At 68.1% G+C, this 162,702-nt stretch carries 135 protein-coding genes and 2 tRNA genes; 61 read left to right on the top strand and 76 right to left on the bottom strand.

Features of this window, described 5'->3' with window-relative positions; all coding sequences use genetic code 11:
• Positions 1 to 208: 208 nt before the first annotated feature.
• The 7 genes from C8261_RS11440 to C8261_RS11470 form a co-directional block, all read right to left on the bottom strand.
• Positions 209 to 1,624, bottom strand: a complete 1,416-nt coding sequence (locus tag C8261_RS11440; RefSeq protein WP_107493856.1) for a 3'-5' exonuclease family protein — start codon at positions 1,622 to 1,624, stop codon at positions 209 to 211.
• A gap of 11 nt (positions 1,625 to 1,635) precedes the next feature.
• Positions 1,636 to 2,409 carry a class I SAM-dependent methyltransferase gene (locus C8261_RS11445; protein ID WP_107493857.1) on the bottom strand — a complete coding sequence of 258 codons (774 nt, stop codon included), beginning with the start codon at positions 2,407 to 2,409 and terminating at the stop codon, positions 1,636 to 1,638.
• A 57-nt stretch (positions 2,410 to 2,466) separates the two neighbouring features.
• Positions 2,467 to 2,655, bottom strand: a complete 189-nt coding sequence (locus C8261_RS11450) for a DUF3460 family protein (RefSeq protein WP_107493858.1) — start codon at positions 2,653 to 2,655, stop codon at positions 2,467 to 2,469.
• A 44-nt stretch (positions 2,656 to 2,699) separates the two neighbouring features.
• Positions 2,700 to 4,901 carry a RelA/SpoT family protein gene (locus C8261_RS11455; protein WP_107493859.1) on the bottom strand — a complete coding sequence of 734 codons (2,202 nt, stop codon included), beginning with the start codon at positions 4,899 to 4,901 and terminating at the stop codon, positions 2,700 to 2,702.
• Positions 4,902 to 4,927: 26 nt separating this feature from the next.
• Positions 4,928 to 5,143 (bottom strand): DNA-directed RNA polymerase subunit omega, encoded by a 216-nt coding sequence (gene rpoZ / locus C8261_RS11460; RefSeq protein WP_107493860.1) that lies wholly within the window; start codon positions 5,141 to 5,143, stop codon positions 4,928 to 4,930.
• A 2-nt stretch (positions 5,144 to 5,145) separates the two neighbouring features.
• Positions 5,146 to 5,760 (bottom strand): guanylate kinase, encoded by a 615-nt coding sequence (gene gmk, locus C8261_RS11465; RefSeq protein ID WP_107493861.1) that lies wholly within the window; start codon positions 5,758 to 5,760, stop codon positions 5,146 to 5,148.
• A 108-nt stretch (positions 5,761 to 5,868) separates the two neighbouring features.
• Positions 5,869 to 6,387: a hypothetical protein gene (locus C8261_RS11470; RefSeq protein WP_107493862.1), complete on the bottom strand. Its 519-nt coding sequence runs from the start codon at positions 6,385 to 6,387 to the stop codon at positions 5,869 to 5,871.
• Positions 6,388 to 6,509: 122 nt separating this feature from the next.
• On the opposite strand from C8261_RS11470, the gene C8261_RS11475 reads away from it, so the two are divergent.
• The 6 genes from C8261_RS11475 (at position 6,510) to C8261_RS11500 (ending at position 14,596) form a co-directional block, all read left to right on the top strand.
• Positions 6,510 to 7,355 carry a M15 family metallopeptidase gene (locus C8261_RS11475; RefSeq protein ID WP_107493863.1) on the top strand — a complete coding sequence of 282 codons (846 nt, stop codon included), beginning with the start codon at positions 6,510 to 6,512 and terminating at the stop codon, positions 7,353 to 7,355.
• An 81-nt stretch (positions 7,356 to 7,436) separates the two neighbouring features.
• Entirely contained in the window at positions 7,437 to 7,709 is a 273-nt protein-coding gene (locus tag C8261_RS11480) for a PAAR domain-containing protein (protein WP_107493979.1), read from the top strand.
• Between the two features lie 2 nt (positions 7,710 to 7,711).
• Complete coding sequence (locus tag C8261_RS11485) at positions 7,712 to 9,076, top strand: hypothetical protein (protein WP_107493864.1); 1,365 nt, start codon at positions 7,712 to 7,714, stop codon at positions 9,074 to 9,076.
• Positions 9,077 to 9,078: 2 nt separating this feature from the next.
• Positions 9,079 to 12,822 (top strand): type VI secretion system membrane subunit TssM, encoded by a 3,744-nt coding sequence (gene tssM, locus C8261_RS11490; RefSeq protein ID WP_107493865.1) that lies wholly within the window; start codon positions 9,079 to 9,081, stop codon positions 12,820 to 12,822.
• Positions 12,819 to 13,808, top strand: coding sequence for a type VI secretion system-associated protein TagF (tagF, locus tag C8261_RS11495; RefSeq protein ID WP_107493866.1), 990 nt, complete (start codon positions 12,819 to 12,821; stop codon positions 13,806 to 13,808). The genes tssM and tagF overlap by 4 nt, the downstream gene beginning before the upstream one ends.
• A gap of 2 nt (positions 13,809 to 13,810) precedes the next feature.
• Positions 13,811 to 14,596 (top strand): OmpA family protein, encoded by a 786-nt coding sequence (locus tag C8261_RS11500; protein WP_235864907.1) that lies wholly within the window; start codon positions 13,811 to 13,813, stop codon positions 14,594 to 14,596.
• Between the two features lie 14 nt (positions 14,597 to 14,610).
• On the opposite strand, the gene tssA is transcribed toward C8261_RS11500, so the two are convergent.
• The 4 genes from tssA to glmU all read right to left on the bottom strand — a co-directional run bounded on the left by tssA (position 14,611) and on the right by glmU (position 20,072).
• A complete protein-coding gene (gene tssA, locus C8261_RS11505; protein WP_107493980.1) occupies positions 14,611 to 15,696 on the bottom strand; it encodes a type VI secretion system protein TssA in 1,086 nt (361 codons plus the stop codon).
• 172 nt (positions 15,697 to 15,868) lie between these two features.
• Complete coding sequence (locus C8261_RS17650; protein WP_107493981.1) at positions 15,869 to 16,696, bottom strand: DUF1194 domain-containing protein; 828 nt, start codon at positions 16,694 to 16,696, stop codon at positions 15,869 to 15,871.
• Positions 16,697 to 16,872: 176 nt separating this feature from the next.
• The gene (gene glmS, locus C8261_RS11515) at positions 16,873 to 18,702 is read right to left on the bottom strand and encodes a glutamine--fructose-6-phosphate transaminase (isomerizing) (RefSeq protein WP_107493868.1); all 1,830 of its coding nucleotides are present in this window, start codon (positions 18,700 to 18,702) and stop codon (positions 16,873 to 16,875) included.
• Positions 18,703 to 18,704: 2 nt separating this feature from the next.
• Entirely contained in the window at positions 18,705 to 20,072 is a 1,368-nt protein-coding gene (gene glmU, locus C8261_RS11520; protein WP_107493869.1) for a bifunctional UDP-N-acetylglucosamine diphosphorylase/glucosamine-1-phosphate N-acetyltransferase GlmU, read from the bottom strand.
• 179 nt (positions 20,073 to 20,251) lie between these two features.
• On the opposite strand from glmU, the gene C8261_RS11525 reads away from it, so the two are divergent.
• On the top strand, positions 20,252 to 21,664 hold the full coding sequence (locus C8261_RS11525; protein WP_107493870.1) for a bifunctional enoyl-CoA hydratase/phosphate acetyltransferase: 1,413 nt from the start codon (positions 20,252 to 20,254) through the stop codon (positions 21,662 to 21,664).
• A complete protein-coding gene (locus C8261_RS11530) occupies positions 21,661 to 22,848 on the top strand; it encodes an acetate/propionate family kinase (protein WP_107493871.1) in 1,188 nt (395 codons plus the stop codon). The genes C8261_RS11525 and C8261_RS11530 overlap by 4 nt, the downstream gene beginning before the upstream one ends.
• Before the next feature lie 211 nt (positions 22,849 to 23,059).
• On the opposite strand, the gene C8261_RS11535 is transcribed toward C8261_RS11530, so the two are convergent.
• From C8261_RS11535 to C8261_RS11580, 10 genes are all read right to left on the bottom strand, one after another.
• Positions 23,060 to 24,526 carry a glutamate synthase subunit beta gene (locus C8261_RS11535; protein ID WP_107493872.1) on the bottom strand — a complete coding sequence of 489 codons (1,467 nt, stop codon included), beginning with the start codon at positions 24,524 to 24,526 and terminating at the stop codon, positions 23,060 to 23,062.
• A gap of 1 nt (position 24,527) precedes the next feature.
• Positions 24,528 to 29,201: a glutamate synthase-related protein gene (locus tag C8261_RS11540; RefSeq protein WP_107493873.1), complete on the bottom strand. Its 4,674-nt coding sequence runs from the start codon at positions 29,199 to 29,201 to the stop codon at positions 24,528 to 24,530.
• A 268-nt stretch (positions 29,202 to 29,469) separates the two neighbouring features.
• Entirely contained in the window at positions 29,470 to 30,594 is a 1,125-nt protein-coding gene (locus C8261_RS11545) for a deoxyguanosinetriphosphate triphosphohydrolase (protein WP_107493874.1), read from the bottom strand.
• On the bottom strand, positions 30,591 to 31,676 hold the full coding sequence (gene aroB, locus C8261_RS11550; RefSeq protein WP_107493875.1) for a 3-dehydroquinate synthase: 1,086 nt from the start codon (positions 31,674 to 31,676) through the stop codon (positions 30,591 to 30,593). Before aroB ends, C8261_RS11545 begins: the two co-directional genes overlap by 4 nt.
• Positions 31,658 to 32,194 carry a shikimate kinase gene (locus C8261_RS11555; RefSeq protein WP_107493876.1) on the bottom strand — a complete coding sequence of 179 codons (537 nt, stop codon included), beginning with the start codon at positions 32,192 to 32,194 and terminating at the stop codon, positions 31,658 to 31,660. The genes aroB and C8261_RS11555 overlap by 19 nt, the downstream gene beginning before the upstream one ends.
• Before the next feature lie 86 nt (positions 32,195 to 32,280).
• Positions 32,281 to 34,374, bottom strand: a complete 2,094-nt coding sequence (gene pilQ / locus C8261_RS11560; RefSeq protein WP_107493982.1) for a type IV pilus secretin PilQ — start codon at positions 34,372 to 34,374, stop codon at positions 32,281 to 32,283.
• Entirely contained in the window at positions 34,374 to 34,910 is a 537-nt protein-coding gene (locus C8261_RS11565) for a pilus assembly protein PilP (protein WP_107493877.1), read from the bottom strand. The genes pilQ and C8261_RS11565 overlap by 1 nt, the downstream gene beginning before the upstream one ends.
• Before the next feature lie 8 nt (positions 34,911 to 34,918).
• The gene (locus C8261_RS11570) at positions 34,919 to 35,605 is read right to left on the bottom strand and encodes a type IV pilus inner membrane component PilO (RefSeq protein ID WP_107493878.1); all 687 of its coding nucleotides are present in this window, start codon (positions 35,603 to 35,605) and stop codon (positions 34,919 to 34,921) included.
• Positions 35,602 to 36,222: a PilN domain-containing protein gene (locus C8261_RS11575; protein WP_107493879.1), complete on the bottom strand. Its 621-nt coding sequence runs from the start codon at positions 36,220 to 36,222 to the stop codon at positions 35,602 to 35,604. Before C8261_RS11575 ends, C8261_RS11570 begins: the two co-directional genes overlap by 4 nt.
• Positions 36,219 to 37,280, bottom strand: coding sequence for a pilus assembly protein PilM (locus C8261_RS11580; protein ID WP_219905195.1), 1,062 nt, complete (start codon positions 37,278 to 37,280; stop codon positions 36,219 to 36,221). Before C8261_RS11580 ends, C8261_RS11575 begins: the two co-directional genes overlap by 4 nt.
• A 184-nt stretch (positions 37,281 to 37,464) precedes the next feature.
• Here C8261_RS11580 and C8261_RS11585 point away from each other — a divergent pair, with 184 nt between their 5' ends.
• Entirely contained in the window at positions 37,465 to 39,852 is a 2,388-nt protein-coding gene (locus C8261_RS11585) for a penicillin-binding protein 1A (protein ID WP_107493881.1), read from the top strand.
• Here the strand turns inward: C8261_RS11585 and cyaY are convergent, their stop codons facing one another.
• Positions 39,853 to 40,179, bottom strand: coding sequence for an iron donor protein CyaY (gene cyaY / locus C8261_RS11590; protein WP_107493882.1), 327 nt, complete (start codon positions 40,177 to 40,179; stop codon positions 39,853 to 39,855). It lies immediately after the preceding gene.
• A 49-nt stretch (positions 40,180 to 40,228) separates the two neighbouring features.
• On the opposite strand from cyaY, the gene lptM reads away from it, so the two are divergent.
• Together lptM and lysA are read left to right on the top strand one after the other, a co-directional pair.
• Positions 40,229 to 40,381 carry an LPS translocon maturation chaperone LptM gene (lptM, locus tag C8261_RS17340; RefSeq protein WP_181358933.1) on the top strand — a complete coding sequence of 51 codons (153 nt, stop codon included), beginning with the start codon at positions 40,229 to 40,231 and terminating at the stop codon, positions 40,379 to 40,381.
• On the top strand, positions 40,378 to 41,643 hold the full coding sequence (lysA, locus tag C8261_RS11595) for a diaminopimelate decarboxylase (RefSeq protein ID WP_107493883.1): 1,266 nt from the start codon (positions 40,378 to 40,380) through the stop codon (positions 41,641 to 41,643). The genes lptM and lysA overlap by 4 nt, the downstream gene beginning before the upstream one ends.
• Before the next feature lie 33 nt (positions 41,644 to 41,676).
• On the opposite strand, the gene C8261_RS11600 is transcribed toward lysA, so the two are convergent.
• The 3 genes from C8261_RS11600 to rfbB are packed head-to-tail and all read right to left on the bottom strand — an operon-like array spanning position 41,677 to position 44,008.
• Positions 41,677 to 42,042: a hypothetical protein gene (locus tag C8261_RS11600; protein ID WP_107493884.1), complete on the bottom strand. Its 366-nt coding sequence runs from the start codon at positions 42,040 to 42,042 to the stop codon at positions 41,677 to 41,679.
• Positions 42,039 to 42,941, bottom strand: coding sequence for a dTDP-4-dehydrorhamnose reductase (gene rfbD / locus C8261_RS11605; protein WP_107493885.1), 903 nt, complete (start codon positions 42,939 to 42,941; stop codon positions 42,039 to 42,041). The genes C8261_RS11600 and rfbD overlap by 4 nt, the downstream gene beginning before the upstream one ends.
• Positions 42,938 to 44,008, bottom strand: coding sequence for a dTDP-glucose 4,6-dehydratase (rfbB, locus tag C8261_RS11610; protein ID WP_107493886.1), 1,071 nt, complete (start codon positions 44,006 to 44,008; stop codon positions 42,938 to 42,940). The genes rfbD and rfbB overlap by 4 nt, the downstream gene beginning before the upstream one ends.
• 112 nt (positions 44,009 to 44,120) lie before the next feature.
• On the opposite strand from rfbB, the gene dacB reads away from it, so the two are divergent.
• The gene (gene dacB / locus C8261_RS11615; RefSeq protein WP_107493887.1) at positions 44,121 to 45,563 is read left to right on the top strand and encodes a D-alanyl-D-alanine carboxypeptidase/D-alanyl-D-alanine endopeptidase; all 1,443 of its coding nucleotides are present in this window, start codon (positions 44,121 to 44,123) and stop codon (positions 45,561 to 45,563) included.
• A gap of 45 nt (positions 45,564 to 45,608) precedes the next feature.
• Here dacB and ubiD read toward each other — a convergent pair whose 3' ends face one another.
• The 10 genes from ubiD to C8261_RS11665 form a co-directional block, all read right to left on the bottom strand.
• Entirely contained in the window at positions 45,609 to 47,099 is a 1,491-nt protein-coding gene (ubiD, locus tag C8261_RS11620) for a 4-hydroxy-3-polyprenylbenzoate decarboxylase (protein ID WP_107493888.1), read from the bottom strand.
• A gap of 11 nt (positions 47,100 to 47,110) precedes the next feature.
• Positions 47,111 to 47,935, bottom strand: coding sequence for an orotidine-5'-phosphate decarboxylase (gene pyrF / locus C8261_RS11625; protein WP_107493889.1), 825 nt, complete (start codon positions 47,933 to 47,935; stop codon positions 47,111 to 47,113).
• A 10-nt stretch (positions 47,936 to 47,945) separates the two neighbouring features.
• Positions 47,946 to 48,821 carry a 4-hydroxybenzoate octaprenyltransferase gene (ubiA, locus tag C8261_RS11630; RefSeq protein ID WP_107493890.1) on the bottom strand — a complete coding sequence of 292 codons (876 nt, stop codon included), beginning with the start codon at positions 48,819 to 48,821 and terminating at the stop codon, positions 47,946 to 47,948.
• Between the two features lie 4 nt (positions 48,822 to 48,825).
• Positions 48,826 to 49,383: a chorismate--pyruvate lyase family protein gene (locus C8261_RS11635; protein ID WP_107493891.1), complete on the bottom strand. Its 558-nt coding sequence runs from the start codon at positions 49,381 to 49,383 to the stop codon at positions 48,826 to 48,828.
• Between the two features lie 52 nt (positions 49,384 to 49,435).
• A complete protein-coding gene (gene recG / locus C8261_RS11640; protein ID WP_107493892.1) occupies positions 49,436 to 51,511 on the bottom strand; it encodes an ATP-dependent DNA helicase RecG in 2,076 nt (691 codons plus the stop codon).
• A gap of 19 nt (positions 51,512 to 51,530) precedes the next feature.
• Positions 51,531 to 51,911, bottom strand: coding sequence for a RidA family protein (locus tag C8261_RS11645; protein WP_107493893.1), 381 nt, complete (start codon positions 51,909 to 51,911; stop codon positions 51,531 to 51,533).
• A 41-nt stretch (positions 51,912 to 51,952) separates the two neighbouring features.
• Positions 51,953 to 52,396, bottom strand: a complete 444-nt coding sequence (gene fliW / locus C8261_RS11650; RefSeq protein WP_107493894.1) for a flagellar assembly protein FliW — start codon at positions 52,394 to 52,396, stop codon at positions 51,953 to 51,955.
• A 74-nt stretch (positions 52,397 to 52,470) separates the two neighbouring features.
• Positions 52,471 to 52,950, bottom strand: coding sequence for an SPOR domain-containing protein (locus C8261_RS11655; RefSeq protein ID WP_107493895.1), 480 nt, complete (start codon positions 52,948 to 52,950; stop codon positions 52,471 to 52,473).
• Positions 52,947 to 53,492, bottom strand: coding sequence for a DUF2802 domain-containing protein (locus C8261_RS11660; protein ID WP_107493896.1), 546 nt, complete (start codon positions 53,490 to 53,492; stop codon positions 52,947 to 52,949). The genes C8261_RS11655 and C8261_RS11660 overlap by 4 nt, the downstream gene beginning before the upstream one ends.
• A 4-nt stretch (positions 53,493 to 53,496) precedes the next feature.
• Positions 53,497 to 54,783 (bottom strand): O-acetylhomoserine aminocarboxypropyltransferase/cysteine synthase family protein, encoded by a 1,287-nt coding sequence (locus C8261_RS11665; RefSeq protein WP_107493897.1) that lies wholly within the window; start codon positions 54,781 to 54,783, stop codon positions 53,497 to 53,499.
• 80 nt (positions 54,784 to 54,863) lie between these two features.
• Between C8261_RS11665 and C8261_RS11670 the strand changes: the two genes are divergently transcribed.
• Positions 54,864 to 55,637, top strand: coding sequence for a YdcF family protein (locus tag C8261_RS11670; protein ID WP_107493898.1), 774 nt, complete (start codon positions 54,864 to 54,866; stop codon positions 55,635 to 55,637).
• A gap of 40 nt (positions 55,638 to 55,677) precedes the next feature.
• Here C8261_RS11670 and C8261_RS11675 read toward each other — a convergent pair whose 3' ends face one another.
• The 21 genes from C8261_RS11675 to C8261_RS11775 all read right to left on the bottom strand — a co-directional run bounded on the left by C8261_RS11675 (position 55,678) and on the right by C8261_RS11775 (position 83,248).
• Positions 55,678 to 56,478 (bottom strand): enoyl-CoA hydratase/isomerase family protein, encoded by an 801-nt coding sequence (locus C8261_RS11675; RefSeq protein ID WP_107493899.1) that lies wholly within the window; start codon positions 56,476 to 56,478, stop codon positions 55,678 to 55,680.
• A 127-nt stretch (positions 56,479 to 56,605) separates the two neighbouring features.
• Positions 56,606 to 57,829: an NADH:ubiquinone reductase (Na(+)-transporting) subunit F gene (nqrF, locus tag C8261_RS11680; RefSeq protein ID WP_107493900.1), complete on the bottom strand. Its 1,224-nt coding sequence runs from the start codon at positions 57,827 to 57,829 to the stop codon at positions 56,606 to 56,608.
• Between the two features lie 15 nt (positions 57,830 to 57,844).
• A complete protein-coding gene (gene nqrE / locus C8261_RS11685; RefSeq protein ID WP_107493901.1) occupies positions 57,845 to 58,453 on the bottom strand; it encodes an NADH:ubiquinone reductase (Na(+)-transporting) subunit E in 609 nt (202 codons plus the stop codon).
• Positions 58,453 to 59,118, bottom strand: coding sequence for an NADH:ubiquinone reductase (Na(+)-transporting) subunit D (locus tag C8261_RS11690; RefSeq protein WP_107493902.1), 666 nt, complete (start codon positions 59,116 to 59,118; stop codon positions 58,453 to 58,455). The genes nqrE and C8261_RS11690 overlap by 1 nt, the downstream gene beginning before the upstream one ends.
• 2 nt (positions 59,119 to 59,120) lie before the next feature.
• Positions 59,121 to 59,909, bottom strand: a complete 789-nt coding sequence (locus C8261_RS11695) for a Na(+)-translocating NADH-quinone reductase subunit C (protein ID WP_107493903.1) — start codon at positions 59,907 to 59,909, stop codon at positions 59,121 to 59,123.
• A complete protein-coding gene (locus C8261_RS11700) occupies positions 59,899 to 61,113 on the bottom strand; it encodes an NADH:ubiquinone reductase (Na(+)-transporting) subunit B (RefSeq protein ID WP_107493904.1) in 1,215 nt (404 codons plus the stop codon). Before C8261_RS11700 ends, C8261_RS11695 begins: the two co-directional genes overlap by 11 nt.
• A 3-nt stretch (positions 61,114 to 61,116) precedes the next feature.
• On the bottom strand, positions 61,117 to 62,454 hold the full coding sequence (locus tag C8261_RS11705; RefSeq protein WP_107493905.1) for a Na(+)-translocating NADH-quinone reductase subunit A: 1,338 nt from the start codon (positions 62,452 to 62,454) through the stop codon (positions 61,117 to 61,119).
• 256 nt (positions 62,455 to 62,710) lie between these two features.
• Complete coding sequence (locus C8261_RS11710; protein WP_107493906.1) at positions 62,711 to 63,226, bottom strand: DUF4442 domain-containing protein; 516 nt, start codon at positions 63,224 to 63,226, stop codon at positions 62,711 to 62,713.
• 7 nt (positions 63,227 to 63,233) lie between these two features.
• Complete coding sequence (locus C8261_RS11715; RefSeq protein ID WP_107493907.1) at positions 63,234 to 64,433, bottom strand: acetyl-CoA C-acyltransferase; 1,200 nt, start codon at positions 64,431 to 64,433, stop codon at positions 63,234 to 63,236.
• Between the two features lie 30 nt (positions 64,434 to 64,463).
• Positions 64,464 to 66,845, bottom strand: a complete 2,382-nt coding sequence (locus tag C8261_RS11720; protein WP_107493908.1) for a 3-hydroxyacyl-CoA dehydrogenase/enoyl-CoA hydratase family protein — start codon at positions 66,843 to 66,845, stop codon at positions 64,464 to 64,466.
• A gap of 72 nt (positions 66,846 to 66,917) precedes the next feature.
• Positions 66,918 to 68,546 carry a fatty acid--CoA ligase gene (locus C8261_RS11725; protein ID WP_107493909.1) on the bottom strand — a complete coding sequence of 543 codons (1,629 nt, stop codon included), beginning with the start codon at positions 68,544 to 68,546 and terminating at the stop codon, positions 66,918 to 66,920.
• A 164-nt stretch (positions 68,547 to 68,710) separates the two neighbouring features.
• Positions 68,711 to 69,391: a TetR/AcrR family transcriptional regulator gene (locus C8261_RS11730; protein ID WP_107493910.1), complete on the bottom strand. Its 681-nt coding sequence runs from the start codon at positions 69,389 to 69,391 to the stop codon at positions 68,711 to 68,713.
• Positions 69,388 to 69,792 carry an acyl-CoA thioesterase gene (locus tag C8261_RS11735; protein ID WP_107493911.1) on the bottom strand — a complete coding sequence of 135 codons (405 nt, stop codon included), beginning with the start codon at positions 69,790 to 69,792 and terminating at the stop codon, positions 69,388 to 69,390. Before C8261_RS11735 ends, C8261_RS11730 begins: the two co-directional genes overlap by 4 nt.
• 22 nt (positions 69,793 to 69,814) lie before the next feature.
• On the bottom strand, positions 69,815 to 71,803 hold the full coding sequence (locus tag C8261_RS11740) for a 3-hydroxyacyl-CoA dehydrogenase NAD-binding domain-containing protein (protein WP_107493983.1): 1,989 nt from the start codon (positions 71,801 to 71,803) through the stop codon (positions 69,815 to 69,817).
• 98 nt (positions 71,804 to 71,901) lie between these two features.
• Complete coding sequence (locus C8261_RS11745) at positions 71,902 to 73,185, bottom strand: acetyl-CoA C-acetyltransferase (RefSeq protein ID WP_107493912.1); 1,284 nt, start codon at positions 73,183 to 73,185, stop codon at positions 71,902 to 71,904.
• Entirely contained in the window at positions 73,182 to 75,680 is a 2,499-nt protein-coding gene (locus C8261_RS11750; protein WP_107493913.1) for an acyl-CoA dehydrogenase, read from the bottom strand. The genes C8261_RS11745 and C8261_RS11750 overlap by 4 nt, the downstream gene beginning before the upstream one ends.
• A 78-nt stretch (positions 75,681 to 75,758) precedes the next feature.
• Positions 75,759 to 76,457 (bottom strand): TetR/AcrR family transcriptional regulator, encoded by a 699-nt coding sequence (locus C8261_RS11755; RefSeq protein WP_107493914.1) that lies wholly within the window; start codon positions 76,455 to 76,457, stop codon positions 75,759 to 75,761.
• Positions 76,458 to 76,548: 91 nt separating this feature from the next.
• Positions 76,549 to 78,894: an efflux RND transporter permease subunit gene (locus tag C8261_RS11760; RefSeq protein WP_107493915.1), complete on the bottom strand. Its 2,346-nt coding sequence runs from the start codon at positions 78,892 to 78,894 to the stop codon at positions 76,549 to 76,551.
• Positions 78,891 to 79,853 (bottom strand): WD40/YVTN/BNR-like repeat-containing protein, encoded by a 963-nt coding sequence (locus C8261_RS11765; protein ID WP_107493916.1) that lies wholly within the window; start codon positions 79,851 to 79,853, stop codon positions 78,891 to 78,893. Before C8261_RS11765 ends, C8261_RS11760 begins: the two co-directional genes overlap by 4 nt.
• A 173-nt stretch (positions 79,854 to 80,026) precedes the next feature.
• Positions 80,027 to 81,373 (bottom strand): DUF1329 domain-containing protein, encoded by a 1,347-nt coding sequence (locus tag C8261_RS11770; protein WP_107493917.1) that lies wholly within the window; start codon positions 81,371 to 81,373, stop codon positions 80,027 to 80,029.
• Positions 81,374 to 81,403: 30 nt separating this feature from the next.
• Complete coding sequence (locus C8261_RS11775) at positions 81,404 to 83,248, bottom strand: DUF1302 domain-containing protein (RefSeq protein WP_107493918.1); 1,845 nt, start codon at positions 83,246 to 83,248, stop codon at positions 81,404 to 81,406.
• A 315-nt stretch (positions 83,249 to 83,563) separates the two neighbouring features.
• Between C8261_RS11775 and C8261_RS11780 the strand changes: the two genes are divergently transcribed.
• The 4 genes from C8261_RS11780 to C8261_RS11795 are packed head-to-tail and all read left to right on the top strand — an operon-like array spanning position 83,564 to position 88,975.
• Positions 83,564 to 85,609, top strand: a complete 2,046-nt coding sequence (locus tag C8261_RS11780; protein ID WP_107493919.1) for a DUF1631 family protein — start codon at positions 83,564 to 83,566, stop codon at positions 85,607 to 85,609.
• Positions 85,606 to 86,535 carry an HDOD domain-containing protein gene (locus C8261_RS11785; protein WP_235864908.1) on the top strand — a complete coding sequence of 310 codons (930 nt, stop codon included), beginning with the start codon at positions 85,606 to 85,608 and terminating at the stop codon, positions 86,533 to 86,535. The genes C8261_RS11780 and C8261_RS11785 overlap by 4 nt, the downstream gene beginning before the upstream one ends.
• A gap of 19 nt (positions 86,536 to 86,554) precedes the next feature.
• Positions 86,555 to 87,127, top strand: a complete 573-nt coding sequence (locus C8261_RS11790; protein ID WP_107493921.1) for a YqaA family protein — start codon at positions 86,555 to 86,557, stop codon at positions 87,125 to 87,127.
• A 42-nt stretch (positions 87,128 to 87,169) separates the two neighbouring features.
• Entirely contained in the window at positions 87,170 to 88,975 is a 1,806-nt protein-coding gene (locus tag C8261_RS11795; RefSeq protein WP_107493922.1) for an ABCB family ABC transporter ATP-binding protein/permease, read from the top strand.
• Positions 88,976 to 88,982: 7 nt separating this feature from the next.
• Here C8261_RS11795 and C8261_RS11800 read toward each other — a convergent pair whose 3' ends face one another.
• Positions 88,983 to 91,106: a sensor domain-containing diguanylate cyclase gene (locus tag C8261_RS11800; RefSeq protein ID WP_181358935.1), complete on the bottom strand. Its 2,124-nt coding sequence runs from the start codon at positions 91,104 to 91,106 to the stop codon at positions 88,983 to 88,985.
• A 144-nt stretch (positions 91,107 to 91,250) separates the two neighbouring features.
• On the opposite strand from C8261_RS11800, the gene aspA reads away from it, so the two are divergent.
• A complete protein-coding gene (gene aspA, locus C8261_RS11805) occupies positions 91,251 to 92,654 on the top strand; it encodes an aspartate ammonia-lyase (RefSeq protein ID WP_107493924.1) in 1,404 nt (467 codons plus the stop codon).
• 8 nt (positions 92,655 to 92,662) lie between these two features.
• Positions 92,663 to 93,646 carry an asparaginase gene (locus C8261_RS11810; protein ID WP_107493984.1) on the top strand — a complete coding sequence of 328 codons (984 nt, stop codon included), beginning with the start codon at positions 92,663 to 92,665 and terminating at the stop codon, positions 93,644 to 93,646.
• A gap of 12 nt (positions 93,647 to 93,658) precedes the next feature.
• Here the strand turns inward: C8261_RS11810 and C8261_RS11815 are convergent, their stop codons facing one another.
• From C8261_RS11815 to C8261_RS11830, 4 genes are read right to left on the bottom strand one after another with little or no spacing between them, the layout of a single operon-like run.
• Entirely contained in the window at positions 93,659 to 94,348 is a 690-nt protein-coding gene (locus C8261_RS11815; protein ID WP_107493925.1) for a hypothetical protein, read from the bottom strand.
• A 38-nt stretch (positions 94,349 to 94,386) separates the two neighbouring features.
• On the bottom strand, positions 94,387 to 95,619 hold the full coding sequence (locus C8261_RS11820; protein WP_107493926.1) for an osmoprotectant NAGGN system M42 family peptidase: 1,233 nt from the start codon (positions 95,617 to 95,619) through the stop codon (positions 94,387 to 94,389).
• Entirely contained in the window at positions 95,616 to 97,385 is a 1,770-nt protein-coding gene (ngg, locus tag C8261_RS11825; RefSeq protein WP_235864909.1) for an N-acetylglutaminylglutamine synthetase, read from the bottom strand. Before ngg ends, C8261_RS11820 begins: the two co-directional genes overlap by 4 nt.
• Positions 97,375 to 99,147: an N-acetylglutaminylglutamine amidotransferase gene (locus C8261_RS11830; protein ID WP_107493927.1), complete on the bottom strand. Its 1,773-nt coding sequence runs from the start codon at positions 99,145 to 99,147 to the stop codon at positions 97,375 to 97,377. The genes ngg and C8261_RS11830 overlap by 11 nt, the downstream gene beginning before the upstream one ends.
• 123 nt (positions 99,148 to 99,270) lie before the next feature.
• Between C8261_RS11830 and thiL the strand changes: the two genes are divergently transcribed.
• From thiL to ilvA, 12 genes are all read left to right on the top strand, one after another.
• Positions 99,271 to 100,233, top strand: a complete 963-nt coding sequence (gene thiL / locus C8261_RS11835) for a thiamine-phosphate kinase (RefSeq protein ID WP_107493928.1) — start codon at positions 99,271 to 99,273, stop codon at positions 100,231 to 100,233.
• 1 nt (position 100,234) lies between these two features.
• Positions 100,235 to 100,720: a phosphatidylglycerophosphatase A family protein gene (locus C8261_RS11840; protein ID WP_107493929.1), complete on the top strand. Its 486-nt coding sequence runs from the start codon at positions 100,235 to 100,237 to the stop codon at positions 100,718 to 100,720.
• Between the two features lie 5 nt (positions 100,721 to 100,725).
• On the top strand, positions 100,726 to 101,226 hold the full coding sequence (locus C8261_RS11845) for a CinA family protein (protein ID WP_107493930.1): 501 nt from the start codon (positions 100,726 to 100,728) through the stop codon (positions 101,224 to 101,226).
• 95 nt (positions 101,227 to 101,321) lie between these two features.
• On the top strand, positions 101,322 to 102,353 hold the full coding sequence (gene recA / locus C8261_RS11850; RefSeq protein WP_107493931.1) for a recombinase RecA: 1,032 nt from the start codon (positions 101,322 to 101,324) through the stop codon (positions 102,351 to 102,353).
• Positions 102,354 to 102,361: 8 nt separating this feature from the next.
• On the top strand, positions 102,362 to 102,814 hold the full coding sequence (gene recX, locus C8261_RS11855) for a recombination regulator RecX (RefSeq protein ID WP_107493932.1): 453 nt from the start codon (positions 102,362 to 102,364) through the stop codon (positions 102,812 to 102,814).
• Positions 102,795 to 103,517, top strand: coding sequence for an LPS export ABC transporter ATP-binding protein (lptB, locus tag C8261_RS11860; protein ID WP_107493933.1), 723 nt, complete (start codon positions 102,795 to 102,797; stop codon positions 103,515 to 103,517). Before recX ends, lptB begins: the two co-directional genes overlap by 20 nt.
• A gap of 19 nt (positions 103,518 to 103,536) precedes the next feature.
• Positions 103,537 to 104,994: an RNA polymerase factor sigma-54 gene (locus C8261_RS11865; protein WP_107493934.1), complete on the top strand. Its 1,458-nt coding sequence runs from the start codon at positions 103,537 to 103,539 to the stop codon at positions 104,992 to 104,994.
• Between the two features lie 21 nt (positions 104,995 to 105,015).
• The gene (hpf, locus tag C8261_RS11870; protein WP_107493935.1) at positions 105,016 to 105,339 is read left to right on the top strand and encodes a ribosome hibernation-promoting factor, HPF/YfiA family; all 324 of its coding nucleotides are present in this window, start codon (positions 105,016 to 105,018) and stop codon (positions 105,337 to 105,339) included.
• A gap of 132 nt (positions 105,340 to 105,471) precedes the next feature.
• Positions 105,472 to 105,957, top strand: a complete 486-nt coding sequence (gene ptsN, locus C8261_RS11875; RefSeq protein WP_107493936.1) for a PTS IIA-like nitrogen regulatory protein PtsN — start codon at positions 105,472 to 105,474, stop codon at positions 105,955 to 105,957.
• Positions 105,926 to 106,864, top strand: coding sequence for an HPr(Ser) kinase/phosphatase (gene hprK, locus C8261_RS11880; RefSeq protein WP_107493937.1), 939 nt, complete (start codon positions 105,926 to 105,928; stop codon positions 106,862 to 106,864). Before ptsN ends, hprK begins: the two co-directional genes overlap by 32 nt.
• A 171-nt stretch (positions 106,865 to 107,035) precedes the next feature.
• Positions 107,036 to 108,649, top strand: a complete 1,614-nt coding sequence (locus tag C8261_RS11885; protein WP_107493938.1) for a diguanylate cyclase — start codon at positions 107,036 to 107,038, stop codon at positions 108,647 to 108,649.
• Positions 108,650 to 108,736: 87 nt separating this feature from the next.
• On the top strand, positions 108,737 to 110,257 hold the full coding sequence (ilvA, locus tag C8261_RS11890) for a threonine ammonia-lyase, biosynthetic (protein WP_107493939.1): 1,521 nt from the start codon (positions 108,737 to 108,739) through the stop codon (positions 110,255 to 110,257).
• Between the two features lie 16 nt (positions 110,258 to 110,273).
• Here ilvA and C8261_RS11895 read toward each other — a convergent pair whose 3' ends face one another.
• Positions 110,274 to 110,876: a 5-formyltetrahydrofolate cyclo-ligase gene (locus C8261_RS11895; protein ID WP_107493940.1), complete on the bottom strand. Its 603-nt coding sequence runs from the start codon at positions 110,874 to 110,876 to the stop codon at positions 110,274 to 110,276.
• A gap of 40 nt (positions 110,877 to 110,916) precedes the next feature.
• Here C8261_RS11895 and C8261_RS11900 point away from each other — a divergent pair, with 40 nt between their 5' ends.
• Positions 110,917 to 112,845: a lytic transglycosylase domain-containing protein gene (locus C8261_RS11900; RefSeq protein ID WP_107493941.1), complete on the top strand. Its 1,929-nt coding sequence runs from the start codon at positions 110,917 to 110,919 to the stop codon at positions 112,843 to 112,845.
• Positions 112,846 to 112,855: 10 nt separating this feature from the next.
• Here C8261_RS11900 and C8261_RS11905 read toward each other — a convergent pair whose 3' ends face one another.
• Genes C8261_RS11905 through C8261_RS11915 form a run of 3 tightly spaced genes read right to left on the bottom strand, consistent with a single transcriptional unit; the run spans position 112,856 to position 116,483 of the window.
• Positions 112,856 to 114,409 (bottom strand): hypothetical protein, encoded by a 1,554-nt coding sequence (locus C8261_RS11905; protein ID WP_146161678.1) that lies wholly within the window; start codon positions 114,407 to 114,409, stop codon positions 112,856 to 112,858.
• Positions 114,406 to 115,377: a phosphatase domain-containing protein gene (locus tag C8261_RS11910; protein ID WP_107493943.1), complete on the bottom strand. Its 972-nt coding sequence runs from the start codon at positions 115,375 to 115,377 to the stop codon at positions 114,406 to 114,408. The genes C8261_RS11905 and C8261_RS11910 overlap by 4 nt, the downstream gene beginning before the upstream one ends.
• Positions 115,377 to 116,483, bottom strand: a complete 1,107-nt coding sequence (locus tag C8261_RS11915; RefSeq protein ID WP_107493944.1) for an MGDG synthase family glycosyltransferase — start codon at positions 116,481 to 116,483, stop codon at positions 115,377 to 115,379. Before C8261_RS11915 ends, C8261_RS11910 begins: the two co-directional genes overlap by 1 nt.
• Positions 116,484 to 116,733: 250 nt before the next feature.
• Here C8261_RS11915 and C8261_RS11920 point away from each other — a divergent pair, with 250 nt between their 5' ends.
• The 3 genes from C8261_RS11920 to ovoA all read left to right on the top strand — a co-directional run bounded on the left by C8261_RS11920 (position 116,734) and on the right by ovoA (position 121,095).
• Entirely contained in the window at positions 116,734 to 117,690 is a 957-nt protein-coding gene (locus tag C8261_RS11920) for a complex I NDUFA9 subunit family protein (protein WP_107493945.1), read from the top strand.
• The gene (locus tag C8261_RS11925) at positions 117,690 to 118,907 is read left to right on the top strand and encodes a multifunctional CCA addition/repair protein (protein WP_107493946.1); all 1,218 of its coding nucleotides are present in this window, start codon (positions 117,690 to 117,692) and stop codon (positions 118,905 to 118,907) included. Before C8261_RS11920 ends, C8261_RS11925 begins: the two co-directional genes overlap by 1 nt.
• Positions 118,908 to 118,974: 67 nt before the next feature.
• The gene (gene ovoA, locus C8261_RS11930) at positions 118,975 to 121,095 is read left to right on the top strand and encodes a 5-histidylcysteine sulfoxide synthase (RefSeq protein ID WP_107493947.1); all 2,121 of its coding nucleotides are present in this window, start codon (positions 118,975 to 118,977) and stop codon (positions 121,093 to 121,095) included.
• A gap of 190 nt (positions 121,096 to 121,285) precedes the next feature.
• Here the strand turns inward: ovoA and C8261_RS11935 are convergent, their stop codons facing one another.
• From C8261_RS11935 to C8261_RS11945, 3 genes are read right to left on the bottom strand one after another with little or no spacing between them, the layout of a single operon-like run.
• On the bottom strand, positions 121,286 to 124,402 hold the full coding sequence (locus C8261_RS11935; protein ID WP_107493948.1) for an efflux RND transporter permease subunit: 3,117 nt from the start codon (positions 124,400 to 124,402) through the stop codon (positions 121,286 to 121,288).
• Positions 124,399 to 125,598, bottom strand: a complete 1,200-nt coding sequence (locus C8261_RS11940; protein ID WP_235864910.1) for an efflux RND transporter periplasmic adaptor subunit — start codon at positions 125,596 to 125,598, stop codon at positions 124,399 to 124,401. The genes C8261_RS11935 and C8261_RS11940 overlap by 4 nt, the downstream gene beginning before the upstream one ends.
• Positions 125,599 to 125,629: 31 nt before the next feature.
• On the bottom strand, positions 125,630 to 126,709 hold the full coding sequence (locus C8261_RS11945; protein ID WP_107493949.1) for a metal-dependent hydrolase: 1,080 nt from the start codon (positions 126,707 to 126,709) through the stop codon (positions 125,630 to 125,632).
• A gap of 106 nt (positions 126,710 to 126,815) precedes the next feature.
• Between C8261_RS11945 and C8261_RS11950 the strand changes: the two genes are divergently transcribed.
• Positions 126,816 to 127,538 carry an SIMPL domain-containing protein gene (locus C8261_RS11950; RefSeq protein ID WP_107493950.1) on the top strand — a complete coding sequence of 241 codons (723 nt, stop codon included), beginning with the start codon at positions 126,816 to 126,818 and terminating at the stop codon, positions 127,536 to 127,538.
• Between the two features lie 3 nt (positions 127,539 to 127,541).
• Here C8261_RS11950 and C8261_RS11955 read toward each other — a convergent pair whose 3' ends face one another.
• From C8261_RS11955 to C8261_RS11965, 3 genes are read right to left on the bottom strand one after another with little or no spacing between them, the layout of a single operon-like run.
• The gene (locus C8261_RS11955; RefSeq protein WP_107493951.1) at positions 127,542 to 128,939 is read right to left on the bottom strand and encodes an efflux transporter outer membrane subunit; all 1,398 of its coding nucleotides are present in this window, start codon (positions 128,937 to 128,939) and stop codon (positions 127,542 to 127,544) included.
• Positions 128,936 to 132,094 (bottom strand): efflux RND transporter permease subunit, encoded by a 3,159-nt coding sequence (locus C8261_RS11960; protein WP_107493952.1) that lies wholly within the window; start codon positions 132,092 to 132,094, stop codon positions 128,936 to 128,938. Before C8261_RS11960 ends, C8261_RS11955 begins: the two co-directional genes overlap by 4 nt.
• 11 nt (positions 132,095 to 132,105) lie before the next feature.
• On the bottom strand, positions 132,106 to 133,260 hold the full coding sequence (locus tag C8261_RS11965; RefSeq protein ID WP_107493953.1) for an efflux RND transporter periplasmic adaptor subunit: 1,155 nt from the start codon (positions 133,258 to 133,260) through the stop codon (positions 132,106 to 132,108).
• Positions 133,261 to 133,437: 177 nt separating this feature from the next.
• Between C8261_RS11965 and C8261_RS11970 the strand changes: the two genes are divergently transcribed.
• From C8261_RS11970 to C8261_RS17345, 4 genes are all read left to right on the top strand, one after another.
• Positions 133,438 to 134,073, top strand: coding sequence for a TetR/AcrR family transcriptional regulator (locus C8261_RS11970; protein WP_107493954.1), 636 nt, complete (start codon positions 133,438 to 133,440; stop codon positions 134,071 to 134,073).
• Positions 134,074 to 134,248: 175 nt separating this feature from the next.
• On the top strand, positions 134,249 to 136,285 hold the full coding sequence (locus C8261_RS11975) for a TonB-dependent receptor plug domain-containing protein (protein ID WP_181358936.1): 2,037 nt from the start codon (positions 134,249 to 134,251) through the stop codon (positions 136,283 to 136,285).
• Positions 136,286 to 136,300: 15 nt separating this feature from the next.
• Complete coding sequence (locus C8261_RS11980) at positions 136,301 to 137,212, top strand: ABC transporter substrate-binding protein (protein WP_107493956.1); 912 nt, start codon at positions 136,301 to 136,303, stop codon at positions 137,210 to 137,212.
• Entirely contained in the window at positions 137,209 to 139,287 is a 2,079-nt protein-coding gene (locus C8261_RS17345; protein WP_181358937.1) for a diguanylate cyclase, read from the top strand. Before C8261_RS11980 ends, C8261_RS17345 begins: the two co-directional genes overlap by 4 nt.
• A 50-nt stretch (positions 139,288 to 139,337) precedes the next feature.
• Here C8261_RS17345 and cysB read toward each other — a convergent pair whose 3' ends face one another.
• Positions 139,338 to 140,279 carry an HTH-type transcriptional regulator CysB gene (gene cysB, locus C8261_RS11990; protein WP_107493957.1) on the bottom strand — a complete coding sequence of 314 codons (942 nt, stop codon included), beginning with the start codon at positions 140,277 to 140,279 and terminating at the stop codon, positions 139,338 to 139,340.
• Between the two features lie 150 nt (positions 140,280 to 140,429).
• Here cysB and C8261_RS11995 point away from each other — a divergent pair, with 150 nt between their 5' ends.
• From C8261_RS11995 to C8261_RS12035, 9 genes are all read left to right on the top strand, one after another.
• Positions 140,430 to 142,124 carry a nitrite/sulfite reductase gene (locus C8261_RS11995; protein ID WP_107493958.1) on the top strand — a complete coding sequence of 565 codons (1,695 nt, stop codon included), beginning with the start codon at positions 140,430 to 140,432 and terminating at the stop codon, positions 142,122 to 142,124.
• The gene (locus C8261_RS12000; RefSeq protein ID WP_107493959.1) at positions 142,117 to 142,656 is read left to right on the top strand and encodes a DUF934 domain-containing protein; all 540 of its coding nucleotides are present in this window, start codon (positions 142,117 to 142,119) and stop codon (positions 142,654 to 142,656) included. The genes C8261_RS11995 and C8261_RS12000 overlap by 8 nt, the downstream gene beginning before the upstream one ends.
• On the top strand, positions 142,653 to 143,420 hold the full coding sequence (locus C8261_RS12005) for a phosphoadenylyl-sulfate reductase (RefSeq protein WP_107493960.1): 768 nt from the start codon (positions 142,653 to 142,655) through the stop codon (positions 143,418 to 143,420). Before C8261_RS12000 ends, C8261_RS12005 begins: the two co-directional genes overlap by 4 nt.
• A 145-nt stretch (positions 143,421 to 143,565) precedes the next feature.
• Positions 143,566 to 144,501 (top strand): sulfate adenylyltransferase subunit CysD, encoded by a 936-nt coding sequence (cysD, locus tag C8261_RS12010; protein WP_107493961.1) that lies wholly within the window; start codon positions 143,566 to 143,568, stop codon positions 144,499 to 144,501.
• 156 nt (positions 144,502 to 144,657) lie between these two features.
• Entirely contained in the window at positions 144,658 to 145,938 is a 1,281-nt protein-coding gene (cysN, locus tag C8261_RS12015) for a sulfate adenylyltransferase subunit CysN (protein WP_107493987.1), read from the top strand.
• Between the two features lie 74 nt (positions 145,939 to 146,012).
• On the top strand, positions 146,013 to 146,405 hold the full coding sequence (locus C8261_RS12020) for an RNA-binding S4 domain-containing protein (protein ID WP_107493962.1): 393 nt from the start codon (positions 146,013 to 146,015) through the stop codon (positions 146,403 to 146,405).
• 149 nt (positions 146,406 to 146,554) lie between these two features.
• The gene (locus tag C8261_RS12025) at positions 146,555 to 147,964 is read left to right on the top strand and encodes an NfeD family protein (RefSeq protein WP_107493963.1); all 1,410 of its coding nucleotides are present in this window, start codon (positions 146,555 to 146,557) and stop codon (positions 147,962 to 147,964) included.
• A 5-nt stretch (positions 147,965 to 147,969) separates the two neighbouring features.
• On the top strand, positions 147,970 to 148,740 hold the full coding sequence (locus C8261_RS12030) for a slipin family protein (RefSeq protein ID WP_107493964.1): 771 nt from the start codon (positions 147,970 to 147,972) through the stop codon (positions 148,738 to 148,740).
• 140 nt (positions 148,741 to 148,880) lie between these two features.
• Positions 148,881 to 149,807: a hypothetical protein gene (locus C8261_RS12035; RefSeq protein WP_107493965.1), complete on the top strand. Its 927-nt coding sequence runs from the start codon at positions 148,881 to 148,883 to the stop codon at positions 149,805 to 149,807.
• Between the two features lie 14 nt (positions 149,808 to 149,821).
• Here C8261_RS12035 and C8261_RS12040 read toward each other — a convergent pair whose 3' ends face one another.
• The 4 genes from C8261_RS12040 to C8261_RS12055 all read right to left on the bottom strand — a co-directional run bounded on the left by C8261_RS12040 (position 149,822) and on the right by C8261_RS12055 (position 153,911).
• Entirely contained in the window at positions 149,822 to 150,697 is an 876-nt protein-coding gene (locus C8261_RS12040) for an AEC family transporter (RefSeq protein ID WP_107493966.1), read from the bottom strand.
• 111 nt (positions 150,698 to 150,808) lie between these two features.
• Complete coding sequence (gene hslU / locus C8261_RS12045; RefSeq protein WP_107493967.1) at positions 150,809 to 152,143, bottom strand: ATP-dependent protease ATPase subunit HslU; 1,335 nt, start codon at positions 152,141 to 152,143, stop codon at positions 150,809 to 150,811.
• A 17-nt stretch (positions 152,144 to 152,160) separates the two neighbouring features.
• A complete protein-coding gene (gene hslV / locus C8261_RS12050) occupies positions 152,161 to 152,697 on the bottom strand; it encodes an ATP-dependent protease subunit HslV (protein ID WP_107493968.1) in 537 nt (178 codons plus the stop codon).
• A 77-nt stretch (positions 152,698 to 152,774) separates the two neighbouring features.
• Entirely contained in the window at positions 152,775 to 153,911 is a 1,137-nt protein-coding gene (locus C8261_RS12055; protein WP_235864911.1) for an STAS domain-containing protein, read from the bottom strand.
• Positions 153,912 to 154,202: 291 nt separating this feature from the next.
• Between C8261_RS12055 and ybgC the strand changes: the two genes are divergently transcribed.
• The 12 genes from ybgC (at position 154,203) to C8261_RS12115 (ending at position 162,439) form a co-directional block, all read left to right on the top strand.
• A complete protein-coding gene (gene ybgC / locus C8261_RS12060; protein WP_181358938.1) occupies positions 154,203 to 154,661 on the top strand; it encodes a tol-pal system-associated acyl-CoA thioesterase in 459 nt (152 codons plus the stop codon).
• The gene (gene tolQ / locus C8261_RS12065; RefSeq protein ID WP_107493970.1) at positions 154,658 to 155,332 is read left to right on the top strand and encodes a protein TolQ; all 675 of its coding nucleotides are present in this window, start codon (positions 154,658 to 154,660) and stop codon (positions 155,330 to 155,332) included. Before ybgC ends, tolQ begins: the two co-directional genes overlap by 4 nt.
• A gap of 19 nt (positions 155,333 to 155,351) precedes the next feature.
• Positions 155,352 to 155,765 (top strand): protein TolR, encoded by a 414-nt coding sequence (gene tolR, locus C8261_RS12070; protein WP_107493971.1) that lies wholly within the window; start codon positions 155,352 to 155,354, stop codon positions 155,763 to 155,765.
• Positions 155,762 to 156,604, top strand: coding sequence for an energy transducer TonB (locus tag C8261_RS12075; protein ID WP_107493972.1), 843 nt, complete (start codon positions 155,762 to 155,764; stop codon positions 156,602 to 156,604). Before tolR ends, C8261_RS12075 begins: the two co-directional genes overlap by 4 nt.
• Before the next feature lie 38 nt (positions 156,605 to 156,642).
• The gene (tolB, locus tag C8261_RS12080) at positions 156,643 to 157,926 is read left to right on the top strand and encodes a Tol-Pal system beta propeller repeat protein TolB (RefSeq protein ID WP_107493973.1); all 1,284 of its coding nucleotides are present in this window, start codon (positions 156,643 to 156,645) and stop codon (positions 157,924 to 157,926) included.
• A gap of 70 nt (positions 157,927 to 157,996) precedes the next feature.
• Positions 157,997 to 158,515 carry a peptidoglycan-associated lipoprotein Pal gene (gene pal / locus C8261_RS12085; RefSeq protein ID WP_107493974.1) on the top strand — a complete coding sequence of 173 codons (519 nt, stop codon included), beginning with the start codon at positions 157,997 to 157,999 and terminating at the stop codon, positions 158,513 to 158,515.
• Positions 158,515 to 159,228 carry a tol-pal system protein YbgF gene (gene ybgF / locus C8261_RS12090; RefSeq protein ID WP_328588081.1) on the top strand — a complete coding sequence of 238 codons (714 nt, stop codon included), beginning with the start codon at positions 158,515 to 158,517 and terminating at the stop codon, positions 159,226 to 159,228. Before pal ends, ybgF begins: the two co-directional genes overlap by 1 nt.
• Positions 159,229 to 159,243: 15 nt before the next feature.
• Entirely contained in the window at positions 159,244 to 159,906 is a 663-nt protein-coding gene (gene queE, locus C8261_RS12095) for a 7-carboxy-7-deazaguanine synthase QueE (RefSeq protein ID WP_107493976.1), read from the top strand.
• 93 nt (positions 159,907 to 159,999) lie between these two features.
• Positions 160,000 to 160,692 carry a 7-cyano-7-deazaguanine synthase QueC gene (gene queC, locus C8261_RS12100; RefSeq protein WP_107493977.1) on the top strand — a complete coding sequence of 231 codons (693 nt, stop codon included), beginning with the start codon at positions 160,000 to 160,002 and terminating at the stop codon, positions 160,690 to 160,692.
• A 392-nt stretch (positions 160,693 to 161,084) separates the two neighbouring features.
• Positions 161,085 to 162,191 carry a YeeE/YedE family protein gene (locus tag C8261_RS12105; RefSeq protein WP_107493978.1) on the top strand — a complete coding sequence of 369 codons (1,107 nt, stop codon included), beginning with the start codon at positions 161,085 to 161,087 and terminating at the stop codon, positions 162,189 to 162,191.
• 58 nt (positions 162,192 to 162,249) lie between these two features.
• Positions 162,250 to 162,325, top strand: a tRNA-Lys gene (locus C8261_RS12110).
• A gap of 38 nt (positions 162,326 to 162,363) precedes the next feature.
• Positions 162,364 to 162,439: transfer RNA gene (locus C8261_RS12115), tRNA-Lys, on the top strand.
• Positions 162,440 to 162,702 lie beyond the last annotated feature (263 nt).

The following is a 162,702-nucleotide window of genomic DNA, read 5'->3' on the forward strand; positions in this document are numbered from 1 at the left end:
GGGAGACGTCTCAGGGAGTCGGTCAGCGGCCCCGCTGCCGATGCCAGTCGATGTCCCTCCACCCCGGCTCCTCGCCTTCCTCCTACGAAGTAAAAGAGCCGGTATAGACCATACAAGCCTGTCGAAGGGCACTTGATGGCAGTGCCTTCGAACGGGCTTCGACAGGCTCAGCCCGAACGGTATTTGATTGCCGGATTAATAGCAGCGCTCAGGACGACGCGCGCAGGGGCTGCACCGCCTGCAGGTGTTCGGGGCGCTCGAGCCAGCGCGCGAGGATGCGGTACACATCGGCGTCGAAGGCACGCGGCGGCCGCGTCGCCAACAGCACCTCCAGTTCCGCCTCGGTGGCCGCGCTGCCGAGCAGGCACCAGTGGTCGATGACATGCCAGGCGCGCCGCCCGCTGTGCGCGCAGAGCTCTTCGATGAGCACCGCGGCGGGCCACGGCCACGGCTTTACCGACACCGCCGCAAGACCGGCCAGCAGGCGGGCATCATGTTCGGCGGCGCTTTCGCGCCCCGCACAGACACCGGCACAGCGCTTCATCTGGCAGGCCATGCAGGCCCCGCTGCCGCCCTGCTCGAGGCCGAGCCGGCGCGGGCAGAGGCGGTAGCTGAGAGCCAGCTGGTGGAGCAGCGCATTGGCCTCCTGGCAGGAGCGGAAGACGCCATGCAGGGCTTCCCAGCCGGCCGGATCGCTGCCGCCGATGCGCACGCGCTGCAGCACTGCGGCACGCGTGCGGGTGCTCAGCAGGCGCAGCGCAAAGACCTCCTCGTTGGCGCGCAGCTGGCGGTTGTGGAGGGGCTGGCGGGCCTTCACCAGTTCCGCTTCGAGCAGCAGGGCGCCGAGTTCGCCGGCGGTTTCGATCCACTCGACGCGGCGGACCTCGCGCGCCAGGCGGGCGTCCTTGCCATTGCGCTGCGCGGCGGAAAAATGGTCCATCACCCGCGTGCGCAGGGAGACGCTCTTGCCGATGTAGAGCGGCAGTTCGCCCTCGCCGAAGAACAGATACACCCCAGGACCTTCAGGCACGCCTTCGATCGCCCCGGCGGGCAGGCCGGGCGGACGGCTGGGGGCCTTCATGGCTTTGCGCACGGCGGCGGCCAGCGCCTCCGCGGAGCTCTCGGCGACCGCCTGACGGACGAACTGCCAGACCGCCTCGGTATCGCCCATGGCGCGATGGCGGGCGTCGCAGCGCAGGCCGTGGCGCTCGATGAGGGCGTCGAGGCCGTGGCGGTGATGCTGGGGATAGAGCGCGCGGGAGAACTTCACCGTGCACAGCACCTCGGCGTCAAAATCGGCATCGAGACGCTTGAACTCATTGACCAGGAAGCCGTAGTCGAAACGCGCGTTGTGGGCAACCAGCACGCAGCCGTCGAGCAGTTCGCGCACGGTCGCGGCGATCGCGGCAAAGGGCGGCGCATCGGCGACCATGTCGTCGGTGATGCCGATCAGGCTCTGGATCATGTACGGGATGGACATGCCCGGATTCACCAGGCTCTGCCAGCGCCGCACCTCGCCACCGTCTTCGACGCGGATGATGGCGATCTCGGTGACGCGGTCGCGCACCGGCTGGGCGCCGGTGGTTTCCACATCGACAAAGGCCAGCCGCGCCGGCAGCGCCATCGCCGGCGGACTCAGGCGGCAGCCGGCTTGCGGCCGAGATACTCGCGGAACACGCCGAGGGTGACGTGGCAACGCACCTCGGCGAAGCCGGCGCGGCGCATCGCCGCCATCACTTCGTCGGGGCTGACGCTGGCCTCGATGGTGTCCCAGTAATACTCCCACAGCAGCCCGACCTGCGGCCCGCTGCGGCTCAGCCGCGACAACAGGGGCACTACGCCGCGGATGTAGAAGCGCATCAGCAGGCGTCCGAGCGCACTGCGCGGGCGGGTGATCTCCATCACGCAGGTGCTGCCGCCGGGCTTGAGCACGCGCAGGTATTCGGCGAAGACGAGATCGAGATCGGCGACATGGCGCAACGCATAGCCCATGGAGAGGAAATCCACCGCGTCGTCGGCAAGCGGAATGTCCTCGGCGTAGGCCTCGACGGTGTGCACGTCGAGCTTCTTGCGCAGTTCGGCAAGCATGCCGGGCGAGGGGTCGAGCGCGGTGAGGCGGCCGGCAGGGCCGATCAGGCGGCAGGCCTCGCGGGCCACCAGCCCGGTGCCGGCGGCCACGTCGAGCACGCTCATGCCCTCGCGCAGGCCGGCGCGGCCCAGGGCATAGCGGCGGTACCAGGCGCCGGTGCCGAGCGCGGTGATGCCCTCGGCGCGGTCATAGGCGCAGGCGGCGTCGTCGAACATGCGCCGGGTGTTGACGCGGCGTTCGTCCTCGGAGGTGAAATAGCTGTCGAGCTGGGCGTCGGCCTGCAGGGGGCGGGCGGTGGGTGCGGGAGGATGATCAGGCATCAAGGCGTCGGCGCCCCGCCGCACGCGCGTCGGCGCAGGCGGCGGGGCACGGCGGTATCAGTGGTTGGTGTCGTAGTAATAAGGCTTGACCGGCACGCGGGCCTGCGCCAGGCGTTCGGTCTCGGCGAGATCTTGCGGCTTGTCCCACCACAGTGCGCGGCCCTTCTTCTGTTCGCCGACTTCCTGCGGGTGCTGTGCGAGCCACTCGCGCATGAAGCGGGTGTGCTCGGATTCGTACATTGCCATGCCCTGCTCCTTCGTTCTTCCTGCGATCGCAGTGCGATTCTACCTCAGCCCGCCCGCCCGTCGCCGCGCAGGCGGCCGATGCGCACCACTTCGGGCACCCGCCGCACCGCGCGCATGACGTGCGCCAGGTGCATGCGGTCGCGCACCTGCAGGGTGAGGTTGAGGGCGGTGTAGGCGCCCTGCTCGTTGTCCATGTTGAGGTTCTGGATGTTGCAGTCGGCCTCGGCGATGGCGCTGGCCACGCGCGCCAGCACGCCGCGGGCGTTCTTGGTCAGCACGCGGATGGTGACGTCGAAGAGGCGATCCTCGCCGGCCTCCCACTCGACATCCACCCAGCGTCCGCGGTCGCCGCGCAGCTTGGCCACCGTCGGACAGTCGTGCAGGTGCACCTCCAGCCCCTGGCCCTTGCGGATGGTGCCGATGATGGGGTCGCCGGGGATGGGCTGGCAGCAGCGCGCGAGCTGCACGGCGATGCCCTCCGAACCGCGGATGAGGATGGCGCCGGCGGGCTTCGGCTTGATCACGTCGGGGCGGCCGGACTCCTGATCCTGGGCCTGGGCGACGCGGCGCGCGACGATCACCGGCAGGCGCTTGCCAAGCCCGATGTCGGAGAAGATCTCCTTCTTGGAGCGCACCCCGCGGTCGCGCAGGAAGCGGTCCCAGGCGAAGGTGGAGATCTGCCCGAGGGTGAGCCCGTGCGGACGCAAGGCCTGGTTGAGCAGGCGCTCGCCGAGGGCGACGGACTCCTCCTGCTGGGCGTTCTTGATGAAGTGGCGGATCTGCGCGCGCGCCTTGCCGGTGCGCACATAGGACAGCCAGGCCGGATTGGGATTGGCGTGCGCGGCGGTGATGATCTCGACCTGGTCGCCGTTGCGCAACTCGGTGCGCAGCGGCATCAGGTCGCCGTTGATGCGGCAGGCCACGCAGCGGTTGCCGATGTCGGTATGCACGGCGTAGGCGAAATCGACCGGCGTGGCACCCTTGAGCAGGGAGAAGATGGTGCCCTTGGGCGAGAACACGTAGACCTCTCCGGGGAAGAGATCGATCTTCACGTGTTCGAGGAATTCGGTGGCCTCGCCGGAGGTATTCTGCAGTTCGAGCAGCGACTGCAGCCAGGAGTGGGTCTTCTGCTGCAGCTCGGTGAGGGTCTTCTCGTCTTCCTTGTAGAGCCAGTGCGAAGCGACGCCGGCCTCGGCGATGTGGTGCATCTCGCGGGTGCGGATCTGTACCTCCACCGGCGTGCCGAAGGGGCCGATCAGCGTGGTGTGCAGGGACTGGTAGCCATTGGCCTTGGGAATGGCGATGTAGTCCTTGAACTTGCCCGGCACCGGCTTGAACATCGCGTGCAGCGCGCCGAGGGCGAGATAGCAGCCGGCGATGTCGGGGACGATGACGCGAAAGCCGTAGATGTCGAGCACCTGCGAGAACGACAGGTGCTTCTCCACCATCTTGCGGTAGATCGAATACAGATGCTTCTCGCGCCCCTGCACCTCGGCGCTGATGCCCCACTGCGGCATGCGCTCCTCGATCGAGGCGAGCACCTTGCCGACCACTTCGCGGCGGTTGCCGCGCGCGGCCTTGATGGCCCGCGAGAGGACGCGGAAGCGCAGCGGATACTTGTGCTCGAAGGAAAGTTCCTGCAGCTCGCGGTAGAGGTTGTTGAGCCCCAGGCGGTTGGCGATCGGGGCGTAGATCTCCAGCGTCTCGTTGGCGATGCGGCGGCGCTTGGCCGGGCGCACGCAGTCGAGCGTGCGCATGTTGTGGAGGCGGTCGGCGAGCTTGACCAGGATCACCCGCAGGTCGCTGGCCATCGCCAGCAGCATCTTGCGGAAGTTCTCCGCCTGCGCCTCCTCCTGCGAACGGAACTCGATCTTGTCGAGCTTGGAGAGCCCGTCCACCAGCTCCGCTGCGGTCTTGCCGAAGCGCTCGGCGATCTCCTGCTTGGAGATGTGGGTGTCCTCCATGACGTCATGGAGGAGCGCGGCGATCAGGGCCTGGCTGTCGAGATTCCAGTCCGCCACCACCGCGGCGACAGCCACCGGGTGGGAGATGTAGGGCTCGCCGCTGATGCGGAACTGCCCCTCATGGGCACTGGCGGAAAAATGATAGGCGGCCTCGACGCGGCCGACATCCTCAGGCTTGAGGTAGGTGAGCAGCTTGCTCCTGAGGCGCTCGAAATCGAGCGACAGCACGCTCGATCCGGGCGGCCGGAACGGCTCGGGGGCGGGAACGGGGGCCGCTTCCATGGACGAACTCGGCCCCGCCGGGGGGCTCAGGCCTGACCGCGGTTGAGGACTTCCAGCCCCACCTTTCCAGCAGCGATCTCGCGCAGGGCGATCACCGTGGGCTTGTCCTTGTCGCTCTTGTCCACCTCGATCTGCGGGCTGCCGCCGACGGTCAGCTGGCGGGCACGGTAGGTCGCCGCCAGGGTGAGCTGGAAGCGGTTGGGAATCTTCTTCAGGCAGTCTTCAACAGTAATGCGGGCCATGGTCAGTCCTGTTCGAGGAAATCGAAATAATGCAGATGCCGAGCGTGCTGGTTGGCATAGCGCAGCCGCGCCGCACGCACCACCGCCACCATGTCCTCGATGGCGGGCTGCAAGTCGTTGTTGATTATAACGTAGTCGAACTCGCCGACATGGCGCATCTCGCCGCGCGCACCCAGCAGGCGCCGCGAGATCACTGCATCGCTGTCGGTGCCGCGACCACGCAGGCGGACTTCGAGCTCCTCGAAGGACGGTGGCAGGATGAACACCCCGACCGCATCGGGAAACGCCTTGCGCACCTGCTGCGCGCCCTGCCAGTCGATCTCCAGCAGGGTGTCGCGCCCGGCAGCGATCTGCTCCTTCAGCCAGACCCGCGAAGTGGCGTAGTAGTTGCCGTGCACCTCCGCCCATTCGAGGAATTCACCACGGTCACGCAGGGTGCGGAAGGTATCGACATCGACGAAGTGGTACTCGCGACCATCCTGTTCGCCGGGACGCGGATCGCGCGTGGTATAGGAAATCGACAGCTGCACCTGCGCATCGCGCGCCAGCAGTGCACGTACCAGGGTGGTCTTGCCGGCGCCGGAGGGCGCGGTGACGATGAACAGGGTGCCGGGCATGGAAGGACCGCTGGGTAGGGAGGGAGCCCGTAATTCTATCCCACCCCGCCCACCGCCGCGCACGCAGCCCCGCTGCCGGGTCAGCAGCGCCGGCGTACCACCCACGCCTCAGCGCGCCGCATCCACCTGCTGGACAATGGCGGTGAGGATGTCGATATCGGCATCAGCCCGGCGTGGCGCGGCCGCCTGGCGCCGCGGCGCCGGCGCGCGGGTAGCTGCCGGAGGCGCCGGCGCGGGCACTGCAGCCACCTCCGCGGCGGCTTCCTGATCGGCGACGAGGGCATCGAACGGTGCCGGGGCATCAATGATCAACGCTGCCGCGGCAGCCTCTTCCGGCACCACCACGCTCACTGCCGGCGGAGCCGGAGCCACTGGTTCGGCCACCACCACGGGCGCCGGGCCACTCTGCCCGCCGCCAAGCAGCCAGCCTGCGAGGACCGCCACCGCCAGCACACCCCCCAGCATCACCGCCCCGCGGCCACGCCCGACAGCGTTCCGGCGTGGCGACTCGCCGGCATCGTCGACGAGGTCGCTGAGGATGCTCACATAGCCTGCCGGGGCGCTTTCGCGGGCCGTGACAACAGCACCGGGAAGGCTGGAAACGGGATCGTTGGCGGCGCTCTTCATGCTCAAGAAGTAAAAATTTATGCCACTGTATCACTCGTTTGTCGTAACATACAAATCCCTGATGAATCAGCACCCTTGCCCACACAAGGGCGATCCCACCACCCGCGCCTTCCACACCCCGCATGATGCTGCTCGCCGTCACCGGATACTTCCTGCTGGTTGTCGGTCTGCTGTGCCTGCTGTTCTTCCCGGCACAGAGAAACGCACTGAGCGCACGTCTCGGCGCAGGTGTACGGCAACTCGCGCACGGCGGCAGCACCGGCGCCGGCGCGCTGTTCGCCGCATTGCGGCGTGGCATTGACAGCACGCGGCAGCGCGGGCGCGGCACCATCGCCTGGCTGAGGCGCCACCGCCTGCAGAGCGCCGCTGTCCTCCTGGCCGTGAGCGCGCCGTCCATCCTTGCGCTGAGCCTGCAGCAACGCGCGCTCTTCGAACTCGACGACGCCCCTCGCGCAATGGATCGCCACATCGCCCTGCTCCTCGAAGGCGAGCAGCTCGCGCCGCCCCCGGCGCTGCCGCCAGAGGCCTTCACCACCCGTGAAGTGACGCTGATGCGCCCGACCGCCGCATGGGCGAGCCGCAACTGGGACCTCCTTGACGACGAGTTCCGTCAGCGCCTGCTGATGATCTTCAAGCTCATGCGCGAACGTCACGGCTACGAACTGGTGCTGCTGGAGGGCTACCGCAGCCCGGAGCGCCAGGCCTCGCTGGCCGCCCAGGGCGACCACGTCACCCGCGCCGGCGCCAACATGAGCTACCACCAGTACGGTCTCGCCGCCGACATCGCCTTCTGGCGCGACGGCAAGGTGGTGATCTCCGAACTCGATCCCTGGGCCATGCGCGGCTACGGCCTGTATGGCGAAATCGCCGAGGAACTCGGCATGACCTGGGGCGGCCGCTGGCAGATGCGCGACTACGGTCACGTCGAACTGCGCCGCCCCGGCGTTCTAGGCAGCGCCCGGCGGTGAGCCGCAACTTCCGCGCCGCATGCGCCCTCCCCTGTCCATTCCGGCGCCGTCAACGGCATGGCGCCGCATCCGGAGATGTCCATGGCACGTCCATTCATCCTGCTCGGTGACAGCACCGACCACGGCGGCACGGTGATCACCGCCTCCGAATCGAGCGATTGCGAAGGCCGCGGCATCGCCCGCGTCGGCGACAAGGTGACCTGCCCGCGCAAGGGCCACGGCCGTGTGACGGTGATCGCCACCGGCGACCCCACCGCACTGATCGACGGCCGCCCGGCCGCCCGCCACGGTGACAAGACCGCCTGCGGGGCGACGCTGATCGCCAGCCAGTCCCTGTCCACGGACGAGCTGTGACCATGCTCGCGCGCATCCCCATGCTCGCCCCCGTGCTGCTCGTGGTGGCCACCTTCGCTGGCGCCTGGATGCTCGTGCTCGGCTGGTGGCAAGCCAGCGATCACGCCCCGACGACGGCCGAGATCGGTCTCTACCTGTTCGCCCTGCCCCTCAGCCTGAGCGGCGGCTTCTGGTTCCTGCGCCGCTTTTTCGACATGCTGCGCACACCCACCGCCGCCACCGCGGCCGCACCGGCAGCCGTCAGCGCCGACTCCGGCACAGCACCTGGCGCGGCGGTCGCGCGCCTGCACGTCGGCACCGTGGCCATCGCCGCCCCTCATGCCGCGGATCCCCCCGCCCTGCTCGCCGCCATTGCCGACAACCGCCGCCCGCAGCTTGATCCGCAACTGTGCGACGGCGACGGCTACCCCATCCTCGCCGCACGCGCGGAGGTCGCCGAGGGCGACATCGCCGCACTGCCCGTCACCATGAGCGCCGAAGCCCGACGTGCCCTCGCCCTGCTCGACGCCCCCTTGCGCGCAGCACTGGCCGGCGCCGCTGAAGCCTTCACCGCGAACACCGGGGCAAAGCGTCTGAGCATCTTGTGGTCCCTGCCTGCGCAGTGGCCGCCGGCCTGGCAGGCAGCACTGCGCGACTGGCTCGCCGGCAGCGTGCTGGTCGACTACGAGCTGCCCCAGACACACGTCCACCTGAGAGCCTGCGACAGCGGCAACACCCTCCTCCACGATCTCGCCGGCACCGTCGCCGGCCTTCCGGCCGACACCCTGCTGCTCGTCTGCGCCTGCACTTCGAACATCGGCGAGGCCACGGTTGCACGCTGGCTGTCCGCCAGCCGCCTGCACACCACCACGCACACCGATGGCCTCGTCCCTGGCGAAGCCGCGGCAGCGGTGCTGTGCGCCAGCTCCGAACTCGCTGCCGGCAGCCCGCAGATCTTCCCGTGCGCCATCGGCGCCGCAGCCGACGGCGCGCGCACGCAGCCGCCGGGCGGCAAGCGCGGCGACGCCGCGGCGGTCACCGAGGCGCTCATGGCGGCCAGCACCGCCGCGGGCATCGACCTCGCCACGGTCACCACGCTGTACGCCGACAGCGCCCACCACGCGCACAGCCTCGGCGAACTGCTCAACGCCGCTGGCGAATGCTGCCCCGCGATCGGCGACGAAGACTGTGCCGCCGTCGGCACGGTGTGCGGCAGCGCCACCCCGGCCGATGCGCTCGTCGCCCTGGCCTGCGCCTGCGCCGCCGCGGCCGACAGCCAGAGCCCCGCGCTGTGCGTCAGCCACACCGCCGAACGGCGCATCACCGCGGTCGCCGTCCTGCCCTCCGCCCTTGCCGGCATTTCCGACCCTCTGCCCAGGACGGCCTGAACATGTATCGTTTCCTCTCCCTGTTTTCAGACTCCCGCACCCTGGCCCTCATCGGCATCGCCGCCCTGGCACTGTTCCTCCTGCTCGGTGCGCAGACGCTGGAAATCGCGCTGACCTGGGGGCTCATCGCCGTCGGCGTAGTGCTCGCCGTGTGGCTGGCAGTCTGGCTGTGGCGGCGGCGCAAGGCGCGCAAGGCCGCCGAGGCGATCGGCGAGATGCTCGAGGATCAGGCCGAGAAGGCGGCGCGCGACGGCGACAAGCTCGCCCGCGCCGAGCTCGAGACCCTGCGCAACCGCATGCAGGAGGCGGTACGCACGATCAAGAGTTCCAAGCTCGGCCAGCTCTCCGGCAAGGCCGCGCTGTATGAACTGCCGTGGTACATCACCATCGGCAACCCCGCCGCCGGCAAGAGTTCCGCCATCGTCAATTCGGGGCTCAAGTTTCCCTTCGAGGACGGCGCCGGCAACGTCGTCCACGGCATCGGCGGAACGCGCAACTGCGACTGGTTCTTCACCACCGAAGGCATCCTCCTCGACACCGCCGGGCGCTACGCCATCAATGCCGAGGACCGCAGCGAGTGGCTGGGATTTCTCGACCTGCTCAAGAAACACCGCCCGCGCGCGCCGATCAACGGCATCATCGTCACCGTCAGCATCGCCGAACTGGTCGGCAACACGCCCGATTTCGCCATCGCGCTGGCGAAGAACCTGCGCCAGCGCGTCCAGGAACTCACCGAACGTCTGGAGGTGCTGGCGCCGGTGTACCTGATGTTCACCAAGGCCGACCTGATCACCGGCTTCAACGACTTCTTCCAGGACATCGACTGGAGCGAACGCGACCGCGTCTGGGGCGCCACCCTGCCCTACGACACCGCAGCCCGCCACGACACCATCGCCCTCTTCGAACGCCGCTTCGACGAACTCTATGAAGGCCTGCGCGAGATGAGCGTGGCGCAGCTTGCGCTCGCCCGCGGCGACAACGCCACCCCGGGGCTGCTCGCCTTTCCGCTCGAGTTCGCCGCCATCAAGCCGGTGCTGCGCAGCTTCGTCGCCACCCTCTTCGAAGACAATCCCTTCCAGTTCCGCCCCGTGTTCCGCGGCTTCTACATCACCTCCGCGCTGCAGAGCGGAGAGAGCCGTTCCGTCTCCAGCGACGAGATCGAACAGCGCTTCGGCCTCACCGGGGCCGCCGGCGCCCCCTGCCGGATGGGGTCAAGCAACGGCTTCTTCCTCAAGGACCTGTTCTCGCGCGTCATCTTCGCCGACCGCAACCTGATCCGCCAGCACACCAGCCCGCTGAAGACCCGCCTGCGCTACGCCGGCTTCATGACCACCGTCCTCGCCTTCGGGATCGCACTGGGCGGCTGGAGTTGGTCGTACACCAACAACCGCGCGCTGGTCGCCAACGTCCAGGCCGATTTCGATCAGGTCGTGCGCATGCAGGAAGGGCGTCTGGACCTGCAGTCACGACTGCAGGCCCTGGACATCCTGCAGGACCGCATCACCCAGCTTGAACAGTACCGCCGCGCCCGCCCGCTGCAGGTCGGATTCGGCCTCTTTCAGGGTGACGAGCTGCTCGCCAGCCTGAAAGCCAACTATTTCAGCGGCGTACGCGCGGTGATGCTCGACCCGGTCACCGAGAACCTCGAGGCCTTCCTCGCCGAAGTCGCGCGCACCCCGCTGCAGGCGCAGGGCGACGGCGACGCCACCCCACGCAGCGCCGCCGCGCCCGGACAGTACCGCGATGCGCGCGCGGACAGCGTCGAGGATGCCTACAACGCCCTCAAGACCTATCTGATGCTGGCCAGCGCCGAGCGCATCGAACCCGGCCACCTCTCCGACCAGCTCACGCGCTTCTGGCGCACCTGGCTGGAAGCCAACCGCGGCAACATGAACCGCGAGGAGATGATCCGCCGCGCCGAGCGCCTGCTGTCCTTCCACCTCTCCCAGGTCGGCGATCCCCAGTGGCCGCTGATCCGCAACAACCTCGCCCTTGTCGACGGCAGTCGCGACAACCTGCGCCGCGTGGTGCGCGGCATGCCGGCCGCCGAACGCGTCTATGCCGAGGTCAAGGCCCGTGCCTCGACCCGCTTCCCGCCGGTAACCGTGGCCAGCATCGTCGGCCCCCAGGGCGGCAACGTGGTCTCCGGCAGCCATGTGGTATCCGGCGCCTTCACCGTCGAGGCCTGGCGCACGCTGGTGCAGCCGTCGATCCGCGAAGCCGCCACCAGTGCGCTCGACAGCACGGACTGGGTGCTGCGCACGGCGATCCGCGACGACCTCACCCTGGAGGGCAGTCCCGAGCAGATCCAGAAGACCCTGATCGATCTCTACAAGCGCGAATATGCCGATGAGTGGCGCCGCTTCGTGCAGGGCATCGACGTCGCCGGATTCGACGACTTCGGCAGCGCGCTGAACGCCATGAACCACCTCGGCAACGTCCAGCAATCACCGATCGGCAAGATCCTGCGCACGGTCTTCGAGCAGACCTCGTGGGACAACCCGGCCCGCCGCAACGCGGCCGCCAATGCCGCCGGCCGCGGCTTCGTCGAGTGGTTCAAGCGCGCGGTACTGCGCATCAGCCCGAGCAACGCCCAGGTCGACCTCGACCTGGGCAGCGAAGGCGGTACGGAAGCCCTCGGCGTCCTGGGGCGAGAGTTTGCCGGCATCGCCCGACTGATGGCAGAACGCGAGGATGGCGCCTCGCTGGCGCACGCCTACCTGCAGCAGCTTGCCCTCGTGCGCACCCGCCTCAACGAACTCAACCATCAGGGCGACCCCGGCCCCGGTGCCGTCAAGCTCATGCAGGACACCCTGGAGGGGCGTAATTCCGAACTCTCCGACGCGCTGCGCTTTGTCGAGGAGCAGATGCTCGCCGCGCTCCCCGACGATCAACGCGCGACTTTGCGCCCGCTGCTGCTGCGTCCATTGCAGCAGAGCTTCGCCGCAGCCCTGCTGCCGGCCCAGCGCGAACTCAACAAGACCTGGCTGGCCCAGGTCTATGAACCCTTCAGCCGTCAGCTGGGGGTCAAGTACCCCTTTGCTGCCGAAGCCGGCATCGAGGCCACGCCGGGCGAGATTGCACAGATCTTCGGCCCCGAAGGCGCCATAGCCCGCTTCGTCGACACCTCGATGGGCGCACTGGTGGTTCGCCGTGGTGACACCATCTCGGCACGCACCTGGGGCGATCTTGGCCTCACCCTGGAGGTCGACTTCATGGCCGGCTTCTCGCACTGGGTGCGCGCGCTCGATGGCGCCGCTGCCGGCGGCGCCGGCGATGGCGGACCGCAGACGGCCTTCATGCTGATGCCTCACCCCGCAGCCGGCACCACCGAGTACGTCATCGAGATCGACGGCCAGCAACTGCGCTACCGCAACAACGCCGCGCAGTGGGCCAACTTCATCTGGCCCAACCCCGGTGCAACACCCGGCGCGCGCATCGTTGCCACCACCTTCGACGGCCGTCAGGTCGAGGTGGTCAACTTCAGCGGCCGCTTCGGGCTGGAGAAGCTGATCAACTCGGCTCAGCGCCAGCGCAAGCCCGACGGTGCCTTCCAGATGTCGTGGAGCACCGACGGCATCACCGTCAGTGCCGACCTGCGCATCATCAGCAGCACCCAGGCACAGTCCGGCGACAGCCGGCGGCGCGGCTTCACCGGCTTGCGACTGCCCGAATCCATCGTCCGCAGCGCGCCGCCGGCAACCACCCTGGCAGCCGCCGGAACGCGCGGAGACGCGCCGCGATGAACGCCCGCCAGGACCTCACCGCCACCGCCTACTTCGGCAAACTCCCGACCAGGGGAGATTTCGTCAAGGGCGGCAACCACCCGCAGCTGATCAACCGTCTCGACCGCTGGGTGTCGGCAGCGATGGAGATGATGAGCGAGGACCCGCGCTGGAAGATCGCCTACGGCGAACTCCAGCCATGGGATTTCGCCTTCATCGGCGCGCGCATGCCTGTCGCCGTATGCGGGCACCTGCGGCCCAGCCAGGACAGTTCCGGACGGCGCTTTCCGCTGCTCGCCGCAGCCCTCGTCGAACGCAGCGACAACCTGCTGTTCCGCTGCGCCCCACTCGCCTTCGCCGCACTGTGGTGCCGCTTCGCAACGCACGTCGGCGAAGCCTGCGGTGCGGCTGAAGCGGGCCCCGCGCTGAGCGAGATCATCCGCGCACCGTCGGCGGAGGCGCTCAGCGACGGCCTGCGCGACGACCCCCTCGGCCACTTCGCCCGCCAGCACACTCTTGCCGGACTCGGCAGCGCGCTGGCACTCGATGGGCTGCGCCCCGACGTCCGTCGCATCATGCTGGCCATCGGCCTGCTGCTGCGCCCGTTGCAGGTAGCCGGAATGCCGCCCGCAGACAAGGGACTCAACCTGCCGCTGCCGGTCGATCCCGTGCTGCGCCCGGCTGTCGCCGCTCTGTGGCTGTACATGGTGTCGGCCTTCCTGCGCCGCGGCAGCGCCGAACTGCAACTGCTGATCGGCATCCATCAGGGCCATCCGCGCCTGCTGCTCGGTTTCAACGGCGCATCGCCGCGCACCTTGCTGGGCGCCCTGCTGCCCGGCTGCGCCGACGAACATCTCATCCGCCTCGATGACCCCGAATGGGTGGACAGCCATCCAGAGCTGCGCAGCCACTACGGCGTCGCCAAGCTCGCCGCCTACCTCTCGCAACCGGCCATCACGCTGGAGGCGGCACTCAACACCTTCCGCGAAGTCTTCCTCGGAGAATGAGCATGAAGCAGCGCATCGGACTGGTCGCAGCACTCTGCGCCGGTCTCCTGGCATCCGCCCCCGGGTTCGCCTCACCAGCGGCAGCGGCAACGGGCAACGAGCCCATCGTGGTCAGCGGCACCGTGCCTGACGAAGCTGCGCGTGCCGCGATCATCGGCCAGCTTGCCAGACTCTACGGCGGCCGGCACATCGTCGACCAGCTTGAAGTCGGCGGCGTCACCCCGCCGCCGAACTGGGCCGCCAACGTCACCCGCGCCCTCACCCCCGCAATCACCGAGATCCGCCAGGGGCAGATCCGCTTCGACGGCACCCAGGTCAGCCTCAGCGGCCAGATTCCCAGCGCGGCGAAGCGTCAGCAGCTGGCCACCGACATCGCCGCCGCCCTCAACCCCAGCTACACCGTCAACAACGCCCTGGTGGTCAAGGAAGACGGGCAAGCCGTTCTCGACAGCACGCTGGGCAATCGGGTCGTCGAGTTCGAAGTCGGTTCGGCGACCCTGACGCCTGCCGGGGTGAACATCCTCGACGAAATGGTCGCGGCCATCCTGCGCGTCGACCCGCCGGCCATCCAGATCGTCGGCCACACCGACAGCACCGGCGAGCGGCTGGCCAACATCGGCCTCAGCCTCAGTCGCGCCAACACCGTGCGCGACTACCTGGTCAGCAGGGGCATCCCCGCCGAGCGCCTGACCGCACTCGGCGCCGGCCCCGACAACCCGGTGGTCAGCAATGACACTGCCGAAGGCCGTTCGCGCAACCGCCGCATCGAGTTCAACATCATGCAGTGAGCGGCGGGGGCCGCTCAGCCGCCATCGCCCCCCTGTGGGTCGACGCCAAGCAGTTCCTCGACATGCGACAGCGCACCACCGTCCTTGAGGACCGTGCGCAACCACTCGTGCAGCGACATCTCGCCCCACCGAGCGGCCTTGGCGGCTAGATAGGCCACCGGGCTGTGCGGCTCGGTGCGGCGAAAGAACTCCCCCACCTCGCGCAGCTGGCGCAACGCCTGCTCACGGCTGGCCAGCCCTCCCGCAGACGACGGCGCCAGCGCCGGACGCGCGGCCGTCGATGGCGGCAACGCTGCGGCGACATCGGGCACCGGGGGCGGAACCGGGGCTGCGCTCATCCCGCCGGCCTGGGCGACGAAGCGCTCCAGCACCGCCATCACCGCCGCCAGATTTTCACGCGTGGCGCCGAACGCCGGCCCCTCCGCGCCAAGACGTGCATCGATCACCTGCTGCAACTCGCCCAGCGCCTCATGTGCGGCGCGTGCGGCATCGAGGTTATCCACCAGCCAGTGGGTCGGCGTGTCGCGCAAGGCGGCGTCGAACTGCTCCTGACTGACCCGCCCGCCTGCGGCCAGCACCGCAGCCTCGGCCGGATTGCGCTCCAGCGCCTGGGCAAGCGCGCGCGCCGCCTCCAGATCGACATAGGCATAGCGTCCACGATCGGAGTCGGTGATCGGCATCTCGCGCACCAGGCGCGCCGACTGCGCGAGCAACCAGTCAAGCGTGCCGATGCGCAACTCCTGATCGCCCTCCTCGGCCTGCGGATGGATGTCGTCCCAGTAGTTCTCGCACAAGCGCGCGAGCAGCAGATAGCCGTAACCCAGCCCCGCCAGCCCGCGCGTCTTCGCCAGCGCCTCAGCCAGCCAGGCGGCGATGCGCAGATCCTTGGTACGACTGGCCAGCAGCTCGCTGCACAGCCGCACCACCCGCGCCCAGTCGGCCTCCTTGAGCTCGGTGACCCACTCGCCCTGGTCGAGGGAGGGGTCGTCATGACGACGAGCCTCCTGAATGTCATCGAAGACATCCGAGAACATCAGATCCTCGCCGCAGCGCGAGGGCAGTTCCAGCGGACGCACGAGGGCGTCGAAATCGAAGTTCATGGCCGCACCGTATTCCATACCGGATTGGCATTGTATACCAAAGGCTTATGCAATAAGCTTCGCTAGCATATGACAGAGCCCGCCCGCTGCGCCTCCTGGAATGGCAGTGGCGCCTCTCCGGGCGCCACTGCCGTCAATCATCAGGACGAAGGCCGCCAGGCGGCAAACGCACTCAGCGCATGCGACGGCGCAGCGCACCGAGCCCGAAGAAGCCCAGGCCCAGCAAGGCCAGCATCCCTGGTTCCGGGACACCGTTGGGCGGGGGCGGGGTCAGCTCGCGCACCAGCTTCAGCTTGATGGCTTCGGAAAAGTCATCGAAGTTCGACACCACCATCTGGAAGCTGTCGGTGCCTCCGATCACGTTGGTCTCGCCATACGCCAGCGGATTGATGATGCAGGCAGGATCGAGACAGAAGAAGTTGCGACTCGACGGCTGGGCTTCGTCCTCGATCCAGATCGCATTGATGCGATCGACGCCGCCCGCCAGTGCTGCATCGCGGGCGCCCTGCAGCGGGGCACAGACCGCAGCGTTGAAACTGCAGGCATTGCCCTCGGAGCCATCGCCTGAAATATCGATGATCTGCAGACGGCCATCATAACCATTGGTCGCGAACAGGCCGGCACCGAAGTTGAGCGCACTGGTCATCGCCGTGCCGCCGCTGCTGGTGCGCGGTGCGCTCTCGACCGCGCTGGCAAAGGCGAACGATGTCGCCGCATCAAAGACGTGGGTCCAGTTGACCGCAATTGACGAACTGTCGGACCAATACACCAGGGCAACCGCAATGCCTCCGGCGGCCTCGATGGCGCTGATTACCGCATCATCACGGAAGGCATTGGCGTAGCCGTCACGCTGCAGGGCGAAGTCGGTTGCATTCAGGCTGCCGGAAACGTCGGCCAGCAGCAGCAACTCACTACCTACCGGAACAGCATGCACGGAAGAGGCGAATCCCCCGGCCGCAGCAGCTATGACTCCAGTCGCAAGCATGCTCTTGAACTTCATAAGGGCAACTCCTCAGGCAAGTTAGGTGACGTAACGCCGGCCGCAGTCAGCACTGAGAAAGCATTTGCATAATTCGTACCTGAATACAACTTCCTTTTGAAATCAATGCACTTACGCAAAACCCAGACAGCATGAAGCACGCAGATGTAAAAGCCGTCGACACTTGCCTTGCACGCTCACTCCACCGTCACGCTCTTGGCGAGATTGCGCGGCTTGTCCACATCCGTGCCCTTGACCAGCGCGGCGTGGTAGGACAGCAGTTGCAGCGGGATGACGTGCAGGACCGGGGAGAGCATGCCGTAGTGCTCGGGCATGTGCAGGATGTGCACGCCTTCGGACTCGGGGATTTCGCTGCCGGCGTCGGCGAAGACGTAGAGCTCGCCGCCGCGGGCACGCACTTCCTGCAGGTTGGACTTGAGCTTTTCCAGCAGTTCGTCGGCCGGGGCGACGGCGATCACCGGCATGTCCTTGTCCACCAGGGCCAGCGGGCCGTGCTTGAGCTCGCCGGCGGCGTAGGCTTCGGCGTGGATGTAGGAGATTTCCTTGAGCTTCAGCGCGCCTTCCATGGCGATCGGCCAGTGGCGGCCGCGGCCGAGGAAGAGGGCGTGGTGCTTGCCGGCAAAGCGCTGCGCCCAGCGTTCGATCTCCGCTTCGAGCTCGAGCACCTTTTGTACGGCCACCGGCAGGTGGCGCAGATTCTGCAGGTGGCGCGCTTCGTCTGCCTCCGGCAGGCGGCCGGCGAGTTTGGCCAGGGTCAGGGTGAGCAGCGCCAGCGCGGCGAGCTGGGTGGTGAAGGCCTTGGTGGAGGCGACGCCGATCTCGGGGCCGGCGCGGGTGATGAAGCGCAGGCTGGCTTCGCGCACGATGGCCGATTCGGGCACGTTGCAGATCGCCAGGGTGCGGCGCATGCCGAGCGCGCCGGCGTGCTTGAGCGCGGCCAGGGTGTCGGCGGTTTCGCCGGACTGGGAGATTACCACGACCAGGGTGTCGGGATCGGGGACGGATTCGCGGTAGCGGTATTCGCTGGCGATTTCCACCGTGCACGGCACGCGGGCGACCGATTCGAGCCAGTAGCGCGCCACCAGGCCGGCGTGGTAGCTGGTGCCGCAGGCCAGCACGAGCACGCGGCGCACGCCGGCGAACACTTCGGCGGCGCGCGCGCCGAACAGCTGCGGGTTGACCGAGCCGCCGCCGGCGATGATTTCCAGCGTGTTGGCGAGCGCCTGGGGTTGCTCGAAGATTTCCTTCTGCATGTAGTGGCGGAACTGGCCGAGTTCCACCGCATCCGCGGACAGGCTGGAGAGGTGGATCTCGCGCTCCACCGGCGCGCCGTCGGCGCGCACGATGCGATAGCCGCCGAGGCGCAGTTCGGCGACGTCGCCGTCTTCCAGGTAGATGACCTTGCGGGTGACCTGCAGCAGGGCGGCGGTGTCGGAGGCGGCGTACATGCCGTCCTCACCGACCCCGAGCAGCAGCGGCGCGCCGCTGCGGGCGACGATCAGGCGTTCGGGCGCGCTTTCGGCAACCACGCCGATGGCGTAGGCGCCGGTGAGCTCGCAGGAACTCTGGCGCACCGCGTCGAACAGATCGGCGCCGGCGTCGAGCTTGCTGTGGATGAGGTGGGCGATGGCCTCGGTGTCGGTATCGGACTCGAAGACGTAGCCGCGCGCCTGCAGCGCCAGCTTGATGGCTTCGAAGTTCTCGATGATGCCGTTATGGACCACCGCGAGACCGCCGGAGATGTGCGGGTGGGCGTTGCGTTCGGAGGGCACGCCGTGCGTGGCCCAACGCGTGTGGGCGATGCCGATGGGCGCTGCACTGTGGCGGGCATCGGCGAGGGCGGCAAGGTCGGCGACGCGGCCGGCGGAACGCAGGCGCTGCAGCCCGCCGTCGGCGAGCACGGCCAGCCCGGCGGAATCGTAACCGCGGTATTCGAGCTTGCGCAGCCCTTCGAGCAGCACGGGGACGACGTTACGGGAAGAAATCGCGGTGACGATGCCGCACATGGTCAGTTTCCTTGCTTGTTCTTCACCGGGCGCTGCCAACCGGCGAGACTGAGTTGTCTGGTGCGCGAGACGGTGAGCTGGCCGGCGGGCGCGTCCTTGGTGAGGGTGGTGCCCGCCCCCAGCGTGGCGCCGGCGCCGACGCGCACCGGGGCCACCAGCTGGGTGTCGGAGCCGATGAAGACGTCGTCTTCGATCACCGTGCGGTGCTTGTTGGCGCCGTCGTAGTTGCAGGTGATGGTGCCGGCGCCGATGTTGACCCGGCTGCCGACGTCGGCGTCGCCCACGTAGGCCAGGTGGTTGGCCTTGGAGTGGTCGGCGATACGGCTGTTCTTCACTTCGACGAAGTTACCCAGATGCACGTCCGCGCCGAGCTCGGTGCCGGGGCGGGTGCGCGCGTAGGGGCCGATCACGCAGGCTTCGCCCATGCGCGTGGCTTCGACGTGGGAGAAGGGGGCGATGCGGCTGCCGGCGCCGATGACGGCGTCGCGGATCACGCAGTTGGCGCCGATGCGCACGCCGTCGGCGAGCTCCACGCGGCCCTCGAAGACGCAATTGACGTCGATCTCGACATCGCGCCCGCAGATCAGCTCACCGCGCACGTCGAGGCGCGCCGGATCGATCAGGGTGACGCCGTCGTCCATCAGGCGGGCGGCGATGTTGCGCTGGTGGATGCGTTCGAGCTCGGCGAGCTGCGGCTTGCTGTTCACCCCCAGGGTCTCCCATGCCGCGGCGGGCTGCTCGCTGACCACTTCGACGCCGTCTGCCACGGCGAGGCCGATGATGTCGGTAAGGTAGTACTCGCCCTGGGCATTGTCGTTGCCGATGCGGCCCAGCCAGTCGCGCAGGCGGGCAACCGGGGCGACGAGAATGCCGGTATTGACCTCGCGCACCGCGCGCTCGGCGGCGCTGGCGTCCTTTTCTTCGACGATGCGGATGACGCGCCCGCTGCCGTCGCGCAGGATGCGGCCATAGCCGGTGGGGTCTTCGAGCTCCACGGTGAGCAGGGCCAGCCGTCCGCCGCCAGCGGCGGCGGCGAGACGCTGCAACGTGGCCGGGGTGATCAGCGGCACATCGCCGTACAGCACCATGGCCTGCGCCTCATCGCCGAGCAGCGGCAGCGCCTGGCGGACGGCGTGCCCGGTACCGAGTTGTTCGGCCTGCAGTGCCCAGCACAGGTCGGCGGCATCGAGGCGCTGGCGCACCTGTTCGCCACCATGCCCATGCACCACGCAGATACGCGCTGCGCCGAGCCGGCGCGCAGTATCGAGCACATGCGCAAGCAGCGGGCGGCCGGCGAGCGGCTGCAACACCTTGGGCAAGGCCGAACGCATGCGCTTGCCCTGGCCGGCGGCAAGAACCACTACTTCCATGAGCACTCCGGAGGCATAGAAATCCGGCCGCGATTCTACCATGGGGGCACTGTGCTTCCGCTGCGGAACAGGTCACGCACGGCCCATGCTGCAATGCACTTGCGCGCGCACGATAATCTGAAAAAAGTCATGAATCGCCGTTAGAATCCTGATGTTGCAATGCATATAGCGAGACCATCATGGAGCACGCAGCAGTCCAGTTCATCCAGAACCGCACCTTCGACGAGATCCAGGTCGGCGACTTTGCCCAGCTCATCCGCACCTTGCGTCCGGAAGACATCCATCTTTTCGCGGTGATGTCGGGCGACGTCAACCCCACGCACGTTGATCCCGAATTCGCGCGCTCCAGCCAGTTCCGCGAGGTGGTCGGGCACAGCATGTGGGGCAGCACGTTGATCTCCACCGTCCTCGGCACCGAGTTTCCCGGCCCAGGCACAGTCTATGTCTCCCAGGGGCTGAGCTTCTGGCGGCCGATCTCGATCGGCGACACGCTGACCATCACCGTCACCTGCCGCGAGAAGTTCGAGCACAACCACCACATGGTGTTCGACTGCCTGGCGGTCAACCAGGACGGCCTGAAGGTCATCGACGGCACCGCCGAGGTGCTCGCCCCGACCGAGAAGATCAAGCGCCCGCGGGTCAATCTGCCCGAGGTGACCATTTCCGACCGCGAGTTGCGCTACCGCCACCTGCTGTCGGTGAGCTCCGGCCTCAGCCCGATTCCGATCGCCGTCGCCCACCCCTGCGATGCCGAATCCCTGCGCGGCCCGGTGCAGGCGGCCGCCGCCGGTCTCGTCGACCCCATCCTGGTGGGGCCGGAAGCGAAGATCCGCGCCACCGCGGAAGAACACGGCATCGACATCAAGGGCTTCCGCATCGTCGACGTCGAACACAGCCACGCCGCCGCCGAGGCTGCCGTGGCACTTTGCCGCGACGGCGGTGCCGAGGCGCTGATGAAGGGCTCGCTGCACACCGACGAGCTGATGAGCGCGGTGATCTCCAAGGAAGGCGGCCTGCGTACCGCCCGCCGCATCAGCCACGTATTCCTCGCCGACGTGCCGACCTACCCGCACCCGCTGATGATCACCGACGCGGCGATCAACATCGAGCCCTCGCTGGAAACCAAGGTCGACATCATCCAGAACGCCATCGATCTGGCCCACGTGCTGGGGCTGGCCGAACCCAAGGTGGCGATCCTCTCGGCGGTGGAAACCGTCACCTCGAAGATCCGCTCCACCATCGACGCCGCCGCACTGTGCAAGATGGCCGACCGCGGCCAGATCAAGGGCGGCCTGCTCGACGGCCCGCTGGCCTTCGACAACGCGGTATCGCTGGTCGCCGCCAAGACCAAGGGCATCCGCTCCGCAGTGGCCGGCAATGCCGACATCCTCGTAGTGCCGGATCTGGAATCCGGCAACATGGTGGCCAAGCAGCTCGAATACCTCGCCGATGCGCTGATGGCCGGCGTGGTGCTGGGCGCGCGCGTACCCATCGTGCTGACCAGCCGTGCCGACACGGCCGAGACCCGCGCCGCCTCCTGCGCCATCGTGCAGCTGATGGCCCACCGCAAGCGTGAGGCACTGCTCGCATGAAGGCCGTCCTCGTCCTCAACGCCGGTTCGTCCAGCCTCAAGTTCGCGCTCTTCCCCGTCGATCCGGTGCTTGCCGAGCAACCCGCGCTGTCCGGACAGGTAGAAGGGATCGGCGCAGTGCCCGAACTCTCCGCCCGTGACAGCAACGGCGAGCGCTACCACGAGGCGGTCACCACCACAGGCGAACAGTCGGCGCAGCACCGCGATGCGCTCACCCACCTGTTCCGCTGGCTGGCGGCCCACAACCCCAATCTGGAGATCGTTGCTGCCGGCCACCGCGTGGTTCATGGCGGCGAACGCTACAGCGCACCGGTGCGGCTCACCGAAGGGGTGCTGCGCGAACTCGACGAGTACGTCCCGCTGGCTCCCCTGCACCAGCCCCACAACCTGCGTGCCGTGCGCGCCGTAGGTGCATTGCTGCCGGAAATCCCGCAGGTCGGCTGCTTCGACACCGCCTTTCACCGCACCCAGCCCGCCGTCGCCCAGGCCTTTGCGCTGCCGCGCGCACTGAGCGCCGAAGGGGTGAAGCGCTACGGTTTTCACGGCCTCTCCTACGACTACGTCGCCCGCCAGCTGCCAGCGGTAATCGGCGAGCAGCGCGCGCGGGGCGCCGTGATCATCGCCCACCTCGGCAACGGCGCGTCGATGTGCGCCTTGCGCGACGGCCGCAGCGTGGCATCCACCATGGGTTTCACTGCCGTCGAGGGCCTGATGATGGGCACCCGTACCGGCAGTCTCGACCCCGGCGTACTGCTTTACCTGATGGAGCAGAAGGGCATGGACGCCAAGGCCCTGACCCGACTGCTGTACAAGGAATCCGGTCTCCTCGGGGTCTCCGGCATCAGTCAGGACATGCGCACCCTGCTCGCCTCCGACGCCCCCGAGGCGCGCGAGGCGGTGGAGCTGTTCTGCTACCGCATCGCCCGCGAGCTCGGCTCCCTGGCGGCAGCCGCCGGCGGACTTGATGCGCTGGTATTCACCGGCGGTATCGGCGAGCACGCCGCGGCAGTGCGCGCCCGCGTTGTCGAACTGTCCGCGTGGCTGGGGGTTGGCATCGACGCCGAGGCCAACAACACCCACGCCAGCCGCATCGACCTGCCCGACAGCGGAGTCGCCGTGGCGGTGGTGCCGACCAACGAGGAAGGCATGATCGCGCGCTACACGGTAGAGCTGCTGAACGGCTGATGTGTCCTGCTCTCGGTTGCGCTCCGACGCAGCCAGACAAGAAAAGGGCGACCCGCGGGTCGCCCTTTTTCACTCCATCACCGGCGGCTTCAGCGTGGTCATACGCTTTCACCCACCAGGAACTCATCAACGGCACGCGCGCACTGACGGCCTTCGCGCCTTGCGGGCCGACCGGCCCGCAATCGTCAACTCCCCCTCGTGGGCGATTCCGTCATCGCGGCAATACGCTTTCACCCATCAGGAACTCATCAACGGCGCGCGCGCACTGACGGCCTTCACGAATCGCCCACACCACCAGTGACTGCCCACGGCGCATGTCGCCGGCAGCGAACACCCCGGCAACGTTGGTGGCGTAGCAGCCCGCACCGTCGGTATTTGCCTGGGCATTGCCGCGGCCGTCCTTGCTGACTCCGAAGGCGTCGAGCACGCTGCCGACGGGGTTGGTGAAGCCCATGGCGAGGAAGACGCGCTCGGCCGCGAAGACCTCCTCGGAACCGGCCACCTCGCTCATGCGGCCATCCTTCCACTCCAGGCGTACGGTGCGCACACCGGTGAGCTTGCCGTTCTCGCCGATGAACTCCTTGGTGCCGATGGCGTACTCGCGGCGGGTCTCACCTTCGAGGTGGGAGGAGGAGGTGCGCAGCTTGATCGGCCAGTACGGCCAGGTCAGCGCCTTGTTCTCCTGCTCCGGGGGCTGCGGCATCACCTCGAACTGGGTCACCGAGGCCGCACCGTGGCGGTAGCTGGTGCCTACGCAGTCCGAACCGGTATCGCCGCCGCCGATCACCACCACGTTGCAGCCTTTGGCGGAAATCGGGTTGGCGCGGTCGCCGGCGACCTCCTTGTTCTGCGGAATGAGGAACTCGAGGGCGAAATGCACGCCGGCGAGCTCGCGCCCGGGCACCGGCAGGTCGCGCGGCACCTCTGCGCCACCGGCAAGAATGACGGCGTCGAAGCCCTGCCGCAGTTCATCGGCGGAAATCACCGTGGTGGCATCGTTGACGATGCCCGCCGGCAACTCCTTGGCACCGACCAGCACGCGGGTGCGGAAGCTCACGCCCTCGGCCTGCATCTGTTCGACGCGGCGGTCGATGAGCTGCTTTTCCATCTTGAAGTCGGGGATGCCGTAGCGCAGCAGGCCGCCGATACGGTCGCTCTTCTCGAACACCGTGACGTCGTGGCCTGCGCGCGCAAGCTGCTGTGCGGCCGCCAGGCCGGCGGGGCCGGAACCGACCACGGCAACCTTCCTGCCGGTCTTCGCGGCGGGCGGTTGCGGCTTCACCCAGCCCTGCTCCCAGGCCTTGTCGATGATCGCGCGCTCGATGGACTTGATGCCCACCGGATCGGCGTTGATCCCGAGGGTACAAGCCGCCTCACAGGGCGCCGGGCAGATGCGCCCGGTGAACTCGGGGAAGTTGTTGGTCGAATGCAGCACTTCAATGGCCTGCGCCCAGTTGCCGCGGTAGACCAGATCATTCCAGTCCGGAATGATGTTGTTCACCGGGCAGCCGCTGTTGCAGAACGGAATGCCGCAATCCATGCAGCGCGCGCCCTGCACCGCACCCTGCTCGTCGCTCAGGCGGGCGACGAACTCCTTGTAGTTGCTGACCCGCTGGGCGGCCGGCTCATAGGCCTCGGCAACGCGCTGGTGTTCGAGAAATCCGGTTGGCTTGCCCATCTCAAGCGGCCTCCAGTTGCTGTTGCTTTTGCGCGGCCATCTCTGCCAGCGCACGACGGTATTCATGCGGGAAGACCTTCACGAAGCGCCCGCGCCAGTTCGCCCAGTTGTCGAGAATCTGGCGGGCCCGCGGACTGCCGGTGAAGCGTGCATGGCGTTCGATGAGCCCCTTGAGGATGAGCTCGTCACCCATGCCGAGGTGGTCGATATCGACGCGCCCATGCGACTCCAGCTCATCGCCGGACTCCGAACCCTTGCGCGCCTCGATCTCGTCGGGCAGCGGCTCGAGGTCGACCTGGGCCATGTTGCAGCGCTGCGCGAAGCTGCCGTCCTCGTCGAGCACGTAGGCCACGCCGCCGGACATGCCGGCGGCGAAGTTGCGCCCGGTCTGGCCGAGCACCACCACGGTGCCGCCGGTCATGTACTCGCAGCCGTGGTCGCCCACGCCTTCCACCACCGCAGTGGCGCCGGAGTTGCGCACCGCGAAGCGTTCGCCGCCCACGCCGGCGAAATACACTTCGCCCTCGGTGGCGCCGTAGAGCACGGTGTTGCCGACGATGATGTTGTCCGCGGTGGTACCGCGGAACTCGGCCTGCGGACGGACGACGATACGGCCGCCGGAGAGGCCCTTGCCGACGTAGTCGTTGCCCTCGCCGACCAGTTCCAGGGTCACCCCGCGCGCCAGGAAGGCGCCAAAGGCCTGACCGGCGGTACCGCTCAGCCTGACGTGGATGGTGTCGTTGGGCAGCCCGGCATGGCCGTACTTCTCCGCCACACGGCCGGAGAGCATGGCGCCCACGGTGCGGTTGATGTTGCGCACCGGCAGGTCGATGCTGACCCGCTCGCCCTTTTCCAGCGCCGGCGCAGCAAGCTTGATGAGCTGCTGGTCGAGGGCCTTGTCGAGGCCATGGTCCTGGGTATCGACATGCAGGCGGGCGACGCTGTCGGCCACCGCGGGGCGGTAGAAGATGCGCGAGTAGTCGAGCCCCTGGGCCTTCCAGTGGCTGATGCCGGGCTTCATGTCGAGCAGGTCGGCGCGGCCGATGAGGTCGTCGAACTTGCGGATGCCCAGCTCGGCCATCAGCTCGCGCACTTCCTCGGCGATGAAGAAGAAATAGTTCACCACGTGCTCGGGCTGGCCGGAGAAGCGCTTGCGCAGCTCGGGATCCTGGGTCGCGACCCCCACCGGGCAGGTGTTGAGGTGGCACTTGCGCATCATGATGCAGCCTTCGACGACCAGCGGCGCGGTGGCGAAGCCGAACTCGTCAGCGCCGAGGAGGGCGCCGATGACGACGTCGCGACCAGTCTTGATCTGTCCGTCGACCTGCAGACGCACACGCCCGCGCAGGTTGTTGAGCACCAGGGTCTGCTGGGTCTCGGCGAGGCCCAGTTCCCACGGCGACCCGGCGTGCTTGATCGAGCTCCACGGCGAAGCCCCGGTGCCACCATCGTGGCCGGCAACGACGATGTGGTCGGCCTTGGCCTTGGCGACACCCGCGGCAACGGTGCCAATGCCGATCTCCGAGACCAGCTTGACCGAGATGTCGGCACGCGGGTTGGCATTCTTCAGGTCGTGGATGAGCTGGGCCAGATCCTCGATGGAATAGATGTCATGGTGCGGCGGCGGCGAGATGAGGCCGACACCCGGCACCGAGTGACGCAGGTAGCCGATGTACTCGGAGACCTTGTGGCCGGGCAGCTGGCCACCTTCACCGGGCTTGGCGCCCTGGGCCATCTTGATCTGGATCTGGTCGGCGTTGACCAGGTACTCGGTGGTGACGCCGAAGCGCCCCGAGGCCACCTGCTTGATCGCCGAGCGCAGACTGTCGCCGGCCTGCAGTTCGAGGTCGCGCTCGATGCGGCTCTCGCCGATGATCTGCGACAGCTTCATGGCCTGGGTGATGGGCTTGAAGCGCATCGGGTCCTCACCGCCTTCGCCGGTGTTGGACTTGCCGCCGATACGGTTCATGGCAATCGCCAGCGTGCTGTGCGCCTCGGTGGAGATCGAACCCAGCGACATCGCACCGGTAGCGAAGCGCTTGACGATGTCCTTGGCCGACTCGACCTCGTCGAGCGCCACCGGGGCGCCGGCGGGCTTGAGTTCGAAGAGCCCGCGCAAGGTCATGTGACGCTTGCTCTGGTCGTTGATGATGCGGGCGTACTCCTTGTAGGTGTCGTACTTGCCCGAGCGCGTCGAGTGCTGCAGCTTGGCGATGGCCTCCGGCGTCCACATGTGTTCGTCGCCACGCACGCGATAGGCGTACTCGCCGCCCGCCTCGAGCATCTCGGCGAGCACCGGGTCGGCACTGAAGGCCTTCCTGTGCAGGCGGATGGTCTCTTCCATGACCTCGAAGACACCCATGCCGTCGACCTGGCTGGTAGTGCCGGTGAAGTACTTGTCGAGCAGGGCCTGCTGCAGACCCACGGCTTCGAAGATCTGTGCGCCGGTATAGGACATGTAGGTGGAGATGCCCATCTTCGACATCACCTTCATCAGCCCCTTGCCGACCGCCTTGACGAAGTGCTTGACGTACTTCTCGCCGCTCTCCCCGTCGCCGGCAAGCTGCTGCAGGGTCTCAAGGGCGAGATAGGGATGCACCGCCTCGGCGCCGTAACCGGCGAGCACGGCGAAGTGGTGAATCTCGCGCGCGGTGCCCGTTTCCACCACCAGGCCGGCGCGCGTGCGCAGGCCCTTGGTGACCAGGTGCTGGTGGATGGCGGACAACGCCAGCAGCGCCGGGATGGCGACGCTGTCGGCATCCACCTTGCGGTCGGAGACGATGAGGATGTTGTAGCCCTGCAGCACTGCATCCTCGGCCTCTGCACACAGCGAAGCGAGGCGCGCCTCGACGCCTTCCTTGCCCCAGGCCACCGGATAGCAGATGTCCAGTTCGGCGGAGCGGAACTTGTTGTTGGTGTAGCGCGCGATGTTGCGGATCTTCGCCATGCCGGCGAAATCGAGCACCGGCTGCGACACCTCGAGGCGGAACGGCGGATTGATCTCGTTGATCTCGAGCAGGTTGGGACGCGGGCCGATGAAGGACACCAGCGACATCACCATCTGCTCGCGGATCGGGTCGATGGGCGGGTTGGTGACCTGCGCGAAGAGCTGGCGGAAGTAGTTGTAGAGGGGCTTCTCCTTGGCCGACAGCACGGCCAGCGGAGAATCGTTGCCCATCGAACCGGTGGCTTCCTCGCCGGCCTTGCCCATCGGCTCGAGGATGAACTTGATGTCTTCCTGGGTATAGCCGAAGGCCTGCTGACGATCGAGCATGGTCGCCGCGCACTCCGGCGCGCTGGCCTGGGCCGGCGCTTCGAGGCCGTCGAGCTTGATGTTGATGCGCGACAGCCATTCGGCGTACGGACGTGCGCTGGCAAGCGACTCCTTGAGCTCCTTGTCATCGATGATGCGGCCCTGCTCCATGTCGATGAGGAACATCTTGCCCGGCTGCAGGCGCCACTTCTTGACGATCTTGCTGTCGGGGATGGGCAGCACGCCGGACTCCGAGGCCATCACCACGAGGTCGTCGTCGGTGACCAGATAACGTGCCGGACGCAGGCCGTTGCGGTCCAGCGTGGCGCCGATCTGGCGGCCGTCGGTGAAGGCCACCGCAGCGGGGCCGTCCCACGGCTCCATCATCGCCGCGTGGTACTCGTAGAAGGCGCGGCGGCGCTCGTCCATGTGGGTGTGCGACTCCCAGGCCTCGGGGATCATCATCATCACCGCATGGGCCATCGAGTAGCCGCTCATCACCAGTAGTTCGAGCGCGTTGTCGAAGGCGGCGGAATCCGACTGGCCGGGATAGATCAGCGGCCAGATCTTCTGCAGGTCGTCGCCGAGCAGCGGCGAATGCACGCCCTTCTCACGCGCGCGCATCCAGTTGTAGTTGCCGCGCAGGGTGTTGATCTCGCCGTTGTGCGCAATGTAGCGGAAGGGGTGAGCGAGGTTCCACTTCGGGAAGGTGTTGGTCGAGAAGCGCTGGTGTACCAGGGCAAGCGCGGAGACCGTGCGCGGATCGACCAGGTCGAGGTAGTACTCGCCGACCTGTCCGGCCAGCAGCAGACCCTTGTAATTGACCGTGCGCGCGGACATGGAGACCATGTAGAACTCCTGCCCGTGCTTGAGGTGGAGCGCATTGATGGCGTTGGCGGCACGGCGGCGGATGACGTAGAGCTTGCGCTCGAGGGCCTCGGTGACCATGACGTCGGGACCGCGCCCGACAAAGACCTGGCGGATCACCGGCTCGGCGGCACGCACCACCGGGCTCATCGGCATCTCGCGATTCACCGGCACATCGCGCCAGCCGAGGACGATCTGACCCTCGGCGCGCACGGCGCGCTCGATCTCTTCCTCACAGGCCAGGCGGGAGGCGCGTTCCTTGGGCATGAACACCATGCCGACACCGTACTCGCCGGCCGACGGCAGGTGGATGCCACGCCCGGCAAGTTCCTCGCGATACAGCTGGTCCGGAATCTGGATCAGGATGCCCGCGCCGTCACCCTGCAGGGGATCGGCGCCGACCGCGCCGCGGTGGTCGAGATTCTTGAGGATCTCGAGGCCCTGCAGGACGATGTCGTGGGTCTTGTTACCCTTGATGTGGGCAATGAAGCCCACGCCACAGGCGTCGTGTTCGTTGGCCGGGTCGTACAGACCCTGCTTCTGGGGGAGATCCATTTCGTTCTTCCTCGAAACAACACGGTCGCCGGACGCTTGCATCCGGCACGATTCAGGCGCTGCAAAGCGAAGCAAAAAGCGCACCAAATTAGTGCATCGCGCAAAAAAAGGCCGGGCCTACCAGCACCGGCACTGTCCTTGCGGCGCACACGGGCGCTCGCTGCCCTTTTACGAGAGCGGTCGACGAATATACCCCCAGAAAGAGGGGCTTACAAGATTTTTTTGCACTGCGCCATCGGTGCCGCTTTGCCCCGCGGCCGCATGGTGCTCAGTGGATTTCGCCGACGGCGAAGAGTCGGCGATGCTCGCGCATGGCGTAGCGATCGGTCATCCCGGCAATGTAGTCAGCAATTGCACGCGCCTTGTCGGCCTGCGCGCGCGCCTGATACTGCGGCGGCAGCAGGCGGGGGTCGGCCATGAAGGCGGCGAAGAGGTCGGCGACGATGCGCCGTGCCTTGTCGGTCATGCGCAGCACCTGATAGTGCTGGTAGAGGTGCGTGCGCAGAAAGGTCTTGAGCTCGCGCAGCTGCGGCAGCAGGGTATCGGAATAGGCCACCAGGCGCGGAGCGGCGCGCACCTCGGCAAGACTGCCGACGCCAGCGGCGGCGATGTTGGCGCGGGTGCGCGCAGTCAGGTCGAGCACCATCTGGTTGATCATCCGGCGGATGGTCTCGTGGATCAACCGGCGGCCGCCCAGGCCTGGCCACTGGCGCGCCACCGCAGTGCGATTGTCGGCAAAGATGGCAACCGCATCGAGCTGTTCGAGGGTGATCAGCCCTGAGCGCAGACCGTCATCGATGTCATGGTTGTTGTAGGCGATTTCGTCGGCGAGGTTGGCAAGCTGGGCCTCCAGCGACGGCTGGGTGCCGTCGATGAAGCGGCGGCCGAGCTCTCCGAGGGACTCGGCGTTACTGCGCGAGCAGTGCTTGAGTATGCCCTCGCGAGTCTCGAAGGTGAGATTGAGGCCGTCGAAGGCCGCATAGTGCTCTTCCAGCACATCCACGGTACGCAGCGACTGCAGGTTGTGCTCGAAGCCGCCGTGATCCTTCATGCAGGCGTTCAGCGCCTCCTGCCCGGCATGTCCGAACGGCGTGTGGCCAAGATCGTGGGCGAGCGCAATGGCCTCCGCAAGATCTTCGTTGAGCCCGAGGATGCGGGCGATGCTGCGGGAGATCTGCGCCACCTCGATGCTGTGGGTGAGACGGGTGCGGAAGAGGTCGCCTTCGTGGTTGACGAACACCTGGGTCTTGTATTCGAGGCGCCGGAAGGCGGTCGAATGGACGATGCGGTCGCGATCGCGCTGGAACTCGGAGCGCTCCAGCGGGGCGGGCTCGGCGTGCACACGGCCGCGCGAATGGGCCTCGTCGACCGCCCACGGTGCCAGGGCGGTCATCGCACGCTGCACGCTTCGATGGCTGCGGCGATGTCGGCGCTGTCGGCCGTCGCGCTGACCACCCCGGCACCGATGTCCTTCAGCAGCACCAGCCGCAACTGCCCGGCCTCGACCTTCTTGTCGTGGGCCATCAGGTCGAGATAGCGCTCGGCGCCCAGCGCCGGACCGCTCACCGGCAGACCCGCCCTGCGCAACAGGGTACGCACGCGCTCGACCTGGGCGCCATGGAGCCAGCCCAGGCGGCGCGACAGCTCCGCTGCCATCACCGTACCGGCAGCCACGGCCTCGCCGTGCAGCCAGGTGCCGTAACCCAGCGCGGTCTCGATGGCATGGCCGAAGGTATGGCCGAGGTTGAGCAGGGCGCGTTCGCCCTTCTCGGTCTCGTCAGCCGCAACGACCTCCGCCTTGTTGCGGCAACAGCGTTCGATCGCCCACGCCAGCGCTGCGGGATCGCGTTCGAGCAGGCTGTCGATGTTGGCTTCCAGCCAGTCGAAGAAGGGCAGATCGCGGATCAGGCCGTACTTGATCACCTCCGCGAGTCCGGCCTTCAGTTCGCGCTCGGGCAGGGTATCGAGGGTGGCGGTGTCGGCGATGACCAGGCGCGGCTGGTAGAAAGCACCGATCATGTTCTTGCCCAGCGGATGGTTGATCGCGGTCTTGCCACCGACTGAAGAATCGACCTGGGCCAGCAGGGTCGTCGGGATCTGGATGAAGGGCACGCCACGCTGGTAGGTGGCTGCGGCAAACCCGGCCATGTCGCCAACCACACCGCCGCCGAGCGCGATGACCGTGGTCGAGCGCTCGCAGCGCGCGCCGAGCAGCGCATCGAAGATCAGATTGAGAGTCTGCCAGTCCTTGTACGCCTCGCCATCGGGGAGCACGACGCTGTCAACGCGCACGCCGTTGCCCTCCAGCGCGCCCTGCAGGCGCGAGAGATAGAGCGGACCGACACGGTCATTGGTGACGATGGCCACGCGCGGTGCCTGCAGGCGCCCGAGGATGAGCGCGGGGTCATCGAGCAGACCGCGGCCGATGTGGATGGGGTAAGCGCGCTCGCCGAGCGCTACGTCGAGGGTGTGCATGGTCCCGTCCTGCGGTTTTCCAGTGCTTTCTGAATCTGTCTGACCATCGCCCCAGGGTTGCCACGCCCCCCATCGACGATGATGTGCGCCACCTCCCGGTACAGCGGATCACGCTGACGATGCAGCGCGAAGATGCGCTCGCGCGGGTTGGGTACCTGCAGCAGCGGGCGGTTGCGGTCATGCCGCGTACGTTCCCACAGCACTTGGGGCGGGACGTTGAGATAGATCACCACGGCACGCTCGGCGAGCAACGCACGATTGCCCGGATCGAGGACGGCGCCCCCGCCGGTGGCGATCACCAGCCCGTCGCAGGAGGTCAGTTCATCGATAACCTGACTTTCCCGGCGCCGGAAGCCCTCCTCGCCCTCGATTTCGAAGATGGTCGGAATCTTCACCCCGGTACGCGCCTCGATCTCGTGGTCACAATCGACGAAGCGCATCCCGCTGCGCCTGGCCAGTTCCTTTCCGATGGTGGTCTTGCCGGCCCCCATCATGCCGATCAGTACGATTCGATCCACGCCCGTCTTTGTGCAGAGATGAAACAAGGAGGCCGGAGTTCCATCAGGCGATGGAACTCCGGCCCCGAAGTATGCCGGAAACCGGGTCAGCGCAGGGTGAGTGCGTCGGTAACGATGCGCGGGGTGATGAACACCAGCAGCTCGCGCCGCGAGGACTCACGCTTGGTGTTGCGGAACAGCGCGCCGAGCACCGGCACCTCGCCCAGCACCGGGACGCGGGCGATGTTGTTGGTCTCGCTTTCCTCGTAGATGCCGCCGATGACCACCGTACCGCCGTTCTCGACCAGCACCTCGGTCTTGACGTTCTTGGTGTCGATCGCCGGCTCCAGGAAGCCGGCCGGGAACACCGGGCTGTCCTTGTTGACCTCGACGCGCAGTTGCAGGCGCCCGTCCGGCGTGATCGACGGCCGCACCTTGAGCGACAGCACTGCCTTCTTGAACTCGACGCTGGTCGCCCCGGAGCTGGTTTCCTTGCGGTAGGCGATCTCGGTACCTTGCTCGATGGAGGCCTCGACGAGGTTGGCGGTCAGCACGCGGGGGCTGGAAACGATGCGCCCACGACCGTCGCTTTCAAGAGCCGACAGCTCGAGATTGAGGAAACGGGTGGCGGCATTGTTGAACAGCGCCAGATTGACCGTCGAGAAGGAGGCCACCGGCGTGGCGCCACCGCTTTGCGCACCGGTACCGACCAGTGCGCCACCGACGACCTGACCAAGGCCGGCGCGGGCGTTGCCGATACGGTGCCCGCGGCCGTCGGTGAAGTTCATCCGCACGCCGAGATCGCGGGCGAAGTCCTTGCTGGCCTCGACGATGCGCGCCTCGATGAGGACCTGGCGGGGGGCCTGATCGATTTCGACGAAGAGGCGACGCAGGGCATCCAGGCGGCTGGGAACGTCGGTGATGAAGACCTTGTTGGAGCGCTCATCGACCACCACGCTGCCGCGCGGCGAGAGCATGGTCTGGTCCTTGCTCTTGAGAAAGTCGAAGATCGCCTTGGCGCTGTGGTAGTTGATCTGGAAGCTTTCGGTATGCAAGGGCTCGAGATCGCCGATCTGCGCCAGCGCCTCCAGCTGCATCTTCTCGCGCGCGGCGAGCTCGTCACCCGGGGCGATCCAGATCACGTTGCCGTTCTTGCGCATGTCCAGCCCCTTGGACTGGAGGATGATGTCGAGCGCCTGATCCCAGGGCACATCCTTCAGACGCAGGGTGAGATTGCCGCGTACCGAATCGCTGGTGATGATGTTGAAGTCGGTGAAGTCGGCAATGACCTGGAGGACGGCACGGACGTCGATGTTCTGGAAATTGAGTGACAGCTTCTCTCCCGCGTACTGGCCGCGCGGCGCGCCCTGCACGAGGCGGTTGGGATCTTCCACCAGGCGCTTGACCTCAAGCACGAACTGGTTGTCGCTCTGGTAGGCGTTGTGCTCCCAGAGGCCGTTGGGGGTGATCACCAGGCGGACGTTCTCGCCCTGCTGCTGGGCCACCATGCTGGTGATCGGGGTGGCAAAGTCGGTGACGTCGGAGCGTCGCTGCAGATGCTCGGGCAGCGAGGTGCGGACGAACTCGACGACAAGGTTGGAGCCCTGCTGGCGGATGTCGATGCCGGTGTCGGGGTTCGACAGCTCAACCAGCACCCGGCCCTGTCCGTCGGTGCCGCGGCGGAACTTGATGTCGCGGACGCTCTTTGCCGCCTGCTCGGCCTGCTGCGACGAGGCAGCGAAATTGGCCAACGGTTGCTCGGTGATGGTGGTCAGATCGGCCTGCCCCACGGGGTTGAGGGCGATGATCAGCTCACGGCCCTCGATGCGGGTCTCGAAAGGCGCCATGCGGGTGAGGTTGAGCACCAGACGCGTGCGATCGCCGACCTGGACGATGTTGGCACTGCGCAACTCGCCCTGGTTGATGGTCTGCACGTTGTGCCCCAGACCGTTGGCGGTAGCCGGAAAGTCGAAGGCGATGCGCGCCGGATTGGCGACGCTGAAGCTCGCCGGGACGGCATCGAGCGGCGCCTGCAAGGTCAGCTTGACGAACACCGCCGACCCCTGGAGGGCGGTCTCGAGTTTCTCGATACGGTTGACCTGGTTCTGCGTTTCCGCAGCCCCGCCCTGCGCCAGCGCAGGCGAGACGGCCACACCACCAAAGACGGCTGCGAGCAGCAACGTTGCGATACCTTTTTTCATCATCTGCCTCCCTGCTGCTCCTGCAACAGCAGCGAACTGGTGCGCTCGCTCCAGTCGCCATTGATGTCTTCAACGAGTTCCTTGAGCTGGACTTCGGTTTCCGTCACTGCCGTGACCATGCCGAAGTTCTGCCCCATGTAATTGCCCACCCGCACCTGGTGAATGGTGTCGCCGATACGGATCAGGGCATGCGCCTGATCACCCTGGATCAGCGCCCCGACCATGGTCAGCGATTCCAGCGGGAAGGCTTCCAGCGGTTCGCGGCGGCGGTCCAGATCCGGCTGGATGCCGCTGCCGCCGCCCGCCGCGGCGCGTTGCTCGGGCATCAGGCGGTCTGCACTGAAGGGGGGCTGGAGGTGTCCTGCTTCGTACTCGACCACCGGGAAGGGCCGGATCTCCGGCAGCGGCTTGACGCCGCCGCGCATCGTGCGCGCCTGCTCGGTCATCCACGCCTGAATGTTCTCTTCCTCGCTGGCGCAGCCACTCAGCATCGCTGCACCGAGCGCGATGACGATGACCGACCGGGTTAGCTTCATGCTGGGCCTCATCTTCTGCCTCTCGAAGTCTGCTGCGCGGCACGTGCCGCCTGCTGCCTGGCAGCCAGTTCCTCTTCGTCGAGATAGCGATAGGTGACCGCCTTGGCCTCGAACTTCAGCTGACCGCTGCGATCGCTCTCGATGGCGATGTTGTTGAGGGTGACGATGCGCGGCATGCGGGCGACGTCGCTGGCGAAGGCACCAAGGTCGTGATAGCCGCCAAGAACGCGGATGTCGATCGGCATCTCGGCATAGAACTCCTTCACGGCCTCTGCACCCGGCTTGAACAGTTCGAAGGCCAGCCCGCGCCCCAGGCCGGCCTGGTTGATCTCGGCAAGCAGGGAGTCCATCTCCGCACGGTTGGGTAGTTGCCGCAGCAGGGCGCCGAACTGGCGGTCGATCTCCTCCAGCTGGCGACGGTGCTCATCCAGATTCACGGCCTGGCGCTTCTTGCTCAGCCACTGCTCCCTGAGGGTCACTTCCTCGGCCTCGCGGGCGGCCAGATTGTCCATCTGCCCCTGCCAGTGGAACCACCAGGCTGCGGCTAGCGTCGCCACCAGCAGGGCCACGAAGACCGCGACCTTGGGCGCCGTTGGCCAGGCTCCCGGGTCGTTGGGATTGAGATTCTTGAAATCCTCGGCAAGGCGATTGAGGTCCAGCCCCTTGCCCGGCACAGCTCCTTTACCGAACTTCATCGCTGCGCCCCCCTGGCGGCCGCGCGCGCCGGTGTCCCCTGCGCTGCGGGAGTTGCTTCGTCGCCTTCCGCTGCGGCGGGCGGAGCAATGTTGATGTTGAGGGTGAACTCGCCCACCCTGCGGCCGTCGACATTGACCGCCTTGACCTCGACAAGCTGCGGCCGGGTGAGGTAGGGCGACTCCTCAAGTGCGCGCATCAGGTGGGAGACCCGTGCATTCGACTGTGCATAGCCCACCAGGGTGATGCGCTTGCCAGCCTGCTTCATCGACTTGAGATAGACACCCTCGGGCATCAGCCGGGTCATTTCGCTCAGCACATGCACGGTTTCGGCACGGTCACCCTGCAGCGCCTCGATGACCTGCTTGCGCTCCAGCAATGAATCGATCTGCTCGCGCAACTGACGGATCTCGGCGATCTCGCGGTCGAGCTTCTGGATCTCGGTACGGAAAATCTGGTTGGTGCGCTCCTGGCGCTCGATGTAGCCAGCCAGCACGGTGTGCACGAGCAGCGCGATCACCAGCCCGAGGGCGACCATCAGGCCGGAAACGACGTAGAACTGCTGACGCCGCTCGCGCCGCTTGATCTCGCGGTGCGGCAGCAGATTGATGCGCGTCATGTGTCGAACCTCCGCAACGCCAGTCCGCAGGCCACCATCATCGCCGGGGCATCGGCCAGCAAGGCCTTCGGACGGACGCTGGAAGACAGGGACATGCCTTCGAAGGGGTTGGCGATGGTAGTCGGGATCTGCGTGCGCCCGCCAACCATCTCACCCAGGCCGGGAAGTACCGCACAGCCGCCCGCGAGGACGATGTGATCGACCTGGTTGTACTGCGTGGAGGTGAAGAAGAACTGCAGCGCGCGCGACACTTCCAGCGCCATGCTGTCCATGAAGGGGCGCAGCAGATCACGCTCGTAGTCCTCAGGCAGGCTGCCGGTGCGCTTGGCGCTCTCGGCCTCCTCCACGCTCATGCCGTACTGGCGGGCGATGTCCTGGGTAAGCTGCGCGCCACCGAAGGCCTGCTCGCGGCTGTAGATCTGCTGGCCGTTACGCAGAACGGTAACGGTGGTGACGCTGGCGCCGATGTTGATCAGGGCGATGATCTTGCCCTCACCGCCGCCGGGCAGGCGCTGGCGGACCAGCTCGAAGGCGGCCTGGGCGGCGAAGGTATCGACATCCATGATCACCGCCTTGAGCCCCGCCGCCTCGGCAGCCGCCACCCGGTCCTCGACCTTTTCCTTGCGCGAGGCGGCAATCAGCACCTCGACCTCGTCGGGATTGTCGCGCAGCGGCCCGATGACCTGGAAGTCGAGATTGACCTCGTCGAGCGGGAAGGGGATGTATTGATTCGCCTCCGACTCAACCTGGACTTCCATTTCCAGTTCGCGCAGACCGGCGGGCAGGATGATCTTCTTGGTGATCACCGCGGAGGCCGGCAGGGCCACGGCAACGTTCTTGAGCGAAGCGCCCATTCGTCGCACCGCCCGGCGCACGGAATCGCTCACCGCCTCCAGATTGGCGATGTTGCCATCGACCACGGCATCACGCGGCATGGGCTCGATCGCATAGCGTTCGACCCGATAGCCGTCCCTCTCCGAACCCGACAGCTCGACCAGCTTGACTGATGAAGATGAGATATCCAAACCAGCCAGTTGCCGTGCCTTAGGACTGAACATCGCTAAGTCGATCACAAAGAAAGTCCTTAAATTTCTTTATGTTAGGCTTATTTCCTGAATAAGCTTCTGAAATCCTAGCAACAACATTGTCAAGTGTAAAGCAACATCCCTTGACAAAGCCAACTGGAGGCCCTCTCCCGGGCCCCGTATAATCGCGCCCTCGCCCCTCTGGAACGGACTTTCAATGCGCTGGGTTCTCTACCCCCTGGCTTTCATCCTGGTACTGGTGATCATCGCCATGGCCACGCTTGCTGCCGCCGTGACCCTCGCCTGGCCCAACCTGCCGAGCCTGGAAACCCTCACCGACTATCGTCCGCGTATTCCTTTGCGAGTATACACAGCCGATCAGCAACTGCTTGCCGAGTTCGGCGAGGAACGCCGTTCGGTGGTGCGCATCGGCGACGTTCCGCCGATCCTGCGGCAGGCCATCCTCGCCGCCGAGGATGAGCGCTTCTACGAACACCCCGGCATCGACCCGGTCGGCATCGCCCGCGCCGCCCTTGCCAACCTCAGCACGGGCGGACGCAGTCAGGGCGCATCGACGATCACCCAGCAGGTGGCACGCAACTTCTTCCTCTCGCGCGAGAAGACGTACAACCGCAAGCTCTACGAGATTCTCCTCGCCCTCAAGATCGAGCAGAACCTCAGCAAGGACCAGATCCTCGAGCTCTACATCAACCAGATCTTCCTCGGCCATCGTGCCTACGGCTTTTCCGCGGCGGCGCGAACCTACTTCGGCAAACCGCTGGAGCAGATCAACCTCGCCGAGGCGGCGATGCTGGCCGGGCTGCCGAAGGCGCCCTCGGCCTTCAACCCCATCGTCAACCCGCGGCGCGCCGAGATCCGCCAGCAGTACGTGCTGCGCCGCATGCTCGACGCCGGCTTCATCGACAACACCGCCTACCAGGCCGCGCTGCAGACCCCGGTGCGCACCGTGTCGCGCGCCGACCACAGCGCCTCAGGCATCCTCCAGGGCGGTCACGTCGCCGAGATGGCCCGCCAGATCGCCGTCGACCAGTTCGGCGAAGACGCCTACCACCTCGGCATCCGCGTCATCACCACGGTCAACTACGCCGACCAGCTCGCCGCCCAGAAGGCGCTGCGCGACGGCGTGCTGACCTACGACCGCCGTCGTGGCTACCGCGGCCCCGAAGCCTTCGTGGACATTGCCGGCAATGGGACGGCGCTGGAAGAACGTCTCGACGAGGTCATCGCCGAGCATGGCGACGTACAGGGCCTGCTCGCCGCGGTGGTGCTGGAAGCCTCCACCCGCGAGGTGCGCGCCTACCGCAACGGCGAGGTCCATACCATCAGCGGCAACGGCCTGCGTTTCGTCGCGCCCATGCTCGCCGACAACGCCCCGCAGGCGCGCCGCATCCGCGCCGGCGCGGTGATCCGCATCCGCAACAACGGCGAACAGGGCTGGGATATCCTCCAGCTCCCCGAAGTGCAGGCGGCCCTGCTCTCCATCGACGCCCGTACCGGCGCCGTGCGTGCGCTGGCCGGCGGTTTCGATTTTGGCCGCAACCAGTTCAACCATGTCACCCAGGCCTTGCGTCAGGCGGGCTCCAGCCTGAAGCCCTTCGTATACTCCGCGGCACTGGAGCGCGGCTTTTCGCCGAGCAGCCTGGTAGAGGACGAACCCCTGCACTTTCCCGCCGGCGTGACCGGCTCGCAGGAGTGGACGCCGCGCAACTACGACGGCAAGTTCGACGGTCTGATGACCCTGCGCGAGGCCCTCGCGCGCTCCAAGAACATGGTATCGATCCGCGTCCTGCAGTCGATCACCCCGCAGTACGCGCAAGACTACCTGACCCGCTTCGGTTTCGAGGCCGAACGCCACCCCCCCTTCCTGACCATGGCGCTCGGCGCCGGCAGTGTCACCCCCTGGCAACTGGCCGCAGGCTATGCAGTGTTCGCCAATGGCGGCTTCCGCATCGAGCCCTACGTGGTGTCGCAGATCATCGACGGCGACGGTCGCGTGGTCGCCCGCATCGATCCGCCGGTAGCCGGCAAGAGCGCGCCGCGGGTGATCGATCCGCGCAACGCCTGGCTGATGGATTCCATGCTGCAGGACGTCGTCAAGCGTGGCACCGCGACGCGCGCGCGCAGTCTGGGGCGCAGCGACCTGGCCGGCAAGACCGGCACCACCAACGACTATCAGGACGCCTGGTTCTGCGGCTACAACCCCGACGTGGTGGCTGTCGCCTGGCTCGGCCACAGCCAGCCGCGCAACCTCGGCCGCGGCGAAACCGGCGGCTCCGCAGCCCTGCCGATATGGGTGGATTACATGCGCGTGGCGCTCAAGGACGTGCCGGACAGACCAATGCCGCGCCCCGAAGGCCTGGTCGCCATCGAGCTTCACGATGGCAGCGCGCAGAGCGAGTTCGTCTATCGCGAGAACAAGCCGCCCGAGCCGCCGCCGCTGTTCATGCCCTCGTTCGACCTCTCTCCGGCCGCCGAGTCGCCGCACGAAGCCATCCCGCAGGCGCCGCTCGCGCCGCTGCCGCCGCCTGCACCGCAAGCCCCGGCACCGGTCATCGAGCGCTCCTTCGGCAGCGCCAACCCCTGATCAGGGCTGCGCCTGCAGCACCACGGCGACGCCGCCCTGCTCGCTCACCAGGCGCGACAGCGCGGCGTACAGCTCAACCCCGTCACGGGTGCCCAGCCAGCGCCCGTTCTCGGGGCGGAAATGGAAACCGCCCGAGCGCGCCGCCACCCAGATCTCGCGCGCCGCGGCATGGCGGTTGATGATCATCTTGCTGCGATCGGCGAACTCCACATCGAGGATGCCTCCCGGCATCTGCTCGATCTCCAGCTCCGCGCCGCAGGACTCCAGCGCCTCCTCGATACGGGCCAGTTCAGCCTCGGCCAGGGCATTGAACGCTGCCTCTTCCATGCGCACTCCATCTGTTAGCATTTCATCTTTGAACCCGGATACGCCCGCCATGCGCATCACCCACCTCCTCGCCGCACTGGCCTGCGCCCTGATGCTCCAGGCCTGCGGCATCAAGGGCTCGCTCTACCTGCCCGAGCAAGCCCCTGCCGGCACTGCCGGCGATCATAGCAAAGCTGCCCCGACCCCCGACGCCAGACCATGACCACGCAACACCTGCCCATGCCCACCCTGCAACGCAAGGGAGGCGAACTGCACCTCGAAGAGGTCGCCCTCAGCGCCATCGCCGAAGAATTCGGCACGCCCACCTACGTTTACTCGCTGGCTGCGCTGAAGGCTGCCTACGGGGCCTACCGCGATGCCCTCGGCGGACACCGCGCGATGGTCTGCTACGCCGTCAAGGCCAACTCCAGCCTCGCCATCCTGTCCGTCTTCGCCCGCCTCGGTGCCGGCTTCGACATCGTTTCCGGCGGCGAACTGGCGCGCGTACTGGCCGCCGGCGGCGACCCCGCACGGGTGGTGTTCTCCGGTGTCGGCAAGAGCGCTGCTGAGATGCGCCAGGCGCTGGATGCCGGCATCCGCTGCTTCAACGTCGAATCCGCTGCCGAGCTCGAACGGCTCGCCGCCATTGCGGCCGCCATGGGCAAGGTGGCGCCGATCGCCCTGCGCGTCAATCCGGACGTTGACCCCAAGACCCACCCCTACATCTCCACCGGGCTGCGCAGCAACAAGTTCGGCGTGGCCTTCGACGAAGCGGCCGCCCTGTATCGCCGCGCCGCCACGCTGCCCAGTCTGCGCGTGGCCGGCATCGGCTGCCACATCGGCTCGCAGCTGCTCGACGGCGCCCCGGTGGTGGAGGCCGCCGCGAAGGTGCTCGACCTCGTCGACCGCCTCGCTGCCGAGGGCATCGCCCTCGACCACATCGACCTCGGCGGCGGTCTCGGCATCCGCTACCGCGACGAACAGCCGCCCGCAGTGGCCGCCTATCTCGCCCCCCTGCTGGCGCTCTTCGCGGGGCGTGGCGAAGAGCTGCTGCTTGAGCCGGGGCGCTCGCTGGTCGGCAATGCCGGCCTGCTGCTCACCCGGGTGGAGTATCTGAAGCCCGGCGCGGAGAAGAACTTCGCCGTCGTCGATGCGGCGATGAACGACCTCGCCCGCCCGGCGCTCTACGACGCCTGGCACGAAGTCGTCGAGGTCGGTGCGGGCAGCGGCGAGCGTGCGCGCTACGAAGTGGTCGGGCCGATCTGCGAGAGTGGCGACTTCCTGGCTCACGACCGCGCCCTGGCGGTGGCCGCCGGCGACCTGCTGGCCATCCTCTCCGCCGGCGCCTACGGCATGACCATGAGCTCGAACTACAACACCCGCCCACGTGCCGCCGAAGTGCTGATCGACGGCGCACGCATCCACCTCGCGCGCGCGCGCGAGCGTGTCGAGGCGCTCTATGCCGGCGAGGCCGCGCTGCCCTGATAAGGCGGCGGTAGCGGGCGCGTGCGGGCTGATCTAGCGCGCAGTGCCCGCATCATCCCCGGCGGCGCCCGCGCGGCGGGCCTCGTACTCTTCCATCAGCGCACGGCCAAAGGCCTTCCAGGTCGGACCGCCATGGGTATGGACGCCGACCTCGGCACTCTGCTTCATGGTCAGCAGCATCAGTTCGGCGAGCGCGTAAAGCTCCGCGCGGGCGCGCCGGCGCGGATCGGCGTCATGCAGGGCGGCATTGTTGCAGGCCGGGTCGCAGTCCAGAGCCTCGCGCGCCAGCGCACGCACGGCGGCGTGGTCCGACCAGTCGATGCGCAGCTGCAGCCCGCGCTTGAAGATCTCGCGCTCCAGCTCGGCTGCATCGCGCTCGTAGTGGCCGAAACCGCTCACCGCCGGCCACCGCCGAGTTCGTCCAGGCAACGCCCCAGCGCCGCGCGCCAGCACGGCATGACGATGCCGAAACGCTCCGCCACGGCGCGCTGGTCGAGGCGCGAATTGAGCGGACGCGCCGCCGGCGTGGGATAGGCCGTGCTGGGGATGGCCTCCACCGCGCCGACGCGCAGCGCCAGGTCGGGGCGACGCGCGCGCACCTGGGCGAAGATCTCCTCGGCAAAACCGTGCCAGCTCGTCTCGCCGCCGCCGGCAAGGTGGAAGAGACCGCTGCGGAAATGCCCTGCGGCGCGCTCACGCACCGCCTGCGCCAGCGCCAGTGCGCTGGCATCGGCGATGTTGCGCGCCCAGGTCGGCGCACCGAACTGGTCTGCAACCACGCGCAGGACATCGCGCTCCGCCCCCAGGCGCAGCATGGTGAGGAGGAAGTTCGCCCCCCGTGCGGCATACACCCAGGTGGTGCGGAAAATCAGATGGTCGCAGCCGGAAGCGGCGATGGCCTGCTCGCCGGCGAGCTTGCTGCGCCCATAGGCATTGAGCGGCGCCACCGGATCGTCTTCGACATAGGCTGCGGGCTTGCTGCCGTCGAAGACGTAGTCGGTGGAGTAATGCACCAGCAGCGCGCCGGCGCGGCGTGCAGCGGCGGCCAGCTCGGCAACCGCCTCGGCATTGATGCGCCGGGCCAGGGCCTCCTCACTCTCGGCGCGATCGACGGCAGTGTAGGCCGCGGCATTGACGATGGCCGTCGGCCCGGTCTCCGCCACCAGTGCCGCCAGCGTCTCCGGGCGGGCGAGGTCGCAGCGCTCGCGCGCCGGCACGATGACCTCGCCGAGCGGCATCAGGCTGCGCGCCAGCTCCCAGCCGACCTGGCCGCTGGCGCCGGTGAGGAGAATCCTCATGGCCGCGCCCCGCGTGCAGCGTAGTTGGCGTCGATCCACTCACGGTAGGCACCGCTCTGCACGTGGCCCACCCAGTCCTGGTTGGCGAGATACCACGCCACGGTCTTGCGGATGCCGCTGGCAAAGGTCTCCGCGGGGCGCCAGCCCAGCTCGCGCTCGATCTTGCGCGCATCGATGGCGTAGCGGCGGTCGTGGCCGGGACGGTCCTGCACATAGGTGATGAGGCGCTCGTGCGGCCCCGCCGGATCGGGCCTGAGCTCGTCGAGCAGCGCGCAGATGGTGCGCACGATGTCGATGTTGGGCATCTCGTTCCAGCCACCGACATTGTAGGTCTCCCCCAGCCGGCCGCGCGCCAGCACCTCGCGGATCGCCGCGCAGTGATCGCCGACGTACAGCCAGTCGCGCACGTTCATGCCGTCGCCGTAGATCGGCAGCGGCTTGCCGGCCAGGGCATTGGCAATCACCAGCGGAATGAGCTTCTCGGGGAACTGGTAGGGACCGTAGTTGTTCGAGCAATTGGTGGTCAGCACCGGCAGGCCGTAGGTGTGGTGCCAGGCGCGCACCAGGTGGTCGGAAGCGGCCTTGCTGGCGGAGTACGGGCTGTTCGGTTCAAAGGCCTTGGTCTCGGCGAACGGCGGATCCTGGGGGCCCAGCGAACCATAGACTTCGTCGGTCGATACGTGCAGGAAGCGGAACGCTGCGCGCGCCTCGCCGTCGAGCGCGCCCCAGTAGGCGCGCGCGGCTTCGAGGAGGGTGAAGGTGCCTTCGACGTTGGTGCGCACGAAGGCCGCCGGACCGTGGATGGAGCGGTCGACATGGCTTTCGGCGGCGAAATGGACGATGGCGCGCGGGCGCTGTTCGACCAGCAGGCGGTCGATGAGGGCGCGGTCGCAGATGTCGCCGTGCACGAAGACATGGCGCCCATCGCCCTGCACACTGGCGAGGTTCTCCATATTGCCGGCATAGGTCAGCGCATCGAGGTTCACCACCGGCTCGTTCGCGGCAGCCAGCCAGTCGAGTACAAAGTTCGCACCGATGAATCCGGCGCCACCAGTGACAAGAATCATCGTGGAGTCCTGCTAGAGTTCGATTTTTTTTGGGAACGCCGCAGACAAGAAGACCTTTTCCCTGCGGCAGTGCATCATTCTACCTTGCCGCCGCCCGGATTTTCTCGTCGTCATGTACCCGTCATCATCGTCCCGCGCCCTTGTCGCCCGCTGCCTGCTGCTGTTGCTGACGCTGTTCGCCTGCGGCACGCACGCTGCCGGCCTGCCCGCGCCGGTGCGCACCGCGCTGCAGGGCGCCGGCATCGCCCTCGACGACGTGGCGATCTGGGTGCAGCCGGTGGATGCGCGCATGCCAGTGCTTGCCCACAACGCCGAGAAAGCAATGAACCCGGCCTCGGTGATGAAGCTGGTAACCGCCTTTGCTGCCCTCGAACGCCTTGGGCCGGCCTACACCTGGACCACGCGGATCGCGCGCCGCGGCGAAGTGCGCGGGACGACGCTGCACGGCGACCTCTACATCGTCGGCGGTGCCGACCCCATGCTCGGCTACGAACGCCTGTGGAAGATCCTCCGCCAGCTGCGTGCCCTCGGCATCACCCACATCGCCGGCGACATCGTCCTCGACGGCTCCGCCCTCGCCCTGCCGCCGCATGACCCCGACGCCTTCGACGGCCGCGGCCTGCGCCCTTACAACAGCGGCCCGCACGGCCTGCTGCTGCACTACAACACCGTGCGCCTGACCCTGATCCCCGGAGCGCACGCCGGTGAGGCCGTGCAGCTCGCCGCCGATCCACCGCTCGCCGGCATCAGCATCGACAACCGCATCGTCACCGCCGCCGGCCCTTGCGGAACCTGGCACCATGGTCTCGAAGCACGCCTGCAGCAGGGCGCGCAAGGCCCCCGGCTGGAACTCGGCGGACGCCTGCCGGCGAGCTGCGGGCGGCGCGACTGGAGCGCCGCGCCGCTGTCACCGGAAGCCTACGGCATCGCCCTGGTGGCCGCCTTGTGGCAGGAGGTCGGTGGCCACCTCGATGGCCGCGTGCGCAGCGGGCTTGCCCCTGCCGACGCCAGCACGGTGCTCAACGACAGCTCGGAAAGCCTTGGCGACGTGGTACGCAACATGAACAAGTGGTCGAGCAACATCATCGCCCGCCAGATGCTTGCCACCCTCGGCGCCACCGCGGGCGGCGTGCTCGACATGGTGAGCAGCGGAGCGGTGGTGGCGCGCGCACAGCTCGACGCCGCCGGCATCGACACCGACGGACTGGTTATCGAGAACGGCGCCGGGCTGTCGCGCATCGAGCGCATCCGCGCCGACACCCTCGGACAGTTGCTGCTCACCGCCTGGCAACGCCCGTGGATGCCGGACTTCGTTGCCGCGCTGCCGATGGCCGGGGTGGATGGCACCGCGCGACGACGCCTCAATGGCAGCCCGGCGAACGGTCAGGCACACATCAAGACCGGCACGCTCAACGGCGTGCGCGCGATGGGTGGCTACGTCCTCGACCGCCACGGCCGCCGCCACGCGGTGGTGATGATGGTCAACCACGCACAGGCACCGGCCAGCCATGCGGCGCAGGATGCGCTGCTTGAGTGGGTGTGGGAAGGACGCTGAGCCGACTCGCGGCGCGGGCCGGGTCGATCGCGGCCCAGGCCGCCCCTACAGGCCCAGCTCGTCCCACATTGCGTCGACCTTCGCCTTTACCGCGGCGTCCATGACGATGGGCGTGCCCCACTCGCGGCTGGTCTCGCCCGGCCATTTGTTGGTGGCGTCCAGGCCCATCTTGGAACCCAGGCCGGCCACCGGGCTGGCGAAGTCGAGGTAGTCGATCGGGGTGTTGTCCACCAGCGTGGTGTCGCGGGTGGCGTCCATGCGGGTGGTCAGCGCCCAGATCACTTCCTTCCAGTCGCGGATGTCCACGTCCTCATCGACGACGACGATGAACTTGGTGTACATGAACTGGCGCAGGAAGCTCCAGATGCCGAACATCACCCGCTTGGCGTGCCCCGGGTACTGCTTCCTGATGCTGACCACCGCGAGGCGGTAGGAGCAGCCTTCCGGCGGCAGGTAGAAGTCCACGATCTCGGGGAACTGCTTCTGCAGCAGTGGGACGAAGACCTCGTTGAGGGCCACGCCCAGCATCGCCGGTTCGTCGGGCGGCTTGCCGGTATAGGTGGAGTGGTAAATCGGCTGGCGGCGCATGGTGATGCGCTCGACGGTGAACACCGGGAAGTCGGAGACCTCGTTGTAGTAGCCGGTGTGGTCGCCGTAAGGACCTTCCGGCGCCAGGTCGTCCGGGTGGATGACGCCTTCCAGGACGATCTCGGCGGAGGCCGGCACCTGCAGGTCGGAGCCGAGGCATTTCACCAGCTCGGTCTTGGCGCCGCGCAGCAGGCCGGCGAACTGGTATTCGGAGATGGTGTCCGGCACCGGCGTCACCGCCCCCAGGATGGTGGCCGGGTCGCAGCCCAGCACCACCGCCACCGGGAAGGGTTCGCCGGGACGGGCAAGGCTGTGCTCGCGGAAATCCAGCGCGCCGCCGCGGTGCGCCAGCCAGCGCATGATCACCCGGTTCGGCCCCAGCACCTGCTGGCGGTAGATGCCCAGGTTCTGGCGCTTCTTGTGCGGTCCGCGGGTCACCACCAGACCCCAGGTGATCAAGGGCGCAGCGTCGCCGGGCCAGCAGTGCTGGATAGGCAGCTTGGCGAGATCCACCTCGTCGCCCTCCCACACCACCTCCTGGCAGGGCGCGGAACGCACCTCCTTGGGCGCCATGTTGAGCACCTGCTTCAACACCGGCCACTTCTCCCAGGCGTCCTTAAGCCCTTTCGGCGGCTCAGGCTCCTTGAGGAAGGAGAGCAGCTTGCCGACCTCGCGCAGCGGGGTGCTCCAGTCGCCGTCCGAGACGTCCTCGCCCATGCCCATCGCCACCCGCTGTGGGGTGCCAAACAGGTTGGCCAGCACCGGAATCGCCTGGGGCACGCCGCGGGTCAGCGGCTGCTCGAACAGCAAGGCCGGGCCACCGGCGCGCAGCACGCGGTCGGCGATCTCGGTCATCTCGAGGTGGGTGTCCACCGGCACTTTGATGCGCTTGAGTTCGCCGCGCGCTTCGAGCTGGGCGATGAAGTCGCGGAGGTCGTGGTATTTCATCTGGGCGGCACTCAGCGGCAGGCGTTGATGGCGTCGCGCGTATCCTGCGCCACGCGGCGCGCAGCGGCGGCGAAGTCTTCGCCCTGGCCGGCGTAGAGGATGGCACGCGAGGAGTTGATCATCAGCCCGCAGCCATCCATGGTGCGTCCAGCCTGCACGGTGGCGGCGATGTCGCCGCCCTGCGCGCCGATGCCCGGCACCAGCAGCGGCACCTCGCCGGTCAGCTCGCGCACCCGGGCGATCTCGGCCGGGAAGGTGGCGCCGACCACCAGGCCGCAGTTGCCGCTGGCGTTCCACTCCTCGGCGACCAGGCGGGCGACACGCTCATAGAGTCGCTCTTGCCTGCCGGGGGCACCGACGTCGAGGAACTGCAGGTCCGAGCCGCCCGGGTTGGAGGTGCGGCAGAGCAGGATCACGCCCTTGTCGCCGTAGGCCAGGTAGGGCTCCACGGAGTCGCGCCCCATGTAGGGATTGACCGTGATCGCATCGGCCCTGAAGCGCTCGAAGGCCTCCACCGCGTACTGCTCGGCAGTGCTGCCGATGTCGCCGCGCTTGGCGTCGAGGATCACCGGCACCGCCGGGTGATGCGTGTGGATGTGCTCGATCAGCGCCTCGAGCTGGTCCTCCGCGCGGCGCGCGGCAAAGTAGGCGATCTGCGGCTTGAAGGCACAAGCCAGATCCGCGGTGGCGTCGACGATGTCGCGGCAGAACTCGAAGATGGCCTGCGGGCGGCTGGCGAGGTGGGCCGGGAATTTGGCCGGATCGGGATCGAGGCCCACGCACAGCAGGCTGTTGCGCTGCTGCCAGGCGGCCTTCAGGGCGGTCATGAAGTGCATCGGAAGTCCTTTATGTGAGGGCTGTCTGCAGCGCGTAATCGAGCATCAACCCGGCAAAGATCGTCCCACCCACCCAGTTGTTGTGCAGGAAGGCCCTGAAGCAGGCAGCGCGCTCGCGCTCGCGAATGAGCGTGTAGTGATACAGGGAGATCGCCACGCCCGCTGCCAGCCCCACAAAAAAGGGCAGCCCACGCGCGGCAAGCATGCCGGCGGCGGCGAGCAGTGCGAAGGCGGCGGCGTAGCACGCCATCACCGCGGCAACGTCGAAGCGTCCGAAGGTGATCGCCGAGGTGCGGATGCCGATCTTCAGATCGTCGGGGCGGTCCACCATGGCGTACTCGGTGTCGTAGGCCACTGCCCAGAAGACGTTGGCGGCGAGCATCAGCCAGGCGATGGCCGGCACCTCGCCGCGCAGCGCGGCGAAGGCCATCGGGATGCCAAAGCCGAAGGCAATGCCCAGATAGGCCTGCGGAATGGCGAAGAAGCGTTTCGTGAAGGGGTAGCTGGCGGCGAGGAAGAGCGCCGGGATGGACAGCCACAGCACCAGCGCCGGCAGCGGCAGGATGAGCACGAAGGCGGCGAGCGCGAGCGCCCCGGCAAGCAGCAGGGCCTCGCGGGTACTCACCGCGCCGGTGGCCAGTGGGCGATTGCGGGTGCGCTCGACATGGCCGTCGAAATCGCGGTCTGCATAGTCGTTGATGACGCAGCCGGCCGAGCGCATCAGCACTGTACCGAGCACGAAGATCGCCAGCACATGAAGCGGCGGAAAGCCCTCCGCGGCCACCCACAGCCCCCACAGCGTGGGCCACAGCAGCAGCAGGATGCCGATCGGCTTGTCCAGGCGCATCAGGCGCAGGTAGAGGGGGAAGCGGTGGGCAAGGGTCATCGGATCAGCGGGGCAGGTCGAGGATCGCCGGCAGGAAGGCTTCGCTCACCAGCAGGGCGCGGCGGCGCAGCAGGAACACCGAGCGCCGGGCCCACAAGCGCGCCGGCAGGGCGACACCGGGGAGGGCCGCGACGGCATGATGATAGCGCGCATCGCGGGTATCGAGACAGGCGCAGGCCAGCGGCTGGCGGGCGATGCGCGGATCGGCGAAGAGCGCGGCGCCGAGCGGGCGCGCACCGATGCCGTGGAACAGGTTCCAGGCGCCGCGCAGGTTGTGGCGCGGCAGCACGGAGCGCGCATACACCACCGCACGGCCATCGGCGAGCAGCAGCACCTCGCGCACCCAGGCCAGTTCGTCGCCGCTCAGACCGAGCAGGCGGGCTTCGTCGCGCTGCGGCAAGGCCAGCTGCTGGGCCAGCACGTGGACGCGGAAGTTCCCGCAGCGCGCACGGATGCGCGCGGTCAGCGAGCCTGGATCGGTGAGCCAGGGACGCAGCGCAGCCGGCACGGTGGCGCGCGGCGGGCGGCGCAGCCAGGTTTCGCGGTGAAGTCGGGTGTGCATGGAAGATCAACTTGGGGGCCGGGCGCATCATACCAGCGCCGGCGTCTGCCCTTCAGGCGCGCAGCAGGCCTTCGCGCCCCCCCAGCCAGCGCTCCTGCAGCGCTGCAGCGGCCTGGGGATGGTCACGCAGCAGGCTGGTACTGGCCTCGCGGGCGGCCTCGAGGAGATCGCCATCGGCCTCCAGGTCGGCGTAGCGCAACAATGGCAGGCCACTCTGGCGCGCGCCGACGAACTCTCCCGGACCACGGATGCGCAGGTCCTCGCGGGCGATGGCAAAACCGTCGCTGTTCTCGTAGATCACCTTCAGACGCGCCCGCCCGCTCTGCGACAGCGGCTGGGCATAGAGCAGGATGCACACCGAGGCGGCGCTGCCGCGCCCGACCCGGCCGCGCAGCTGGTGCAGCTGGGCGAGGCCGAAGCGCTCGGCGTGCTCGATCACCATCAGGCTGGCGTTGGGCACGTCCACACCGACCTCGATCACGGTGGTGGCGACCAGCAGATGCACCTCACCGGCGGCAAAGGCCGCCATGGTGGCGGACTTCTCGGCGGGCTTGAGGCGGCCGTGGACAAGGCCGATGCGCAGTTCCGGCAGCGCCGCCACCAGGGTGTCGTAGGTATCCTGCGCGGTCTGCAGCTGCAGGGCTTCGGACTCCTCGATCAGCGGACACACCCAGTAGGCCTGGCGGCCTTCAGCGCAGCCGGCGCGGACACGGGCGATCACTTCGCCGCGGCGGGCGTCCGAGACCAGCTTGGTGATCACCGGCGTGCGCCCGGGGGGCAGTTCATCGAGCACCGAGACGTCGAGATCGGCGTAATGGCTCATTGCCAGGGTGCGCGGAATAGGGGTCGCCGACATCATCAGGAGGTGGGGACCGAGGGCCCCGGCGGCGCCCTTCTCGCGCAAGGCCAGGCGCTGACGGACGCCGAAGCGGTGCTGTTCGTCCACCACCGCGAGGCCGAGGCGCGGCAAGGCCACCGGGTCCTCGATGAGCGCGTGGGTGCCCACCGCCAGCATCAGCTCGCCGTCGGCAAGGCGGGCCATTTCCGCCGCGCGGGCGCGCTTGCCGCGGCTGCCGGAGAGCCAGCCGACCTCGATGCCGAGCGGGGCGAGCCACTGCGAGAGCTTCTGCCAATGCTGTTCGGCAAGAATCTCGGTGGGTGCCATCAGTGCCGCCTGGTAGCCGGCATCCACGGCCTGCAGCATCGCCAGGGCGGCGACGATGGTCTTGCCACTGCCGACGTCCCCCATCAGCAAACGCTGCATTGGATGCGGCACGGCGAGATCGGCGGCAATCTCGGCCACCGCGCGGCGCTGCGCCGCGGTGAGTGCAAAGGGCAGGCCGGCGAGCAGGCGGCGGGCGAGGCCGTCGCCGGCCGCCAGCGCCGGCGCACGACGGGCGCGGCGGGCGTTGTAGGCGCGGCGCAGGGAAATCTGCTGGGCGAGGAGCTCTTCGAACCTGATCCGCCGCCAGGCCGGATGCTGGCGGTCTTCGAGCACGCTGGCCGGCACTTCCGGCGAGGGGTGGTGGAGCGCGCGCAGGGCCTCGGCGAGCCCGGGCAGCCCGAGGCGGGCGCACAGCGCGGGCGGCAGGACCTCGGCGACGGTTTCGCTGGCGAGGGCGCGGTCGATGAGCTTGCGCAAGGTCGCCTGCCCCAGCCCGGCGGTGGTCGGGTAGACCGGGGTGAGCGCTTCCGGCAGGCTTTCGCCGGCATTCACCGGGTGCACGCGGGGATGCACCATCTCGCTGCCGAAGAAGCCCCCGCGCACCTCGCCGAACAGACGCACGCGGCGCCCCGGGGCGAGCAGCTTCTGCTGCGAGGGGTAGAAGTGCAGCCAGCGCGCCACCAGCGTGCCGGAGGCGTCGGCGATGTGCGCGACGAGCTGGCGGCGCGGACGCAGGGTGACGTCGCAGCTCACCACCTCACCCTCGATCTGTGCCGGGAAGCCGGGACGGGCGACGGCGATCGCGGTCAGCCGGGTCTCGTCCTCGTAGCGCAGCGGCAGATGGAGCAGGAGGTCGCGCGGCGCGCGGATGTCCAGCTTGGCCAGGCGAGCGGCGAGCTGGGCCCCTACTCCCGGCCAGCCGGGCGCTGCAGCGGGCCGCGGCGCGGCCCGTTCACGCGCCATGCAACACTGCCCGCCGGACTCAGCCGAGCACCAGCACCGCGTCGGCCTCAACCTCGGCACCACGCGGCAGCGCCTTCACCCCTACCGCGGCACGCGCCGGATAGGGGGCGCTGAAATAGCGCGCCATGATCTCGTTGACGGTGGCGAAGTTGCCCAGATCGGTGAGGTAGAGGTTGAGCTTGACGATGTCGGCGAGGGTGCCGCCGGCAGCTTCGGCGACCGCCTTGAGGTTCTCGAAGACGCGCACGGTCTGGGCTTCGAAACCGTCGGCGAGCTGCATGCTCGCCGGATCGAGCCCGATCTGCCCGGACAGGTACACGGTGTCGCCGGCGCGCACGGCCTGCGAATAGGTGCCGATGGCCGCGGGCGCGGCCGGCGTGGAGATGATCGAACGGCTCATGAAACGACCTGTGGATGGGGAATGGAGATGCCCGGAGGCGCTCAGTCGCCGGCGCGCAGGGTGATATCGCAGCCGACCTTGGTGAACACCTTCTGCAGCCCGCGGCGGCCGGCGGCATTGATCACCACCGGGGCCATGAAGTTGGCACGCAGCCCGGCGGTGGTCGGCGAACCGGCATCGCTGCCGTCCTTGCGCACGATCACGGTGACCAGTGCATCCTCGGGCTTGGCAAGGCCGAGCAGGGCGGACTCCTCGTCGCTGAGGGCGAATTCGTAATGGATGCCCAGCGTCGCCGGATCGGCAAGGGAGAAGGCGACATCGGGGTCATCGGCACTCTGCAGCACCAGCACCGCGACCTCGGAGCCTTCCTCGTGCACCAGCGCGAAACGCTTGCACTGTTCGAAACCCGGCAGGCCGGCGGGGAAATCGATGATCTTGTCCTCGCTGACCTCGAAAGTGCCGAACTCGGTGCTGTCGATCTTCATGCCTGCTCTCCTCACTGTGGATGATGAACTGATGTCTGCAACTATAGCAGCCCGCCGCACCGCGGCCGGACTTCTCAAGGCGCACGCGGGGTGACGACGATGCCGACACCTTCGCCGGCGGCGCGCAGGGCGGCCTGCTGGGCCTCGGCCTCGCTGCGCTCGGCGAAGGGGCCGAGCACCACGCGCGTCTCCAGGCGGGCCTCGAAGCCGGCACTGCGCAGACGCGCCTGCAGGCGTTCGGCATTCTCACGCGCTCCGAACACGCCCAGCTGCAGGACGTGAGCGCCAGCACCGCCGGCCAGCGCCACCGGCACTTCGACGACCTCGTGCACCTCCAGCGGCGGCAGCGCCGGCGTCTCCGCCACCGGGGCCGGCGCCGGTGGCGCGGCAGGTACTGCGACAGGCACCTCAACGGCGACAGGCGCAGGCGCCTCTTCGTCGCCGCCGGCCAGCCACAGCAGCGCGCCGATCAGCAGCGCGGCAACGCCCGCCAACGCGGCACGGCGCAGCGGCCTGGCCGTCCGCGCGGATCCTTCCTCCCGGAGCGCACTCATCCTTCCCCTCCCCTGTCGTCACGGCGCGTCATCGAGCGCACCAGCTCGGCCTCCGACACCGAGATGCCACAACGATCGGCGATTGCCGCGGCGTCATAGTCGCGCCGGGCCAGCACCAGCGCCTCGTTGTACTCCGGCGACACGCCGTGCCCGGCCTGCAGGCCCTCGACCTGCTCGCGCAGGGCCTGCACCTGCTCGTTGAGGGCGATCACCTCCTGGCGCCGGGCCTGCTCCTCGGCCTGCAGGCGAAGGACGTCACGGCGCAGCTGCTGGACGTCGAGTTCGAGCTGGAAGCTCTCCGCCGCCGCGGGGGCCTTCTCCGCCGCGGCAGGCGGCCCGTCCTCGGCCGGCGCGGCACGCAAGGCCGGTGCGTAGTCGAAGCCATCGTCGTCCGCGCTGTCCTCTGCGCTGCCGGCCTCGTCCGGCAGCGCCCGCCGTGCGGCCGCGGCGGCGCGGCGTTCGCGCAGCGCCAGCAGGAGCTGCCAGACGATGTAGGCCAGCAGGATCAGCACCACCGGGACCAGCAGCACGCGCAGATTCATGGCCTCAGCCTCCTGCCCTGGCAAGGGCCTGGTCGAGATCCCAGAGGATGTCTTCGATGCTCTCGATGCCGACCGACAGGCGCACCATGTCGGGCGGTACACCGGCGGCACACTGGGCCTCGGCGGAGAGCTGACGGTGGGTGGTGGACGCGGGGTGGATCACCAGGCTGCGGGCATCACCGACATTGGCGAGGTGACTGAACATCTGCAGCGCAGCGATGAAGCGTTCGCCCGCCGGCTGGCCGCCCCGGATGCCGAAGCTGAGGATGCCCCCGGCACCGCGCGGCAGGTAGCGCGCAGCCAGGGCGGCATCTGCGCTGCCCGCCAGGCCGGGGTATCGGACCCACGCCACCGCCGCGTGCTGCTGCAGGAACTCCGCCACCGCACGTGCATTGGCGACATGACGGTCCATGCGCACGTGCAGGGTCTCGAGCCCCTGCAGGAGCATGAAGGCGTTGAACGGCGAAAGCGCCTGGCCGAAGGTGCGCAGGGTCTCCATGCGTGCCTTCATGGTGAACGCGAAGTCGCCGAAGGTCTCGAAGAAGCGTACGCCGTGATAGCCGTCGGAAGCTTCGACCATGTGCGGGAAGCGCCCGTTGTCCCACGGGAAACGCCCGCTCTCGACCACCACGCCGCCCAGCGTGGTGCCGTGACCGCCGATGTACTTGGTCGCCGAATGGACGACGATGTCGGCGCCATGCTCGAACGGCCGGCACAGGTAGGGCGTGGCCAGCGTGCTGTCGACGATCAGCGGCACGCCGGCGGCATGGGCGACCTCGGCGAGCGCGCCGATATCGAGCACATTGAGTCCGGGGTTGCCGATGATCTCGCCATAGACGGCGCGGGTGCGCTCATTGATCGCCGCGGCGAAAGCCGCGGGGTCGTCGGCATCGACGAAATGGGTGACGATGCCGAGGCGGCGCAGCGAGACGTCGAGCTGGGAATAGCTGCCGCCGTACAGGGTGCGCGCGGCCACGATCTCGTCGCCGGCGCGGCACAGGGTGAGCAGTGCGGTCATCTGCGCCGCCAGCCCGGAGGCGGTGGCAAGTGCTGCACGCCCGCCTTCGAGCGCCGCCATGCGCTCCTCGAAGACCGCCACGGTGGGATTGGAGATGCGCGAATAGACGTTGCCGAAGGTCGCCAGATTGAACAGCGACGCAGCATGCTCGGGAGAATCGAAGACGAAGGAGGTGGTCTGGTGGATGGGCACCGCGCGCGCACCGGTCACCGCATCGGGCTGCTGGCCGGCATGCAGGCAGAGCGATTCGATACCGTAGCGGTGATCGGGCATGGGAGCTCGGGCATTGAGAATGGATTGCGGGGATAATAACGGCGCCCTTCCCCGACCACAATGCAGATGCGCTGACCGTGATGAGCTTCGACCCCGCCACCGTGCTGTTCTGGAGCAAGAAACTGCTCGCCGCGGCCATCCTGCCGCCACTCGGACCGCTGCTGCTGATCGCCTTCGGCCTGCTGCTCTGGCAGCGCCGCCCGCGCAGCGCGCGGGTGCTGGCCTGGGGCGGGCTGCTGCTGGCACTGGCCCTGTCAACGCCGGTCACCGTCGGCCTCGCACTGCGCCCGCTGGAGCCGCCACGCGCGGTGAGCACGGACGAACTGGCACGCGCCCAGGCCATCGTCGTCCTCGGCGGCGGCAAGCGCAGCTACGGCCCCGAGTTCGGTGGCGAGACGCTCAATCACCACAGTCTGGAACGGGTGCGCTACGGCGCCTGGCTGGCGCGCCGCAGCGGCCTGCCGGTCCTGGTCAGCGGCGGCGCGCCGACCGGCAAGGTGCCCGAAGCAAGCTTGATGGAACAGGCCCTGGTGGACGAGTTCGGTGTCGACGTGCGGTGGACGGAAACCGCCTCCCGCGACACCCGTGAGAACGCCCGCCACTCAGCGGTGTTGCTGCGTGCCGCCGGCATCGAGCGCATCGCCCTGATCACCCATGCGGCGCACATGGCACGCAGTCGAGCGGAGTTCGAGGCCGCCGGCGTCGAGGTCATCGCCGCACCGACGGCCTGGCTCGGTGGTGCCGGCGAACCGCCCCACGCGCTCGACTTCCTCCCAGGCGCGGGAGCCGCCCACGCCGGCTGGTTCGCCACTCACGAATGGCTGGGGCGGCTGGCCTACCGCATCAGCCGCTGAGCGCCTGTGCAGGAATCATCGCGAGCACGCCCGGTGCCGCTCAGCTACCGCGGAAAACCGCCTTGCGCTTGTCGAGAAAGGCGCTCACCCCTTCGGCGAAGTCGGCGGTGGCCGCGCAGCGCGCGAAGGCTTCCGCTTCGGCCTGCAACTGCGGCCCCAGCGGCAGCTCCCCGGCGCTGCCCAGCAGGCGCTTGATTTCCGCGTAGGCGTGGCGCGGACCAGCCTGCAGGCGGGCCACCAGCGCGGCACATCCGGCGTCCAGCGCATCGTCGGCAAGCACCCGGTTGACCAGCCCCAGACGCAGCGCTTCGGCGGCATCGAAGCGTTCGCCAAGGAGCAGCAACTCGGCCGCCTTGCGTCGCCCCAGCGTGCGCGACAGCAGCCATGACACCCCGCCATCGCCGGACAGCGCAATCGCCGCATAGGCGGTGGTAAACACCGTGGTGTCGGCGCAGATCGCCATGTCGCAACCCAGCACCAGCGACAGCCCAAAGCCGGCGCAGGCCCCACGCACGCGCGCAATCACCGGCTGCGGCAGGGCCTGCAGGGCATGCACGGAGGGGTTGATGTGCAGTTCGATCATGCGCTGGAACACCGCACGGCGCTCCTCGGCGGGGAGACCGAGATGACGTGCAAAGTCCCGCAGATCGCCACCGGCCATGAAATGGTCGCCCGCGCCGGTGAGTACCACCACCTCGACACCTTCCGCCGCCGCCAGCCGGCGTACGGCCTCGCCGAGGTCCTCCATCATCTCCAGCGACAGCGCATTGAGCGCCGCCGGCCGGTTGAGGGTAAGGGTGGCAACACCCTTGTCGATGTTCAGCAGTACCGTACCGGCCATTCCTTTCTCCTTGTCCGTGCCACCCCGGACGGCCGGCACGGCGACAAAAATAAGCCCCGGCCGGGCCGCGCGCAAGGCACGGCACCTGACCGGGGTTGTTCCTGCGTGGGCAGGGCGGTGGCGGAAATCAGCCGCCGAAGTCGTCGAGCATGATGTTCTCGCGCTCCACACCGAGATCGAGCAGCATCTTGATCACCGCGGCGTTCATCATCGGGGGGCCGCACATGTAGAACTCGCAGTCCTCGGGGGCCGGATGGTCCTTGAGGTAGTTGTCGTACAGCACGTTGTGGATGAAACCGGTGTAGCCGGTCCAGTTGTCTTCCGGCAGCGGATCGGAGAGCGCCAGGTGCCACTTGAAGTTGGGATTCTCTTCCTGCAGCTTGTTGAACTCTTCGACGTAGAAAGCCTCGCGCATCGAGCGCGCGCCATACCAGAAGGTGATCTTGCGCTTGCTGCTGAGACGCTTCAACTGGTCGAAGATGTGCGAGCGCATCGGCGCCATGCCGGCACCGCCGCCGATGAAGACCATTTCGTGGTCGGTATCGCGCGCGAAGAACTCGCCGAAGGGACCGTACACGGTGACCTTGTCGCCCGGCTTGAGGCCGAACACCCAGCTCGACATCTTGCCCGGCGGGATGTCGTCGCGACCCGGCGGGGGCGAGGCGACGCGGATGTTGAACTTCACCACGCCCTTCTCTTCCGGATAGTTGGCCATCGAGTAGGCGCGGATGGTGGTTTCGTCCACCTTGGAGACGAAGCGCCACATGTTGAACTTGTCCCAGTCGCCGCGGTACTCCTCCTGGATGTCGAAGTCCTTGTAGTTCACCACGTGCGGCGGGCATTCGAGCTGCACGTAGCCGCCGGCGCGGAAGTCCACGTTCTCGCCTTCGGGCAGGCGCAGGGTGAGTTCCTTGATGAAGGTGGCGACGTTGGGGTTGGACTCCACCGTGCATTCCCACTTCTTCACCCCGAACACTTCCTCGGGGACCTCGACCACCATGTTCTGCTTGACCGGGGTCTGGCAGGACAGGCGCCAGCCTTCACCGGCCTCGCGCTTGGTGAAATGCGACTCTTCGGTGGGCAGCATGGAACCGCCACCGTCCTTGACCACGCACTTGCACTGCGCGCAGGTGCCGCCGCCGCCGCACGCGGAGGGCAGGAAGAGGCCGTTTTCGGCCAGCGTCTGGAGCAGCTTGCCGCCGGCCGGGACGGTGAGCTTGTGCTCGCCATTGATGTCGATGGTGACGTCGCCGCTGGCCACCAGCTTGGAACGGGCAAACAGGATGACCAGCGCCAGGAGCAGGACCGTGGCGGTGAACATGCCGATGCCGAGTACGATTTCCGGATTCATCTTGTCATTGCCTCCTTACAGCTGCACGCCCGAGAAGGACATGAAGCCCAGCGACATCAGGCCGATGGTGATGAAAGTGATGCCCAGGCCCTGCAGGCCTTCCGGCACGTCGCTGTACTTGAGCTTCTCGCGGATGGCGGCCAGCAGGGCGATCGCCAGACCCCAGGAGAAGCCCGAGCCCATGCCATACACCACCGATTCGCTGAAGGTGTAGTCGCGCTCGACCATGAACAGCACGCCACCCATGATCGCGCAGTTCACCGTGATCAGCGGCAGGAACACACCCAGCGCGTTGTAGAGGCTGGGCACGTACTTGTCGAGCAGCATCTCGAGGATCTGCACGGTGGCGGCGATGATGCCGATGAAGGAGAGCAGGCCGATGAAGGACAGATCGACATCGGGCAGGCCGGCCCAGGCCAGCGCACCGTCGGCGAGGAAGGTATGGAAGACCAGGTTGTTGAGCGGCACGGTGATGGTCTGCACCACCACCACGGCAACGCCCAGACCAATGGCGGTTTCGACCTTCTTGGAGATGGCGATGAAGGTACACATCCCCAGGAAGAAGGCCAGCGCCATGTTCTCGACGAACACCGCACGGACGAAGAGGCTCAGATAGTGTTCCATCAGAAGGCCTCCTTGGTGACCTGCGGGGCCATCTTGAACTGGTTCTTCTCGACCTGGCCCTTCTTCCACTCACGCAGGCCCCAGATCAGGAAACCGATCAGGAAGAAGGCGGAGGGCGGCAGCAGCAGCAGGCCGTTGGGCTGATACCAGCCACCGTCGGTAACCAGCGGCAGCACGGGAGCACCGAACAGCTTGCCGGCGCCGAACAGCTCGCGCACCACACCGACCGCAATCAGCACCGCGCTGTAGCCCAGACCGTTGCCGATGCCGTCGAGGAAGGACAGCATCGGCGGGTTCTGCATGGCAAAGCCTTCCGCACGGCCCATGACGATGCAGTTGGTGATGATCAGGCCGACGAACACCGAGAGCTGCTTGGACAGGCTGTAAGCAAACGCCTTCAGGGTCTGATCCACCACGATCACCAGCGAAGCGATGATCACCACCTGGACGATCATGCGGATCGAGCTGGGGATCTGGCTGCGGATCAGCGACACGAAGAGGCTGGAAAAGCCGCACACCAGGGTCAGCGCAATCGACATCACCAGCGCGGTGTTGAGGTTGGTGGTCACCGCCAGCGCCGAACAGATGCCGAGCATCTGCAGCGCGATGGGGTTGTTGTTGAAGAGCGGATTGAGCAGGACTTCTTTGGGAGTGAGCTTGGACATGATCAAGACTCCTTGGAACGCAGCCTGGCGAGGAAGGGGCCGAAGCCCTGCTCACCGAGCCAGAAATGCAGCAGGTTGTTGACCCCGTTGCTGGTCAGCGTGGCGCCGGCCAGGCCGTCGACCTGGTAGTCCACCATCGTGCTCTGCGGGTCCACCGTACCCTTGACCACCTGCACGACCAGTTCGCCGCGCTCGTCATAGAGCTGCTTGCCGACCCACTGGCTGCGCCAGCGCGGATTGTCGACCTCGCCACCCAGGCCGGGCGTTTCGGCGTGCTCGTAGAAGCCAAGGCCGGCGACGGTATTGAGATCGCCCTTGATGGCAAGGAAGCCATGCAGGGTGGACCACAGACCGTAACCGCGGATGGGCAGGATCAGGGTGTCGATACCGCCGTCGGGCGACTCGATCAGATACACCGTGGTGAATTGCTCGCGGCGCTTGATCGAGGCGATGTCCTCGCGCTTGGGCAGGACCACCGACAGTTGCGGATCCTTGGCGGACTTCAGGGCGTCGAAGCTGGTGGCGTCGAAGCGGTCGCTGAACTCGCCGCTCTGCAGGTCAACCAGGCGGGCCTGGATGGTGGTGCCGAACAGCTCGCGCAGTTCGCGCGCACTCAGTTCGGCACCGCCGATACCGGCGATGGCGGCGATGCTGCGCTGCTTGTCGAGCAGGCGGTTCTCGGTCTGCAGCGGCTTCAGCGATACCGCTGCGCCGGCCACGAACACCGAGCTCACCAGGCTGACGGCGAGCGCCACCGCCAGCGTGCGGGATGTGGATTCCTTATTGGACATTGCGCGCGAGCCTCCGCTTGATGTTGGCCGCAACCACGAAATGGTCGATCAGGGGGGCACACAGGTTGGCCAGCAGGATGGCCAGCATCATGCCCTCGGGGAAGGCCGGATTGACCACCCGGATGAGGACCACCATGATGCCGATCAGCGCCCCGAAGACCCACTTGCCGGTGCTGGTCATCGATGCCGATACCGGATCGGTGGCCATGAAGATCATCCCGAAGGCGAAGCCGCCGACCACCAGATGCCAGTACCACGGCATCGCGAACATCGGATTGGTGTCCGAGCCGATGAGATTGAGCAGCAGGCTCATCCCCACCATGCCCAGCATCACCCCGGCGACGATGCGCCAGGCGGCGATCTTGGTGAGCAGCAGCACCGCACCGCCGATGAGGATGGCCAGCGTGCTGACCTCGCCCACCGAACCATGCAGGGTGCCGACGAAGGCATCCATCCAGCTCAGCCCGGAAGCGGCGATCGCCTCCATGCCGCCGGCGGCCACCAGACCCAGCGGGGTGGCGCCGGTGAAGCCGTCGACCGCGGTCCACACGGCATCGCCGGAGATCTGCGCCGGGTAGGCGAAGAACAGGAAGGCGCGGCCGGTGAGTGCGGGGTTGAGGAAGTTCTTGCCGGTGCCGCCGAACACTTCCTTGCCGACCACGACGCCGAAGCTGATCCCCAGCGCCACCTGCCACAGCGGGATGGAGGGCGGGCAGATCAGCGCGAACAGCACCGAGGTGACGAAGAAGCCTTCATTGACCTCATGCTTGCGCACCGAGGCGAAGAGCACCTCCCAGAAACCGCCGACCACGAAGGTCACCAGGTAGATGGGCAGGAAGTAGGCCGCACCGTGGATGAAGTTGTCCCACAGGCTGCCCGGGTTGAAGCCCGCGAACAGGCTGATCAGCGCGATGCGCCAGTCGGTCTGCGCCGCCAGCAGGTCGGGATTGACCGCGTAGATGCTGTTGGCCTGGTAGCCGATGTTCCACATGCCGAAGAACATCGCCGGGAAGGTGCACAGCCACACCGTGATCATCATGCGCTTGAGGTCGAGACCGTCGCGCACGTGAGCGGTGGTACGGGTGACACTGGCCGGGCGGTAGAAGAAGGTGTCGGCCGCTTCGTAGAGCGCGTACCACTTTTCGTACCTGCCGCCCTTCTCGAAGTGATGCTCGATGCCGTCGAGGAATTTGCGTACGCCCATCGATCAGCCCTCCTTCTCGATGCGGGTGAGGTTATTGCGCAGGATGGGGCCGTACTCGTACTTGCCGGCGCACACGTAGGTGCACAGCGCGAGGTCTTCCTCGTCCAGCTCCAGGCAGCCGAGCTTCTGCGCCATCTCGGTATCACCGACGATGATGGAACGCAGCAGCTGGGTGGCGAGGATGTCGAGCGGCATCACCTCCTCGTAGTTGCCCACCGGCACCATGGCGCGCGGGCTGCCGTTGGTGGTGGTGGTGAAGTCGAGGAGCTTGTTGCCGGCGAGCTTGGAGACGAAGATGTTGAGCACGGAGTGCTTGTTCACCCCGGCACGCATGTAGTGCATGAACTCGCGGTGGTCGCCTTCAAGCAGACAGGAAGCCTGCAGGTGGTAACGCCCGAGGTAGGCAAAGGCGCCGCGCGCGGTGCGCCCGCCGAACACCGAACCGGAGATCACCCGGTTCTTGCCGTACTTCAGCTCACCGGCGGTGAGTTCGTCGAGATTCGCACCCAGGCGGGTCACCACCAGGCGCGGCTTGTCGACCACCGGACCGCCGAGGGCGACCACGCGTTCGGTCCACAGCTGGCCGGTGGCAAACAGCTTGCCCACGGCAATGACGTCCTGGTAGTTGATCTGCCACACCGTCTTGGTGGCGCTGACCGGATCGAGGAAGTGGATGTGGGTGCCCGGCAGGCCCGCCGGGTGGGGGCCGCCGAAACGCTCGAAGCGCACGTTGGCCAGCCCCTCGCCGGGAACCTCACCACGCTCGCCGGCGCACACGAAGAGCGGCGCGATGCGCGCCAGCACCTTCAGGCCACGGATGAAATCGCCACGGTAGGCGGCGATGATCACCGCCGGGTCGGCGGCCAGCGGGTGGGTGTCCACCGCGGTGACGAAGATCGACGCCGGCTTCGCATCGACTGCCGGCACCTTGCTGTAGGGGCGCGTACGCAGCGCGGTCCACAGCCCGGACTGCTGCAGGTTGTCGCGCACCTGCTGGTCGGCAAGCTGCTCGATGGCGGCATCGTCGTAACGCGCAAACTGCTCGGCGTCATCGCCTTCGATGTCGATCACCACCGACTGCAGCACGCGGCGTTCGCCGCGGTTGATGGCACTGACCACACCGGCGGCCGGTGCGGTGAAATTGACGCCGGGCGTTTTCTTGTCGGAAAACAGCACCTGGCCGAGTTTGACCCGATCACCGACCTGCACCGCCATCGTGGGCTTCATACCGTGATAGTCGAAGCCGACGACAGCCACGCTGCGTACCGGGCGTCCTGCCTCGATGCGCTGCGCGGGTGCGCCGGTGATGGGCAGGTCGAGTCCGCGTTTGATTTTTATCATCGCTTAGCCCAATCACTGATGGAAACCGCAGGAAAGGCCGCCCCCCAAAGACGACCCGCGGCCGCAAGCCCCGTTTCCGGACCCTGCTGCACCGCCCCCCTGCACGAGAAAACCGCAGAATTATAGAAGACCTGCGCCGCCCTGGCACACGGCGAACACCGATTTTCGCCTGCCAGCGGTTTCCAGAATGACCCGCAGACGCTACATAAGAATCTGATTAATAACGCCGGAACCCAACGCCGGCGAGAGCTTCCGGCTAGGGCGCGGGGGTTCTGGCGAGCTTCTCGCGGTAGTGCGCCCGGGTTGCGCAATAGACTGTCTTTTCCAGCTCGACGTGCACCCGGCCGTGGCCGTCGCGCAGTTCGACGCGGAAGACGCGCTCGGCCTCGCCACGCTCGCGCAGTTCCTCACGCACGCCGGCAACGGTGGTCTCGTCGATGTGGAAGTCGGCGTAGAGGTGGCTGCGCCCGGGGCGGCGGTGGCGGATCTGCCCGGCCTTGTCCCACACCACCACGTCGTGGTCGAGCTGAAGGGCAAGAAGCATCGCGAACATCGGGTCGGTGGCGGCGTACATCGCCCCGCCGAAGATCGCCCCGGCGGGATTCACCGTACGCCAGGAGTGGCGCAGCATCACCCGGATGCTGCGCAGGTCGCGCGCCACATGCACCACCCGCCCGCCGCTGGCGCGGTAGGACGGATAGAGATTGAAGCCGACACGCAGTACCGCCGCGCGCAGGCGCGGCGGTACGCGGTCGAGCAGTTTCGGCCGCACGGACGGCTCAGACGCGCTCGAACACCCCGGCCGCACCCATCCCGGTGCCGATGCACATGCTGATCAGGCCGTAGCGCAGGCCCGGGTCGCGCTGCATGGCGGCCATCAGCGTGGCGGCACGGATCGCCCCGGTGGCTCCGAGCGGGTGACCGAGCGCAATCGCGCCACCGAGCGGGTTCACCCGCGCCGGGTCCATGTCGAGCTGGCGCATCACCGCCAGCGCTTGCGCGGCGAAGGCTTCGTTGAGCTCACTCCAGCCGATGTCGCCGAGCTGCACGCCGGCCGCGGCGAGCGCGCGCGGGATGGCCTCCACCGGACCGATGCCCATCACCTCGGGCGGCACACCGGCCACCGCGAAGGACGCGAAACGCGCGATCGGCGTGGCCTTGTAGCGCTTCAGCGCGGCTTCCGACATCAGCAGCACGGCGCCGGCGCCGTCGGACATCTGCGAGCTGTTGCCGGCGGTCACCGAACCGCGCGCGGCGAACACCGGGCGCAGCTTGGCGAGACTCTCCGGTGTGGCGTCGGCGCGCGGCCCCTCGTCGTGCTCACAGAGGCGCTCGACCACCCGCACCGTGCCGCCTTCGCCGGGCAGGTGGACGCGCACGCTGTAGGGCGTGATCTCATCGGCAAACTGCCCGCTGGCGATCGCCGCGCAGGCGCGGCGGTGCGACTCCAGCGCGAAGGCGTCCTGATCGTCGCGGCTGACCTGCCATTTCGCCGCCACCTTCTCGGCGGTCAGGCCCATGCCGTAGGCGATGGCGACGTTCTCGGCCTTGTCGAAGATCGCCGGGTTGAGGCTGACCTTGTTGCCCATGATCTGCGGCATCGCGCTCATCGACTCGGTGCCGGCGGCGATCATCACGTCGGCCTCGCCAAGGCGGATGCGGTTGGCGGCATCGGCCACCGCCTGCAGCCCGGAGGCGCAGAAGCGGTTGATGGTGATCCCCGGCACACGGTCCGGCAGACCGGCCAGCAAGAGGCCGATGCGCGCCACGTTCATGCCCTGCTCGGCTTCCGGCATGGCGCAGCCGACCACCACGTCGCCAATCTCGGCGGCGTCCAGCCCCGGCACCTTGCCGACCACCGCGCGCAGCACGTGGGCCAGCATGTCGTCCGGGCGTACGTGGCGGAACATGCCGTTGCGCTTGGACACCGGCGTGCGGGTGGCGGCAACGATGTAGGCGTCCTGAATCTGCTTGCTCATCTGTGTTGTCTCCTTTCAGGCAGCGCGCGCTCAGTTGCGCAGCGGCTTGCCGGTTTCCAGCATGTGCACGATGCGCTGCTGGGTCTTGTCGTTCTTCAGCAGCTCGACGAACTGCGCGCGCTCGACGTCGAGGATCCACTGCTCGGAGACCCGCGCATTGGTGTCCACCTCGCCGCCGCACAGCGCGATGGCGGCGGCCTTGGCGACACGGTAGTCGTGCGCCGAGATGAAACCGCCTTCCATCATGTTCACCAGCATCATTTCGCAGGTGGCCACGCCGTTGCGCCCGGCCACCACGACCTGGCGCTCAACCAGCGGCGCTCGCCAGCCGGCCTCGGCCAGGGCGCGGGCGCGGCGGATCGCCACGTAGAGCAGTTCGTGGGCGTTGAACAGCACGTCGTCCCCCGCTTTGGCAAAGCCGAGCTGCACGGCCTCCAGCGCGCTCTTCGCCACGGTAGCCATGGCAATGGTCTGGAAGGCGGTCTGCACGTAGGGGAAGGCGTCGCCGCCGGCCGCGCGCTGCGCCAGGCGATGGGCCTGCAGGGCGAACTCCTTGCTGCCGCCGCCGGCCGGGATAAGGCCGACACCCACTTCCACCAGGCCGATGTAGCTCTCCAGCGCCATCACGCGGTGCGCCGCATGCATGGCGAACTCGCAGCCGCCGCCCAGCGCCATGCCCTGCACTGCCGCAACCACCGGCACCTGGGCGTGCTTGAGGGTCATCGAGGCCTGCTGGAACTTGGCCACCGTCTTCTCCAGCATGTCGAACTGGCCGGCCTGGCAGGCCGCGGCCACCTGCTGCAGATTGGCGCCCACGGCAAAGGGCGCCTCGTGCCACAGCACCACGCCGTCCAGATCGCGCTCGGCGCGCGCCACGGCCTCGATCAGGCCGTCGAGCACCTCGTCGCCGATGGCATGCATCTTCGACTTGAAGGACAGGATGCCGATGCGGGCATCCTGGTCAGGACGCACCCACAGGCGCACCCCGTCGTTCTCCCACAGGGTGTCACCGCGTGCGCGCGGCGCCTCACCCATGACCTGCTCGGGGTAGAGCTGGCGCTCATACACCGGCAACGCGGAGCGCGCCTTCAGCGCATCGTCCGCGGCGCTGTAGGAGCCGGCGGCCTCATGCACGCCGGCACGCTGGAACACCCAGGCCGGCAGCGGCGCAGTGGCCATTGCGCGCCCGGCATCGATGTCCGCGCGCACCATTTCGGCGACCTCGCGCCAACCGGCGGCCTGCCAGGTCTCGAACGGCCCCTGCGCCCAGCCGAAGCCCCAGCGCATTGCCAGATCGAGGTCGCGGGCGTTGTCGGCGATCGCCCCCAGATGCACCGCGCAGTAGTGGAAGACGTCGCGGAAGATGGACCACAGGAACTGCGCCTGCGGATGCGGGCTGGCGGCCAGACGGGCGAACTTCTCCCGCGGGTCGCGCAGCTTGAGGATCTCGTCCACCTCGGGCGCCACCTCACCAGCGCTGGCGCGGTAGTCCTGCTGCGCCAGGTCGAGCACCATGATCTGCTTGCCTTCCTTGCGGAAGATGCCGGCGCGGGTTTTCTGACCCAGCGCGCCCTTGGCGATCAGCGCCTGCAACCACGCGGGCGTTGCGAAATGCGCATGCCAGGGATCGTCCGGCAGGGTGGCCTGCATGGTGCCGACCACGTGCGCCAGGGTGTCCAGGCCGACCACGTCGGCGGTGCGGTAGGTGGCGCTCTTGGGGCGGCCGATGCGCGGCCCGGTGAGCGCGTCCACCTCGTCGAAGCCCAGCCCGAGGCGGGCGGTGTGGTGCATCACGGCGAGGATGGAGAACACGCCGACGCGGTTGGCGACGAAGTTGGGGGTGTCCTTGGCGCGCACGATGCCCTTGCCCAGGCGACTGGTGAGCCAGGTCTCCAGCGCATCGAGCATGGACGCATCGCTGTCGCGGGTAGCGATCAGCTCGACCAGCGGCATGTAGCGCGGCGGGTTGAAGAAGTGGATGCCGCAGAAGCGCCCGCGCAGTGCCGCCGGCATGCCTTCGGCGAGCGCGTTGATCGACAGCCCCGAGGTGTTGGAGGCGAAGATCGCGTCCGCACGGATGTAGGGCGCGACCTTGGCGTAGAGGTCGAGCTTCCACTCCATCTTCTCGGCGATGGCCTCGATGATCAGGTCGCAGTCGCGCAACTGTTCGAGGTCGCTGCCGTAGTTGGCCGCATCGATGAAGGCCAGGCGGTCGCGGGTGGCGAGCGGGGCGGGGTCGAGCTTCTTCAGCGCGGCGAGCGCGCGGTCGACCACGGCATTGGGCTTGCCGTCCTGCGCCGGCAGGTCGAAGAGCACCACCGGCACGTCGGCACTGGCGCAATGGGCGGCGATCTGCGCGCCCATGACGCCGGCGCCAAGCACGGCGACCTTGCGGATATTCAGTCTGTTCACGAACTCCTCCTCATTTAATGGGGGGCGCACTGCGGTGGCGCGCCCCGTTCAGGCCAATCGACAGCCCACCGTTCACGCGAAGCGCTCACGCAGCGCGCGCTTGTTGATCTTGCCGACGCTGGTGCGGTCCAGTGCGTCGATGAAAAGCACCTTCTCCGGCACCGCAAACTTGGACAGATGGCCGGCCGCCACCGAACGCGTGACGTGTTCGCACACCGCGGCCGCATCGAGCGTCGCACCGGGCTTGACGACCACCAGCGCGGCAGGACGCTCGCCCCACTTCTCGTCGGCGATGCCGATCACCGCCACCTCGGCGACGCCCGGGCAACGCGCGATGACATCCTCGATCTCCAGCGACGACACCCACTCACCGCCAGTCTTGATCACGTCCTTGATGCGGTCGGTGACCTGCAGGTAACCACGCGCATCGATGTGGCCGATGTCCTGGGTGTGCAGCCAGCCCTGCTCCCAGAGGTGCTCGGAAGCCTCGGGATTGTTGAGGTAGCCCTGCGTCAGCCAGGGCGCGCGCACCACCACTTCACCCACGGCACGGCCGTCGCGCGGCTGTGGCTGCATGTTGCCATCCACGGTGCGCAGATCGACGAGGGGGATGGGCCGGCCGGTCTTGGTACGCAGATCGACGTTGGGCGCACTGAGGTCGGCGTCGACGGGCAACTGGGCGAGGGTGAGGATGGGGCAGGTCTCCGACATCCCGTAGCCGGTGAATACATCGATGCCGCGCGCCAGCGCGGCTTCGGCGAGGCTGCCGGGAAGGGCCGAGCCGCCGATGATCATCTTCCAACCCGAGAGGTCGACCTCGCGCCCGGCCGGCGCATGCAGGAGCATCATCAGGATGGTCGGCACGCAGTGCGACAGGGTGACGCCCTCGGCGACCTTCAGGCGCAGCAGATGGTCGGGGATGTAACGCCCCGGATAGACCTGCTTGACCCCGGCCATGGTCGCCACATAGGGCACGCCCCAGGCGTGAACGTGGAACATCGGCGTGATCGGCATGTAGACGTCACCGCGGTGCAGGCGCCCCTGCACCGGGGACAGTCCCAGCGCGGCACTGACCGCGAGGGTATGCAGGACAAGCTGGCGGTGGCTGAAGTACACGCCCTTGGGCAAGCCGGTGGTGCCGGTGGTGTAGAAGGTGGTGGCGCGGGTGTTCTCGTCGAAATCGGGGAAGTCGAAATCGGCACTGCAGCCCGCGAGCAAGGCTTCGTACTCGCCGGCAAAGCCTTCCGGTAGCGCCTGCGCATCGTCGCTCAAGAGCACCAGGCAGCGCACGCCATCGAGCTGATCGCGGATCTGTGCGAGCAGCGGCAGGAACTCGGCGTTCACCAGCAGCACGCTGGCGCCGGCGTGGTTGAGGGTATAGACGATCTGCTCGGGTGAGAGGCGGATGTTCACCGTCTGCAGCACCGCGCCGTACATCGGTACCGCAAAGAAGGCTTCGAGATAGCGGTGGCTGTCCCAGTCCATCACCGCCACGGTATCACCCTGCGCCACGCCCAGTTCGCCGAGCAGGCTGCCGAAGCGGCCGATGCGCTCGAACAGATCCGCGTAGCGCATGCGCAGGCGGTCGGAATAGACGATCTCCTGCTCCAGCGCGAACGCCTTCGGGGCGTGCAGCAACTGCTTGATGAGCAACGGATAGCTGTAGGCGGACGGCGTGACGGCGATGTTGTGGCTCTTCATGGCGCTCCCTTTCATTGTCCAGTGCATGGTGGCAGAGCCCTCGGCGCGCACCCTGCACGCGACACCCGTACAGCGGACGGGGACGGTCGAGGCCCGGATTTGAACAGTCGTTCAAATCCGTCCGCGATTATAGCCCCGTATCCATTTCTCATGTCAGCGCCTCCTCAGCCCGCCGGCGGCGCCTTGAAGCCGGCAACGATGAAGGGGGTCAGCCGGCGCAGCACGGCTTCGGCGTCGCCCGCTTCCTTGAGGTCGCAGATCTCCGTCATGCGCATCACGTCCTTGCCGGCCATGGCGTAGGCGACGATGCCGACGAAGAAGTACATCCGCCAGACCACATCGGCTTCCGGCAGCGCCGGCAGGGCGCGCATGAAAGCCTGCCGATAGCGGTCGATGACCTCGGCGTACTCGGCCGGAAAGAAGGCTTCGGTGCCCGGACCGGGCTCGTAGAAGGCGCGCCCGATGAGCTGCTTGAACACCGCACCGGGAATGCCGTCACTGCGCGTCAGGCGCAGTGCCGAGGTGATGAAGGCCTCCACCAGCACCTCGATCGACAGCGCCGCACCGGCGCTTTCGGCTTCCAGACGGTCGAGGTAGTTCACCCGGGCATTGCCGGGCTGGCCGAGCGCGCGCTGGTAGACGGCCTCCATCAGCCCCTGCTTGGAGCCGAAGTGGTAATGCGCCAGCGCCACCGGCACGCCCGCCCGCCCGGTGATCATGCGGATCGAGGTGGCGGCATAACCGCGCTCGGTAAACAGGTGCTCGGCGGCGTCAAGGATGCGGGTCCGCGCATCGCTGCGCTCGACGCCTGCGGCCGCTGCGGCCTGCGCTGAAGAGGCGCTCATGGCTCACCGAGGACGCGCTTGCGCCCCTTGTCGTCGACCGCCACGTAGGTCAGGCGGGCCTCGGTGACCTTCACCACCACCGGGTTCTCGGGGTCGCGCTCGGCATACACCTCGACATCCACGGTCACCGAGGTGCGCCCCACGGACGCCACCTCGGCGTAGAAGCTGACCAGATCGCCCACCGACACCGGCTGCTTGAACAGGAAGGAATTCACCGCGATGGTGGCCACCCGGCACTTGGCACGGCGGCGGGCGGGAATGGCGCCGGCAATGTCGACCATCGCCATGATCCAGCCGCCGAAGACATCCCCGGCAGGATTGAGGTCGGCGGGCATGGGCATCACGCGCAGCGCGGGTTGCTTGTGTTCGGGCAGACGGGTGGGGTCGGGGGTGGTGCTCATGCGGATCTCCGGGGTGGCAGGGTCAACGGACGGCCGCCGCCTCCACCAGCGCTGCACTGCCGCCGCTGCGGCGGGCGAAGCCGCCGTGGCGCAGGAAGTTCAGCGGTCCGCCGGTGAACGGCGCGAAGCCGGTACCGAATATAACCCCGGCATCGGCCAGATCGGCATCCTCGACCACGCCCTGGTCCACACAGCGCTGCACGGCGGCCAGCAGCGGAGCGAGAATACGCTCGGCGAGTCCGTCGGGGACGCTGCCCGGCGCCGCCTTGACAGCCTTGCCGTGCTCCCAGCGGTAGTAGCCCTGCCCGCTCTTGCGCCCCAGATGGCCGGCGGCGACGAGATCGAGCAGGCGCTGCGGCGCGCGCGCGGCGGCATCCCCGGCAAGCGCCTTGCCGGCCGCCACGGCGATGTCGAGACCGACGCTGTCGACCAGTTCGACCGGGCCCATGGGCATGCCGAAGGCCAGCAAGGCTTCGTCCACCGTGGCCGGGGCAATGCCCTCCTCGACGCAGCGCAGGGCCTCCAGCATGTAGGGGCCGAGCACTGCATTGACGAGGAAGCCGGGCGCCGAATTCACCGCCAGCGGCAGCTTGTCGAGGGCACGTACGAAGGCCGCGGCACGGGTCAGGGCGTCGCCGGCAGTGTCCGCCCCGCGGACCACCTCGACCAGCGGCATCATCGTCACCGGGTTGAAGAAGTGGATGCCGAGCAGGCGCTCGGGGGCCTGCAGCGCACTGGCGATGTCCTCGATGCGCAGGCTGGAGGTGTTGGTGGCCAGCAGCGCGCCGGGCGGCGCGCGGCGTTCGACCTCGGCGAAGAGGGCGCGCTTGGCGTCGAGGTCCTCGAAGATCGCCTCGATGACCAGATCGGCACGGCCGACGCCGTCGCCGCGGGGGTCGGCAATCAGGCGGTCGAGGGCGAAGCGCACGGCCTTCCCGTCACCGCGCAGCTTGCGCTGATAGAACTTCGCCGCCCGCGCGATGGCCGGCGCGATGCGTTCCACCGACTGATCCTGCAGGGTCACGGTGAGGCCGCGCAGCGCACACAGCGCGGCAATGTCGCCCCCCATCACCCCGGCGCCGACGACGTGCACGTGGCGCACCGGCTGCGCGGCCTGCTTGCCCCAGGCCTTGAGGCGCTCCTGGAGGAAGAACACGCGGACCAGGTTTTTCGCCGTCGGCGAGCGGAAGATGCTCTCCAGCGACGATGGGCTCGACGCCGGCACGGCCAGCGCATTGCCGCCGTGGCGCGCCCAGATGTCGATGATGGCGTAAGGTGCGGGATAGTGCTCGCGGCGCGCACGCGCGGCGACCTGCTTGCGCGCGCGCGCCGCCACCACGGCCTTCAGCGGACCATTGAGGAGGCGCGCGAGGAAGGGCGGACGCCGCAACGGCGGCGGCGAGAGGGCGAGCATGCGCGCGGCGCTGTCCATCACCCGCGGCGGCACGCACTCGTCGGCGAGCCCGATGCGGCGCGCCTTGCGTGCATCCACGCCCTTGCCGGTAAGCATCAGGTCGAGCGCCAGCGCCGGACCGATCAGCGCCGGCAGACGCAGCATGCCGCCCCAGGCCGGGACGATGCCCAGCATCACCTCCGGCAGGGCCAGACGGGTGCCCGGCTCATCGACGACGACGCGGTAGCGGCAGGCCAGCGCGAGCTCCAGTCCGCCCCCCATGCAGTGGCCGCGAACCAGCGCCACGGTGGGATACTTCTGCGCCGCCAGACGGTTGAACAGCGCCCATCCACGGCCGACCAGTTCGCGCACCGCCTGTTCGCTGCCCAGGGTGGTGAACTCCTCGATGTCGGCACCGGCGATGAACCCGGCCTCCTTGCCCGAGGCGATCACCAGCCCGGCAGGCGGCGCCGACTCCAGCGCCGCGAGGATGCCGTCGAATTCGTTCATGACCTCGCGCGCCAGCGTGTTGGTGGCCGCACCGGCCTTGTCCAGGCGCAGCCAGGCGAGGCCATCGGCCTCGCGGCTCAGCGTCCAGTGCTTGTACTTCATGCTCATGTGCATTCTTCTCCCAGGTTACGGCAGGGCACGGGCCTTGGCGGGTTGCAGGGGAGAGACCCCGCCGCCGCCCGTGCCACGCCGTAAGCGGATGTGACTCAGCAGGCCTCGACCAGCATCGCGCCGCCCTGGCCGCCACCGATGCAGATCGCCGCAACACCGCGCCGGCCGCCATCACGGCGCAGGCGGTGGAGGAGGTGGAGGACGATGCGCGCGCCGCTGGCACCCACCGGGTGCCCCTGGGCGACGGCGCCACCGTCAACATTCAGGCGTTCCTCGTCGATGGCACCGGGCGCACCGGGCAGACCGAGCTCGCCGCGGCAGTAATCGATGTCGGCAAGCGCACGCTGGCAGGCGATGACCTGCGCGGCGAAGGCCTCGTTGATCTCCCAGGCATCGAGCTCATTGGGGCGCAGGCCGTGGCGCTGCAGGATGGGCAGGGCCGCATGCACCGGCCCGAGGCCCATCTGCGCCGGATCGAGGCCGGCCCACTGGCTGTCCACGATGCGTCCGAGCGGCGTCAGGCCATGGCGCTCCACAGCTTCTTCGGAAGCCAGCAGCAGCCACGCCGCACCATCGGTGATCTGCGAGCTGTTGCCCGCGGTGACACGCCCGTACTTGCGGTCGAAAAAGGGTTTGAGCTTTGCCAGCCCGGCCATCGAAGCGTCGCGGCGCAGCCCGTCGTCGTGGCGCCAGACCGTGCCGTCGTGATCGATCAGCGCCACCACCTCGTCGTCGAAGTGGCCGGCGTCCTGCGCCGCAGCGACCCGCAGGTGGCTGCGCACGGAATAGGCATCCATCTCCTCGCGGCTGATCGCAAAGCGGTGAGCGAGGTTCTCCGCGGTCTGCCCCATCAGCTGGCCGACGATGGGGTCGGTGAGGCCCTTCATGATGCCGATCACCGGCGCCAGATAGCCGGGCCTGAACTTCCTCAGCGCGGCGAGCTTCTGCCCGGTGGTCTTGGCGCCGTACCAGCCCGACAGCCAGCGCACCATGGCGTCGGAGAACAGCAGCGGCGCGCGCGACAGCGCATCCACGCCGCCGGCCAGCACCAGTCCGGAACGCCCGGCGTGGATGTTGGCGATCGCCGAATCGAGCGCCTGCATGCCGCTGGCGCAGTTGCGCATCACCGTCCACCCCGGCACCTTCTGCCCGCAACCCATGCGCAGCGCCACCACACGGCCGATATTGACCTCGTCGGGCGAGGGGCTGGCGCAACCCAGGATGACCTCGTCGAGCTGGTCGGGGGCAAAGCGCTGGCGCGCCAGCAGTGCGCTGCCGGCGGCGGTGGCCAGATCGGCGGCGGCGAACGGCCCCGGGGCGTTGCGCGCCTTCAGGAAGGGCGTGCGCGCGCCATCGACGACATACACCGGGGCGTTCATGCCGCCACCTTCTCCGCCACTGCGGCAGCGCCCGCAGCGCCGGGTACCACCTGCAAGGCCGCACGCAGGTCGAAATCGTAGGGGAAGTCATCGACACGGATGACCTTGTCGCGCAGGCGATTGCGGCGTTCGACCACTTCGTACTCCGCGGCGCTGATGACACCAGCCTCCAGCGCCTTGCGCCACACCGCATCGACCCCGCCGCCGACCAGCAGGCCGGGCTTGAAGCGCCCGTCCTTCTGCGCCTTCTTGAGCTTGGCCTCGATGGGCTCGGCTTCCACGGTGGCGAGCAGCGCGGCCTCCAGCGCACCCACCGCTTCCTCGACGTCGGTCGGCAGATAGACGTCGGCGGTGAGGCGGTCGCGGGTGGCGCCCGGCTCGATCAGCAGGCGGGCAACCTCGTGGCCGAGACGGTCGGAAGGCACCACATAGGGGCGGCCGAGCGGGAACACCACCAGGCGGCGCAGGATCAGCGCGAAGAAGCGGTTGGGGAAGTTGGCGATCACGCCTTCGAAGGCGTTCTGCGCCTTGAACATGCAGTCCCAGATCGCCCAGTGCATCAGCGGCGCGTCCGCCGCCTGGCGCCCTTCGGCCTCGTAGCGGCGCAGCGTGGCGCTGGCCAGATACATCAGCGAGAGGATGTCGCCGAGACGCGCGGAGAGCTTCTCCTTGCGCTTCAGCGCACCGCCCATGGTGCCCATGGAGATGTCGGCGAGGAAGGCGAAGGCCGCCGAAAAACGCGTCAGCTGCTGGTAGTAGCGCCGCGTCTCGGGGGCGACGTCGGCGGGCACGCCGACGAAGTGCGAGCCGGTCAGCCCCATCACCAGGGCGCGCGCAGCGCTCGACACGGTGTAGCCGATATGGCCCCAGAAGGCGTCGTCAAAGGCGGCGAGATCATTGTCCTGCGCCGCGTGCATTTCCTTCAGCACGTAAGGATGGCAGCGGATCGCGCCCTGGCCGAAGAGGATCAGGCTGCGGGTGAGGATGTTGGCGCCTTCCACGGTGATGCCGACCGGAATCTGCTGGTAGGCGCGACCGAGGAAGTTCTGCGGCCCCAGGCAGATGCCCTTGCCGCCGATCACGTCCATGCCGTCATTCACCGTCTGACGGGCGCGCTCGGTGACGTGGTACTTGACGATGGCCGACACCACCGAGGGCTTCTCGCCGAGGTCGATGGAGCCGGCGGTGAGAATGCGCGCCGAGTCCGACAGATAGGTATTGGCGCCGATGCGGGTGAGCGCTTCTTCCACGCCCTCGAAGCGGCCGATGGCAGTCTTGAACTGGTAGCGCACGCGGGCGTAGGCCCCCACCGCACGCGCGGTGAGCTTCTGCATGCCGGTGTTGGAGCCGGGCAGCGAGATGCTGCGCCCGGCCGCCAGGCACTCCATCAGCATGCGCCAGCCCTGGCCGGCCATCTTCGGCCCGCCGATGATGAACTCCAGCGGCATGAAGACGTCGGTGCCGCGCACCGGGCCGTTCATCCACACCGCGTTGAGCGGCAGGTGGCGGCGGCCGATGTCCACGCCCGGGTGGTCGTGCGGCACCAGCGCGCAGGTGATGCCGAGGTCCTGGTTCTTGCCGAGCAGGCCGTCCGGATCGAAAAGGCGGAAGGCGAGACCGAACACCGTGCACACCGGTGCCAGGGTGATGTAGCGCTTGTCGAAGGAGACCCGCATGCCGAGCACTTCCTTGCCCTGCCACATGCCCTTGCACACCACCCCGGCGTCGGGGATGGAGGCGGCGTCCGAACCGGCCCACGGACTGGTCAGCGCGAAGGCGGGAATGGCCTCGCCACGCGCCAGGCGCGGCAGGTAGAACTGCTTCTGTTCCGGTGTGCCGTAGTGCAGCAGCAGTTCGGCCGGGCCGAGCGAATTGGGCACCATCACGGTGACCGCGGGCGCCGACGAACGGGTGGACAGCTTGGTCACCACCTGGGAGTGGGCGAAGGCCGAGAAGCCCTTGCCGCCGTACTCCCTGGGGATGATCATGCCGAGGAAGCCCTTGTCCTTGATGTACTGCCAGACATGCGGCGGCAGGTCCTGCTTCTGCGTGCTCTCCCAGTCATCGGTGAGGCGGCACAGCTCCTCGGTCTCGTTGTCGAGAAAGGCCTGCTCTTCGGCCGACAGTTTGGGCCAGGGATAGGACTGCAGCTTCTTCCAGTCCGGGCGGCCGGCGAACAGATCGCCTTCCCACCACACCGTGCCGGCTTCCAGCGCATCCTTCTCGGTCTGCGACATCGACGGCAGGGCCTTGCGGAAGGCGCGGAAGATCGGCGCGCTGACCAGGCTGCGGCGCAGCGGACGGATCAGGAACAGTGCCGAGAAGACCAACCACGAACCGAGCACCACGGCCGTGGTGAGCGGCGCGAACCCCGCCGCCCAGGAAAGTCCGGCCAACCAGGCCAGACCGATGCCCGCCCAGGCAAAAAATGGCGCTCGCCCGAAGGCGAGCGCGCCTGCCAAGGGAGGGAGGGAACCGATGAACCACCAGATCATTGCTGTCTCCTTTTACCCGGTGCCGCAGTCTTGCCGCCGCGGTCCGCCGTCTGATCAGTACATTGTGTGCATCAACATCTAGGCCGCTGCGCTGCGCCCGCGCCGCCCTGCCGGACGCGCGGCGTACTCCGCCAGCGGCGCGCGCAGGCCGCCGAGCAGGAAGGACATCAGGCGTGGCAGCAGGCGTGCGGGGTCGGCATCGTCGAACTTTCCGGCGAACAGCTGCAGCGCGTCGGTGCCGGCAATGGCGTAGGACATTGCCCCCATCATGAAATGGAAGCGCCAGAGGATCTCCTCGCGCGGTACGTCAGGCAGCGAGCGGTACAGCGCGCCGAGAAAACGCTCCAGCACCTCGGCGTATTCCTCGGCGAGGAACTGGCGCACGAAGGCATTGGGCTCGGTGTAGGTGCGCCCGAGCAGGCGCATGAAGGTATGCCCGCCGTGCTCGGTGTCGGCAGCGAGGACCAGCGCGGTACCGAAGAAGGCTTCGACGATGCGGCTGGGCTTGAGCGGCGCGCCGCCGGCATCCGCCTCCAGCTTGTCGAGCATGGCCAGGCGCTGGCGGTTGAGTTCGGTGAGGCGGCGGCGGAAGACTTCCTGGATGAGCGCATCCTTGCTGCCGAAGTGGTAGTTGATCGCCGCCAGATTGACTCCCGCCTGGCTGGTGATCATGCGCATCGAAGTGGCCTCGAAGCCGTGCTCGACGAACAGCTCCTCGGCCGCATCGAGGATGCGGCTGCGGGTTTCCGGCGTGTGTCGTGGAGTGGGTGCGCTCATGCTCTTCCTTTCTGGTTCGAATCATTCCGGGACTGCATTCCCGGGAATGATTCAAACGTTCGTTTTAATTGTACGTTTGAATTGCTGCCCGTCAAGCCTTTTTTGCATGCTTGTGCCGACGATCCTGCGGCGCCAGCATGGTCGACGCCAGCGCCGGCAGCAGCATCACGGCGCCAAGCATGTTGGCGAGGAACACGAAGGCCAGCAGCACCCCCATGTCGGCCTGGAACTTGAGTGCGGAAAACGCCCAGGTACCGACGCCGATACTCATCGTCAGGGCTGTGAACATGGTCGCCGTGCCGCGCTGGCGCAGCGCCTCCAGATAGGCTTCGACCAGACCGGCACCGCGGCGCAGCTCGTGCTGCATGCGCTCGTAGATGTAGATGCCGTAGTCCACACCCACCCCGACGCCAAGCGCGATCACCGGCAGCGTGGGCACCTTCAGGCCAATGCCGAGGGTGGCCATCAGGGCGTTGCACAGCACCGCAACGATGGACAGCGGCAGCACGATGCACAGCGTGGCGGTGTGCGAGCGGAACTCCATGTAGCACAGCAGGCCGATGGCGAAGAAGAGCAGCACGAGGATCTTCAGCTCGGCGGCGTCGACGGCCTCGTTGGTCGCCGCCATCACGCCGACGTTGCCGGAAGCCAGACGCAGCTCCAGATGCTCGGAAGCGTTGGCGGCGGCGAAGCGCTTTACCTCCTCGATGACGTGGGCAATGGTGTGGCCCTGGTGGTCACGAGTGAAGATGAGGATCTGCATCGCACTGCAGTCGGTGTTGAGCAGCCCGGTGCTGGTATCGATCGGCGTCACCGACTGTGCCAGCACACTGGGGTCGCGCGACAGCACGCGCCAGCGCGGGCTGCCTTCGTTCCAGCCGGCGTTGATCACCTTGGCCATCCCCGGCAGCGAGAGCACGCCCTGCACGCCGTGGGTGTTGCGCATGTGGGTCTCGAAGCGGTCCAGGGTGTCCATGATGTCGAAATCGGTACATGCACCATCGACGCCGTGCGACTGCGCGATCACCGACAGCACGTCCACGCCGATCGAGAACGACTCGACGATGGCAGCGGTGTCGAGGTTGTAGCGCGAGTCGTCGTGCAGTTCCGGAATGCCGGCACCGAGATCGCCGGTCTGCAGATGGCGCGCCTGCAGCGCGGACACCCCCAGCAGCACCGCCGCGCCGGCCAGCACCCACACCGCACGGCGCGGTTCGGCGAAGCGCTTGAGACGCTGCCACAGCCACTCGCCGGCCGGTTTCGCGGCATCGCCACCCTTGCCGGCGGCGCTGCGCGGCATCCACGACAGCAGGATGGTGAGCAGCATCTTGTTGGTGATGACGATCAGCGCCACGCCGATGGCGGCGGTGATGGCCAGTTCCTGCACCATGGCGATGTCGATGAAGAGGATCACCAGGAAGCCCAGCGCGGTGGTCAGCAGCGCGGTGGCTCCGGGCATGAAGAGCTTCAGGAAGGCGTTGTTGGCCGCGGTGAGGCCGTCGGCACCGTGATGCACCTCGATCTTCCAGCCGTTGATCATCTGCACGGCGTGGCTGACGCCGATGGAGAAGATCAGGAAAGGCACCAGGATGGACATCGGGTCGATGCCGTAGCCGACCAGCGGCAGCACGCCGAGTTGCCACACCACCGGCACCAGCGCGCACACCAGACCCAGGCCGGCGAGCTTCGCGGAACCGAGATAGAGGTGGAGCAGCAGCGCAGTGATCACGAAGGTGACGGCAAAGAACAGCAACACGCCACGCGCGCCTTCGGTGATGTCGCCCACCGCCTTGGCGAAGCCGATGATGTTGACCTCGAAACCCTGGGCCTGATAGCGCTCGCGCAGGGTCTCGAGCTGCGCGGCGACGGCCAGGTAGTCGAGCTGGGCACCGGTATTGGGATCGATTTCGAGCAGCTCGGCGCTGACCAGCGCAGCGCTGTGGTCATTGGCCACCAGGCGGCCGACGCGACCCGACTTGAGGACGTTCTCGCGCACCTCGGCGAGATCGTCGGCAGTGCCGGCGAAGTCCGCCGGGATGACGTTGCCGCCGGCGAAGCCCTCCTCGACCACCTCGATGTAGCGCACGTTGGGGGTGAACAGCGAGGTCACCGTGGCGCGGTCGACCCCGGGAAGGAAGAATACGTCATCGGTGAGCGACTTCAGCGCAGCGAAGAAGGGCTCGTTGTAGATGTCCCCGTCACGCGCGCGCAGCACCACCAGCACACGGTTGGCCCCACCGAAGGTGCTGCGGTAGTCCACGAAGGTTTTCATGTAAGGATGTTCGAGCGGGATCATCTTCTCGAACCCGGCATCCACGCGCAGCTGCGTCGCCGACCAGCCGAGCAGCACGGTGATGAGCGCGAACAGCGCCAGGAAGGCGCGGCGCTGACGGAACAGCACATGGCCGAGGGCCTGCACCAGACGGTTGGTCTTCATTGCGCACCCTCCCCGCCCATCGCCAGCCGGCTCACCCCACCCTCGCCGAACAGCAGCACCGCATCGCCTTGCGCCAGCAGCGCGGCATGCACCCCGGTGCCGCCGCTGTCGACGGCGCGGAAGACGCGCCCCGCGGCATCGCCGAGCAGCACCGTACCGCCCTGCCCGGTGAGCACCACACGTCCGTCGGCAAGCATGGCGGAGGCGAACAGCGCCGCCTCCGTGGTGCTGTCGACCTCTTCCCAGCTCTCCCCGCGGTCTGCGGAGCGGAAGATGTGGCCACGCATGCCGTAGGCCAGCAAGACCTCGTCGGCAAGGATCTGCAAACCGAAGAAGGAACCGTTGTAGGGCGAGTCGAGCTCTTCCCAGTGCGCGCCGCCGTCGTCCGAGCGCAACAGCAGGCCGGCCTCGCCGGCCAGCACCAGGGTATCGTCGGTAAATACGGCGATGGCGTTGAGGTGGCGGTCGTCGGCACTGGCCACAGCCTCCTCCCAGCTCTCACCGCCATCATGACTGGTCATCATGCTGCCGTAGGCGCCGAGCGCGAAGCCGCGCCCATCGGCGAGCAGGCGCACGGCCAGCAGCGGCGCTCCGGCCTCCGGCGCGCTGGACACCTCGCGCCAGCTCACACCGCCATCGCTACTGAGCAGGATCACCGCGTCGTGGCCGACCGCAACGCCGCGCCGGTGGTCGGCAAAGGACAGCGCGGTAAGGGTGGCGGCGACTGGCGTCGCCACCACCTGCCAGTGCCGGCCGCCATCGGCGGAAGCAAACACCTGGCCGCGCTCGCCGGCGGCGACCAGGCGCTCGCCGGCCTGCGCGGCAGCAAGGGTGAGCATCTGCTCGATGCGGATCTCGGTGGCCGGCAGCGGTGCCGCGCGCCGTGGCGAGAAGGCGTAGCTGAGCATCGCGGCGACAAAGGCCACGAACAACAGGCCAAGCGCTCTGTGTCTGTTCATGAAGGACCGTCGGGGAAGGTTGCGGCCGTCCGCGCTCCCCCCCGGGGCGCGTTCGGCATGTCGGAAACGCCGGGTGCCTGCAATGCCCTGCACCGCAGGCGCGGCGCGCAGCCGGGCACCCGCCCGGCTGCGCTGATCGGCCCGCTCCGGCTTGCGGGCACGCATCGCTCAGCTCACCGCGTACCCAGCCCGCGCAGGCCGGCCGGGGTGAAGCGTGCCGAACGTCCCTGGGTGACCTGATAGACCTGCGCCTCGTCGTTGCGCAGGCCCATCGCCAGGTAGCGCCCGGACTGCAGGTCGTGGTGCACTTCGAGATTCGGATACACCATCGGGATGTCGTACCAGTTGATCGTGTGCAGCTCGGAGACCCGCCACAGCTGGTCGCGCGCATCGTACTTGTCGACCGCGAGGATGGACCACGAGTCCTCGTCGAGGTAGAAGGTGCGGCGCTTGTAGATATGGCTGGTGCCGTCCTTCAGGCGCGCATCGACCACCCACACGCGGTGCAGCTCATAACGCGCGTGCTCCGGATTGATGTGCCCGGCGTGCAGCACGTCGGCCATCGAAACGGTGTTGCCGACCAGCTTGTAGGCGTTGTAGGGCACGTAGATCTCACGCTTGCCGACGAGGGTCCACTCGTAACGGTCGATGGCGCCATTGAACATGTCGAAGTCGTCGTTGGTGCGCAGACCGTCGGCAGCCGTGCCGGGGTTGTCGTAGGCGACGTTGGGCGCCAGGCGCACACGGCGCTGGCCGGGGTTGTAGGTCCACGCCTGACGGGAATCGAGGAACTCGTGCACGAGCAGGATCTGCCCCGCCAGGCGCGCCGGTGCGGTCACCGTCTGCAGGAAGTTGAAGAGCTTGCCGGCTTCGATCTGATCGGCGCTCTTGCTCAGGCTGCCATAGTGGAAGTCGTACTCGTACTCGAAGCGCACCGGCGTATAGCTGCCATTGCGCGTCACCGCCGCCTGGCTCCAGTTCATCGCATACGACTCGCCGCGATAGCGCGCCAGATGGTTCCAGATCGCCTCCATGCCGTTCTGCGGAATGGGGAAGGGAATGCCTCCGCTCGTGCCGCTGATGCTGCGCCCGCCATCGACCAGCTTCGCCCGCGTGGCGTTGGCGACGGTCTGGTCGTAATGGCCCTGCGGGAAGGCTGCGCTGCGCCGGGTCGGGTAGACCTTCATCTTCCAGCTCGGGTAGGTGTTGAGCAGGGCAAGCTGGCCGGGGGTGAGCTTGTCCTGGTACTGCGCGGCATTGGCGGCGCTGATCTCGAACAGCGGGCGGTCGGCGGCAAAGGGGTCGGCATAGTGGCCGCCAGCGCTGTGCGCGCCCGGCGGTTTTGCCAGGCCACCGTCCCAGGCCGGGATGGTGCCTGCGGCATTGCCGGCGCGTTCAGCCCCCAGCGGGGTCAGGCTCTTGCCCAGTTCGGCGGCCTGCGCCGCGCTCACCTCGGCGTGGGCAGCGGGAACGAAGGCCAGCGCCAGCGCGGCGCCGAGGATGGATAGGGTGTTACGCATGGTTCCTGTCTCCTGGTGTCCGGTGGTAGGTCAGAACGAGTAGCTCACGCTCACCGAGAGGAAGTCGCGGTCTTTCAGCGGGTTGGTATGGCTGGAATAAGACGGCGTCTGTCCAGCAGGTAGGAGTCCAACAAATGCAGAATCCATCCCTTTGATCTTCTTTCCTCCAAAGAAATTGGTGTAAGCGATATCCGCTTGCCAACGCTGCTGGTAGTTGAAACCTAATCCTAAGGTAATTGCCTTGGCCCCTTCGTTGAAGGTCGGGCTACGCCCCTTGACGTCATGCGAAAAGGCGAAGCGCGGCGACACAGTCGCCCCACCAATCATATTCGGATAGTCCGCCCTCGCCACAAGGCGGTAGCCCCATGAATTCTTGGTAGCGAAGTAAGGCTGTGTTGATCCGAATGACGTGGCTGTCGCAGACCCCGAAGCGGGGAGAAATACACCCTGAGCGTTGAAAGGAATACCTGAAGGCAGAGTGAGGCGGGTATAGCCAACCTCTCCAACCATGACCAACTGATCGGCACCCAGCACTCGCGGCACGGCCTTTGTTCCACTTAACTGGAACTGCTGCATCTTGACCCGCTCGTACCCCCGGATCTCAACACTTCCATCCGATCGAACAATGAGATTGGAGGCTGGAATCTGGCTCGACTGTCCCAGCGCTGCAAGAAGCAGTTCGGGAGCTGCGATCTGCAGTGGCTGATTTGACCGGTAGGAGTACTCGCCCTGCAAGGCTATCCCCCATGGGCCAAGGGTATTGAAGCTCAAACCCCAAAGCTTGATGTCTTCAGGAAACTCTGCGAAGTAGCGCGCCGTTCCTGGGACTAAACCAATCACTGGGTTTGGATGAAGAAAGGTAGGCGTTCCTGCGACCCCGGATGCCACAGGCGTCCGACTGTGGTACTTGACGTGATAGAGGCCAAACTCCGTGCCATTTAGCTGGTCTGCGAAGTAGCGCAAAGCAATGCCGTATTGGCCGCTATTACGTGCGTTCCGATCTTTGGCGCGCGGAGCCCAAGCAGGACCGTCATCATTCAAAACAGCGGGATTCGCCGGTACGACTCCGTCTCTGAGGTCATTTCGGCGGCCAAAACCAATAAAGACCGTTTGCCCCCCTGGGCTCAGGAAATCGTTACTGCTGAAGAATGTCCCGGCCGGATCAATTTTTGTTTTTTCCCACTCCAGCATCAATGTCGCCTCGACAGACAGACGGTCAGTGACATCCTGCGACAGCCAAAACATGTTGGTCGGCATCAGTCCCTCACGCAACTCCGAGCCAGGAATACGCAACCGACTTACGTTGACCGGATTGAGAACATTGATGCCATTTTGAATAAATGTGCTTTCGCCCCAATTCACAACTTGGCGCCCAAGGCGAACGTTCAGGTCACGCCCACCGACATCGAAACGCCCGCGGACGTAGACGTCAAGGAACTCGAAGTCCTTTCCGGTCTGACTTTTTGCCTTAGAGCTGAGACCACTCTTGCTCATCACTGCGTCATCGTAAAAGTACGAAGCACGCACAAACGCGCCAAAGTTCCGGTAGTTGATCTCTAGATCGTGAGTAGCTTTGGCAGTTAGTGAAACAAGGCTCCCTCGGCTGTAATTGAGGTTGCCATCATCCTCATTAACCGATCGCGCAGTGCCTCCATTTGCGATCCCGACCAACGACCTATCGCGATCCTGCATGCGCCACAGCCCGCCGAGCGAGATGGTGGTGTCGAAACTGCCGGTGAGTTCGCCGTCGGCGCTGGAGAACTCGAAGGCGTGCACGGGCACGCTGCCGCCAGCGGCCAGCCCGAGGGCGATGGCGCAGACGACGGGGCGCAGGGTCGGCCGCGGAACGGCCAGGTACTTCCGGTTCCGGAACATGTGTCTCCTCCTGATCGGCCGGCTGCTGCCGGCTCAAGGTAGGTATTTGTGGGTCTTGTAGGTATGGGTGCTGCTTACGCTCCCCGCCGCTCGCCGGTACGCGCACGACCGCCGGGTAATTCGAACGTTCGTTTGAATATGGCGTGATGATGCGCCGATGTCAAGCAAGGGATAACCCGCAATTTCTTGCGCAATGCAGCAATGGCGCCGTGGCGGTGGACGCGCGCCTGATCCAAAGGCAATATTCACCTTCTTGCCCCGACGCATTTCCACTCTCCTCTCCCCGCGCATGGCGCGGATTCGCGGAGCTCACCGGTGACCGACCGCACTACGCCACAGGCCACAGCGCACGCCAGCGCGTTCCGCTCGTTCGCGGAACTGCTGCTGGCCTGTCGCGAGCTCTTCGCCAGTCGCCTCGGGGCGGCGCTGGCGAATACTGCCGCAGAGGTGGACGCGACCTTCCAGCAACGCCGCAAGGCCGCCGAGGATCTTGGCGAGTCGCTGAAACTGCTGGAAGCGCAGTACCAGTTGCGCGCCCTCGCCCGTGATCTGCCGCGCAAGTTCGCCACCGCCTTCGAGGCCGCCTATCTGCGCCGTACCGAAGCGCAGCAGGACGCCACCGCGACCCACACCGGCGAAGAGTGCCTGCTGCCGGCCTTCAACCTCTTCGCCACCCATGAGGTGGAGATCAGCGACGAAGTGCGCACCTTCTGCGCGCCGGCGGAAGCCAGCGCCAGTGCCGAACTCGCCGCCTGGCGTCCGCGCCTGGCCCTGCTGCTGGGACGCGAGCAGGTCGATGCGGCCGCCGACCCCTTTGGCCCGGCAGCCGTGTGCGAGGCCGTGCTGGCCAGCTGCGCCGACCTCGCCGCCACACTGGCCCACCGCGAGGAGATCGTCGCTGCCCTGATCAACAGTGCCCTCGGCGAACTGCCGGAGCTGCTGCGCAACGCCACCGCCCTGCTTGCCTCACATGGCGTCGCCACACCGACGACGGCGCTGCAGGGCAGCGCCGGGCGCGGCGACAGCATCGTCGTCACCGACGAGGGCGCGGGTGGCGCTGCGGCACTGCCCGCGGCGCACAGCAGCGCCACTCTCGGCGCCGCGCTCGCCGAGTTGCAGCGCGGCGCACCGGCCCTGCGCCTGGGGCCACGCAGCTTTGCCCTGGTGGGGGTGGCCGGTGACCCGCCCAACGTCCTGCGCCATCTGCTCGCCAACGGCCTCGGCGAGGTTCTCGAACACGCCGACCGCATCGTCGTGGACGTCGTCGCCGCGCTCTTCGAGCACCTCTTCAACAGCGCCAGCATCCCCGCGGCGATGAAGAACCTGATCGCCGAGCTGCAGCTGCCGGTGCTGCGCGTGGCGCTGGCCGACCACAGCTTTTTTTCCGACCGTTCCCACCCGGCGCGCCGCCTGCTCAACCTGCTGTCGCTCGCCGCGGCGACCTGGGACGGCGAGTTCGGTCCCGACAGCGCCCTCTACCGCAAGGCGGTGGAACTCATCGACGCCATCCGCCGCAATCCGGACCAGGATCGCGAGCATTTCGAGGCCGGGCGCGCTGCCCTGGAGAACTGGCTCAACGAGCAGGAGCGCCATGCCGACGCCCGCGCTGCGGCGCTCACCGAGCGCCTCGAAGCGCGCGAACGCCAGCACCTGGCACGGCAGGAGGCGCGCGCTGCAGTGGCGGCGACGCTGGCCGACGAGAGTCTGCCGGCATCGCTGCGCGAGTTCGTCGGCGAGACCTGGGTAAAGGTACTCGCCGCCGCCCAGCTCGACGGCGGCAGCAGCGGGCTGCGCTGGCGCATGGCGATGGCGACGCTGGAGGACCTGTGCTGGAGCGTGCGCCCCAAGCATGGCAGCGAGGAACGCGAGCGTCTCGCCCGCCTGCTGTCCACACTGCTCGGCAGCCTGCGCGAGGGGATGGATGCGGTGGGCAGCCCGGCACCGCTGCGCGACGCCTTCCAGGCCGAACTGGTCCGCCTGCATGCCGCGGCGGTAAAGGCCGGCATGAATCAGCCCTCGCCGCCGCCCCCCGCCGCCGAGGCGCGCCAGCCGGCCTACCGCGGTGACGCCGAGCCGGAGCCCGACCGCAGCGGCGAGTTCGAGGTCGACCTGCTCAGCCGCGGCGAATGGGTGGAACTGCGCGAGCCTGCGGGCAGCGTGCGCCGGGTTCGCCTGACCTGGGTCAGCCCCGCACGCACCCTCTATCTCTTTGCCAACCGCCAGGGACAGCGTGCGGTGGCGCTCACCCGCGAGGAGCTGATCCGCCGCTACGCCAGCGGCGAAGCGGTCACCGCGGGCGAGGACGACCTGCTCGACCACATCGTCGACCAGGCCCTCGACAGTCACGAGAACAAGGCATGATGGAAACCCCCGCCCATTCCGCCGCGCCCCGCGATCCCGAGCAGACCCGCGGCAGCATCCGCCGCTTCATCGTCGACGCCGAGGCCCTGCCCAGCCCCAAGGGTGCGGCGCTGCGCCTGATCGACCTTGCCCGCGACCCCAATGCCAGCATCGACGAAACGGTGCGGGTGATCCAGACCGACCCGGCACTCACCGGCTTCGTCGTGCGCGCCGCCAACGCTGCGCGTTTCGGCGGCATCGAGCGCACCCTCGACCTCAAGCGCGCGGTGGTGCGCGTGGGCATGCAGATGGTACGCGCCCACGCGCTGGCCCTGTCGATGATCCGCGAACACCGCCAGACACGCTGCAAGCGTTTCGACTACAACCGCTTCTGGACCGAGTCGCTGTACACCGCGGTACTGATGGATGAACTGGCCGTACGCTACCGCGAGTTCCGCCCCGGCGAGGCCTTCGTGCTCGGCCTGCTGGCCAGCATCGGCCGCCTCGCCTTCGCCACCGCAGCGCCCGACGAGTATGCCCAGGTGCTCGAACGCGCCGCCGAAGGCCGGGTGCCGCTGCAACTGCTCGAACAGCAGGCCTTCGGCTTCGATCACCACGAGCTCTCCTCGGTGCTGCTGGCCGACTGGGGCGTACCCACCGAGCTCGCCGAAGTGGTGTACTGGCAGCACGATCCGGAAGGGGGCGGTTTCGAACCCGAATCGCGCCCCTACCGGCTCGCCGGCATCCTCCAGCTCGCCGGCGGCATCGCCGCCGACAGCCTCGCACCGGCAGCGGAACAAGGCGGCAGCGGCATTGTCTATCTGCGCGCTGCCCTCCTCGAACTGGACGACGACGATATCGCCGAACTGACGCGCGAGGGTCTCAAGGAACTGCGCGAATGGCTGAGCATGATCGGCCTCCCGCCCCTGCCCACCAAGGCGCACTGACCCTCTCCCTGCCCGTATCGTGATCCAGCAGAACATCGTCAAGGCCATCGTCGCCCTGGTCCTCTTCGTGTTCGCCATCGGCGCGCTGGGCATGGTCTTCGAAGAGGAGATGGCCGCGGCCACCAACTGGATCATCGGGCGCATCGGCTTTGCCGGGATGTGCCTGATCCTGCTCGTCACCGACACCTTCGTCACCCCCTTCCCGCCCGACATCCTGCTGGTGCTGATCGCCAAGAGCGAACTCGCCGAGCACTGGCCGCGCTACGTCCTGGTGCTCGGCATGGTGTCGGTATGCGGCGGCATGCTGGGCTGGGGCATCGGCCGCTGGCTGGGCCATCTGCCGCAGGTCACGCGGCTGTTCGGGGAGTTCAAGGACGAGCACCGCGACTTCATCCGCAAGTACGGTTTCTGGGCCGTGGTGCTGGGCTCGATCACTCCGCTGCCCTTCTCGGTGACCTGCTGGGCTGCCGGCATCATGGCGCTGCGCTGGCAGACCGTGCTTGCCGCCGCCACCCTGTTCCGCATCCCGCGCTTCTTCCTCTACTACCAGCTCATCGCCTACAGCGGGGAGATCGGCCGCCTGTTCGGCTGAACAGCCGCCGGCAGCGGCGTGCGGCAGAGTAGAATCGCCGCCATGCGACAAGCCGCCTCCGCCCCCCTGCCCGCCCCCGAACCGGCCGAACGCCGCGACTGGCAGACCCTCAAGAGCCTCCTTCCCTATCTGTGGGCCTACAAGGGCCGGGTGATCTTCGCGCTGTGCTGCCTGGTGGCGGCCAAGGGCGCGAACGTCTCCGTACCCATCGTCTTCAAGCACCTCATCGACACCCTCGGGCTGACCACCACGCAGGCCTACGTGGTGGTCCCTGCGGCACTGCTGCTGGCCTACGGGGTGCTGCGCTTTTCCACCTCACTGTTTACCGAGCTGCGCGAGTTCATCTTCGTGCGCGTCACCCAGCAGGCAGTGCGGCAGATTTCCCTGCAGGTCTTCCGCCACCTCCACGCGCTGAGCCTGCGCTTCCACCTCGAACGCCAGACCGGCGGGCTGACCCGCGACATCGAACGCGGCACGCGCTCGATCAACTCGCTGATCAGCTACACCCTGTACTCCATCCTGCCCACGCTGGTGGAGATCGGTCTGGTGATCGGCATCCTGCTGTACAGCTACGACAGCATCTTTGCCCTCATCACCACGCTGACGCTGCTGGCCTACATCACCTTCACGGTGAAGGTCACCAACTGGCGCAACGCCCTGCGCCGCCGCGCCAACGAACTGGACTCCGCCGCCAACGCACGCGCCATCGACAGCCTGCTCAACTACGAGACGGTGAAGTACTTCAACAACGAGGGCTTCGAAGCCGCGCGCTACGACGAGCAGCTGCAGAAGTGGATCCACGCGCAGACCGTGAACCAGCAGTCACTCGCCCTGCTCAACCTTGGCCAGGCGGTGATCATCGCCCTCGGCGTCACCGCGATGATGTGGCAGGCAGCGATCCGCGTTGCCGACGGCAGCATGACCATCGGCGACATCGTGCTGGTCAATGCCTTCATGCTGCAGCTCTCCATCCCGCTCAACTTCCTCGGCGTGATGTACCGCGAACTGCGTCAGGCGCTCACCGACATCGAACGCATGTTCGGCCTCCTGCACGTCAATCAGGAAGTCGCCGACGCCCCCTCTGCCAGCGCGCTGCCGCCCGGCGCGGCGACCCTGCGCTTCGACGCGGTGCGCTTCGCCTACGACCCCAAGCGCCCCATCCTGCGCGGCATCAGCTTCGAAGTGCCGGCCGGGCACACGGTTGCGGTGGTCGGCCACTCGGGGGCCGGCAAGTCCACCCTGGCGCGCCTGCTGTACCGCTTCTACGACGTCAGCGACGGCGCCATCCGCATCAACGGCATGGATATCCGCGGCCTCACCCAGAGCAGCCTGCGCGCCGCCATCGGCATCGTCCCCCAGGACACCGTGCTGTTCAACGACACCCTCTACTACAACATCCACTACGGCCGTCCCGACGCCAGCCGCGAGGAAGTCGAAGCCGCCGCTGCGGCCGCCCAGCTCGGTGACTTCGTCGCCCGCCTCCCGGACGGCTACGACACCCGTGTCGGCGAGCGCGGCCTGAAGCTCTCCGGGGGCGAGAAGCAGCGCGTCGCCATCGCCCGCGCCTTGCTCAAGAACCCCGCCATCCTGATCTTCGACGAGGCCACATCGGCGCTCGACTCGAAGACCGAAAAAGCCATCCAGGCCCAGCTCGAACAGGCCGCCGCCGGCCGCACCGCGCTGGTCATCGCCCATCGCCTGTCCACGGTGATGAAGGCCGACGAGATCATCGTCCTCGACCAGGGCGAGATCGTCGAACGCGGCAGCCACGCCGCACTGCTGGCCGCCGGCGGGCACTACGCACGCATGTGGGCGCTGCAGCAGCAGGAAGCCCACGACGACCGGTGAGGCGCGCTCAGGGCAATTCGGCAACCCACCAGCCGCCGCGACCGCGGGCCTTGACCTGATACATGGCGCGATCGGCCACCCGCATCAGCTCGTCCAGGGTAGTGCCATGCGCGGGGAAGAGAGCGATGCCGATGCTCGCACCGATGCGCAGCTCGCCGCCGCCGTGACGCATCGGCGCATTGAGCGCCTCCACCACCTTGGCCGCCACGGTGCGCGCGCCTTCCGGCGTGTCGACGCGGCTCAGCAGGATGGCAAACTCATCTCCACCGACCCGTGCCACCACATCGCTGTCGCGCACCGCATCACGCAGGCGCAGGGCGACGTGACAAAGCATGCGGTCGCCGGCCTCGTGGCCGTGATGGTCATTGAGCGGCTTGAAGCCATCCAGATCGAAGTACAACAGGGCCATGCCGTGCCCGGCGCGGCGGGCCTGCGCCGCACCCTGCTCGAAACGGCTGCCGAGCTGGACGCGGTTGGCCAGCCCGGTCAGGCTGTCGTGCAAGGCAAGGTACTCCACCGCGCGCTCCTTTTCCTTGCGCTCGGAGATGTCGGCGAGGATCAGCAGGCACTGCAGCAGGTGGCCATCGGCGTCGCGCACTGCAGTGGCGGACAGCGCCACCGGATAGCTCTCGCCGCTGGCGCGGCGGGCCTCGGACTCGCCCTGCCAGGCATCGCCGTCGCGCATCGCCCGCCATAGCGTTGCCAGGGTGGGCTCGCCAGTCTGCGCCGCGAAGGGGTCGAAAACCGTGCCCACCACCGCCGCCGCGCGAAAGCCGGTGATGCGGCTGAAAGCCGGATTGACGGCCTGCACGACGCCATCGGCGTCGAACACCACGATGGCCTCACCGCTGCGCTCGAACAGGCTGCTTGCCACCGCAAGTCGGGTTTCCATCTGGCGACGCTCGGTGACGTCGATGATCAGGCCCACCGTTCCCACCACCTCGGCACGCGCATTGCGGTGCAGGCCGGCACGCACGACCACCTCGCGCACCTTGCCGGCAGCGTCGATGACGCGGAAGGCCTCGTCGTACTCGCCTCCGCGCGCGGCAATGAACTCGGTGCAGCGCCCGCGCGCGCGCTGACGGTCGTCTGGGTGGAGGAGCTCGGACCACGGCAGGCCGAGGCATGCGCTTACCGGACGGCCGCTGAGCTGGGTCCACGCCGGGTTGAGGTAATTCACCCGCTGGCTGGCATCGGTCTGGAACAGCACGTCCTGCATCTGCTCGGCAAGTTCGCGGTGCAACTGTTCGGATTCGGCCAGCCGGCGACCGACGCGCAGCAGATGGGCGACCACGCTGATCGTCATCAGCGCCAGCAGCAAGGCCAGCGCACGGGAGCCCAGCAGCAGCCAGGCGTGGGAGGGTGGTTCGCCGAGCGGCAGCGCGGCCATGCGCCACGAGCCCTCTAGCACATGCACATCGAGCAGAAAGGCGTCGGGGGCCTCGAACACGCTGGCATCACCCCAGAACACCGGCCCGCGGTCGCCCTGGCCGTCGATACCCCGCAAGGCAACGCGGTAGGGCAAGGCCGGATCACCCAGGCCCACTGCGACAATCAGGCGGTCGAAGTCGATCGGCGTGCTCATCAGCCCCCAGTAGCGCCCGCGCGTGCCATTGTCGTCGCCATTGAGATAGATCGGCACGCGATGGATCAGCGCCTGACCGCCCTGCGCCAGCGTCACCGGCCCGGCGAGCACCGGCCGCCCGCTGGCCAGCATCAGCCTGGTCGCCGCGCCCTGCGTGGGGTGATTGAGGAGATCCAGCCCCAGCGCGGCCTCGTTGCCGGCGAGCGGGTGCACCATGGCGATGACGTTGCCCGGGGCCAGGGTGATGTTGCGCAGCAGGGAGCGCTCGCGCATCAGCTCGCGCGCGTGACGGTCGAAATGCAGGGGATCGATCCCCTCATTGAGCACCACCTCGGCGATCAGCCCGGCAGTGAGATTGGCGGCACCGTTGATCTCTCCCTCCAGCGTCGCGCGCAGGCCACCCAGCTCGCCCTGGCGTTCGGCACGCCAGCGTTCGCGCAGGCTGGCATCGGCAAGCGTGCCGACCAGCACCACCAGCGCGGCGGCTGCCAGCCCGACGACGAGCAGCACCACCAGTCCGAGAGATTTGCGCGACGTGCCCTGCATGAACGCCAGTATGAAACGCTTTGATGGAATTTTGGAGTCCGTGACGCCCGCGCCCATGCCCGCGGCTTCCGTTACACTGCCCCCGGGACGCCCGCAAACGCACGGGCGTCAGCCGCCGTACCCACCCACAAGGAGGCCCGCACGATGAACCGACCCACCCGCGCCGAGCACGACCTGCTCGGCGACCGCGAAGTCCCTGCCGACGTCTATTGGGGTATCCACACCCTGCGCGCGCTGGAGAACTACCCCATCACCGGCAAGACCATCGGCTCCTATCCCGAGCTGGTGCGCGCCCTGGCGCTGGTCAAGCAGGCCGCCGCACGCGCCAACAACAAGCTCGGCCAGCTCGACGCCACCCGCCACCAGGCCATCGAGGCAGCCTGCCGCGAGATTGCCGAAGGCCGCCTGCACAACCAGTTCGTCGTCGACGTGATCCAGGGCGGCGCCGGCACCTCGACCAACATGAACGCCAACGAGGTCATCGCCAACCTCGCCCTGGAGAAGCTCGGCTGGCCCAAGGGCCACTACAAGGAGCTGCACCCGATCAACCACGTCAACATGAGCCAGAGCACCAATGACGTGTACCCCACCGCACTGAAGCTGGCGGTGGTGTTTGCCATCCAGGGCCTGCTGGATGCCATGGAGACCCTGCGCGAAGCCTTCGCGGCGAAGGCCGCCGAGTTTGCCGACGTGCTCAAGATCGGCCGCACCCAGCTGCAGGACGCGGTGCCGATGACGCTCGGCCAGGAGTTCTCCACCTACGCGGTGATGATGGGCGAGGACACCGCCCGCCTGCGCGAGGCCATCGCGCTGATCCAGGAGATCAACCTCGGCGCCACCGCCATCGGCACCGGCATCAACACCGACATCCGCTACGCCAAGATGGCCACCGAGTTCCTCGCCGAACTCTCCGGCGTCAAGCTCGTACCCGCCGAGAACCTCATCGAGGCCACCCAGGACACCGGCTCCTTCGTGCAGCTCTCGGGCGTGCTCAAGCGCATCGCCTGCAAGCTCTCCAAGGTCTGCAATGACCTGCGCCTGCTGTCCTCCGGTCCGCAGGCCGGCTTCAACGAGATCAACCTGCCCGAGCGCGCCGCCGGGTCGAGCATCATGCCGGGCAAGGTCAACCCCATCATCCCGGAGGTGGTGAACCAGATCGCCTTCGAGGTCATCGGCAACGACATCACCATCACCATGGCCTCGGAAGGCGGCCAGCTGCAGCTCAACGCCTTCGAACCGATCATCGGCCACTCGCTGTTCAAGAGCATCGAACACCTCGAGGCCGGCTGCCGCACCCTCACCGAAAACTGCGTGCGCGGCATCACCGCCAACCGCGAGATGCTCGCCGAACGGGTGCGCACCTCGGCCGGGCTGGCCACCGCGCTCAACCCGCACATCGGCTACGAAAACTCCACCTGGGCGGCGCGCGAGGCGCTGCGCAGCGGGCGCAGCGTCGCCGAGCTGGTGCTGGAGAAGGGCCTGATGGACAAGGAGGCGCTCGAACAGGTGCTGCGCCCGGACGTGCTCACCGCGCCACGCCGCGAATGACGCCCGCCATGCGCCGCACCCCCGTCATCACCCTGCTCGCCACCGGCGGTACCATCGCCGGGGCCGCCGCCTCGGCCACCGACACCACCGGCTACGCCGCCGGCAGCCTGGGCGCAGCGGCGCTCCTCGCCGCCGTCCCGCAACTCGCCGAGGTGGCCGAGGTGCGCGCTGAACAGCCCTTCAACATCGACAGCAAGGACATCACCCCGGCGCACTGGCTGCAGCTTGCGCGGCGCGTGCAGGCGCTGCGCGACAACCCGGCAATCGACGGCATCGTCATCACCCACGGCACCGACACGCTGGAAGAAACCGCCTGGTTCCTTCACCTCACCGTGCATGGCGACAAGCCGGTGGTGATGACTGCGGCAATGCGCCCGGCCACCGCCCTGTCCGCCGACGGCCCGATGAACCTCTGGGAAGCCGTCGGCGTGGCGGCCGGTGCCGCATTCCACGGCCCCGGCGTGCTGCTCGCACTCGGTGGCGAGGTGTACGGCGCCGACGACTTCAGCAAGGCCCACACCGTCCGCCCGGCCGCCTTCCGCGCCCCGCAGGCCGGCCCGCTGGGCCTCGCCGCACCGCCCACGCGCCTGCGCAACGCCACCTCCGGCAGCGCCGCGAGCCTGCCACGCGGCACGCTCGACGGCCTGCAGACCCTGCCCTGGGTGGAAGTCGTGCACGTCGCCGGCGGCGCCGACCCGCGCCTGCTCGATCTGCTGCGCGAGGCCGGCGCCGCCGGCGCCGTGCTCGCCCTGCCCGGCAACGGCAGCCTGCCGGACGCCTGGTTGCCCGCCATCGAACGCGCTGCCGCCGCGGGCCTGCGCCTGGTGCGCGCCAGCCGCGTCGCCGCCGGCCCGGTCACCCGCCACCACGCCCACCCGGCCGTGCGCCCCGCTGGCTGGTGCAACGCCCTGCAGGCGCGCGTGCTGCTGATGCTGGAGATTGCCGGCGGCGCCCCCGCCCTGTTCGAGCGCGTCGCCCGCGCGCCGGATTGACGCCGCTGCGCGTCAGCGCTGGCGCATGATCATGCGCAGCGACTGCTCATAGGTATGGCGCATGTGGTCCTCGTCGTAGCGCTGCGCGCGCCCCACCGGACAGGCATCGCGCGCCAGGCAACGCGCCCGGCACGGTGAAGCCGGCTGGCGGCGCCAGGCCAGGCATTTCTCCAGCGCAAAGCCGCCCGCACCCATCGCCTGCGCCGGACAGGCAGCGACACAGGGCTGCGCCGTGCACGCACGGCAGGGCGATTCCACCTGCAGGGGCGGCGTCACGGGCAGGTCCGTATCCGCCCACAACACCACCCGGTAGCCAAACCAGCTCCCCCACTGCGGCAGGATGCCGACCATGAAGGGCGTCGCGTGGTGCCAGCCAAGCAGCCGCCCCAGCGCCTGCAGCCCGAGCGGGCTGCCGCCCGGATACAGCACCCGATGACGGCGGCCGGGAAACTGCCGCGCGAACCACTGCACCACCGCATCTACGCTGAAGTCGTCGATCGGATCAGCCGACGCCAGCCCCGCCGCCTTCACCGCGCGCCACAGCAGCGGACCGGCGTTGGCAACGACGATGAGCTGCCCGCCCCGGCATGCTCGCGGCAAGTCTGGAGACAGCGACGCCGGCAGCGCGGCGACGTCGACGACGGCGTGAAGGTTGAGTCCAACCGCGGTGAGCGCGGAGAAGTCCGGATCCGGGGCGGCCATCAGGCGCTCCCAACTGGCTAGGGGTGCCGGATCTTAGCTCAGGTGCCGTGCCCGGAGGCAGTCCGGCAAGACGGCAGTTCGCTGTCGAGGAATTCCTCCGGCGCCGGCAGCGGCGTGCTCGGCAGCACCATGTCCTGCGGCCGCAGCTGTTCGGTGAAGCCTTCCAGCGAGCCCATGCTGCGGCAGTCGCGGCGCGCCACCGGTGCGCTGGTCATGTAGGCGATCACCAGCTGGGTGAGGGCCACCAGCGCCTCGCGATGGGTGCGCTCCTGGGCGTGCGAGGCATCGGCGCCGAAGCCGATCAGCGCGGTGCGGATGTCGTTGCCGGCTTCCACCGCGGCGGCGGAATCGGAACGGTAGTAGCGGAACACGTCGCGACGGTGGGCGATGCCGTGTTCCTGCGCGAGGCCGATGAGCTTGTGGGTGAGGTGGTAGTCGAAGGGGCCGGACATGTCCTGCACGCAGATGGTGGCGGCATGCTCGGAGGTGTTCTGCCCGGGTGCGGCGATGGAGATGTCCAGGCTGACCATCTCGGCGATCTCGCCGTGCAGCGCCGCCGAGGCGCCGGAGCCGACCTCCTCGGTGATGGTGAGCAAGGGATGGACGTCCACCGGCAGGGGCAGGCGATGGTCGCGTACCGCCTTGCAGGCGGTGAGCAGCGCGGCCACCGCGGCCTTGTCGTCGAGATAGCGCGAGTTGATGTAGCCGTCGGGCTGGATCTCGGGCAGCGGGTCGAAGGCGATCCAGTCGCCGACATGGATGCCGGCCGCCTCCAGCTCGGCGCGGCTGGACACCGGCAGGTCCACGCGCACCTCGACATGCTCCCAGCCCACCGGCTGGCTGTCGATCTCGGGGCCGAAGGCATGCCCCGAGGTCTTCAACGGCAGACAGGTGCCGCGCACCTGGCCGTGGTCGGTGAAGATGGTCAGGCGGAAGCCCTCGGCGAAGCGCGCCGACCAGTGGCCGATGGGCACGATGGCCAGGCGGCCGTTGGGCTTGAGCTCGCGCACCATCGCCCCCAGGGTGTCGAGGTGGGCGACGATGGCGCGCGCCGGCTGGGCTTCGCGCCCGCGCAGGGTGGCGCGGATGGCGCCGCGCCGGGTCATCTCGTAGGGAATCTCGAGCGCTTCCAGGCGGCCTGCGGCGTAGCGCACCGCGCCGTCGGTGAGGCCCACCGGGCTGGGGATGGCGAGCAGCTGCAGCAGGGTCTCTTCGAGGTAGGCGTAATCGATCTCGGGCAGGGCAACCCGGGGCAGGGCGGCTTCGTTCATGCGCCGTCTCCTCCGTGGTGGGCGCGCGAGCGCGGGAACAGCAGGTCGACGAAGCGCTCGGCGGTGGGCTGGGGTTCGTGGTTGGCCAGCCCGGGGCGTTCGTTGGCCTCGATGATCACGTACTCCTGGCCGTCGACCGCCGGCACCAGGAAGTCCAGCCCGGTGACCGGAATGTCCAGCTCGCGCGCGGCCTTCTCCGCCGCCACACGCAGTGCCGGGTGCAGTTCGGCGGTGACGTCGTGGATGGTGCCCCCGGTGTGCAGGTTGGCGGTGTTGCGCACGGTGAGGCGCTGTTCGGCCTCCGGCACAGTGTCCAGCGCATGGCCCTGGGCACGCACGCAGCGTTCGGTTTCGGCGTCCAGCGGGATGCGCGACTCACCGCCGGTGGCCGCCGCGCGGCGCCGGCTCTGTTTCTCGATCAGCTCGCGCACCGTGCTGCGGCCGTCGCCCACCACCATCGGCGGACGGCGCACGGCGGCGGCCACCACGCGGTAGTCGATGACCACGATGCGCAGGTCCTGGCCGCTGCAGTACTGCTCGACGATGACCCGCTCGCAGAACTGGCGCGCGCGCTCGATGGCGGCGCGCACCTCGTCGGCGCTACCGAGGTTCACGCTGATGCCCTTGCCCTGCTCGCCTTCCACCGGCTTCACCACCACCGCGCCGTGCGCGGCCAGCAGCGCCTGCCAGGCGGCCTCGTCCGCCGCATCGGCCTGCGCCGGCACCGCCAGCCCGGCGCCACCGAGCAGCCTGAGGGTGACGCGCTTGTCCTGGCAGCGACTCATCGCCACCGCGCTGGTGAGTTCGGAGAGCGACTCTCGGCAGACGATGCTGCGCCCGCCCAGGGTGAGGCGGAAGTAGCCGTTCTCCGCATCCAGCACCTCGGCGTGGATGCCGCGGCGCACGGCCTCGTCGACGATCAGCCGGGCATAGGGGTTGAGCCCGGCCAGCTCCTCGGCCGAGCCGGTGAACAGCGGCTCGTTGATCGCATTGCGGCGTTTCACCGCGAAGGCCGGGATGCGCTGGAAGCCGAGCTTGTCGTAGAGCGCAATGGCCTGGGCGTTGTCATGCATCACCGAGACGTCCATCCACGCACGCCCGCGCGCCAGGTAGTGCTCGGCAAGATAGCGCACCAGGGCTTCGCCGACACCGGGATGGGCGGCCTGCGGGGCCACCGCCAGCGCCCACAGACTGGCGCCGTGCTGGGCGTCGGCAAAGGCCTCGACATGGTCCAGGCCCATCGCCACGCCGATCACCTCGCCGCTCGCGCGGTCCTCGGCGAGCGCGTAGGTGATGGCCCGGCTGGCGCGTTCGCGCCACACCCGCTGCGGGTCCACCGGCACCATGCGGCGCGCACGGTAGAGGGCGTTGATCGCCGCCACGTCGGCCCGCGTGCGCAGGCGGCGCAGGGTGAAGCCGTGGCGGCTGGCGCGCTGCGCGCGGTAGGCGGCCAGTTGCAGACGGAAGGCGTCCGAGGGGTCGAGAAAGAGCTGCTGCGGTGCGCTGGCCACCACCACCTGCGGTTTCTCGACGTAGAAGGCGATGTCGCGCTGCCCGGGGCGCTCCTGCAGCAGTTCGGCGGCCAGTTGCGCCGGGTCGCGCCAGGTCTGCGCCGGCAGCCAGCGCCCCCAGCCGCATTCGACGATGACGTTCTCGGGCATCGCCACCGCCTCGGGCTGCCCGGCGGGCAGGTGCAGGGGCTGGTGGCCGGCGCGCAGCGCGCGGGCGATCTGCTTGCGGATCATCGGGCGGGCCTCAGGCAGCATGGCTCTGCAGCCACCATTCGAGCAGGCCGAGCTGCCACAGCTTGGAGCCGCGCAGCGGCGTGATGTGGGCGGAGGGGTCGGCCAGCAGGGTGTCGACATAGTCCTGGCGGAACAGCCCGCGCCCGCGCGCGGCGCGGCTGCAGAGCGCATCGCGCACGCGTTCGAGCACCGGACCCTGCAGGTACTTGAGCGCCGGCACCGGGAAGTAGCCTTTGGGGCGGTCGATGACCGCGGACGGAATCAGCTTGCGCGCGGCCTCCTTGAGCACACCCTTGCCTCCGTGCGCGAGCTTGTGGCGCGCCGGGATGCGCGCGGCCAACTCGACCAGTTCGTGATCGAGGAAGGGCACCCGCGCTTCCAGGCCGAAGGCCATGGTCATGTTGTCGACGCGCTTCACCGGGTCGTCCACCAGCATGATGGTGGTGTCCAGGCGCAGCGCCTTGTCCACCGGGTCGTCGGCGCCCGGGGCGTTGAAGCTGGCGGAAACGAAGGCCGCGCTGGCGTCCACGCCGTGCCAGGCGGGGTTCACGGTGCGAAGGTATTCGTCGTAATCGCGGTCGCGGAAGGCCGCCAGGTAGTCGCCCACCGGGTCGGCGCTGCCGGCGAGCCTGGGATACCAGTGGTAGCCGCCGAACACCTCGTCCGCACCCTGGCCGCTCTGCACCACCTTGCTGTGGCGCGAGACCGCCTCGGAGAGCAGGTAGAAGCCGATGCAGTCATGGCTCACCATCGGCTCGCTCATCGCCTCGACCGCTTCGGGCAGGCGGGTGAGCAGTTCGGCCTCGGGCACGAAGATGCGCTCGTGGTGGGTGCCGAACTCGCGCGCGACGATCTCGGCGTACTCGAACTCGTTGCCCTTCTCGCCGCCGACGTCCTCGAAACCGACGTTGTAGGTGCGCAGGTCTCGCACCCCGGTCTCGCTCATCAGGCCGACGATGAGACTGGAATCCACCCCGCCGGAGAGCAGCGCGCCCACCGGCACGTCGGCCACCAGGCGGCGACGGACCGCGGCGCGCAGGCCGTCGAGCAGGATCTCGGTCCATTCCTCGAAGCTGCGCGCCTCGTCGGCGGGGTCCTGCGGATACATCAGCGTCCAGAAGCTGCGTTCGCGGCGGCTGCCGTCGGGCTCGATGTGCATCAGCGTGCCGGGCGGCAGCTTGCGCACCCCGGCATAGATGGTGTGCGGCGCCGGCACCACGGCGTGGAAGGAGAGGTAGAAATTGAGCGCGGCCGGGTCCACCGTGGTGTCCACCCCGCCGGCTTCGAGCAGCGCAGGCAGGCTGGAAGCGAAGCGCAAGCCGCCGGGGATCTCCGCGTAGTACAGCGGCTTGATGCCCAGGCGGTCGCGGCCGAGCAGCACGCGGCCGCTGTCGCGCTCCCAGATGGCGAAGGCGAACATGCCGTTGAGGCGCTGGACGAAGTCCGGCCCCCAGGCGTGGTAGGCCTTGAGCAGCACCTCGGTGTCGCCGTGCGAATAGAAGCGGTAGCCCTTGCCTTCCAGCTCGCGGCGCAGCTCAGGGTGGTTGTACACCGCGCCGTTGAACACGATGCCGAGCCCCAGCTCGGGATCCACCATGGGCTGCTGGGCGGATTCGGAGAGATCCATGATCTTCAGGCGCCTGTGGCCCCAGGCCTGGGAGCCCTGGGCGAACACCCCGCCATTGTCCGGGCCGCGCCGCTGCTGGCGCTGGTTCATGCGTGCAATCGCACCCAGGTCGGGGGTCTGTCCGTCGAATCTGATCTCACCGGCAATGCCGCACATAGGTCTTCCTTCTGTTGTTGGAACATGCCTATTGTAGCAAATTGATTTTGCGCAAAAGTTTTAGAGGTCAAACACGCGCTGCGGTAAGCTCTTGAGCCGATTTGAAATCCGCCCCGCTCCGCCATGCCAGGTGAATTCGACCTGATCCGCCGCCACTTCACCCGTCCCGCGTCGCACACCGCGCTTGCGGCGGGCGACGACGCCGCCCTGCTCGCCCCGCGCGCCGGCATGCAACTGGCCGTATCCACCGACATGCTGGTCGCCGGCACGCACTTCTTCGCCGACACCGAACCCACCGATCTGGGCTGGAAGACGCTGGCGGTGAATGTCTCCGACCTTGCGGCAATGGGCGCCGAGCCGCGCTGGGCCTTTCTCGCACTGGCCCTGCCGACGGCCGACGATGCCTGGCTGGCGGCCTTCGCCGACGGGCTGTTCGCCTGCGCGGAGAACTTCGGCCTCGACCTGGCCGGCGGCGACACCACACGCGGCCCGCTCAACCTGTGCGCGACGGTGATCGGTGAAGTTCCCGCCGGCACCGCACTGACCCGCGCCGGTGCACGTCCGGGGGACCTGCTGTGGGTCTCCGGCCAGCCCGGACGCGCGGCACTGGGTCTGCAGGCGCTGCGCGACGGGCTTGCACTGAGTGCCGCCGGGCGCACGGCATGCCTCGCCGCGTTGCACCACCCGCAACCACGGGTGGCCCTGGGTCTGGCCCTGCGCGGCATCGCCAGCGCGGCGCTGGACGTCTCCGACGGCCTCCTCGGCGACCTGCGCCATCTGCTTGCCGCATCGCGCTGCGGCGCGCTGATCGAGCATGCCGCGCTGCCGCTCGGCGCCCTGCTCGCCGACGGCGCCCCGCCGGCGATCGCCGAAGCCGCGTTGCTCGGCGGCGGCGATGATTACGAACTGCTGTTCACCGCCCCCCCGGCTCAGCGCGACACCCTCGCGGCGATGGCGGGAGAGCTCGCTCTGCCCTTACACTGCATCGGTCAACTCAATGCCGACAGCGGTCAGGTGCTGCTGCGCGCGCCCGACGGCAGCGTGCACCTGCCCACCACCGGGGGCTACGACCATTTCGCCTGCTGACATGACCACCACCCCGAACCTCCGCTTCCTGCTCAGCCACCCCGCCCACTTCATCTCGCTGGGCTTCGGCGCCGGGCTGTCGCCGAAGGCCCCGGGCACGGTCGGCACCCTGCTGGGCTGGCTGCTCTATCCGCTGATCCGCACTCCGGTGAACGAGGCGGTGTTCCTCGCCTTCCTGGCCAGCCTGTTCATCGCCGGAGTGATCGCCGCCGAGCGCACCGGACGCGCGCTGGGCGTACCCGACCACGGCGCCATCGTCTGGGACGAGATGGTGGCGATCTGGCTGGTGCTGCTGTTCACCCCCGCCACCCTGCTGTGGCAAGCCACCGCAGTGGTAATCTTCCGCTTCTTCGACATCGTCAAGCCGCCGCCCATCCGCATGGCGGACCAGAAGCTGAAGGGGGGCTTCGGGGTGATGTTCGACGACCTCATCGCCGCCGCCTACACCCTGCTGGTGATCGCCGTCCTCGTACATCTGCTGGGCTGAACGCCATGGACATCGAACTCGCCACCCTCTCCCGCGAACTCGGCGACGCCCTGGCGGCGCGCGGCTGGCGACTGAGCGCCGCGGAGTCGTGCACCGGCGGCTGGATCGCCGCCACGGTGACGGACACGCCCGGCAGCTCGGCCTGGTTCGACCGCGGCTTCGTGACCTACTCCAACGCCGCCAAGTGCGAGATGCTCGAAGTCTGCCCGCTGACCGTGGACAGTCACGGTGCGGTGAGCGAGGAGACCGTGCGCGAGATGGTCGCCGGTGCGCTCGCGCACAGCCTCGCCGACATCGCCGTGGCGGTCTCCGGCATCGCCGGCCCGGACGGCGGCAGCGCCGCCAAGCCGGTGGGCACGGTATGCATCGGCTGGGGGGTATATGGCGACCTGCCGCGGATCGCAACCTGCCATTTCAGCGGCGACCGCGAGGCGGTGCGGCGGCAGACGGTGATCGCCGCGCTGCGCGGCGTCATCGCCCTCGCCAGAGGCGATGCTGACCTGTAATGGTTGCTGTAAATACATTCAGGCACTAGACTGGGGGCTGGCACATTCCAGCAAACTCTGTGCCATAATCCGCCAACCACTCAGGAATACTTCTTATGGACGACAACAAGGCCAAGGCGCTGGCCGCGGCGCTCTCGCAGATCGAGAAGCAGTTCGGCAAGGGTTCGATCATGCGCATGGGCGACGGCAACGTCGAAAAGGACATCCAGACCGTCTCCACCGGCTCGCTGGGGCTGGACATCGCGCTCGGCCTCGGCGGCCTGCCGCGCGGCCGGGTGGTCGAGATCTACGGCCCGGAGTCGTCCGGCAAGACCACGCTGACCCTGCAGGTCATCGCCGAGATGCAGAAACTCGGCGGCACCGCTGCCTTCATCGACGCCGAACATGCCCTCGACGTCGGCTATGCCGAAAAGCTGGGGGTAAACATCACCGACCTGCTCATCTCCCAGCCCGATACCGGTGAACAGGCACTTGAGATCGCCGACATGCTGGTGCGCTCGGGCGGGGTGGACATCGTCGTCATCGACTCGGTCGCCGCACTGACCCCGAAGGCCGAAATCGAAGGCGAGATGGGCGACCAGTTGCCCGGCCTGCAGGCCCGCCTGATGAGTCAGGCGCTGCGCAAGCTCACCGCCAACATCAAGCGCACCAACACCCTGGTGATCTTCATCAACCAGATCCGCATGAAGATCGGCGTGATGTTCGGCAACCCCGAGACCACCACCGGCGGCAACGCGCTGAAGTTCTATTCCAGCGTGCGCATGGACATCCGCCGCACCGGCACGATCAAGCGCGGCGAAGAGGTGGTCGGTTCGGAAACCAAGGTCAAGGTGGTCAAGAACAAGGTCGCCCCGCCGTTCAAGGAGGCGCGCTTCGACATCCTCTACGGCGAGGGCGTGTCGCGCGAGGGCGAGATCATCGACCTTGGCGTCGATCACAAGATCGTCGACAAGTCCGGCGCATGGTATGCCTACAACGGCGACAAGATCGGCCAGGGCAAGGACAACGTGCGCGAGTTCCTGCGCGCCAATCCGGCACTTGCGCGCGAAATCGAGAACAAGGTGCGGGTCGCGCTGGGGCTGAAGGAAATGCCCGCGGCCAGCGCCGAAGCGGCGACCGAAGCCTGATCAACACCATGGAGGGAAGCGCCCTGCGCGAACGAGCGTTGCGTTATCTGGCGCAGCGTGAACACAGCCGCGCAGAGCTCGAGCGCAAGCTCGCCCCCCACGGCACCGCCGAGGACATCGCCAGCGTGCTCAACCGTCTCACCGAACTCGAACTGCTCTCCGATGCCCGCTTCGCGCAGGCCTGGGTGCGGGGCAAGGGCGCGCGCTTCGGCACCGCCCGCCTGCGCCACGACCTCGCCAGCCGCGGTGTGGATGCAGAGCTGATCGCGGCGGCGCTGGCCGGCGACGGCGACGACGAGGAACAGCGCGCACGCTCCGTGTGGGCCGGCAAATTCGGCCGTGCCCCGGGGGATGCACGCGAATGGGCACGCCAGGCGCGCTTCCTGCAGGGGCGTGGCTTCGGCAGCGCGTTGATCCGCAAGGTGTTGAAAGAGATCCCCGATGAGTCTGCTCAAGGTTGAAGGCCTGCAGAAGCGCTACAAGGCGCGCACGGTGGTGCACGACGTCGGCTTCGCCGTCGGCAGCGGCGAGGTCGTCGGCCTGCTCGGCCCCAACGGGGCCGGCAAGACCACCTGTTTCTACATGATCGTCGGCCTCGTACGTGCCGACGGTGGCGAGATCATCCTCGACGAGGAGCGCCTCACCCACCTTCCCATCCACGCCCGTGCCCGCCTCGGCCTCTCCTACCTGCCGCAGGAGATGAGCGTCTTCCGCAAGCTCACGGTAGCCGAGAACATCCGTGCGGTACTCGAGCTGCAAGGCCTTGACGACGCCCAGGCCAGCGCGCGCCTGGACGAACTGCTGCAGGAACTGGGCATTACCCACCTGCGCGACAACATGGCGGTGTCGCTCTCCGGCGGCGAACGCCGACGCTGCGAGATCGCCCGCGCACTGGCCACCAACCCGCGCCTGATCCTGCTCGACGAACCCTTTGCCGGCGTCGACCCGATCGCCGTCATCGACATCCAGAAGATCATCCGCTTCCTCAAGGAGCGCGGCATCGGTGTGCTGATCACCGACCACAACGTGCGTGAGACGCTGGGCATCTGCGACCGCGCCTACATCATCAGCGAGGGGCGGGTGCTGGCCAGCGGCACGCCCGCCAACATCGTCGACAACGAGAAGGTGCGCCAGGTCTACCTCGGCGAACACTTCCGCCTCTGACCGCGATGGCCCGATCCGCATGAAGCCCACCCTCCAGCTCAAGCTCTCCCAGCACCTTACGCTGACCCCGCAGCTGCAGCAGTCGATCAAGCTGCTGCAGCTGTCGACCATCGAGCTCAACCAGGAGATCGAGCGCTTCCTGCTGGAAAACCCCATGCTCGAACGCGAGGACGGCGACGGCAGCGATTTCGGCCCCGGCAGCGGCGCAGCCACCGCCACCAGCGAACGCAGCAGCGAGCAGGGCAGCAGTGACGGTGCTCAGGACGGCGAGCGCGGCGAAGAACGTGCCGAGCACGAGGCCGGCGCCAGCGACGAGGCCGGCGAATGGCTGAGTGCCGGCAGCGGCAGCACCCGCCGCGACGATGACGACGACGTCGATTACCAGGAATTCCAGGCCGCCGAGACCTCGCTGCGCGACCACCTCGACCAGCAGGTGGCACTCTCCCCGCTCTCCGACCGCGACCGCGCGCTGGTGCGCTTCGTCATCGAGGCCCTCGACGACGACGGCTATCTCCACCAGGAGCTCGAAGACCTCCTGCCGCTGCTCCCCGAAGAGCTCGACATCGACCTCGACGACCTCGGCATCGCCCTGCGCCATGTGCAGCACCTCGAACCCGCCGGCATCGGCGCGCGCACCGTGCAGGAATGCCTGAGCCTGCAACTGCGTGCGATGGCCGCCGGCGATGAGCGCGACCTCGCGCTGCGCATCGTCGACGGGCACCTCGAACTGCTCGCCGAGCGCAACTTCGTCAAGCTCAAGCGCCTGCTGTCGTGCGACGACGACGCCCTGCGCGCCGCCCACGCACTGATCTGCCGCCTCGATCCCCATCCGGGCTCGCGCTACGCCGCGCAGGAAACCCGCTACGTGATCCCCGACGTCGTGGTGCGCAAGCTGCGCGGGCGCTGGCAGGTCAACCTCAACCCCGAGGCCATGCCGAAGCTGCGCATCAATGCCCTCTACGCCCAGCTGCTGCAGCAGAACCGCGGCAATGGCGGCGGCCTCACCGGACAATTGCAGGAAGCACGCTGGCTGATCAAGAACGTGCAGCAGCGCTTCGACACCATCCTGCGCGTTTCCCAGGCCATCGTTGACCAGCAGCGGCAGTTCTTCGATCATGGGGAGGTGGCGATGCGCCCGTTGACCCTGCGCGAGATCGCCGATCAGCTCGAACTGCACGAATCGACGGTGTCACGGGTCACCACGCAGAAGTTCATGGCCACCCCGCGCGGGGTGTTCGAGTTGAAGTATTTCTTCGGCAGTCACGTCGCCACCGATACCGGTGGAGCGGCATCCTCCACTGCGATTCGCGCGCTGATTCGCCAGCTGGTGGATGCCGAAGACAGAAAGAAGCCCCTGTCCGACGCCAAGATTGCCGATTTGTTGGGCCAGCAGGGTATCGTCGTCGCGCGGCGCACTATCGCCAAATACCGCGAATCGCTCAATATCCCGCCGGTCAGTATGCGCAAGACGATCTGAACCGAAACAAGAGGAGTCATCATGAATCTCACCATCACCGGGCATCACGTGGAAGTCACCGCCGCCCTCCGCGACTACGTGACGTCGAAGCTCGACCGCGTCATCCGTCACTTCGACAACGTCACCAGCGTCGGCGTGATCCTGTCGGTGGAAAAGCTCGACCAGAAGGCCGAAGTGACCCTGCATGTGCGCGGCAAGGACATCTTCGTCGAAGCCCACAACGGCGACATGTACGCCGCCATCGACGCGATGACCGACAAGCTCGAACGCCAGGTGCAGAAGCACAAGCAGAAGCTGCAGGACCACCACCACGACGCGCTCAAGCACCAGGCCACCGAAGAGTGAGCCACTCCTTACCGCTTTCGGTTTAGGGTGCGGGTATAATGCGCGCGTTTTCCGTCAGCCCATTGCCTCCCGGCACCCGACCGAACCTTCCCCGCACGGCCCCCAGGCGGGCGCCGTGCGTGGCATGACCGCATGAGCCTGATCGCCCAACTCCTTCCCCCCGCCAACGTCGTCATCGACCTCGACGCCAGCAGCAAGAAGCGCGTCTTCGAACAGGCCGGCCTGCTGTTCGAAAACCAGCAGAACATTGCCCGCAGCGTGGTCTTCGACAGCCTGTTCTCGCGCGAGCGGCTCGGTTCCACCGGCCTGGGGCAAGGCATCGCCATCCCCCACGGGCGCATCAAGGGCCTTGCCGAAGCCACCGGTGCCTTCTTCCGCCTCGCCACCCCGGTACAGTTCGACGCTCCCGACAACCGTCCGGTGGACATGCTGTTCGTGCTGCTGGTCCCCGAACAGGCCAACGAGACCCACCTGCAACTGCTCTCCGAGCTGGCGCAGATGTTCAGCGACCGCAACTTCCGCGACACCCTCCACCAGGCGCCCGACGCCGCTTCCATTCACGCCCTGTTCGCCAACTGGGGCCCGCATGCGGCAGACGAGCGTAGCGCAACTGCATGAGGCCTTGCATCGGCGCCTGGCGCTGACGCATGTCTGCGGCCGCCTGGAAGCCGTCATCCGGGTCAGCGAGGAGCGCATCTGGCCAGCCGATCTGGTCGGCCACCTCAACCTCATCCATCCGCAGCGCCTGCAGATCCTCGGCGCCGCAGAACTGGCCTGGGCACGCCGTCAGTCGCGCGAGAAGATTGCCCACCATCTCAACGAGATCCTTGCCGCCCGCCCGCCCGCGATCATCGTTGCCGACGGCTGCGAGACCCCCAACCTGCTGCGCGGGCTGTGCGAAAACTTCGGCGTTGCGCTGTTCACCACCACCCAGCCTTCCGCCGGCGTGGTGGACCAGTTGCGCCTCTACCTCTCCCGTCAGCTCGCCGAAAAGATCTCCCTCCACGGCGTCTTCATGGACGTGCTCGGCCTCGGCGTGTTCATCACCGGCACCTCCGGCGCCGGCAAGTCCGAGCTGGCGCTGGAACTGATCTCACGCGGCCACGGCCTGGTCGCCGACGACATCGTCGAGTTCTCGCGCATCGCCCCCACGGTACTGGAAGGGCGCTGCCCGGAACTGCTGCAGGACTACATCGAGGTCCGCGGCCTCGGCCTGCTCAACATCCGCACCATCTTCGGCGAGACCGCCTGCCGGCGGAAGATGCGCCTGCGTCTGGTCTGCCACCTCGAACGCCGTCAGCCCGGCGAGGACGACCCCTCGCGCCTGCCGATGGCCCAGGAGATGCAGGACGTGCTCGGCGTGCAGGTACCGCGCGTCATCCTGCCGGTGGCCGCCGGGCGCAACCTCGCCGTGCTGCTCGAGGCCGCGGTGCGCTCGACCATCCTGCAGCTGCGCGGCGTGGACTCCACCCAGGACTTCATCGACCGCCAGGCGCGCGCCCTCGCCAGCGCTGAAACAAGCTGAAAGCCGCCCCCCGCAGGGGGGAAAACGCCGTATCATGACGGCGGCACAAACGAGACCAACCGCAGCTTTGCCCGCCCCAATCCTCCCGGTGCGCTCCACGAACACCGAGCCGCACACCCCCTCCGCCGCCCTTGCGCCTCCCGCGCAGGACCTGCCGGCGGCGCTCGCCCGATGAACAAGCTCCCCCAGCACTTCTTCGAAGATCGCCTGCACATCCTGCGCACACGCTGGGAGCAATATCTGGCCGGCGGCTGCCACGAGCAGTTCATCGAGTTCGTTGTCGCCGTCAACAGCCTCGCCGAGCACTTCAGCCGCCTGCGCCTGCCCGGTCTGGTGCGTCTCTGCGAAGGGCTGGAGAACGCGGTGCTCACCCACATCGGCGAGCGCCACTGCCATCCCCTGCCTGCTTCCGACGTCGCCGCCCTGCAGCGCCAGCTCGACACCCTGATCGGTGCCGTGGGCACCACCACGCGCCCCGCTCCCGGCATCGAGCGGCGCGCCGAACCGCCACCGCCGGCAGCAGACATCGACTGGGTCAAGCCGCGCGTGGTCGGTCTGGTGTCGGCCATCGGTCGCGAGGAACTCACCGACGGCCTCGAGCGCCAGCTGCGCTTCTTCGGCTTCGAGGTCATCCGCAGCAACTGGGCTTCACCACCGGCCTCCCTCGACGAGCCGCTGGCGGTGCTGTTCGTGCCCGCAGGGGCCGACGCCACCGACATCGAGCTGGCCCTCATCGGTCGTTACCGCCAGGCCTGCCCGGCCAGCCAGCTCTTCTATCTCGGCGTCAACGCGCGCATCGAACCCATCGTCGCGCTGATGCGTGCCGGCGTGGACGTCGCCGTACCTGTCGCGGAGCCGCCATCGACGGTGGTCAACCGCCTCCTCGACCTCGTCCAGACCCACGAACAGGAACGCTACCGCGTGCTGGTGGTGGAGGACTCGCGGGTCGCCGCCACGCTGATCCGCCGCACCCTTGCCGAGCACGGCATCGACAGCGAGAGCATCGGCGACCCCGGCACCCTGCTCGAAGCGCTCCACGACTACCGCCCCGACCTCATCCTGATGGACATGTACATGCCGCGCTTCACCGGCGTGGAGGCCACCCGGGTGCTGCGCCAGATGTCGGCCTACCAGTCGCTGCCGATCATCTACCTGTCGGGTGAATCCGACGTCGGCATGCAGGTCGAGGCTCTGCGCCTGGGCGGCGACCAGTTCCTCATCAAGCCTTTCAACCCGGTGTTGCTGCCCGCGGTGGTGAAGACCCAGATTGCCCGCTTCCGCGAGATGCAGCGCTCCAGCCAGGTGGACGGTCTCACCGGACTGCTCAACCACTCCACCGTCAAGGCCCGCCTGAAGGCGATGGTCGAAGCCGCCGCCCCCGGCGCCCGCTTCACCGTCACCATGCTCGACATCGACCACTTCAAGGCCATCAACGACACCTACGGCCACCCTGTCGGCGACCAGGTCATCCGCGGCCTCGCCTGGCTGCTCAAGGCCCGGCTGCGCGACACCGACCTCATCGGCCGCTACGGCGGCGAGGAGTTTCTCATCGCCCTCGCGGATGCCGACCTGACGCTGACCCACACCGTCATCGACCGCATCCGCGCAGACTTTGCCGCACTGCCGCACACCCATCCCGGCGGCGCCCTGCACGCCACCTTCAGTGCCGGGATGAGCGCCTTCCCGGCCGTCGACAGCGCCGCCGCACTCACCGAGTTCGCCGACGCCGCCCTGCTCAACGCCAAACGCCTGGGACGCAACCGGGTGGAAAGCAGCCCCGGCTGAACGCCACCCGCGCCGCGCCAGCCTTGCCGCAGTGCGGCATGGGCTGCTACGCTCGATCCCTTTCGCGCCCTCTGCCCGCCCCCCATCATGACCCAAGCCCCCCCGGACTACCTGGAACGCGTGCTCAACGCCCAGGTCTATGACGTTGCCGTCGAAACCCCGCTCGACCTCGCCAGCAATCTGTCCGCGCGCCTGCACAACCGCATCTACTTCAAGCGCGAGGACATGCAGCCGGTGTTCAGCTTCAAGCTGCGCGGCGCCTACAACAAGATGGCCCAGCTCTCGCCGCAGGCCCTCAAGCGCGGGGTGATCTGCGCCTCGGCGGGCAACCACGCCCAGGGCGTCGCGCTCTCCGCGCAGAAGCTCGGCGTACGCGCGGTGATCGTCATGCCCACCTCCACGCCGCAGATCAAGATCGACGCGGTCAAGGCGCGCGGCGGCGAGGTGGTGCTGGCCGGCGACTCCTATTCCGACGCCTATACCCACGCGCTGGAACTGGAGAAGGCGGAGAAGCTGACCTTCGTCCACCCCTTCGACGACCCCGACGTAATCGCCGGCCAGGGCACCATCGGCATGGAGATCCTGCGCGCCCACCCCAAGCCCATCCACGCCATCTTCTGTTGCGTGGGCGGCGGCGGCCTGATCGCCGGGGTGGCGGCCTACGTCAAGCGCCTGCGCCCGGAGACCCGCATCATCGGGGTCGAGGCGGTGGACGCCGACGCCATGACGCGCTCTCTGGCCGCCGGCAAGCGCGTGGTGCTCGATCAGGTCGGCCTGTTCGCCGACGGCGCCGCGGTGAAGGAGGTCGGCAGCGAGACCTTCCGCCTCTGCCAGCAGTACGTCGATGAGATGATCCTGGTGGACAACGACGCCATCTGCGCGGCGATCAAGGACGTCTTCGAGGACACCCGCTCCATCCTCGAGCCGGCCGGCGCGCTCGCCGTGGCCGGCGCCAAGGAATACGCCAAGCGCCACAAGCTGCGCGACAAGAGCCTGGTGGCGGTGGCCTCCGGCGCCAACATGAACTTCGACCGCCTGCGCTTCGTCGCCGAGCGCGCCGAACTCGGCGAACAGCGCGAAGCCGTGCTGGCGGTGACCATCCCGGAAAAACCCGGCTCCTTCCGCAAGTTCATCGGCGTGCTCGGCAGCCGCAACATCACCGAGTTCAACTACCGCTACGCCGACGCCACGCGCGCCCACATCTTCGTCGGCGTCACCGTGCACAACCGCGCCGATGTCGGCCGCCTGGTGGAACTGCTGGCGCGCCACGAACTGCCGGCAGTGGACCTGACCGACGACGAGATGGCCAAGACCCATGTGCGCTACATGGTGGGTGGGCGCGCGCCGCAGGTGGACAACGAACTGATCTACCGCTTCACCTTCCCAGAGCGTCCCGGCGCGCTGATGAACTTCCTCTCCAACCTGCATTCGGACTGGAACATCAGCCTCTTCCACTACCGCAACCATGGTTCCGACTTCGGCCGCGTGCTGGTCGGCATGCAGGTACCGCCGGGCGACCGCGGCGCCTTCCAGGACTTCCTCGACCGCCTCGGCTACGCCTACGTGGACGAAAGCGCCAACCCCGCCTACCGCCTCTTCCTCGGCTGAAGCCGCAGCGCGGCGCTCACCGCGCCGCCCGCGGCGCGAACACGCCGGCCTCGGTGACCAACCAGTCCATCGGACGGTCATGAGGCTGCGGAAACACCGTCCCGGTGCGCCCGCACTCGAAGCCCACGCCCACCGCCACGGTGTCGAGCACTGCCAGCGTGCGGTCGAAATATCCCCCGCCGTAGCCCAGACGGTAGCCCTCGCCATCAAAGGCATTCAGGGGCACCAGCACGACGTCCGGACGCACCGCCGGCCCCTGCGCCGGATAGGGGATGCCGTGGCAATCCACGGCCAGCTCCATGCCCGGCCGCCAGCCACGGAACGTCAGCGGCGCATTCTTGTCCAGTACCGCGGGGAGCGCCGCGCTGCGCTCCGCCGCCGCATCCAGCCAGGCCGCCAGCCAGGCGCGCAGGTCGGCCTCACCGCGCCACGGCCAGCAGAAGGCCACGCAAGCCGGCCGGAGGTCGTCGAAGAGGCGCTCCAGGTGTGCGACAAGGCGCCCGGTGAGCACCTCCCGCGTCTCTTCGGGCAGGGCTTCACGGGCGGCGATGGCCGTCGCACGCAGAGTGCGGCGGGCTGCGGCGGGGTCAGATGTAACAGGCGCGGCGATGGATTTCATTGTGGTAACTTGCGCGGCTTCTCGGGGAGGATGGTAAGCGATGGGCAACTGGGTGTGGGGGTTCGTGCTCGCCTGCAGCGTATTGCTCGGCGGGCCGGCACAGGCGCAGAGCGGCGACGCGCGCATCCTCGCTGCCCGCGAGGCGCTGCGCACCGGCGACCGCGCCACCCTGGAACGTCTGGCCAGCCAGCGCGAACCGCATGAGCTTGATGCCTACGTGCATTACTGGCTGCTGTTCAACAAGCTCGCCCGTCCCGACCCACCACCGGTGGCGGAGCTCGAAGCCTTCCTCCGCCTCCACCCCGGCACCCTGCTCGCCGAGCGCCTGCGCGGCGACTGGCTGCGTCGGCTGGCGAAGGACGAGCAGTGGCCCGCCTACCTGCGCCTCTACGCCGCGCTGGAGCGCCCCGACGCCGAACTGCGCTGCCATGCCTGGCATGCCCGCCTGCGCACCGGAGACGCCACCGTCAGCGCGGAAACCGCAGCCCTGTGGACCGAAGAGGTCGGCAACCACGCCACCTGCAACCCCGTCCTGCAGGCCCTGGCGCGCAGCGGCGCGGTAAGCAGCGAGCAGGTATGGTGGCGTATCCGCCGCCAGGTCGAACTGCGCGACCCCGCCCCTGCGCGCACCACCCTGCAATGGCTGCCGGCCAGCGAGGCGCCGGCGCTGGCCAGCTTCAACCGCGCCCTCGACAACCCCGGCCCCTTTCTCGACCGCCTGCCTGCGGGCCTCACCGCGCGCCGCGAAGGACGCGAACTGGTACTGGTGGCGCTAGCCCGGCTGGCGCGCGAAAACCCCGAGGCGGCCTACGTCAACCTGATGCGTCTGCGCGCCCAACTCGATGCCGACCAGATCGCCTACGCCCATGCCGCACTCGCCCTGCGTGCCGCCTACCGGCAATCCCGCCAGGCCCTCGACTGGTTCGACGCCGCCGGCACCATCCCGCTCAGCGCCGAGCAGCGCGCCTGGCGCATCCGCGCCGCGCTCCGCCACGGCGACTGGGGGCGTGTGCGCCTGGGCATCGAGGCCCTGCCCGCCACGGAGCGCGACTCCGCGGAGTGGATCTACTGGCTCGGCCGCGCCCACCAGGCCCAGGGCAATGGCGCTCTCGCCAATGAACTCTATGAGCGCATCGCCGGCGAGCATCACTTCTACGGCATGCTTGCCGGCGAGGAACTCGGCCGCCTGTTCACCCTGCCGCCACGCCAGGGTGCCGGCCAGACCCCGCGCGGGGGCGCCGACAACGACCCGGCGCTGCGCCGCGCGCTCGCCCTCTACCGCCTCGACATGCGCTTCGACGCCCAGCGCGAGTGGAACTGGGCACTGCGCGGGCGCGATGAAGCCTTCCTCGTCGCCGCCGCCGAGCTCGCCCTGCGCCACGACATCTACGACCGCGCGATCAACACCGCCGAACTGGCCAGCAACCGCGACCACTTCGAACTGCGCTTCATCACGCCCTACCGCCAGGTCATCGAGCCGCAGGTGCAGCGCCAGGGGCTGGAAATGAGCTGGGTGTACGGGCTGATGCGCCAGGAGAGCCGCTTCATCGCCCCCGCACGCTCCAGCGCCGGCGCCCAGGGCCTGATGCAGGTGATGCCTGCCACCGGCCAGTGGGTGGCCCGCAAGATCGGCCTGCCCAACTACAGCCAGCGCATGCTCACCGACCCCGACACCAATGTCCTGCTCGGCACCAGCTACATGCGCATCATCCTCGACGACCTCGACAACCACCCGGTACTGGCTTCCGCCGGCTACAACGCCGGCCCCGGCCGCGCGTGGCGCTGGCGCGACGAACGCCCGCTGGAGGGGGCGATCTACACCGAGACCATCCCCTTCGACGAAACCCGCGACTACGTCAAGAAGGTGATGGCCAACACAGTGATCTACGCCGCCCTGCTCGACGGCCGCCCGCAGTCGCTGAAGACCCGCCTGGGCACCATCGCGCCGCGCACCGACGGCGGCAGCTGAGGCCCAGCGCTCACTGCGGCCGACAGCCGGCGCGCAGGCCGTTGAGCCAGGCGTCGAGCTGCTGCCTGCCGCCATCGTCGAGATGGCCCCGCATGGCCGCATACCACGCCACAACCTCGTCCTCGCCCATCGCCGCACGCACGAACGGCAGGCTCTTGTCGAAGAACGACTGCAGGAATGGCAGCCGCTGCATGAACAGGAAGGTGTCGTCGGTACTCTGGCTGCACTCATAGAGCTGGCGCAGTTTCACCAGGTAAGGCAATCCGGCCCGCCACTGCGCCGTGCTGGCAAAGGCGGAAAGGATGCTGATCAGCATGTCCGCCCAGGGCACGGCGTTCTCAGCACGATTGAGCGCCTCCGCCGTGACGAACCACTGCTCCCCGCGTGCCACCTCCCCGCACATCACCGCGGTGGTTGCCAGCTGCAGGGCAGTGTGCGCATCAGGGTGGCGCTCAAAGAGCACCCGGTAGGCGTCGTACGCGCGGCTCCACTGCCCCGTGCGTGACAGGCACAGGGCGCTGAGACGCCACGCATCGGCCTGCATTGCAGCGTTGTCGCTGGCCAGCAGGCCTTCCACGCGCAGCAAGGCGCTTTCGAAGGCATCGTTCTCGAAGTCGGCCAGCGCGGTGGCGAACTCGCCCTCCTCCTCGCCCCCGGCGGACGGCTCCGCATCGGCCGACGGGGCCGGAGCACCGAGATGGGCGCTCAGCCGCGCGTAGTCCTCCGCACTCACGCACCAGTCGGCGAGCACTGCGGTGCGCTCGGTGGCGATCCTGCCGTTGTCGCGGCGCTGGTGGGTGAGAACGAAGACGCTGACCCAACGTGCGTCCGGATCCTCCTCGACCGCCGAACATTCGAGCAGGATCGTCCACCAGCACGATGCCGCCGGCGCGCCATGCTCGACGGCCCGCGGATGGGAGAGCAGAAACCCGACCCCCTCCTCGGCGAGGCGCGTGCCAAGCATCGCGGACAAGCCGCCAGCCCACCACAACTCACCGGTGCACGTCTTCTCCGCCCAGCGGTGCGCCGTCTCGCTGTACGGCTCGGTGGCCGCAAGCCGGCTCAGGGAGGCAGGGATGGACAGCAGGAGGAAGGCTTCCACGGCCCACACCGCAGGCAGCCACCCGGCCATGAAGCGCTGTGGGCTGGCCTGCACGGCAACCTCCGCCAGCGCATCGAAAAACACCCACCAGCCATGCGGCCCCGAGCGCACAAGATGCAAGGCCAGCGCCTTGCCATGCTGGAACTCCAGATAGGCAAAGACACACCAGTGCACCCACAGACCGAAGGCTGCAAGCGCCAGCCCGGCCCAGAATGCAAAACGCGGCGAGCGTACATGTCCTCGCCACACGGTCAGCCAGCACACCACACCGGTGAAGACACTGCAGAAGATCAGCCCCAGCACCGCAACCACGGCGGCAGGGCTGTAATGCAGGCACAGCGCGTAGAGGCCCCCACAGAGCGCCACCCCGGGGATACCGACGATCGCCAACTGCCCCAGCACACGCGAGGACACCCGTCCCGACGGACTGTAAACGGAAATCGCAGCAGCGGCAGGTGTCACGGCGCCGGCTCCATGTCCACGCCGCCGAGCAAGGCGGCAAGATCCTGCTGGGCATCATGCAAGGGCATGTCGTCGGCACCCGGAGAGACGCGACGGATCCACACTGCGGCGATGCGCTCGGGGTAGTGGCGCTGCAACCACTCATAGACCTCCGGATCGCGCTCGCCGTCGTCACCGACGAGGATGAAGCGGACCCAGGGCAGGCGCGCGAGGATGTCCTCGATGTGGCGGATCTTGTATGCGAACTGGTCGAACAGGGGCTCGCTGCTGCGGTCATTGGTGACCCGCTTGGTGATCAGCACCCCGGCAGGAAAGCCGTTGCGCGCGACGAAATCGCTGATCGGCTCGTGGAGCTGGCGCGGCGACGCCGACAGGTAGAACAGCGGCGCGCTGGACGGATCGGCATTGGTCGCCAGGGTCTGCGCGTACAGCACCGCCATCCCCGCCACCGCCTCGCGCTGGGCAGCGTTGGCGAGCAGGCTGTTGGCGAGCAGGCGGGCCTTGCGGGTGACCTCGGAGACCAGGATGGTGTCGTCGACGTCGGAGATCAGCCCCAGGGCGTTCTCGCGCGACACCACCAGCAGCGTACCGGCGCCTTCACCCGCGGCGCTGCGCGCACGCACTTCATGCCAGCCCGGCAGCAGCGCCAGCCGCGCATCGACGCGGAAGTAGCCTTCACGGTCACTCCGCGTCTGCAGGCGGTGCCCGCCAAGCTCCACTTCGACGGCCACGCCCTTGCGCTCATCGTTGATCAGCCAGCCGAGGTTGCGGCGCAGGTTGCGCAGCCGGCCGTCGTCGTCGCCGACCTCGGCGTACTCGCGCGTGGCGATCACGCGCCCCTCGACGATGCAGGTGTCGCCATCGCCATACGCCGGATAGAGGACGATGCGGTCGCCCTCGCCGGCAGACAGCGGCAACACTGCGGCGGCCGCCACGGCCAGCAGGGCGGGCGCCAACCAGCGCTTCATCACGCCCCCAGCGCGGCGAGAACGTCCGCGGCGGCCTGCGGACGCGCCACGGCGCGCTGGCACTCGCGCATCGCCGCCAGGCGTCCGGGCTGCTCGATCAGACGTCCGAGCTTGTAGGCCAGTGCGGCTTCATCGACCGCCTTCAGCGCGCAACCGGACTCCAGCAGCATGTCGGCATTGCGCTCTTCCTGACCCGGAATCGGCGACACCACGATCATCGGCAGCTGCATCGCCAGACATTCCGAAGTCGTCAGCCCGCCTGGCTTGGTAATGGCCAGATCGGCTGCCGCCATGACGCGTTCGATGGTGGTGGTGAAGCCCAGCGGCAGGATCTGCCCGGGATAGCGCGCGGCGAGTCTGCCGAGGCGTGCCAGCAGCTCGTCGTTGCGGCCCGCGAGAGCAATGAGCTGCAGCGCCGGAAAGCGCCCCGCGATGACCTCGACCAGGCGCTCCATGCCGCCGACGCCGGCCCCTCCGGCCATCATCAGCACCGTCGTGCGTGCGCCGTCGATACCCAGTTCCGCCGCGGCAACACTGCGCGCGGGCGGCGTGCCGAAACAGGGCATCACCGGAATGCCGGTGACGTGGATGCGCGCCGCCGGCACCCCACGCGCGGCGAGGCGCGCCGCGACCTCCTCGGTGGCCACGCAATAGCCGGCGAGATGGGGATGGATCCACAGGCCATGAACGTCGAAATCGGTCACCACCACCCACACTGGCGGCGTTGGCAGCCCGGCGGCAATCCGCCGCGAGAGCAGCTCGGCGGGGAGAAAATGCGTGCAAACGATGGCATCCGGTGCGGCCGCGGCGATCTCGCCGTCGAGCTTGCGGGTGTTGAGGCGCTCGACATGACGGCGCAGGGCATCGAACCACGACTCGGTGCGCGGATGGTCGGTACGGTCGTAGAGATAGGCCCACAACTGCGGTGCCTTCTCGATCAGCCTGATGTAGCCGCTGCCATAGACCTTGCGGAAGCCCGCCGGCACGAGATCGAGGACGTCGATGTGGGTCGCCGAAACCCCCGCCAGCGGCGCCTGCGCGCAGAGGGCGTGGGCCGCACGCACATGGCCGGCACCGGCGGAGACGCTGAGAACGAGAACACGCATGCTGCAGATCACCGCAGGAAGGAAAGGGAAGCGACAAGGCAGGAAGTCTGTCAGCCGCTCCCGGCAGTGTCAATGTCATGCATATACGTCATACCGCCCCACATTGCCGGTTCCCGGCGCCGGCAATGCCCCGGGACAGGTAACGCTGCGCACGCCACACGGCGACGCCCCCGCATCGATGTACAGCCACCGGCGGGCGCGATTTGCGATAATCACCCATTAACTCACCAGCGATCGTCACGGAGTCCAGATGAATCCCCAGCGCGTTGTCCTTGTAGGCGGGTCCGGCTTCGTCGGCAGCGCCATCGCCAACCGTCTCAGCGCCGCCGGCGTGCGCGTGGTGGTGCCGACACGGCGGCGCAGCCGCAGCGGCCACCTGCTGCTGCTGCCCACCGTCGAGGTGGTGGAGATGGACGTCTTCGACCGCGGCGCCCTCGGCACCCTGGTGGACGGCGCCGACGCCGTGGTCAACCTCGTCGGCGTCCTCCATTCGCGCCCTGGCTCGCCGTGGGGAGCGGACTTCCAGCGCGCCCATGTCGACCTCCCCAAGGCGCTCGTCACCGCCTGCACACTTGCCGGAGTGGCTCGACTGGTGCACATCAGTGCGCTCGGCGCCGATGCCCATGCCCCCTCCGAATACCAGCGCTCCAAGGCTGCCGGCGAAGACGCCATCCGCACTGCCGCGGCGGCGTGGACCATCCTGCGCCCCTCGGTGATCTTCGGTCGCGGCGACAGCTTCCTCAACCTCTTCGCCGATCTCGCCCGCGTATTCCCGGTGCTGCCGCTGGCCGGTGCCGGTACGCGCTTCCAGCCGGTATGGGTTGAGGACGTCGCCGACGTGGTGTGGCGCTGCCTGTGCGAGCGCGACGCCCACGGCCAGGTCTTCGAGCTCGCCGGCCCGCAGTCCTACACCCTGCGCGAGCTCGTCGAATACGTCTCCGAGCTGGTCGGCAAGCCGCGCCCCGTCATCCCGCTGCCGGAGGGTCTGGCAATGCTGCAGGCGCGCCTCATGGAGCTGGCGCCAACGCCGCTGATGAGCCGCGACAATGTCCGCTCGATGCGCGTCGACAACGTCGCCAGTGGCGCGCCACTGCCCTTCGCCATGCAGCCCACGGCGCTCGAAGCGGTGGCGCCGGGCTGGCTTGGCCAGGCCGCCCTGCGCAGCCACTACTACCCCTTCCGCGACCACGCCCGCCGCGCGCGCTGATGCGCTGCTACGTAGTCGGCGGCGCGGTCCGCGACGAACTGCTCGGCCTGCCGGTGAAGGACCGCGACTGGGTGGTGGTCGGCGCCAGCGCCGCGGAGCTCACTGCGCAGGGCTTCCTGCCGGTGGGCAAGGACTTTCCCGTCTTCCTCCATCCCGAGACGCGCGAGGAGTACGCCCTCGCCCGTACCGAGCGCAAGAGCGGGCACGGCTACAAGGGCTTCGTTGTCCACGCCGCACCCGAAGTGACGCTGGAGGAAGACCTGCTGCGCCGCGACCTGACCATCAACGCCATCGCCCGCGACCGCGACGGCACCCTCATCGACCCTTACGGCGGGCAGGCTGATCTCGCCGCGCGCCGCTTCCGCCACGTCAGCCCGGCCTTCGCCGAGGACCCCCTGCGCATCCTCCGCGTGGCCCGCTTCGCGGCCCGTTTCACGACCTTCACGGTAGCCGAGGAAACCCAGGCGCTGATGCGCCGGATGGTCGAGGCGGGCGAGGTCGATCACCTGGTCGCGGAGCGCGTCTGGCAGGAGCTCGCCCGCGGACTGATGGAACAACGCCCGTCACGGATGATCCGCGTACTGCGCCAGTGCGGCGCGCTGGCGCGCCTGCTGCCCGAGCTCGACCGCCTCTTCGGCGTCCCCCAGCCGCCGCGCCACCACCCCGAGATCGATACCGGCGACCACGTCCTGCGCGTCATCGACATCGCTGCCGCCAGCGCCCAGCCGCTGGCGGTACGCTGGGCCTGCCTGCTGCACGACCTCGGCAAGGGCGACACCCCCGCCGGCATCCTGCCCCACCACTATGGTCACGAAGCGCGCAGCGCACGGCGCGCGCGTGAAGTCTCGGAACGTCTCAAGGCCCCTGCGGAATGTCGCGAACTGGCCGAACTGGTCGCCCGCGAGCACGGCATCATCCCGCGCATCGACGAGTTGCGCGCCGAAACGATCGTCAAGATCCTTGAACGCAGCGACGCCCTGCGCCGCCCGCAGCGCTTCGAACAGCTGCTTGCCGCCTGCGCCTGCGACGCCCGTGGCCGCCTCGGCCACGAACAGCAGGACTACCCCGCCACGGCGGCCTGGCTGAACGCGCTGGACCGCGTCCGCAGCGTCGATGCGGGCGCCATCGCGCGCCAGTGCGCAGACCGCAGCGGCATCGCCGCGGCGGTCCACGCCGCCCGCGTGGCAGCCTTAAGGACACTGCCGGGCAAGTGCTGAACAGCGCCACTTGATGCCCGGCGCGTGCTGGCGCACGATGACCCTTTACGGACCCGCCCGCACTGCCATGACCCGCGACCTCTTCCCCCGCACCCCGCGCCTCGACGGCACCGACCCGGAAGCGAAGCGCGCCGAGATCCTGCGCTACTTCCACGCCACCTTCGAGCGCTACGAGTCGCTGTTCGGCCTCCTCGCCGAAGACGAGGCCTATTACCGCAAGCCGATCAGCCTGCGCCACCCGCTGATCTTCTACCTCGGCCATACCGCCACCTTCTTCACCAACAAGTTCGTGCTCGCCGGCCTGCTCGAACAGCGCATCGACCCGAAGCTGGAATCGATGTTCGCGGTCGGTGTGGACGAGATGAGCTGGGACGATCTCGACGACGCCAACTACGACTGGCCGCCGGTGCAGGCCGTGTGGGACTACCGCCGCAAGGTGCGCGCGATGGTCGACCGGGTGATCCGCGAGACCCCGCTGGCGCTGCCCATCGGCTGGGACCATCCCTTCTGGGCGGTGCAGATGGGCATCGAGCACGAACGCATCCACCTGGAAACCTCCTCGGTGCTGATGCGCCAGCACGCGCTGCGCTACGTCCGCCCGCAGGCCGACTGGGCGCCCTGCCGCGAGCACGGCGCGGCGCCGGAAAACACCCTGGTGGACATTCCCGCCGGGCGTGTGCGGCTGGGACGCGGGTTCGACGATCCCTGGTACGGCTGGGACAACGAGTACGGCCGCCACGAGGCCGACATTCCCGCCTTCCGCGCGGCCAAGTACCTGACCAGCAACGCCGAGTTCCTGAGCTTTGTGGACGCCGGCGGCTACACCGACGACAGCCTGTGGGACGAGGAAGGCCTCGCCTGGCGGCGCTACGCGCGCGCCGGGCATCCCACTTTCTGGGTGCCCGACGGCGCCGGCTGGCGGCTGCGCCTGGTGGCCGAGGAAGTGCCCATGCCGTGGGACTGGCCGGTGGAGACCAACTGCCACGAGGCGCGCGCCTTCTGCCGCTGGAAAGCACGCCAGAGCGGCCTGCCGGTGCGCCTGCCGGGCGAGGACGAGTGGCACCGCCTGTACAACCACGCCGGCCTCGCCGACCTACCGCCCGACGCCCCGGCCGCGGCCAACCTGCATCTCGACCACTGGGCCTCGTCCTGCCCGGTGACCCGCTTTGCCCACGGCGAGCTGTTCGACGTGGTGGGCAACGTCTGGCAGTGGTGCGAGACCCCCACCTACCCCTTCGACGGCTTCCGCGTGCACCCGCTGTACGACGACTTCACCACCCCCACCTTCGACAACCGCCACAACATGATCAAGGGCGGGGCGTGGATCTCCGCCGGCAACGAGGCGCGCCACCTGTCGCGCTACGCCTTCCGCCGCCACTTCTTCCAGCACGCGGGTTTCCGCTACATCGTCAGCGACGCGCCGGTGGAGCAGCCCGGCTCGCTCTACGAGACCGACACCCTGCTCGCACAGTACGCCGAGTTCCACTACGGCGACGAGTACTTCGGCGTGCCCAACTTCCCGCAGGCGGTGGCGCGCATCGCCATCGACGCCTTCGAGCGCCACCATGGTGGCAGGGCCGGGCGCGCGCTCGACCTCGGTTGTGCGACCGGGCGGGCGAGCTTCGAACTGGCGCGCCGCTTCGACGAGGTCGAAGGGGTGGACTTCTCTGCGCGCTTCATCAACGCCGGCGTGCACCTCAAGGAGCACGGCGTGCTGCGCTACACCCTCCCCGACGAAGGCGAGCTGGTGTTCTACCTGGAACGCCGGCTGGATGCGCTGGACCTGAACGAAGTTGCTCCCAAGGTGGCCTTCTGGCAGGGCGACGCCTGCAACCTGAAGCCGGTGTTCGCCGGCTACGACCTCATCCTCGCCGTCAACCTGATCGACCGCCTGTACGCCCCGCGCCGCTTCCTCAGCCAGGTGCATCAACGCCTCAACCCGGGTGGACTGCTGGTGCTGGCCTCGCCCTGTACCTGGCTGGAAGAACACACCAAGCGGGAAGAGTGGGTGGGCGGGTTCAAGAAGGACGGTGAGTCATACACCACGCTGGACGGCCTGAAGGACGCGCTGGGCGCGCACTTCGAGCTGGTCGAGGGTCCGCTTGAGGTGCCTTTCGTCATCCGCGAAACGCGGCGCAAGTTCCAGCACACGCTGTCTGAACTGACCGTGTGGCGGCGGCGGGATTGAGACGGCAGCGGCTCTGGACACGGGCCACGCCCGGATTCGGCGGATTCGTCGACGCGTAACGGTCCGGGGTGGCCTGGAGCGGGGTGTGGGCAGCGGCGATTTCGGCACGCATGAGGCGCCGGCCGCGTACCTCGCACGGCCGCCACGAACCCGCGCCCCCCAGCGACCCGCATCGCGGGCAAGCCAGCGCCTACCGCAAGCGCAACCCCACCCCCGCGACCGACAGGCGGCGCGCCGTCCACCCCTTGAAGCTCTCCAGCAGCGACAGCAGGGCGGGGATGAAGAACAGCACCAGCACCGCAGAGAAGGCCAGCCCGAAGGCGATCGAGGTCGCCATCGGGATGAGGAACTGGGCCTGCAGCGAGGATTCGAAGAGCAGCGGGGTGAGACCGCCAATGGTGGTCAGCGAGGTCAGCAGCACGGCGCGCAGGCGGCCACAGGAAGCGCCCACCAGAGCCTCGTCGAGTGCGGCGCCCTTGTGGCGCAACTCCTTGAACAGGGTAACCAGGATGATGGAGTTGTTGACCACGATGCCAGCGAGCGCGAAGAGACCGAACATCGACAGGATGGTGAGGTTGATACCCATCACCCAGTGGCCGAAGATGGCCCCCGCCAGTCCCAGGGGGATGGCGGCCATGACCACCAGCGGCCAGCTCCACGACGCGAACGACCACACCAGGACGAGGTAGATCAGCGCCAGACCGAGCACCAGCCCGGCCTGCATGTCGGCCATCGTTTCGCGCTGATCGGCAGCGCGCCCCTCGAAGCTGTAGGCCACGCCGTAGCGCTGGGCAAGCGCGGGCAGGACCTCACGCGCGAGTTCGGCGCGAATGGCGTTGGCGTCGTGGCGGGCGGTATCGATCTCGCCGCTGACTTCCACCGCCAGACGGCCGTCGGCATGGCGCAGGGCCTCGAAGCCGCGTCGCGACTCCCAGCTCACCACCGTGCCGAGGGGCACGAACTCGCCATTGGGGGCGCGGATCACCAGGCGCTCGAAAACGTCGAGGCGGCTGCGTTCCTCGCGCGGCAGCAGCACGCGCACTTCCAGCTCGTCGCGACCGACCTGCACCAGCTGTGCCAGATGGCCGTCGAAGGCGGCGCGCAACTGGCCGCCGAGTGACTCGGTGGTCAGCCCCAGGGCCTCGCCCGCGGGGGTGAGACGGTAGATGAGCTGTTCGCGGCCGAAGGGCATGTCATCCTCGGTGTCGGTGACACCGGGAATGGCACGCAGGGTCTCGGCCAGCGCCAGCGCCGCGGCCTTCAGCGCCTCGGCGTCGTCGCCGGCCAGGCGCACGGTCAGGTCGCGCCCCGGCGGGCCGGACTGGCGCACGGTCAGGGTGAGCCCTTCAAGGCCGCTGGTGGGGGGCAGCTTGGCCCGCCAGGCGGCAAGGAAGTGCTCGTTGCGCACGTCGCGGAAGTCCGGCGGCACCAGTTCGACCACCATCGAGGCGAGTTGGTCGCCGCTGGCGCCGCCACCGCCGGCGCCCAGGGTGCCGCCGAGGCGGGTCAGCGCCGTCTGCACCAGAGCGCCACCGAGTTCGCTTTCGGCCTCGTAGAGGGCACGCTCCATCGCCGCCAGATAGGCCGCGGTGTGCTCGCGCGGGGTGCCGGCGACGAAGGTGGCGTTGGCGTACAGCACCTGCCCTTCCGGCGTGGGGAAGAAGGTGAAGCCGATGCGCCCGCCGGCAAGCAGGCCGACGGCAAGAATCATCACCGCCGCAGTGATCGCCACCGTGGTGCCGCGCCAGGCCAGCGCCAGCGTCACCAGCGGGCGGAAACGCTGCTCGCGGAAGCGCTCGAAGGCCTCGTCGAGGCGCTGACGCAGCGCCGAGGTCTGACGCGCGGCAGCGCCGGAGAGCGCCCCCTTGAGATGGGCGGGGAGGATCAGGAAGCTCTCCAGCAGCGCCGCGCTGACCACCATGATCATCACGAAGGGGATGTCGCCGAGGATGTTGCCGATCACCCCGCCGACCATCATCAGCGGCACGAAGGCGGCGATGGTGGTCAGCGAAGCCGCCACCACCGGCCAGAACATCCGCCGCGCGCCGCCCAGCGCGGCCTGTTCCGGCCCCTCACCCATGCGGCGGTGGGTATCGGCATCCTCACTGACGACGATGGCGTCGTCGACGATGATGCCCAGCGCCATGATCAGCGCGAACAGGCTCATCATGTTGATGCTGCCGCCGAACACCAGCATCAGCCCGAGGGTGGCGAGAAAGGCGGTGGGGATGCCGACCATCACCCAGAAGGCCACGCGCGCAGGCAGGAAGAGGTAGAGCACGGCGACCACCAGCAGCAGGCCGGAGAGGCCGTTCTTGATGAGCAGCTCGATGCGGTCGCGGATCAGCTCCCACTGGGTGTCATAGACCTCCAGCGTGATGCTCGGCGGCAAGGTCGGGCGGGTGCGCTCCAGCCAGCCCTCGAGCACCTTCGCGGCCCTCAGCGAATGGCCCGTTTCGGCACGCTGGAGGATCATCTCCACTACCGCGTCACCGCGCTCGGCGAGCGCCAGGCTGCCCGGGCGCGGTTCGCGGACGATGTGTGCGACCTCGCCCAGCCGCACCAGGCCCTGGGCATCGCTGAGCAGGGGAAGGACGGCAAAACCGTCGCTGTCGCGGCGCTGTTCGAGGCCGCGGATCTCGCGTGCTCCGTCGGCCTCGCCGGCCACCCCGGCAGGCACGTCGCGGGCCAGCCCGGCGATCCGCTCGCCGGCCTCGACCAGCGACAGACCGAGCGTTTCCAGCGCCGCGGAGGGAATCTCGATGGCGATGCGTTCGTCGGGCAGGCCGCTGAGAGTGACGCGGTCGACCCCGGCGGCGAGCAGTTCGCGCTCGAACTGACGCACCCACGGGCGCAGCGCATCGACGCTGTCGCCGCGCACCAGCACCCGCGCGATCGGCTCGTAGCGCGACACCCGGCTGACCTGCGGGGTCTCGGCGTCGCGCGGCAGGTTGCGGAACTCGTCGACACGCTGGCGCACCTGGTCGAGAGCAAGCAGCGGGTCGGTACCTTCGACCAGCTCGACGGTGATGCTGGCAATGCCCTGGGCAGAGGTGGAGGTGAGCTTCTTCAGGCCGTCGACGGTCTTCAGACGCTCCTCCAGCGGGGTGGTGATGCCGGCCTCGACATCCTCGGCGGCAGCCCCGCTCCACACCACCCGCACGCTGATGATGTCGAGCTCGAAGCTGGGGAAGAACTGCACGTTCATCCGCGTCACGCCGATCACGCCGACAACGAAGGCGAGCAGCATCAGCACGTTGGCCGCCACGCGATGGCGGATCAGCAGTTGCAGGGTGCCGGATCTCATTGCGCGCCCACCGCGCCACCAACCACTTCCACCGCCAGGCCGTCGATGGCATTGGGCAGGTGGGTGCTCATTACCGTCTCCCCGGCGCTCAATCCGGCCGCACGGACCAGCACGCTCACCGACCCGCCGTCACGGCGCTCGCCGACGCGGTGCACACGCACGCTGACAAGGCGGCCATCGCGCACCGCGTAAATGCGGTCGCCGCCGTGGACGGCAGTCGGCGGCAGCGCATACACGCCGTCCGCTGCCGGACGTTCGAGCACGGCATTGACGAAGGCACCCACCGGCACCTGTGCCGGCGCCTCGACGCGCAGCAGCACGTCCACACCGCGCGCATCGGCCTCGCCGGAAATGCGCTCCAGTGTTGCCTGAAGGGGGCTGGCGCCGAAATCGGCGCTGGCCTGCAGACGTTCGCCGGCAGCCAGCGCCGCGCGCAGTTCCTCCGCATGCACCACCGGCACGCGCGCGCGCAGGTAGAGGGCATCGGAGGAGTACAGGGTCAGCAGGGTCTGTCCGGCCTGCACCTGATCGCCGGCAGCGACCTCGACGCGGCCAATGCGCGCCGCAAACGGTGCGCTGAGTTCGCCACGCTGGGCGTCGCGCTCGGCCTCGGCGAGTTTGGCGCGCAGTTGCGCCAGGCGCGCCGGATGTTCGGCGATGGCCTGTTCGCGCTGGGTCAGGGTAAGGCGGACGCGGGCGAGTTCCTCACGGGCCTGGTCATAGGCCGCCTCGGCGCTGAAGCGCGCCTCGCGCAGGCGCTCGAAACGCGCCACCTTGGCCTCCGCCAGTTCGAGCAGGGCCCGCTCCTGCACCACCGCGGCAAGATCGCCTTGCTGGCGCACGCGCTCGCGTTCGAGATCGGCGCGGGCCTGATCGACGCGCGGCTGCAGATCGCGCGGATCGAGGCGGGCAAGTACTGCGCCGGCATCGACGCGCTCGCCGTCGCGCACGCGCAGTTCAAGCACGCGGGCGCTCACCGGGGCCGCGGCGCGCACCTGGTCGGGGGCCTCGATGCGGCCATAGAGGGTCAGCGTGGGGCGGGCGCTGAGCGGGGTGACCACCTCGGCAGCGACCCGCCAGACGCGTTCGCGCGCCTCCACCGGCGGCGCTACCGGGCGGGAGGCCTTGAGCACCATGAAGCCCGCCACCGCGAGCACGAGTACCGCCACCGCCACCAGACGCCGCCGCATGTTCATTCCGTATCCAGATTATCAGCAAGTGCTTATTCTACTCCGCCTGCAGCCAGCGCCTGCCCTCTGCGGACAGCCCGTACAGCCGCCAGCCGCCCTCGCCAATGGCGCACAGGCCATAGCGGAAAGGCTGGCGCTGGCGTTGCGGAATGTCGAAACGCAGGTCGCGGAAGCCGGCGCACTGCAGCCCATCCGGGCGATCGATCTCGACATGGTCGAGCACCGGGAACATCGAGAACCAGCGGAAGAACGCAAACGACTCGCTCTGCCAGACCTGTTGCGCCAGTACCGCCGCCTCTTCACTGCCGAACCGCGGCAGGCGTTGCCACTGTGCCAGATGCAGGGGCAGATAGGGTGCCGAGAAGCGCCGGATGAAGTGATCGTCCGGGCGCACATGGAGGACTTCGCTGCGCCGGGTGTTGAGGTGCGCGAAGTGGTAGTCGCTGCCGTCGAAAACCACCACCGTCCAGTTGAACGGCGAAGCTGGCCGCGGGGCGGCGTCGATGGCCCGCAGCTCGACGCCGTGTGCGGCGGCATATGCCCGGCCGGCGGCGATGGCCTCGCTGCGCCCCATCCAGCCCACGCCCACCCACACCACCACCCCGGCCAGTGCCAGCGCCGCCGGCACGCGGCTGCGCCGCCACAGCAGGCTGGCAAGCAGGCCGGCGAGGAGGATGGAGGACAGCACCAGGTCGATGATGAAGGTGGTCCCCAGACCGAAGCGCCAGTCGGAAAAGGGCGCCAGCATCATGGTGCCGAACTGGGTGATGAAGTCCCCGGCAATGTGGATCAGCACCCCGCCCAGGGCCACACCGTAGAATCCCTGCCAGCGCGGCGCGGCGGTGCTGCGGGCGGCAAGGCGCGCCATCAGCCAGGCCAGCAGCAGCGCCCACAGCGGGGCCATCAGCAGCGAATGGGTGATGCCGCGATGACCGCGCAGATAGGCGATCTCGGAAACGTAGCCGAGCACGAAGTCGATGTCGGGAAAGGCCGCCGCCGCGGCCCCGGCCAGCACGGCCTGCGCCACCGGCAGCACGGGCGGCTGCCCGGGGCGGGCGGGGCGCGCCAGCACGCGGCCGAGCACGGCGCCGGAGAGGGCATGGGTCAGGGTATCCACGGGGCCTTGGAGCAGATTGTCAAAAGTTCGTTCAGCGGCACCACGGAATTCATGCCAGGGGTATGATCAGCACTCACGTGTCGCCTCATGCCATGGACCAACACCGATGAACCGCAGCCTCTTCTTCCCCGCCCTCGTCGTCGCCGCCGCCGTCGCCCTCGCCGGCTGGTGGGTCGGCCAGGGCATCGAACGTTTCCGCATGGCCGACCGCTCGGTGACCGTCAAGGGCCTGGCGGAGATGAACGTGGTCAGCGACTTCGCCGTGTGGACGGTAGGCTTCCGGCGTGCCGGCAACGAGTTCGGCGAGGTCCAGCGCGCCCTCAGCGCCGACCGCGAACGCGTCGTCGCCTTCCTGCGCGAGACCGGCTTCAGCGACGAGGAACTGGAGGTGCGTGCCCTTCAGGTGCAGGACCTGTATGCCCGCGAATGGGGCTCCGGCAATGTCGCCCTGCGCTTCAACGGCCAGGGCCAGGTGGTGGTGCGCTCGGCGCGTGTCGATGCCGTCGCCGCCGCAGCGGCGGGCGTCGACCCGCTGATCGCCGCCGGCGTGCAGCTCTCCGGCGACGACGGCATGGGCGGCGCACCGCAGTTCCAGCTGCGCGGCTTCAACGATGTCAAGCCGCTGCTGCTCGCCGAGGCCACGGCCAACGCCCGCGAGCAGGCCGAGCGCTTCGCCGCCGACGCCGGCGCCGCCCTCGGCGCCCTGAAGAGCGCCAACCAGGGCGTGATCAGCGTCAGCGACGACGACGGCAGCGACTACGGCGGCAGCGGTCGCAGCATCGGCAAGCGCCTGCGCGTGGTCAGCACCTTCGAGTACTACCTGCGCTGACACTTACTGCCACCCGCCACCCAGCACCTTGTAGGCGGTGACACGGCTGGAAGCCTCCGCGAGACGGGCGGCGATGAGCTCCTGCTCGGCAGTGTAGTGGGTGCGCTGGGCGTCGAGGAGGACCAGGAAGCCATCCACGCCGGCCTCGTAGCGCGCCTCGGCGAGCTTCAGGCTCGCTGCGGCGGCCTCCGCCACCGCACTGCGCGCCGCCACCGTGGCCACCGCGCTGTCACGCTCGGCCAGCGCATCGGCGACCTCGCGGAAGGCCTGCTGGACGGCCTTCTCGTACTCGGCAACGGCGATGTCGCGGCGAACCTCGGCGAGATCGAGACTGGCAGCCAGGCGGCCAGCCTCGAAGATCGGCAGGGTCAACTGCGGCACGAAGCTCCACGCCCGCGAACCGCCTTCGAACAGGCCGCTCAGGCCCGCGCTGGCGCTGCCGCTGCTGGCGGTCAGGGTGATGCGCGGAAAGAAGGCTGCGCGCGCCGCGCCGATGTTGGCATTGGCGGCACGCAGGCGATGCTCGGCGGCACTGACGTCCGGACGGCTGGCGAGCACCTCCGCGGGCAGCCCGGCAGGCAATTCGGCCAACCGCGCGGCGTCGCCGTGCAGGTGCTGCGGCAGCCACTGCGCCGCCAGCGGACCTCCGGCCAGCACCTCCAGGGCGTTGCGGGCACGCGCCAGGCGCGCCGCGGAAGCGGCGAGGTCGGCGCGCGCACGCGCCAGCTCGCCCTCCGACTGGCGCAGCTCAAGGGCGCCGGCAACACCGGCATCATGGCTGGCGCGGATCAGCCGCAGCGCGCTTTCACGGGTCTCCACGGTGTGCGCGGCGAGGGCATGGGTGTCGCCCTCGGCCGCCAGTTGCAGCCACGCCGCGGCGACTTCGGCAACCAGACTGATGCGCGCGCTGCGATGCGCCTGCTCGCTGGCGAGGTATTGCTCCAGCGCGGCGTCGCGCAGGCTGCGCACGCGGCCGAAGAAGTCCAGCTCCCAGGAGGTGATGCCGAGCGTTACCGCATACTGCCGCGAGACCATGGACTCGCCGCTGCTGTTGAGATCGCCCGGCACGCGCTGCGCATTCTGCGTCGCCCCCAGCGCCAGTGACGGCAGCTGGTCGGCACGCTGGATGCCGTACTGCGCACGCGCGGCCTCGATGTTGAGCGCGGCCACGCGCAGGTCGCGGTTGTGTTCGAGGGCGCGCTCGATGAGCGCCTGCAGGCGTTCATCGACATACAGCTCACGCCAGGCACTGTCAGCCGCCACGGTGTCGGCGGCAGCGCCAGCTGCAGGCCACGCCGCCGCTACCGGGGCGGCAGGGCGCTGGTAATCGGGCGCCAGCGTGGTGCAGGCGCTCAGGCCGGCGGCGGCAAGCGCCACGGCAAGGATACGGAGCCGGCTCATTGACGGACCTCCTGCGGTTGCGCGGCACGCTCGTCGTCGGCCGGTTTGTCCTTGAAGAACCGCTTGATCAGCACGTAGAACAGCGGCACGAAGAAGATCCCCAGCAGGGTGCCGGCGATGGTGCCGCCGAGCACACCGGTGCCGATGGCGTTCTGGCTGCCGGAACCGGCGCCGGTGGCAATGGCCAGCGGCACCACACCGAAACCGAAGGCCAGCGAGGTCATGATGATCGGACGCAGGCGCATGCGCGCCGCTTCCAGGGTCGCCGACACCGCGTCACGGCCCTCGGCCATCAGCGCCTTGGCAAACTCGACGATGAGGATGGCGTTCTTCGACGCCAGGCCGATGGTGGCGAGCAGGCCGACCTGGAAGTAGATGTCGTTGGGCAGCCCGCGTCCGGTCGCTGCGAGCACCGCGCCGAGCACGCCGAGCGGCACCACCAGCATCACCGCGAAGGGCACCGACCAGCTCTCGTAGAGCGCTGCCAGGCAGAGGAAGATGACCAGGATGGAGAGCGCGTAGAGCGCCGGCGCCTGCGCACCCGAGCGCCGCTCCTCGTAGGAGGTGCCCGACCACGCGTAGCCGATGCCGGCCGGCAACTGGGCGATGATCTCCTCGATCGCCGTCATCGCTTCACCGGAGGACAGGCCCGCTGCGGCCTGCCCCTGCACCTCGACCGAGGGCTGGCCGTTGAAGCGTTCCAGGCGCGGCGAGCCATAGGTCCATTGCGCGGTGGTGAAGGACGAGAACGGCACCATCCGCCCCTGCGCGTTGCGCACGTACCACTTGTCGAGATCCTCCGGCGTCATGCGCGCATGGGCATCGGCCTGCACATAGACCTTCTTGATGCGGCCGCGGTCAATGAAGTCATTGATGTAGCTGCCACCCCAGGCGGTGGCCAGGGTGTCATTGATGTCGGCCACGCTGACGCCCAGCGCGCCGGCCTTGGCGTGGTCGATGAGCAGCTCGAACTCCGGCATGTCCTCCTGGCCATTGGGGCGTACGCCGACCAGGCGCGGGTCCTGTGCGGCCATGCCGAGAAGCTGGTTGCGCGCGCCGACCAGGGCCTCGTGGCCGAGCCCCGCGCGGTCCTGCAGCTGCACGGTGAAGCCGCTGGAGGTGCCCAGTTCGAGCACCGCCGGGGGCACGAAGGCAAACACCATCGCCTCGCGGATCTGCGCAAAGGCGCCCATCGCGCGACCGGCCACCTCCTGCACCTTCATGCCAGGGCCGCGCCGTTCGCTCCAGTCACGCAGATTGACGAAGCCGATGCCCATGTGCTGGCCGCTGCCGCCGAAGGAGAAGCCGGCGACGGTGAAGATGGAACGCACGGTATCGCGCTCGTTCTCGAGAAAGTGCTGCTCGACCTTCTTCAGCACCTCAAGGGTACGCTCCTGGGTGGCCCCGGCGGGCAGCATGACCTGGTTGAACATCACCCCCTGGTCCTCGTCGGGCAGGTAGGAGGAAGGCATGCGCATCATCAGCAGCGCGAGCACCGCGACGATGACGAGGTAGATCACCGCAAAGCGCCCGCTGCGACGCAGGATGACGCCGACGGCGGATTCGTAGCGCCGCGTGCCGTTGCTGAACTTGGTGTTGAACCAGTGGAAGAAACGCCCGAAGAGACCGCCTTCACCGGGTTCGTGGCCCTTGTGCACCGGCTTCAGCATGGTGGCGCACAGTGCCGGGGTGAAGATGATCGCCACCAGCACGGAGAGCGCCATCGCCGAGACGATGGTGATCGAGAACTGGCGGTAGATGACCCCGGTGGAGCCACCGAAGAAGGCCATCGGCACGAACACCGCGGAGAGCACCAGGCCGATGCCGACCAGTGCGCTGGTGATCTGGTCCATCGAGCGCCGGGTGGCTTCCTTGGGCGGCAAGCCTTCCTCGCTCATCACCCGCTCGACGTTCTCCACCACGACGATGGCGTCGTCCACCAGCAGACCGATGGCGAGCACGATGCCGAACATGGTCAGCGTGTTGATGGAGAAGCCGAAGGCCGCCATGATGCCGAAGGTGCCCAACAGAACCACCGGAATGGCGATGGTGGGGATCAGCGTGGCACGGAAGTTCTGCAGGAAGAGGTACATCACCAGGAACACCAGGATCACCGCCTCGACCAGGGTCTGCACCACCGACTGGATGGACAGACGCACGAAGGGCGTGGTGTCGTAGGGGATCACCACCTCCACCCCCTGCGGGAAATAGCGCTGCATGTCGGCGAGGGCGGCGCGTACGGCGTCCGCCGTCTCCAGCGCATTGGCCCCCGAGGCCAGGCGGATGCCGACGCCGGCCGCGGGCTGGCCGTTGTAGCGCGCCACGGTGCCGTAGTTCTCGGCGCCGATCTCGACGCGGGCAACGTCCTTCAGACGCACTTCGCCGCCCTGCGTGCTGCTGCGCAGCAGGATCTGCTCGAATTCGGCGACCGTCTGCAGGCGGCTCTGCGCGGTGATGGTAGCCGTGAAGCCCTGCCCCGGCAGCGCCGGGGTGCCGCCCAGCTGACCTGCGGAGACCTGCGCGTTCTGCGCCGTGATGGCATTGCGCACGTCACCCGGGGTCAGCCGGTAGTTGACCAGCGCGGCTGGATCGAGCCAGACGCGCATGGCGTACTGCGAGCCGAACACGGTGACCTCGCCTACCCCGGTGACCCGCGACAGCGGGTCCTGCACCGTGGAGGCAACGAAGTCGGAGAGGTCGTACTGGTTCTGACTGCCGTCGGCGGACACGAAGCCGACCACCATGAGGAAGTTGCGCGCCGACTTGGCGACCTGCACGCCCTGCTGCTGCACGGCCTGCGGCAGCAGCGGGAGCGCCAGCTGCAGCTTGTTCTGCACCTGCAGCTGGGCGGTATCGGGGTCGACGTCGGCATCGAAGGTCAGCGTGATCGACGCGTTGCCGTACGAATCGCTGGTCGAGTTCATGTACAGCAGCCCATCGAGACCGGTGAGCTTCTGCTCGATGACCTGGGTGACGGAATCCTCCACCGCCTTCGCCGAGGCCCCCGGGTAACTGGCGTTGATGACGATCGCCGGCGGGGCGATGGGGGGATACTGCGACACCGGCAGGGTGAGGATGGACAAGGCCCCCGCCAGCATGATGACGATGGCGATGACCCACGCGAAGATGGGGCGGTCAATGAAGAAGCGAGCCATGTCTGTGCCCCTCAACCGGCCGCGCCGGCGGGCGCCACGCTCACGGGCGCGCCGGGGCGGACGAACTGCAGCCCTTCGACGATCACCCGCTCGCCCGCGGCGAGGCCCTCGCTGACCACCCAGCGGTCACCGAGCGAGCGCTCGGCCTTCACCACCCGCGCCTCGACGACGTTCTCGGCATTGACCACCATCACCGTGGCGTTGCCCCGGGGGTCGCGCCCCAACGCCGCATGCGGCACCAGCACCGCATCGTGCTTGATCCCCTGCTCGATGCGCGCACGCACGTACATGCCGGGAAGCAGCTCGCCGGCCGGATTGGGGAACTGCGCACGCAGGGTGACACTGCCGGTGCCCTCGTCCACCGACACTTCGGCAAAGGCCAGGGTGCCGGCAGCGGCATACTCGCTGCCATCTTCGAGCAGCAGGCGCACCGGCAGCGCCGCGGCGCCATCGCGCTGCACGCGTCCGGATTCGATCTCGCGGCGCAGGCGCAGCAACTCGGCGCTCGACTGGGTGAGATCGACGTAGATCGGGTCAAGCTGACGCACCGTTACCAGCGCCTCGGCCTGGTTGGCGGTGACCAGCGCCCCCGGGGTCACCGCGGAGCGCCCGGCACGCCCGCCAATGGGCGCGCTGACACGGGTGTAGGCAAGGTCCACGCGGGCCTTGTCGAGCGCTGCGCGCGCCGCGGCGACTTCCGCCTCGGCAAGCTTGTAGGCCGCCTGGGCCTCGTCGTTGGCCTGCTTGCTGACCGCCTCGATGCCCACCAGTCCGGCATAGCGCTCGGCCTTCAGGCGCGCGGCGTAGAGACTGGCTTCCGCACGGGCCAGTCCGGCCGCGGCGCTGTCATAGGCAGCCTGGTAGGTGGCCGGATCGATCTGGTAGAGCAGCTCGCCGGCCTTGACCTCGGCGCCTTCACGGAAGGCGCGCTGCTTGACGATGCCGCCGACCTGCGGACGGACCTCGGCAACCTGGTATGCCACCGTGCGCCCCGGCAGCTCCATCACCAGCGGCACCGCACCGGCCTGCACCTCATGCACCGCCACCAGCGGTGCGGCGCCGGCGTTCGCCTGCGGAGGGGTCTCCTTGCCGCACGCGGCGAGACCGCCGGCAAGGACGAGCACCAGGACAAGGGCCGCTGGCCGCCGGCTGTGATTGATCTGCATCGGGAAAACCTCTCGCGAATGGGTGACCGGCTGACGCGGGCTCGTGGCCCGAGCGCAGCCGGTCGATGGCTTGTATGGGTAGAACGTTCGTTCTAGTTCGAACGCTCATTCTATGTTACGCTCAGGCATCCCGCAAGCTCAAAAACCCGCTTCCTTCTCGCTTCACGGAACCCATCGATGAATGCCGCCTGTAACAGCCCCGAATCGTCACGCAGCGAAGCCCGACGTGCGCAGATCCTCGGTGCTGCGCGCGACTGTTTCCGCCGCCATGGCTTCCACGGCGCCAGCATTTCGCAGATCTGCCGTCAGGCCGGCATGAGCGCCGGACACATCTATCACTACTTCGACAACAAGGAGGCGATCATCGCCGCGATTGTCGAACAGGATCTCAGCCGCCTGCTCACCATGACCGCGGAATTGCGCGCCGCCGAGGACATCGAGCAGACCCTGGCGCAGTGCGCGGCCGAGGGCGTGCATGAGAACCTCGACCCCGACACCGCCGCGCTGAGGCTGGAGATCGTCGCCGAGGGCTCGCGCAACCCGCGCGTCGCAGAGATCGTCCGCGATGCCGAACGCTGCTGCCACGACAGCATGGTGGTCACCGTACGCGAGATGCGCCGCAGCCTCGGTCTCGACACCGACGAAGCCTGGATAGAGGGTCTGGTGGAGTTCTTCGCCACCCTCTACGACGGCCTGCTGGTGCGCTCGGTGCGCAATCCCGGCGAACCCAGCGCGGCGCTCCTCGCGCTGTTCTCGAAGGTCATCCTCGACCTCGTCAAGACGCCTTCGCCGCTGGGCCCCGGGAAACCCTGAGGGGGTGTACCCGCATGCGGGACAGGTAACACCCGCACCGCACCCCCTCAATGAAGCATAACCCCAGCAGTGCTAAGGGTTTTCCCGCCATTGGGGAATGTGGCGACAAGTACCCTTGACCCGGATCAAGGAGCGTGCAAAGCTGGCTTCCGAACAGGATCAGCCGCCTCCCGCAATGCCTCCGCCCACACCCTGCCGCCACATCCGCCCCGCCCTGCCACCGGCAGTAGCCGCGCTCGTCGGCATCACCGTAGCCGGCCCCGCCCCGGCCAGCGACGACCTGTTCTTCAGCGAGCTGCCCATCGTCGCCTCGGTCAGCCGCCTGCCGCAGCGCCTCGCCGACGCCCCCAGCGCGGTGACGGTGATCGACCGCGCCACCATCCGCGCCTCCGGCGCGCGCGCCCTCAGCGACGTGTTCCGCCTTGTGCCCGGCTTCCAGACCTTTGCGGGCAGCGACAAACCCGTCGCGGTGCACTACCACGGCATCACCGACCAGGATTACGCCGCGCGCACCCAGGTCCTCATCGATGGCCGCTCACTGCACTCGCCGCTGTTCTCCAGCGGCATGAACTGGGAGCTGGTGCCGGTGGCGCTGGAGGACATCGAGCGCATCGAGGTGGTGCGCGGCTCCAACACCACGGCCTACGGCACCAATGCCTTCCTCGGCGTCATCAATATCGTCACCCGCGAACCGGCACTGGTGCGCGGGCTGTCGCTGGCCGCCAGCAACGGCAACCAGGGCGTGCGCGACCACACGCTGCGCACCGGCGGGGCGCTGGGCGAAGCAGGTAACTTCCGCCTCACGCTTCAGGAAAGACGTGACGACGGTCTCGATCACCGTCTGGACCCTCACCCGGTCGGAGCAAACTGGCGCACCTCAAACCGCACGCGCACGCTGGATGTGCGCAGCGATTTCCAGCTTGGTCAGCATGACTATCTGGAGTTCAGCTTTGGCCGTGCCGAAAGTCGCCAGCTTACCGGCAGGGTTATCCGTGCCTCGGGAGCCCCGGAGGCGGACAACCCCCTGCGCAATCTTGACCAGGCGTCTACCTGGCTTCAGGCGCGCTGGCTGCACAGCTACGCCGACTTCGCGGACTTTGCTCTACGCTATACCTATAGTGCGGATACGCTCGACAACAGCTTTGTGCATCCAACCCTGGGCAAGACCAACCCCTATGGCGGCCGCGGCACACGCCACGAGATCGAGGCCCTGCACACCTTCCTGCCTTCCGCGAACACCCGCCTGGCTTGGGGTGCAAGCTGGCGCCGTGACACTTACGATTCGAGCACCATGCTCTATGGCATGGGCAAGGTCACGCGCAACATCGGCCGTGTCTTTGCCAATGGTGACTGGCGGCCGACGCACTGGCTGACGCTCAATGCCGGACTGTCAGAAGAGTACGACTCAATCGCCGGCTCCCACTTCGCCCCGCGCGCCAGCATCAACCTGCACATTGATCAGGAGAACACCCTGCGCCTGGGCTACGCCCGCGCCTGGCGCACGCCCAGCACGCTCGACTACAAGGCCTATCAGCGTGCAACCCCCGCAACGATGGAATGGGTGGGCAACCCCGATCTTCCAGCAGAGCGGCTGAAAAGCGTCGAAGTCGGCTATCTCGGTGACTGGCGTGCATGGCGCATGAGCCTGGACGTGCGCCATTTCCGCGAGCAGGTCTTCGACCGCCAGATCATGCGCATTCGCCCCTCGGCCGTGCCGGGATATACCGTCCAGAACGTTCATGACCTTGAGCTGCGCGGGTACGAGTTTCAGTGGAAGTGGCAACCATTCGACGGCACCCGCCTGCAGTTCAATCATGCCAGCATACGTATCGACGCGATGCTGAGCCCGGTCGGGCAATGGCTGGCCGTCGCGCCCGGAAACAACTTCAGCGGCCGGGTGGCCCAATACAACGAACTGTCGGAGAACTCTGCACCCCGGCGGTCTAGCTCATTGCTATGGATGCAGGCCCTTCCCGGCGGATTTGACTTCTCCGTGGCTTACTACCGCGTTCGCGAGATCAAATGGACTCGCAACACCGATGCCGAACCTTATAACCGCACTGACGCACGGGTCGCCTACACGTTCCGGAATGGCGCACGGCGCGGCGAGCTCGCCTACACCATGCAGTCCATCGACGGCCGTCATGCCGAAGAGCGCATGGAGCGCATCGTCGAGCGCCGCCACTGGGTTACCCTCAGCCTGGACCTCTGAGTCCGGGCGCCATCGATGATCCGCCCACTCCGCCTCCTCGCGCTGTTCCTGCTGAGTGCACTGTGGGCCCCTGCGACGAGCGCCCACGAAATCGCCGTGGTGCTCTCGCAGCAAGGCGGCGCCTACCAGGCTTTTACCGAGGCCCTGCGCACGCTCGGAGAACGCGGCGGGCACCGCATCGTGCACGCGGGCACGCCCGGGGAGGGTCTCGACCAGCAGCTCATCAACCGCGCTGCCCTTGTCGTCGCCGCCGGCAGCCCGGCACTGGAAGCCGTCCTGCAAGGCAGCCGCCGCCCTACCGTCGCGGTGATGATCGCCCGCAACCAGTTCGAAACCATCCGCCAGCGCAACCCCGAGGCCACCGTCTCGGCCATCGTCCTCGACCAGCCTGCCGAACGCCAGCTTGCCCTGGTACGCACTGTTCTGCCGGACGCCACGCGCGTCGGCGTGCTCTTCGGCCCCGCCACTGCCACCCTGGAGAGTGCCCTGGAAGGCGCCGCCGCGAACACCGGCGTGAGACTGGTCGGGCAGCGCCTGACCACTGCCAACGACCTGCCGCAGGCCCTCGAACGGGTGCTGCGCAGTGCCGACGTCCTGATCGCCCTGCCCGATCCGCTCGTTTCCAGCCCCACCGCGGCACGCGCCATCCTGCTCGGCAGCTATCGCTACCAGCGTCCGGTCTTTGCCTACTCGCAGGCCTACGTGGACGCCGGCGCGCTGGCCGCGGTGTTCAGCACACCGGCCGACATTGCCGCCGAGCTGGTGGCTTGGCTGGACGGCTCCACCACCCCCCTGCGCCTGCCCGCGGTACGCGCCCCGCGCAGCTTCGACATCGCCATCAACCGCCAGGTGGCGCGCGCCCTCAACCTCGACATCGGTGACGAAACCGCCCTGCTCGACGCCCTGCGCGCGGGAGAACGCCAATGAAGCCCCTCTACCGCCTGACGCTGCACCAGCGCCTGCTGCTGGTCGTGCTGCTGCCGGCGGCCCTGCTCGCCAGTGCCGTAGCCGGCCTGTTCGCCACACGCGCCACCACGGCCACCGAGAACGCCCTGCGCGAGCGCGGCCTGGCCATCGTCAGCTTCCTCGCTCCTGCCGCCGAATACGGGGTGATCTCCGGCAATCGCCACAGCCTCGCGGTGCTGGTCGATGCGGTGCTCGAACAACGTGATGTCGCCGCGGTGGCGATCTATGACCGCAGCGGCGAGACGCTGGCGGTCAACGGCCGCCTGCGCCTGTCCGCACCCGAGCGGCTGTTCACCGTCACCAGCGCCGAGTTCAGCGCCGCCGGCCAGCAGCGGCTCGCCCTCAGTGCGCCGGTGGAGGCCGCGCCACTGCGCCTCGACGAAGTCTCCGCGCTCGAATTCGGTTTTCCCGAACCCGCACCGGAAGGGCGTATCGGCTGGGTCTATGTGGAGCTCGACACCCGCGCCCTGGAAGCCATCAAGCGCAACATCGTGCTCACTACGGTTACCATCGTCGTCGTCGGCCTGCTGTTCACCGCCTGGCTGGCGGTACGCCTGGCGCGCGCGGTGACCCACCCGCTTGGCGAGCTGGCCGGCGCGGTGGGCGACATGGCGCGCGGCAAGCTCGACATCCGCATTGCCGACAACGCCAGACTCCCCGAGCTGCGCGCGCTGCAGGGCGGCTTCAACACCATGGCGGCGGCGATTGCCGAGGCCCAGCAGACCCTGCAGAGCAAGGTCGACGAAGCCACCGCGCAGCTTGCCCACCAGGCCATGCACGACCCCCTCACCGGCCTGCCCAACCGCCGCGCCTTCGAGCAGGCCCTGGAGTCCTCGGTGAACGGCTCGCGGCGCGCCGGCGATCGTGACACGCTGTGCTTCATCGACCTCGACCGCTTCAAGATCGTCAACGACACCTGCGGCCATGCCGCCGGCGACGAGCTGCTCCGCCGCATCGCCCGCATGATTCGCCAGCGCGTGCGCGGCGACGATCTGCTGTGCCGCATCGGTGGCGACGAGTTCGCCCTCATCCTGCATGGCTGCGGCACCGAGGAAGCTCGACGCATCGCCGAGGATCTGCGCGAAGCGGTGGCCTCGCTGCGCTTCACCTGGGAAGAACGGCGCTTCACCGTCGGTGCCAGCATCGGCCTGGTGCGCATCGACGGCAGCCTCGACAGCGCCTCCGATGTCCTGGTGGCCGCCGATCTGGCCTGCTATGCCGCCAAGAAGGCCGGCCGCAACCGCATCATCGAGCACGATCACGGCTTTACCGATCCGGGCACTGCACCGGCAGGGGCGCGCGGCATCAGCGAGCCCATCCCCTTCGACAAGCTCACCCTGCACGGGCAACCGATCGTCCCGATCAACGCCGCCGGCCGCGGCAGCTGGCAGGAGGTGCTGTTGCGCGAACACGGTGCCGACGGCGAACTGCAGTCCGCCTCAAGCCTCCTCGAACGCCTGGAGGGCAAACGGGCCGGGCTCGCCCTCGATCTGTGGGTTGCTGCGCAGGCCTGCGCCACCCTGGGGGCAGAACTGGCCGAAGCGGATGCCGCCGAACGCGGCATCGCCCTCAACCTCACCCGCGCCTCGGTGCTCAACGCCAGCGAGTATCTCGCCGAACTCGGCGTCAACCTGCGCGCCCACGGCATCCATCCGACGCAGATCGCCCTCGAGTTTCCCGCCGCCACCGCCGAGCAGTATCCCCGGGAAAGCGCCGATTTCGTCCGCGCGGCGCGCACCGCGGGCTATCGCGTCGGCCTCGAACGCATCGACGGCAGCTCCTCGACCCTGCTCTCCAACCTGCGCCCCGACTACGTCAAGATCAGCCTCAAGGCGCTGGCCGAGAGCTACGGCATGGAGGCCGGCTGCAACCTCGCCCAGGCCTTGTGCAGCATGGCCAGCGCGCTGGCCATTCCTGCAGTGGCTTCGGAGGTTGAAGACGAACTGTTCCGCAACGCCCTTGCCGAATACGGCTTCGACCACGCCCAGGGCTTCGCGCTGGCCACCCCCGCACCGCTGGACAAGCGCGGCGGCTGAAGCAGGGCCCGCGGCCGGACCGCGCTGTCGTTGCGCAGCCTGCCACGAGCTCAGAGCCCCGGATCCGTCCCCCCGCCCGCCAGCGCGGCCTCGACGATGCGCCGGTTCAGGTGCGGCGCGAAGAGTTCGATGAAGGCATATACATAGCCACGCAGCCAGGCCTTGCGCGGGATGCCGATGCGGGTGGTGCTGGATTCGAAGAGGTGGGCGGCATCCAGCATGCCGAGGTTCTTGTCTACCGCCGGGTCGTAGGCCATGCGCGCCAGGATGCCGATGCCCAGGCCCATGCCGACGTAGGTCTTGATCACGTCCGAGTCGATCGCGGTGAGCACCACATTGGCTTTCAGCCCGCGGCCGAGGAAGGCCTTGTTGATCTGGTTGCGCCCGGTGAAGGCGAAGTCGTAGGTGACGATGGGCCAGCGCGCGATCTCTTCGAGGCTGAGCGGGCTGGCCTGCAGGATGGGGTGGCGCTGCGGGGCGATGATGCAGCGGTTCCATTGCTGGCAGGGCAGGGTGACCAGTTCGTCGAATTCGGCGATGGCTTCGGTGGCGATGGCGATGTCGGCCTCGCCGGAGAGCACCATCTCGCACACCTGGCGCGGGTTGCCCTGATGCAGTTCGAGCTTGACCTGCGGGTAGCGCTGCATGAACTCGCGCACCACGCCGGGCAGGGCGTAGCGCGCCTGGGTGTGGGTGGTGGCAATCGACAGACGGCCGGCGGCCTCGTTGCTGAACTCCTCGCCGACCTGGCGCAGGTTGTCCATGTCACGCAGCATGCGGCCGACGATCTCCAGCACTGCACGACCGGGTTCGGTGATCTCCACCAGACGCTTGCCGTGGCGCACGAAGATCTCCACGCCGAGTTCGGATTCGAGCTGGCGGATCTGCTTCGACACCCCGGGCTGCGAGGTGAACAGCGCCTCCGCGGCCTCGGAGACGTTGAGCCCGTGGCGGGCCACTTCATGCACGTAGCGCAGTTGCTGGAGGTTCATCGTCGCGTTCCGTTGGCGGCATGCCCGCCTTAATAACCCATAGTTCTTAGAGTCTAACGCGGAACCGCTTCCGACATCTATCCCCTGCCCTTACGATGCGCTGCACCATCCCCACGACCCGGACTGCCACCGGGCGCACAGAGAGCAGCGATGTACAAGTACGACGAATACGATCAACGCATTGTGGACGAGCGCGTCGCGCAATTCCGCGACCAGACCCGCCGCTACCTGGCAGGCGAACTCGCCGACGACGAGTTCCGCCCGCTGCGCCTGCAGAACGGCCTGTACATCCAGCGCCATGCGCCGATGCTGCGGGTCGCCATTCCTTACGGCAACCTGCGCGCCGGCCAGGTGCGCAAGCTCGCGCACATCGCGCGCACCTACGACCGCGGCTACGCCCACTTCACCACCCGCCAGAACGTGCAGTTCAACTGGCCCAAGCTGGAGGACGTGCCGGAAATCCTCGCCGAGCTGGCTACGGTGCAGATGCACGCCATCCAGACCTCCGGCGCCTGCATCCGCAACGTCACCTCCGACCCCTTTGCCGGGGTAGCCGGCGACGAGCACATCGACCCGCGCCCGTGGGGCGAGATCGTGCGCCAGTGGAGCACCTTCCATCCCGAGTTCGCCTTCCTGCCGCGCAAGTTCAAGATCGCGGTGAATGGGGCCGCCGAGGACCGTGCGGTAATCCAGGCCCACGACATCGGCCTCGACCTGAAGCACGACGCCGCCGGCCGCATCGGCTTCCGCGTGCTGGTGGGGGGCGGCCTTGGGCGCACGCCGGTCATCGGCGAGGAGATCGCCGCCTTCGTGCCCTGGCAGCACGTGCTGTCCTACTGCGAGGCCATCCTGCGGGTCTACAACCTGCACGGCCGGCGCGACAACCTCTACAAGGCGCGCATCAAGATCCTCGTGAAGGCGCTCGGCATCGAGGAGTTCCGCCGCCAGGTGGACGCGGAGTTCGCCCACCTGAAGGACGGCCCGGCCACCCTCACCGAGGCCGAAGTGGCGCGCGTGGCGCAGCACTTCGACGACCCCGAGTACGCCGAACTGCCGGCGGCCGACGCCGGCTTCGCAGCCCGGAAGGCGGAAAACAAGCCTTTCGCCGCGTGGGCGAAGCGCAACGTGCGCGCCCACAAGCGCGCGGGCTACGCCAGCGTGGTGCTGTCGCTCAAGCCCACCGGCGTGGCGCCCGGCGACATCAGCGCCGAGCAGCTCGAGCGCGTGGCCGAACTCTCCGAGCGCTACAGCTTCGGCGAAGTGCGCGTCACCCACGAGCAGAACCTGGTGCTGGCCGACGTGCGCCAGAGCGAGCTCTTCGAACTGTGGCAGCAGGTGCGCGACGCGCGTCTCGCCACCCCCAACATCGGCCTGCTCACCGACATCATCGCCTGCCCGGGCGGAGACTTCTGCAACCTCGCCAACGCCAAGTCGATCCCGATCGCCAACGCCATCCAGGCGCGCTTCGACGACCTCGACTACCTCTTCGACATCGGCGAGATCGAGCTCAACATCTCCGGCTGCATGAACGCCTGTGGCCACCACCACGTCGGCCACATCGGCGTGCTGGGCGTCGATAAGAACGGCGAGGAGTGGTACCAGGTCACCATCGGCGGCAGCCAGGGCAACGACACCGCGCTGGGCAAGGTGATCGGCCCGTCGTTTGCGGCACACGAGATGCCTGACGTGGTCGAATCGCTCATCAGCGTCTACCTCGAACTGCGCCATGCAGACGAGCGCTTCATCGACACCGTGCGCCGCGTGGGCGCCGAACCGTTCAAGACCCGGGTGTATGCCGACCGTGCCGCCCGCCTGGAAGACGAGAGGAAAGTGGTCAATGGCTGAGATCATCAAGCACGGCGCCATTCACGCCGACGACTGGGAAGTGCTGCACCTGGCCGAAGGCCAGGACGCCGCCACCGTGGAAGTGGAACACGGGCGCTGGATCGTGCCGTTCGCCGTGTGGCACGCGCAGCGCGACAAACTCGCCGCGCGTGCCGAAGCCGGCGTGCTGGGGGTGTGGCTGGCCGGCGGCGACGACCCGGCGCTGCTGGCCGACGACCTGGTGCGCCTGCAGCTCGTCGCGGTCGACTTCCCCAGGTTCGCCGACGGCCGTGGCTACTCCATCGCCACCTTGCTGCGCGCCCGCCTGGGCTACGGCGGCGAGCTGCGCGCCATCGGCAACGTACTGCGCGACCAGTTCTTCTTCTACCTGCGCTGCGGCTTCGACGTCATCCAGCCGCAGCCGGGCAGGTACAGCGTGGAGCAACTGCAGGCCGCGCTGGCGAGCCTTGCGGATTTCTCCGAGCCCTACCAGGGCGCGGTGGACCGCGCCGAGCCGCTGTTCCGCCGCGTGCGCCGCGAGGTGCGCGCATGAGCACCGTCTCCCTGCTGCGCCCTGCGGCGACCAACCCGGCCACCCGCCCGGAACTGACCGACGCATTGCGCGCCGCCGTCGAGCGCAAGGCCGCAGCGGCAGTGGCCCTGCTGCGCGACGCGGTGGCCGAATTCGGCGGCGCTGGCGAACTCACCTTCGCCAACAGCTTCGGCGCCGAGGACATGGTGCTCACCGACCTGATCCTGACCAATCGCCTGCCGATCGAGATCTTCTCGCTCGACACCGGCCGCCTGCCGGCCGAGACCTACACGCTGATGGGCGAGGTCGAGCAGCGCTACGGCACGAAACTCAAGGTGTATTTCCCCGACGCCACCGCGGTGGAAAACTTCGTGCGCAGCCACGGCATCAACGCCTTCTACGACTCGGTCGAGCTGCGCAAGGCCTGCTGCGGCGTGCGCAAGATGGAACCGCTGCGCCGCGCGCTGGCCGGCAAGAAGGCCTGGATCACCGGTCTGCGCGCCGCCCAGTCGGTGACCCGCAGCGGGCTTGCGCTGCGCGAGTTCGACGCCGCCAACGGGCTGGAGAAGCTCAACCCGCTGGCCGACTGGAGCGAGGCCGAGGTGTGGGCCTGCATCCGCATCCATGAGCTGCCCTGCAACGCGCTGCACGACCAGTTCTATCCCAGCATCGGCTGCGCCCCCTGTACCCGCGCGATCGCGCTCGGCGAGGATGTGCGCGCCGGGCGCTGGTGGTGGGAGGACCCGGCCAGCAAGGAATGTGGCCTGCACGTCAAGAAAGGGTAAGTCATGAGCACACGACAGCCACATCAGAACCTTCCCCGGCGCGGCCTGCAGCACCGCCTGAACGCGCTGCGCGCCGGCCTGCGCGCCGCGTTGCGGGCTTTCCGCACACATCCTGCCAAACAGACTAGCCGCTAAGAAGACCGTCATGTCCACGCTGACCAAACAGACCCTCTCCCACCTCGACTGGCTGGAAGCCGAAGCCATCCACATCCTGCGCGAAGTGGCCGGCCAGTGCGCCAACCCGGTGCTGCTGTTCTCCGGCGGCAAGGATTCGATCTGCCTGCTGCGCCTGGCCGAAAAGGCCTTCCGCCCGGGGCGCTTCCCCTTTCCGCTGATGCACATCGACACCGGGCACAACTACCCGGAAGTGGTCGCCTTCCGCGACAAGCGCGCCGCCGAACTGGGCGAGCGCCTGGTCGTGCGCTCGGTGGAGGACTCGATGGCGCGCGGGACCGTGGTGCTCAAGCACCCGGGTGAGTCGCGCAACAAGCACCAGTCGGTGACCCTGCTCGAAGCCATCGAGGAATTCGGCTTCGATGCCTGCATCGGCGGCGCCCGGCGCGACGAGGAGAAGGCGCGCGCCAAGGAACGCATCATGAGTTTCCGCGACGAGTTCGGCCAATGGGACCCGAAGAACCAGCGCCCCGAGCTGTGGAACCTCTACAACGCACGCAGCCACAAGGGCGAGAACATCCGCGCCTTCCCGATCAGCAACTGGACCGAGATGGACGTGTGGCAGTACATCGCCCGCGAGCAGCTGGAGCTGCCGTCAATCTACTTCGCCCACACCCGCCCGGTGGTGATCCGCCAGGGCGCGATCGTGCCGGTGAACGTGCCGCTGGTCTCCGGCGAACTGACCAACCTGCCCAGGCCCGGCGAAGAGATCGTCGAGCGCCGGGTGCGCTTCCGCACCGTCGGCGACATCTCCTGCACCGCCCCGGTGGACTCCGACGCCGACACCGTGGAGAAGATCGTGGTCGAAACCGCCACCACGACCATCACCGAACGCGGCGCCACGCGACTGGACGACCAGACCTCGGAAGCGTCGATGGAACAGCGCAAGAAGGAAGGGTATTTCTGACTATGGCTCCCTCCCCTTCAAGGGGAGGGTTGGGGTGGGGATGGGTTTCCCGGGCGCTGAACCGAAACCCATCCCCCTCCCGGCCTCCCCCTTGAAGGGGGAGGAGAAAAGCTCGCCACCCCGCACCGAACTCAAAGCATTACAGGAATCATGACCATGTCCGCCCCCGAACACCTGCCGGAAATCGACAACGGCCTGCTGCGCTTCCTGACCTGCGGCAGCGTGGATGACGGCAAGAGCACGCTGATCGGCCGCCTGCTGTTCGACAGCAAGACCATCCTCGCCGACACCCTCAACGCCATCGAGAAGACCTCGGCCAAGCGCGGCATGAGCGCGGTGGACCTGTCGCTGCTCACCGACGGCCTGCAGGCCGAGCGCGAGCAGGGCATCACCATCGACGTGGCCTACCGCTACTTCTCCACCGGCACGCGCAAGTACATCATCGCCGATGCGCCCGGCCACGAGCAGTACACCCGCAACATGGTCACCGCCGCGTCTACCGCCAACCTGGCCATCATCCTGGTCGATGCGCGCAAGGGCGTGCTCACCCAGACCCGGCGGCACTCCTACCTTGCCAGCCTGGTCGGCATCCCGCACCTGCTGGTGGCGGTGAACAAGATGGACCTGGTGGACTACGAGCAGGCCGCTTTCGAGCGCATCAAGGCCGACTACCTCGCCTTCGCCGACAAGCTCGGCATCAAGGACGTGCGCTTCATCCCGATCTCCGCGCTGGCCGGCGACATGATCGTCGAGCGTGGCGAGCGCCTGGGCTGGTACGACGGCCCCACCCTGCTGGAGATCCTCGAAGCCGTGCCCGCCGCGCACACCGAGCAGGCCGAGGACTTCCGCTTCCCGGTGCAGTTCGTCTGCCGCCCGCAGGATTCGGCCAACCCGGAACTGCACGACTACCGCGGCTTCATGGGGCGGGTGGAGTCGGGCGAGGTCGCCGTGGGCGACGCGGTCACCGTGCTGCCCTCGGGCGCAGCGAGCCGGGTGAAGGCGATCGAGATCGGCGGCGTGCGCCAGGAGCGCGCCATCCACGAGCAGTCGGTGACCTTGCTGCTGGAAGACGAGATCGACATCTCGCGCGGCGACCTGATCGTCAAGTCGGCCGAGGCGCCCGAGCCGGTGAAGCAGATCGACGCCACCGTGTGCTGGCTGTCGGAGACGCCGATGAGCCCGGCGCGTACCTACCTGGTGCGCCACACCACCCGCGAGGTGAAGGCCAAGGTGGCGAAGATCGCCCACCGGGTGGACGTCAACACCCTGGCGCACGAAGAGGCCGGCCAGCTGGCGATGAACGACATCGCGCGGATCACCCTCAAGCTCGCCCAGCCCATCGTCGCCGACCCCTACGCCGACAACCGCGCCACCGGCGCCTTCATCATCATCGACGAGAGCACCAACAACACCGTCGGCGCCGGCATGATCGGCTGAACAGGACCCGGGGGCACAGCCACCCCCGGGTCTGCGACAATCGGCACCTGCACATTGCCGATCCGGGCCCCCACATGACCGACCCCACCCTGCCCCGCACCCGCCTCGACAAGTGGCTGTGGGCGGCGCGCTTCTTCAAGCACCGCAGCGGCGCCACCGAGGCCGTTGACGGCGGCAAGGTGCGGCTCAACGGCCTCGCCGTGAAACCGTCACGCGAGGTCAAGCCCGGCGACATGGTGGAGATCACCGTCGGCGAACAGCACTTCGTCGTCACCGTGCGCGCCATTGCCGACAAACGCGGCCCGGCCAGCGTCGCCCAGACGCTGTACGAGGAAACACCGGAGAGCCGCGCCCGCCGCGAGCTGCAACGCGAACAGCGGCGCCTCGCCCCGCCGCCCGGCGCCGACCTGCACGGCCGCCCGACCAAGCGCGACCGCCGCCGCATCGAGCGCTTCCGCAGCGACTGAGGACCGTCGCGGAGATCGTCGCGCGGGAGCGCGCGGCAGAACTCACCCAACTGCACCGGGCCTGGCGGAACGTCTGCGCCGGACTAAACTCATACCCAGCGGATGGTGCGCGCCGCTGTCGCGCCGCACCCGCTGTCACGGAGGCTTCGATGCGGTTGCACGCCCCCCTGCCGTTCCGCCGCCTGCTCGCTGCCGCTGCGCTGCTCATCGGCAGCCTGCTGGCCTACGCCACCACTGCCCCGCAGCCGTCGCCGCCGGTGCAGGTGCTCAGCGTGCGCGTAGACGGCGTCATCGGCCCGGCCACCGCCGACCTTGTGCATCGCGCCCTGCGCCGCGCCAGCGCGGACGGCGCGGCCCTGCTGGTGATCGAGCTCGATACCCCGGGCGGGCTGGACACCTCGATGCGCGCGATCATCAAGGACATCCTCGCCGCCACCGTGCCGGTCGCCACCTTCGTCCATCCGGAAGGCGCCCGCGCCGCCAGTGCCGGCACCTACATCCTCTACGCCAGCCACATCGCCGCCATGGCGCCAGCCACCAATCTCGGTGCCGCGACACCGGTCGCCATCGGCATGGGCGACGCCGGCGGCAGACCGGCGCGCGAGCCCGCCGGGCCGGACGGCGCCGACCGCCCGCGCGCGCCCGCCGGCGGCGAGGCGATGAGCGCCAAGGCGGTCAATGACGCCGCCGCCTACATCCGCGGTCTGGCCCAACTGCGCGGACGTGATGCCGACTTTGCCGAACGCGCGGTGCGCGAAGCCGCCAGCCTGTCGGCCGAGGAGGCGCTCGCCGCGGGTGTGATCGACATCGTCGCCGCCGACCTGCCCGCCCTGCTGCGCCAGCTTGACGGCCACACGGTGGAACTGGTCAGCGGCGAACGCCTCACCCTGGCTCTCGCCGATGCGCGCATCGAACGCCTCGAACCCGACCTGCGCAACCGCATCCTCGCCGCACTGGCCAACCCCCAGCTGGCGCTGATCCTGATGATGATCGGCATCTATGGCCTGTTCTTCGAGTTCACCAGTCCGGGCTTCGGCGTGCCCGGTGTGGCCGGCGCGATCTGCCTGCTGATCGCGCTCTACGCCTTCCAGTTGCTGCCGGTGAACTGGGCCGGCGTGGCGCTGATCGCCATCGGCGCGGCGCTGATGCTGGCCGAGGCCTTCGCCCCCAGCTTCGGGGTGCTGGGCATCGGCGGCATCATCGCCTTCATCGTCGGCGGGCTGTTTCTGGTCGACGGCGAGGTACCCGGTTTCGGTCTGCCGCTGTCCTTCATCGTCGGCCTCGCGCTGGCCAGCGCGGCGCTCATCATTGCCATCGGTGCCTTCGCCGTGAAGAGCCGACAGCGCCGCGTGGTCAGCGGCCGCGAGGAGCTGATCGGCGCCCGCGGCGTGATCGGCGCGCCGATCGGCGACGGCGACCACTGGATCCACATCCACGGCGAGAACTGGCGCGCGCGCAGCAAGGAAGCACTGTGCAGCGGCGAGGCGGTCACCGTCACCGCCATCGACGGCCTCATCCTGCAGGTCTCCCACGACGAACCACCCCAGACCCGGAGGTAATCACCATGCTGGACTTCAACCTCGGCATTGCCCCGCTGCTCATCCTGCTGCTGTTCCTGGCCGTCTCGGCGCTGAAGATCCTGCGCGAGTACGAGCGCGCGGTGATCTTCATGCTCGGACGCTTCTGGAAGGTGAAGGGCCCGGGCCTCATCATCGTCATCCCCGGTCTGCAGCAGATGGTGCGCGTGGACCTGCGCGTGGTCACCATGGACGTGCCTAGCCAGGACGTGATCTCGCGCGACAACGTGTCGGTGAAGGTCAACGCGGTGGTGTATTTCCGCGTCGTCGACCCCGAGAAGGCCATCATCCAGGTCGAGGACTACCTGATGGCGACCAGCCAGCTCGCCCAGACCACGCTGCGCGCGGTACTCGGCAAGCACGAGCTCGACGAGATGCTGTCCGAACGCGAGAAGCTCAACAACGACGTGCAGCAGATCCTCGATTCGCAGACCGACGCCTGGGGCATCAAGGTCGCCAATGTGGAAATCAAGCACATCGACCTCAACGAGACCATGGTGCGGGCCATCGCCCGCCAGGCCGAGGCCGAGCGCGAGCGCCGTGCCAAGGTGATCCACGCCGAAGGCGAGAAGCAGGCCGCGGAAACCCTCATGGAGGCCGCCGAGATGCTCTCGCGCCAACCCGCGGCAATGCAGCTGCGTTACCTGCAGACTCTTACCCAGGTTGCCGGCGACAAATCCTCCACCCTCGTCTTCCCGGTGCCGGTGGATCTGCTGCAGGCCCTCGGGGGCGATCGCGGCCTATCCAGAAAGGAATAGCAGGCAAAGCGCCTGCGAGGGCCGTCGTTTTCGGGCACAATCGCGCGTTCAGGGCTTTACGCGGGTGCGACTTCGGCGCAACATACCCGCTCGGCATGGACAGGCCGCCGACCATGGCCGGCGGCAAGCGGGGAAACGGGATGAACATGATCGGCAAGCTGCGCGCCCTCTTCGGCGGCGCCCAGCAGGATGAACAGGGCGTGGCCTGGCACATGGATCGCTTCATCGAGATCCTCGAACCGGCGATCTTCGAACTGCCCGACTACCGCAGCAGGCTCGAACCGGCGGCGCACCACGCCCACGATTACTGCACCCGCCTCGCCACTGCGGTGCCCGGCCCCTACGCCGTGGGCCATGGCAACCACGGCAGCGACCCGCTGATCAGCGCACTCTTCCCTCAACGCGAGGACATCGGCACCGCCTTCGGGCGCAGCGTCGAAGTGCGCGACCGCATCCACGAATTCACCGCCAACGGCAACGCGGAAGTGTATGCCCTGCTCGGCATGCGCCAGCGCGTCAGCGCCGCTCCGCGGACCAACGGTGAAGCGCTGCCGGCGGGGTGGAGCAAACCGCGCTTTGCCGACCATACCGTGCGCAGCCTCGACGACAGCGAGGACGCCGTACGCCAGCAGTTCGCCGCCGCCGCCTTCGACAGCCTGCGCCACGGCTTCCTCAACCAGGTTCAGAATCTGCGCCGTTGCAAGAAGCTCATGCACAGCGAACGCGAACTGCTGCGTGAGGTCGCCAGCGACGACGACGCCAACGGCGCCGACGAAGCCCACGCCATGCTCGCCTCCGACCTCAGCCCGGGCGGCCTGCTCGACGGCCTGGTGGCCTGGTTGAACGCCCCGCAGGCACACCTGCGCCTGGAAATGGGCCACGACGACGCCACCGTCATCATGCCCCACAGCGACCCCGCCCAGCGCGGCCTGCAGAAACTCGAGCTGCCCGCCCTGGTCGGTGCCGACCGGCGGCGCTGGCCGATCTGCGTGATCCGCTTCGAGCGCGAGGAGGCGCTTGCCGCGGTGAGCCGCGAAAGCGTCGCCCACCGCTACATCGTCATCTGAACGTCCTCCGAATCTCAGTCGAGGACCAGGGCGAGCGCCACGGGCAGGAAGATCAAGGCGGCGAGGTTGCCGAGCAGCACCATTGAGGCGACCTTGCCGGGTTCCTGGTGGTAGCGCTCGGCAAAGATGTAGTTCAGCACCGCCGGCGGCAGGGCGCCGAAGACCAGCAGCAGGGCCTGTTCGCGCGGCGGCAGATCGAAGAACTGCATCACCCCCCAGGCCAGCGCCATCCCCACCAGCGGCCGCGCCAGCGCGGCAAACAGACCCGCCCCCACGGCATCGATGCGCGAATCGGCCAGGCGCACGCCGAGGGCAAAGAGCATCAGCGGGATGGAGATGTCGCCGAGCATGCGGATGGCGATCATCAACGGTGGCCAGATCTCGATGGCGGCGATACCCACCGCCAGCCCCGCCAGGGTAGCCAGTACCGACGGTACCTTCCACACCGTCCACAGGCTGATGCGGTGGTCGAGCAGCCAGGCGCCGAAGGAAAAATGCAGCAGGTTGGAGACCATGAACATCACCACCGCCGGCGCCAGAGCCATCTCGCCGAAGGCCAGCACCGCCAGCGGCAGACCGAGGTTGCCACAGTTGTTGAACATGATCGGCGGCACCAGGGTCTTTGTCGCCATCCCGCTGGCCCGCGCCAGTGCCCACGCCGCCAGCCCGGAGCCGATCACCACCACCAGCGTGGCCAGGGTCAGCGGCACGAAGTCGGCAATCCTGAACTCCTTGTTGGCCAGCGCGGCAAAGACCAGCGCCGGCACGAAGACGTCCATGTTGAGCTTGTTGGCGTGGCTGAGGTCCGGCCGCGTGCGCCGGCCGACGAGATAGCCGAGCGCGGTGATGGCGAAGAGCGGAAAGAGGATGGCGACGATGCGGATCAACATGGGCGGGCGGCCTGGGCGCGGGCGAACGCCACAGTGTAGCCGCGGGCAACCGCCCGCCCCCCGGCACAGTTGGCGGCGCATCGACCGATACGCCGCGCGCGCCGCAGCGCCTTACAGCACGTAGCGGGCGAGATCCTCGCGCTGGGAGAGGGCTTCCAGGCGCTCATCGACATAGGCGGCGTCGATGTCGACACGCTCCAGGCCGACCTTGCCGGCGTCGAAGGAAACCTCTTCAAGGAGCTTTTCCATCACCGTATAAAGGCGCCGCGCGCCGATGTTCTCGGTGCGCTCATTGACCTGGTAGGCGATCTCCGCCAGCCGCCGGATACCGGCATCGGCAAAGCTCAGGGTGACGCCGTCGGTTTCGAGCAGGGCAACGTACTGGCGGGTGAGGCAGGCGTCGGTCTGGGTGAGAATGCGTTCGAAATCCTCTACCGACAGCGATTCCAGCTCGACGCGGATGGGGAAGCGGCCCTGCAGCTCCGGGATCAGGTCGGAAGGCTTGGAGAGATGGAAGGCGCCGCTGGCGATGAACAGGATGTGATCGGTCTTGATCATGCCGTACTTGGTGGACACCGTGGTGCCCTCGACCAGCGGCAGCAGGTCGCGCTGCACGCCCTGGCGCGAGACGTCGGCGCCGTGGGCATCGCTGCGCGCGGCGATCTTGTCGATCTCGTCGAGGAAGACGATGCCGTTCTGCTCCACTGCGCGCACGGCGGCCGCCTTCACCTCCTCGTCGTTGATCAGGCGCACGGCCTCCTCGTCGGCGAGCAGCTTCATGGCCTCGGCGATCTTCAGCTTGCGCAGCTTCTTCTTGCCGCCGCCGAGATTCTGGAACATGCCCTGGATCTGCTGGGTGAGTTCCTCCATCCCCGGGGGCGCGAAGATCTCGGCCTGCATCGAGGGAGCGGCGACTTCGAGTTCGATCTCCTTGTCGTCGAGCTCACCTTCGCGCAGCTTCTTGCGGAATTTCTGCCGCGTCGCGTTATCAGGCGTCGGCTCGGGCTCGGCGTTGAAGCCCACCGCCCGCGCCGGTGGCAGCAGGGCGTCGAGGACGCGGTCCTCGGCGGCATCCAGCGCACGGTCGCGCACCGTCCGCATGGCGCGCTCGCGGCCATCCTTGACGGCGATCTCGACCAGGTCGCGGATGATGGTGTCGACGTCGCGGCCGACGTAACCAACCTCGGTGAACTTGGTCGCCTCGATCTTGATGAAGGGCGCATTGGCCAGCCGCGCCAGGCGGCGGGCGATCTCGGTCTTGCCGACCCCGGTGGGGCCGATCATGAGGATGTTCTTGGGCGTGATCTCGGAACGCAGCGGTTCGCTCACCTGGGCACGCCGCCAGCGGTTGCGCAAGGCGATGGCAACGGCCTTCTTGGCACGCGCCTGGCCGACGATGTGCTTGTCGAGTTCGGAGACGATCTCCGGTGGGGTCATCTGGGTCATGGCGGCAGCAGCGTCGTTCAGTCCAGCGTCTCGATGACGTGGCTGTGGTTGGTGTAGATGCACAGGTCGCCGGCGATCGACAGCGACTTGCGGACGATATCCTCGGGGGCGAGCTCGGTGTTCTCCAGCAGCGCGCGCGCGGCCGACTGTGCGAACGCGCCACCGCTGCCGATGGCGACGATGCCGTACTCCGGTTCGAGCACGTCGCCATTGCCGGTGATCACCAGCGAGTTGTCGCGGTCGGCCACCGCCAGCATGGCCTCCAGGCGGCGCAGCATGCGGTCGGTGCGCCAGTCCTTGGCAAGCTCGACGGCACTGCGCAGAAGATTGCCCTGGTGCTTTTCGAGCTTGGCCTCGAAGCGCTCGAAAAGGGTAAAGGCATCCGCGGTGCCACCGGCAAAACCGGCGAGGATGCGCTCCTGGTAGAGGCGGCGCACCTTGCGCGCGCTGGCCTTGATGACGATGTTGCCAAGGGTGACCTGGCCGTCGCCACCGAGGGCGACGCGATTGCCCCGTCGCACCGAGAGAATGGTGGTGCCGCGAAACTGTTCCATGGGTATCCGTCCTGCGCGGGCAGCCGGCGGCCCGCATCGTGAATTGATGCATGCCGGCCGCAGCCGGCAGTGAAGGCTCAACTGCGCAGCATCACCTGCGCCACCTGGTCCACGCCCATCACCCGCAACAGGGCCCCGACCATGGCATTGACGTTCTGCAACACCACCAGCTTGCCCTGCGCCTGCAGGGTGGCGAGGATGTTGAACAGGGTGCCGGCGCTGACGAAGTCGATGCGGCGCAGCTGCGCACAGTCCACCTCGACGGCCTGCTTGTCGGCGGCAAACGCCGCCAGCTTGCGGATGCTGTCGGCCTGCGCGCCGGTGATCACCCCTTCCAGGCGGGGACCATCGGCGCTCTTGCAGGGCGCCCCGCTGTCGGCCGCGGCACCCTGCACCGGCTGGGCGCGCGGTTCCCACGACGGCGGCGACTCCTCGAAAGTCACCGCGTAATCCACCGCCAGTTCCTCGAAGCGGTCCTGCTCGCCGGTGTACTGCAGCATCTCCAGCAGCAGCAGCCAGATCTCGCGGTTCTCTGCCTGTCCCGGGCTGACCTGGCCGGCCAGCATGTTCACCAGCTGCTGGCAGTTGAGCACCGCCACCTTGACGCGGTCGGCGGCCAACTGGCGGAGGAGGTCGAAGAACAGCTTGCAGCCGGCATCGTCCACCGCGCGCAGGCGGGCCAGATCAATGCGGATCGCGCCGCTCTTGCGGCCGATGACGCCAATCTGCTGGAACTGCGCGCTGGCCTTGCTGCTCAGGCTGCCGGCCAGATTGACCAGCGGCGCGGCATCGCCGCGGCCGGCCGTGCGCTGGCTGGAGAGATCCTCCCAGGGCGGTGGCGAGCGCTCGAAACGGGTGGCGTAGTCGAGCACGCGGGACTCGAAGCGCTGGCGCTTGCCGGTGAGACGGTAGAGGTCGAGAAGCATCATCCACAGCCCCTCGCCGGCACTGGCGGCGGGGTCGTCGATCACCGCGTCGAGAACCTTTTCCGCTTCCTCGGTATCGCCATTGGCGTAGAGCACGGCAGCTTCCTCATACACCGCACCGACGCCGGCATCCATCTCCTGCACTTCCACCAGTCCGGCACACTGGGCCAGCGCATGGGGAATGTCGCCGCCGGTAAAGTCGAGCGAGGAGAGCTCGGTAGGCGGTGGCTTGGGCTGCCCCTGGCGGGCATCGTCAGCACTGCCCCGACCGGCGTCGCGTTTGCCCACGCCGCCGGTGTCGGTAGATGACTTCCTGCCAAAGAAGGGAAGAACCACGCGCTGTCCTGTCCGTGCCGAAAAGGGTTGCAACAGCCCCGCCGCACCGCACAACGGCGGGCGAAGCGGGCTAAGAGAATAGCACCTTCGCAAACATGTTTGGAGGCCATCGCCACCCATTTCCGCTACAGGAACAGCAATTCCCCCCGTTCCGACACAGCAACTTACCTTTTGAGAGCATTTCCACCCCCTGCCACCGTCGCGCCATGCTGCACTGCGCTGCACCTCAGCTAGAATGCGCCGATGCACCTCGTACGACCTCCAGCCGACCGCCGCCCCCCTGCCCCACAGCCTCCCGGCTTCATCTGGCCGGTGCGCGTCTACTATGAAGACACCGACGCTGCCGGCGTGGTGTACTACGCCAATTACCTGCGTTTCTGCGAACGCGCGCGCACCGAATGGCTGCGTGAGGCGGGCTTCTCGCAGCAGCAACTGCTCGCCGAAAGCGGTCTCGCCTTCGTCGTACGTTCGGTGAATGCCGACTACCTCCTCCCGGCCGTGCTCGACGACGCCCTGCGGGTGGTCTCGCGCATTGCCCACCTGGGCCGCGCCAGCATCGAGTTCAATCAGCAGATCGTCCGCGGCAGCGAACGTCTGTTCGAAGCGCAGGTCACAATCGCCTGCGTGGACTGGCAGCGCCGCAAGCCTGCCGCCATGCCCCCCGAGCTCAGAACCCAACTTTCGCGACTCGCGCCAGCATGACCGTCACTCAAGACCTCTCCATCCTCAGCCTGATCGCCGAGGCCAGCCTCCTCGTCCAGCTCGTCATGGCCCTGCTGGCCGGCCTGTCGCTGGTGTCGTGGTACTGGATCTTCCGCAAGGCCTTCCAGATCCGCGCCGCGCGCACGCGCACGCTTGAGTTCGAACGCGACTTCTGGAGCGGCGGCGACCTCAATGCGCTCTATCAGTCGGCCACCGCGTCGCGCCATCACGCCGGCGGCATGGAGCGCATCTTTGAAGCCGGCTACCGCGAATACACCAAGCTGCGCGCCAAGAGCCACGACCACGACGCCATCATCGAAGGCTCACGGCGCGCCATGCGCGCCACCTACCAGCGTGAGGTGGACGACCTCGAAGCCCACCTCGCCTTCCTCGCCTCGGTCGGCTCGGTATCGCCCTACATCGGCCTGCTGGGCACCGTGTGGGGGATCATGAATTCCTTCCGCGGTCTGTCCAACATGACCTCGGCGACGCTCTCGCACGTCGCCCCGGGCATCGCCGAAGCGCTGGTGGCCACCGCCATTGGCCTCTTCGCGGCGATTCCCGCGGTCGTGGCGTACAACCGCTTCGCCCACGACATCGACCGCATCGGCATCCGCTTCGAGAGCTTCATGGAGGAGTTCTCCAACATCCTCCAGCGCCAGTTGCGCTGAGGCTGCGGAGATTTAGACGATGCGCCAGCGCCGCCTGATGAACCAGATCAACGTCGTGCCCTACATCGACGTGATGCTGGTGCTGCTGGTGATCTTCATGGTCACCGCGCCGATGATCCAGACCGGCAACATCGACGTGCCCACCGCCGGAGCGGTGTCTACGCCGCCTACCGAGGCGGTGGTGATCGCCGTCGACGCCGATCGCAGCCTGTCGGTCCGCGCCACCGCCAACGCCGCCGAACGCAAGCTCACCGATCTCGAGTTCCAGCGCTTCCTCGCCGAGGCGCTGGCCGCCAACCCCGAGCAGACCTTCCTTATCGCCGCCGACAAGACCCTGCCCTACCAGACCGTCATCGACGTGCTGGAGGCGGTGCGCCGCGCCGGGGTCAGCAAGGTCAGCCTGCAGACTGCCGCCAGTGGCAACGGGCGATGAACTGGGCCATCGAACAACGCCCGCAGCCGCCCGGCAAGTGGGCCGCGCTGCTGCTCACGGTAGCCGTGCACTCGGCCCTGGCGGCGTTCCTGTTCTTCGGCCTGCGCTGGCAGAGCGAGACCCCCGGCAGTCTGGAGGTGACGCTGGTCAACGCCCCGGCGCCCACCCCCGCGCCGCGACCGCAGCCGGCACCGCGACCGCAGCCGCCCAAGCCGGTCGTGGAACCGCCGAAACCTGCCCCGCAACCACCCCGGCCCGCTCCCGAGCCCCCCAAGCCTGCACCCCAACCCGCCCCGCCGCCGGAAGTGGTGACGCGCGCCCCCGAGCCGCCGAAACCGGCCCCGCGTCCGCAGCCGCAACCGGAACCGCCCAAGCCCGAGCCGCCGAAACCCGAACCCCGCCCGCAACCGGCGCCGCCGCAGCCGCGGCCGGCACCTCAGCCCCAGCCGGCGCGCGACGACTACATGGAGCGCCTGCTCGCCGAAGAGGCCCAGCGTGCGGACATGGAGCGCGTGCTGCGCGAGAGCGAGGCGCGCGCCGCCGCCGCACGCTCGGCCGCCCAGCTCGACGCCTACCAAGCTGCCATCCGCGCCAAGGTGCGCGGCAACCTGCTGCCCCCGCCGGGCCTGCAAGGCAACCCGGAGGCCATCTTCATGGTCGACCAGCTGCCTTCCGGCGAGGTGCTCAGCGTGCGCCTGCGCCGCTCCTCCGGCATCCCGGCCCTGGACGACGCCATCGAGCGCGCCATCCTGCGCTCCAGCCCCTTGCCGCTGCCCGAGAACCGCGCCTTGTTCCAGCGTACGCTCGAACTCAAGTTCAGACCTCTTGAGAACGACTGATCGCGACAGTTGATATAGAATTCAAAGCCATAGCCGCCATGATCAAGCTCATTTCGACCCTTCGCCTCGTCCTCGCCAGCCTCCTTGCCGGCGTGGCCCTTGCCGCCCAGGCCCAGCTCAGCATCGAGATCACTGGTGCGGGCGCCACCCGCATGCCGGTGGTGGTGCCCATCTTCGAGAGCGAAAGCGCCCTGCCGCGCGGCATCACCGACGTCATCCGCGCCGACCTCGAACGCAGCGGCCTGTTCAGCATGGTGGACGTCGGCCCCATCGCCCTCTCCGCATCCACCGTGCCCGATCTCGCCGGCTTCCGCAGCCGCGGTGCCGACGCCGTGCTCACCGGCACCGTGGTGGCCCTGCCCGGCGGCCTCTTCGAAGTGCGCTTCCGCCTCTACGACGCCCAGCGCCAGACCGAGCTCGGCGGCCAGGCCCTGCGCATGGCGCCGCAGCAGAATCGCGCCACCGCGCACCGCATTGCCGATTTCGTGTACGAGAAGCTCACCGGCCAGCCCGGCTACTTCTCCACCCGCATCGCCTACGTGGTGAAGAGCGGCGCGCGCTTCGAACTGCAGATCGCCGACGCCGATGGCGAGAACCCGCAGGCCGCGCTGGTCTCGCGCGAGCCGATCATTTCGCCGTCGTGGGCGCCGGACGGCCAGCGCCTGGCCTACGTTTCCTTCGAAGCCAAGAAGCCGGTGGTGTACATCCACACCCTGGCCAGCGGACAGCGCCAGGTGGTGGCCAACTTCAAGGGCTCCAACTCCGCGCCGGCGTGGTCGCCGGACGGCCGCCAGCTTGCCGTGGTCCTGACCAAGGACGGCCTCTCCCAGCTCTATCTGATCAATGCCGACGGCTCCGGAGTACGCCGCGTCGCCTCCTCCAGCGGTATCGACACCGAGCCGGCCTTCTCGCCCGACGGCCAATGGATCTACTTCACCTCCGACCGCGGCGGCAGCCCGCAGATCTACCGCATCCCGGTGGCCGGCGGCAACGCCCAGCGCATCACCTTCGACGGCAGCTACAACGTCACCCCGCGCCCTTCGCCGGACGGCCGCAGCCTGGCCTACATCACCCGCCGCGACGGCCGCTTCCAGGTCGCCCTGCTTGATCTCAACTCGCGCCAGACCCTGGTGCTGACCGATTCAGGCCGTGACGAATCCCCCTCCTTCGCCCCCAACGGCCGCATGATCCTCTACGCCTCCGAGAGCGGTGGCCGCGGCGTGCTGGCGGCGGTGTCCGCCGACGGCCGGGTGCGCCAGCGCCTTTCGGTGCAGGCCGCCGACGTCCGCGAACCGGCCTGGGGGCCGCTGCCGCGCCCATGACGGTTTTTCCCGTAGCACCCTCACAGTCAACAACCATCCATCGTTCCAGACCGAACCGGAGATCCTTCACATGAAGAAGCTCGTCCTTCCCGCCCTGCTCGCCGCCCTGCTCGCTGCCTGCAGCAGCAGTGGCCCCACCGAACCGCAAGGTGCTGCCGTCGTCGACCGCAGCGGCGCCGGCGTCGCCACCGTGACCACCCCCGAAGTGAGCGGCGCGGGCATCGCCGCACTCACCGACCCCAACAACATCCTCTCCAAGCGCAGCGTGCATTTCGATTTCGACCAGTTCGTAATCAAGCCCGAGTTCCGCCCGCTGGTCGAAGCCCACGCCCGCTTCCTGGTGCAGAACCCGCAGATGCGCATGCTCATCCAGGGCAACACCGACGAGCGCGGCAGCCGCGAGTACAACCTCGCCCTCGGTCAGAAGCGCGCCGACGCCATTCGCAGCGCCCTGACCATGCTCGGCGCCAGCGACGCACAGATCGAATCGGTCAGCCTCGGCGAAGAAAAGCCGCGCTGCACCGAGCGCACCGAAAACTGCTTCGCCGAGAACCGTCGCGGCGACATGCTCTACTCGGGCGAGTTCTGATGATGAGGGGCCTCGTACCGCTGGTAGCGCTGCTCGCGCTGCCGACCATGGCCTCCGCCCAGTTGTTCGGGGGCGGAGAGACCCAACGTCAGGTCGCCGAGCTGCGCGAACAGGTCAACCAGCGGCTCGAGGCCACCAGCAGCGCGCAGTTCGAACTGGCCAGCCAGAACGAACTGCTGCGCGCCGAGGTCGCGCGCCTGCGCGGCCAGGTCGAAGTACTGATGCACGAGTTCGAACAACTGCGCGTGCGCCAGCGCGATTTCTACGTCGATCTCGACGACCGCCTGCGCCGCCTTGAGAATCCCGGCGGCGCCCAGGCCAGCGGCGGCGGCGGCGATCCCGCCACCGAAGCGGCCGAGTACGAAGCCGCGCTGAACCTGCTCAAGGGCGGACAGTTCCGCGAAGCGATGCTCGCCTTCGAGGCCTTCACCAGCGCCCACACCGCCAGCGCCTACCTGCCCAGTGCCTTCTTCTGGGCCGGCAACGCCGCCCTGCAGGCCAAGGAAGTTTCCGCTGCGGCCAATCACTTCAACACCGTGCTGGCACGCTGGCCTTCCGACACCGTCGCCGCCGACGCCATGCTAGGCCTGGCCAACAGCCAGCAGGCGCTGGGCGATGGCCGTGCCGCGCAGCGCACGCTGCAGGCCGTGGTCGAACGCTACCCCGACAGCACCGCCGCGCAGGCCGCCCGCCAGCGCCTGGGCATGCGCTGAGGCTCCGACGCCGACATGAATGCCCCGGACGGGCGCAGCCCGCGGCTGCGCCTGAGCGAGATCTTCGCCTCCATACAGGGTGAATCCACCCGCGTCGGCCTGCCGACGGTGTTCGTGCGCCTCACCGGCTGTCCGCTGCGTTGCGTGTGGTGCGACACCGAGTACGCCTTTCAGGGCGGCGAAACGCGCAGCATCGACGATATCGTCAACGCCGTCGCCACCTTCGGCCTGCGCCACGTCTGTGTCACCGGTGGCGAGCCACTGGCGCAGAAGGACTGCCCCGCACTGCTGCGCGCGCTGTGCGACGCCGGCCATGCGGTATCGCTGGAGACCAGCGGCGCGCTCGACATTGGCGCGGTCGATGCGCGGGTCAGCCGCATCATGGACCTCAAGGCCCCGGGCTCCGGGGAGGCGGCGCGCAACCGCTGGGAGAACCTCGCCCTGCTGCGCCGTGGCGACGAGATCAAGATCGTCCTCGCCGGCGAGGACGATTACCGCTGGGCCTGTGAGCAGATCGCCGCCCACGATCTCGCCGCACGCTGCGAGGTGCTGCTGTCGCCGGTCGCCGGCCAGCTCGACCCCGCCAGCCTTGCCGAATGGATCGTCCGCGACCGCCTGCCGGTGCGCTTCCAGCTGCAGCTGCACAAGGTGCTGTGGGCCGACGCCCGCGGCAAATAGACGGCATCCGGGCACGTCAGCGGAGGTCGGCGATGGTGCTTTCCGCTGCGGGATCACTAAAATGACGGCCTCGCCACCGCCACCTCTCCGCTCATGAACGACACCCCGCGCGCCATCGTCCTGCTCTCCGGCGGCCTCGATTCCGCCACCTGCCTCGCCATCGCCCGCGACATGGGCTTCGAGTGCTACGCCCTGTCGGTGGCCTACGGCCAGCGCCACGTCGCCGAGCTGAGCGCCTCGCGGCGCGTCGCCGAAGCGCTCGGCGCCCGCGAACATCGCCTCGCGCGCGTCGAACTGGGCCAGTTCGGTGGTTCCGCGCTCACCGACGCCTCCATCCCGGTCCCCGAGGGTGAAGAAGTCAGCAGCGGCATCCCGGTGACCTACGTACCGGCGCGCAACACAGTGATGCTGTCGATCGCGCTGGCTTGGGCGGAGGTGCTGGGCGCCAACGACATCTTCGTCGGCGTCAACGCCGTCGACTACTCCGGCTACCCCGACTGCCGCCCCGACTACATAGAAGCCTTCGAGCGCATGGCCAACCTCGCCACCAAGCGTGGCGTGGAAGGCGCCCGGCTGCGCATCCACGCCCCTCTGATCGCCCTCAGCAAGGCCGAGATCATCACCCGCGGCAGCGCCCTCGGGGTCGATTACGGCCTCACCGTGACCTGCTACCAGGCCGATGACAGCGGGCGTGCCTGCGGACGCTGCGAGGCCTGCCGGCTGCGCCGCGCCGGTTTCGCCAGCGCCGGCATCGCCGACCCCACCGCCTACCAGACACTGCCCTGAGAGGCCAGCGGCGCATCCCCGTGGCGCGGATGCAGCTATTAACCCGGCAATCAAATACCGTTCGGGCTGAGCCTGTCGAAGCCCGGTCGGCACGAACGCCCTTCGACAAGGCTCTCCTGAGCGTAGCCGAAGGGCTCAGGACGAACGGTAGTGACTATTTCATTGCCGGGTTCATAGCTGCATTTCTCACACCGTCCCTACTGCGGGTGCCGATACGCTCGCCGTGGCAGGCCGTACTCCCTCGCGCCGCCTCGACGTAGTGTCAGCTGCGCCCTCGGCGCCGCTCGCTCCGTGCGGCGCACCACGACGGCGCCTCGACCCCCTCGCGACGTGCCAGGGTGAGAAATACGGGCTAGAATCCGCCGCACTCCCCCATCGCGACTGCGCACACCATGGACGAACACATCGTCGCCGCCTCCACCATCGCCTGGCTGGCCTTCGGCCTCGGGGCGGTGTTCGGCCTGATCGGCAACAAGACCAACTTCTGCACCATGGGCGCGGTCTCCGACATCGTCAACATGGGTGACTGGACGCGCATGCGGATGTGGATGCTGGCCATCGCCGTGGCCATCTTCGGCACCGCCGCGCTGCAGTTCGCCGGCCTCTTCGACGTCAGCCACTCCATCTACACCGGCAGCAAGCTGATCTGGTTCTCCAACATCCTCGGCGGCCTCGCCTTCGGCGTCGGCATGACGCTGGCCTCGGGTTGCGGCAGCAAGACCCTGATCCGCATCGGCGGCGGCAATCTCAAGTCGCTGGTGGTCTTCGTCTTCCTCGGGCTGGCGGCCTACATGACCATGCGCGGCCTGTTCGGCGTCTGGCGGGTGCGCTGGCTCGACAGCGTCGCCGTCGACCTCGACAGCGGCCAGGACATCCCCAGCCTGCTCGCCGCCGCCGGCATGGCGCCGGACACCGCGCTGCTCGCCGCCGCCGGGATCATCGGCGGCGCCCTGCTCATCGCCGCCCTCGCCAGTCGCGAGAGCCGCAGTGCCGACGTCCTGCTCGGCGGCGTAGTGGTCGGCCTGGTGGTACTCGCCGGCTGGTACGTCTCCGGCCACATCGGCTACGTCGAGGAGCACCCCAACACCCTTGAGGAAGCCTTCATCGGCACCAACAGCGGGCGCGCCGAATCCTTCACCTTCGTCGCCCCCATTGCCTACACGCTGGAGTTGCTGATGCTGTGGAGCGACACCAGCCGCATCGTCACCTTCGGCATCGCCAGCGCACTCGGCGTGATCGCCGGCTCGGCGCTCTACGCGCTGGCCACGCGCAGCTTCCGCATCGAGAGCTTTCGCGACCCCGCCGACCTCATCCGCCACATCGTCGGCGCCATGCTGATGGGCTTCGGTGGCGTCACCGCCTTCGGCTGCACCGTCGGCCAGGGCATCACCGGCTTCTCCACCCTGGCGCTGGGCTCCATCCTCACCACCGTCGCGCTGATCGCCGGTGCGGCGATCACCATGAAGGTGCAGTACTGGCTGATGATGCGCGAAGGCTGAGAGAAGGGCCTTGCTTGACGTGGGTGCGGGCTTCTTCTAGAATGCGCCCCTCTTCGGCGGGTCGTTAGCTCAGTTGGTAGAGCAGCGGACTTTTAATCCGTTGGTCGCTGGTTCGAGCCCAGCACGGCCTACCAGCCGCTCTATCGTTCGGGTAGAATCCGGCAGAAGAAACGGGGGTATAGCTCAGTTGGTAGAGCAGTTGACTCTTAATCAATTGGTCCTAGGTTCGAGTCCTAGTGCCCCCACCAGATACCCAAAAGGCCAGCTCAACGAGCTGGCCTTTTGCTTTGCAGGCGGGGATCGCTTGCACAGCTATTAACCCGGCAACGAAATACGCTATTCCGTTCGCCCTGAGCTTGTCGAAGGGCGTTCGTGCCGACTGGGCTTCGACAGGCTTGTATGGTCTATACCGGCTCTTTTACTTCGTAGGAGGAAGGCGAGGAGCCGGGGTGGAGGGACATCGACTGGCATCGGCAGCGGGGCCGCTGACCGACTCCCTGAGACGTCTCCC

The organism is Pseudothauera lacus, from assembly GCF_003034845.1.
GTDB classification, from domain to species: domain Bacteria; phylum Pseudomonadota; class Gammaproteobacteria; order Burkholderiales; family Rhodocyclaceae; genus Pseudothauera; species Pseudothauera lacus.

Excerpts from the sequence above, each read along its gene's own strand:
- C8261_RS11830 (WP_107493927.1), bottom strand. The coding sequence starts at position 99,147 with ATGTGCGGCATTGCCGGTGAGATCAGATTCGACGGACAGACCCCCGAC.
- ybgC (WP_181358938.1), top strand. The coding sequence starts at position 154,203 with ATGCACCTCGTACGACCTCCAGCCGACCGCCGCCCCCCTGCCCCACAG.
- C8261_RS11950 (WP_107493950.1), top strand. The coding sequence starts at position 126,816 with ATGAACCGCAGCCTCTTCTTCCCCGCCCTCGTCGTCGCCGCCGCCGTC.
- tolR (WP_107493971.1), top strand. The coding sequence starts at position 155,352 with ATGCGCCAGCGCCGCCTGATGAACCAGATCAACGTCGTGCCCTACATC.
- pal (WP_107493974.1), top strand. The coding sequence starts at position 157,997 with ATGAAGAAGCTCGTCCTTCCCGCCCTGCTCGCCGCCCTGCTCGCTGCC.
- C8261_RS11705 (WP_107493905.1), bottom strand. The coding sequence starts at position 62,454 with ATGATAAAAATCAAACGCGGACTCGACCTGCCCATCACCGGCGCACCC.
- ilvA (WP_107493939.1), top strand. The coding sequence starts at position 108,737 with ATGACCCAAGCCCCCCCGGACTACCTGGAACGCGTGCTCAACGCCCAG.
- rfbB (WP_107493886.1), bottom strand. The coding sequence starts at position 44,008 with ATGATTCTTGTCACTGGTGGCGCCGGATTCATCGGTGCGAACTTTGTA.
- C8261_RS12035 (WP_107493965.1), top strand. The coding sequence starts at position 148,881 with ATGAACATGATCGGCAAGCTGCGCGCCCTCTTCGGCGGCGCCCAGCAG.
- rfbD (WP_107493885.1), bottom strand. The coding sequence starts at position 42,941 with ATGAGGATTCTCCTCACCGGCGCCAGCGGCCAGGTCGGCTGGGAGCTG.
- C8261_RS11745 (WP_107493912.1), bottom strand. The coding sequence starts at position 73,185 with ATGAACGCCCCGGTGTATGTCGTCGATGGCGCGCGCACGCCCTTCCTG.
- C8261_RS12005 (WP_107493960.1), top strand. The coding sequence starts at position 142,653 with ATGAGCACCGTCTCCCTGCTGCGCCCTGCGGCGACCAACCCGGCCACC.
- C8261_RS11810 (WP_107493984.1), top strand. The coding sequence starts at position 92,663 with ATGCGCCGCACCCCCGTCATCACCCTGCTCGCCACCGGCGGTACCATC.
- C8261_RS11730 (WP_107493910.1), bottom strand. The coding sequence starts at position 69,391 with ATGAGCGCCTCTTCAGCGCAGGCCGCAGCGGCCGCAGGCGTCGAGCGC.
- recA (WP_107493931.1), top strand. The coding sequence starts at position 101,322 with ATGGACGACAACAAGGCCAAGGCGCTGGCCGCGGCGCTCTCGCAGATC.
- C8261_RS11970 (WP_107493954.1), top strand. The coding sequence starts at position 133,438 with ATGAATGCCGCCTGTAACAGCCCCGAATCGTCACGCAGCGAAGCCCGA.
- tssM (WP_107493865.1), top strand. The coding sequence starts at position 9,079 with ATGTATCGTTTCCTCTCCCTGTTTTCAGACTCCCGCACCCTGGCCCTC.
- C8261_RS11675 (WP_107493899.1), bottom strand. The coding sequence starts at position 56,478 with ATGGCCGGTACGGTACTGCTGAACATCGACAAGGGTGTTGCCACCCTT.
- C8261_RS12000 (WP_107493959.1), top strand. The coding sequence starts at position 142,117 with ATGGCTGAGATCATCAAGCACGGCGCCATTCACGCCGACGACTGGGAA.
- C8261_RS11965 (WP_107493953.1), bottom strand. The coding sequence starts at position 133,260 with ATGCAGATCAATCACAGCCGGCGGCCAGCGGCCCTTGTCCTGGTGCTC.
- C8261_RS11840 (WP_107493929.1), top strand. The coding sequence starts at position 100,235 with ATGACCACCACCCCGAACCTCCGCTTCCTGCTCAGCCACCCCGCCCAC.
- hslV (WP_107493968.1), bottom strand. The coding sequence starts at position 152,697 with ATGGAACAGTTTCGCGGCACCACCATTCTCTCGGTGCGACGGGGCAAT.
- ptsN (WP_107493936.1), top strand. The coding sequence starts at position 105,472 with ATGAGCCTGATCGCCCAACTCCTTCCCCCCGCCAACGTCGTCATCGAC.
- C8261_RS11980 (WP_107493956.1), top strand. The coding sequence starts at position 136,301 with ATGATCCGCCCACTCCGCCTCCTCGCGCTGTTCCTGCTGAGTGCACTG.
- cysD (WP_107493961.1), top strand. The coding sequence starts at position 143,566 with ATGTCCACGCTGACCAAACAGACCCTCTCCCACCTCGACTGGCTGGAA.
- C8261_RS11785 (WP_235864908.1), top strand. The coding sequence starts at position 85,606 with ATGATGGAAACCCCCGCCCATTCCGCCGCGCCCCGCGATCCCGAGCAG.
- queE (WP_107493976.1), top strand. The coding sequence starts at position 159,244 with ATGAATGCCCCGGACGGGCGCAGCCCGCGGCTGCGCCTGAGCGAGATC.
- lptM (WP_181358933.1), top strand. The coding sequence starts at position 40,229 with ATGCGCATCACCCACCTCCTCGCCGCACTGGCCTGCGCCCTGATGCTC.
- C8261_RS11755 (WP_107493914.1), bottom strand. The coding sequence starts at position 76,457 with ATGAGCGCACCCACTCCACGACACACGCCGGAAACCCGCAGCCGCATC.
- queC (WP_107493977.1), top strand. The coding sequence starts at position 160,000 with ATGAACGACACCCCGCGCGCCATCGTCCTGCTCTCCGGCGGCCTCGAT.
- C8261_RS11975 (WP_181358936.1), top strand. The coding sequence starts at position 134,249 with ATGCCTCCGCCCACACCCTGCCGCCACATCCGCCCCGCCCTGCCACCG.
- C8261_RS11940 (WP_235864910.1), bottom strand. The coding sequence starts at position 125,598 with ATGAACATGCGGCGGCGTCTGGTGGCGGTGGCGGTACTCGTGCTCGCG.
- C8261_RS11725 (WP_107493909.1), bottom strand. The coding sequence starts at position 68,546 with ATGAAGAGCCACAACATCGCCGTCACGCCGTCCGCCTACAGCTATCCG.
- C8261_RS12030 (WP_107493964.1), top strand. The coding sequence starts at position 147,970 with ATGCTGGACTTCAACCTCGGCATTGCCCCGCTGCTCATCCTGCTGCTG.
- rpoZ (WP_107493860.1), bottom strand. The coding sequence starts at position 5,143 with ATGGCCCGCATTACTGTTGAAGACTGCCTGAAGAAGATTCCCAACCGC.
- C8261_RS11750 (WP_107493913.1), bottom strand. The coding sequence starts at position 75,680 with ATGATCTGGTGGTTCATCGGTTCCCTCCCTCCCTTGGCAGGCGCGCTC.
- tssA (WP_107493980.1), bottom strand. The coding sequence starts at position 15,696 with ATGAACTTCGATTTCGACGCCCTCGTGCGTCCGCTGGAACTGCCCTCG.
- cysB (WP_107493957.1), bottom strand. The coding sequence starts at position 140,279 with ATGAACCTCCAGCAACTGCGCTACGTGCATGAAGTGGCCCGCCACGGG.
- ngg (WP_235864909.1), bottom strand. The coding sequence starts at position 97,385 with ATGCTGCCTGAGGCCCGCCCGATGATCCGCAAGCAGATCGCCCGCGCG.
- C8261_RS11655 (WP_107493895.1), bottom strand. The coding sequence starts at position 52,950 with ATGAGTGCGCTCCGGGAGGAAGGATCCGCGCGGACGGCCAGGCCGCTG.
- recG (WP_107493892.1), bottom strand. The coding sequence starts at position 51,511 with ATGGCGCGTGAACGGGCCGCGCCGCGGCCCGCTGCAGCGCCCGGCTGG.
- C8261_RS11450 (WP_107493858.1), bottom strand. The coding sequence starts at position 2,655 with ATGGCAATGTACGAATCCGAGCACACCCGCTTCATGCGCGAGTGGCTC.
- C8261_RS11690 (WP_107493902.1), bottom strand. The coding sequence starts at position 59,118 with ATGTCCAAGCTCACTCCCAAAGAAGTCCTGCTCAATCCGCTCTTCAAC.
- C8261_RS11645 (WP_107493893.1), bottom strand. The coding sequence starts at position 51,911 with ATGAGCCGTTCGATCATCTCCACGCCGGCCGCGCCCGCGGCCATCGGC.
- C8261_RS11585 (WP_107493881.1), top strand. The coding sequence starts at position 37,465 with ATGCGCTGGGTTCTCTACCCCCTGGCTTTCATCCTGGTACTGGTGATC.
- dacB (WP_107493887.1), top strand. The coding sequence starts at position 44,121 with ATGTACCCGTCATCATCGTCCCGCGCCCTTGTCGCCCGCTGCCTGCTG.
- C8261_RS11485 (WP_107493864.1), top strand. The coding sequence starts at position 7,712 with ATGCTCGCGCGCATCCCCATGCTCGCCCCCGTGCTGCTCGTGGTGGCC.
- C8261_RS11695 (WP_107493903.1), bottom strand. The coding sequence starts at position 59,909 with ATGTCCAATAAGGAATCCACATCCCGCACGCTGGCGGTGGCGCTCGCC.
- C8261_RS11910 (WP_107493943.1), bottom strand. The coding sequence starts at position 115,377 with ATGAAGCGCTGGTTGGCGCCCGCCCTGCTGGCCGTGGCGGCCGCCGCA.
- cyaY (WP_107493882.1), bottom strand. The coding sequence starts at position 40,179 with ATGGAAGAGGCAGCGTTCAATGCCCTGGCCGAGGCTGAACTGGCCCGT.
- C8261_RS17345 (WP_181358937.1), top strand. The coding sequence starts at position 137,209 with ATGAAGCCCCTCTACCGCCTGACGCTGCACCAGCGCCTGCTGCTGGTC.
- C8261_RS11795 (WP_107493922.1), top strand. The coding sequence starts at position 87,170 with ATGCGACAAGCCGCCTCCGCCCCCCTGCCCGCCCCCGAACCGGCCGAA.
- C8261_RS11665 (WP_107493897.1), bottom strand. The coding sequence starts at position 54,783 with ATGCCCGATCACCGCTACGGTATCGAATCGCTCTGCCTGCATGCCGGC.
- fliW (WP_107493894.1), bottom strand. The coding sequence starts at position 52,396 with ATGAAGATCGACAGCACCGAGTTCGGCACTTTCGAGGTCAGCGAGGAC.
- C8261_RS11900 (WP_107493941.1), top strand. The coding sequence starts at position 110,917 with ATGGGCAACTGGGTGTGGGGGTTCGTGCTCGCCTGCAGCGTATTGCTC.
- C8261_RS11715 (WP_107493907.1), bottom strand. The coding sequence starts at position 64,433 with ATGAGCAAGCAGATTCAGGACGCCTACATCGTTGCCGCCACCCGCACG.
- C8261_RS11995 (WP_107493958.1), top strand. The coding sequence starts at position 140,430 with ATGTACAAGTACGACGAATACGATCAACGCATTGTGGACGAGCGCGTC.
- ybgF (WP_328588081.1), top strand. The coding sequence starts at position 158,515 with ATGATGAGGGGCCTCGTACCGCTGGTAGCGCTGCTCGCGCTGCCGACC.
- glmU (WP_107493869.1), bottom strand. The coding sequence starts at position 20,072 with ATGGAAGTAGTGGTTCTTGCCGCCGGCCAGGGCAAGCGCATGCGTTCG.
- C8261_RS12020 (WP_107493962.1), top strand. The coding sequence starts at position 146,013 with ATGACCGACCCCACCCTGCCCCGCACCCGCCTCGACAAGTGGCTGTGG.
- recX (WP_107493932.1), top strand. The coding sequence starts at position 102,362 with ATGGAGGGAAGCGCCCTGCGCGAACGAGCGTTGCGTTATCTGGCGCAG.
- tolQ (WP_107493970.1), top strand. The coding sequence starts at position 154,658 with ATGACCGTCACTCAAGACCTCTCCATCCTCAGCCTGATCGCCGAGGCC.
- C8261_RS11455 (WP_107493859.1), bottom strand. The coding sequence starts at position 4,901 with ATGGAAGCGGCCCCCGTTCCCGCCCCCGAGCCGTTCCGGCCGCCCGGA.
- C8261_RS11480 (WP_107493979.1), top strand. The coding sequence starts at position 7,437 with ATGGCACGTCCATTCATCCTGCTCGGTGACAGCACCGACCACGGCGGC.
- C8261_RS11920 (WP_107493945.1), top strand. The coding sequence starts at position 116,734 with ATGAATCCCCAGCGCGTTGTCCTTGTAGGCGGGTCCGGCTTCGTCGGC.
- ovoA (WP_107493947.1), top strand. The coding sequence starts at position 118,975 with ATGACCCGCGACCTCTTCCCCCGCACCCCGCGCCTCGACGGCACCGAC.
- C8261_RS11580 (WP_219905195.1), bottom strand. The coding sequence starts at position 37,280 with ATGTTCAGTCCTAAGGCACGGCAACTGGCTGGTTTGGATATCTCATCT.
- C8261_RS12105 (WP_107493978.1), top strand. The coding sequence starts at position 161,085 with ATGGACGAACACATCGTCGCCGCCTCCACCATCGCCTGGCTGGCCTTC.
- C8261_RS11635 (WP_107493891.1), bottom strand. The coding sequence starts at position 49,383 with ATGCACACCCGACTTCACCGCGAAACCTGGCTGCGCCGCCCGCCGCGC.
- C8261_RS11765 (WP_107493916.1), bottom strand. The coding sequence starts at position 79,853 with ATGAACAGACACAGAGCGCTTGGCCTGTTGTTCGTGGCCTTTGTCGCC.
- C8261_RS11700 (WP_107493904.1), bottom strand. The coding sequence starts at position 61,113 with ATGGGCGTACGCAAATTCCTCGACGGCATCGAGCATCACTTCGAGAAG.
- C8261_RS11660 (WP_107493896.1), bottom strand. The coding sequence starts at position 53,492 with ATGAATCTGCGCGTGCTGCTGGTCCCGGTGGTGCTGATCCTGCTGGCC.
- aroB (WP_107493875.1), bottom strand. The coding sequence starts at position 31,676 with ATGCACACCCTCGACGTAGCGCTCGGCGAGCGCGCTTACCCCATCCAC.
- C8261_RS11445 (WP_107493857.1), bottom strand. The coding sequence starts at position 2,409 with ATGCCTGATCATCCTCCCGCACCCACCGCCCGCCCCCTGCAGGCCGAC.
- C8261_RS11915 (WP_107493944.1), bottom strand. The coding sequence starts at position 116,483 with ATGCGTGTTCTCGTTCTCAGCGTCTCCGCCGGTGCCGGCCATGTGCGT.
- C8261_RS11545 (WP_107493874.1), bottom strand. The coding sequence starts at position 30,594 with ATGACCGCCCTGGCACCGTGGGCGGTCGACGAGGCCCATTCGCGCGGC.
- C8261_RS11530 (WP_107493871.1), top strand. The coding sequence starts at position 21,661 with ATGAAGGCCGTCCTCGTCCTCAACGCCGGTTCGTCCAGCCTCAAGTTC.
- gmk (WP_107493861.1), bottom strand. The coding sequence starts at position 5,760 with ATGCCCGGCACCCTGTTCATCGTCACCGCGCCCTCCGGCGCCGGCAAG.
- C8261_RS11895 (WP_107493940.1), bottom strand. The coding sequence starts at position 110,876 with ATGAAATCCATCGCCGCGCCTGTTACATCTGACCCCGCCGCAGCCCGC.
- nqrE (WP_107493901.1), bottom strand. The coding sequence starts at position 58,453 with ATGGAACACTATCTGAGCCTCTTCGTCCGTGCGGTGTTCGTCGAGAAC.
- C8261_RS11925 (WP_107493946.1), top strand. The coding sequence starts at position 117,690 with ATGCGCTGCTACGTAGTCGGCGGCGCGGTCCGCGACGAACTGCTCGGC.
- tagF (WP_107493866.1), top strand. The coding sequence starts at position 12,819 with ATGAACGCCCGCCAGGACCTCACCGCCACCGCCTACTTCGGCAAACTC.
- hpf (WP_107493935.1), top strand. The coding sequence starts at position 105,016 with ATGAATCTCACCATCACCGGGCATCACGTGGAAGTCACCGCCGCCCTC.
- C8261_RS11865 (WP_107493934.1), top strand. The coding sequence starts at position 103,537 with ATGAAGCCCACCCTCCAGCTCAAGCTCTCCCAGCACCTTACGCTGACC.
- hslU (WP_107493967.1), bottom strand. The coding sequence starts at position 152,143 with ATGACCCAGATGACCCCACCGGAGATCGTCTCCGAACTCGACAAGCAC.
- C8261_RS11500 (WP_235864907.1), top strand. The coding sequence starts at position 13,811 with ATGAAGCAGCGCATCGGACTGGTCGCAGCACTCTGCGCCGGTCTCCTG.
- C8261_RS11535 (WP_107493872.1), bottom strand. The coding sequence starts at position 24,526 with ATGGGCAAGCCAACCGGATTTCTCGAACACCAGCGCGTTGCCGAGGCC.
- lptB (WP_107493933.1), top strand. The coding sequence starts at position 102,795 with ATGAGTCTGCTCAAGGTTGAAGGCCTGCAGAAGCGCTACAAGGCGCGC.
- C8261_RS11815 (WP_107493925.1), bottom strand. The coding sequence starts at position 94,348 with ATGGCCGCCCCGGATCCGGACTTCTCCGCGCTCACCGCGGTTGGACTC.
- C8261_RS11800 (WP_181358935.1), bottom strand. The coding sequence starts at position 91,106 with ATGCAGGGCACGTCGCGCAAATCTCTCGGACTGGTGGTGCTGCTCGTC.
- C8261_RS11955 (WP_107493951.1), bottom strand. The coding sequence starts at position 128,939 with ATGAGCCGGCTCCGTATCCTTGCCGTGGCGCTTGCCGCCGCCGGCCTG.
- C8261_RS17650 (WP_107493981.1), bottom strand. The coding sequence starts at position 16,696 with ATGAAGTTCAAGAGCATGCTTGCGACTGGAGTCATAGCTGCTGCGGCC.
- lysA (WP_107493883.1), top strand. The coding sequence starts at position 40,378 with ATGACCACGCAACACCTGCCCATGCCCACCCTGCAACGCAAGGGAGGC.
- C8261_RS11565 (WP_107493877.1), bottom strand. The coding sequence starts at position 34,910 with ATGAAGCTAACCCGGTCGGTCATCGTCATCGCGCTCGGTGCAGCGATG.
- C8261_RS11885 (WP_107493938.1), top strand. The coding sequence starts at position 107,036 with ATGAACAAGCTCCCCCAGCACTTCTTCGAAGATCGCCTGCACATCCTG.
- C8261_RS11440 (WP_107493856.1), bottom strand. The coding sequence starts at position 1,624 with ATGGCGCTGCCGGCGCGGCTGGCCTTTGTCGATGTGGAAACCACCGGC.
- tolB (WP_107493973.1), top strand. The coding sequence starts at position 156,643 with ATGATCAAGCTCATTTCGACCCTTCGCCTCGTCCTCGCCAGCCTCCTT.
- ubiD (WP_107493888.1), bottom strand. The coding sequence starts at position 47,099 with ATGAAATACCACGACCTCCGCGACTTCATCGCCCAGCTCGAAGCGCGC.
- pyrF (WP_107493889.1), bottom strand. The coding sequence starts at position 47,935 with ATGCACTTCATGACCGCCCTGAAGGCCGCCTGGCAGCAGCGCAACAGC.
- C8261_RS11525 (WP_107493870.1), top strand. The coding sequence starts at position 20,252 with ATGGAGCACGCAGCAGTCCAGTTCATCCAGAACCGCACCTTCGACGAG.
- C8261_RS11670 (WP_107493898.1), top strand. The coding sequence starts at position 54,864 with ATGAGCTTCGACCCCGCCACCGTGCTGTTCTGGAGCAAGAAACTGCTC.
- cysN (WP_107493987.1), top strand. The coding sequence starts at position 144,658 with ATGTCCGCCCCCGAACACCTGCCGGAAATCGACAACGGCCTGCTGCGC.
- thiL (WP_107493928.1), top strand. The coding sequence starts at position 99,271 with ATGCCAGGTGAATTCGACCTGATCCGCCGCCACTTCACCCGTCCCGCG.
- C8261_RS12025 (WP_107493963.1), top strand. The coding sequence starts at position 146,555 with ATGCGGTTGCACGCCCCCCTGCCGTTCCGCCGCCTGCTCGCTGCCGCT.
- nqrF (WP_107493900.1), bottom strand. The coding sequence starts at position 57,829 with ATGAATCCGGAAATCGTACTCGGCATCGGCATGTTCACCGCCACGGTC.
- C8261_RS11470 (WP_107493862.1), bottom strand. The coding sequence starts at position 6,387 with ATGAAGAGCGCCGCCAACGATCCCGTTTCCAGCCTTCCCGGTGCTGTT.
- C8261_RS11935 (WP_107493948.1), bottom strand. The coding sequence starts at position 124,402 with ATGAGATCCGGCACCCTGCAACTGCTGATCCGCCATCGCGTGGCGGCC.
- ubiA (WP_107493890.1), bottom strand. The coding sequence starts at position 48,821 with ATGACCCTTGCCCACCGCTTCCCCCTCTACCTGCGCCTGATGCGCCTG.
- C8261_RS11775 (WP_107493918.1), bottom strand. The coding sequence starts at position 83,248 with ATGTTCCGGAACCGGAAGTACCTGGCCGTTCCGCGGCCGACCCTGCGC.
- C8261_RS11960 (WP_107493952.1), bottom strand. The coding sequence starts at position 132,094 with ATGGCTCGCTTCTTCATTGACCGCCCCATCTTCGCGTGGGTCATCGCC.
- C8261_RS11820 (WP_107493926.1), bottom strand. The coding sequence starts at position 95,619 with ATGAACGAAGCCGCCCTGCCCCGGGTTGCCCTGCCCGAGATCGATTAC.
- C8261_RS11735 (WP_107493911.1), bottom strand. The coding sequence starts at position 69,792 with ATGAGCACCACCCCCGACCCCACCCGTCTGCCCGAACACAAGCAACCC.
- C8261_RS11845 (WP_107493930.1), top strand. The coding sequence starts at position 100,726 with ATGGACATCGAACTCGCCACCCTCTCCCGCGAACTCGGCGACGCCCTG.
- C8261_RS11570 (WP_107493878.1), bottom strand. The coding sequence starts at position 35,605 with ATGAAGTTCGGTAAAGGAGCTGTGCCGGGCAAGGGGCTGGACCTCAAT.
- hprK (WP_107493937.1), top strand. The coding sequence starts at position 105,926 with ATGCGGCAGACGAGCGTAGCGCAACTGCATGAGGCCTTGCATCGGCGC.
- C8261_RS11575 (WP_107493879.1), bottom strand. The coding sequence starts at position 36,222 with ATGACGCGCATCAATCTGCTGCCGCACCGCGAGATCAAGCGGCGCGAG.
- C8261_RS11760 (WP_107493915.1), bottom strand. The coding sequence starts at position 78,894 with ATGAAGACCAACCGTCTGGTGCAGGCCCTCGGCCATGTGCTGTTCCGT.
- C8261_RS11770 (WP_107493917.1), bottom strand. The coding sequence starts at position 81,373 with ATGCGTAACACCCTATCCATCCTCGGCGCCGCGCTGGCGCTGGCCTTC.
- C8261_RS12040 (WP_107493966.1), bottom strand. The coding sequence starts at position 150,697 with ATGTTGATCCGCATCGTCGCCATCCTCTTTCCGCTCTTCGCCATCACC.
- C8261_RS11540 (WP_107493873.1), bottom strand. The coding sequence starts at position 29,201 with ATGGATCTCCCCCAGAAGCAGGGTCTGTACGACCCGGCCAACGAACAC.
- pilQ (WP_107493982.1), bottom strand. The coding sequence starts at position 34,374 with ATGAAAAAAGGTATCGCAACGTTGCTGCTCGCAGCCGTCTTTGGTGGT.
- glmS (WP_107493868.1), bottom strand. The coding sequence starts at position 18,702 with ATGTGCGGCATCGTCACCGCGATTTCTTCCCGTAACGTCGTCCCCGTG.
- aspA (WP_107493924.1), top strand. The coding sequence starts at position 91,251 with ATGAACCGACCCACCCGCGCCGAGCACGACCTGCTCGGCGACCGCGAA.
- C8261_RS11740 (WP_107493983.1), bottom strand. The coding sequence starts at position 71,803 with ATGAGCATGAAGTACAAGCACTGGACGCTGAGCCGCGAGGCCGATGGC.
- C8261_RS11475 (WP_107493863.1), top strand. The coding sequence starts at position 6,510 with ATGATGCTGCTCGCCGTCACCGGATACTTCCTGCTGGTTGTCGGTCTG.
- C8261_RS12075 (WP_107493972.1), top strand. The coding sequence starts at position 155,762 with ATGAACTGGGCCATCGAACAACGCCCGCAGCCGCCCGGCAAGTGGGCC.